The sequence below is a fragment of the Paraburkholderia sediminicola genome (genome assembly GCF_046027355.1).
Taxonomy (GTDB): Bacteria; Pseudomonadota; Gammaproteobacteria; order Burkholderiales; family Burkholderiaceae; genus Paraburkholderia; species Paraburkholderia sediminicola_B.
Genome location: NZ_JAQQEK010000009.1, coordinates 1 through 230686, shown reverse-complemented (window position 1 = coordinate 230686; position 230686 = coordinate 1). Strand labels below are relative to the sequence as shown.

Sequence of the window (230686 nt, the reverse complement as noted above, 5' to 3'; positions counted from 1 at the left end):
GGGCTCTTCACGCCGTCGATGGTGCGGATCTGCACCATGCCGGGTGCATCGATGAAATCGTACGGCGCGTTTTCGGCGCCCTCCACTTCCGCCTTGCCTCGGCCCATGAAGCGCTTGACCGAGACGATCGTGTTGCGCGGATCGCTCGCGGCCTCAGCCTTGGCCGTGCGGCCGATACGGCGGCCGCCCTTTTCCAGGTAGCGCACCACCGACGGCAGCAGCACATGGCCGTCTTCGTCGGGCAGCACGTCGGGCACGCCGCTGCGCACGGCCGCGACGAGGGAATTGGTGGTGCCGAGATCGATACCGACCGCCAGACGCCGCTGGTGGGGCGCCGGCGCCATGCCGGGTTCGGAGATTTGCAGTAGGGCCATCTGGATCTTCTCGGGGCCGCTCGGCCCCGTCCTGAATTTTCGCGTTGCTGGTTGTAATGCTACGGCTCTTCTAGCGGCCATCGCCGCACTCACGGCGCGCTCGGGCTCGCTAGTTCTCGAGCCGCTCGATCTGCGTGCCGATTTCCGACGCCACCCGCTCGATGAACATCAACTGCCGCACCGCCTCGCCCGCAGCCTGATTCGCGCCGCTGTCGAGCAACGCGCCGAGCTTGTCGAAACGCATGCGCTCTTCGTCGCGCAATTCGGTGAGCAAGGCGTCGAGCGCGTCGACGTTCTTCGCCGCGGCCGCGTCTTCGATACCTTCACGCCATTCCATCTGCTGCATGAGGAACGCCGGCTCCATCGCCGTATTGTTCTCCGCGCCGACGTCGATGCCGCGCAGATGCAGCAAATAGGTGGCGCGCTTCAACGGATCGCGCAGCGTCTGATACGCCTCGTTGGTGCGCGTCGCCCATTGCATCGCAATGCGCTTTTGCGCGTCGCCGGCCGCCGCGAAGCGGTCCGGATGCACTTGCGCCTGGACCGTGCGGTAAGCGTGATCGAGCGCTGACGCGTCGAGCGCGAATTGCGCCGGCAGATCGAACAGGTCGAAGTGGCTGTCGTTCAGCGAGGCCATCGGATAGAAGAAGTCCGTTCAGGAAAGCGCACCGGAGTGCAGTCTAAAAACGCAGCTCGACGAAGCGGAGCGTAGCGGCACAGGCGAATGCGCGGATCAAACTAAAAAGGCGGCCCGCGCCGCCTTTGATCCGCTGCACGCGGAATGTCCCGATTTACACGCGGAACGATTCGCCGCAACCGCATTCGTCCTTCACGTTCGGGTTGTTGAACTTGAAGCCTTCGTTCAGTCCTTCACGTGCGAAGTCGAGTTCGGTGCCGTCGATGTAGGCGAGGCTCTTCGGGTCGACAATGAGCTTCACGCCGTTGCATTCGAAGACCTCGTCTTCGGGCGCGAGTTCGTCCACGTACTCGAGCTTGTAGGCCAAGCCGGAGCAACCGGTGGTGCGCACGCCGACGCGCAAGCCGACGCCTTTACCGCGACGGTTCAGATACTTCTGGACGTGCTGTGCTGCCTTTTCGGTCAACGTAATTGCCATAGCGTTTCTCATTGCGCAGTGCGTGCCGGCCGCTCTTCTGCCAGCTCACGCGCTGCTACCCTGCCTGCATCAAATATCGCTCGTGCCGGACGGCCCGTTAATTTCGCGCCGTCCGTTTCGATTCACCTGAAAACCGCGCCGCAATCGCCGCTTGATCAAGCGTGTTGCTTTTCGTCTGCGACGACTGCTTCACCGTGGCGTTGCTTGTAGTCGGCGACCGCTGCCTTGATCGCGTCTTCCGCGAGGATCGAGCAGTGGATCTTCACCGGCGGCAGCGCCAGTTCTTCGGCGATCTGCGTGTTCTTGATCGACATGGCTTGATCGAGCGTCTTGCCCTTCACCCATTCGGTGACGAGCGAACTCGACGCAATCGCCGAACCGCAGCCATACGTCTTGAACTTCGCGTCTTCGATGATGCCGTCCGCGCCCACGCGGATCTGCAGCTTCATCACGTCGCCGCATGCCGGTGCGCCGACCATGCCGGTGCCGACTGCATCGTCGTCCTTCGCGAAGGAACCGACGTTGCGCGGGTTTTCGTAGTGGTCCAGAACCTTGTCGCTATAAGCCATGATGACACTCCTTGATTCGTTTCAACCTGCAATTCGCAATTCGATAGATTCGACGTCGTCCAAACGGCGCGTCAGTGCGCTGCCCACTGGATGGTCGAAATATCGATCCCGTCCTTGTGCATTTCCCACAGCGGCGACAAATCGCGCAGCTTCGAAATCTTGGTCTTCAGCAGGTTGATCACGTAATCGACATCCTGCTCGGTCGTGAAGCGACCCACCGTGAAGCGGATCGAGCTGTGCGCCAGCTCGTCGTTACGGCCCAGCGCACGCAACACATACGACGGTTCCAGCGAAGCCGACGTACAAGCCGAGCCCGACGACACCGCCACGTCCTTCACCGCCATGATCAGCGATTCGCCTTCGACGAAATTGAAGCTGATGTTCAGGTTGTGCGGCACACGCTTTTCCATGTCGCCGTTCACATACACTTCTTCCATATCCGACAGGCCGCGCAGCAGACGGTCGCGCAGCATGCGGATGCGCTCGTTTTCCGTCGCCATTTCTTCACGCGCGAGACGAAACGCTTCTCCCATGCCGACAATCTGATGCGTGGCCAGCGTGCCCGAACGCATGCCGCGCTCGTGACCGCCGCCGTGCATCTGTGCTTCGATACGGATACGCGGCTTGCGGCGCACGTACAGCGCGCCGATGCCCTTCGGACCGTACGTCTTGTGTGCCGAGAACGACATCAGGTCGACCTTCAGCTTTTGCAGGTCGATCGCGATCTTGCCGGTGGCTTGCGCCGCGTCGACGTGGAAAATAATGCCCTTTTCACGGGTGATCTCGCCGATCGCCTCGATGTCCTGGATCACGCCGATCTCGTTGTTGACCGACATGACCGACACCAGAATCGTGTCCGGACGCAGCGCGGCCTTGAGCTTGTCGAGGTCGATCAGGCCGTCGTCCTTGACGTCCAGATACGTGACTTCGAAACCTTCGCGCTCGAGTTCGCGGCAGGTATCGAGCACGGCCTTGTGCTCGGTCTTCACCGTGACGATGTGCTTGCCCTTGCTCTTGTAGAAGTGCGCGGCGCCCTTGATAGCCAGGTTGTCCGACTCCGTGGCACCCGAGGTCCAGATGATTTCGCGCGGGTCGGCGTTCACCAGCGCGGCGACATTCTCACGCGCTTCTTCGACTGCGCGCTCCGCCGCCCAGCCATACGAGTGGCTGCGCGATGCGGGGTTGCCGAACTGCTCGCGCAGATACGGAATCATCTTGTCCACCACGCGCGGATCGATCGGCGTCGTCGCGCTGTAGTCCATGTAGATGGGCAGATGGAGAGTGTCGTTGTTCATCAATTGCTCCGGGGACGTCATGTGCTCTGGCTTCTGGGTCTCTTATCAGGCTGCGGTGACTGCCCGCTACCTATGAACCAGCCATGTTGAAAACGGAATTCGGCCCTTTGGGCGCCACGCGGACGGGTTCGACCGCCGGCGCTTCGTTGCGCCTGTCGCGCAGCACGGCCGGCGCGCCTTCGCGCGAACGCTGCTGATCGACCAGATCCTTCAGCGAGACCGAATCGAGGTACTCGACCATTTTCTGGTTCAGCGTGGACCACAGTTCATGCGTCATGCAGTGGCCGTCGTGCTGTTTGGTGCCCTCGCACGAGCCCTTGCCGCCGCACTGGGTGGCGTCGAGCGGCTCGTCGACCGCGATGATGATGTCGGCCACGGTCACGTCTTCAGCGCGGCGGGCCAGATTGTAGCCGCCGCCCGGTCCGCGCACGGACTCGACGATTTCGTGACGACGCAGCTTGCCAAACAGCTGCTCGAGGTATGACAGGGAGATGTGTTGGCGCTGGCTGATACCCGCAAGCGTCACCGGGCCCTGCTCCTGGCGCAGCGCCAGGTCAATCATCGCCGTGACGGCGAAACGGCCTTTCGTGGTGAGTCTCATATGGTGTGGGAACCGCAATTCTCGACAAGTTTTGTCAAGTATAAATACATGAGCGATTTAGTCAAGTATCCCTACCGCGATTTGGGTCATTTGCTTAATTACTGGATAAGCTCGGCGCGCTCTCTCGCCAAACCCTACGCAAGCAATTGGGGACGCAACGCCGCGATCAGGCCACGGCAGGCCGCTTCACATTGATCCAGCACCTGCTCGAAACCTTCCGCGCCGCCGAAATACGGGTCGACGACTTCGCGGGCGCCGCTCCAGCGGGCGTCCGCTTCGGGGACAAACTCCATCAGCAGACGGATCTTGTCGCGTTGCTGCGGCGGGCAGACCTGGCGCAGCGCAGCGACATTTTTGTCGTCCATCGCGATCAGCAGGTCGAAGCGCTCGAAATCCGGTGCGGCAACCTGGCGGCCGCGCAACGCGGCAAGTTCATATCCGCGCCGACTGGCCGCCCGCTGCGCGCGCTCGTCCGGCGGTTCGCCGATGTGCCAGTCACCCGTTCCGGCGGAGTCGATCAGGATGCGCTCCGCGAGCTTCGCCTCGCCGACCAGATGACGCATCACACCTTCCGCGGTCGGAGAACGGCAGATGTTCCCGAGGCAGACAAAGCAGATGGATACGGTTTTCATCAAGGGCTTTTTCTGGCGCCCGAGGCGCGTAGGCGGACTGTTAACAAACGGTGCCGCGATTATACAAAGCTGGCCGGAATCTCGCCGGACGCCCGTGCCTCGCGGCACGGAGGCACGGCGTCCGATGCGGCGACCGATCCGGCCGCGCTCGACCTTGTGCTTACGACGCTTCCGCGATCGGCATCACCGTGGCGGCGCGCATCGGTTTGGCCGGCTGCGTCGTGGCGTCGTCGATCATGCCGTACGAGACGGCGCGCGCGAGTTCTGCCGTAAACTGGTCGGCCGCGAGCGGAGCCTGAGAGGCGCGCGACGCAGCGTCGCCGCAAATATGCAGATAAGCAGCCGCAGCGAGCGGCACAACAATGGCAAGGGGCCAGTACACCGATATTGTCTTTTTCATGATGTTTCTTCCGATTGGGGGCAGATGAGTTCGTTACCCACTATGCCCAGTCGAAATCTTATAGAAATTCACAATCGGGAAAAACCCACTGGCGCGAGATAGAGCGTTGCTCCGAATGGAACAGTGAATTCACGTTTTGCGGCGCACGACGTCGACGCGCGTCATGGCACAAAAAAGAAATCCTTACAAACACATACAAACCTCTTGCGACGGATGACGATAATAGCGGTCTTACAGAAACAAAATCTCGCATCGGTCGATCACATGAAACGCTTTGGTTTTGCACCACTCGCCTGCCTCGCTGTCGCCGCCCTGCTCGGCGGCTGCGCGGTGTATCCGGACGGCACGCCGATGCACAGCAATGGCTACGGCGGCGGTTACAGCGGCTATGACGGTTACGACGGCTACGCCCCGGGCGCGGCGGTCATGCCGCAAACCAATGTCTACATGGGCTACAGCAACTACTCCGGCCCGGGGTACTACGACGGGCCAGGGCGTTATTACGGACCGGGTCCCGGCTATGGCGGCTATCCGGACCGGGGCCGGCCGAACAACGGCAATTATGGAAACAACGGCAACCACGGCGACAACGGCGGTTGGCACGGTCAGCCGAATGGCGGATCGCACGGCGGCCCGCCGCCTCAAGGCGCCGCGGGCGGACCACGTGGACCGAGCGGATCGAATGCGCCTCGGCCGGGGGCTGGCAGCCCACCGCCGCCCCCACCGCCGCCGCAGCAGCAGGCAGGCAGTGGAGGCGGGCGTGGCAACGGGAATAACGCTGCGCCCGTGCGAGGGGTGCCGGGCCGACAGTCGGGCCAGATGACGGACCACTGAGCGGGGCATGCCGCATAGTCCGCGGTAGGCGTGCATACGCATGAGCGCATGCCTACCGCGCTCCGATTTCCGCGACTACCGCCTGGCAGTCACCAGGGAAGCATCCGCCAAACGGCGCGATTGTTGATTAGACGGCGCGATAACGAAATCACCGCCTCGCACCCAACGCCGTCAAACTTGAAAAAATACGACGTCGCGCTTCGCTCAACAACTCCCGTTCAGTTCAGCGGCGCTCAACTCAGCCGATATGGCTGCGCTGCGCCGCGTACAACTCCCTGAACGTCCGACCCACCGGAGCGGGCATATCCCGCGTATTGGTCCAGCCCGCGCCGCCCAATGGCAACTTGGCGATCGACCGGTTCCTTCCGCCCATGCGTTCCAGCACTCGCACGGCCAGCTTGGTGAAAAGCGCGTAGGCATCCGGATGCAGCGCCAGAAATCCCCACACGGCAAGCGCAGTGCGCTCTTTCCAGGGCCGCAGATGCCGCTCCACCTGCTTCTCGCGCAGCTTGCGCAACAGATCGGATAGCGGGATGCCCACCGGGCACACGCTATTGCACTCGCCACACAAGGTCGCGGCCTGCGGCAAATCCAGCGCCTTGTCGATGCCGACATAGCTCGGCGTCAACACCGAACCCATCGGGCCGGGATAGACCCAGCCGTACGCATGGCCGCCCACCTTCTGATATACCGGGCAATGGTTCATGCACGCACCGCAGCGGATGCACCTCAGCATTTCCTGGAAGTCGCCGCCGATCAGCCCCGTGCGCCCGCCGTCGACGAGCACCACATACATATGCTCAGGACCGTCCTGATCGCCCTCGCCGCGCGGCCCGGTCAACACCGAGAAATAGTTCGAGGTGGCCTGCCCGGTCGCCGAGCGCGGCAAGAGACGCATCGCCGTGGCCAGATCCTCGAGCGTGGGCAGCACTTTCTCGATGCCCGTCACCGCCACATGCACGCGCGGCATCACCGTGCACATGCCTTCGTTACCCTCGTTCGTGACCAGCACGACCGAGCCGGTTTCCGCCACCACGAAATTGCCGCCCGTCACGCCCATGTCCGCGGTCATGAAATGCGGACGCAGCATCTCGCGCGCCTCGCGCGTCATGTCGGTAATTTCCGTCAGGCGTGGGCGGTTGTGAATCTTCGCGAACAGGTCGGCGATCTCGTCCTTATCCTTATGGACGACCGGGGCGATGATGTGGCTCGGCGGCTCGTTGTCGTTGATCTGCAGGATGTATTCGCCCAGATCGGTTTCGATGGATTGCACGCCCATTTGCCCGAGCACTTCGTTCAGGCGCATTTCTTCGGTGACCATCGACTTGGTCTTGATGACCTTCGTCACCTCGTGCCGGCGCGCAATGTCGCCGACGAGCCGCGCGGCCTCCTGGGTCGTCTCGGCGAACAGCACCGTCACGCCGCGTCTGGCCGCTTCGCGCTCGAAGGTTTCCAGCCACACGTCGAGATTTTCCAGCGCGCGATTGCGACGCTCCTTCAGCGCGGCGCGCGTGGCCGGAAAATCGATCGCGGTCATGGCCGTGGCGCGGGCCGACACGAACTTGGTCGACAGCTTGGTGAGGTTCTGCTGCAGACGCTGGTCGGCGAGTTTCTGACCAGCGCGTGCCTTGAATTGCATCGATTGGACTTGCATGGCGGCCTTATGCGTATTCGAACAAAGCGGACGAAGCGGGCGAAGCGCGAGTGAAGTACGAGTCAAGCGCGCGTATCCGAAAACGGCGGGAATGCGGCAAGCAGCGTTACACGTCGCCGGCCAGCACCTGCGCGATGTGCAGCACGCGCGTGGTGGCGTCGCCGGTACGCCGCAAACGGCCTTCAATATTGAGCATGCAGCCGAGGTCGCCGAGCACCACCGTGCCGGTGCCGCTCGCGCGAATATTCGCGCACTTTTCGTCGACGATCGCCGTGGAGATGTCGCCGTACTTAACCGCGAAGGTGCCGCCGAAGCCACAGCAATGCTCGCAGTCCTTCATCTCGTTCACCGTCACGCCGACCTGCCCCAGCAAGGCGCGCGGCTGCGCCTTCACGCCGAGCTCACGCAGCCCGGAACAGGAATCGTGGTACGTAACCTGACCCGCGAACTCGCCCGGCTGCAATTGCACCTTGGCCACATTCACGAGGAAATCGGTCAGTTCGAACACCTTGGGACGCAGCCGGCCGAAGCGGTTCATCAGTTCGGGATCGTCGGCGAAGAGGTCGCCGTAATGCGCGCGGATCATGCCGCCGCACGAACCGGACGGCACCACGATGTAATCGAACTGTTCGAACTCGCGCAGGGTCTTTTCGGCCAGATCGCGCGCGATACGCCGTTCTCCGGAGTTGTACGCGGGTTGCCCGCAACAGGTCTGGGCGGGTGGCACCATCACCTCGAATCCGGCGCCTTCGATCAGCTTGACGACCGAAAAACCGATCTCGGGACGCATCAGGTCGATCAGGCAGGTAACGAACAATCCGACTCGCATGAGCCCTCCTTCGGGAAAACGTCCCTGATTATCCGCTGTTTGCCGCACAATACCAACGGCCGGAAGGCATAGGACGAAAGCCACCTAAATTGGAATTGGCGCTCCAACCGCTTTCCTTCTTTTCACAATACGGGATACAATCAATTTCCGCTGTTTGACGCGTCAACCGATTCCTCCCATGAGCGACACGAACCCGGATCCCAAAACTTCGATCCAGGTGATCGAACGCATGATGCGCTTGCTCGACGCACTCGCTGCGCATAGCGACCCGGTCAGCCTGAAAGAACTCGCCATCCGCACGGAGCTGCATCCGTCCACCGCGCACCGCATCCTGAACGACATGGTGATGTGCCGGCTGGTCGACCGGTCGGATCCCGGCACTTACCGTCTCGGCATGCGCCTGCTCGAACTGGGCAATCTGGTGAAGGCGCGCCTGTCGGTGCGCGACGCGGCGCTCACGCCGATGCGCGAACTGCACCGCCAGACGGGCCAAACGGTGAATCTGTCGGTGCGTCAGGGCGACGAGATCGTCTATATCGAGCGCGCTTATTCCGAGCGTTCCGGCATGCAAGTGGTGCGCGCCATCGGCGGACGTGCGCCGTTGCATCTGACTTCGGTGGGCAAGCTGTTCCTCGCCGCCGACGAATCCACTCGCGTGCGGGCCTATGCCACGCGCACCGGTTTGTCGGGCCACACGCAGAACAGCATCACCGACCTGACCAAACTGGAGCGCGAGCTCTCGCACGTGCGCCAGCAGGCCTGCGCGCGTGATAACGAAGAACTGGAACTCGGCGTGCGCTGCATCGCCGCCGGCATTTACGACGACACCGGCAAGCTGGTCGCCGGCCTATCGCTGTCGGCGCCGGCGGATCGCTTGCAAGACTCCTGGATTGGCCAGCTTAGCCAGACCGCGTTGATGATCTCCGCGTCACTCGGCTATCGGCCGCAACCCGCGCAGGACCATTCGCATAGCCATCACGCGTAAGCTCGACGCTGGGCATCCGCTCAAGAAAAAAAGCCTCGCAACTGCGAGGCTTTTTTGTTTTCATGCGGCCGATCCGGAAACCGACCGCTGAACAAACGCTTCAGGTACCCGGGCCACCGGCGTCCGCGCTGGTAATGCGCGCCTCGCCGCCGCCGTTATCCAGCCACGTGCGCAGACGCGTGGCGTCCGCGAACCGCGAGTACTTACCCGACGAGTCGAGCAGCACAATGATCATCGGACGACCATGAATGGTCGCCTGCATCACGAGGCACTCACCCGCTTCGTTGATGAAGCCGGTCTTTTGCAGACCGATGTCCCACGTCGGGTTGCGCACCAGCGCGTTCGTGCTGTTGTACGCCAGCGAGCGCTTGCCGGTGTACACCTCGTAGCTGTGATCGGTCGAGAACCTGCGGATCACCGGATATTGGTACGCCGCATTGACCATCTTCACAAGGTCGCGCGCGCTCGACACATTCTGGCTCGTCAAACCCGTGGGATTTTCAAAGTGCGTGTCGGTCATGCCGAGTTGCTTGGCCTTCGCGTTCATGGCCGCGAGGAACGCCGGACGGCCGCCCGGGAAATAACGCGACAGCGCCGCGGCCGCGCGATTTTCCGACGCCATCAGCGCGATATGCAGCATGTCTTCACGCGAGAGCACCGAGCCCACTGACAGACGCGAGCCGGTGTTCTTTTCGTAATCGCGGTCTTCGTCCGTGACTTCGATCTGGTCGGTCATCGGCTCTTTCGAATCGAGCACCACCATCGCCGTCATCAGCTTGGTGATCGACGCGATCGGCACCACGGCGCGCGAGTTCTTGTCGAACAGCGACTCGCCCGAGTTCTGATCGATCACGTAGGCGACGCTCGAACGCAGCATGAGCGCGTCCGGCGTTTCGTGCAGACCGAAAGCCTGGCCGACGCTCGGCTGGCGCGGTTCGTACGCGATGCGGCGCACCACCGAGTGGTGACGGCCGTTCGACGTGTACGTCACGCGCTTGCGCTTGACGCCCGCGCGCGGGGCGTCGTCGTCAGCGGCTACGGTCTTTGCAGCCGCGCCTTTGGTCGCTTTCGAGGCCTTGCCCGACACCTTTTCAGGCGCGGCAGCCGGCTTCTTGGCCGCTTTGGCGTGTTTGGAGGTTTTTGCAGGTGCAGCAGGCGTGGCGGCAAAAGCGCTCACAGGCGTGGCGAACGCCGCCGCGATGACCATGGAGGCGGCCACCGACAGAGCGGTGCTGCGGGCCGCGCCGTGGATCACTTTTAGCGACGAAAACATGTCGGTTTTCATGGGTGTTCGGTAGGGAGCGGCGAGAGGTTTCCGCAAGTGTAGTAAAACAACGAAAAATTAGCAATTTGAAGCACTTATACGCGCTCCTTAAACCGGCTTGTAAGCTCCGATCGTAAAAACACAAATAAGTGCCGTGCATCGATCGAAAAAAACGATCGCCAGCACGTTACGCCTCGCCGCTGCCGCCATACGCCGGAATCGAGGTGATTCTTTCAGCATAACGGCAATTTCGAGACAACCTTGATCAGGGGAAATACGGTGAGCGCGGGCGGTCAAACTGCCGGCGAAACCGCACGCGGCCGGAGTCGCACAGCGAGGTGTTAAACGCCTGCTGCAGACCGGCAACGCGCATTCGACCAGCATGAAGCATTAACGTTCCGTGACACTTTCCGGTTTACACCGAATCGGTCGCCGGCGACTTTTTTAACAGTTGCCGGATGTTAGCGTCCCCGCTTAACATGCGCTCGTCGGTCAAATTGACCTTACATTTTAGTAATAAATGCGGCATGATTGGGCACCAGCACGGTGCGGCGGTTAAATCGACCTGCGTCACAAGGATGTCATGCCGATCGCATAACACTATGTTTTATCAGTAGTTTCTTAATATTGTGCGACGCACAAAAACCGCTTGACATTCTTTGTAGTCATCCTAAAATGGGAACCATTGCTGCGATGCACAATACATCGCGGTCCGGCGGGACGCACCAATGTGTCTCACCATTCACCCAATGCGGTCCGCACAGACAGACCGCGATCCAGGAGCGTAAACCATGACTCTGCTGACCCCTGAGCAATTCGCCGCAGCCCAGAAAGCCAACTTTGAAACGTTGTTCGGCCTGACGACCAAAGCATTTGAAGGCGTCGAAAAGCTGGTTGAGCTGAACCTGCAAGTCGTGAAATCGACGCTCGCGGAAAGCCAGGAAAATGCTCAACGCGCCCTGTCGGTCAAGGACGCGCAAGAATTGCTGGCACTGCAAGCAAGCCTTGCACAGCCGGTGGCTGAAAAGGCGCTGTCGTACGGCCGCCACGTGTATGAGATCGTTTCGGCAACGCAAGGTGAATTCACCCGCGTCGCAGAAGCGCAATTCGAAGAGCAAAACCGCAAGGTCCAATCGCTCGTCGAAAACGTTGCAAAGAACGCACCGGCTGGTTCGGAAACCGCTGTCGCCGTGATGAAGTCGGCTATCACCGCCGCCAACACCACGTACGAAACGGTTCACAAGGCAACGAAGCAAGCTGTCGAAATCGCTGAAAGCAACTTCAATGCAGCTGCAACGGCCGCATCGAAGGCAGCTTCGCAAGCCGCCGCACAAGCATCGCGCTCGGCCAAGAAGGCAGTCTAAGCTTCAGTCTCAAGCATCACGCCGCAGGCATCACCCAACGCCGGTACAGCTCAAACGCTGTACCGGCGTTACCGCAAGCAATAGCGTCGTGTCGTTGCCGCTCACACGGTGTTAATTGGCCGAACGCTCCGATACGTTGAATGGCGTATCGTTTGCCCGGCGAAAGGCCGGGATTTTTTTACCCGACGCTTTTTCGCCGCCGCCTGAGTCGTTCGGCATGTATTGATGACGCCGTCGTCGCGACGGCAACCGCCCTACTCTGCTGCTCAGAGAAAAAAACGGCGCGCCCTTTGCGGGGCGCGCCGTTTTTATTTGCATCATCGAATCCGCCTGCACGAGTGCAGACGGACCGAATCGCCTTACTTCTTTTTCTGCGGCGGCAGGTCGGTACAGACGCCTTCGTACAACTCGGCGGCCATGCCGATCGACTCGCCGAGCGTCGGATGCGGGTGAATCGTCTTGCCGATATCGGTTGCGTCCGCACCCATTTCGACCGCGAGACAAACTTCGCTGATCAGGTCGCCCGCATTCAGACCGACAATCCCGCCGCCGATCACGCGATGCGTTTCCTCATCGAACAGCAGCTTCGTGAAGCCTTCGTCGCGGCCGTTGGCGATCGCGCGGCCCGAAGCGGCCCACGGGAATACTGCCTTGCCGTACTTGATGCCCTCGGCCTTCAACTGGTCTTCCGTCTTGCCGGCCCACGCCACTTCCGGATCCGTGTAGGCCACCGACGGAATCTGCAGCGCGTCGAAGTACGCCTTTTCTCCGTGTGCGACTTCGGCGGCAACGTGAGCTTCATGCACGGCTTTGTGCGCGAGCATCGGCTGACCGACGATATCGCCGATCGCGAAGATGTGCGGCACGTTGGTGCGCATCTGCTTGTCCACGTCGATGAAGCCGCGATCCGTCACCGCGACGCCTGCCTTGTCCGCGCCGATCCTCTTGCCGTTCGGCGAACGGCCGACGGCAACCAGCACGAGGTCGTAACGTTGCGCTTCGGCCGGGGCCTTCTCCCCTTCGAACGACACATAGATGCCGTCGTCTTTCGCTTCCGCCGCGGTGGTCTTCGTCTTCAGCATGACGTTAGCGAAACGCTTGCTGTTGTACTTCTCCCAGACCTTGACCAGATCGCGGTCCGCGCCGGCCATCAGACCGTCGAGCATTTCGACCACGTCGATCTGCGCGCCGAGCGTGGCGTACACCGTGGCCATTTCCAGCCCGATGATGCCGCCGCCGATCACCAGCATGCGTTGCGGAATCTGCCGCAATTCGAGCGCGCCGGTCGAATCGACCACACGCGGATCTTCCGGAATGAAGGGCAGCTTCACCGCTTCCGAGCCCGCGGCGATGATCGCCTGCTTGAACTTGACGACCTTCTTGCCGCCTTCCGTCTGCACTTCCATGTGATGCGGATCGACGAACGAGCCCGTGCCCGTGACCACTTCGACCTTGCGCATCTTCGCCATGCCGGCGAGACCGCCGGTGAGCTTCTTGACGACGCCCGACTTGAAGTCGCGCAGCTTGTCGAGATCGATTTGCGGCTTGCCGAACGTGATGCCGTGCGAGCCGAGCGCTTCGGCTTCGTCGATCACGAGCGCCGTATGCAACAGCGCCTTCGACGGAATACAGCCGACGTTCAGACACACGCCGCCGAGCGTCGAATAACGTTCGACCAGCACCGTCTTCATACCCAGGTCAGCCGAACGGAACGCCGCCGAATAGCCACCGGGACCCGAACCGAGCACGAGCATGTCGCACTCGATATCCGCGTTACCGGAGAAGCTACCCGCTTGCGGAGCGGGCGCCGCCGCTTTGGCCGGAGCCGCCGCTTGCGGTTTTGCTTCCGCTGCTTTCTCGGGTTCCTTGGCCGGGGCCTTCGGTGCATCTTTTGCGGGAGCCGCGTCTGCCGAGGTTTCGACGAGCGCGATCACCGTGCCTTGCGAGACTTTGTCGCCGGCTTTGACGCGAACTTCCTTGACCGTGCCGGCGGTATCGCTCGGCACTTCGATGGAGGCCTTATCGGACTCGAGCGTCATCAGCGCCTGTTCGTTCTCGATGACGTCGCCCGCTTTGATATTGACTTCGATGACATCGACATCCTTGAAGTCACCGATATCCGGCACTTTTACTTCGACGAGACTCATTAGTGTCCCCTTCTCTTATTGATCGTGATGAGACGAACGCTCTTCACTTCGGCCTGAAGGCTGGCGGCGTCCTGGACAGAATCAGCCTTTGCTGTCCGCCCAAGGACGCGCCTTTCTTTTGCCTACTTTTCTTTGGAAGACAAAGAAAAGTAGGTGCCGCCCCGCACAGGGGCAACACTAATAGACCGACATGAATGCAAATTCAACGAGAGACGCAGATTCCAGACAAAAAACCCGCGCCGCCGGCAACATCACCACATCAAAGAATCACACGCCGGAAATCGGCAAGAAGCGCCCCAAGATACGCATTGAACCGCGCCGCCGCAGCCCCATCAATCACACGATGGTCATACGACAACGAAAGCGGCAGGATCAGACGCGGCACAAACTGCTTACCATCCCAAACCGGCTTCATCGCACCACGCGACAACCCAAGAATGGCCACTTCAGGCGCATTGATAATCGGCGTGAAGTTCGTCCCGCCAATACCACCCAAAGAAGAAATCGAGAAACACCCACCTTGCATCTGATCCGGCTTCAACTTGCCATCACGCGCAGCCTTCGAGAGCTCGGCCATTTCCTTGGCGATATCGATCAAACCCTTCTTATCCGCATCGCGAATGACAGGAACGACCAGACCATTCGGCGTATCGGCCGCAAAGCCGATATGGAAGTACTGCTTGAACACCAGGTTATCGCCGTCGAGGCTGGCATTGAACGTCGGGAACTGCTTCAGGGCGGAAACTACAGCCTTGATCACGAACGCCAGCATGGTGATCTTCACACCGGACTTCTCGTTTTCCTTATTCAACTGCACGCGCAGCGCTTCGAGCTCAGTGATGTCCGCTTCATCGTTATTCGTGACGTGCGGAATCATGACCCAGTTGCGATGCAGATTCGCGCCCGAAATCTTCTTGATGCGCGACAGCGGCTTCGGATCGACCGGACCGAACTTCGTAAAGTCGACCTTCGGCCACGGCAGCAGATTCAACTCACCGCCACCCGCGGCAGCCGGTGCCGCAGCACCAGCCGGCGCAGCACGCTGACCCGTCATGACGCCCTTGATGAAAGCGGTCACGTCGGCTTGCGTGATACGGCCCTTGGGCCCCGTGCCCTGCACTTGCGTCACGTCGACACCGAGCTCACGCGCGAACTTGCGCACGGACGGCGACGCATGACTCGCGTGCCGCGCACCACCTTCACCAGCCGGAATCACCGGTGCCTGAGCGAGCGCCGACGGAGCGGCCGGAGCCGGCGACGGCACAGCCGGCGCATCGGACGGCTTCTCGACCTCTTGCTTGGGAGCCGGAGCCGGCGCAGCCGCGCCGCCTTCCGCTTCCACGACGACGATCACCGAGCCTTCCGACACGGTATCGCCGACCTTGACCTTCAGTTCCTTGACGATGCCGGCAGCCGAGCTCGGCACGTCCATGGTCGCCTTGTCGGATTCGAGCGTCACGAGCGACTGCTCTTTCTCGACGCGATCGCCGACCTTCACCGCGACTTCGATCACGGGAATGTCTTTGTAGTCGCCGATATCCGGCACTTTGACTTCCTGCAGACCGCCGCCGCTCGCAGCCGGCGCGGGTGCCGGAGCAGCCGCGGGCGCGGTCGAAGGTGCCGGAGCCGGTGCAGCGGCAGGCGCCGGAGCCGGTGCAGCCGCACCGCCTTCAGCCCCCTCCAGCACGACGATCAACGAACCTTCCGACACGTTGTCGCCGACCTTGACCTTCACTTCCTTGACGACGCCGGCGGCCGAGCTCGGCACATCCATGGTCGCCTTATCGGATTCCAACGTAACGAGCGATTGCTCTTTTTCGACGGTGTCACCCGCCTTCACCAGCACCTCGATCACAGGAATGTCCTTGTAATCGCCGATGTCCGGCACCTTGACTTCGATCGCTTGACTCATTGTTAGTGTCTCCTGGGCCGCGCACGCGTCCTACCCCTGTCGATCAGGGGCGGGCGCGCACGCCATGGCACACGGGGAATGATGCCTTAGACGGTCATCGGGTTGGGTTTGGCGGGATCAAGGTTGTACTTCTTGAGCGCCTCGGCGACTACCTTGCGTTCGATCGTGCCTTCATCTGCGAGAGCATTCAACGCGGCAACCGTGACCCAGTAGCGGTCGACTTCGAAGAAGTGGCGCAGCTTTTCGCGCGTGTCCGAACGGCCGTAGCCATCCGTGCCCAGCACGACGAACTTCTGCGGCACGAACGCGCGGATCTGTTCGGTCAGCGCGCGCACGTAGTCGGTCGAGGCGATGACCGGACCTTGTGCGTCCTTCAGCAGCTTCTCGACGTGCGAGAGCTTCTTTTCTTCCGTCGGGTGCAGCAGGTTCCAGCGCTGCACTTCGTGGCCTTCGCGCGCGAGTTCGGTGAAGCTCGGCACGCTCCACAGATCGGCGGCGACGCCCCAGTCGTTCTTCAGCAGGTCGGCGGCGGCGATCACTTCGTTGAAGATCGTGCCCGCGCCCATCAGCTGCACGCGCGGCGCCTTCTTATCCGCTTCGGCCTTGCGGAACGAGTACATGCCCTTGATGATGTCGGCCGCGACAGCTTCGCCCTGCGGAATCGCCGGGTGCTCGTAGTTCTCGTTCATCACCGTGACGTAGTAGTACACGTCTTCCTGATCCGCGACCATGCGGCGCAGGCCGTCTTGCATGATGACCGCGAGTTCGTAACCGAAGGTCGGGTCGTAGCTGATGCAGTTCGGCACCGAAGCCGCCCACAGCAGCGAGTGGCCGTCTTCGTGTTGCAGACCTTCGCCGTTCAGCGTCGTGCGGCCGGCCGTGCCACCCAGCAGGAAGCCGCGCGAACGCATATCACCCGCCGCCCATGCCAGGTCGCCAATGCGCTGGAAGCCGAACATCGAGTAGAAGATGTAGAACGGGATCATGATCTCGCCGTGCGTCGAATACGACGTCGCGGCTGCGATCCAGTCGGCCATACCACCGGCTTCGTTGATGCCTTCCTGCAGGATCTGACCGGTTTCCGACTCACGGTAGAACATCAGCTGGTCGGAATCTTCCGGCACGTACTTCTGGCCTTCCTGATTCCAGATACCGATCTGACGGAACAGGCCTTCCATACCGAAGGTACGCGACTCGTCCGGCACGATCGGCACGATGCGCTTGCCGAGCGCCTTGTCCTTCAGCAGGATGTTCAGGATCCGCACGAACGCCATGGTCGTGGAGATCTCGCGGCCTTCGCCCGTGCCCTTCAATAGCGGCTCGAATGCCGACAGTTCCGGCACCGGCAGCGACTCGGCCTTCTGACGACGCGCCGGCAGATAGCCGCCGAGGTCCTGACGGCGAGCACGCATGTACTCGAGTTCCTTCGAGCCTTCCTCGAACTTGAGGTACGGCACGTTGACGAGGTCTTCGTCGGCGATCGGCAGGCGGAACTGGTCGCGGAATTTCTTCAGCTGATCCACGTGCAGCTTCTTCTGCTGGTGGGTGATGTTCATCGCCTGGCCGGCTTCGCCCATGCCGTAGCCCTTGATCGTCTTCGCGAGAATGACGGTCGGCTGGCCCTGCGAATTCGACGCTTCCTGGAACGCTGCGTAGATCTTGTGCGGATCGTGGCCGCCGCGGTTCAGGTTCCAGATTTCCTCGTCGGACCATTCGGCGACCAGCGCCTTCAGTTCCGGCGTGTTGAAGAAGTGCTCGCGCACAAACGCGCCCGACTCCGACTTGTACGTCTGGTACTCGCCGTCGACCACATCCATCATGCGGCGCATCAGCGCGCCTGACTTGTCGCGTTGGAACAGCGCATCCCAGCGGCTGCCCCAGATGACCTTGATGACGTTCCAGCCGGCGCCGCGGAATTCGCTTTCCAGTTCCTGGATGATCTTGCCGTTACCGCGCACCGGACCGTCGAGGCGCTGCAGGTTGCAGTTGATCACGAACACGAGGTTGTCGAGGCGTTCGCGGCCGGCCATGCCGATCGCGCCGAGCGATTCCGGTTCGTCCGTTTCGCCGTCGCCGAGGAAGGCCCAGACCTTGCGGCCATCGGTCTTCGCAATGCCGCGCGCCTGCATGTACTTCATGAAGCGCGCCTGATAGATCGCCATGATCGGGCCGAGGCCCATTGAGACGGTCGGGAATTGCCAGAAGTCCGGCATCAGCCACGGGTGCGGGTACGACGAGATGCCCTCGCCGCCCACTTCCTGACGGAAGTTGTCGAGCTGGTTCTCGGTCAGGCGGCCTAGCAGGAACGCGCGCGAGTAGACGCCCGGCGACGAGTGGCCCTGCACGAACACGAGATCGCCGCCATGTTCAGCGGACGGCGCATGCCAGAAGTGGTTGTAGCCAACGTCGTACAGCGTGGCGGCGGACGCGAACGAGGCGATGTGGCCGCCGACGTTGGTGTCCTTGCCGGCGCGCAACACCATCGCGATGGCGTTCCAGCGCGTGTACGAGCGGATACGGTGTTCGATGTCCTGATCGCCGGGGATCTTCGCCTGACGCGAAACCGGGATCGTGTTGATGTACGGCGTGTTGGCCGAGAACGGCAAATGTTCGCCGTGCACGCGGGCGAATTCGATCTGTTTCTCGATCAGGTAGTGAGCGCGATCTGGGCCCACAGCAGAAATCACGCCATCCAGCGCTTCAAGCCATTCGCCGGTTTCCTGGGGATCGTCGTCTTTTTCAGCAGCGACATATTTCATGACTTCGTCGGGTACAGCGGACATGCTCGTCTCCTGGATGTAGAGGAACGCTCTTTGAACAGACGACGCGGACGAAGCACGGCCGCGGCAGCTTCGGCCGATTGTAATAAGGGTCCCGACGTCCGCGCAACAAAATTTTCGAATTACGAGATCGAATCTCATAATGCGGAAAATTGTTGCGGCGCAACCTGATTTGACTGCCGATCGACGGATACGTTGGCTAGTTTGCGCCGATTAATGGTCCTTTCCGCGCTTTTTTGCGCCATTTGCTAGCTTCACGCTGCGCTACAATGCCACGCATGTTGACCGAACGGCTTTTCGCACGCTCGGCGCGCACCGCCGGTTCGCCCGCGGATTCGACGCCGTCCTCCCGCTGGCACCACGGACCGTGGTGGTCCAACTCCTATTTGCTCACGCCGCTCCTGTCGATCCTGGTGTTCCTGGTCGTCATGAGTCTGATTCTGTGGAGCCTGAACCGGCGCGAACAGCAACAGCAGGAAGACACGCTTTACCGTAACGTCGCGTGGGCGCAGCAGCAGATCCGCCTGTCCATGACCGGCGCGCAGGAGCAGATCCAGGCGCTCGCGCGCGATCTGGTCGCCGGCCGCGCCGATCCGCATTCGTTCCAGGTGTCCACCACGGACATCATGCAGGGGCATCCCGAGATCCTCTACATGAACTGGTACACCAGCGCGCAGCAACCGCGCTGGCCCAATACCGCACTGCCTGTGTTCGGCCAGCGTCTGGCCAAGCCGAACGACGCGCAGATGGACGAAGCCGTCAAAGCCGCCTTCACCGAGGCGCGCAACACGCGCCGCCAGGTGTATTCGCCGCTCATTTACGACGATCTCGGCAACGGCTATATCACGCTGCAAACGCCGGTGTTCCGCGACCGCGACTTCCTCGGCACGATCGCCGCGGTGTTCTCGGTGGAAGGGATCCTCAAGCACGACATTCCGCCTGAGCTGTCCGCCAAATACAAAATCTCGATCATCGACGTGAACAACCGCGAGTTGACCACCACGTCGACCCGCCCGCGCCTGCCGCGCGACATGTTCTACGATCTGCCGCTCGACCCGCCGGGCCAGGGCGTCTCGGTGCGCGTCTACGCGTTCCCGCAGATGACCAACTTCACCAACAACACGCTGGTGTGGCTGGTGGCGGGTCTGTCCTGTTTCGTGCTGTGGAGCCTGTGGAGCTTGTGGAAACACACGCGGCAACGCTTCGAGGCGCAGCAGGCGCTGTACGCCGAAGCGTTCTTCCGCCGCGCGATGGAAAACTCGGTGCTGATCGGCATGCGCGTGCTCGACATGCATGGGCGCATTACCCACGTCAATCCGGCGTTTTGCCGCATGACCGGCTGGGACGAAAGCGATCTGGTCGGCAAGAACGCACCGTTCGCCTACTGGCCGCGCGACGCTTACCCCGAAATGCAGCGCCAGCTCGACATGACGCTGCGCGGCAAGGCACCCTCTTCCGGCTTCGAACTGCGGGTGCGCCGCAAGGACGGTTCGCTGTTCCACGCGCGTCTCTACGTGTCGCCGCTGATAGATAGCTCGGGCCGCCAGACCGGCTGGATGTCGTCGATGACCGACATTACCGAGCCGAAGCGCGCGCGCGAGGAACTCGCCGCCGCGCACGAGCGCTTCACCACGGTGCTCGAAAGTCTCGACGCCGCCGTCTCCGTGCTGGCCGCCGACGAAGCCGAACTCCTGTTCGCCAACCGCTATTACCGGCACCTCTTCGGCATTCGCCCGGACGGCCATCTGGAATTGGCGGGCGGCGGGTTCGATAGCGCACAGGCGTCGTCGGATTCGATCGATATGGTGGATACCTACGCCGGCCTGCCCGCCGCCGCGTTGACCGAAAGCACCGCCGATGCGCAGGAAATCTACGTGCAGAGTATCCAGAAGTGGTTCGAAGTGCGCCGCCAGTACATTCAGTGGGTGGACGGCCACCTCGCGCAGATGCAGATCGCGACCGACATCACGACCCGCAAGCAGGCGCAGGAACTGTCGCGCCAGCAGGACGAGAAGCTGCAGTTCACCAGCCGCCTGATGACGATGGGCGAAATGGCCTCGTCGCTCGCGCACGAACTGAATCAACCGCTCGCCGCGATCAATAACTATTGCTCCGGAACCGTCGCACTGGTTAAATCCGGTCGGACGACGCCTGACAATTTGCTGCCCGTGCTCGAAAAAACCGCCCAGCAGGCGGTGCGCGCGGGCATGATCATCAAGCGCATTCGCGAGTTCGTGAAGCGCAGCGAGCCGAAGCGCCAGGCCACGCGCGTGGCCGATATCGTCGCCGACGCCGTGGGTCTGGCCGAGATCGAGGCGAGGAAGCGCCGCATTCGCATCGTCACGGATCTGCGCTCGCGGCTGCCGGTGATCTACGTCGACCCGGTTCTGATCGAGCAGGTGCTGGTCAACCTGCTGAAGAACGCCGCCGAAGCGATGGCCGAAGCCCGCCCGAATGCGGTCGATCCGGTGATCCGCGTGGTCGTGCGACTGGAGAGCGGGTTTGTCTGCATCAGCGTCGTCGACCAGGGACCGGGCGTCGACGAAGCAACAGCCGAGCGGCTGTTTGAACCGTTTTACAGCACCAAGTCCGATGGTATGGGCATGGGGCTGAATATTTGCCGTTCGATTATCGAATCGCACCGCGGCCGTCTGTGGGTGGTCAACAACGTCGAATCTGACGGCCACATCACAGGCGCCACGTTCCATTGCAGTCTGCCTATTGGAGAGCCTGATGGCCCGAGCAACGGCGGGACACAGGCGCCGACACCACAAACCGTTACGGGAGAGCTATGAACAGCCCAGTCACCACACAGGAAACTGTCTTTGTCGTCGATGACGACGAGGCCGTGCGAGATTCGCTGCGCTGGCTGCTGGAGGCGAACGGCTACCGCGTGCAATGCTTCTCCAGCGCCGAGCAGTTCATCGACGCATGGCAGCCGCATCAGCATCCGGGCCAGATCGCGTGCCTGATTCTGGATGTGCGGATGTCCGGCATGAGCGGGCTCGAGTTGCAGGAACGCCTGATCGCCGACAACGCATCGCTGCCGATCATCTTCGTGACGGGCCACGGCGACGTGCCGATGGCCGTGTCCACGATGAAAAAAGGCGCGATGGACTTCATCGAAAAGCCGTTCGACGAAGCCGAGTTGCGCAAGCTGGTCGAGCGCATGCTCGACAAGGCGCGCAGCGAAAGCACCAGCGTGCAGCAGCAGCGCGCTGCGGCAGAACGTCTCGGCAAGCTGACCGCGCGTGAGCATCAGGTGCTCGAGCGCATCATCGCCGGCCGCCTGAACAAGCAGATCGCCGACGACCTCGGCATCAGCATCAAGACGGTCGAAGCGCACCGCGCGAACATCATGGAAAAGCTCAACGTCAACACGGTCGCCGATCTGCTGCGACTGGCGCTGTCGAACAAGCCGCAACCGGCGCAATAAGCCTCGCGCGGCGGCGTTTGCCCCGAAGGAGGGCCCTTTGGGGGACTCGCCGCCAGGCCAGAAGTGACTGCGCATCAACGGCCGGACTATTGAAGAGTCCGGCCCGTCTCGCCCTCTTTTCCTCATCTTTCCCCTCGTCTTTCTCCTCGCTTTTCCCTCGACTCCATCGCACTGCAATCAAGGCTAACTGCGTGATTTCGACGCAGCCGGCGCGCGCAAAATAATACGCATTACTCAGCAATTACTTACACTAATCCGCAACAGGTTGTTTCCTCAGACAAGATTGACGGATCCGGACGTGCCCCTTAATTTACGCAGAACTCCTTAGCAGACATCGCCGATGCGGCTATCAACGCGGGAGTGACATGCAGCGAAACGCCGCATACGGCAGCGCCTGGTAATGCGAAACAATTGGAGCGGCTCGACCGTTTTTCCGCCGCATCGTGTCGTGTCGATCTAGCCGTCCGGCCACATACCGGGCACCGGCCCGACTCGCCATTTCCTCGCCGTATTCCATCGCGGCGAAGCGCCGCAGCCCGTGCTGCGCACCGACATCTCGTCGTATAAACCCCATCGGGAGGAATTCATCGTGAAACGATCCGGAGCACACAGCTCGCGTGTGTTGCTTGTTTGCGCCGTTCTTGCGGGAGCGCCGCTATTCGTCGGACTGTCCACGCCGGACGTCGTCCATGCACAAGGCACCGCGAAAATGTCGAACCAGCAACTCGATTCGCTGGCCGCCCCCATTGCCCTTTATCCGGATGCCCTGCTCGCCCAGGTGCTGATGGCCGCGACCTTTCCGCAGGACGTGCAGGCCGCGGCCATATGGTCCAGAGTCAACTCGACGCTGCAAGGCGACAGCGCCGTCAAGGCAGTTGCGTCCGAGCCGTGGGACCCGAGCGTGCAGTCGCTTGTCGCCTTCCCGCAGGTGCTCGCCACCATGGCCTCGAAAGCGGATTGGGTCACGCAACTCGGCAGCGCGTTTCTCGCCCAGCCCAACGACGTGATGGACTCCGTGCAGCGTCTGCGCAGGCAAGCACAAGCGGCCGGCAATCTGAAGACGACGCCGCAGCAGACGGTCGTGGTCGAACAAAGCACGATTCAGATCGTGCCCGCCAATCCGCAAGTGGTGTACGTGCCGACCTACAACCCGACCGTGGTCTACGGCGTGTGGCCGTATCCCGCGTACCCGCCGGTGTATGTACCGCCGCCGCCCGGTTATGTCATTGGCACCAGTTTCGTCGCGGGCCTCGCGTTCGGCACCGGCGTCGCGGTGGCGAACGCGCTGTGGGGCGGCTTCGACTGGCATTCGCATGACGTCAATATCAACGTGAACCGGTACAACAATATCAATGTGAACAACCGCATCAACGTGAACGGCAGCACGACGAACTGGAACCGCAATACCAACGTCAATCGCAACGTCGGCGGCGCAAACGTCAATCGCAGCTTGAACAATAACGTCGGCGGCGCACAGCGCGATGCGTATCGCGGCCGCGACGACGCCCGCGCCCGGGCGCAGCAGACGCTGCAAAACCGCACTGGCCAGAATCTGGGCGGCAACGCGAGCCAGCGTGTGCAAGGGATTCATCACGGCGGCACGGCGAACCCGAATTTGCAGAACCGCGCGCAGAACGTGAATCGCGACAACGCGCTGCGCGGCGCCGGCGACGGCAAAGCCGCGCGGCAGGACACGCAGCGCGGCCAGGCAAGCCGCGACGCGCTCGCCAGCCGCGGTGGCCAGCAGCACGCAGGCGGCGCGAATGCCAACGGCCTGCAGCGCACAAGCGAAGGTTTCGGCGCAAATGGCGGCGGCCTGCAACACACGGGCGGAGGTCTCAGCGCGAACAGTGGCGGTGTCCAGCGTAGCGGCGCCACCGTCGGCACGGGCGGCGGCCTGGGCGGTGGCAGTGGCGGCTTAGGTGGCGGCGGCTTGGGCGGTGGTGGCGGTGAACATCACTTCGGCCGCAACCGTTGAACAAAAAAAGAGGAGTCTGATGATGCGTCTATTCTCACGGGGCAAGCTGCGCGCCCATGTCCTGACACTTACCATCGCGCTCGGCACCATCGGCACACTGCTGCTGGCGCCGATCCTGCTGATCAGCGCGATCCCCGCCCATGCCCAGGCGGTCTATCCCAGCGCGGACGATGCCGCCAATGCCTTTGTCGAAGCCGTCGCCCGCAACGACGACGATGCCCTCAAGCGCGTGCTCGGCGGCGATTTTCATCGCTTCATTCCAACCGAAGGCATCGGCGAGGACGACATCTATCAGTTCCTCGGCGAATGGTCGAAAAACCATCAGATCGTCGCGGATCCGGTCGTCGACAAGGGGCGCGCCACCGCGCATCTGACGGTCGGCTACAGCGGCTGGACCCTGCCGATTCCGCTCGTGCAGTCGGGCAACGGCTGGCGTTTCGATCCACCGGCGGGACGCGACGAGATGCTGACACGGCGCATCGGCCGCAACGAACACGCCGCGATTTTGACCTCGCTCGCCTACCTGGATGCGCAATACGACTATCGCAACCTGACCCAGCACTACGCACAGCGCTTCGTCAGCACGCCGGGACAGCACGACGGCCTGTACTGGACGACGCCGCCCGGCGAAGCGGAAAGCCCCCTTGGACCGCTCGCCGCCACCATGCCCGACGGCACGCAGCCTGAAGAGGCGTATCACGGCTATCACTTCCGCATTCTCACGGCACAAGGGACGCACGCGAAGGGCGGAGCCAGGAACTACGTCGATAACGGCGTGTTGAGCAAAGGGTTTGGACTGATCGCATCGCCGGCTGAATATGGCAGGACCGGCGTGATGAGTTTCATCGTCAACCAGGACGGGCAGGTCTATCAGAAGAACCTCGGGCCGCGAACCGCGCGCGCGGCGGCGGCGATCACATCGTTCGATCCGGGTTCGGGTTGGCAGGCGGTCCAGCCATAGCAGTTGCGTTTGACAGCCTTGCCTCCGCCCGCCGCACCAGGCGGTAGGCGGCAGGTGCGGCCCCGAACACGCGTCTGGTGGCGCACCCGCTGCCGCCGCCGTCCGAACCGGGCATCCGTGCCCGCCATATGTGGCACTCACGGCACGCGTTCGCACCGCCGCCACACAGCCTGGAATCCGTATGCGGCCCATCAGGCCGGGCCGGTATAATGTCGCACTTTGCAGCGCCGCTTAACCCCGATTCGCGCCGCGCGCTTTTCACGTGCCGACCCAATACCGTTGAAAAGCGCCATCGCGCGGCACGCACGAGCGTCTGCGCCCTGCCCCGCTTTCCAAACTGCCCATCTCGACCCGACCATGACTGCCAAACTGATCGACGGCCTAGCCCTTTCCAAGACCCTGCGCGCCGACGTCGCCGCGCGCGCCGCCGCCCTCACCGCTCGCGGCCATCAGCCGGGCCTCGCGGTGGTGCTGGTCGGCGACAATCCGGCCAGTGAAGTCTACGTGCGCAACAAAGTGAAGGCGTGCAACGACAACGGCCTCGGCTCGTCGTTCGACCGTTATCCGGCCGACCTGCCGGAAGCGGAGCTGCTCGCGCGCATCGACGAACTGAACCGCGACCCGCGCATTCACGGCATTCTGGTGCAACTGCCGCTGCCGCCGCATATCGACAGCCACAAGGTGATCGAGGCGATCGCGCCGGAAAAGGACGTGGACGGCTTTCACGTCGCCAACGCCGGCGCGCTGATGACCGGCCGGCCGCTGTTCCGTCCGTGCACGCCGTACGGCGTCATGAAAATGCTCGCCGCTTACGAGATTCCGCTGCAAGGCGCGAACGCGGTGGTGATCGGCCGCTCGAACATCGTCGGCAAGCCGATGGCGCTGCTGCTGCTCGAAGCGGGCGCGACCGTCACGATCTGCCACAGCAAGACGCGCGATCTGGCCGCGCACACGCGCAACGCCGACGTGGTGGTCGCCGCCACCGGCTTGCGCAACATTCTCACGGCAGAGATGGTGAAGCCGGGCGCGGCGGTGATCGACGTCGGCATGAACCGCGACGAAGCCGGCAAGCTGTGCGGCGACGTGGATTTCGCGGGCGTCAAGGAAGTGGCCGGCTACATCACGCCGGTGCCGGGCGGCGTCGGCCCGATGACCATCACCATGTTGCTAGTCAACACGATCGAAGCCGCCGAGCGCGAAGCGGCAGCGAACACGTAAGCGGCAGGAGAAAAGCCGGCGAAGCATCTTCGCCGGCTTCGGGACTTTACGGCCTTGGCGTCGTGCCAGGGTATCGACATCCATCGACGCTAACGCGCGCCACACTTCTCAGCGCTCGCATCGGTCGCCCGAATGCCGGCGAAGCACTTTCACCGGCTTCGGGATCTTGCGGCCTTGGCGTCTTGCCAAGGTATCCATATCCATCGGCGCCGAACGCGCGTCTCATACATCAGCGCATCTCAGCGCACGGCTTGATCGCCAGCCGGCATACCCGCGGCTAGCGGCGTCGACGGACGCGCCAAGCGCCCGCGGCACCACTTCAGCACCGGCCGCTCCACGAAGTGCCACGACAGCGCCGCGCACAACAGAATAAACGGCGCGGCGATCAACACCGCCGCCACATGGCTCAACTGCGGCGCGATGTTCGCGACGCATTGCTGCACCATGAAACCGTACAGGTAGATGCCATACGAGTAATCATGACGCGGCACGAAGCGCCGCAAGAGCGGCGTCGTCCCGACCCACAGCACGCCGTACACGAAGGCCAGATAGAACAGCGGCTGCGCGCCGGCCGTGTCGCGGAACACCAGAAACACCATCGTGAACGCCAGCGCCGTCAAACCGTTGATGTCGATCCTTTCACGCCAGCCATACAACAGCATGCCCAGCATGAAAAACGGCTCCGGCCAGAACGAATAGCCGTCGGGTGTTTCGCTGAAATCGCGCAAGCCGATCTGCCAATGCGCGTGATCCACGTGCAGCATGAACGTGGCGCAGCCGAGCGCGGCCGCAAGCATCACGCCGCGCGAGCTGGACAGCAAACCCACCATGCCGGTCACGAGCACGAGCAGATAGCAGCGCACTTCGACCGGCAGCGTCCAGAGCGGTCCACAGATGTCGACGGGATAGCGGTTGTGCTCGAACACGCCGGGCAGCGCCCAGCCGGCCGACCGCACGATAGTCGAGAAGTTGTCGAGGTTGGCCCACGTCATGCCGGAGGCGAAATACTCGCGCAGCGTCAGCGTCGTGAAGAGCGGACCGACGATGAAGACCGTCACCAGCGACCCGGCCGCCACCGCCGGCCACAGGCGCGCGATGCGCAACACGGCGAAGCGCGGCACGGAGCGCTGCCGGCCGAAGCTGGCGGTCACCAGCATGCCGCTCAGCAGGAAGAAGGCGTAGACGCCCAGCGCGCCGAAACCGTCGAAACCCAGCGCGTTCTGGACCCAATCCGTGCTGCCGTCCGGAGCCTGAAGCACATACGAATGGCCATACACGACGGCAATGGCGGCCAGCAGTCGCACGAGATCAAAATTGTTGCCCTTGTGCGAGAGAGCGTCCGAAAGCGGATTCATTGATACCTCTTTTGCAAAAAACGCCGCTGACCGATAGCGACGCTCCACCTTGCCGCATGGCAGCAACCGGGACCGTGCGCTTTCGCACAAAGCGCAGCGGCGCAATATTGCCGCGCGCGTGCCGCCCGGCCCGTCCGGCACGCGCACAGGGCCGCGACATCTGATAATTTGTCTGCCGACGGATTGGAATCGGCGCGCCCTGCCCCAATAATGTCTGTATCGGCCGTTATGGGGCGTCGTCTTTACGCGCGCTCCGAAGAAAGTCCCCTTTGGGGGACGCCCGTCGATGCACCGATTACCCGTTCACCCGCGTCAGACAGGAAGCCTCATGTCCACTACCGCCTCGAATCACGACAATCCGCTCCTCGATTTCTCCGACCTGCCGCGCTTTGGCGAAATCCGCCCCGAACACGTCACGCCTGCCCTCGATGTGCTGCTCGCCGATGCGGCCGCCGCCGTCGAACGCGCCGCCCAGCCGATCACGCCCGCTTCATGGGCCGACGTGGTCGAGCCGGTCGAGCGCGCCACCGAACCGTTGTCGCGCGCCTGGAGCGTGGTCGGCCATCTGAACGCCGTCGCCGACACCCCCGAGCTGCGCGCGGTGTATGGCGAAAATCTGCCGCGCGTCACCGAATTCTGGTCGAGCGTCGGGCAAAATCTTGCGCTGTACGAGAAATACAAGGCGTTGAACGCGAGCAGCGATTTCGCCTCGCTCACCGGCGAGCGCAAGAAGATCCTCGGCAATGCGCTGCGCGATTTCCGCCTGTCCGGCGCGGAATTGCCGGAAGACCAGAAGCCGCATTTCGCCGAATTGCAGGAACGCCAGGCGGCGCTCTCGAAAGCGTTTTCCGACCACGTGCTCGATGCGACCAACGCCTACGCGTATATCGTCGAAGCTGGCGATGAAGCGCAACTGGCCGGCCTGCCCGAAGATGTCGTCGAAGCCGCGAAGGAAGCGGCCGAACGCGAAGGCAAAACCGGCTACAAGTTCACGCTGCACTTCCCGTCGTATTTCCCGGTGATGCAGTACTCGGAAAATCGTCCGATGCGCGAAGCGATGTATCGCGCGTATGTCACGCGCGCGTCGGAGCTCGGCGCGCAATACGGCAACGGCAAGCCCGAGTGGGACAACACCGCCGTGCTCGCCGACCAGTTGAAACTGCGCGCCGAAGAAGCACACATGCTCGGCTTCAACAATTTCGCCGAAGTCTCGCTCGCGCCGAAAATGGCCGAGTCGCCCGCCCAGGTCATGAGCTTTCTCGAAGACCTCGCCACGCGTGCGCGTCCGCATGCCGAGCAGGACTGGAAGGAGTTGCGCGAGTTCGCCGCGAACGAACTCGGCATGACTGAGCTGCAACCGTGGGACATGACGTTCGCCGCGGAGCGTCTGCGTCAGAAGCGCTATTCGTTCTCCGAGAACGAGGTCAAACAGTACTTCCCGGAAGACGCCGTGTTCAAGGGGCTGTTCAAGGTCACTGAAACACTGTTCGGCGTGCGTATCCGTCGCGACGACGCGGCCGTGTGGCATCCGGACGTGCGCTTTTTCCGCGTCGAGAATCAGGACGGCGGCCTCGTCGCGCAGTTCTACCTCGATCTGTATGCGCGCGAAGGCAAACGCGGCGGTGCCTGGATGGACGACGCGCGCGGCCGTCACAAGCACACGCACGGCAGCGTGCAAACGCCGGTCGCGTATCTGACCTGCAACTTCTCGGCGCCGGTCGGCGGCAAGCCCGCCTGCTTCACGCACGACGAAGTCATCACACTGTTCCACGAGTTCGGCCACGGTCTGCATCACATGCTCACGCGCGTCGATGAGCTGGGCGTGTCGGGCATCAACGGCGTCGAGTGGGACGCGGTCGAGCTGCCGTCGCAATTCATGGAGAACTTCTGCTGGGAGTGGGACGTGTTGAGCGACATGACCTCGCACGTCGAAACGGCCAAACCGTTGCCGCGCGATCTGTTCGACAAGATGCTCGCCGCGAAGAACTTCCAGAGCGGTCTCGGCACGCTGCGCCAGATCGTGTTCTCGATGTTCGACATGCAACTGCATACCGGCTTCGACGCTTCGGGCACGAAGAACGCCACCGAACTCGCGAGCGAAATCAACGAGCGCTTCCATGTCGTGCCGCAGGCGCCGTTCTCGCGTTGGCCGAATACGTTCAGCCATATTTTCGCGGGTGGTTATGCGGCGGGCTACTACAGCTACAAGTGGGCTGAAGTGCTTTCCGCCGATGCCTACGCGGCATTCGAAGAAGCGGCGCAAGCGGCGAGCGGCAGCGTGCTCGATCAGGCGACCGGCATGCGCTATCGCAAGGAGATTCTGGAAGTGGGCGGCAGCCGTCCGGCGATGGAATCGTTCAAGGCGTTCCGCGGCCGCGAGCCGAATATCGACGCCTTGCTGCGCCACAACGGCATGTCGCCGGGCGCGGCGCATTGAGCGGTTGATGCAAGCGTCGGCGCTTTGCTTGGCGCCGATAAAAACCGGTGACCTGCGTGAGCAGGCACCGGTTTTTTTTGTTTGGCGCAAGCCGCGCTATAGTCAGCCCCGATGCAGCTTGAAGTCCACCTCCGACGGCCGACCTTCGAGCGACAGCACCGCGCGCGCAGCCGGCGCGCGGCTCACCACCTTGCCGCGGCTCACCACGGCGAGGCGCGCGGCGCGCAAGCGGATCGCATCCACCGGGTCGCGCGCGTCGAGCAGCACCAGATTGGCCGCGCAGCCCGGCGCGATGCCGTAGCCCTCCAGACCGAGAATGCGCGCGGCGTTCACCGTCACCGCGTCGAAACAGGCGCGCATGCCCTCGACGCCCGTCATCTGCGCCACATGCAAGCCCATGTGCGCGACTTCGAGCATGTCACCCGAGCCGAGGCTGTACCACGGATCCATCACGCAATCGTGGCCGAACGCGACGTTGATGCCCGCTGCCATCATTTCCGGTACGCGCGTCATGCCGCGGCGTTTCGGATACGTGTCGCTACGGCCTTGCAGCGTGATGTTGATCAACGGATTCGCGATCGCCGCGACGCCCGACTCGCGCATCAGCGGCAGGAGCTTGCTGACGTAATAGTTGTCCATGGAGTGCATGGACGTCAGATGCGAGCCGGTGACACGCCCGTGCAAACCGAGCCGGTGCGTTTCGGCCGCGAGCGTCTCGATGTGCCGCGACATCGGATCGTCCGATTCATCGCAATGCATGTCGACGCGCAAGCCCTGCTCCGCCGCGTACTCGCACAAGAGGCGCACGGACTGCGCGCCGTCGGCCATGGTGCGCTCGAAATGCGGAATGCCGCCGACCACGTCCACGCCCATCGCGATCGAGCGTTTGAGGTTCTCGAACGCGCCCGGGCTGCGCAATACGCCGTCTTGCGGAAAGGCCACCAGTTGCAGATCGAGATACGGCGCGACCCGGCGTTTCACTTCGACCAGCGCCTCGACCGCGAGCAGGCGCGGATCGCATACATCCACGTGGCTGCGGATGGCCAGCAGCCCGCGCGCGACGGCCCAATCGCAATACTGCAACGCGCGCTCGATCAGTGCCTCCTGCGTCAGGTCCGGCTTCAGTTCGCCCCATAACGCAATGCCCTCGAGCAGCGTGCCCGACGCGTTCACGCGCGGTAACCCGTACGAGAGCGTCGCGTCCATATGGAAATGCGGATCGACGAACGGCGGCGTGACGAGTGAACCCGCGGCATCGATTTCTTCGCGCGCGTTGGCGGCCAGATTCGGCTCCACGGCGACGATGCGGCCCGCTTCGATGCCGATGTCGACCAGCTCTTTGTGTTGCGGCGCGGCGCCCGGCGGCAGCATCGCGCGGCGGATGATCAGATCCATCTATCGCTCCCTTTGACCCCGTCCTGATTGATTACGATTCTATCGGCGTCAGAAAGCGCGTGGCGGCGTTTTTATCTCGTGCCTGTAGCCGGCCGTACCGGCGGGCGGCGGGCGATCCGTATCGGCTGTGCGTCGCCGGCCGCCTATACTCGCCAGACAGACGGTTGATGGCGCGCCGTCACCCACTCACGGAGCAAGCAAATGAAAACGATCGGCGTGATCGGCGGGATGAGCTGGGAATCGTCCACCGAGTATTACAAGCTGCTCAACCGCCACGCCAAGGCGCGTCTGGGCGGCCACCACAATGCCCGCAGCCTGATGCTCACCGTCGACTTCGCGCCGATCGAAGCGAACCAGCGCGCGGGCGACTGGAACGCACTCGGCCAACAGATGGCCGACGCCGCGCGCCAACTCGAACGAGGTGGCGCCGATCTGGTGATGCTGGCGACCAATACGATGCATCGCGTGTATGAATCGATCGAGGCGGCGATCGACGTGCCCTTCCTGCATATCGCCGACCCGACCGGCAACGCGCTGCGCGCGGCTGGCATCGAACGGGTGGGCTTGCTCGGCACGCGCTATACGATGGAGCAAACTTTCTACACGGGCCGTCTGCGCGAGCGGTACGGCCTCGAAACACTCATTCCCGACGAAGCTGAACGCGCGGACGTGCACCGCATCATTTACGACGAGCTGTGCCACGGCAAAGTGAACGACGTTTCGCGCGCGGTGTATCAGCGTGTCATCGAAGCGCTGGCCGCGCGTGGCGCGCAGGCGGTGATTCTCGGCTGCACCGAAATCACCTTGCTGATCAAGCCGGAAGATTCCATGTTGCCCGTGTTCGACACGACCGCCTTGCATGCGCAAGCGGCGGTGGAATGGGCTATCGATTCGGAGTGAAGGTGGCTGCACGCGTGTGCTTCAATGCATGTGCGCGCGGACGCCGGCAGATCGGCATACGGGACGCACCGCCGTCCCGCGCCTAGCCAATACCTTGATTTCCATTGCTTGCTCCTGAGTCAGCATCGGCGGCAAAAGCCGCCATCGCCTCCCAAGTGGTTCAGCTTTACTTCGGCGTCCGCACCCCCACGAGGTCATTTTTGCATCGGCGCCGACATTTTGCGCGAGAAACTCTGACTCGCGCGACGCACCGACGAGGATGACGTCGCTCTCGCGGACCGTTGTTCCGTCTATCGCATGGAAGAGGCGTTGACCGGCTGCTCCGTGAAACAGCCGGCTTGAACCCGTATCCGCGTCTGACGACAGGCAGAAACGGCCTAACAGTCGATGCTCCCCATGGCCACGCGTAACGACTTCGACACGCCATGCCCCGCTACCACCTGGGTGTCGACCGTCATGCCTACGATCACCCGCAGGGATCCCCGGATTCCACCAGACATTCCTTCATCTCATTTCCTGGAGCATCGAACATGCGCGTCTCCGGCGTAGACCAAAGCTACAGCACCAGCGGCAGCAACGACCCCTCGACCGATGAGCCGAACGCCGGCAGCTCCGCGTCCAGTTCAGGCACCGCTCAGGACTGCGCCAGGCAATGGAGCATGCGGGCCGCCAGTCCAAATGCTGCCGGCGGCAACGCGTCAGCGCGCTCCCCGGGCAACGCAGGCGACCACCTGCAGCAATCCGCCAGAGATGCGGGCGGAACTCACGCGGCGCTACCGAACAGTCGAACCGACATCGCTCCTCGAACCCACAACTCGACGAAACACCGCGCGAGTCTCCACGCTGGCCAGCATACGTCTACCGCTCGCTACGTAAGCACGTTGTTCACCGGGGACACTCCGACAGCAGGGGGAGCCAGCGCGACAAACGATTACCACGTCGGCCCGGACACGCCCGTCGCCCTTGAACACACTGAAGAGTCCGACAACGGCGGCCCGCGGGTGAAACGCGGCCCAGTTCTCAGTAAATGCACTACGGATCGTGGTGGCAATGCATTGAGGCAAGACGCCATCGATTCAGAATACTTCAGTCAGGTCGACTATCGTGAGAGCCGCGGGCAAGCGAGTGGCGGCCTATGTGGAGGAATGGTTCGGGAAGCCATGCGGCGGATCGATCGTGCCCTTAGCGATCAGCCGACGACAACCGGATCTCCGGGTCGGCCCGCATTGCCGCTAATGGCAGCCGTGCACAATATGCGCGTGGACACCGGTTCCTCTACCACGCGCCGAGAAATGTTCAGTCGCATCCAGACCTTCCAGACCGGTAGGACTACCCTTGGCTTCAGCCGCTATGCGCTGCGCGTTTCGCACGGATACGGTGGAAACGCGCCGCGCAGTATGCGCATCCTTTTGTTCGCCCGCGAATTGCACCAACGGCTGGAGAACCCCGGCGACTTCGCGCATGTCGAATTGAGCCTGGAGTCGCCAGCGGGTCGAAGGGACTACGGGCACGCCATTCTCGTACAAAGGGGAGGCAACGGTCACTATGCGATCTTCGATCCCAACAATGGCGCCTTCGAGTATGAAGACTGGGCCAATACAGAACGTGCGCTAAGAGCGTACATGGACTCTGCGTTCACAAGCCGCTCCTCTTCCGGAACCGCGAACGGGTATCAAGTCAACCCGTTCAAAATTCAGGTGTACTCGGCGACATCGCAGGTGAATAGAACGCAGCCTACAGTTCCCGTACCGCCGCAAGGACCGGGCGGTTATGGGCCGCCAGCGCCAAACTGTGACGATAAAATCTATCAGGAGCGTTCGGCGTCCTCAAACGGAATATCGCTCGACAGGCTCTTTCCCGGTGGCGCGGAGCAATCCGGCCTCCGCAGTCCGGGCGAGAGCCTGGCAACCTATGTGCTACGGGAAGTCGTCTCTCCGAGAGCGTCAACGCTCACAGGTGCCACGGACAACTTACGCAGCTTGCCGAGAAATCCAGCGCTACGCCAGCGGGTCGTCTCCGATTCGAACAACCTTCACGAGCTTTATCAGTCGGCCTCTACCTTCGATCTGGCGAATCACGTCCGACACCGCGGCAGGCTCGGTATCAGGACTGCGGACGATCTTGTCGGCGATCTGAGCACACAATTTAGCAGACCGTACATCGGCGACAGCGCAACGGTCGGTTTGCACAACGACTTCGCGGTCGTCGATCTGGCGTTGGCCCCCCAGGCCCCGGGATCGTCCGGACGAGAACCTGGTCGTCCGATCATCGTGCAGCGGCTCAATGTCAATACTGACTTCGAGCACGATCAATACGAGCTTTATGATCCCAATTCCGGTGCCTATACGTACGATAGTTTCCACGATCTATCGGCCGCTATACGCGGCATCTACAACACCGGCTATAGTGCCGACGGCGGAATCGACCATGCCACGACCACGTGGTTCGCCAGTGAAAGCGCAAACGAGGGAGCCGCAGGGACACAAGCGTTGTCACCCGTACGAAACTCCACCCTTGACGACGCGGACCGCGCTGGGGGGCTGCCGCCGACTGGTCCGCTCGTTCCACCACGCGCGGACCTGCCAGCCGCACCGGCCGACAACCATTCTCCGCTTCAAAATTATCTGCTGCACTTCGAGCTCAAACGTTCAACGGATTCGCAATCGACCACCGATCCATGGGTACTGTTTCGACCATCGACGGAAACGCCTGACGAAGTAAAAAAAAGAGGTGGGTTCAGTGCCGGACAGACACCGCTGCGGGACGTCAATCTGCAAACTCACAATTCGGACGTCGCGTCCCACGAAGGGGAGACAGACAGTGCCGGCTATCTCGGAACATTCGAAACGCCATCGGCCGCCGTCGACCGCCAGCAGCATCAGTCCCGTGACGGCTATATTTACGTTGTCGCGCCGTCCCCCAACATGGTGGATGTAAATGGCAGCCTTGGCCCACGCACCGTCGCGGCAGACAACCACGAATTTGCCGCCATGGGGCACATCGATAACACCCAGATAATCGGCTGGTGGCGAACGCAGGACCTGCAGAAAGACCAGCAAGACAGGAAGATATCGCGGTTCACGCGCAACCCGGACTTTCGCTGGGACGTGTACAACTACACGCGGACCGCGGGAGCGCAGCCTCAGCTGGCCCGCTTCCCGATGGACAGCCCCGCCTGGGGGTGGGACGCCTACAAGCCGTTCACGTCACAGGTTATGGAAAACGGACAGCAGATCGGTATCGGTCCCAAGCAAGACCCCAACCTGACGCAGGCCAACTTCTATGTCAATGCACGATTGAAAGTGCATCAGGCAGCGGCGCGGCAAGCAGCCCATAAAGACTATCACGGGCCGATGACTCTGACGGCTTACGGCGGAGAAGGACGGCCGTACATACTTTATGCCGACGCAAAGAACAACCTCTATGTCTACTCGGCGTCCTATGCGTCCAGCACGCCCAGAAACACGAGGCAATTCACAATGGGTGACGACGGTCGTTTCCACTTTGCGAACGACTACAGCAAGGTCTTGCGTGTCGGTCACGACGGTTATCTCTACGTAGGTGCGATCCCCACAGATCCAAACAGCCTGAACGGCGTTTTTCGCTCCGACGGCATCAATCCCTTCCATCTCGTTCATGTTGAGGACCTCAAATACCTGACTGTAGGCAAATCTGTGGCTACGCCGTTTGTCACTAACTACGACGCAGGAAACAGGTCAAGCTGGCAACTGACAGACTCGAGCGGCAGTGCGGTCACACCGCCCGTCTCAAACAAAAACTCCCACTGGAGTAGCACGGCCGGCACCCGCGAACAGTTGTACAAGTTCGATCGGGATCCGGATTCCATGTTGCCACGGGGCACGACGCAATTTGTCACGGACCCGCCGGGTGAATTTTTCCACGGTAACTTCATGGACTATATGAAGCAGGTGGAACGAACCGGCGGAGTCAAGACGGTGATTGATTGGCTGACCTCGCATAATGCCGCCTGGATCTTCCGGGACGGCTTCTACGCAGTCCCAACCGGCCCGGGCTGGCTCCAAGTGCGAACGCTTGGTGGTAAGCCTGTCTGGCAGGCGACGGTCGATTTGAGCAACGGTAGGGGTCTTTATCAAAACATGAGTCAGATTTCGGGCGACTTCCCGATCAGCGACGATGTCTGGAAAGATCTTCAGTTCCGGGAGAGCGAACGCCGTGATCTCGAACGCAAGTTGTCAAGGCCGTAACAAAACCCCAGCCACACCTGCGGCATTGCATGGCGCGCATTGCGAAGCGCGGTTGATCAAATATGGCGCGGGGCAGGCCGCAGGGCGGCAATAACGCGGAGATCTATAGACAATGCGAGCGGCACTCTACGCGCGCTTCTCGACTGACAAGCAGAAGAAAGCTGAATGTGCCCTCGCCACGCAACTCGACCAGGGCGATTGCATGAAGCTCACAAGTCGAGCAGGGCAAAAACGCAGGAACTGAAAGAGGCACTAACCGGCGACGCGACCAACGAGGCAAGACAAATCACTGCGACGCTAATGGGACCGATCGGAATAGAACAAAGGGACGACGCCTACTTCGCGTCTTTTGACGACATCTCCGCGCAGCTGCTCGTCTGTGCTGCCGGAAATGTGTCTCTAGGTATGGTTGCGGGGGTAGGATTTGAACCTACGACCTTCGGGTTATGAGCCCGACGAGCTGCCAGACTGCTCCACCCCGCGTCAGAGAAAACGGATTGTATAGAGATGTTCGCAAGACGTCAAACAATCGCGCGAATTTATTTCACACGCGTAAAACGACTCACAAATCCTGGACCGTCGCGCCTTCCACCTTGCCGTCGATGATATCCGCGCCGTACTGGCTCGCGCTGCGTTTGGCCACGCCGAAATCGGAGAACGTGAGCGGCAGCACGAGACGAAATACGCGGCTCGCCTTCGAGCCACTGATCGCTCCTGGCCGGCAGACGCGCACCGCGACGTCGTAGCCTTCGGAGTGACGCTTGTGACCGTCGAACTTGTCGAACGCCCGCGAAAACACCAGCGGATGCACTTCGAAGTCCTTATAAAGAGCTGGGTAAAGTTCGGCCATGGTGCCTCCCCGATGCGCAAAAATGCGAGTGTGAGTGGTCCCACTATACGCCGCGGCATGAGCGGCTCGCGCTTTTATTTTCGATGCCGCGACGGGGCCAATTTCACTGCCTCCTCGTCCGCGCGATAAGATGCGGAACTATCGGAATCACGCAAGAAAAAGAGAATGTCATGAAAATCGCCACCTGGAACGTCAACTCCCTCAAAGTCCGCCAGCAGCATGTGATCGACTGGCTCGAAACCAGCGGCACCGATGTGCTGTGCCTTCAGGAACTGAAGCTGCCGGACGAGAAATTCCCGCGCGCCGAACTCGAAGAGAAAGGCTACCGCAGCTGGTTCGCCGGGCAGAAGACTTATAACGGCGTCGGCATTCTGGTGCGCGGCGGTCTGACGGTCGACGAAGGCAGCATCGTGCGGAATATTCCGGGTTTTGAAGATCCGCAGCAACGCGTGATTGCCGCGACCATCGAAGGCGTGCGCATCATCTCCGCGTATTTCCCCAACGGCCAGGCGCCGGGCACCGACAAGTTCGCGTACAAACTGCGCTGGCTTGCTGCACTGCACGACTGGATCGCGAGCGAGATGGCGTCGCATCCGAAGCTCGCACTGCTCGGCGACTACAACATCGCGCCGGAAGATCGCGATGTGCACGACCCGAAAGCGTGGGAAGGCCAGAACCTGGTGTCGCCCGAAGAACGCGCGGAGTTCGTGCGGCTGATCGAGCTCGGTCTCCTCGACGCATTCCGCCAGTTCGAGCAGCCGGAGAAGATCTATTCGTGGTGGGACTACCGGATGATGGCGTTCCGCCGCAACGCGGGGCTGCGCATCGATCACATTCTGCTGTCGAAGGCGCTGGCTGACCTGTGCTCGTCGTGCGACGTCGACAAGGTGCCGCGCAAATGGGATCAGCCGTCGGACCACGCGCCGGTCGTCGCGCAACTCGGCTGATCTTTCCTCACAACGTCAGACCTGCGTCGACCGGTTCAACGTACGCCACAGGAACTCGAATACCATCGCATCATGCTCGGCCTGCTCCAGTTCATCGGAGCCGCCGTGCCCGCCTTCCCTGTTCTCCCGATACCAGACGTGGTCAGCGCCCAGCGCCTGCATGCGCGCGGCCATCTTGCGCGCGTGGCCGGGATGCACACGGTCGTCGGCCGTCGATGTGGTGAACAGCACAGGTGGATACGCAACGTCTGCCGACACGCGGTGATACGGCGAGTAAGCGGCCAGCATGTCCGCGTCATCGGGTTCGTCGGGATCGCCGTATTCGTCGATCCATGACGCGCCCGCGTGCAGCAGGTGATAGCGGCTCATGTCGAGCAAGGGCACCTCGCACACCACGGCGCCGAACAGCTCGGGGCGCTGCACCATGCACGCCGCCACCAGCAAGCCGCCGTTGCTGCCACCCTGAATGCCGAGTTGCGCGGCGTTCGTCACGCCCGTGTCGATGAGCGCCTCGGCCACCGCGATGAAATCGTCGAACGCGCGCTGGCGATGCTCGCCTTGCGCCGCCGTATGCCAGCGCGTGCCGAACTCGCCGCCGCCGCGAATATGCGCGACCACGTACACGCCGCCGCGCGCCAGCCAGCCGATGCCCTGCCCGGTGAGATAGCTCGGCAGCAACGGAATCGCAAAGCCGCCGTAGCCGTTGAGCAGGCATGGACGCGCGTGTTGTTGCACGGCGCGCGGGCCGATCACCGTGTACGGCACGCGCGTGCCGTCCGCGGAAACTGCGTGACCGCGCGTGACGGCGAACTGCGTCGCGTCGAATTGGGTCGGCCAGCGGTCGAGCAATTCCCATTCGCTCAGATCGTCGCGCGCGAGATCGGCGAGCCAGTACGCAGGCGGTTGCAGATAATCGTCGGTATCGACGAACACTTCGTCGTCGAGCGTCGGCTCGACGGGCGAGACGTCGGCTTGGGCGTCGTCGCGCGTTGGAAAGACACGTTGCTGCCAATGCCACGCCTGGTCGTCGCCTTGCGACGGCGTCAACAGCAAGGTCTTGTTCTGCACATCTTCCAGGTACGACACGATCAGGTGGTTGCGCGTGTGCGTCCACTCGCAGGCCGAGGTTTGCGGCGTCGGCGTGAATAGCGGCAGCACGTCGCGCTCGCCGCGCAGGAACGCATCTTCGCGGATCGCCAGCAACGCGCCGCCCGGATAGTGCACGCCATGGCAGTCCCAATCGAGCCGCGGTTCGAGCAGCAGCCAGTCTTGCCAGCCGCTCACCGCGACGTGCGATGGCACCTCGTAGCGGCGCCATGCGTCGACGGCACCATCGGCACCATCGAGGTAATACGTCTGCGAATCGAAAAAATCGACGCTGCTCACCACCGTGTGCCGCTGCTCGACCGGATCGTAGTGCCCTTCCACGCCGATGTCGCCGAACGCTCCCTTGAACACCACCGGCGCGTCGGCGAGCGCGGTGCCGCGCGCCCAGCGCCGCACTTCGCGCGGATAACCGGAGCGCGTCAACGTCTTGCGGCCGTTATCCCAGCCGACGTAAAGCGTGTCCCGATCGATCCATGTTGCCGTGTGCTTGCCGGCCTTCGCGATCACGAAACCGTCGTCGACAAAACGTTGCGCGTCGATATCGAACTCGCGCACCACGAGCGCGTCCGAGCCACCTGGCGACAGCGTGATCAGCGCGCGGTCGCCATCAGGATAGAGAATGTCTAGCTTCAGGCACACCCAGGGCGTACCTTCGGCGGCACCGAGCGCGTCGAAGTCGAGCAGGTTCTGCCACTCCGGTTTGCCGCCACGCCACGCCGCCCACGTGGTACGCCGCCAGATGCCCTTGGGATTGCGCTCGTCCTGCCACAGGTCATAAGCCCACTCCTTCCAGCGATCGGGAATCACCGGACGCTCGCGCGGCAGATAGGCGTCGGCGAGACGTTGCCTGAGCGACTCGAATTCCTCGCTGTTGCACCACGCGGCGCGCGTGCGCGCGTTCTGCTGTTCGACCCACGCGAGCGCGTCAGGGTCGTCGAGCGCTTCGAGCGACAGGAAGGGATCGGGGGAAAGCGGCCAGGAGAAAGGAGCGGGAGAAGCAGGCATCGTCAGCTGTCGAATGAAAACAGCGTTGATTATGCCCTGTGCGAGCCCGTGACTCGTTTTACAAGCGAATGACCGGAGCGGCGCGCGCGCCGCTCCTCTCTACAACGCGACACTCAGGGCTCGAGATTGAGTTCCTGAATCTTGCGCGTAATCGTATTGCGGCCGATGCCGAGACGCTCCGCCGCTTCGACCTTGCGTCCGCGCGTGAAATCGAGCGCTTCGCGAATCACGGCTGCTTCGAAACGGCGCGCGAGTTCGTCCATGACGTCCGCCGCATTCTCGCGCAGCATGCGTGCGACTTCGGTGCGCAAGCCGCCTTCCCAGGCGCTGACCGTGGTCGCGACCGGCATGCCGCCCGCCGCCGCCGGATGCGTTGCAGCACTCGTGCCGTTGACCGGCACGCCGCCTGCGAGGCCCGCGTCGCCGGTTCCGATCGCACCGCCGCCACCGCCGGCGAGATCGGTCACGCCGGCTTGCGCGGGTCCGAGATCAGGCGGCAGGTCCTTGATCTCGATGGTCTGCGCCGGCGCCATCACCGTGAGCCAGTTGGCGAGGTTCTCCAATTGACGCACATTGCCCGGAAACGGCAGTGACGCGAGATAAGCCAGCGCTTCTTCGGACACGCGCTTCGGCTCGACGCCGAGATCGCGAGCGCTCTTTTGCAGGAAGTGACGCGTGAGCAGCGGAATATCCTCACTGCGCTCGCGCAAAGCCGGCAAGCGCAAGCGGATCACGTTAAGGCGGTGATACAAGTCCTCACGGAACAGCCCTTGCCGCACGCGCGATTCGAGATTCTGATGCGTCGCCGCGATCACACGCACATTGGCGCGCAACGGATTGTGCCCGCCGACGCGATAGAACTGCCCATCCGACAGCACCCGCAACAGACGCGTCTGCAAATCGAACGGCATATCGCCGATTTCGTCGAGAAACAGCGTGCCGTTCTCGGCCTGTTCGAAGCGGCCCTGGCGCATGGCCTGCGCGCCGGTGAAAGCGCCGCGCTCGTGGCCGAACAATTCGGATTCCAACAGATCCTTCGGAATCGCCGCGGTGTTCAGCGCGATGAAGGGACCGTTCGCGCGTGGGCTATGTCGGTGCAACGCACGCGCGACCAGTTCCTTCCCGGTGCCTGATTCGCCGGTAATGAGCACGGTTGCCGCGGAATGGGACAAGCGGCCGATCGCGCGGAACATGTCCTGCATCGCCGGCGCCTGGCCGAGCATTTCCGGTGCTTCGGTGACGCGTTCGTCCCACGTCTGTTCGCCGCGCATGCTTTCGTCCACGGCACGGCGAATCAGTTCGACGGCCTTGTCGACGTCGAACGGCTTGGCGAGGTATTCGAACGCGCCACCCTGGAATGCGGCGACCGCGCTATCCAGATCCGAGAACGCCGTCATGATGATGACGGGCAAGCCCGGCACCTTGTCACGTACGGTTTGCAGCAATTCGAGGCCGGAGCCGCCGGGCATCCTGATGTCGGACACCAGCACCTGTGGGCTGTCGTGGTCGAGCGCGGCCGACGCCTCGCGCACGTTCGCGAAGCTGCGGGTCGCGAAGTTTTCTCGGGCCAGTGCTTTTTCGAGCACCCAGCGAATCGATTGATCGTCGTCTACTATCCAGATCGGCTTCATATGGGTCGGTCAGAAGTCTCAAGAGTGCCCCCAAACCTGTCGCTTCGCGCCAGGCCCCCCGAGGGGGAGTGAGAAAACTTGGGGCGACCCTGCGTTTTCTCACGAGGCATGTGTTAGCAGTCGAGCGGCAGCAGAATCTGAAACTCGGTGTGGCCCGGGCGGCTATCCACTTCGATCAAACCGTCGTGCTGTTGCACGAAGGTCTGCGCGAGCGTCAGTCCGAGACCGCTGCCGTCCTCGCGCCCCGACACGAGCGGATAGAAAATGCGGTCACGGATTTCTTCGGGAATGCCTGGGCCGTTGTCAGTGATATGCAAGTCCAGTGCCAGCTTACATAAGCGTTTCGACACCGTAATCTTGCGCGCAATGCGAGTGCGCAATTCGATCCGCGCGTCGCCTTGCGAAATACGTTCGCGCAACGCTTCAGCCGCGTTGCGCACAATGTTCAGGAGCGCCTGAATCAACTGCTCCTTGTCGCCGCGCAAGTCCGGCACGCTCACGTCGTAATCGCGCTCGATGGTGAGGCCGCGCGGAAACTCCGCGAGAATCACCTGGCGCACGCGCTCGCACACCTCGTGGATATTCACGTCACCGACGATATGCGGATGACGGTGCGGCTCCAGCAGACGGTCGACCAGCGTTTGCAGCCGGTCCGATTCCTTGATGATGACTTGCGTGTACTCGCGCAACTCATCGCGCTGACGCTCGCCGAGTTCGAACTCGAGCAGTTGCGCCGCGCCGCGAATCCCGCCGAGCGGATTCTTGATCTCGTGCGCGAGATTGCGGATCAGTTGCTTGTTGACCGCCGTGAGGTCGTTGATGCGCTCCTCGCGATCGGTACGTAAATGCCGCTCGTTCTCGAACAGTTCGAGCAGCACGTAGTCTTGCGCGCCTTCCAGGAAACCGACGATCGCATGCACATGCAGCGGCTCGTGGCCCGGACGTTCGAGCACGGCGTCCAGATGGGTCGCGTGAAAACGGTGGGCGGCGATCGCGGAAATGGTCGCGACCAGTTCGTCGGCATTCGAAAAGATGTCCGGCCACGCCATCTGCGTCAGTTGCCGGCGCGAGAGGTCCAGCATCGACTCCGCCGACGGGTTCGCAAACGCGACGCGCAGCGTGCGCTTTTCGAGCACCAGCACGACCGTCGGCAACGCCTCGAAGCCCGGCAGCAAACCGGAGCTGACGAGTTGAGCGTCGTCCGAGAGCGCCTGCTCGTGCCCTTTCCTTGCCTTGATCAGATTCTTAAGAACCATCTTGCAGTCTGGCCGATAGGAGATGGTGATAAATCAGGTAGTCCGCTTGCTGTCTTGCTTAATACCCACACGCCGCAAACGTTATGCACGGCCAACGAAAAAGGGACGGCGCCGCCGTCCCTTCGTGACCGATCGCGAGCGTCGGGCATAGCACTTCGCCGTGTGAAGGGCGAAGCGCCATTGCCGCTTACAGCGAGTAGTACATTTCGAATTCGATCGGGTGCACCGACTGACGATAGCGTTGCAGCTCGCCCGTCTTCAGTTCGATGTACGCGTCGAGCATCGAATCCGTGAACACGCCACCGCGCGTCAGGAATTCGCGGTCCGCGTCCAGCGCGTCCAGAGCCTGGTCGAGGCCGGCGCACACGGTCGGGATCTTTGCATCCTCTTCCGGCGGCAGGTCGTACAGGTTCTTGTCAGCAGCTTCGCCCGGGTGAATCTTGTTCTGCACGCCGTCCAGACCCGCCATCATCAGCGCGGAGAAGCACAGGTACGGATTCGCCATCGGATCCGGGAAGCGCGTTTCGATACGGCGGCCCTTCGGGTTCGACACGTGCGGAATGCGGATCGACGCCGAACGGTTGCGTGCCGAGTAGGCCAGCTTGACCGGTGCTTCGAAGTGCGGCACGAGACGCTTGTACGAGTTCGTCGACGGGTTCGTGATCGCGTTCAGCGCGCGAGCATGCTTGATGATGCCGCCGATGTAGAACAGCGCGAATTCCGACAGACCTGCGTAACCGTTGCCTGCGAACAGGTTCGTGCCGTCTTTCCAGATCGACTGGTGAACGTGCATGCCCGAACCGTTATCGCCGACCACCGGCTTCGGCATGAACGTTGCCGTCTTGCCGTAAGTGTGCGCGACGTTGTGGATGATGTACTTCATTTGCTGCAGCCAGTCGGCGCGTTGCACCAGCGTCGAGAACTTGGTGCCGATTTCGTTCTGGCCTTGGCCCGCGACTTCGTGGTGGTGCACTTCGACCGGAATGCCGATCTGTTCGAGCAACAGACACATTTCCGAACGGATGTCCTGGAACGTGTCGACCGGCGCGACCGGGAAATAGCCGCCCTTCGTGCCCGGACGGTGGCCGGTGTTGCCGCCTTCGAATTCCTTCGCCGACGACCACGGTGCTTCTTCCGAACCGATCTTGATGAAGCAGCCCGATTGATCCGTGTTCCACTGGACCGAATCAAAAATGAAGAATTCCGGTTCCGGACCGAAGAATGCCGTGTCGCCGAGGCCCGTGCTCTTCAGGTAGGCTTCAGCGCGCTTTGCCAGCGAACGCGGGTCGCGCTCGTAGCCCTTGCCGTCCGCCGGTTCGACGACGTCGCAGGTCAGCACGAGGGTGGATTCTTCGTAGAACGGGTCGATGAAAGCCGTGTTCGCATCCGGGACCAGCAACATGTCCGAGGCTTCGATGCCCTTCCAGCCGGCAATCGAAGAACCGTCAAACGCATGGCCGCTTTCGAACTTGTCTTCATCGAATGCCGACACCGGCACCGAAACGTGTTGCTCTTTGCCGCGCGTGTCGGTGAAACGGAAGTCGACAAACTTGACGTCTTCGTCTTTGACGAGTTGAATGACGTCGGCCACGGATTTACTCATAACCTATCTCCTGATTAACGAATTCGGCGGATTCAGCCGCCGCCCAATCTAGCTGACCCGTCCCGGCGCGTCCACCCTCAATCGTTGAGGAGGAACATAAAAGTCTGCCTGGACAAATCGATCGGCACCAATAAAGCAGCTTCTGTGCCATGTATGCGCCAACCCGGCGCAAAACCACACTGCGCGCGCGTTTGCGGGGAATGGGCGCACCGAACGGCATGCAGCCCCGAAATCTTCTGCTCCAACATCGCACCAAATTCGTGCATTCGCCAGATTGGCAACGGCCGACATCTTTATTGTGGTGCATTCCACGAAATTTGCACCATGTTTGCGCATTCATGCGAGCGTCGCGCACGCCCGTTTGCCGTCGCTCGCGCCACGCATGCACGCGTCACGCCGCGCGCTAGAATGGTCATTTGGTCCGAAGGAGATTTGCGCTCATGAGCACGCTCGAACAGTTGTACGCCAGCGCGGACAAGCGCCGCACCGAGAATCAGTTGCCGTACGCGGGCGCGATATCGCCCGCCGAAGCGTTCGAACTGCTGCAACTCGATCCGCGCACGCGTCTCGTTGATGTGCGCACCCGCGCCGAACTCGATTGGGTCGGCCGGCCGGTGATCGGCGATGGACAATACGCGCACGTGGAATGGACGCGCTATCCGGGCGCGGTGCCGAATCAGGAATTTCTCGCGCAATTGAAGCAGGTCGCCACGCCCGACACGCCCGTGCTGTTCCTGTGCCGCAGCGCCGCGCGCTCGAAGCTCGCCGCGATCGCCGCTACTCAGGCCGGCTTCACCAAGGCGTACGACCTGCTGGAAGGCTTCGAAGGCGACAAGGACGGCCAGGGGCATCGGAAGACGGTTTCGGGCTGGTGCTTTCGCGGGTTGCCGTGGATCGGCGCGTGAGTCAGGCGGTTGCGTGACTGCTGCGTAGCGGCCGTGTGGCGCTTTCAGGCGTTTGCTTGAGCGCTACCCGTTCGCGGCGCCTGTTTGCTGACTGCTCGCTAGCAGTCATGGAGACTTCTCGAGACCGGTTCAACGCCACCTTTTTGTGGCCCGCACGTGAGGACAGGCACATCGTCGGCGCTGAATGTGACAGGCCGATGATCCGCCGATGCCGCGCTCAGAATCGACGACGAGCGCGGTGAAAAAACGGGCGCCGCAGCGCCCGAACCAGCATAAACGTATGCCGCGCGAGTCAGGCGCGCGGCTTCGCCGCCGCAGCCGCCGCCTCGGGTTCGACGATATCGCCGCCCAGCAAGTGCACGCCTTCCCGCAGCTTGACGAATGCCGCCGCCACCGCTTCCGGCTCGCCCTTCACACCCAGGTCGATGTGATGACGCGCGTACACGCCGCCGCGTTCCGCATCGCCCACGCTCGGCAGACTGAAGACCCGCACGCCCGGAAAATCGCGTTCGATTTTTTCCATCAGCGGCGTGAGGCGCGACTCCGGCAACTCGAACACCAGCAGCGACTTCTCCGCGTGCGGCATGGCGTGATGCAGATGCGCATACTGCGTATCCAGCACCCACTCGATCATCGGCCACGCCATCACCGGGAAACCCGGCACGAAGTGATGCTGCCTGATCGAAAAGCCCGGAATCTTGTTGTAGCCGTTCGGAATGATCGACGCGCCCTGCGGATACGTGCCCATATTCAGGCGATGCCGATTCTCCGGCGACTCCAGATCGAGCGGCGTGGCCGCGTTCGCCGGATGCATGTCGCGGATGCGCTCCTGAATCAGCTTCGCGGCCTCCGGATGCAGTTCGAGCGGCACGCCGAGCGCGGCCGCCGCGCATTGGCGCGTGTGGTCGTCCGGCGTGGCGCCGATGCCGCCCGTGGAAAACACGATGTCGCCCGAGGCGAAGGTGCGCCGCAGCGTCGCGGTGATGCGCTCCGGGTCGTCGCCGATGTACTCCGCCCAGCCGAGCGACAGTCCGCGCGCGCCCAGCAATTCGATAACCTTCGGCAGATGCTTGTCGATACGCCTGCCCGACAAAATTTCATCGCCGATGATGATGACGCCAAATGCCATTGCCGCCTCTTTGGTTTAATCAGTAAGGAACCGGCGCCGCGTGCCGCACGCCGCCGTGCTCATCCGCGCGCATGCGCTGCAGCGCGCGCAAACAGTAGTAGCCGAACCACAGCGCCGAGAACACAAGGATGAACGCATAGATCCAGATCGTCACGGCCGTGACCACCGGGAACAGCACGATCAGCCAGACCGACGACGCCCACAACAACGTCGGCAGCGAACCCAGCAAGCCGCTCGCGATGCCGATCAACAGCAGCGGCAAGCGGAAACGCCGCACCAGCGCACGCCGCTCGTCACGCGTGGCATGCAGCGCGAGCGCGTCGTAGCTCATCACACGATACGTCAGCCAGCCCCACAGGAGCGGCGGAATCAGCGCGAAGAACGGCGGCACGAGCCAGAGCGGCAGCGTGACGATCAGCAGCACGAGACATACCAGCGTGGTCCACAACGCCTGGCCGAGACTACCGTACCACGTTCCGCCGCGGCGCATTTCCAGGCTAGGGAATTGACGCGCCGACAGGAAGCGGATGACCGCGGGCATCGACAGCGTGGCGATCAGCAGCAACACCGTGACGACGATCAGCGGAATCGTCATCGCGATCACGATAAACGGCGCGATCGCCGCATGCAGCGCCGAAAAACCGAGCCAGTCGAACAGATGATAAAGCGTGATCGTAAACGACCAGCCTTCGAGCCAGGTGCGGGTCGCACCGATCAGCGTCTGCCAGGAAAACCACAGGATCACGCCCCACCCGACCGTTGCCGCGAGAAACGGCAGGAAGGTCAGCCAGAGCATGCGCGGGTGGAGCGCGCTGGTGAGCGCGCGCCCGAACGAGCGCAACAGATCATTCATGCGAGCCAGTGCCGGTGAAGGAAACGATGGAATGGAGCGAACCGTGCGACGAACCCGCCGGGTAGCCCGGCGCCTGGTCGCAAACGTGAACAGGATAAACCACGTGACGCGCCGCCGGGGAAACCGGCGGCGTGGGAGGAAGCGCGCTCAAACGGCGGCGGCGTCGTTGCTTTCGGTGCGGCGTTTCGGTGAAAGACGTCCGGCGATGCGCACGAAGGCGAGCCAGTGCTGCGCCCAGAAACCGTCGCCGTAACGGCGGCCCTCGAGTTGATCGCGGATGCCGGTCGGCTCCATCTCGCGGCTCCAGGAGACGCTGCGGAACAGCATGTCCCACCATGGAAACAGCACGCCGAAGTTGCAACCGTATTTCAGCCCTTCGTGACCGTAACCAATGGCGTGGTGACGGCGATGGAAGGTCGGGCTGACCAGCAGGCGCTCGCCCAGCCAGCCGAAGTACATGCGAATGTTCGCGTGCTGGACGCTCTGCGCGAGATTCGTGATGGCGACCAGCACGACGAACTGCGACGGCGGCACGCCGATCACCAGCGCGATCACGGCGAAGAACGACGCTTGCAGCACATCGTCGAGCAGATGGTTGCGGTCGTCGGACCACAGCGACATCTGCTGCTGGCTGTGATGCACCGCGTGCAGTTCCCACCACACGCCGATCCGATGTTCCCAGCGGTGATACCAGTAACCGGCGAAATCGAGCACCAGCAGATACATCACGAACGTGACGAGTGGCTGCGTGGTCACGCCCGGCCACAGATTGTCGAACTCGATATTCGAAATATTGTGCAGCCGCAGCCACGCCTGCACGGTGTCGAAGAACGGCTGCAGCGCGAAGAAAAAGAACAGATTGAGAATGCCGAGCTTGGCGATCCACGTATAGATCACGTCGACGCGCACCGCCTTGCGACTCTGCCACTTCTCCACCGGACGCAGCGCTTCGAGCGGGCGCAGAACCGCGTACATGGCCAGCACTTCGACGACGCCCACGATCACCCAATACAGGCTGTCGTAGGTGTCTTCGTCGTAATCCATCAGATCGAAGCGGAACAGCAGGGGCTGCACCACGTCGACGTACAACAACGTCTGCACGGCGGAGACGAAGTTGTCGAGGGAAGAAAAAATCAGATGGAACATGGCGCTGGTCTGGTTACTTCATCCGTGACGGTTCGCGTGGTGCGGCATGGGCCCCTGCATCAAGCGCCGTTCGGCGCCGTGACCGGCGCGCGATTGAAGAAATAGATGCCGTGCGGCGAACGGCCGACAGCAATCGTCTGGATCAGCTTACGCGTTGTCAGGTCGATGATGCCGACGTGCTTCGCGAAGCGGAACGTAACCCACAGATAGCGTTTGTCGGCGGAAAGTTCCATGTCATCCGGTCCCGGCATCAAACCGGTGATGTCGCCGACGTTGGTGAGCGTGTCCTCGTCGATGATGCTGATCGTGCTCGCCACGCGGTTGGACACCGCGACGTGCTTGCCGTCGGCCAGCGAGCGGAAGTTGTGGGCGCCGTTGCCGGTGTGGATCGTCTTGACGATCTTCTGGTTGCGCCAGTCGACCACCGCGACATAATCCGCGCCGGTCATGCCGACCAGCAGGTATTTCTCGCCCGGCGTCATCCACAGCCCGGCCGGCACCTTGCCGACCTTCATCTTCCACTTGACGGTTTGCGTGGCCAGGTCGATCGCGGCGAGTTCGCCCGACACCTGCAGCGTGACGAATACCGTCTTGCTGTCGTTCGTGAACGCCATGTGACTCGGCATGACCGCGAGCGGCAGGCGCGAGGCCAGCGTCATCTGATTCTTCTGGCCGTCGTAGTGATAGATGTCCAGACGGTCCAGACGCAGGCCGGTGGTGACCAGCCATTTGCGGTCAGGCGAAAAACCGATCTGGTACGGATCCTCGATGTTCTCGACCCAGCGCTGCACCTGCCCCGATTTCGGATCCACGAACATCAGATTGTTCGACACCGAATTCGCGACGATCAACGACGAATTGTCCGGCGTGGCCATCAGGTGGTGCGGTTCCTTGCCCGTGGGCACCGTGCCGACGACCTGGCGGGTCGCCTCGTCGATCAGGCTCAGCGTGGCTTCGCCGGAATTGAGCACGATCACGTTGTTGGCGTGGGCCGCCGGAGAAAAAAAGCCTGTGGCGGCGACCAGCGCCGCGCCCGCCGCGACCGTGGCAGTCAAGCCGGGAAGAAAAAATTTACGCATGAAAACTCACTTCGGAGAACAACCATCATTGTAGAACGTTTGCCGGGGCCAGCGGTTGACGCAGGTCGCTGTGCGGAGCGAGAGAAATCAGGGGCAGGATGGATTGTGGCGCTCGGGTGACGACCGGCTCGGCGCGACGGTTGGGCACGTATTTCTGCAGCGCCAGCAATGAAGTTCACGCTCGGCATATTGCGTCTCATTGAGAACATACAGAAACAAGAACCCACTCAAATTAAATAAATCACTGCCAGAACAAATTCCGAATAATCTTTATTTAGTTTAATTTGCATATCAGCCAATCGAGATACGCCCACAAAAAAGGATTTTTCCGCAGTTACTTCAGATTTAACTGATACCCCCTCCCCGCCGTGAAATTGGACAATTCTGCCGCCTCATCGCCCACCCATTAATCCTGTGGATGGACGGGCGTGACGCGGGTTTTTTGCACACGCGAAAAAATAACGCAAAAGCGCTAAATCAACAAGGCAAAGTCTGCCGCCGATTTATTTTTTCGAGATTATCAGGGCGATGAATTGTTATCGACTCACCCGCGCTCACGCTGTCCGTTCACGCACTACCGCGGAGTTTCTAAAACAATGAAAAGCTATAACCCATTGGTTTTGTGTGAAACGACGAAAACCTGGCTGGCGGCGCCGGCGACGGCAAGATCAACGGCAAAGCGCACGACGGCTCGCAAGAAAGCCATCGCCCAGGCGGTACTGGTTCTCGCGGCATTGGCGGGCGGTGCGTCGGCGGCGCATGCCACGATCTTTTTTGCGGCAAACCCGGTCAATCCAGGCCTGGATGCGGATGCCCTCGCTACAGGCGTCGGCTCGATTGCCGAGGGCATTGGGGCACACGCGGGCGGCCTCTATTCAATTGCGCTCGGCATGGAAACAAACGCGGCGGACCTGTACGCCATGGCGCTGGGTAAGCAAGCGAGCGCGCTGAGCGAGGGCGCGATTGCGACGGGCTTTCAGGCGACGGCGTCAGGCAGGTTTTCGATCGCGACAGGCTTGCAATCGATCGCGCAAAACTACAGCTCGATTGCGACCGGTGTGCAAGCGAGGGCACTCGGCAATAGCTCGACTGCGATTGGCGCTAATTCCTATGCGAAGGAGGACAACGCAATGGCCGTTGGCGCACAAGCAAAAGCGTTCGGCACGGATGCCGCCGCGCTCGGCTATCGGGCTGCGGCGGCAGGCTCGGGTTCCTTCGCGGGCGGCAATTCAGCGCTGGCGGCGGCCGACAACGCCACCGCGCTCGGTGGCTCCGCCCAAGCCGCCGCCCTCAACTCCGTCGCCCTCGGTTACGCCGCAGCCGCCACAGCCGATAACAGCGTCGCGCTCGGCGCCCATTCCACGACCCACGCCGATCTGGCCGCCCGAGGCTATGCACCCACCGGGACCAGCGCGACGTCCATCGCCGCCCCGATCGCGAACGGCGAAGCCTCGGTCGGCTCCGCCGGCAACGAGCGTCGCGTGACGAACGTCGCGGCCGGCGCGGCGGCGACCGATGCCGTCAACGTCAGCCAGTTGAGCGCGCTCGACGGCAAGGTCGACGCCATTGCGCAAAGCGGGACCCAGCACTACTTCAAGGCCGACGGCGCCGCCGACGGCACGGACGACGCCATCGCCAGCGGTACGCACGCTGTTGCAACAGGGGCGCTCGCGAGCGCATCGGGCGACAACGCCACGGCCCTCGGCGCCAATTCCGCCGCCGCGGGAACTGGCGCCGCCGCGTTCGGCGCGTATGCCTTTGCAGCGTCGGCCGGCAGCATCGCGATTGGGTACGCCGCCGTAGCCAAAGCTACCGGCTCGATCGCGATTGGCGGTGACGCGGAGGCCTCGGCTGACGGTTCGGTCGCGTTGGGCCAAGGTTCAGTGGCCAAACGCGCCGGCACCGTCTCGGTCGGCTCGACGGGCAAGGAACGCCAGATCACCAACGTCGCGGCCGGCACCGCCGACACCGACGCGGTGAACGTCGCCCAGCTCAAAGCCGTAAGCGACCAGGGCGCCGCCAATGCCGCGAAGCTCGATGCAGCGCTGACGTACGACCAGAACGCCGACGGCAGCGTCGACAGAAACAGCGTCACACTCGGCGGCGACACGGCGAATGGCGGCGCGGTCATCCACAACGTCGCGGCAGGCGTGAACGTGACCGACGCGGTCAACGTCGCTCAACTGAACGCCGCCATCGACGGCGCAGTCAGCAACGCCGTGGTGAATACGGCCAATCCGTTCTTCAGCGCCGAAGGCAACCGCGATACCGAAGGCGCCGTGTCCTCGGGCATCCACTCCGTCGCCGCGGGCGCCAACGCGCAGGCCACCGGCACCAACGCGGTCGCGATCGGCGCGAATTCGCTTGCCAGCGGCGAGAACGCCATGTCACTCGGCGCCAACTCGGTCGCCAGCGGCACCCATGCCACGTCACTCGGCGCCGACTCCGTCGCCAGCGGCGCCAACGCCACCGCGCTCGGCGCAGCAGCAAACGCCGGCGCTGACAACTCCGTCGCGTTGGGCCAAGGCTCGGTCGCGGACAGGGCGAACAGCGTATCGCTCGGTGCAGCAGGCCAGGAACGCCAGATCACCAACGTCGCAGCCGGCGTGCAAGGCACCGATGCCGTCAACGTCAATCAGTTGCAGCAAAGCGTCAGCGGAGCAGTGAGCCAGGCGAACAGCTACACCGACGACCAGATCCGCTCCGCCCGCCGCGACAGCTACGGCGGCACGGCGTCCGCGATGGCAATGGCCGGTTTGCCGCAGGCAATCCTGCCGGGTCACGGCATGGTCGCAATGGCTGGTGGCACGTACGCCGGCCAGTCGGCGTTGGCCATCGGCGTATCGCAGATCTCGGAAACGGGTAAGTGGGTCTACAAGCTGCAAGGCACCACGGATTCGCGCGGCCAGTTCGGCGCGTCGGTCGGCGCCGGCATGCACTTTTAGGCGGATTTAGGCGGAACTGGACAGGCCGGGCCAAGGCGAGCCACGAGCAATGGCCCGGCCTTCGACGTTGTAGGTGCGACGAGTGCGGGACCGACAAAAGCCCCGCGCCGTTTTGCGCGCGCCATCGTTCCCACAAGGCATGGCGTTGCGCGCGTTTTTATCCGCACCGCGAAAGGCAGCCGGTCTATAACCGAGGCCACCCGCATGAGGCGGCAACACACGGCGCGCCCTCGCCCCTCAAGTCGATCACCGCTGCATCGACTCCCACACCTTGTAAAGCCGCTTCACCGAAACCGGCATCGGCGTGCGCAACTCCTGCGCAAACAGCGAGATCCGCAACTCCTCCAGCAGCCAGCGAAACTCCGACAAGCGTGGATCCAGCACGCCGCCGCGTTGCGCGACCGCGCGCTGATAGTTCTGCAACAGCGGCTGGAATTCGGCGAACTGCCGGGCGTCGCGCGCGGAGTCCGCCTTCAGCTTGTCGATCCGCAGCGCGATCCCTTTCAGATAACGCGGGAAATGCGCCAGTTGCGCGTACGGCGTGTCGACCACGAAGCGCTTGCCAATCAGTCCGTCGAGCTGGTTCTGCAGATCGGCGTGCGCGGCCGTGAACGACTTCGCCTGCACCAGCTTCTTCGCCACCGTCGCGTATTCGCTCAGAATCTGCCCGACCAGCCGCGCAATTTCCTGAGCCAGCAAGGTCAGGCGGCTGCGACCTTCGTCGCGGCGCGTGTGGAAGCTGACGTCGTCGTCGGGCAACGGGTCTTGCAGGCAGGCGCGATCGAGCGCGGTGTCGATCAGTTGATCCCGCAACTCTTCCTGCGTGCCGCGCGGCATGAACTGCATCGCCATTTCGCGCAAACCGGGCAGATTCTTTTCCAGATACTTGATCGGCTCCTTCAACTGCAACGCGAACAGCCGGCGCAGTCCCGCGCGATGAATCCGCGCGGCCTCGTCCGGTGAATCGAACACTTCGACGTCGCAATGCGTGCCGCGATCCACCAGCGCCGGATAGCCGAACAGCGTCTGCCCGCCACGACGGATTTCGAGCAACTCGGGCAGCTTGCCGAAATTCCACGTCATCAGCTTTTCATACAGCGCCGTGCCCTGCGCGCCGGCTTGCGGCGCGGTCTGCGGACCTGGCGCGGCAGCGCCCTTGCCTCGCTGCGCCGCTCCGCCTGCCGCACCTGACGCTTGCGACGGCGTCGCGACACCGCCGCCGCCCGCGTCCGCCAACGCCGCCCCGGCCGCACTCGACGCGATCTTCTGGAAATGCTGCTGCGCCTGGCCGCCGAGTTCGGCGCGCAGTTGCGACAGGTTGCGGCCCATCGCGAGCTGACGCCCATGCTCGTCGACGACCTTGAAGTTCATGAACAGATGCGGCGGCAAGGTCTCGAGCTTGAAGTCCGACTGCTTCATCGCGACCTGGGTCTGCTCGCGAATATCGGCGATCAGCGACTCGAGCAAACCACCCGCGCCGAAGCGCGGACCGCTGTGCCGGTCGACGAAACCCGCCGCGTACTCGGGCAGCGGCACGCAATGACGGCGCAGCTTCTGCGGCAACGACTTCAGCAGCAGTTGCGTCTTCTCTTTCAGCATGCCGGGCACGAGCCATTCGCAGCGCCGCGCATCGACCTGATTCAACGCATACAGCGGCACGGCGAGCGTCACGCCGTCGCGCGGCGAACCCGGCTCGAAGTGATAGGTGAGCGCCATCTCGACGCCCGCCATCGTCATCCGCTTCGGGAATAGGTCGGTGGTCACGCCGGCGGCTTCGTGCCGCATCAGATCGTCGCGCGACAAATACAGCAGGCGTAGCTTGTCTTCCGGCTGGCCGCTCTCTTTCACCTCGTCGCGATACCAGCGCTCGAACGACGCGCCGGTGTAAATGCCCTTCGGCAGCGCCTGATCGTAGTAGGCAAAAATCAGTTCGTCGTCGACCAGCACGTCCTGGCGGCGCGACTTGTGTTCGAGCTGCTCGATATCGGCGAGCAGCTTGCGGTTGTGCGCGAAGAACGCGAGCTTCGTATCGAACTCGCCTTCCACCAGCGCGCCGCGAATGAACAGCTCGCGGGCGCGCGCCGGCTCCTGTTTGCCGAAGCTCACGCGCCGCCGGTGATAGATCGGCAAGCCGTACAGCACCGCACGCTCGAACGCCGAAACCTGCGCCGCGCGCTTCTCCCAATGCGGTTCGGAGAGCGACTTCTTCAACAGATGCGCGCCGATCTTCTCGATCCACTCCGGCTCGATCTTCGCGATGCAACGCGCATACAGGCGGCTCGTCTCGACCAGTTCGGCGGCCATCACCCACTTGCCGGCTTTCTTCACTAGCGCCGAGCCCGGCCACAAATAGAACTTGATGCCGCGCGCGCCGAGGTAGTACGGCTCGTCGTCGGCCTTGAGGCCGATGTTGCCGAGCAAGCCCGTCAGCAGCGCGAGATGGATCTGCTCGAAGGTCGCTTCCGCTTCATTCAGACGCCAGCCGTGCTCGCGCACCACCGTCAGCAGTTGCGAGTGCACGTCGCGCCATTCGCGCAGGCGTAGTTGCGAGAGGAAGTTCTTACGGCACTCCTCGTGCAATTGCTTGTTCGACTTCTTGTGCGCGATCGCTTCCTCGAACCAGTTCCAGATTTTGAGCCACTGCAGGAATTCGGAGCGCTCGTCGGCGAAACGACGATGCGCCTGATCGGCTTGCTCCTGCGCTTCGATCGGCCGGTCGCGCGGATCCTGCACGGACAACGCGCTCGCGATGATCAGTACTTCCTTTAACGCCTGCTGGTCGCGCGCGGCCAGAATCATCCGGCCGACGCGCGGGTCGAGCGGCAGGCGCGCGAGTTCGCGGCCGAGCGGCGTGAGCTGGTTGTCGTCGTCGACGGCGCCGAGTTCGTTGAGCAGCTGATAGCCGTCGGCGATCGCACGGCCCGGCGGCGGCTCGATGAACGGGAACGTTTCGATCGCCGTCAGATGCAGCGACTTCATGCGCAGAATCACCGACGCCAGCGACGAGCGCAGAATCTCCGGATCGGTGAAGCGCACGCGGCCCTGAAAGTCGCTTTCCTCGTAAAGGCGAATGCAGATGCCGTCGGCGACGCGGCCGCAACGACCCGCCCGCTGATTCGCGGCGGCCTGCGAAATCGATTCCACCTGCAACTGCTCGACCTTGTTGCGGTACGAGTAGCGCTTCACGCGCGCGAGGCCGGTGTCGACCACATAGCGGATGCCCGGCACCGTCAGCGAGGTTTCGGCGACGTTGGTGGCCAGCACGATGCGGCGCGCGTTCGAAGTGCGGAACACGCGCTCCTGTTCGGCCGCGGAAAGACGCGCGAACAGCGGCAGGATCTCCGTATGCGGCGGATGATGCTTGCGCAGCGCCTCGGCGGCGTCGCGGATTTCGCGCTCGCCGGGCAGGAACACGAGCACGTCGCCGGGACCTTCGCGGCAGAGTTCGTCGACGGCGTCGACGATGGCGTCCATCAGATCGCGATCGGTTTCGCGCTGAGTTTTCGGCCGGTCGCCACGCTGCGTGGACGGCGCGTTGCCTTCCGCGGACTTCACGGCGGGACTGTCTTCCGCGACCGGACGGTAGCGCACCTCGACCGGATAAAGCCGCCCGCTCACCTCGATCACCGGCGCGGGCTTTTCTTCGCTGCCGAAGTGGCGCGCGAAGCGGTCCGCGTCGATCGTCGCCGAGGTCACGATCAGTTTCAGATCGGGACGCTTGACGAGGATTTCCTTCAGATAGCCGAGCAGAAAGTCGATGTTCAGGCTGCGCTCGTGCGCCTCGTCGATGATCAGCGTGTCGTACGCTTTCAGCAGCGGATCGGTCTGCGTTTCGGCGAGCAGAATACCGTCGGTCATCAGCTTGACGGAGGCGCCCGGCGACAGATTGTCGGTGAAGCGCACCTTGTAGCCGACCACTTCGCCGAACGGCGTGCCGAGTTCCTCGGCGATGCGGCGGCCCGTCGCCGACGCGGCGATCCGGCGCGGCTGCGTGTGGCCGATCAGGCCGGAGCCGCCCGCGCCGAGACCGCGCCCGAGTTCTAGGCAGATTTTCGGCAACTGGGTGGTTTTACCGGAGCCGGTCTCGCCGCAGACGATCACGACCTGATTCTGGGCGATGGCTTTGGCGATTTCCTCGCGCCGGCCCGACACGGGCAGCGCTTCGGGGTAGGTAATCGGTGGAATCGGATTGGGTTCGACCACACGCGGCGCGCGCGGTGCACGGGGCTCACGTGGCTGCTGCGGTTCGCGGCGGTTCGCGCTGCGCTCGGTGTCGCTGGCTGCCTGCGATTTTTGCGCGGGCGCACCGCCGGATTCGCGGCGCGACGCCCCGCCTTGCTCGAGCGTGCGACGCGATTGTGCTCCGGCCTGCGCAGTCACGCGACTCGGCTGCTCTCCGCCTCGAGGGGGCGCGAGACTTGGCTGATCACCACGGCCGCCACCTTTCTGCTGATTACCGCCCGGTAGATTCGTAGGCCGAGCGCGCCGCTCGCCACTTTGCCGCGGTTGCTGGTGGCCCTGTGAGGCGTTCTGCTTCTGCGAACGGCCCGTGTTTTGGCCTGCGCCCCGACCTTCCTCACTACGCGGCGATTGCGACTCGCCACCTCCGGCGTGTTTCGCGGCCACAGCGCCCCCCTGGCGATGGGCCTTGTGGGAGGAATCATTTTCCTGCGCCGACGCCTGAGCATTTTCGGTCGCGCGCCGCGGCCCACGCGCCGTGTGTGGCGTGTTGCGTTCGGCGTCCTGCGCATTGCGGCGCTCTGCGTCGCCGGCCTTCGGTTGATCGGCGGCCGGCGCCGGATTCTCGTTCGCCGCAGCGGGACTTTTGGGTACATTCGACATGGGGGCGCATTATAATCCCCGGCATGAATTCCCAAACCGACCTCGTCCCCGCGCCCGCGAGCGCTCCGGCCCCCGCCGGAGCAACGGAAGATCTCGCCCAGCACGCGCAATTCGTCGACTGGATGCGCTCAGTCGCCCCTTACATCCATGCGTTCCGCAACAAGACGTTCGTCGTCGGCTTTGGCGGCGAGGTGGTGCATCAGGGGCTCCTGAACGCGCTCGTGTCCGACATCGCGCTCTTGCAGGCCATGGGCATCCAGATCGTGCTGGTGCACGGCTCACGCCCGCAGGTCGAGGAGCAGATGAGCCTGCACGGCGTGGAGTCCGAGTTTTCGCACGGCATGCGCATCACCGACGCGCGCGCGCTCGAGTCCGCGAAAGAAGCGGCCGGCGAAGTGCGTCTGGATATCGAGGCCGCCATCAGCCAGGGCTTGCCGAATACGCCGATGGCGCACGCGCACATCAGCGTGGTGTCGGGCAACTTCGTGACGGCGCGGCCGGTGGGCATTCTCGACGGTGTCGATTTCGCCCACACCGGCGTGGTGCGCAAGATCGACGCCGATTCGATCCGTCATTCGCTCGCGAGCCGCAAGCTGGTGCTGCTCTCGCCGCTCGGCTTCTCGCCCACCGGCGAGGCCTTCAATCTGGCCATGGAAGACGTGGCGTCCGCCGCGGCGATCGCGCTGCGCGCCGACAAGATCGTGTTCCTGACCGAAACGCCGGGCCTGATGGAAGCCGGCGAAAACGGCCCCGAACTGGTGCGCGAACTGTCGCTCGACGACGCCTACAAGCTGCACGAAAGCGGCGAGGTCACCGGCGACGCGGGCTTCTATCTGAAGCACTCGATCCGCGCCTGCCGCGGCGGCGTGGCGCGGGCGCACATCATCCCTTACGCGCTCGACGGCAGCCTGCTGCTCGAACTGTTTCTGCACGACGGCGTGGGCACGATGATCTCGTACGAGAACCTCGAAAGCCTGCGCGAAGCCACGCCGGACGACGTCGGCGGCATTCTCGCGCTGATCGAGCCGCTCGAATCGGACGGCACGCTGGTGCGGCGCGGGCGTCACCAGATTGAACGCGACATCGACCATTTCTCGGTGATCGAGCACGATGGCGTGCTGTTCGGCTGCGCGGCGCTGTATCCGTATACGCAGGAGCGCATCGGCGAAATGGCGTGCCTGACGGTCGCCCCCGAAGCGCAAGGCACCGGCGACGGCGAGCGGCTGTTGAAGCGCATCGAGCAACGCGCGCGGGCGCGCGGCCTGACGCGCATTTTCGTGCTCACCACGCGTACCGAACACTGGTTCCTCAAGCGCGGCTTCGTCAAAGTCACGGTCGACGACCTGCCGGAAGACCGCCGCAGACTCTATAACTGGCAGCGCAAGTCGCTCGTGCTGATGAAACAGCTTTGAGCGGCCTCATATAAAGCGACTGCCGCCCCCACATCGATTAGGAGAAGCACAGCATGACTCGTATGGTTCAATGCGCGAAGCTCGGCAAGGAAGCCGAAGGCCTCGATTTCCCGCCGCTGCCGGGCGAACTCGGCAAGCGGATCTACGAAAGCATTTCGAAGGAAGCATGGCAGGCCTGGTTGAAGCAGCAAACCATGCTGATCAACGAAAACCGCCTGAACATGGCGGATCCGCGCGCACGCCAATACCTGATGAAGCAGACCGAAAAGTTCTTCTTCGGCGAAGGCGCGGATACGGCACAGGGTTATGTGCCGCCGTCAGCTGAGTGAACGCTTTCGCGCTTTTAACTGCGTGACCGAAATCCGCGCCGTGTGCGCGGATTTTTTTCGCCTGCACGCGCCGCCGGATTCACCGAATCGAGGCTGCCAAATCGCTGTTCCAACAGCGCCGGGGAAATTCTCCAAACGGTACATTTCCGCGCCGTTTTAAGCCCCTTTTCCAGACCGCGAGGATCCGCCCAATCCCCCGCCCCACAAGGGATTGAGCGCCTCCGCCAAGGCCCCCGCCGGACGCCGGGTTTGCACGATCCTCTGTTATCGTGCTATCATGTGCCTCGTTCCAACAGCATTTCACCTTCATTCACGTTCTCTTCAGATTGGCGCGCAGTGCGTGTGCCATGCCGAATTGAACAGTTTTTATACAAGAAGGCTCGTCGGTCGCTTCCCCGTTTCATGCGCCCCTTCATGGCCCCCATGAGCGGCGAATAAAGCACCGGCCTTTTTCGTTTCAAGCCTTCCAGCGGCGCATGGGCCAGCTTTCAGCCACCCCAGCGTCCTCATGCATCTGCCCCCCTTCCACGGCCACGCAGATGCAACAGTCAGCACAATCTAGACGAGTGTTTTTTCGCGACATGTCTCGCGAGGCACGGGCGTTCTGTTTTCCATCGCGCCCAGTTCCATCGCCCTCAGCGGCGACGGAGACGCTTTTCGCATGGCTCGCGAAACTGCACTTCCCAGCAACCGTGGCGGAACGTTCATGCGCATCATGAGTTTCGTCGCAGTCATTGGAGTTTTCACCTTGACCGCTTCCAGCAACGGCTTCTGGCGACACCACAAAGAAGAACAACGCCTCTCTCTCGACGACATCACCGTGGTCGACAAATCTCTCCTCAAGCGGGCCGTCGGCGCCATGGCGCTCGGCAACGCGATGGAATGGTTCGATTTCGGCGTGTACAGCTACATCGCTGTCACGCTCGGCAAAGTGTTCTTCCCGTCGGCCAGCCCCGCCGCGCAGTTGATCGCCACGTTCGGCACGTTCGCCGCGGCGTTCCTCGTGCGGCCGGTCGGCGGCATGGTGTTCGGGCCGCTGGGCGACCGCATCGGCCGACAGCGCGTGCTCGCCATGACCATGATCATGATGGCGCTCGGCACTTTCGCGATCGGGCTGATTCCGAGCTACACGACGATCGGCATTTTCGCGCCGGTGCTGCTGCTGGTCGCGCGTCTGGTGCAAGGCTTCTCGACTGGCGGCGAGTACGGCGGCGCGGCCACCTTCATCGCCGAATTCTCGACCGACAAGCGCCGCGGCTTCATGGGCAGCTTTCTCGAGTTCGGCACGCTGATCGGCTACGTGCTCGGCGCGGGTACGGTGGCCGTGCTGACCGCGACGCTCTCGAACGACGCGCTGCTCTCGTGGGGCTGGCGTGTGCCGTTCCTGATCGCCGGCCCGCTAGGTCTGGTGGGTCTGTACATCCGGATGAAGCTCGAAGAAACGCCCGCGTTCAAGAAGCAGGCCGAACAACGCGAAGCCGAAGACAAGGCCGTGCCGAAGCAGTCGTTCCGCGAGTTGCTCATGCAGCAATGGAAGCCGCTCTTGCTGTGCGTCGGCCTCGTGCTGATCTTCAACGTCACCGACTACATGGCGCTCTCGTATCTGCCGAGCTATCTGTCGGCCACGCTGCACTTCAACGAAACGCACGGTCTCTTTCTCGTGCTGCTCGTGATGGTGCTGATGATGCCGATGACGCTCGCCGCCGGCCGCCTGTCCGACACGATTGGCCGCAAACCGGTGATGCTGTTCGGTTGCGTGGGCCTGTTCGTGCTGTCGATTCCCGCCCTGCTGCTGATCCGCATGGGCACGGTGCTGCCGGTGTTCGGCGGCCTGATGATCCTCGGCGTGCTGCTGTCGTGCTTTACCGGCGTGATGCCGTCGGCGCTGCCGGCGCTGTTCCCGACCCGGATTCGCTACGGCGCGCTCGCGATCGGCTTCAATATTTCGGTGTCGCTGTTCGGCGGTACGACGCCGCTCGTGACGGCGTGGCTGGTCGACCGTACCGGCAATCTGATGATGCCCGCGTACTACCTGATGGGCGCGTCGCTGATCGGTATCGTCTCGGTGATGGCGCTGCGCGAAACCGCCCGCAAGCCGCTGCTCGGCTCGGGCCCGTGCGTGGCGACGCGCGCGGAAGCGCATGCCGTGCTGCGCGGCGAGCGTGAAGCCGAGGAGATGGACGAAGGCTATGCGGCGACGGCTACGGCGCGTGCCTGAGCGCTGGGTGTTTCAATGTTAGCGCGGCTTGTCCGCGAGTAGTCTGAGAGCGGGTCGGCAAATTTGCCGGCCCGTTTTTTTATGGCACCAGCGAATCGAAGCTCGCGCTTGCGTGCGCACCTTCGACGATCAGCATTCCGGCTGAAATCGGCAGTTTGAAACGCCGTGGCCCCGCGCTGCCCGGATTGACGAATAGCACGCCGTCGCGCTCGCTGATCGATGGCTTGTGCGAATGACCCGTCACCACCACGTTGACGCCCTGGCTGCGTGGATCGGCGCCCACGTCGGCGATGTCGTGCACGACGAGAATCGTCACTTGCTGCGCGGTCAGCGTGGTGTGCGTCGGCAGCGACGCGGCCCAATCGCCGGTGTCGTTGTTGCCGCGCACTGCCGTGACCGGCGCAATCCGCCTGAGTGCTTCGAGCACCGCCTCGTTGCAGATATCGCCCGCGTGAATGATCGCGTCGCAACCGGCGAGGTACTGCAGAGCCTCGGGGCGCACGAGATTGTGCGTGTCGGAGATCAGGCCGATTCGTATGCGTCGGGATTGTCGAGTGCGCAAAGTCATGTTGGAAGTATCGGGCAAATGCGCGGAACGTGTGCGCGGCCGTTTCGCATGAGCGGGCGTTGCGCGTGCTTTTGAGCCGCTTTTAACCGCAATGAACCACTACGTACCGATTTGAGGCGCTTGCGAGAGGCTTCTTGCCGCTACCGACCACTCGACGCGCTTTGAGCCGCTTCGTGCCACTACCAACCGCTTCGACCTGCGATGAACCGCAAAAGCCGCGATAAGCCGCAGCGAACCCTCACGCTCAATCCGCCGACTGCTGCTCCACAAGCTCACGCGACACAGCCTGCGCCGGCCGCTTCGCGCCGAGCATCCGCCGCGTCGCACCGTGCACGACGATCGAGACCAGCGCCGCGCACGCAAAGCTCAGCCACACGCCGTACCGCGGCAGCAGCGTCGCGGTCACGGCGAAGAACGCCGCGAACGAGGCGCGGCCGATCACCATGCCGCGCATCAGCAAAGCGACGAAGTCCGCGCCGTGCGCGCGCTGCGCCGACACCGCGAGCACGATGCCGAGCAAGGGAAAAACCGAGAGCAGTCCACTCCAGGTCGCGCCCATCGACGCGGATAGCGTGGTCACCGCGACCGTCAGTAACGCGCCGGCGAGCATGCGCACAGCGAGGTCACCGAGTCCGAGGCGCGCCGCCGGCACGTGACCGGCTACGCGCGGCAAACCGTTTTGCGAAATCGCCACAGCGACGCAGGCTGCTGCCGCCGCCCATGCGAGTCCAGCGGGAAGTTGCGTGAGCAGAATGGCCACGCCGACCCAGCCCACCATGCCGACGACCAGCGCGAGCGGCCACGCGACACGCCGGCAAGTCCACGCATACGCGAAATTAAACGCTTCCGACGCGGCGATCGCCGCGATCGAGGCCGCCGACGCCTGCGCCGCGAACGACGGACCGCGCTCCAACGCGAGCAGCAACACAATCGGCCCGGCGACTACCGGCAGCCCCGCGAGCCACCCCGCCACCGACGGCCCCCACACACGACCGGCGACGGTCAGCGCGGCGAGAAACGCCGGCACCAGCACGAGCTTGAGCGCGAGCAGCACGCTTACGATTCCAGCACGTGTTCGATGCGCCGGTCCGGCACCAACCACCACGCGGCAGCGAGCGTATAAAGCGCGGCCGAAACCCACGGCACGACAAACGCCAGCGCGATGCCCGCCAGATAGATCACGACCGAGACCTTGCCCTTGAAATCGCTGCCGACCGCTTTGGCGAGGGTCGAGTCCTTGCCGTGCTCGCGGATCAGCACGCCCATCAGAATGAAATACGCGATCGACGACATGAACAGCACCACGCCGTACATCGCGGTCGGCCAGGAGGCCAGATGGTTTTCGCCGACCCAATGCGTGACGGCCGGCAGCAGCGACAGCCAGAACAGCAGATGGAGGTTCGCCCACAGCACCGCGCCGTTGACCTTCTGCACGGCATGGAACATGTGATGATGATTGTTCCAGTAGATGCCGACGTAGATGAAGCTCAGCACGTACGCGCAAAACACGGGAAGCACCGGACGCAGCGCGGCGAGATCGAAGCCTTCCGGCACCTTCAACTCGAGCACCATGATCGTGATGATGATGGCGATCACGCCATCGCTGAAGGCTTCGACACGTCCCTTGCCCATCGGTTGGATTCCTGATGATGAATGCGGTTGCGCGCACCGTTCGCCCGCATTCCGCAGACGACCCGCGCCGTTGCCGATTATCCGCGATGGCCCAACGCTTTGTCGACGTGCCTGATCGATCGGCAGCGTGCCGCGTTCAAGCTGAGGCGCCGTCCGGGTAGTAGACGGCGAGCCACACGCTGGGCTCCTGAGCGCTCGTCCATGCCACCCGGTGCCGGCAATGCGCGTCGATCAGCACATGATCGCCGGCCTTCATCGGATGCGGCTCGGCCTCGCCTTCGAATTCGAGCGCCGCCGCGCCGCTCAGCAGCACGACCCACTCGGCGCGCGGACTGTCGTACCAGAAGCCCGGCGAGCTGGCGTGCCCCATCGAGACGATCCGCTCGATGCTCACGCCGTCCTGCTCCACGAACGTGTCGACCTGCTCGTCCGCGCCCGCTGGTGCGCGGTCGTCGAACAGATTGCCGCTTCTGATTGCGCGCTTCATCGTCGATGCTCCGCTTGTGCGCGCCGCTCACTTCATGGGCTTGAGTCCATCGAGCAAGGTCGGCACCAGTTCGCTGATGGTCGGGTGAATATGCATCGCATATTCCAGAGTCGGATACGGCGCGCCCGCCGTCATGATGTCGATGAACGTGTGAAGCGCCTCATCGCCTTCGATGCCGTGAATCGCCGCCCCGAGAATCCGCTTGCTCTCCTTGTCGACCATCACCTTCATGAAGCCGTCGGTTTCGCCGCGTTCGCGCGCACGGCCCACTCGCGTCATCGGCATGGAGGCGATCAGCGCGTCGCGGCCGGACTTGCGCACCTCGGCCTCCGAGGCGCCGACACGCGCGAGCGGCGGGTCGACGAACACCGCATACGCCATGATCCGCGTATCGACGCTGCGTGAACCGCCGTCGAGCAGATTGGCCGCGACGATCTGATAGTCGTCGTAGGAGGTATGGGTGAAGGCGCCGCGCCCGTTGACATCGCCGATCGCCCAGACGCCCGGCACGTTGGTGCGCAACTGGCCGTCGACCGGAATCGTGCCGTGTTTGTCCGTCGTGATGCCGGCGGCCGCGAGGCCGAGGTCGTCGGTATTCGGCTCGCGGCCGGTCGCGAACAGCAGGTGCGACGCTTCGAGCGCGGGAATGTTCTGCTCGAAGCCGATGCACACTTCGTTCTCGCGATGCGGATGCGGCTCGACCCGCGAAGGCTGCACGCCGAAGCGGAACTCCACGCCCTCGCGGGCCAGCACCTTGTGAACGGAATCGGCGAAATCGGCGTCCTCGCGCGTGAGCAAGCGTTCGCCGCGCACCAGCACGGTCACCTGACTGCCGAAGCGGCGAAAGATCTGCGCGAATTCGAGCGCGATATAACTCGCGCCGACGATCACCAGATGACTCGGCAATTCCGTCAGGTCGAGCAGGTTGGAGTTGGTGTAGTAGCGAATCCGCTCGAGCCCGTCGAGCGGCGGCACGATGGCGCGCGTGCCTGTATTGATGAAGATTTCGTCGGCGCTGATCTCGTCGAGCAGATTGCCGTCCGGCCCGCTAATAGCAAGCGTATGTGGTCCGGTGAAGCGCGCGTGGCCGTTGAACACGCTCACGTTCTTCGTGCCGCGCAGCCACTTTTCGACGCCGTCGCGCGACTGCCCGATGATCTCGTCCTTGCGCGCCTTCACCGCGGCCAGATCGACGCTGATCGCGCCGCCCACCTGCACGCCGAGTTCCGCGCAATGACGCGCGACATGCGCCGCGCGGGCGCTGGCCACATAGGATTTGGTCGGCGTGCAGCCGACGTTCACACAGGTGCCGCCAAAGGCAGCCCGCTCAATGACCGCCGTTTTGCGGCCGCTTTGACCGAGACGCACGGCGAGCGGTGAGCCGCCTTGTCCCGTACCGATCACAACTGCGTCGAAGTGCTGTGGCATGGCAACTCTCCCGAGGCTGGGGTGCTGGTCGTAGCATCTTACCCTTCGCCCCTCGAATCACCATGTTGTGCCGCTCACTACTGCCGCGGATTGTTGCGGCTGACTGCTGTTTTCCGTCCGTTTTGCTCAGGCGTGGCAATGCACCGCGCAGATCAATTCGCGCGAACGTTGCAGCGCGGCCTGCGCGCCGCGGGACGCCATCACCCAGCCGACCTGGCCGAGATTGAAATCCTGCGACACCATCACCTGCATGAGGGCGACCATCGGTAAGACCACCGACGGCCGGTAAAGCTGGTCTCTGATTAAAGCTGGCATGACGACTCCCATCGCACGGCGCCGCTTCGGCATCGCGCTCAATTTACCTTTCGATGGGAGGATTTTAGGGAGACCGGCCCCGCGGATAAATACCGGGAACGCGAAGTCACTTGTTTGTCAAACCGAACAATCGAATCCGGGTGCCGGCGGCCGCAACCGGCGAAAGCCCGCATTCGCAGGCCCGGCAAGGCGTCCGGGCCTGCGTGCGGGCCGCCGTGTGCTCAGGAGGCGTCGGCCACGTTAAGCTGCGCGTCCCACAAACTGCGGGCATACGCGCTTGCCCCGACCGGGCGGCTGTACAGATAGCCCTGCTGCTTGTCGCAATCGATCGCGCGCAGGAACGCCGCCTGTTCGGCGGTTTCCACCCCTTCGGCGGTGACGTTCATGCCGAGCGAGTGCGCCATCGCCACCACCGCCTGGGTAATCGCAATCGAATCGCGATGATCCGGCAAACCCGCGACGAACGAGCGATCGATTTTCAGGTTATGCAGCGGGAAGCGCTTCAGATACGACAACGATGAATAACCGGTGCCGAAATCGTCGACGGAAATGCGCACGCCCATGGCGTTCAGCGCGCTCAGCATCGGCAGGACGGTTTCGCTGTCGCTCATCAGCAGCCGTTCGGTGATCTCCAGCTCCAGCGCCGTCGGCTCGAGCCCGGACTGCGCGAGACAGCGTTCGATCCGCTCCACCAGGCCGTCGTTGAACTGCCGCGGCGACAGGTTCACCGCGACGATCAGTTCCGGCGCCAGCGTGCGCCGCCATTGCGCCACCTGCTCGCAGGCCCGCGCCAGCACGAAGTCGCCGATCTCGACGATTAGCCCCGCATCTTCGGCGACGGGGATGAATTCCCCCGGCGACACGTTGCCCAGTTCGCTGTTGTACCAGCGCAGGAGCGCCTCCGCGCCGATCGTGCGGCCATCGTGGCTATCGACGATCGGCTGGTACACGAGGCTCAGTTCGTTGGCGGCGAGCGCGCGCCGCAGCGATTGCTCGATCGTGAAGCGGCGTTGCAGATGCTGATTCAGTTCGGCGGTAAAGAACTGGAAGTTGTTGCGGCCGCGCTGCTTGGCGTGATACATCGCCGAATCGGCGTTGCGCATGAGCGTGGCGACGTCCTGGCCGTCTTCGGGAAAGCGGCTGATGCCGATCGACGCGCCCAGGTAATACTCGTTGTCCGCCACCGCGAACGGTACCGCGATCATGTCGAGGATGCGGCGCGCGAGGCCGATCAGATGACCGGTGTTTTCATACGCGCTGACCACGATCACGAACTCGTCGCCGCCCACGCGCGCGAGCGTGTCCTCGGGCGAGATGCATGCCGAGAGACGCTCCGCCACGCTGCAGAGCAGGGAATCGCCGGCCTCGTGGCCCGCCGTGTCGTTGACCTTCTTGAAGCCGTCCAGGTCGACGAACAGCACGGCGACGCTCGCCAGCTCGCCCATGCCGGACGACATGTCCGGCGTGAACAGATCACGCATCCGCTCCGTGAGATAGGCGCGGTTATAGAGGCCGGTGAGCGAATCGCGGGTGGCGAGGAACTTGAGCTGCCGCTGCGCCTCGCGCACGGGTCCGATGTCGGTGAACGAAATCAGCACCGAACTCGGTTCGCTCTCGCCCGGCTTGATGATCGGCACGACGTTCTCGGTGATCCAGACGATGTCGCCGCCGATCAGTTCCACGCCGATCGTGACGCCGAGCACGGGTTTGCCGGTTGTCAGCACCTGGGCGGTCGGGCGGGCCGTGTCGGCGACGAGCGAGCCGTCCTCGTGATACGCGCGCACCATCACCGTATGAATACTGCGGCCGACGATCTGCGGGGTCGCGCGCAAAATGCGCTGCGCGCTCGGATTGCAGGCGAGCACGATGCCGTCACGCGACTGCACGACGATCCCTTCGATCAGATGATCGACCACCAGCCGGTGATGCTCCTCGCTGTGCGCGAGGCGCTGAACCATGGTGTCCTGATGCACGGCGAGACCGACGCTGCGGCCGATGTCGCGCAGCATCGCTTCTTCCTCGGCGCTCGGACGGCGCGGCACGCGGTAGTACACCGCGAAGGCGCCGAGCACCACGCCGGAATCGTTTTCAAAGGGCACCGACCAGCAGGCCCGCAGGCCGAGCGGCAGCGCGAGGTGCCGGAAGTCGGCCCACAGCGGATCGGTTTCGATATCCTCGACGACGACGAGGCGCCGCTCGTACATCGCGGTGCCACACGAGCCGACCCGTGGACCGATCGCGGCGCCGTCGATCGCCTCGCTGTAGTGCGCCGGCAGCGACGGCGCGCCGCCCACTCTGGTGTGAACGCCGTCGGGATCGAGCAACAGGATTGAACAGGACGCGCCTGCCCCCAGCAGCGCTTCCGCGCGGCGGCATACTTCGTCAAGCAATTCCGGCAGCGGCGTGTTGCGGGTGATCAACCGCAACACCGTGCGCTCCGACGCCAGCACCCCTTCGGCGAGATTCGATCCATAGCGGCCTTCAGGCGCTGCTCCCAGCGTGTTTTCTGATGTCGCTTCGCAAGTCATATGTGCGCCCCCTAACCCGACATCGGCAAGTTAGTGTACGCGGCACACGGGGGTTTACGCGAGGCCGGCGAATTTAATTCGTCGCGCGTGGGAGGCGGGTTGGCTAATTGGGCCGGTTGATTGCTGAGGCTAACGGCGCAATCACTGTGCTGGAGCGGGTGATGGCGCCGTGAGCGGGCGCCGCGCGGGCAGGATTTCGGGCTCCGCTACCGCCTGTTGCGGAGGCGGAACCCGAATCACGCCGGGACACGCTGCGGCGACCTGGGAATGAGCGCGATCAGCCGTGCTGATCCGGTGGACGGCCGCCGCCACCGCCTCCGCCTCCGCCACCGCCGCCTCCGCCGTGTCCTCCGCCGCCGTTGCCACCGTTGCCTCCGCCCGGCGGCCTGCCTCCGCCGCCTTGCGGAGGACCACCTTGAGGCCGGCCACCGGCATTGCCCTGCGGTTGACCGCCCGGAGGACGGCCGCCTGCATTACCCGGCGGCTGACCACCCGGTGGCCTTCCTCCGACATTCCCCGGCGGCGGCCCGCTCGGTGGCCTTCCATTCCCGTGCCCCGGCGGCGGACCACCCGGCGGCCTTCCATTCCCGTGCCCCGGCGGCGGACCGCCCGGCGGCCTTCCATTGCCGTGCCCCGGGGGAGGCCCACCCGGCGGCCTTCCGCCCGGTGGCCTTCCCGCGCCGGGACGCGGCGGGGGCGGCGGCGGATGATGCGCCCAGCGCGATTGCTGGCCGTACCAAGGCCGACCGCGATAATAGTTGCCCCAATATGTGCCGATCGAGAACGTCACGATCGGCAGCCCGATCACCGTGCCGTAGTTCATCACCGGCACGTTGGCGCCCTGATAGGGATAACTGAGCGAGCCTGCGTAAACCCAGCCGCGCAGGTTTGGCGCGGCGACATCGCACCATTGATAGTTGCTGATGCACCCCATGACGCTCAGCGGAACACCGCCCGGCAATTGCGTCACGATCGGGTAATCCGGCGCCGGCCCCGCGCGCACGTTGGCGGTGGTGTTGGTGTAAGCCTGCGACTGCGCGCAAGCCACGGCGGGCAAGGCCAGCACGCCGGCCGCCGCATAAAGACATCGAACGAGGTGTTGTTTCATTCTTTCTCCCGTTTCAAGGGCCGCGTTTCTCTTGCCGGCCTGTCCTGCTGATGTAGTGAGTACTTGTGGTCCCTGCACGGCACGCCGCATTGCCATGCATTGCCCTGCATTTCCGCGCGATGTGTCCGCTCACCGACAGGTTGCACGGCACATGCCTGAAAGCGTTCAGTCAACCTCTCGCATCGATTCCTGCCGTCCTCGTGAGGCAAGATTTGGTAACCACCCACGTGAAGTCAGGCGTTTTTCGGACGTCCGTGTTTTGGCGACTCGGCCGATCATCCCTTGCATGAAAAAGCCATGCACTGCCGGGACCGCAATGACAATAATCCGCCCCCTTCTGATCGCCGCGCTGATGCTCGCGCATCCAGTTGCCCATGCCACCAGCTTCGATTGCAACAGGGGGCGCTCGCTAACCGAGAAGATGATTTGCAACGACCCCGCGCTCTCGAAGCTCGACGACACGCTGGGGCAACTGTACTGGAAAGCGCGTCGGCGGGTCACCAACCGGCGGGCTTTTCTCACCGACAGCGACAGCAAGTGGGCATGGCGTGAAGCGAACTGCCGCGATGCGGCGTGTCTGGGGACGTGGTACGCGACGCGTATCGAGGAACTGCAGAAGCTGATCGAAAGCATGCAAGCGGGAACGCAACAGCCGTCGGCAACGCCGGTTGAACCGGACACGCGACGAAGGCCACTCATGGCGCCCGCGCAACCCACCGAGGTGGCGATACGTCAGTGCACGGCGGCGAATCCGGGGATCGTGGTGAACGAACAGTGTTCCACCGTGATCAAGGAGACCAGCGGTCAGTGGAAACATCAACCGCGTGGCGGCGACTGGTTCTGCGGCATTGCAATGCTGGCGCCGGCGGAGATGCAGGCCGACGCCGCGCAATGAGAGGTGTTGCGCATGTTGGCGCGGCGCGGCCGCGCCAACATGCATGCAAGGTCACGGCTCACTCGCGAAGGCGAGTAAAGCACGGCTACCGGCTGCTCCAGAATCTGCGCTGAACCTCCATCACCTCGGCTTCCACCTCGGGCACGGGCCCGATCACCTCGACCGGTTTCTGGCAATGATCGAAGACATACCGGCAGTCCACGCTCATGGTCGGATTCTCGGCGTGATCGCCGGTTGCTTCCAGCAAGCGCTTCTCGGTCATGCCGAACACGACCCGGCCGATGTTGGCCCAATACATCGTGCCGGCACACATGCAGCAAGGTTCGACCGATGTGTACAACGTGCAACTCCACAAATACTCCGGCGTGAAGTTCAACGCCGCCACGCGCGCCAGCACCGACTCGGCGTGATTCACCGTGTCGACGTTGCCCTGCTCCATCAGCACGGTCTCCTGGTCCGGCCCGACCAGCACCGCGCCGAACGGATGATGTCCTAGCAGCGTCGCCCGTTCGGCCACCCGGCTCGAATGCCGCAGATGCCGCGCGATCTGTTCGTGCGTGGGCGTCAAACCCTGCGGCGGATAGTTGGCGGCCGCTGCGGCGGCCCCCGTCGAAACGGTCAGACTCACGGACGGTCTCCTTGAATAATAGTTAGATTAGCGAACCAAATTTTCACTTGGGCAGCGAGCCATCCACGCCTTGCACGAACCAGTTCAAACGCAGCAGTTCCGGATCGCTCAGCGACTTGCCGGCGGCGACCTTCACCGCGCCGGACTGATCCATGATCGGACCGGCGAACGGATTGAACTTGCCGGAAATGATGTCGTCGCGCTTCTGGCTCAAGGCCTTTTGCGCGAGCGGCGAAACGGCGTCGGTGTTGATGTCGGCAAGATCGATCGCTTTCTCTTTCAAGCCCCACCACACCGGCGAGTTGTTCCATGTGCCCGCCATCACCTGATCCACCAGATGCGTGTAATACACGCCCCAGTTGCTCACGCATGCGCCGAGTTGCGCATTCGGTCCGAACTTCTTCATATCCGAGTCCCAGCCGAACGCATGCACCTTCTTCTGCTCGGCAGTCTGCATCGTCGCAGTCGAATCGGTGTTCTGGATCAGCACGTCGGCGCCCTGGCCGATCAGCGTTTCGGCAGCCTGCTTTTCGCGGCCCGGATCGAACCAGCTATTGATCCACACCACCTTCACGCGCGCATTCGGATTGACCGAGCGGGCACCCATCGTGAACGCGTTGATGTTGCGCACGACTTCGGGCACCGGCACGGAGCCGACGAAGCCGAGCGTGTTCGACTTGGTCGTATAGCCCGCGACGAGACCCGCCAGGTAGGCGCTCTGGTAGGTGCGCACGTCATAGGTGGCGAAGTTGGCGGCCTTCTTGTAGCCGGTGGCATGTTCGAACACGGCGTCCGGGAAATCCTTCGCGACCTTCAACTCGAAATCCTGAAAGCCGAAGCTCGAACCCACCACGATCTTGTTGCCCTTGGACGCCAGATCGCGGAACACGCGCTCCGAATCCGCCGACTCCGGCACGTTCTCGACACGCGTCACCTTGACCTTGTCGCCGAACTTCGCCTCGAGCGCCTTCACGCCCTGTTCGTGCGCGTAGGTCCAGCCGGCGTCGCCCGGATTGCCAAGATAGACGAAGGCAATGCCGATCGGCTGCGTGGTGACGGCTGACGCCCCCGCGGCACTGAATGCCAAGGTCGCGCCAAGCGTCGCTGAAATGAGCGTGCGGACGGTTCGGACGGTTTTGATGCGCAGTGAGTGATGCAGCGCTCGCGCCAGCGTTGTTTTCATGGATTCTCCGAAAATGGTTGAAGGTGCCTGCCCCAGCGCTCGGGATAACCCGGGCAAGGCTCCAGCATAGGGGGCCATATTCGAAGATCAATTTCAGCGGAAAAATTATTGTTCGTTATCTCATCTATAACGAATCCAGTATTGTGGGTGGCCAGGAAACATGTTCGATGTCTTCGAACGAGTGCATCGGAGAAGTGGTACGGCAAGCGCCTCACATAGGCGCAATATCACTCTCACCAACCCACAACACTCTTTCGGAGATTCAAAATGACTCGCTTCCAAGGTAAGTCGGTTCTCGTCACCGGCGGCAGCAGCGGCATCGGCTTCGCAGCCGCCAAGGCATTCGCCGACGAAGGCGCCCGTGTCGTCATCACCGGCCGCGACGCCGACGCGCTCGAAACGGCAAGAAAGGCGCTCGGCGGCGACGCCGTCGCGGTGCGCAACGACGCCGGCTCGGTGGCGTCGGCGCGTGAACTGGCCGCCGCGATCAGCGCCGCCGGCATCCGGCTCGACGCGGTGTTCGTCAACGCCGGCACCGCGAAATTCGCGCCGTTCCCGGACGTCGACGAAGCCTTCTGGGACGCGATGTTCAACACCAACGTCAAGGGCGCCTACTTCCAGATTCAGGCACTGTTGCCGTTGCTCAATCGCGGCGCGTCGATCGTGATCAACGGGTCGATCAACGCGCATATCGGCATGCCGGCGTCGTCCGTCTATGCGGCGAGCAAGGCCGCGGTGATTTCGCTGGCGAAGACGCTGTCGTCGGAATTGCTGCCGCAAGGCGTGCGCGTCAATGTCGTGAGCCCCGGCCCGGTGCAAACGCCGCTGTACGGCAAGCTTGGCCTCGACGCCGCCGCGCTCGAAGCCACCGCCGCGCAGATTCTCAGCCAGGTGCCGGTCGGCCGCTTCGGGACGCCGGAAGAAATCGCCTCGACCGTGCTGCATCTTTCGGCGCCGGAATCGGCGTTTATCGTCGGCACGGAAATCATCGCCGATGGCGGTATGAGCCAGCTTTGAGGTCGCGCTCAGGCGAGTCGCACACACGGCTCGCCGACCTGCGTCACCGGCGGCGCCCGCTAACGCGATTCAGTGAAGCTTCGGCGACGGGTCCGCCTGATCCTCATCAGGCAACTCGCCGTCGCCGAACAACTCACCGCACAGACTTTCGCCGAGCTCACTCAGCCGCGCCGTGCCCGTGCCTTCCTCGTTGAAGGTGGTGTCCACCAGACCGCCGTCGACAAGCGCCGTCAAGTGCCGCCGCAAGCCGCTCATCGGCACGCCCGCCTGCTTCGACAGTTTGGCGAGCGACCACGCGCCGCCCGGCGTTTCCCGATGCGCGCGCCACAATTGCGTTAGCACGGCGACCAGCACCGGATCGAGTTCGTCGTCTTCCATGGTCAGTCTCTCCTCTTTTTTTACGCCATCTGCGCGACCAGTTCACCGAGCGTCTTCAAAGCCGCTTCGGTCTGCGCCGTCCACGGATAGCTGTAGTTGAGCCGGATGAAGTGGCGAAAATCATTGCGGGTCGAAAACATCATGCCTGGCCCGACGGTGATGCTGCGCGCGAGCGCCGCCTGATAGAGCCGCATCGAATCGACACGCTCGGGCAGTTCCACCCAGAGCACGTAGCCACCTTGCGGCGTCGACATACGCGTGCCTAACGGAAAAAACCGCTGCACCATCGCCATCATGATGCTCGCCTGCTGCCGGTAGACTTTGCGCACGTGCCGCAGATGCCGGTCGTAGCCGTCCTGCCGCAAATAATCGGCGACCGCGACTTGCGGCACCGACGGCGTGGTCAGCGTATTGAGAAACTTCAGCTTCTCGACCTGTGCGCGATAGCGTCCCGGCAGCGCCCAGCCGATCCGGTACGACGCGGTCAGGCTCTTCGAAAACGACGCGCAATGCAGCACCAGCCCTTTTTTGTCGAAGTTCTTCAAGGTCGACGGCCGCGTCTCGCCGAAGTACAGCTCCTGATAGACGTCGTTCTCGATCACGGGAATCTCGTGCGCGGCGAGCAGTTCGACCAGTTGCCGCTTGCGCGCGTCGGGCATCTGGAAACCGAGCGGATTCTGGAAGTTCGGCATCACCATGCAGGCCGCGATCTTCTGTTCGCCAATCACCTGTGCAAGCGCCTCGATATCGATGCCGTGGACCGGATGCGTCGCCACCTCGATCGCGCGCATGCCCAAACGTTCGATGGCATGCAGCATCGCGTAATAGGTCGGCGATTCGACGGCCACCGTGTCGCCGGGTTTGGCGACCGCCTGCAAGCTCAGGTTGATCGCTTCGGTCGCGCCGAGCGTAATGACGATTTCGTCGGGATCGACCGGCACGCCGTTCTCGGCGTAGCGCCGGGCGATCTGCCGGATCAGTTCGGGGTTGCCGGGCGGCAGGTCGTCGATCAGGTTCCAGCTCGCGTGGCGTCGCGCGATCGCGTTCGCGTACTGGTTGATGCGCCGCCACGGGAACAGCGACGGATCCGGATACGGCGAGCCGAACGGCACGGCGTCGTGCGCGCGGATGCTCCGCAACGTCGACAGCACGAGGCGACTCACGTCCACTGCTGCGGCCACGGGCGGCGTCTGCGGCGCGGACGGGCGGCCGGGCCGCGGCTCGTCGAGCGCCACTGCGCGCGCCGCCGCGTCGCGCACGAAATAGCCCGACTGCGGACGGGTCTCGACAATCCCACGGCTTTCCAGCAACGCGTACGCGTGCAACACCGTCTTGATACTGACGCCGTGCTGCTGGCTCGCCTGCCGCACCGACGGAATCCGCTCGCCCGCCGCGAACACCCCGCGGCGCACGGCTTCGGTCATTTCATCGGCGAGTTTTTCGTACAGTTTCAAGGACTTGAGTCGAACAGAAGCGTGGTCTGAAGCGCCAGTCTAAGACAAAAACCGGCCAACTGTATCCCTTCCCTTTCCAATTTTCTGTATGCTGCGCCCTTTTTGGAACACAGTAGGCTTGCACCTATCGGCTCAACAGCCTCGTTCAAGCCCGATCCGGCGGCAACATCATGAAGAAACCCGAAGCTCGCATCGAACCCTATACGCACCCCGCCGCAGGCTGGGGCGCGCTCAAGTACGTCGCCATCAACCTGATCAAGGAAAAGGTGACGGGCGGCGACTACCGCATGCTGTTCAAGCAGAATCAGCCGGATGGCTTCGACTGCCCCGGCTGCGCGTGGCCGGATCGCGAGCATGCGTCCACCTTCGAGTTCTGCGAAAACGGCGTGAAGGCCGTGGCCGCCGAAGCGACCAGCAAGCGCGTGACGCCGGCGTTCTTCGAGCAACACACCATCGCCGAACTGATGACGCAATCGGACTTCGAGCTCGAACAGCACGGGCGCCTGACCGACCCGCTCGTCTACGACGCCGTGCGCGACCGCTACGTACCGATCGGCTGGGACGAGGCGTTCGACCTGATCGCCGATCACCTGAAGCGCCTCGACGATCCGGACCGCGCCGCCTTCTACACCTCGGGCCGCGCGAGCAACGAAGCCGCGTTCCTGTACCAGTTGTTCGTGCGCATGTACGGCACCAACAACTTCCCCGACTGCTCGAACATGTGCCACGAGGCGACCAGCCGCGGCTTGCCGCATACGGTCGGCATCGGCAAAGGCACGGTGACGCTCGACGACTTCGAACACGCCGACACGCTGCTGATCTTCGGCCAGAATCCGGCCACCAACCATCCGCGCATGCTCGGCGAACTGCGCGAGTGCGCCAAGCGCGGCGCGACCATCGTGTCGATCAATCCGCTGAAGGAGCGCGGCCTCGAGCGCTTTGCGAGCCCGCAGCATCCGGTGGAAATGCTGACGATGGGCAGCACGAAGATCAGCTCCGTGTTCATTCGCCCGAAAGTCGGCGGCGATTTCGCGCTGATCAAGGGCGTCGCCAAGCGCGTGATCGAGCTCGACGATGAGGCTGTGGCTTCGGCTCTTGAGCGCGTGCTCGACGTCGAGTTCCTCGCCGAACATACCGTGGGCTTCGAGGCGTTCGCCGATGATCTGCGCGCCGAGAACTGGGACACGATCGTCGCCGAAGCGGGCGTGCCGTTCGAAGACGTGCTGAAGCTCGCCGACATCTACGTGAAGGGGCGCGCCGTGATTTCGACGTGGGGCATGGGCCTCACGCAGCACAAGAATTCAGTGCCGACGGTGCAGATCCTGTCGAACCTGATGATGATGCGCGGCAATATCGGCCGACGCGGTGCGGGCCTGTGCCCGGTGCGCGGACACTCGAACGTGCAAGGCGACCGCACGGTCGGCATCGAAGAGCGGCCGACTGAGGCGTTTCTCGACCGGCTCGGCGAAGTCTACGATTTCGAGCCGCCGCGCGAGCACGGACTCGACGTCGTCAATACGATTCAGGCGATGCTCGACGGCAAGGTGAAGGTGTTCATCGGGCTCGGCGGCAATTTCTCGATCGCGACGCCCGACACGCCGCGCACGTGGGAAGCGATGCGTTCATGCGATCTCACCGTGCACATCACGACCAAGCTGAACCGCAGCCACCTCGTGCATGGACGCGATGCGCTGATTCTGCCGACGCTCGGGCGCACCGAGATCGACTTGCAGAACGGCGTGGCGCAAGGCGTGAGCGTCGAGGATTCGATGAGCATGGTGCACATCTCGTACGGTATGAACAAACCGGCGTCGGAGAATCTGCTCTCGGAAATCGCGATCGTCGCGCGCATGGCGCATGCGACACTCGGCGGCGAGAAAGTGGATTGGCTCGCGCAGGCCGCGGACTACTCGCTGATCCGCGACGGCATCGCGCAAGTGATCGAGGGATTCACGGACTACAACGAGCGCTTGAAGAATCCTGGCGGCTTCCACCTCGGCGTGGCGTCGCGCGACCGGATCTGGAAAACGCCGAGCGGCAAGGCGCAGTTCCTGGTGCATGCGATCGATATGGCGACGCCGATTCATCAAGCGCGCAAGGAACACGGCGAACGGCTGATGACGTTGATGACGACGCGCTCGCACGATCAGTACAACACGACGATTTATGGTCTCGACGACCGCTATCGTGGCGTGTACGGGCAGCGTCGCGTGTTGTTCGCCAACAAGGACGACCTCGCGATGCTCGGTTTCGTGGCGGGACAGCGCGTGGATATCACGAGCGTGTGGGCCGACGGCATCGAGCGTCACGCGGACGGTTTTCTGCTCGTGGAGTACGACATTCCGCGCGGCTGCCTCGGCGCTTATTATCCGGAGACCAATCCGCTGGTGCCGCTGTCGTCGGTTGCCGATGGCGCGGGCACGCCGACGTCGAAATCGATTCCGGTTTTGTTGACGGCTTCTTCGGCGATCGAGGCGGTGGCTGCTTGATGCCTGGTCGTCAGGTCTGGTTCTTTGCCAGCTCGCGCTGCGTCAGGTAAAGACGCAAGTCGAACTCGATCTGGTGGTAACCCGGTTGCATGAACTCGCAGAGGCGGTAAAAGGCCTTGTTGTGGTCGCTTTCTTTCAGATGAGCGAGTTCGTGCACCACGATCATTTTCAGAAATTCCGGCGCCGCCGATTTGAACAGCGAGGCGATGCGAATTTCTTTCTTCGCCTTGAGCTTGCCGCCTTGCACGCGCGAAATGCTCGTATGCAGACCTAGGGCGTGGCGTACGACGTCGAGTTTGCTGTCGTAGGTAACCTTGTCGATCTGATCCGCGCTGCGCAGGTGCTCGCGTTTCAGGTCGGCACAGTAGGCGTACAGCGCTCTGTCCGTTTGCACGTCGTGCGTGTTTGGATAGCGCGCGCAGAGGTATGAGCCGAGTTGGTCTTCGACGATCAGCTTCTTGACCTTCTCTTGAAGCGCGGGCGGGTAGCCGGTCAGGTATTTCAGGTGGGACATGGGTCTGGTCGGCACTTACTCAAACGCCGCGGCGATTGTCTTCACAGTCTTCCCAATACCGCAGCGGATCGCGATGATCGGGATATTCCTTGTCTAGCCAGTCCGACAGGATCTTCCACTGAGGATGATTCGGGCCACTCCGCGTGTCCCAGAACGAATCCTTCAGGACGCTGTTGTTACGGCCGCGATCCCGCACGACGATCCGGCAGTGGTCGTTCGCGTCGTGGAATTCCGCCTTCAGGTAGTAGCGCGGAAGAATCTGCAATGCAGCGCCCTCCACGATACGGCCCTGCGCACGAACGACGCCCGCAGATTCGATTCGCAGAACACCGTCCACCGACTTGTCGGCGCGCCAACCCACTGGCAGCCTGACCACGCATTCGTCTTTTCCGACCTTGATCCAGTCCATGCGCCAGATGCGCGCGAGCGCATCGCGCATGGCCGCCGCGTCTTCATAGCCGGGTGGAAGTTCGAATTGGGCCGGCAGCACGACGAGTTCGTCCCCTGTCGGCGAAACGCTGGCGGGACTGTCGAATGGATCGTTGCCGAAGGGATTCGAAGGCCGGCTGGCCGTGGTGTTCCTGGTGGTCGGCATATCCCCGAAGAGGCTTTCGGCGGCACGGCGTGCACGCTTCGATTTTTCACTGCCCATCATTTTTCTCCGATGGAATTGGGTTGGTCTGGGGGGAAACGTAGGTTGGTTTGCGTCGTAGCATCGCACGTTGTCGGATGCGTACGCGAATGGCTGCATATTTTGAATACTGTAACGGGCGCGACGGTTCCCCACTCGATGCGGATGCCCGAGTCCAATGCGGTATTCATGCGTTCAACCAGCCACGACACCTGCACGACACCTGCACGACATAGGTGACCGCTTCAACGTCACCGAAATCGGACAGTGGGACTCGCATCAGCGCCTCGCCGAAACGACGGGCGATTGCGGAAAAGCGCTCCTGCGATGCGCGCGATGATCGTCGACGGCCTTAAGCTATGCGGTCAAACGTGCGGCAAATCGTCGATGCATTTTTCGACATGATCGCCAGGAACGTCTGTGTCAATCCCGTCGCGGCCGTCGGTGTGAGAGACAGACACAATTTTCGGCCCCAGAAACCGGGTGCCGCCGAGCGTAAAAAGGGACCAAACAGCGTCTCCCCGACGGATCGCGGCGACGACTTCGGGCACCTCGACTATCGACGTGGGGGACAACCAGTCACGCGTCGACGGGTCGACGGGAGCCCAGCGCACGTGGGTGATCCTGTCGCTCGCCGGGTTGATGCGAATGGCATCTATAGCAAAAGTAGTCACATCTGCCTCCATCATCCTGACAAAGGGATTTCGACATTATGCGCCGCATCTTTTGCGGCGGATCAGGAGGTGGAATCGTGAACGCCGTTATCAGCTCGTGCGGCGCCTATCGTTATCGGCTGACGCGTGCTGCCGAATCGTTGTCGCCCGGGAAATCGACAGCGCTGTTCGTGATGCTCAATCCGAGCACCGCCGATGCGCAGCTCGACGATCCGACCATTCGCCGATGCCGCGGCTTCGCGAAACTCTGGGATTGCAATGGCTTGGCAGTCGCCAACCTGTACGCGCTGCGTTCGACGGACCCGGCCGCTCTCTGGTCCCATCCGGACCCGGTCGGCCCCGACAACGACGACTACCTGTGGAACTTCGCCCACGAGTGCGGCGACGTCGTTTGCGCATGGGGCTCGAATGCCAGGCCCGAACGGGCCGCTCGCGTCGTCAGCATCATGCGTGGCGCCGGCGCGCGCCTGTGGTGTCTTGGCATGACGAGGGACGGCTCGCCGCGCCACCCGCTTTACGTGCGTGCCGATCAGCCGCTGACCGAATGGAGTCAGAAGCCATGACCGCGCCCACTAACAAGCTCGACGCAGAAGCGAATATGACAGATGAACAGATCATTGAACTCGCACGCGAATTCAGCATATCGGGGCGCAGCAGCGGCACGAGGAGTGAAGTGCTGCACGGGTTTAGTCGGGGTTTCCAGCAGCTACTTGGGCGCCGACATTTTGCACATTCTCGAAAATCATCGACGGACGACTAAGCCATATTGTTTGCTGATGATTCCACCAGTCAAGCTGCGGCTGTCCCTGAGGCTTTCCAAAATAGTCCTTGATGTCTTCCAGGTGGGCTCGCATCGAATAAAGGACCGTGCGTCTCCTTTCGCTGAATTCACTCTTTTCTGCTTCCCAGACACGATTGAGCGTTTCGTCAAGGTGGCTGACATCAAGTTGCGCAGGGTTTCTCGGATCAAATCTACCGATCAAACGTGGCGTGTCGCGCAATATTTTGTACGCGATGCCTTCAAGTTCATACATCTGCTGTTTTGCGCGTTCAAGACGCTGATCGGCCGTCTCTCGATCGTGTCTTTGCCTTTCTCTCATCGGAAAATAGATAGCGACGGCTAATCCAACGGTCGCCCCGACGGCTTGGGCCCAAGATGCCCACTCTCCGCTGTTCGAGGGTATATGAAGCAGAAACGCGGTTCCGAAAACACCAAGGATAAAGCCCGTCCCGAAGACCAATGCTGCGTTGAGGTACCGCATGCGTGAACTCCCGATTCCCTTTCTGGCGAGCCTATGGTTGGGATGCAAACCCATGATTTTGGGTCGTCGGATTTAGGAGCTGCCTTGAAAAATTGCCGGCTACTTGAGATTGAAAACGGCAACCAGCGTTCCGGCGGCGAAACAAGCGACGCTCACCACATTCAACGCCATTGCGAAAAGTGCGGGCTTCAGATGCGCGCCCTTCTTCTCGCGCTCCATCGCTTCATTGAAAAGAATGTATTGTGTCAGGTAGGAGCAAATCGGCACGCATCCAGCGCTAATGATTCCCGCCACGAAAAGGAAAATCGACAGCTTGAGGGATCCATGTTCGACCGCGTCTTGTACCGCTTTGTACGAGGCAATGATGCCGGCCGCCGCGCCGCCGTTCAGCAGCACGAGCAGTTTGAATCCTTCGATCGAAATCGAGATCATCGACTTGTACGTCTCTATCTTGTGGTCGTCAGAAAACTTTGCCGTCATGGCTTCCTCGTTTTTGGCGAATCCTAGCATGACCGCGGCAGCACAACGAATGATTGAAACCATGCGCAAACACCAAGGTGCGGCATGGACATCATCTCCGAAGCTGCGCCGCACCGCAGCATTGACCTGTTCGCGGTAGGTGGCGTCCTGGGGCACAAGTCAGTGGCGTCGACGAAACGCTATTCACACTTGTTGACAGGCAGGTTGGCTGCCGCGGTAGGCCGGATCGATCAGGAGAGGTAGGGCCACGGAATCCGGTCTAGGGCACAAAAACTCACACCCTAAGGATTCGTAGCCAAGTCACGAACCGAGCAAACCCTTGCTGGGACTGCTGGTGCCGGGGACCGGACTTGAACCGGCAAGCCGTGAGGCGGCGGATTTTAAGTCCGCTATGTTTACCAATTTCATCACCCCGGCAGGGGTCGAACCGCGTGTGGACGCGAATTCTACCATTGCCCGACGGGCGTACCAAACCGGCGCAAAACCGTCCCACCGACGCCCCGCCCGCCTCCAGTTCCACAAGCCGCATCGGCAAATATCGACGTCATCCGCAAGTCACAAACCTTCCCGATAATCCGCTCACGAAAACGTTTACAAACCGAGCGCAAACCCATGATCCCGACGATCAAAGATGTCGCCGCCCACGCCGGCTTCTCCATCGCCACGGTGTCGCGCGCGATCAACGCGCCGCACACCGTCAACCCGGTCACGCTCGACAAGGTGCGTCAGTCCATCGACGCCCTGAACTTCCGCCCCAGCCCGCTCGGGCGGCAATTGCGCGGCGAACGCACGCGCCTGATCGGCGTGATCCTGCCGACGCTCGCCAACCCCGTGTTCGCCGAGTGCCTGCAAGGCATCGACGAACTCGCCTCGGCGCAAGGCTACCGGCTCATGCTGATGACCACGCAGTACGACGCGGACCGCGAACGCCACGCTATTGAAACGCTGCGCGAACATCGCGTCGAAGGCCTGATCCTGACGGTCGCCGATGCCGACACGCACCCGCTGCTCGACGAACTCGACCGCGCGGGCCTGCTCTATGTGCTGATGCATAACGACACCGTGCGTCGTCCGTCGGTCTCGGTCGACAACCGGCTCGCCGCGTACGACGGCGTGCGCATGCTGATCGCCCACGGCCATCGCCGCATCCTCATGCTCGCCGGCACGCTGGCCGCGTCCGATCGCGCCCGTCAGCGGCATCTCGGCTATCGCCAAGCGATGCAGCAGGCCGGCCTCACGTCGGCGCCGGCGCTCGAGGTCGATTTCAATGCCGACGAATTGTCGCCCTCGGTGCTCGCTCATCTGACGAGCGGCCCGAACCGCCCCAGCGCCCTCTTCTGCAGTAACGATCTGCTGGCGATGGTGGTCATGCGCGGCCTGCGCCGCGCGCGTCTGCAGATTCCCCACGACATGTCGATTCTCGGCTTCGACGGCCTCGCAATGGGCGAGCTGCTGTCGCCCGCGCTCGCCAGCATCTGCGCGCCGAATCGCGAAATCGGCTGCGCGGCCTGGCAGCGTTTGCTGGCGCGCGTCACCGGCACTTACGAAGACTTGAATGAAACGTCGCTCACGCTGACCTTGCCGCACAGCTTGCGCCAGGGCGCCACGATCGCGGCGATTTCGAACCGCGACGACGCAACGTCTGCGCGTGCATCAACGTCCGCCGAGCGGCCGTTCGCCTGAAGCGTCACGCAAGCGCCATTGGCTAACGCGCGTGATATGCACGAACACGTGCCGACATGAAAACGTTTAACACGCTGCGCTGCAACACGACTTTGAGTCACCCACCCCAAAACCCGAACCACCCGCTCGCTTCCCCTCCTGGAGACCCGCAGTGATCCGCTCTTCCAAACATTTCGCTTCGCCAATCAAACCGCTCCGACCGCTCTGGCGCCGCCTCGCGCGCTCCACGGCTGCCGCACTGTCGGCCGGCATGGTGGTCGCCGCCGCGCTCGCCGCAATCGCACCGCAAGCCGCCCGTGCCGACGAATCCGCTATCTGCTACAACTGCCCGCCCGAATGGGCCGACTGGGCGAGCCAGATCAAGGCGATCCAGCAAAAGACCGGCATTCGCGTGCCGTTCGACAACAAGAACTCCGGCCAGTCGATCGCGCAACTCATGGCCGAGCAGAAGAGCCCGGTTGCCGACGTCGTGTATCTCGGCGTCTCGTCGGCCTTCCAGGCGAAGGACAAAGGCGTGATCCAGCCGTACAAGCCCGCGCATTGGGACGATATTCCCGCCAACCTGAAAGACCCGCAAGGCTACTGGTTCTCGATTCACTCGGGCACGCTGGGCTTTTTCGTCAACAAGGACGCGCTCGAAGGCAAGCCCGTGCCGCGCTCGTGGGCCGACCTGCTCAAGCCTGAGTACAAAGGCATGATCGGCTACCTCGATCCGTCGAGCGCGTTCGTCGGCTACGCGGGCGCGGTCGCGGTGAATCAGGCGCTCGGCGGCACGCTCGATAACTTCGAGCCGGGCCTCGACTGGTTTCGCAAGCTGAAGGCCAATGCGCCGATCGTGCCGAAGCAGACCGCCTATGCGCGCGTGATGTCCGGCGAAATTCCGATCCTGCTCGACTACGATTTCGACGCCTATCGCGCGAAGTACAAGGATCACGCGAACGTCGAATTCGTGATTCCGAAGGAAGGCACGATTTCGGTGCCGTACGTGATGAGCCTCGTAAAGGGCGCGCCGCACGAAGCGAACGGCAAGAAGGTGCTCGACTTCGTTCTCTCCGACGAAGGCCAGAAACTGTGGGCCGAAGCCTATCTGCGTCCGGTACGCGCGAATGCGATGAGCCCGGAAACCGCCGCGAAATTCCTGCCGGCCAGCGACTATGCACGCGCCAAGCCGGTGGACTTCGGCAAGATGGCGGAGAAGCAGTCGAGCTTCGGCGAGCGTTATCTACAGGTGATGCATTGAACGACATCACGTTCCCGCTGCGCTGGCGCATCGCGTTGATCGCGCCGGCGCTGGCGGTGTTCATCGCCTTCTGGCTGCTGCCGATGGGCGCGCTCGCGCAGCTGAGCGGCGACGGCCACGCGTTCGCCACCTATCGCGCGATGCTGACGAATCCGCGCTACATGTCGAGCCTCGGCGCGACCGTGCTGTTGTCCGCGGCGGTCACGGCGGCGACGCTGGTGCTGTCGGTGATCGCGGGTCTGTTGCTGACGCGGCGAGAGTTTCCTTTGAAACGCACGCTGCTTGCCTTGCTCACGTTTCCGCTGGCATTTCCCGGCGTGGTGGTCGGCTTCATGGTCATCATGCTGGCCGGACGCCAGGGGCTGATCGGCGCGCTCTCGCTAAAACTCACGGGCGACCGCTGGGTGTTCGCGTATTCGATGAGCGGGCTCTTTCTCGGCTACCTGTACTTCTCGATTCCACGCGTGATCGTCACCGTGATGGCGTCGGCGACCAAGCTCGATGCGTCGCTCGAAGAAGCCGCGCGTTCGCTCGGCGCGTCGCCATGGCGCATCACGCGCGACATCGTGTTGCCGGCGCTGTCGCCTGGGCTGATCGCGGCGGGCGCGGTGTGCTTCGCGACCGCGATGGGCGCGTTCGGCACCGCCTTCACGCTCGCCACCGACATCGACGTGCTGCCGATGACCATCTACACCGAGTTCACCCTCAACGCGAACATGGTGACGGCCGCGGGGCTTTCGATCGTGCTCGGCATCGTGACATGGGCCGTGCTGGCGTTGGCGCGCAGCGTGAGCGGTTCGGCCGTGGCGGCAAGTGCATGAGCGCCGTTTCAAAACCCGCCGCTTCCAAAGCGGAGGACAGGACTTCAATGAGTTCCATCACAACCTCTCTACAACCGCCCGCAAAGCCGCGCTCGCGGCTCCGCTTGCCGGACGCCAGGACGTGGCTCGCAGCCGGCCAATGGCTCGTCACGCTGCTGCTGTGCGCGTTCCTGATCGTGCCGGTCGTCATGTCGATCATGGCGGGCCTGACGGTCAACTACTTCAAGGGCGTGTCGAGCGGACTCACGCTGCGCTGGCTCGGCGAAGTGTGGACGCAGTATCACAGTTCCGTGTTTCTCTCGCTCGAAGTGGCTGCGGCAACCTTGCTCATCACGCTGCTGACCGGCGTGCCGGCGGGTTATGTGCTCGCGCGCAGCAAGACCCGGCTCTCGCGCATCATCGAAGAGTTTCTGGTGCTGCCGATCGCGCTGCCCGGTCTCGCGTCCGCCCTCGCGCTGCTGGTGGTCTACGGCGGCTTCACGATGTTCCGCATGAGCGTGGCATTCATCGTCGTCGGGCATGTGGTGTTCACGCTGCCGTTCATGGTGCGCGCGGTCGCCGCGGTGTGCGCGAGCAGCGATCTGCGCACACTCGAGGAAGGCGCGGCGAGTCTCGGCGCAAGTTTCTTGCAGCGCTTCATGACGATCGTGCTGCCAAACGCGCGGCCCGGCATCGTGGCCGGTGCGCTGGCGGTGCTGACGCTCTCGATCGGCGAATTCAACCTCACGTGGATGCTGCACACGCCCGATACCAAGACGCTGCCGGTGGGTCTCGCCGACACCTACGCGTCGTTGCGCATCGAGATCGGCAGCGCCTACACGATTCTGTTTTTCATCATGACGATGCCTCTGCTCGTCGCCATGCAATGGCTCGGCGTCGATGCGACCGGCCAGCGCAGCGCGGCGAAAAAACGCGTCGCTGCATCTCCTTCGAAGTCCATCCAGCCATGAAACTCGCTTCCGTTCCCATTACGCTGACGCAATGCGCGAAAACGTTTCGCGGCACGCGCGTGCTCGAACCGCTCGACTTGCATATCGACGCCGGCGAAACGCTCGTGCTGCTCGGGCCGTCCGGCTGCGGCAAGACCACGACGCTGCGCATGATCGCGGGGCTCGAGACACCGGATGCCGGCGGCCGCATCGCGTTCGGCGACGACGACGTTACCGCCCTGCCGATCGAAAAGCGCCAGGTCGGCATGGTGTTTCAGAGCTACGCGCTGTTTCCGAACCTGACGGTGCGCGGCAACATTGGCTACGGTTTGAAAATCAAACGCGTTCCCGCTGAGACGGCGCGGCAACGCGTCGACGAATTGCTCGGCATGATGCGTCTCACCGCGCACGCCGACAAACCGATCGATCAGCTCTCCGGCGGCCAGCGTCAGCGTGTGGCGCTCGCTCGCGCGCTCGCGGTGCAGCCGCGCGTGCTGCTGCTCGACGAACCTTTGACCGCGCTCGACGCCCGATTGCGCGACGCCTTGCGCAGCGAGATGAATACGCTGCTGCGCGAGCTGGGCATCACGACCGTCTACGTCACGCACGATCAGGCCGAAGCGATGGAACTGGGCGACCGCATCGTCGTGATGAGCGCGGGGTGCATCGAGCAGATCGGCTCGCCGCGTGAGATCTACTACCGCCCCGCCAACCGAACGGTCGCGCAGTTCGTCGGCACGATCAACCGGCTCGCGGGCGAGCGGCGCGACGGCATGCTGACGACCACCGGCGGTGCCGTGCCGCTGCCCGCGGGCCCGGCGCACGCGAACTCGGCGCACGAGATTTTCTTCCGCCCGGAAGACGCTTATCTTGCCGATCCGGCTCATGCGCAATTGCGCGGCCACATCGAAAGCACCGCCTTTCTCGGCGAACGCACGCGTCTGACGATCGGCGGCGCCGCGCCGGATGCGTTGCTGATCGACGTGGCCGGTCGCGTGGAATTGGCGCGCGGCACGCCAGTCGGCATTTCCATCGCGCAGGACGCACTGATTGCGCTATCGTAATGAAGCCGCGCTGTTTTAATAGCGCGCTATAACAAGGACATCCCCATGCTGCTGGCTCAAATTAGCGACCTGCATATCAAACGGCCCGGCGCGCTCGCTTACCGCCGCGTCGATACCGGCGTCTATCTCGCACGCTGCGTCGCCGCCCTCAATGCGCTCGAACCGCGTCCCGACGCGGTGATCATGACCGGCGACCTCGTGGATCAAGGTGATCCCGAACAGTACGAGCACCTCAAAACACTGCTCGCGCCGCTCGAAATTCCCTACTTCATGCTGGTCGGCAATCACGATGAACGCGCTGCGTTGCGCGCCGCGTTTCCCGATCGCAAGGAATTGGCGAGCGGCGGCGAGTTCGTGCAATACGCGGTCGATGTCGGCGCGCTGCGGATCATCGCGCTCGATTCGATGGTGCCGGGCCAAAGCGCCGGCACTCTGTGCGACGCACGGCTCGCGTGGCTCGCCACGCAACTCGATGCGGCCCAAGGCAAACCGACGGTGGTCGCGTTGCATCATCCGCCGTTCGTGTGCGGCATTGGGCATATGGACGAACTGCGGCTCGATCCCGCCGCCGCCGACAAACTCGCGGCGTTGATCGCGCGTTATCCGAACGTGGAGCGGGTGATCTGCGGGCATGTGCACCGGCCGATGTTCGTGCGCTTCGGCGGCACGATCGCCTCAGCGGTGCCGGCGCCCGCGCATCAAGTCGCGCTCGATCTGCGCGACGATGCGCCGTCCGCGTTCATGATGGAACCGCCCGCGTATGCGCTGCATCGCTACGATCCGGCGACCGGCATCGTCACGCACCACGCGTATGTGGAAAAAGCCGATGGCCCGTATCCGTTCTACGAGCCCGAAGGCGATCTGATCGATTGACGCGCGCGGGGTTATGCGTCGATGAAAGTCTCATGCACGCGCCGGGACGACCTGAAATACGGAATCCCGAGCGCGGCCGCCACGACAGCCTGCATGAAGCCGTCAAATGGAATGGCGATGTCGATACCGACGGCGCGTGTCATGTAATCGCCGAGCAGATATGCGCCGGTGCGCATCACGACAATCGCCAGCAGCCACGCCTGGATATGCACGGTGAAACGCGCCGACTTGCGCCAGACAAGCAACGCCAGCCAGCCCGTGCCCGCGACGATGAACACGCTCGTGAGCACGTCGCAGCCCACCATCACGATCACGGTGCGATACCAGCCGTGCGTGTCGGGCCGCGCGAACACGGCCAGCACTTCCCATTCGAGCATGAGTTTGAGCGGATCGCGCATCGCGATCGCGGTATGGAGCGCCCACGCCGTGAGGCACAACAAGGCGATGAGCAGCCAGCCGCCGATGCGTCGAGGCTCGTGTTTCGTGATCGAGTTCATGGAGTCGTTCTTGTAGTCGTCGGTCGGATAAGGCGCGCCGATTCTACGAACGAAAGCCAAACGACCATCTCATTTTGTCGGCAAGGCATTGCCAGGCGATCGGTGGCCAGCCCTGCCACGCGCTCGCCGCCGTCAGCACGATCCGCCGTGCTCCGGTATGATCGGCACGCTTGAGGACCGCGCATGGGCCGGTCCGTCGACTGTCCCCTCTCATGTCCACTTCCAACGCGTCCACTCCCGCTTCCGCCGACCGGTCGTTGCGCGGTCTGCTGTTTCTGCTCGCCACCATTGCCGGTGTCTCGGTTGCGAACATCTATTACAACCAGCCGCTGCTCGACGACTTCCGGCAGTCGTTTCCGCGCAGTGCGTCGTGGGTCGGCGCGGTGCCGGCCGTCACGCAACTCGGCTACGCGGCCGGCATGCTGCTGCTTGCGCCGCTCGGCGACCGTTTCGACCGGCGTCGTCTGATCCTGTTGCAGATCGCCGCCATTTGCGTCGCACTGGTCGTGGCGGCCGCGGCGCCGACGCTGACCGTGCTGATCGTCGCGAGTCTGGCGATCGGCGTGCTCGCCACCATCGCGCAACAAGCGGTGCCGTTCGCGGCGGAACTCGCACCGCCGTCCGAACGCGGCCACGCGGTCGGCACAGTGATGAGCGGATTGCTGCTGGGGATTTTGCTGGCGCGAACGGCGTCGGGCTTGATCGCTGAATATTTCGGCTGGCGCGCGGTCTTCGGCGCGTCGGTGGTCGCGTTGCTGGTGCTGGCGGCGGTCATCATTCTGCGTCTGCCCAAGAGCCAGCCGACGTCGACGCTGCCATACGGCAAGCTGCTGGTCTCGATGTGGCATCTGATCGTCGAGCATCGCGACCTGCGCGAAGCGTCGCTCACCGGCGCGGCCATGTTCGCGGCGTTCAGCATTTTCTGGTCGGTGCTGGCCTTGCTGCTGGCCGGCGCGCCGTTTCATCTCGGGCCACAGGCGGCCGGGCTATTCGGTATCGTCGGCGCGGCAGGCGCGATGGCCGCGCCGCTCGCCGGCAAGTTTTCCGATCGACGCGGACCGCGTGCGATCATCACCTTGTCGATCGTGCTGGTGGCGATTTCGTTCGTCGTATTCGGCGTATCGGGGACGAGCATCGCCGGCCTCGTGGTCGGCGTGATCATTCTCGATATCGGCGTGCAGGCCGCGCAGATTTCCAATCAGTCGCGCATCTACGCACTCAAGCCGGATGCGCGCAGCCGCGTGAATACGGTGTACATGGTGGCGTATTTCATTGGCGGAGCACTCGGCTCCGGTGTCGGCGCAGTGGTCTGGCCGGCGTTTGGGTGGATTGGTGTGAGTGTGGCCGGGATCGTATTCGCGGGGCTGGCGGCGTGGAATCATCTGGCGCTCCCGACACGCGCTAAAGGCTAGCGCGTTATCCGCGCTGCGCGGAGCGCCTATTTGCTGCTTCGCGCATACGCATATTCGTGCAGCGCGTCGATCACCCGGTCGAATTCAAACGACTTGTCGTAGAAGTGACGCACGCCATATTGCTCGCAGCGCTCCCGATACGCGGGCAAGGCATGATTGGTCAGCACCGCGGCGAACACCCTGTCGATCAATCCTTCACGCTGCAAGTAAGCGAGGACCGGAACGCCCGAGCCCTGCTTCAATTGCAGGTCGACGATCACCGCATCGAAGGACTCGTCGCTTAAGAGCGCAATAGCCTGATCCGCGGAATCCGCGTATGCGGCGACCTTCAGCAGACCGGAGGCGTCGATCGTTTCCACGAGGCTTCTGCGGATCAGCGGCGAATCCTCGATCAGCAACACACGCAACGGCGTGTGTTGGGCTGACTCGGCAACAGGGTTCGATTCGCTGTTCATCGGAATATCTCGATCGTCCACTATTCGATCAAGCCGTTCTTGATCGCGTAATAAGTCAGATCGGCATTGTTCGCCAACCGCATCTTCTCCAGCACGCGAGCCCGGTAAGTGCTCACCGTCTTCACGGACAAATGCAATTCCTCCGCGATCTCGGTGGGAATCTGCCCCGCCGCGAGCTTGCAGAAAATCTGGAACTCGCGCTCGGAGAGCGCTTCGTGCGGACGCCCCGCCGGCTTGTCGAGATTGTCGGCGAGCGTGTCCGCGACCGCCTCGGAGAGGTAACGATGCCCGCGCGCCACCGCGCGAATCGCCCGCACGATCTCCTCGGGCTCGCAGTCCTTGTTCAGATAACCGTTCGCGCCCGCGCGCAGCAGATTGATCGCGTACTGACTCTCCGGATAGCCCGACAGAATCAGCACGCCCTGTTCAGGACGCACCTGCTTGATCACGCGCAAGGTGTCGATGCCGTTCTTGTCCGGCATCGCGATGTCGAGCAGCACCACGTCGAAAGCCTGCTCGCGCACGAGGCGGATGGTTTCGTCGCCGGTGGCCGCTTCGGCAGCGACGCACATATCCGGCTCGTCAGCGACGAACTGTTTGAAGCCACCTCGGACGATCGCATGATCGTCAGCTATCAACACTCGAATCATCGGTTTGGGTGTCCGTGCAATGGAATCGCTCCAAAGCAGACATTGTAATGATCTCCGGCATGATTTCTGCCGGATTCGGAAAACCGGGCGGCGCATGCCGGCGCGGGAACCGTTCCAGACCCACCCGCGCCCGCTGCGTCGTCCGCCACGCTGCCTTGAACCGGCTGCAGCAGCGGTGAGGCACCGCTGCCGTTTGCCGTCGTGCTACGTTCCTTCCATGCGTCCTTCGCTTCTACGTTCTACGTTTTTTTGCGCCGCCGCTTACTCACGGCCTGCGAGCAAATCCGCCATATCGTCGGCATGCTCTTCTTCGACGGCAAGAATCTCTTCGAACATACGGCGCGTCGTCACGTCCTTATCACCGAGGTAGCGAATGATCTCGCGGTACGTGTCGATCGCAATCCGCTCGGCGATCAGGTTCTCCTTGATCATGTCCGTGAGGTTCTCGCCTTCCTTGTATTCCGAATGCGAGCGCGTCTTCAAACCGTCCGGCGCGAAATCCGGCTCGCCGCCGAGTTGCACGATCCGCTCGGCGATGCTGTCGGCGTGTTGCTGCTCCTCCGCGGCATGTTGAGCGAACTCCGCCGCCACGGCCTCGGAGTTGATGCCCTTCGCCATGAAGTGATGCCGCTTGTAGCGCAGCACGCAGACGATTTCGGTGGCCAGAGCGTCGTTGCACAGCTTCAGCACCGTCTCGCGATCCGCGCCATAGGTCTGCGTGACCGGACCGTCGGACATGTGCTTGCGTGCGTCTTCGCGGATCTTTTTAAGGTCCATCACGAACGGATCGCGAGATTGAGATGCCGCGCTCTGGGCGCCAGGTGATTTCGACATTGAATTTCTCCTTTATCCGGTATTGGGGGGAACTGCGCATCTCGCACGAATCGCGCCTGATGCGCCGGCACAAGGAATGATTGCTGCGAATGACCACCCGTCTACGTTCGGAATACGCCGAGCAGCAGCGTGACCACGAATACGACGAGGAAAATGTAGAACAGGATCTTTGCAATTTCGGCCGCACCCGCCGCAATGCCGGTAAAGCCGAACACGGCGGCGATGATCGCAATCACGAAAAAGACGATGGCATAGTGAAGCATGGCGACTCTCCTTCTTGTTGTATCCGCGTGGCACTGGCGCACGACATTGACTGGCGAACCGTTCTTCCACCTTCGAAGACGCGGCTCGCGACTTCCTCATTGAGCAGCGCTAATCGACGATCTTTTTCGTCACCACGAAGCCCAGCACGAGGAACACCACGCACAGAATCACAAACACGATGAACAGGAACTTCGCGATCGCCGCCGCGCCCGCCGCGACACCGGTAAAGCCGAGAAGACCGGCGATCACCGCGATGACGGCGAAGAACAACGCCCATTTCAGCATGATGGCTTCCTCCCGAAACATGATTGAACGATCAGGTCCATCCTATCGATCAGCGACGCGAGGCGCATTCCGACGCACGCCGGTTTTCGTGTGAGAATCCGCTTACATTGGATTACGGCAGCGTTACGGTGAGCGTGTTCGCCACACCCCGCCTGCGTGCCGCACCGCGACGGCCGCGCGACAAGCGGCACCGTCGCCGAACGCGGCGGACGTTACACTGATGCCCCATCAGAGGAGCCGAATGTGCCAAATGTGCAGAACGAGCCGGACGCGGGCAATCCTGGGGCCGCCGCCCGGCTGAGCGACTGGATGCGCAATCGCAGTTGGGCGATCGCCATGACGGTGGCGATCGTCATTACCGTGGGCGGCCTCGTGATTCTCGAGACCGCCCGTCAGCGCATTGCCGCCGAATACGAGACCGCGCTCGAGGCGCGCGACGTCACCGTGCAACTGAGCACGCTCGCGAGCCAGTTATCGCGCCTGAGCGCCCACCAAAGCGATTTTCTTCTGACGAAGCGGGACGCCACCGCGCACGAGTTCTGCGCGACCGCGGTGAGCATCCGCCAGAGCGAACAGCAGTTGAACGGCTTCTACCGCAGCGGCAAAGCGGACAGCGCCGAGCTGGCCAGTTTCACGCAGATTCTCGCGCTGATCGAGGCGCGGATCGGCGCGGGCGCGTCCGCGCTGCAGCGTGCGGCGCCGCATCCGCTCGATCTGTCCGCCTGCGGCAGCGCGAGCGAGGCGAATCCGGCCGACGCGTCGCTGGTGGATAGCACGCTTTCGCTGCTGCGCGACAACGAGGAGCGCCGGGCGCAACACGCGCTGGCCGCGAGCCGTGGCGATCAGCGCATCTCCACGCTGTGCGCGGCGGGTCTGTCGGCGCTGAACATCGTGCTGTTCATTCTGCTGTTTCGCAATCTCGGCATTCAGATCGATCGTCAGGCGCGGGTGCAGCGTCAATTGATCACACAACAGGAAGGCCTCGACCAGCTCGTCAACGAACGCACCCGGCAGCTCGAGGCGCTCGGCTGGCACTTGCAGGCGGTCAGCGAAAACGAGAAGACCCAGCTCGCGCGCGAGCTGCACGACGAACTCGGCGCGATTCTGACCGCCAGCAAAATGGATGTGGCGTGGGCCAACCGCAAGCTGAAGGACAGCGAGCCGGACATCTCCGAGAAACTCAAACGGGCGCTCGCCAATCTCGACCAGGGCATCGCGCTCAAGCGGCGCATCATCGAAGACATGCGGCCCACGGTGCTGGCGAACTTCGGGCTCGTCACCGCATTGCGCACGCTCGCCGACGAAGCCGCGCAGCGCAACAACTGGACGCTCGAACTGCACCTGCCCGCCGACGACATCAAGCTCGACGAGCAGACGGAAATCGCGCTGTTCCGCGTCGCGCAGGAGTCGCTCACCAATGCCGCCAAGTACGCGCGAGCTTCGAAGGTATCGATCGCCTTGCAGGTCGGCGACGGCCAGGTGGCGCTGCATATCGCTGACAACGGCGTCGGCATCATGCCGGCCGATCTGAAGCGCACGCACACCCACGGGCTGCTCGGCATGCGCCAGCGCGTCGCCGCGCACGGCGGGCGCTTCGACATCCGGCGCGGCGTGCCGAACGGCACCGACATCCATGTGGAGATGCCGAGCGTCAGCACCGCGACGCCGTCGGTCGATCTGCCGCCGGCGACGCCTTCGCGAACGTCCGTCTAGCAAGGCCTCGCAGAAGCTTGTAGGAGTGCGCCGACGCAAACACCGGAGCGCGCCTACAATAAAATCGCAACCCAGCCGACAGCGCCGCCCCCGCCCTTTTTTTACCATGCAATCAGACCGGATCGACTGGCGTAAGCCCCGGTCGGACGACAGCTAGCTCAGCTGGCGCGTGCCGTACAACATGGGCACGTCAACCAATGCATTCTCGACAAGGAGAACTTTCATGAATCGACTGATCGCTTTGCTTCTCATTGCAGGGACAGCTGCGCTCGCCGGTTGCAACACGATGGCGGGGGCTGGGCAGGATATTTCGAAGGGTGGCGGCGCCATCACGAACTCGGCTGAAAAGGCCAAGTAAGCAGCTTAAAACAAGGCAGACGCCCGGCGCTTTGCAGCGCCTGGATTGCAGGATAGTGAGAGCCCGTCGCGGGAAACCGTGGCGGGTTTTTTTGTGCGCTCGCTTTCGGGCTTCCTCGCGGGCGGGCGCTGAATCCGTGGGTCTTTGTCCGAGCCGCAGTTGTTTGCCGACCCCGCAAACAAAACGGCGACCCACTCGCGTGGATCGCCGCCCCGTCCTCCCCAGGACTTGCCGCCTATCGCATGCGCTTAGCGAGCCGCCTTTGTTGGCGCTTATTGCCCGTTCAGCGTATTCGTCAACTCGACGCTCGGCGTTTGCGTGTTGCCGTTCTGCGCGACCAGCAGATGGATCTGGCCCGGCACGAGCTGGCTCAGCGCACCGGCGATCGGCACCGACGTCACCAGCCAGTCGGCATTGTTCGACAGCGTGAAGGCCGTCGACTGGAAGATCGGCGTCTTGCTGCCGGCCGCGGTCGCGATCAGCACGTAGGTGCCGCCGGACACATAGATCGAATCCTGGCCGCTCGCCGGCACCGCGTTCTTGAAGGCCACACCGGCCATCGTCGGCGAGACGTTGGTGATGTCGGTGGAAGTGGACTGGACCAGATACAGGTCGAGGTTGGTCGCGTTCGCCGACGCGTTGAAGCCGCGCAGACGCGCGCTATTCGAGAGCAGGCCCTTGTCGAACGGATCGTCGATCAGGCCGATGTCCGGCGCGGCCAGACCCGGCAAAGCGAGCACAGTGTATTCGTGGCCCTTCGCGACATCCGGAAAGCTGCCGCTCGCGAGCGCCGTCTTCGTGCCGGTTGCCGAGTAAGCGACCGTGGTCGCGCCCGTGTTGATATTGGTGAGGTTCGTCACACCCTTATAGCTGATGTTCGTCTGTCCCGAGGGCGCGGTGCCGTTCACGAGAAAGTCGACTGCCGGGCCGCTGGGAATCGCATGGATGAAATGGATCTCCGGATTGGTCAGCCCGAGCTCCTTACCCACGTCATCGGAACCACCACCGCAAGCGCTCAGAACGGATGCAACGGCAGTCATCGCCACCATGGTTCGGATCAGTTTCATTATGTTCGCCTATATCGATTTGTCGGGCTCGCGGCCCATTGATTTTGTGGACGTCCCGCTTCGCACAACACGCTGTCTGGCGCCTTGTTCGTTGGTCATACGAACGGTTCAAGCCAGCTCTGCGAAACGGAGCACCCCCTCCCATCCCTGCTGCACATCGCGCCTCCTGTCCCAACGGCGCGGTCCGTGTCGATGGACGCTCGGTTCGAGCAATGCGTGTGCCGCAGGCTTCGATATGGCTTGTGGCGGCTGAAGAATGTCTTACGGAGCAATGCGTTGCGAGGATTAGAATTTTTCCTCGGAGGGATGGCACGGCGGCCGGTGTATTGTTCGTGCGCGTCCAATACTTACACGGCCCTCCGCATGTCTTACCAACACTTACTCGCCGAACTCGACCTCGGCTTCACTCGCTTGCGCAACCGCGTGGTGATGGGTTCGATGCACACCGGCATGGAGGACCGCTTCTGGAACTACCCGAAGCTGGCCGCGTATTTCCGCGAGCGCGCGAAGGGTGGCGTCGGCCTGATCGTCACGGGCGGGATCTCGCCAAATCGCGAGGGTTGGCTGTTGCCATTCGGCGGCACGCTGAATTCCGTGTTCGATTTGCGCAATCATCGGAAGTTGACCGAGGCCGTGCATGCCGAAGGCGGCAAGATCGCGCTGCAGATCCTCCATGCGGGCCGCTATGGCTATCAACCGTTCGTCGTCTCCGCGTCGGCGATCAAATCGCCGATCTCGAAGTTCAAGCCGCGCGCGCTGAGCATCGCCGGCATTGCGAAGACCGTGCGCGACTACGCGCGCTGCGCGCGCCTCGCTCAGCGCGCGGGCTATGACGGCATCGAGATCATGGGCAGCGAAGGCTATCTGCTCAACCAGTTCCTCTGCCCACGCACCAATCGACGCACCGACGCGTACGGCGGCAGCATCGAAAACCGGCTGCGGCTCGCGCGCGAGATCGTCGAGCGGGTGCGCGCGGTGTGCGGCGAACGCTTTATCGTCGTGTACCGGATCTCGTTGATCGATCTGGTGGAAGGCGGCAATACGTGGGACGAAACCGTGCAGGTCGCCCGGGCGCTTGAAGCCGCCGGCGTGACAATGTTCAACACCGGCATCGGCTGGCACGAAGCGCGAGTACCGACCATCGTGACCTCGGTGCCGCGCGCCGCTTTCTCCGCGCTGAGCGCGCGATTGAAGGCCGCCGTCAACGTGCCGGTGATCGTGTCGAACCGCATCAATACGCCCGACGTCGCCGAGGCACTGCTCGCACAAGGCGCCGGCGATCTGGTGTCGATGGCGCGGCCGCTGCTGGCTGATCCCGAGTTCGTCGTGAAGACCGCCGAGGGACGCACGCAGGAGATCAACACCTGTATCGCCTGCAATCAGGCCTGTCTCGATCACACGTTCAAGAACCAGCGCGCCACGTGCCTCGTCAATCCACGCGCGGGACGCGAAACCGAACTGGTCTACCGCCCGGTCGCCGGAGCGCAGGCCGCGCGTTCAGTCGCGGTCGTCGGCGCGGGTCCGGCGGGATTGTCGGCGGCGACCGTGGCGGCCGCGCGTGGGCATCGCGTGACACTGTTCGATGCGAGTGCAACGATCGGCGGTCAGTTCAAGCTGGCGATGTGCGTGCCGGGCAAGGAAGAGTTCAGCGAGACGATCCGCTATTTTCAGAGCCAGTTGCAGCGCCACCGCGTCGACGTGCGCCTCGACACGCGCGTCGATCCCGCGCTGCTCGCCGCCGGCGCTTACGACGACGTGATCATCGCCACCGGCATCGTGCCACGGCGGCCAGCGATTGCCGGCATCGACGGGCCGAACGTGCTGTCCTATGTCGACGTGCTGCGCGGCGCGCCGGTCGGGCAGCGCGTCGCCGTGATCGGCGCGGGCGGCATCGGCTTCGACGTCAGCGAGTTTCTGCTGCATCGCGCGGGCGAGCCGCTGCCGATGCCCCGCGATGCGTGGCTCGACGAATGGGGTGTCGATCTTGCCGTGCGGGAACGCGGCGGCCTGAAACCGCCCGCGCCGGCGCAGCCGCCACGGCAGATCTGGTTGTTGCAGCGCAAGGCCGGCAAACTCGGTATGGGACTCGGCAAGACTTCCGGCTGGGTGCATCGCGCGACGTTGGCGAGAAACGGTGTGAAGATGCTCGACGGTGTGTCGTATCGGGAGATCAGCGCAGGCGGCTTGAAGATCGAGCGCGGCGGCGTCGACGAGTGGCTGGAAGTGGACACGATCGTCGTGTGCGCGGGGCAGGAATCGCTGCGCGATCTGCATCCGCAGACGGCGGCAGACGCGAAGACGAGCAAGTCGGATCAGAGTAACGGTCCGCGTTATCACGTGATCGGCGGTGCGAAGGTCGCGACCGAACTGGACGCAAAGCGCGCGATTCGCGAAGGCGCTGAAGTGGCGGCGGCGCTGTAACCGGCCGTCGCCCGCTTCAGGCACAACTCAGGCGCGCCCCTTCTTCCGGTAATCGAACCAGAAAGACAGCCCGACGCTCGCCAGAATCACGATCGTCGCGATCACCGTGGCGTGAGTCACCGGCTCGCCGAGCAGCAGCGCGCCAAGCGCCACGGCCACCACCGGATTCACATACATGCAACTGCTGGCGATGATCGGGCTGGTGTGCCGGATCAGAAAACCGTACGCGACATAGGCGGCCATCGTCCCGATCAGCATCAGGTAGATGAACGCCAGCATCGGCAGAAAATGCACCTCGAGCATCCGCTCGCCCGAGACCCACGCGACCAGCGTCGACATCGCGCCGCCCAGGCCGATTTGCAGCGACGTCGACAGAAACAGGTCCGAAGGCAGCTTCAGACGACCGGCCAGATGCGCGCCGCCCGCCCAGAAAAGCGCGCCGCACAGAATCGCCAGGCTGCCGCCCGCCGAGCCGGGCGCGCTGTCGCCGTGGCTGAGAATCGCAATGCCGACCAGACCGAGGCCGACCGCGAACCACTCGCCCCGGCCGATCTTGCGCCCCGCCACCGCCGCGATCACTGTCGCGAACAGCGGCACGGTCGCGACCATCACCGCCGCGGTGCCGGTGCCGACGGTGCGCATCCCATAGGCGAGCATGCCGCTCGACAAACCGACCAGCATGGTGCCGACGAGGCCCGCATTGCGGATCTCGGCGGCGCTCGGCCAGACCGGATTGCGGCGCGCCGCGAACACGAACAGCCCTATGCCGGCGAACAGATTACGCAGCCCCGAGAGCAGCAGCGGCGGGAACGAACCCAGCGCGACGTGCACGGCGAGATACGTCGAACCCCACACGAGATAGACGACGGCGAGCGCGAGCGCGATCTGCCCGTTGCGCGACTGCGGCAGACGGATCGGGAAACCACGCGGAAAACGGCTTGGGAGTTGCAGCGACATGCGTTCAACCCGCCCATGCCGCTCGAGGTGCTGCGCCCCCGCTAAAGACCCTGTGGCGGGATGGCGGACACCGCATCGGCGATGCGGTCTGACGGGCGAGGCTGGCGGACATGTCGGTGGAACGGAAGGACGATAGATGGCCAATGGGGCCACAACGCCGCGGCGATCGAGAGCAATCGAGCCACGGCGAACACGCGCCGAATGTTTGGCGCGCATCGCATTATGCAGTAAGCGCCCACCGCGTCGCTTGAAAGAATCGTAACTTTTTGGCGTACTTGCAACAGAAAGCCGGGGACGTGCCCCGGCTTTTCTGTTGCGCCGACCAACGGCGCGTTCGAGCTATGCAGCTTGCATCGTCAGGGCGGCTCAGTTGGCCATGGCGCCCGACGCTTCGTGCTTCATGCCCATCGCGTCGCCCTTTTTCATCTTGTCGTGCTTCATCGTGTCCTTCTTCATGCCGTCCTTCGACATGCTGTCTTTGGACATGGAATCCTTCGACATGGTGTCCTTCGACATCGCATCGTTGGACATGGCGCCGCTTGCCTGGGCGAACGCAGCGCCGCCGCTGGTGAGGAGAGCGACGGCGAGTGCTGCGATTGCGAACTTTTTCATGAGATGACTCCGTGAGTTGTGGATGAATCAGAACCGGCCATTCCGATAGCCGGCGTGTTTCCGAAGCCTCTGCCGCCCGGGGTCGCGCAGCCGTTTCAGCGGCGCCGACCCGCGCGCGTCAGGAGCCTCCGAACCAGTTGTAGCCCTGGTCGACCCAATAGCCGCCGGGGTACGTGTTGGTGACGAACATCTCGACGATGTGCTTCGGATTCTTGTAGCCGAGCTTGGTCGGCATGCGCAGCTTCATCGGGAAGCCGTATTTCGCGGGCAGACGCTCGCCGTCGTACGAAAAGGTGAGCAGCGTTTGCGGATGCAGCGCGGTCGGCATGTCGATGCTTTCGTAGTAGTCGTCGGCGCATTTGAAGCCGACGTATTTGGCACTCGTGTCCGCGCCGATGCGCCGCAGAAAGTCGCTGAACGGCGTGCCGCCCCAGCGGCCGATCGCGCTCCACCCTTCCACGCAGATATGCCGCGTGATCTGCTCGGCGTGCGGCAGCGCGTATAGCTCGGGCAAGGACCAGACGCGCTGGCCGGTCACGAGTCCGCTGATCTTCAGCCGGTAGTCGGCGCCGTTCACCTCGGGCACGTCGTCGATACCGTAGAACGCGTTGAACGGAAACGGCCGCGTGATCTGCGCTTCGGTGTAGGTCGGCGCAAGTTGCTTCGGATCGAACAGCGCGGCTTGCGCGCGGTCGTTCAGGCGCGAGACGGCGGTGAGAAACGTGTTGACCGAGTCGTCATCGGTGAGCGAGCAGCTGGTCAGCATCGACAGGCCGCCGAGTGTCAAAAGCCGTTTGCCGAACAGGCGCCGCGACGGCATCGCGAGTTCGCGGCGGGCGTCGATCAGGATTGATTCGCGGTCGAGCTTCTGGCCAACAGAGTGAGTTGAGTTTCGAGCGGGTTTGTTCATGATTCGATATCCGTAACGTTCGCTTCAGCGGATAAATGGCTCAGCGTCCGCGCAACATGGCGAGCAGCGAGCGCGGCACGAGCGCTACCATCACCAGATGCACGGCGATGAACGCAGCCATCAGCGACATCGCGCAGAAGTGGACGATGCGCGCGTTGTCGTAGCCGCCCATCAGTTCGCGCAGCAGCGGAAACTGCACCGACTTCCAGATCGCGAGACCCGAGAGCACCAGCACGATCAGATCGCAAACCACGAACAGGTAGGCGAATTTCTGCACCGCGTTGTAGACGCGCAAGTCGGCGTGCGAGAGCTTGCCGCTCAACGCGGCGATGAAATCGTGCAGCACGGCACGCGGCGACACCGGCAGGAACTTGCGCACGAAACGCCCGCTCGCGAGGTTCAACGCGAGATACAGCAAGCCGTTGAAGACCAGCAGCCACATCGCCGCGAAATGCCACTGCAGCGCGCCGCCGAGCCAGCCGCCGAGCGTGATGCCGGTCGGAAAACGGAACGCGGGGAAGATCGGCGAGGCGTCGTAGATGCGCCAGCCCGAGAGCATCATCAGGATGGCCGCGAGCGCGTTGAGCCAATGCGTGAGACGCACCCACAGCGGATGGATCGCACCGCTTTTTTTCGGCTTGGCCGACGGCACAGTGTCGCGAAGTGCATGATGGGTTGCCATGAAACTCTCCTGTGAAGCAAGACGCCACGATCAATGGCACGCGGCCAGTTCGGCCACCTGCAGGACATCGCCGGTCGCCGCGTTTTCGACGAAGGCGACCACGCCGAAGCGGTCGGCGGGCGCGTTGACGTTGGCATCCGCGGCGCCGTCCTGGATGCGGATATCGCGGCGGATCTGCGCGTTGCCCGCGACCAGCGGCACCGGACCGATCCATTGCCGCACGACTCGTTCGTGATGTAAGGTGACGCCGCTGTTTTCGCCGGCGCCGACTTGCGAGCTCAGCGAGTTTTCATAAACGGCGAGGTAGGCGTCCAGTTGGCCTGCCGTGTCCGCTGCCTTGCTGGTGAATTGCGCCGCGACATTGAATGCGCCCGGCGTCTGCTGCGCTTTGAGCTCCAGCGCGACATTCGCTTGCGCAGGCTCGGCGACGACCTTGCCGATGCGGCTCTGGAAACTGTCGGGTTGCGACCAGCTACGCAGTTCGCGTCCGGAGACAAAGATTTCCGGCGTGTAGATGGTGTGCCCACCGGCAAGATCGGTGAGCGCTTGCTGACGTTCGGTGAAGCGACGTTGCGAGAAGCGGTCAGTCCAGCCGAGGCTGTTCCAATAGTCCACGTGGAGCGCCAACGGCACGATGCTTTCGGTCGCGCCGCTGTTTTTCCATTGGCTCAGCCAGTTATCGGCGGGCGGGCAGCTGTTGCAGCCTTCGCTGCTGTACAACTCGACCAGCGCCACGCGATGCGCCGGGCTGTGCGCGCTGCAGACGGCGCTGGCCGCGGTCGCGAGGCCGCTGGCCGCGAGCGTGGTCAGCGCAAGAGCGAGCGCGACGATTCGGGTGAAGAGCCGATAGTCTCGGCGGGGTCCGGCGGTTTGCATGACGTGCTCCGATCAGGATCTGCACGTTTGTCGAACCGCACGGCCGGTTATGACAGTCCGTTTGCAACTTTTTTCTTCAAACTGGAACGCGTCGAGAGACGCACGACCCCGTGCTAACATTGAGCTTTCGATCGCGCCCATTCAGATTGATGGCGGCGCCCTCTCCACTCTCTTTCGCTACCTGCCGGCTACCTCGATGCGCTTTCCGAATTCCCGTGCCTTCTCCCGCTTGCGCCCCCGTCGCGCAACCGGTTGCGCGCGCGCGGAACTCACGCCGTGTCGCGCCGGCGAGCCGTCCCGAACGCTCCCGCTCCACGCCGCCCGGCGCCCGATTTAACGCTGCTCGCTCCATTGCCTGAGCCGCGTTGTCGGGCTCCGGGCCGATCTCATCCGCACGCTGTTCCCTCAAAATGCAGATCGAATTGGAGTACCCCTCGTGAAAAAGACGAAAACCTGTTACCTCACCGAACTCGACGTCGCCCGTCTCGAGAAACATGCGGCCGCGCCCGGCGCCGACACGCGTTTGCAGGACATGCTCGACGACGTGCTGGAACGCGCCGTGATCGTCGAGTCACGCGAGATTCCGGCCAACGTCGTCACGATGAACTCGCAAGCCACGCTGGTCGACGAAACCAGCGGCGAGCACATGACCTGGACGGTGGTCTATCCGCCCAATGCGGACTTCGCGCACGGCCGCCTGAATGTGTTCTCGCCCGCAGGCCTCGCCCTGCTCGGCGCCAAACGCGGTGAGCGCATCCGCTTCACGCCGCCGAGCGGCACGGAGAAAGTGCTGAAGCTGGAAAAGATCCTGTTTCAACCCGAAGCCGCCGACGATTTCACGCTGTAAGCAACGCTCGCGCGCAACGCAAAACTTTTGCCGCGTCATCTCCGGCTGCCCCGTCCGTACAAGAAAAGTACGTGGCGGCCCGCTATTATTTCCGTCATCCGACTTTTCAAGATGGGTTGCCAAGCAGCGGGCGACCGGTGTATCGTGTGCGCTGCTAACGCGGGGGTCCTGCGTCGCACGGAGGTTGGAGGTCCGTGCTGCGTGGGTGAGAAATACCCTTTGAACCTGATCTGGATAATGCCAGCGCAGGGAAGCGTACGGATCTCGCACCCCAGCTTTAACGCCTCACCTCTCGCGATTTCCGACAACTTCCGTCTCGTCTCCTGCTTAGCCGCCCCCATAACGCCGTGCTGTGCATGGGACCGGAGTAAGCGCTAAAGCGCCAACTCCGGTCGACACAGGAGATATAGATGAACGCCAATCCGAAGTTCCTTTCCGCCGACGCTCACGTCGACGAAGCCGCTGTCGCGCCGCTGCCGAATTCCCGCAAGGTCTACGTGACCGGCTCGCGTCCCGATATCCGCGTGCCGATGCGCGAAATCTCGCAGGCCGACACGCCCGACAGCTTCGGCGGAGAGAAGAACCCGCCGGTCTATGTCTACGATACGTCGGGCCCCTACTCGGATCCGGAAGCGAAAATCGACATCCGCGCCGGTCTGCCCGCACTGCGCCAGGCCTGGATCGAAGAACGCGGCGACACGGAAGCGCTGACCGGCCTGTCGAGCGACTTCAGCCGCGAACGCGCCGCCGACACGGCCACCGCGGATCTGCGCTTCAAGGGCCTGCATCGCACGCCGCGCCGCGCGATCGCCGGCAAGAACGTCTCGCAGATGCATTACGCGCGTCAAGGCATCATCACGCCGGAAATGGAATACATCGCGATCCGCGAGAACCAGCGCCGCGCCGAGTATCTGGAGAGCCTGAAGACGAGCGGCCCGAACGGCGAAAAGCTCGCAGCGATGATGGGCCGCCAGCATCCGGGCCAGGCGTTCGGTGCGAGCGCGTTCGGTCCGAACGGCCTCACGGCGATCACGCCGGAGTTCGTGCGCGAGGAAGTGGCGCGCGGCCGCGCGATCATCCCGAACAACATCAACCACCCGGAAAGCGAGCCGATGATCATCGGCCGCAACTTCCTCGTGAAGGTGAATGCGAACATCGGCAACTCGGCGGTGACGTCCTCCATCGGCGAGGAAGTCGACAAGATGACGTGGGCGATCCGCTGGGGCGGCGATACGGTGATGGATCTCTCCACCGGCAAGCACATCCACGAAACGCGCGAGTGGATCATCCGCAATTCGCCGGTGCCGATCGGCACGGTGCCGATCTATCAGGCGCTCGAAAAGGTCAACGGCAAGGCCGAAGACCTGACGTGGGAAATCTTCCGCGACACGCTGATCGAACAGGCCGAGCAAGGCGTCGACTACTTCACGATTCACGCGGGCGTGCGTCTGCAATACGTGCCGCTGACGGCCAAGCGCATGACCGGCATCGTCTCGCGCGGCGGCTCGATCATGGCGAAGTGGTGCCTGGCTCACCACAAGGAAAGCTTCCTGTACGAGCACTTCGAAGACATCTGCGAAATCATGAAGGCGTATGACGTGGCCTTCTCGCTCGGCGACGGCCTGCGTCCCGGCTCGATCTACGACGCCAACGACGAAGCGCAGCTCGGCGAACTGAAGACGCTCGGCGAACTCACGCAGATCGCGTGGAAGCACGACGTGCAGACCATGATCGAAGGCCCCGGCCACGTGCCGATGCAGCTCATCAAGGAGAACATGGACCTGCAACTGGAATGGTGTGACGAAGCGCCGTTCTACACGCTCGGACCGTTGACCACCGACATCGCGCCGGGCTACGACCACATCACGTCGGGCATTGGCGCCGCGATGATCGGCTGGTTCGGCACGGCCATGCTCTGCTATGTCACCCCGAAGGAACACCTTGGGCTGCCGAACAAGGATGACGTCAAGACCGGCATCATCACCTACAAGCTCGCCGCGCACGCCGCCGATCTGGCGAAGGGCCATCCGGGTGCGCAGGTGCGTGATAACGCGCTCTCCAAGGCGCGTTTCGAATTCCGTTGGGAAGACCAGTTCAACCTCGGTCTCGATCCGGACAAGGCGCGCGAATTCCACGACGAAACGCTGCCGAAGGACTCGGCCAAGGTCGCGCACTTCTGCTCGATGTGTGGCCCGCACTTCTGCTCGATGAAGATCACTCAGGACGTGCGCGAGTTCGCCGCGCAACAAGGCGTCACCGACGACGAAGCGCTGAAGAAAGGCATGGAAGTGAAGTCGATCGAGTTCATGAAGAAAGGCGCTGAGATTTATCAGCGGCAGTAAGGTTCGGGTCGCGGATCGAGCGTCATTGTTACGCCACTCGATCCGCCAGACCACTGCATTGCAGCATCGAAGCCCGCCACTGGCGGGCTTTTGCGTTTATCGAGTCCGGGCACGCAGCATGCTGGGTGAAGGGAAACATTTGATTACGAAACCGTCGGTTCGCTGACAGGCGCAACCATCCGGATACGGGATGCGGCGATAACATCAAATGCAAGGGGTGGGAGTACTTCCAACCATAACTACTGGAGTCGACATCATGAAATCGATACGTCAAATCGGTACGTTCGCGGCCATCGTGGCCGTCGTGGTGAGTCTTTCCGCATGTGAAGGCATGAGCCGTCAGGGACGCGATACGGCAATCGGCGCGGGCTTGGGTGGCGCGGCGGGCGCGGCCGTTGGAGGCAACGCGCTGTCGACGCTCGGCGGCGCGGCGGCGGGCGGCGTCATCGGGCATGAGGTCGGCAAGTAAAGCGCACGACATGCGTCAGATGTGATGCGAGCGTGGGTTGAGCGATGCTCCGCCCACGCCACATTTAACCGGCCGCGCGTCTCATGCAGGCGCGCACTACGCAGTTCCGCAGTTCGATCGCGCAATTCAATCGTTTCGTTCGATGCGCTGCAATGAGGTGAAATAAGCCGTTACGGTTTTGCAATCCTGTTGGCGCCACGCCGGCGTAAGCTGGTGCCGTGACGCCCCAATGGCGGCGTTCGATTCAACCAGGAGCGCGTCATGAAGTCCCGCCTCATCAACACGGTGTGTGCGATCGGCCAGCGGTTGCCGCTGCGCTTTTCCCAGTCTCTTCCTCGTCTTTCGCAAACAGGCATGGCGCTCGGTGGCGCGGTCTGTGTTCTGACATTGTCCGGGTGCTATTACCCGTATGGTTACTATCCGGCGGGCTACTCGCCGTATTACGCGACGGTCCCCGCTGCGGGAACCCAGCAGGCAGTACCGGTCGGGCAAGACGATTACTCCGCGGCGCAACAGCAGCAGCAAGCGCAGCAGCTGCAACAGGCGCAGACGGGTCAGCAAGGCCCGCCGCCGACTTACGCGGTCGCCGCCCCGCCCGTTTATGTGGCACCGGCTCCCGTCTACTATCCGCCGCCGGTCTACCCAGCTTACTACGGCTATCCGGGTTGGTACGGACCGTCGGTCTCGATCGGCGTCGGTTTTGGTGGTTACTGGGGCGGTCACGGTGGTGGTGGATGGGGTGGCCACGGCCATTGGCACTAACGCCCGCCTGCACGATTCAACCTGACTGGACTTTCACGACGCGCTCGCGCGGCAAATTCCCGCCGTGCGGTGCCTCCACGACATCGCGCGCGGCCCAGCCCGCGCAAGACGCGCTCCCAGCGCCCGTCTGCTTCGCCCGTAGTTTCCCTTCTTGACGCAGCCCGACTGGGTTCTATGCTTGGTAAGCCACACTCAGTACCCGTTTAAATAAGCGATCCCGGCCGCTCCCATGTGCCGCGGACGCCCATCCGTCCTGCCATAGCGACGCGCTCCGTAGTGCGTGGTGCCGCGTCGAGTCCTAACAACAACGAAGGAGACGTGATGTTTCACCAACTACTCACTCCGGTCGGCAATTCGCTATTGCCCTCGTTCCTCGTCGCGGCATTGCCGATCATCGTCGTGTTGCTTCTGCTTGGCTGGGCGCGCCGGCCGGCATGGCAGGCCTCGCTCGCGGGGTTGATCGTCGGCTTGATCGTGGCGGTCCTTGTCTGGCAGTTTCCGGTAGGACTCGCGGTCGATTCGGTGGTCGCCGGCGCGGTGTTCGCCTGCTGGCCGGTCATGTGGATCGTGTTCACGGCGATCCTGCTTTACAACATCTCGCAGCGCTCAGGCCGCTTCGCGGCCTTTCGCATGTGGATGATCGACAACCTGCCGAACGACCGGCGCGTGGTGCTGGTGGTCATCGGGTTTTCGTTCGGCGCGCTGCTCGAAGGGATTTCCGGCTTCGGCACGCCGGTTGCCATCACCAGTTCGCTGCTGATTCTGCTCGGCTTTCCCACGCTCGAAGCACTCACCTTCACGCTGATCTTCAATACCGCGCCGGTCGCCTTCGGCGCGCTCGGCGTTCCGATCACCGTGCTCGGCGCGGTCACGCACCTGCCGGCCGATTCGCTCGCCAAGATGGTCGGCCGCCAGTTGCCGTTCTTCGCTTTCCTGTTGCCCTTCTACGTGATCGGCGTCTATGCGGGCTTTCGCAACATGCTGCGGGTGTGGCCGGTGCTGCTGGTGTCGGGCGCGAGCTTCGCTCTGACGCAGTTCGTCGCCTCGAACTACGTGAACTACAGCCTGACCGACGTGTTGTCGTCGATGGTCTCGCTCATTCTGACGATCGCCTTCCTGCGCGTCTGGAAGCCCGCGGCGGATCCGAAGTTCGCGGTCAACATCGACCGTGTGGGCGAAGTGCGCGGCAAGATCGGCGGCGGCCAGGGCTGGTATCCGTGGATCATCGTGTCGGTGGTCGTGATCGTCTGGACCGTGGCGAAAATCTTCCTGATCGGCGACGTCAAGGTGCCGTGGCCCGGGCTCGACAAGGCCGTGTTCATCACGCTGTACAACACGCCGTACGGCGCGGTGTGGGACTTCCAGCCGCTCGCCACCGGCACGGCGATACTCGTCGCCGCGCTGATCACCGCGTTCGTGGTCAAACTGAGCCCGCGCGAGTTCGGCGCGGCCATCGCCGACACGTGGGTGCAGACGCGCATAGCCATCCTGACGGTGGCGACCATCGTCGGGCTCGCGTATCTGATGAACTACTCGGGGCTCACGTACACGCTCGGGCTGGGCGTCGCGTCGGTCGGGCCGTTCTTTCCGCTGGTGTCGGCGTTCCTCGGCTGGGTCGCGGTGTTCCTGTCCGGCAGCGACACGTCGGGCAACGCGCTGTTCGGCAACCTGCAGGTGGTGGCGGCCAATCAGCTGAACCTCAACCCGATTCTGATGGCGGCGACGAATTCGTCGGGCGGCGTGATGGGCAAGATGATCTCGCCGCAGAACATCTCGACCGGGGTGGCGACCACCGAACTCAAAGGCAAGGAAGGCGTGGTGTTCGCCAAAACCTTCAAGCATTCGATTCTGTTGACGGTGCTGCTTGGTGTGCTGGTGTGGCTGCAGCAGAATTACCTGCAGTGGATGATTCCGCATTGAGGCGCGTTGGGCGGGTTGCCCGGCTTCCACAACCCGCCTGATTGACCCACTGTCGCTAACCGGCGGCCGCGCGCTCTCCAGCGCGTGCCGCTTCGGCGATGCGAGGATGAACGCACCTGCCATTCGCGACTGATGCGCTGCCGCAAAATAATTCACGATTTTCGCTCAGGCTCCTCGCCTGCCCAAGCGTTTCAGCCCCGTCCCACCGCCTTGATCGTACTATTTCTCACATCAGCGTGAGAATTGCTCGTTTTGCGCAAGCCGTCGCTGCGCTTACGATGGACAATTACAGACGCCTTTCCTCTCCCAGATCTTGCCGTTTCATTCCAGCGTGAAACGTTTCGCACGATTGCGCTGCTACGATGCGCAGGCGTCTCGACTCAACCGCGCGCGGCGCCACCACGATGAATGCTAAAAACCTGCTGCAGTTGCTGATCCTCGCCGCCCTGTGGGGCGCCTCGTTCCTGTTTATCCGCGTCGGCGTCACCGACTTCGGCGTGGCGCCGTTGATGGCGCTGCGCGTCGGCATCGGCGCGGCCTTTCTCGCGATCGTGCTGCTCGCGCGACGCCCGCTGCGCCAATCCGCGACGATCCTGCGCACCCGGGCCTTCCCGCTGCTGGTCGTCGGCATTCTGAATTCGGCGGCGCCCTTCTGCCTGTTCGCCTATGCGGAGTTGACGCTGTCGGCGGGCGTCACGTCCGTGATCAATGCGAGCACGCCGCTGTGGGGCGCGCTGGTCGGCTTTCTGTGGCTGCGCGACAGACTGAGCGCGCTGCGCACGCTCGGTCTGGTGATCGGCTTTCTCGGCGTGTTGATGCTGGTGTGGGATCAGATCGCCGCGCCGAACGGCACGCCGGCCACCCCGCTCACCACCGCGCTCGCGGCCGGCGCCGCGCTCGGCGCCACGCTGCTGTATGGCATCGCCGCCAACTACACCAAGCGCCACCTGACTGGCGTCGACGCGCTCACCGTCGCCACCGGCACGATGACCGGCGCCACCATCGTGTTGCTGCCGCTCGCCGTGATCTACTGGCCGGCGGCGCCGATCTCGCTGCACGCATGGGGCGCGGTGATCGCGCTCGGCGTCGCCTGTACCGGCGTCGCGTATATGCTGTTCTTCCATCTGATCGCGGTGGTCGGACCGGCGCGCGCGATTACGGTGACCTTCGTCATTCCGATCTTCGGCATTCTGTGGGGCGCGCTGTTTCTCGGCGAAAGCGTCTCGCCCGGCATGCTGGAAGGTTGCGGCGTGATTCTGGTCGGCACTGCGCTCGCCACCGGCGTGATCAAGCGTCTGCCGTGGATCGGCACGCGCCGCGCCGATACCTGAAACCCGCTTCAGCTTCATTTCGCGCGACGCTTGCCCGGCGTCGCCGACTCTTATCCCTTTGGCTATCCCGCCGGCGCCGCAACGAATCCCACGGACAAAAAAATAGCCCGCACTCCATCGGGCGTGCGGGCGAAACCGTCGCCCCACGAGGATAGGCGACCGGGCCACCGAGGCCGCGCGCCACGCGCGCAGGCCGTCATCGGGCGAAGCATCGGTTCGTCGGCCGATGCTGGAATGGCTTGGGATCGTCGATCGAGATTCGCTGCGAACTCACGTCGGATCACTCAATCCGGCCCCATGAGGCTATAAGAGCAGCTTGAGTGCCAGTTTTGTTAAACCGCTACCAACCAACGTCAACCGCTTGATTTTTATAGACTTTTCAGCGGAGGGAGGCTTGGAAAGTTACGTCACCGGGGTAACGTCACGTTACATGCGGCCGCACGAGGCGGCCGCATCGGTGAGACGGTTTCAAGGCATCGGCCATTTCGTGCGCTGCGTCGCGCCATGCCGAACCCGCAAGCCGGCCGGCGGCCGCGATTCACGCGGGCTCAAAGCCGCGCCGCATACAAGCGCCAGGACGAGCAAGCTCGCCGCCCACATCCAGTAAGGAATCACGTCGAACATGGCCATCTCCCGTCGAATTCCGGTTCGGACCGGTATTCAGGAATTCAAGCAAAAGACGTGCGCGCGCATTGGACGATGTCTTGCCGGCCACGCACCGCCTGAAAACTAGAGCGTAAAAAAACCCGCCCGGCGTGATCCCCGGGCGGGTTTTCAGACAGCGTCCAGCCTGCTGCAGCCTTAGTGCAACTGGTCGGCCATCAGACTCATGATCTGCTTGGCCTGCGGGCTCTGGTCGATCGTGCCCTTGTCGTCGACCACGGCCACGCGCGTCTGGTTAGGCGTCACCGCGCGCACGTTCACCAGATACTGCTTGGCAACTTTTTCCTTCTTGCCGTGGAAAACCTGGCTCCAGAAGCCTTGTTCGGCCGATGTCATATCCTTCGGATCGACGTAGCGCACGAAGTACAGGCCGCGGGTCAGGTCGCGATCGTCGACAGTGAAGTTGCTGCGGTCGAGCGCGAGGCCCACGCGCAACCATGCGCGGTCGTACGGCTCGCCGAGCGTGAGCTCCGTCGACGAGAGCTGCGCGTCGGTGTTGTTCGCCGAGTCCGCATCCGGCATGGGTTGCTGGGCGGACAACGCGACGTTTTGCGCCGCCGTGGCCGCAGCGGCCGACTTGGCGCCCGCCGTGGCCGCGTTCGGCGCCGTTTGCGCGCCGGCCGACAGGTCGGCGTTTTGCGCGTCAGCCGGTTTCGTGCGCGAATCGGCCAGCGCCAACGCTGCCATCAACCGCTTCAGATATTCCTGTTCGAGGCCCGGATCGTTCGGCTTCGCCACCCACGTGCTCGAATCGTTGTTCGTGCCGGTCAGCGCCTCACGCATGCCCTTCTGGCTGATGAACACGTACGTGCCGCCGTTCGGCGCCGTTTCCAGACGCGTGCGGTACTTGTTGCGCTCCGAGGTCACGTAGCTGTTGCCCATGGCCTTGGACAGCGTGTTGCGGATCAGGCCTTCGTTGATCTGCGCGTGGGTTTCGTTCCAGTCGGTTTCCATCACGCCCTTGTCGCGCTGGTCGACCACCAGCAGGAAGCCCTGTTCCTGCCAGAAGCGGCGGATCTGCGCCCATGCCTGGTCGGGCGCCTTGTTGTCGATGACGAGCCAGCTTTCCGTGCCGTCGCGCTGGATATGCATGCCGTTGACCGCCGGCGCCACCACCACGGAATTGGCCGACGGGGCTTGCGCCTGAACCTGCTTGAGCGTGGACAACGAGGTTTCGCCGCCCTGCGGGGGCAACGAACGCTGATCGGCCGTCTCATCGATCATGTTCGGCGGTACGGCAAGTGACACTTGCTTCGATTTCGAGTCGCTCTTGTAGTCGACTTTGGTCGGCGACGAGGTGCCGCAGCCGGCGACCAGACCGCCTGCCATCAGCATTACTGCAAACCGCTTGGTAAGACGAAGATCAGTCATGTTCGGGGAATCCTTCCGCTACGCCACGGCAAGTTTCCGTGGATCAACCCAACATTTTACCGATCCCGGCGAGTCATGTGCAAAAACCCGGGTTTGCCCGTGAATTGAGCACCGTGAGACGTGCGCAAACGACGCGGGATTGACGCGTGCGAAGGATACCGAAGCGCCTCTTCCGTCAACGTTTCCGTGAGTCGCAACAGCCTAGTTTTCGCGCCTGAAAATGGCCCAGCGCGCGGCAAATTTAACAATTGCCCACACTTCCCAATGGGCTGTCAGATGCGCCCTACGTGATCGTCAGATCATTGATTCGACAGCACTTTCCGCGGCCTTCGCCGAGTCAATTTTGATATATCGAAATTGACTGAATGCCGCTTCAGATAACGGTCTGAAAACCCGAGTGATATCTTGAAATGGACAACTCAAGAAGCCTTTGAGCCCTCCATCCACGGGACCGACCGACATGCCCTTGCCTACCCTTACCCCGAATCTCGCTGCCTCGGCGATCGCGGTTGCCGCGTTATGCGCGAGCCTCGACGCGCGCGCCGAATTGGGCGGCGCCATGCCGGCTCAGGCGGATGCGAGCGCGAGCGCGCCGCGCGCCATGTTGAACGGGGCGCTGCGCATGCGCACGCTGACCGACGCGGGCAACACGACCATCAACGAGTACGCGACGAACACCGGCCAGATCATCGCCTACGCGTGGCAAGGCCCAACCATGCCAGACCTGCGCGCGCTGCTCGGAAAGTACGCCGCCTCGTATCGCATCGGCGCCGCCACGGCGACGGCGGACGGCAATCTGCATGTGTCGCGCGTGGCGCGGCCGGACGTGATCGTGGAATCCGGCGGCCCGATGCGCGGCTACGTGGGCCGCGCATGGCTGCCCGCGGCGCTGCCGCCCGGCGTCACGACTGACGATTTTCAGTGATGCGCAAGCACAAGCACTCAGCACCAGCATCGCCACCACGCCTCGACGAGCACTGACCACGCCATGAAATCCGCCCTTCCCCTTTATGCCCTTCTGCTGGCTTGCGCCGCCTTCGCGGGATGCGGCGGTGGCGGAGGTTCGCCGGCCGCAACATCCCAGACTGGCGCGGCCGCCCCGGCCAGCAGCCCGGGCGCTGGCAGCGCGCCGGTAGCCGCCGCGCCGCCTGCCGCCTCGAGCGCGAGCCCGACCGCCTCCGTGCCGCAGTCGAATACACCGAACGTCCAGCCGATCGCCGTCACCGCCGCACCGGGTCTGACGCGCAACATGCTGACGACGAGCATCACCGTCTGCCAGCCCGCCACCAGCAATTGCGCGACGATCGACAACATCCAGGTCGACACCGGTTCGCACGGCCTGCGGATTCTCGCGTCCGCACTGCCGGCAGCCCTGCCGCTCGAGGCAGTCGCGTCGGGCAGCGGAGTCGCTGGCGAATGCGCGGTGTTCGGCGGCGGCTACACCTGGGGCGCGGTGCGCAGCGCGGACGTGCGCATGGCCGGCCAGTTGGCCGCGTCGATCCCGATCCAGACGATCGCCGACCCGGCGGTGCCCACCGTGCCCGCCGACTGCGCGGGCTCCGGCCGCGCCATGCAGACGGTGGCCGGCTTGCGCTCGAACGGCATTCTCGGCGTGGGCCTGTTCGCGGCCGACTGCGGCGGCGGCTGCGTCAACGCCGCGCTGCCGCGCTGGTACTACAGTTGCGACGCCGGTGGCGCCTGCCTCGCCAGCACGCAAGCGCTGGCGCAGCAGGTGACCAACCCGGTCAGCCGCTTTGCGCTCGACAACAACGGCGTGGTGATCGACCTGCCGGCCATCGCCGATGCCGGCGCGGCCAGCGTATCGGGTTCGATGATCTTCGGCATCGGCACCCAGGCCAACAACACGCTGAACGGCGCCAGCGTCCTCAAGGCGAATTCGGTGACGGGCTACATCGTCACCACGAGCGGTGGACAGACTTATTCGCAGAGCTATGTCGACAGCGGCTCGAACGGGCTGTTCTTCCAGACTAGCCAGTTTCCGCGGTGCGGCTTCTGGTACTGCCCGGCTTCGATTCAAGCCGCGAACGCCGCGATCACCGGTACGGACGGCGCGTCGAACACGGTGTCGTTCGCGATCGGCAATTCGAGCGCGCTGTTCGCGTCGTCGAATAACGCTTTCAACAATCTGGCCGGCGTGGCCAGCAGCGGTTTCGGCTGGGGCTTGCCATTCTTCTTCGGACGACGCGTCTATACGGCGATCGCCTCGCGCGAGACGTCGGCGGGCCCGGGGCCTTACTACGCGTTCTGAACGGACGGCTTCTTTCGACGCCGAAATTTCTCAAAACCACCTGGCGGACAGATTTGGTACGCATCGGCTGAGATAATTTCACCTTCCGGCTAACTCCATCCCAATTAGTTAGTCATGCAAATCCTGGAATTGTCGGCAGATGGAAGAACCCACTTTTTCGCTCGATCATTTCGAGCAGCTCGTCTACACGCGGCAGCATGTCAAAGCCGTGATCCAGTTCATTGCCGCGCTGGCGCTCCTTCAGCAGAAGCGCGGCGAACTGGACGGCAGCTTTCTTGCCTCGGGCATCGCCGAGCTGCCGCCTGACGAGCAACGCAAGCGCTTCTGCACACGGCTCGCGAGCGCGGCGTCGACGCTGTTCGCCGACCCGACGTTCCAGTTGCCGCCCGAGTGTTTCAGATTGCTTCTGACACTGCACGAATGGGTCGGACTCGTGTTCGCCTGCACGCCGTTCGGCAATGCGGACCATGTGGCCCGTTACCTGAATCCGCGTGGCGCGGACAACGCCGAGTTTCTGTCCGGCGACAGCTTCATCGAAAAGCTCTGCACGCTCTACTCGACCGAGTCCGAACTGGAACTCGACTTCGCCGCGCTGTGGGCGTACGACAAATCGCTCGCCGCCTGTCTTGCCCTCGTTTTGCTGGCGCCGGTCTTCAAGGGTTCGGCGAACGCGCATATCAAGCGCGAAGCGCTGATGGAATGGCTACCCGGCAAACTGCGGCAGATCGACGACCTCGACGATCTGCCGACCGCCCTGCTGCACAACGCCTATATGTTCTGCAGCTACGCGGACACGCCGCGTCGGCACGAGATCAAGCGGGACATCAACGCGCTGGTGCGGCGCAAGCTGGATCAATTAGGGCTGACCGACATTTCCGCGGCGAACCCAGCCCGCGCGAAAAGCCGCAAGCAGCATGGCAAAAAACCGCTGATGGTGGTTGTGCTCGAGTGGTTCGGCGGCGCCCATTCGATCTACCGCACGCACTCGCGCACGCTCGAAGCCGCGCGCGAGCATTTCGAAGTGGTGGCCTTCGGCTTCGGTTACGCCATCGACGATATTGGACGCGCGGTGTTCGACCGTTTCATCGAACTGGAGGAGCCGGAATATATCGGCGAATGTCTGAAAACGATTCGCGACTTTGCCGAGGCGGAACAGCCTGACGTGCTCTATATGCCGAGCGTCGGCATGTTCGCGCTCACGGTGTTCATGTCGAATCTGCGTATTGCGCCGCTGCAGATCGCCGGCCTCGGCCACCCGGCCACGACTCACTCCGACAAGATCGACTACGTCAGCGTCGAGGAAGACTATGTCGGCGATCCCGCCTGCTTCAGCGAACGTTTGATGAAGCTGCCGAAAGACGGCCAACCGTACCGGCCGTCGGTGGCGCTGCCGAACATCGTCGCCGAGATTCCGCCGTCACGCGAAACGTTGGAGATCGTCATCACGGCCAGCGCGATGAAGCTCAACCCCGGCTTTCTCGGAGCATGCCGTGAGATCGGCGCGCGCACGGCGACGCCGGTCCAGTTTCACTTCATGAGCGGCGTGCCCTTCGGTTTGCCGCTCGAGCGCATGCGCGAGGTGATCCGCCAGACACTGCCGCGCGCCGTCGTGCACGGCTTTCGCGAATACGCGGGCTATCTGGCGCGCGTCAATCGCTCCGATCTGTTTCTCAGCCCGTTTCCGTTCGGCAATACCAACGGCATCGTCGACGCGCTCACGCTGGGCTTGCCCGGCATCTGCAAGCGCGGGCCGGAAGTGTTCGAGCGGATCGACGGCGCGCTGTTCGAACGTGTGGGCATGCCGTCGTGGGCCACGGCGGAGAGCGTCGAGGATTACATCGCCGCCGCCGTGCGGATGATCGACGCGCATGGCGAGCGCACAGCCTTGCGGCAGCGTTTAATCGATACGCGGGCAGTGGAACGTTGCTTTGAAGGGCGGCCGCAGGCGTTCGGTGAATGTGTGCTGGAACGGGTGCGGGGAAAGCAACGCCGGCGCAAGGAAGAAGAGAGGGTTTGAGGTTCGGCGCCGCTCAGTGCGCTACCCCGTCGCACGATGGCCGGCGTCACGAGATTATCCGGTGCCGGGCCGCCGTACGCGTCCGCCGATACGCTACTCGGTCGCGTTGGGGCTCGCCGTTACAAGATCAGCCGGCGCCAGCCAGTTGAACACGTCCAGCGTCGGCCCGTGGAAAGTGCACTCCGCGGCCGCTGGCGTGACGGTCTTCTGAGGTTTGGCAGACTTAAGCGAAAGCGCTGTTGCCGATGCATCTGATGCACCTGCTCCCCCAGCAGTCACAGCAGTCACAACGGAAGCCGCCGGCGCACCCGAAGCCGCAAGCGGCGCACTGGCTGCACCCGCCGCGGACGCGGGGACTCCCACATGCTCGATCGATCCTTCAACCACCACTCGCGAGCCATAGATACCCGCGCCCGCATGAGTGATCTTCAGCGGATCCGACGACGTTTCGGCCAGCTTGCTTCGCATCAACTGCTCGCACGCGTCCGTGTTCTTATAGACGGTCGTGCAGGCCGCCAGCAGCGCAGAAGCGGTCATGACGCAGGCGATAGAGAGAATCCGAATCTTCATTGGTGTTCCGTTTTTCAAGCCGTCGGCAATTGTAGCTTACGGCCTGCTTGAGCGGCACCGACCTCGAGCGCCGGCAGCGCGCGGGCCGCGTATGGCGATCGACACTTTCACCGCGCATCCGGCGCGCCCGAAACCCAGTGACCGCTTGACCGCGGCGGCCCACATCGGCATCGTGTTGACCGGCCGCCATCCGATCGGCGCGCTGCCGACTTTGCGACGGGGCTTCGCGACGCACATCGCTTCGCCTTGTCACGCTTTCTCACTGTGTGCCGACCGGCTTTCCCGCATGTTCAGCCTTGCCCTGCTCGCCATCGCGGGTTACACCGCCACCAACATCGACAACCTGTTCGTGCTGCTCGCCTTCCTGGCGGAAGCCGGCGACGAGCGGCGTCGAGTGATCGCCGGGCAGTATGCCGGCTCGCTGGCCTTGATCGTGGGATCGATGCTGCTCGCCGCATTGCTCAAGCACTTGCCGGCTGGTTATGTCGGTTTGCTCGGCATTTTGCCGATCGGCGTGGGGCTCGGCAAAGCGTGGGAGCGCTTTGGTCCCGTCAACGCACAGCAGGAAGAAACGGCGCGAACCGGAACGGGGCCACGCGCATCGTCCGGGCCGGCCAGCTCGGGGCATTCGGCTAGTGCACCTGACGCGGCCAAGGCAGCGAATCAGGCGAGCCAGCCCGCTCCCACCACCCCACCGCCCGCACGCCGCACCTCATCCTGGTGGACTATCGCCTGCGTGGCCGTCGCCAACGGTTCCGACAATCTCGCCGTCTATGTGCCCTTGTACGCCAGCCATTCGCACAGCGAGGGCGCGTTCATCTCGCTCGTCTTCATCGTGATGATCGGGCTCTGGTGCGCCGGCGCGGTGTGGCTCGTGGAGCATCCGTTGCTGGGCGCGCCGATCCGGCGCCATGGCACCGCGCTGCTACCGCTGATCCTGGTGATCATCGGCGTCGCGGTGATCGCGCAGAACGATACGCTGCGGATCGTGTTCGGACTCTGACGCGTGCCCGTATGTGGGCCACACGCGGCCATCATCCGAAAAAATCTCAATTGAAGAACACGGTCTGTGCAGGGATGCGCTGCAGTCCAACGCGCGATGCGGCACGACCGTCGTCCGCGCGAGCGATCAATTCGACGGCATTTGCGGTTGCACGTAGGTGCGCACGCCGGCGAGCGGTGAACCATAACCGCCGGAATTGGTGTGATTCGGCAAACCGTTGACCAGTTGCGCGCGCGGGTCGGTCGGATTCAGGTTCATTTCGCCTGCCTGCTGGTTGCCGTGCGTCGGATATTCGCTGCCGCGCGCCGCATTCGGCATCAAACGCGTGCTGTTTTGCGGCGCGTTCATATCGTCCTGCGGACTCAGACCCTGCGCCCCCGCCTGCGCCGCAATCGCGCACGCGGCCGCGCACAGTAAAACCCGCCCTACCCGCGACATCGTCGATGTTCGTTTCATACCTGCCTCCAGCAAAATGAAATGAAGGGGATCAAGTCGCGCCCGACACACAACAAGCCCGCGCGACAGCCAACGCTGATCACACCATTTATACGCGCCACGCCGCGCTTCGGATTCGGCGACCTAAGCGCAAGTCGCGGTAAACAGCGAAACTGGCGGGCACGGTCTTTTATTCCGGGCCGCGGCGGCAGCCACGCAAATCCAGCGAGCACCTATCCTTATGCCGATTACCGATTTCCTTCCCGCGCGATCGCGCCCGATAATGGACGTCATGAACCTTCGACCCAATCTTCAAGCTCGCGCGCCGCGCACCACGCTCGCGGCACTGACCGCAACGCTGCTGCTGGCGGCCTGCGCCGGCCCATCGGCCTCGACTTCCGCGTCAGCGTCTGCCTCTGCTTCGGCCAGTCCGGCACAGCTCGATGCCGCAATCTCCGGACCACAGCGCGGCGACAAGGCCCGCGCCCGCGACGTCTACCGCCATCCGAAGGAAACGCTGCAATTCTTCGAACTCGCGCCGTCGCAAAGCGTGCTGGAGATTGCGCCGGGCGGCGGCTGGTACACGGAGATCCTGGCGCCGTATCTGCACGACCACGGCAAGCTCTACGAGGCGCAGTACGACGGCCCGCAGGGTGCGCCGTCGGCGGAGGCACAGGCCAATCGGGCCGCGTTCGCGCGCAAACTGGCGGCCACGCCCGCCGTCTACGGCAACGTCGTGGTCGGCACGCTGCACGCCGGCCAGTTCAGCGGTTTTCCGGCCAATGCCAGCGTCGACGAGGTGCTGACCTTCCGCAATATCCATAACTGGATCAAGGACGGTCAGATCGACGCGAACCTGCGCGCCTTCTATGCGGCGCTCAAACCGGGCGGCGTGCTCGGCGTCGAGGAACACCGTGCAGCGCCGGGTACCTCGCTGCAACAGACCATCGACACCGGCTACGTGACGGAAGACTACGTGATCGAGCACGCGCGGGCGGCCGGCTTCGAACTGGCCGGCAGGAGCGAAGTCAACGCCAACCCGCGCGACACCAAAAACTACCCCAACGGCGTCTGGTCATTGCCGCCGACCTTCGAGGGCGGCGACGTCGATCGGGCCAAATATGCGGCCATCGGTGAATCGGACCGCATGACCTTGCGCTTCGTGAAACCGGCGCACTGATCTCGCTCCGCATGGGGACGGCGCTTGACGCCGTCCCAATAATATGTTCCTATTGCGCACCATGTACCGCGCCCAGACCATCCTATCGCTACTACTAGCCCCCTCTACCGGGCTAGGTCTGCTGCTGCGCGCTTCCATCTGAACCACCCGAAGCACCGCTCAATTCCCCAGTAACTGACCCAGCCCCGGTTTCCGACCGGCGGCCCAGTTATGTCTTTTCGTCGTCCGGTCGACTCCCAGCTATCTGGTCTCACCCACGGATGATGAAAATGTTGAAGAACCCTGCAACCAAATACCGCTCGTTCAAGCCCATCAACTTGACGGATCGCCAGTGGCCGTCGCGCACCATCACGCACCCGCCGATCTGGATGAGCACCGACCTGCGCGACGGCAATCAGTCGCTCTTCGAGCCGATGGACGCGCAGCGCAAGACGCGCATGTTCAAGACGCTGGTGCAGATCGGCTTCAAGGAAATCGAAGTCGCGTTTCCGTCCGCTTCGCAGACCGACTTCAATTTCGTGCGTGAGTTGATCGAAGGCGGCCATATCCCCGACGACGTCACGATCGAAGTCTTGACGCAAGCGCGCGACGACCTGATCGAGCGCACCTTCGAATCCTTGCGTGGCGTGCCGCGCGCCATCGTCCATCTGTACAACGCGACCGCGCCGGAATTCCGCAAGATCGTCTTCAATCTGGAAAAGAGCGGCGTGAAGGAACTGGCGCAAAACGCTGCCCGCACGATGAAGCGCATCGCCGATGCCACGCCGGAAACGCGCTTCACGTTCCAGTACAGCCCGGAAGTGTTCAGCGGCACCGAAATCGAATTCGCCAAGGAAGTCTGCGACGCCGTGTTCGACATCTGGCAACCGACGCCGGAACACAAGGCCATCGTCAACCTGCCGGCCACCGTCGAAATGTCCACGCCGAATATCTACGCGGACCAGATCGAGTGGATGCACCGCAATCTCAAGCGCCGCGATTCGCTGTTCATCTCCGTGCATCCGCATAACGATCGTGGCACCGCAGTGGCGGCTGCTGAACTCGCTGTCATGGCCGGCGCGGATCGCATCGAGGGCTGCCTGTTCGGCAACGGCGAGCGCACGGGCAACGTGGACCTCGTCACGCTCGCGTTGAACCTGTACACGCAGGGCGTCGATCCGGGCCTCGACTTCTCGAACATCAACGAAGTCGCCCGTACCGCGGAAGAATGCACGCAGTTGCCGATCCATCCGCGTCATCCGTATGTCGGCGATCTGGTGTTCACGGCCTTCTCGGGCTCGCATCAGGACGCAATCAAGAAGGGCTTCGCGGTGCAGAAACCGGACGCGGTCTGGGAAGTGCCCTATATGCCGATCGATCCGGCCGATCTCGGCCGCACGTACGATTCGGTGATTCGCGTGAACAGTCAGTCGGGCAAAGGCGGCATTGCCTATTTGCTCGAGCAGGGTTATGGCGTCGTGCTGCCGCGCCGCCTGCAGGTGGACTTCAGCTCGGCCGTGCAGCGCTTCACCGACGACAGCGGCCAGGAAGTCACGTCCGCGCAGATCTGGGAATTGTTCCAGCAGGAATATGTGCAGAACACGGCGCCGATCCACTACGTCGGCCACAGCCTGTCCGAACGCGAAGGGCGTGAGCACATCAAACTCACGGTCGACATCAACGGCACGCGGCGCGTGTTGACCGGCGAAGGCAATGGCCCGCTCGACGCGTTGATGCACGCGATCGGCGTGCCGGTGCGGATTCAGCATTATGAAGAGCGCGCGTTGACGCAGGGTGCGGATGCCCGCGCGGTGGCGGTCGCCGAAATGGCCGGTGCCGATGTGACCGGCAGCGCGTTCGGCGTCGGCATCGATGCCAATCTGGTGACGGCGTCGATTCGCGCGGTGATCAGCGGCGTGAATCGCGCTTATGCGCGTGTCAATACGCAGGCGAAGGAAAGCTTCTTTGACGCCGCGATGAACGATGCCACGGAGAGCGTGGGCGTCTAAGGTTCTCTGCGGCCGGTGACAGATTTGTAGCGGTTATGTGCGAAGGGGGCGTTTTGACGACGCCCCCTTTTTTATCCCGCCGCATTGCGGCAATCCCGCGTTATTGCATTTCAGATCCGCCTCATTGAGTCCATTCATCCGGCAGACTGTGCGTCAACGTCGACACGAACCGCTCGGTTTCCGGCGCACGCGGCTGCATGAAGATCTCGCGCGACGGCCCGGCCTCCACCACCACGCCGTTATTCAGAAACACCACGTCACGCGCGATCGTCGCGGCGAGCCGCAAATCGTGCGTGGCCATCAGCATGGTCATGCCTTCGGTGGCGAGCTGCTTGAGCACCTCCACCACTTCCGCGGCGAGGCCAGGGTCGAGCGCCGAGGTCGGCTCATCGCACAACAGCACTTCCGGCGATGGCGCCAACGCCCGCGCAATCGCCACACGCTGTTGTTGACCACCGGACAGCGTCGAAGGCCATGCGTCTGCCTTCTGCGCGATGCCGACCTTCTCCAGCAACTCATCCGCGCGAGCCCGCGCCTTGTCCTTGTCCCACTTCAACACGGTCACCAGGCCTTCCATCACGTTCTGCCGCACCGTCAGATGCGGGAAGAGCTGGAAATTCTGAAACACCATGCCCGTGCGGCGACGAATCGTCAGCACCGTTTCGCGCGAGGGCCGGTGGTCGCGGCTGAATTCCAGCCGCTGATCGCCGAGTTCGAGCGAACCGGACTCGGGAATCTCGAGCAGATTCACGCAACGCAAGAGTGTGCTCTTGCCGCTGCCCGACGGACCGATCAACGCGGTGACATTGCCCGAGGCGAGTTGAAGATCGACCGAGTTGAGTACCTGCTGGCCGCCGAAGTACTTGTCGATTTTTTCCAGTCGGATCATCAGTTGCCTGCCTGGAAAAGTGCGTGGCGGCCGAACTTGCGCTCGAGCCTCACTTGCGCCGACGACAACACCGAACTGAACACCAGATAAACCAGTGCAGCTTCCGTGTACAGAATCAGCGGCTCGTAAGTCACCGACGCGATCCGCTGCGCCGCCTGAAACACCTCAGGCACGGTCAGCACCGCGGCCAACGAGGTGTCCTTCACCAGCGCGATAAACGAATTGGACAACGGCGGTAACGCGACGCGCGCCGCTTGCGGCAGGATCGCGCGACGCAACGCCTGCTCGCGCGTCATCCCCATTGAATACGCCGCCTCCCACTGCCCTTTCGGAATCGACTCGATCACGCCGCGTATCACTTCGGAGTTATACGCGCCGACATTCAGCGAGAAGCCGATGATCGCCGCCGTCAACGGATCGAGCACGATGCCCACGTTCGGCAAGCCGTAGAAGATCACGAACAGTTGCACGAGCAATGGCGAGCCGCGAAACAGCCACACGTAGAAGCGCACGATCGCCACGGCCCACTTCGGCCCGAACAGGCGCACCAGCGCGACGAGGAACGCCAACGCGAGTCCGATCGCGAACGATATCAGCGTGAGCGGCACGGTAAACACGAGCCCCGCATACAGCAGGGGCCACAGCGACTGCGCCATCAGATGCAACCATGCCGGCATGATTCAGACTCGCGGAAGGCGTTTACTGGGAGACGTCTTTGCCGAAATACTTCTGCGAGATCTTCGCGTAGGTGCCGTCTTTCTTGATGTCGGCGAGCGCCTTGTTGATCGCGGCCTGCAATTCCGGGCTGCCCTTGCGAATCAGCACGGCGGACTTGTCGCTGCTGTCGCTCGACGTATCGAGCGCGGCGATCTTCACCTTCGCGTCCGGCTTGTGCTTTTTGAAGTCGAGGAACGACAGCGAGTCGTTGACCGTGGCATCGACGCGGCCCGAGGTCAGCAGATCGATCGACTCATTGAAGCCCTGCACGGGGATGACTTCCGCGCCGTGCGCGGCCGCGATCTTGCCGAAGTTGCTGGTCAGCGTGTTGGCCGACTTCTTGCCCTTCAGGTCGTCGAAGTTCTTGATCGTGGTGTTGTTCGACTGCACGATCAGCGCCGCGTGCGAAGTGATGTACGGGTCGGAGAAATCGTATTTGGCCTTGCGCGCGTCGGTCACGGCCACTTCGTTGATCACCGCGTCGTAACGGTTCACGTCGAGACCGGCGATCAGACCGTCCCACTTGCCTTCGACGAATTGCGGCTTGACGCCAAGACGTTGCGCGATCGCCGTGCCGATTTCGACGTCGAAGCCGGTCAGCTTGCCCGATTCATCGTGGTACGTGAACGGCGCATAGGTGCCTTCGGTGCCGATCCGGAATACGCCGGCGGATTTGATCTGCGCAAGTTCATCGGCGGCGAATGCGGAGCTCACGGCCACGGCCTGGAACAACGCGATCAGCAGAATGGAACGAATCGATTTCATCAGGCGGCTCCGTCAAATGTGCCACGTCCGTGGCTGAGTCTTGTGTTGGACAGTCCCCGCCGGCGCTTGCGCCCGCAGAGTGGGCGGACTGTAGCAAACGGCCTGCGTTTTTACAAAGGATCAGGTTTCCGATCGATATGCGCTTGCGTGCTAAGCGAACAGCCAAGGCCTCTGGTGTGACGTGGATTTCAACTCTACAGCAGATAGGACAGACGCGGGATGCATCGCAACACGGAACCTATGCCGCGCGCCATCGGGGAAAACGCGAGAGGGGTGCTGCCGCGGCGAACGCGCGGCATTGAAAAACGGCCGGCGCCGCGTTGGAAAACGGCGCCGCCCGTTGGATTGCGAATCGCTTACCGCTCCACCGGATGCGGCTCCTTGCGCTTGTTGGCTACGCGAATCGCGTCGAAGTAGGCGCCGTTCGGCGGGCGCTTCAGGTAACGGCCGGCGCCGCGCACGGCCCGCAGTTCGCCGTCGGTCCAGGCGAGCGCGCCGCGCGTGAGCGTGTGCATCGCCACGCCTTGCACCGTCATGCCTTCGAACACGTTGAAGTCGACCTTCTGATGATGCGTCTTCACCGAAATCGTTTTGCTCGCGTTCGGGTCCCACACCACGAGGTCGGCATCCGCGCCGACCCGCACCGCGCCCTTGCGTGGATACAGGTTGAAGATCTGCGCGGCATTCGTCGACGTAATGCGCACGAACTCGTTCGGCGTGAGACGCCCCGAGTTCACGCCGTGATGCCAGAGCACCGCCATGCGGTCTTCCACGCCGCCGCAGCCGTTCGGGATCTTCGTGAAGTCCTCGCGGCCCATGGCCTTCTGCGACGCGCAGAACACGCAGTGGTCAGTCGCCGTGGTGTGCAACTGCCCGGCTTGCAAACCGCGCCACAGCGCCTCACGATGCTCGGCCGAGCGGAACGGCGGGCTCATCACGTGGGCCGCCGCGCGGGTCCAGTCGGGATCGCGATACACCGCTTCGTCGATCACCAGATGGCCCGGCAACACTTCGCCGAACACGCGCAGACCTTCGCTGCGCGCGCGGGCAATCGCGTCGACTGCGTCCTTTGAGGACACGTGCACGATATACACCGGCACGCCCAGCACCTGCGCGATCCGGATCGCGCGATTGGCCGCTTCGCCCTCCACTTCCGGCGGCCGCGACAACGGATGCGCCTCCGGGCCCGTAAAGCCTTTCGCCAGCAACTGACGCTGCAACTGGAACACCAGCTCTCCGTTTTCCGCATGCACCGTAGGCAGCGCGCCGAGTTCGAGCGAGCGCGAGAAGCTGTTCACCAGCACTTCGTCGTCGGCCATGATCGCGTTCTTGTAGGCCATGAAGTGCTTGAAGCTCGACACGCCGTGTTCGTGCACCAGCGTGCCCATGTCGCGATAGACCGAATCGTCCCACCACGTCACCGCGACGTGAAAGCCGTAGTCCGCCGATGCTTTCTCGGCCCAGCCGCGCCATTCCTTGAAGGCGTCCATCAGCGGTTGCTTCGGGCTCGGAATCACGAAGTCGATGATGCTCGTGGTGCCACCCGATAAACCCGCCGCCGTGCCCGTGTAGAAATCGTCGCTCGCCGTGGTGCCCATGAACGGCAATTCCATATGCGTGTGCGGATCGATGCCGCCGGGCATCACATACTGCCCGCCCGCATCGACGATCGTGGCGCCGGCCGGCGCCTCCAGGTCCGCTCCGATCTGCAGGATCGTGCCGCCGTCCTGCGGGTCCGCACACAACACGTCCGCACGATACGTGTTCTCCGCGTCGATAATCGTGCCGCCGCGAATCAGGGTCGTCATGTTGCCGCCTCCTTATGAACTGCTGGTTTCGGTGCTACGTACTTCGTTTCGTTGATGCTCATGCGCCCATCTCATGCACTCGCCACGCGCGCACTCGGTCCCTTGCTGAGCTTCATCCACGCGCTGTATACGATCGACGCCAAAGCGAGTCCAACAAACCAGGCATACGTATAGAGCGTGTTGAAGATCGCCGGCACATTCGGGAACGACGCCGGAAATGCGGTGTGCAAAAAGCCCGGCAGATTCGGCAGCACGCCGATCACCAGCGCGACCACCGCGCCGATATTCCAGCCGCCGGTGTAGCTGTATTCGCCGTGTTCGTCGAACAGTTCACGCGTGTCGAGCCGGGTGCCGCGAATCAGGAAATAGTCGACCATCAGAATGCCCGCGACCGGACCCAGCAAGGCCGAGTAGCCGACCAGCCACGTGAAGATATAGCCCTGCGTGGTGGCGAGAATCTTCCACGGCATCATCACGATCGCGATGGTCGCGGTAATCATGCCGCCCACGCGATACGAAATGCCCTTGGGCCACAGGCTCGAAAAATCGTAAGCCGGGCCGACGAGATTTGCCGCGAGATTGCAGCACATGGTGTCGAGCGTCAGGATGATCAGCGCGACGCCCACGCCGATGCCGGTCATGCGGCTCGTCAGGTCGATCGGATCCCAGATCGCCTTGCCGTAGATCACCACCGTCGCCGACGTGACGACCACCGAGATCACTGAAAGCAACGCCATCGGCACCGGCAAGCCGACCGACTGGCCGATGATCTGATCGCGCTGCGTTCTGGCAAAGCGTGTGAAGTCGGGGATATTCAGCGCGAGCGTGGCCCAGAAGCCGACCATGGCCGTGAGGCCGGGCCAGAACGTGACCCAGAACAGGCCTTCTTTCTTGCCGCCCGGCACGAATTGCGACGGCGCCGACAGCATCGAGCCCAGACCGCCCGCTTTCGACGTCGCCCACCACACCAGCGCAATGCACATCACGATCTTGATCGGCGCGGACCAGCTTTCGAGCCAGCGAATCGAATCGGTGCCGTGCACGATGAAGTAGATCTGCAGCGCCCAGAACACTAGAAAGCACGCGAGCTGCGCGAGCGAAATGTCGAGAAACGGCAAGGCCGCGCCGTGCAGCGCGTTGCCGGTGAGAATGTTGAGCAGCGTGTAGATCGCGCTGCCGCCGAGCCACGTCTGGATTCCATACCAGCCGCAGGCGACGATGGCGCGCAGCATCGCCGGCAGTTTGGCGCCCTGCGTGCCGAAAGACGAGCGCACCAGCACCGCGTACGGAATGCCGTGCTTCGCGCCCGCGTGGCCGATCAGCAGCATCGGCACCAGCACGATCAGATTGCCGAGCAGCACGGTGATCACGGCCTGCCACGGCGACATGCCCTCTTCCGTCAAACCGGCGGCGAGCATGTACGACGCGATGTTCATCACCATGCCGACCCACAGCGCGGCGAAGTGATACCACTTCCAGGTGCGCTGCGCGACGCCGGTGGGTGCCAGGTCGTCGTTGTAAAGACTGCTGCTCTGCGCGCCGGCCGCGAACTGCGGGTCGGCGGGTTGCGCTGTCTGCTTCATCTAAAGATCTCCACTCGATCGTTGAGGCCCGCGCGGTTTCTGGTGGCGCGTCGGGCCTTTGGGGGAATGACAGGTTCAGTACTAGCGCTGCGTTTGTTTCAGTTTGCTTCAACCACGTCCTGTTTCAGGCGGCTTTTGCCGCATGCGCATGAGCGTGCTCCGCGGTTTCGGCCGTGTCCGCCGTTGCGCTCTGCTCCGCGCCCACGCGTGCCGGGTTGTTCGGATGCGTGGTCCAGTTCGCGTATTCGCCGTTGTCCACACGCTCCATCGTGATGCACTGTTCGACCGGACACACGTGCATGCACAGATTGCAGCCGACACATTCGGAGTCCATCACTTCAAAATGCCGGACGCCATCTTTTTCTTTCATGATCGCCTGGTGAGCCGTGTCCTCGCAGGCGATATGGCACAGGCCGCACTGGATGCACTTGTCCTGATCGATGCGCGCCTTGATGTCATATTTGAGGTTCAGGTACTTCCAGTCGGTGACGTTGGGCACGGCGCGGCCGCGAATATCGTCGAGCGTCGCGTAGCCTTTTTCGTCCATCCAGTTGGAGAGGCCGTCGGCGAGGTCGGAAACGATACGGAATCCGTAGTGCATCGCCGCCGTGCAAACCTGCACGCTGCCCGCGCCCAGCACCATGAATTCGGCGGCGTCGCGCCATGAAGAGATCCCGCCGATGCCGGAGATCGGCAGATTCGGCGTTTCCACGTCGCGTGCGATTTCCGCGACCATGTTCAGCGCGATCGGCTTCACGGCCGGGCCGCAGTAGCCGCCGTGCGTGCCTTTGCCATCGACCATCGGCAACGGCGACATCGCATCCAGATCGACGGCGACGATCGAGTTGATCGTGTTGATCAGCGACACGCCATCCGCGCCGCCCTTGTACGCCGCACGCGAGCCGAGGCGAATGTCGCTGATATTCGGCGTCAGTTTGACGAGGCATGGCAGCCTGGTGCCTTCCTTCACCCAGCGCGTGACCATCTCGACATACTCGGGCACCTGGCCAACGGCCGCGCCCATGCCACGCTCGCTCATGCCGTGCGGACAGCCGAAATTCAGTTCGACCGCATCCGCGCCGGTGTCTTCGACGAGCGGCAGAATCCACTTCCAGTCGCGTTCGTTGCACGGCACCATCAGCGAGACGATCATCGCGCGGTCCGGCCAATCGCGTTTGACTTGCGCGATTTCCTTCAGATTCACGTCGAGCGGACGGTCGGTGATCAGTTCGATGTTGTTCAGGCCCGCGATACGCTGACCGTTCCATTGCACCGCGCCGTAGCGCGAACTGACGTTCACCACATGCGGGTCGAGACCGAGCGTCTTCCACACCACGCCGCCCCAGCCCGCTTCAAACGCACGGTTCACGTTATAGGCTTTGTCGGTCGGCGGCGCGGAGGCGAGCCAGAAGGGATTCGGCGAAGTGATGCCGGCAATCGTACAGCGCAGATCGGCCATGTTCGGCTCCTTGGGGACTGCTGTTTTTTGTCTGTTTCGATACGTGACTTGGCTTGATTCGCTTCAAGCGGCTTTCGCCGCTGTGCGAGCGAATTGCGCGTCGATAGCGGCAGCGGCAACCTTGCCGTCCTGCACCGCTTGCACCGTGAGGTCGATGCCGCCAGTGGCCGCGCAATCGCCACCAGCCCATACGCCTGCCAGCGAAGTCTGGCCATTCGCGTCGACCGCGATACGGCTGTCGTCCAGCGTCAGCAATTCACGCTCGATGCCGACCGGCACCAGCGTTTGACCGATCGCCTTGAGCACCATGTCGGCTTCGACCATGAAGCGCTCCTCTCCACCTTCACGCGATGTGCGCGCGAATTCGACGCCCGTGACCACGCCGCCGTCGCCGATCAAACGCATCGGCGTGGCGTGCGTGACGAGCGTGACGCCGCTGGTCTGCGCGAAGTCGCGCTCGGCCCACGTGGCGCTCATTGCTTCGACGCCGCGCCGGTACACCATCGTCACCGACGTCGCGCCGAGCTTGTGGCTTTGCACGGCCGCGTCCACTGCCGTATTGCCGCCGCCGATCACGACCACGCGGCGGCCGACCGGAACGGTGCCGAGGTCGCTCGCGCTGCGTACCTGTTCGATGAATTCCACCGCGTTCATCACGCCGCCGAGGTCTTCGCCTTCCATCGCAAGCGCCCGCACGCCTGTGAGGCCGATCGCGAGGAACACCGCGTCGTGTTGCTTGCGCAGCGTGTCCAGGTCGACATCGCGTCCAAGCGCGACGCCGTGTTTGATGTCGATACCGCCGACCGAGCACAACCATTCCACTTCACGCTGCGCAAAATCGTCGACCGTTTTATAGGCGGCAATGCCGTATTCATTCAAACCGCCGGCCTTTTCATGTGCGTCGTAGATCGTCACGTTGTGCCCGTCCAGCGCAAGCCGGTGCGCGCACGCAAGTCCCGCCGGACCCGCGCCGACCACCGCGACGTGTCGTCCGGTTTCAGCCGCGCGCTTGAAAAGCACTTCGCCGCGTGCCATCGCCCAATCGGTGGCGTGACGTTGCAGCGCGCCGATCGCTACCGGCTTCGCATCCTGATGGTTACGCACGCACGCGCCTTCGCAAAGAATCTCCGTCGGGCAGACGCGCGAGCACATGCCGCCCAGCGGGTTGGCTGACAGAATGTCCACGGCCGCGCCCTTCAGATTGCCGTTACTGATCTTGCGGATGAAGCTGGGAATGTCGATCTGCGTCGGGCAGGCGTTCACGCACGGCGCGTCGTAACAGTAGTGGCAGCGGCTCGCCGCCGCGGCCGCGGCGCTTGCGTCGAGCAAGGGCGCGATGTCGGAGAACTCGCACGAAAGCTGCTCGGGCGATAGCCGCTGAGCGGCAATGTCGCCGGTTTGCTTGATGGCCATACTCGTTCCTTCTTCGATGTGAGGACGTAGCCGCTCCTGCCGGCCGCGCCAAAGCGGAGCCGGGACGGCATGTTTTATGGGCACTACGGTGAAGCGGGTGAAACGACCGCAACCGCTAAAGCGTTATGAAACCGGCTCGCACGCACGTTCCAGCATGGCGTGCAGCAACACGTTGGCGCCGGCTTCGATCCATTCGAAGGTGGCGTCCTCGATCTCGTTGTGACTAATGCCGTCCACGCACGGCACGAACACCATCGAGGTCGGCGCGACTTGCGACAGATAACAGGCATCGTGTCCCGCACCGGACACCATGTTGCGATGCGGATAACCGAAGCGTTCGGCCGCCGCGCGCACCGACTTCACGCAGGCTTCGTCGAATGCGACTGGCGCGTAATAAAAGATCTGCTCGAGTTCGGTTTCCAGACCGATGCCGTTCGCGATATCGGCCACGCCTTTGCGCAACGCGGCATCCATCTTTGCGAGCACCGCATCGTCCGGATGACGGAAATCGACGGTGAAGAACACGCGGCCCGGAATCACGTTGCGCGAGTTCGGATAGACCTGCATCATGCCGACCGTCGCGCAACCGAACGGCGCGTTGTCGAGACCAATGCGATTGACCAGATCGACCACGCGCGCGGCGCCGAGCAACGCGTCGCGACGGCGCGGCATGGGCGTCGGACCCGCGTGAGCCTCCTGCCCTGTCAGCGTGATTTCGTACCAGCGCTGACCTTGCGCGTCGGTCACCACGCCAATGGTTTTCTGTTCGGCTTCGAGAATCGGGCCCTGTTCGATATGCAACTCGAACGCCGCGTGCAGCGGCCGTCCGCCGCACGGAACATCGCCCGCATAGCCGATGCGTTTGAGTTCCTCGCCGATGGTCTTGCCGTCCACGTCCTTGCGCGACAGGCCGTAGTCGAGCGTGAACACGCCGGCGAACACGCCCGACGCCACCATCGCGGGCGCGAAGCGCGAGCCTTCCTCGTTGGTCCAGATCACCACTTCGACCGGATGCTCCGTCTCGATGCCATGGTCGTTCAGACTCCGAATCACTTCGAGCCCGCCCAGCACGCCGTAGATGCCGTCGAAGCGGCCGCCGGTCGGCTGCGAGTCGGCGTGCGAACCGGTCATGACCGGCAGCGCATCGGGATTGCGCCCGGCGCGGCGCATGAACACATTGCCCATCTGGTCGACACTGACCGTGCAGCCGGCGTCCTTCGCCCAACTGACGATCAAGTCGCGTCCTTCCTTGTCGAGGTCGGTGAGCGCCAGGCGGCAGACGCCGCCTTTGGGCGTTGCGCCGATCTTCGCCATCGTCATCAGGCTGTCCCACAAACGCTTGCCGTCGACCTTGATCGACGTGGTGGGTTCTGCGTTCTTCAGCGCTTCGGATACCGCATTCATTCGTCTCGCTCCTTTCGGTGAACCGACATGAAACTGGTGCATCGGCGGCGTGTTTTGGGGCGTGTCCGCACGGGGGCGGTGCACGCTCGACACCTTCGATCGCCTCTTATACAGAGGGCAAACCCTGGGGCATCGGCCGCTCTTCCAATCCTGTCCAGTTGGACAGGTTGTAGACGATTAAGCTCACCAAATCAATACCTTTCGTGCGGTGGGAAACATAGCGAGAAGCGTGCCATTGCATTGCAGCATGCGGTTGCCACGTGTAGCGAATGCCCGTGTGGGCAGCGCGCCAAACGACTAGAATGAAGCGCGACGCGGCACCCATGCCGCCGAAGGCGAACATGAGAGACGACGACGTGGCGGCCGACATCACGGAAAACGAGGAAACACGCGCACCTTTGCGGCGGCGCAAGGCGCACATTCGCGAGTCGAATGAAGCCCATCTTCTGGCGTGCGCCGAGGCGGTTTTTGCCGAGCGCGGACTCGACGGCACCAGCACCGCGATGATCGCGGAGCGTGCGGGCTTACCGAAAGCTAACGTGCATTACTACTTCCCAACAAAGCTCGCGCTATACCGGCGCGTGCTGGAAGACCTGTTCGAAGACTGGCATCGCGCGGCGGATACGTTCGAATGCAGCGACGATCCGGTCGAAGCGATCGGCGGGTACGTGCGCGCGAAAATGGAATTGTCGCGTCGCCGTCCGCTCGGTTCGAAGGTGTGGGCGAGCGAGATCATTCACGGCGCTGAGCACATGGAGGACATTCTCACGGAGCGCGTGAAGCCGTGGCTCGATAGCCGCGTGAAGGTGATCGATGACTGGATCGCGCGTGGGCTGCTCGCGCCGGTGAATGCGCAAACGCTGATGTATATGATCTGGGCGACGACTCAGCACTATGCCGACTTTGATGCTCAGATTCGCGCGCTTAAAGGTAAGCGTGCGTTGACGCAGAAGGCGTTTGATGCGACGACGGAGGAAGTGGTGCAGTTGGTGATTCGGGCGTGTGGGGCGGTGTCGCCGGGGAAAGTGGATTCGGCAGAGTCCCGCGCATAAATAGATGCGTCTATATCGACCGCTATAGATATTTCTATTTCCATCTTATAATTATGACTATAGACATCTGACTATAGGCACAATCATGCCGGGAAATCTGGTATCGAAATCGGAATTCAAAGCCAAAGCGCTCGAATATTTCAGGCAAGTGGAATCTACGGGGGAAAGCATGATTGTTACGGACCATGGCAAACCAGCGATAGAAGTACGCCCTTACCGCGGCGTCGAACGCAGCCCGCTTGACGTCTTGCACGGCACAGTTTTGCATTACGACGACCCCACCAAGCCGGTGGGAGAAGACGACTGGGAGGCCGCGGAGTGATCGTTCTGGACACCCACACTCTGGTTTGGTGGGCCACAGGCGATCCGACTTTGAGCAAGAAAGCAAAAACGGCTATCGCGCAAGAATTGACCGACGGCGAGATCGCCGTTTCGGCCATCTCCGCGTGGGAGATCGCCATGCTCGTAGAACGAGAAAGGCTCGCGCTGTCAATGGATGTCAGCAGTTGGCTTGCCAAAGTTTCCGAGATCGAATCGGTACGCTTTGTGCCGGTCGATGTTGAAATCGCGACGAAGTCGGTCGAACTTCCAGGCGAGTTCCATAAAGATCCCGCCGACCGAATGATCGTCGCGACGGCTCGCAAGTTTGCAGTCCCGCTCATCACGAAGGACGAAAAGATCCGCGCCTATCCGCACGTCAAGACCATCTGGTGAAACATCGCACGGGCAATCAATGGCCATGCCGATTCGCGACCGGACCCCGTCCGGTCAATACGTCTCCAGATGCAGCCTCCCCTCCTTCTTCAACTTCACCCACAGCACCTCCCAATCCAGCTGATGCTGCTCACCAATCTCCTTGAGCGCCTGCAGCACGCCATCTTCCATGCCCTTCAATCCGCACACGTAGATATGCGTGTTGTCGTCCTTGAGCATATGCGCCACATCGACTGCACGCTCGCGCATGGCGTCCTGAACGTATCGCTTCGGCTGACCCGGCGTACGCGAAAACGCCAGATTGGTATCAATGAAATCCTTCGGCAAATTCGTGAGCGGCCCGAAGTACGGCAACTCCTCTTTGGTCCGCGCGCCGAAGAACAGCATCAGCTTACCGGTCGCGCCCTTCAGGCGACGCCGGCGGCGGTACTCGGTCATCGCGCGCATCGGCGCTGAACCCGTGCCCGTGCAGATCATCAGCAGATGCGAGTTCGGATGATTCGGCATCAGGAACGTACCGCCGAACGGGCCGATCACGCTGACCACGTCGCCCTTCTTCAGATCGCACAGGTAGTTCGAACACACGCCGTCGGTCGCGTCGCCATGCTGCTGTGCTACGCGTTTGACCGTCAGCGAGACGTTGTTATAACCGGGCCGTTCACCATCGCGCGGGCTCGCAATCGAATACTGACGCGCGTGATGCGTACGGCCGTCGACGGTCGCGCCGGGCGGCAGAATGCCGATCGACTGGCCCTCCAACACCGGAAACGGCATCGAACCGAAATCGAGCACGATATGATGAATGTCGCTTTCGGTCGAGCCATCGGTGAGCCGGTAGTTGCCGACCACCGTCGCGCTAGTCGGCTCCTTGTGCGTGTAGAGATTCACGTACGGCTTCGCGGCCGACCACGGCGGCACGACCGAGCCGCGCACGGTATCCACTTCGATGCCGCTCGCCTCTGCCGGCGTATCGCCGGCCGCGCCCGCGCCCGACGATTCGTCCGCGGCGGGCACCGCCATCGTGTTCTGTTCAGGCAGGACGTCCCACGTGAACTGCTCTTCGATCGGATACGCGTCGGCCTTCAGCACCGTGCGCCAGTTGTCGATCGCGCCGGTCGGACACGGCGGCACGCACGCCATGCAGCCGTTGCAGATATCCGCCTTGACCACATAGTTGTTATCGTCGTGCGTGATCGCATCGACCGGGCAAGTCTCTTCGCACGTATTGCAGCGAATGCAGATTTCCGGATCGATCAGATGCTGCCTGAGGACTTCGATCGATACTGGGCCGTTCATGACTTCCTCCACCTTGAGATACGGCGCAAATGTGCCGCTCGCCGCTCGCGCACTCAGTTAAAGCGCACGTATTCGAAATCGACCGGCTGACGGTTCACGCCCATCGCGGGCGGCGCAATCCAGTTGGCGAATTTGCCCGCTTCCGTGACGCGGCCCATCAACGACGCGACGTAAGCGCGATCTTCCGGCGTGGCGAGCCATTTCGCTTCGTTGGCGGCCCATTCGGTTTCGCTGACCACGCGGCCGTCGGGCGACACACGCGTACCCGCGAACGTGCCGATCTGCCGATTGAACGCTTTATGCGGCACCGTCATGCGGAAATCGATGCCGGCCTTTTCGAGCACCTTGTTCCAGCGCCCCACGCCCGCCACCGAATCCTTGATGTAGTCGTCGCGCAGCACTTCATTCATGGCGTTGAGCATCGGCACTTCGCGCTCGACCAGCTTGCCGTCCTGCACGTCGAGCAGCTTGTAGCTCTGGCCGTTCAGTTGATGATCGTCGTCGCGCTTGTTTTCTTCGTATCGCCCCTTCAGGCCCGAGCTATAGAACGTGGCCGCGTTGGACGAATGATCCGCGCCGAACAGATCGATCGTGACCGAGTAATGGAAGTTCAGATAGCGCTGAATGGTCGGCAGATCGATCACGCCGGCCGCGCGAATCTTGGCGACGTCATCCGTGCCGAGTTCATTCATCACCTGGGCGGTGCGTTGGATCACCCGTGAAACACCCGATTCGCCGACGAACATATGATGCGCTTCTTCGGTCAGCATGAACTTGGTGGTGCGCGCGAGCGGATCGAAGCCCGACTCGGCAAGCGCCGACAACTGGAATTTGCCGTCGCGATCGGTGAAGTACGTGAACATGAAAAACGCGAGCCAGTCCGGCGTTTTCTCGTTGAACGCGCCGAGAATACGAGGGTTGTCTTCATCGCCCGAACGGCGGCCGAGCAATGCTTCAGCTTCCTCACGGCCGTCGCGGCCGAAGTAGCGATGCAGCAGATACACCATCGCCCACAGATGGCGGCCTTCTTCCACGTTGACCTGGAACAGGTTGCGCAAGTCGTACATGGAAGGCGCCGTCAAACCGAGGTGACGCTGCTGTTCGACCGACGCCGGTTCGGTGTCGCCCTGCGTCACGATGATACGGCGCAGATTCGCGCGATGCTCGCCAGGCACGTCCTGCCAGGCCGCTTCGCCCTTGTGTTCGCCGAAGTGAATCTTGCGGTCCTGCTCGCCGGGCGTCAGGAAAATGCCCCAGCGGTAGTCCGGCATCTTCACGTGATCGAAATGCGCCCAGCCGCCCGCATCGACGCTCACCGCGGTGCGCAGATACACGTCGTAGCCATGCGAGCCTTCCGGGCCCATATCGCCCCACCACGCCAGGAAATTCGGCTGCCATTGTTCGAGCGCGCGCTGCAGCGCCCGGTCGTCGGCGAGGTTGACGTTGTTCGGAATCTTTTCGCTGTAGTTGATCGTTGACATGGTCGGTTCCTGGTTCAGAAACTGCAGTGACGGTGAGAGGCGCGGTTCGGGCGGGTTGGCGGCCTGTTTCGCTCTCGTTGCGTTGATGGCGTTCAGACGCCCATCAAGCGCGCATCAAATGCGCATCAAACACGCGAGACGTCGAATTGCGCCTTGCTGCCCTTGCCGTACACCTTGAGCGCGCCCTTCTCGCCCACTGCGTTCGGCCGGTTGAAGATCCAGTTCTGCCACGCGGTGAGACGGCCGAAGATGCGCGTCTCCATCGTTTCCGGACCGTTGAAGCGCAAATTCGCTTCGAGTCCGGTCAGCGCATCGGGCGACATCGCGGCACGCTCTTCGAGTGCGATACGGATTTCGTCGGCCCAATCGATGTCATCGGGCGACGCGGTCACGAGGCCGAGGCGTTCGGCTTCGACCGGCTTGATCGGCTGACCGATCAGAGAACGCACGGCGTCGAGCGGCTCGGTTTCTTCATAGAAACGCCGGCCGAGACGCGACTGATGCGTGACCATCGGATAGAGACCGAAGTTGACTTCCGAAAGCGTGATGGCCGGCTCTTCGTCTTCATTGCTCGGGAGCGCCGCCATGTAAGTACGATCGGCGGCGAACGCGAGTTCCGCGAAGGTGCCGGCAAAGCACGAGCCCGGCTCGATCAGCGCGAACAGCGAACGCGACGAGACGTCGATGCGCGCCAGCGTGCGGCGCAGCAGGCCGATGGTCTCGCGCACGAACCAGTGGTCCTTGTGTTGCATGAGAGAGGCGTCCGCGGCGAGCAGATTACGGGCGTCGCCTTCGGTCTTGAAGACCCACGTGCCGACCGCGAGCTCGTTGGTGCGCATGCACAGGATCGCGTCGTCGAGTTCGCGGGCGAATTGCAGCGGCCACCAGTTCACGCCGGCAGCGACGATCTCCGCGATACCTGCGGGCTGTTCGCTTTGCGGCGCCTTGGCGGTGAATGTGGCGATACGCTTCGCACGATCGATCGTGACGTCGAGCGTTTTATACGTGAGGCCGTCTTCGCGATCCGTGCGTTCGATACGCGTGAGCACGACGCCTTGCGCATCCGAGGGACGGTCGCTCTGCTCGGCGAGTTCGAGCGCGCGCGCCTGGATCGCCTGATCGAACTGGTTCGGCTTCACGACTTCATCCACCAGACGCCACGCTTTCGCGCGTTCGCCGCGCACGCCTTCGACCACTGTGCAGAAGATGTCGGCGCGATCGTGACGCACCTTGCGTTTGTCCGTGACGCGCGTCAGGCCGCCGGTGCCGGGCAGCACGCCGAGCAGCGGCACTTCCGGCAGCGATACCGACGACGAACGGTCATCCACGAGATAGATCTCGTCGCAAGCGAGAGCGAGTTCGTAGCCGCCGCCGGCGCACGCACCGTTCACGGCAGCAAGAAACTTCAGACCCGAATTGCGCGAAGAATCTTCCAGGCCGTTGCGTGTTTCGTTGGTGAACTTGCAGAAGTTGACCTTCCACGCATGCGTGGAAAGACCCAGCATGAAAATGTTGGCGCCCGAGCAGAACACGCGGTCCTTCAGGCTCGTCAGCACCACGGTTTTCACTTCAGGATGCTCGAAGCGGATGCGCTGTATTGCGTCATGCAATTCGATGTCGACGCCAAGGTCGTACGAATTCAGCTTCAGCTTGTAGCCGTCACGGATGCCGCCGTCCTCGGCGATATCGATGCCGAGCGTCGCAACCGGACCGTTGAAGCTCAGCTTCCAATGCTTGTACTGCGAGGGATCGGTGCGGTAGTCGACCGGCGCGACGGCGGTTTCTGCTGTGGACATGGGGCGTCTCCTAACTGGACGATGCAAACTCTGTTTTTTGAACAATAGTGCATCGTCAAACCCATGTAAAGCACTTTAGTGCATGTTTGCTAGTAAACCCTGATGCCGAAATACATGTCAGTTCGCGCGCGCCTCATCCGGCGATTCCGCGGCGAGCCTTGCAGCGAGGCGGTCGCGCAGTTGCAGGTAGGCGTCGGCCAAAGTTTTTTCGCTGGTGTCGAAGGTCATGTCAGCGCGGCCGTATAGCTCGCCGCGCCCCGCCAGGATGCGCTTCAGGTCGTCCATCGCCTCCTTGTTGCCCGACATCGGCCGCAGATCGCCTTGCGCGACGACGCGGCGCATATGCTCTTCCGGCGCGGCCTGCAGCCACACCGTATAGCAGTGCGACAGCAACGTATTGAAGGTGCCCGACTCCGACACCAGCCCGCCCGGCGACGCGATCACCGCGCGCTCGTGCTCCTGAATCACTGCTTCGAGCGCTCGGTGTTCATAACGCCGGTAAGCGGCCGCGCCATAAAGCGAATGAATCTCCGACGGCGGGCAGCCAGCCAGTTGCTCGATCACACGCGTGAGCTCGACGAACGGCACCTTGCGCTCCTGCGCCAGCATCCGCCCGAGCGTCGATTTACCGGCGCCGCGCAGGCCGATCAACGCAATCCGGTCCTTGCGATGCGGGTCGCGCGGCGCCTGCGCGAACATCTCGGCGAGCGCCACACGGGCGCGCTGCAAGGCCGCCTGATCGCGTCCCTGCAGCAGTTCGCGGATCAGCAGCCATTCGGCGGAAGCGGTGGTTTCGTCGCCGATCACCTCGGCCAGCGAACAGTTCAAAGTGCCCGCGATCTGCCGCAGCACCAGTACCGACGCATTGCCCACGCCCGATTCCAGATTCGCCAGGTGGCGCTCCGACAAGCCGGTTTCCGTTGCCAGTGTCTTGCGCGTCATGCCGCGGCGCGCGCGCAGGAGGCGCACGCGTTCGCCCATCGCCGTCAGAAAGGGATCGCGCTCCTCGCGCTCGCCGCCGCGCTCCGCCGCCCGTTCAGTGCGGCCCGCGTCCTCGTCGGCGGAATCGTCCAGCGGCGCAGGAGAGTAATTCTGGTTCATGTTTTGCTGCCTCCTAACGGCGATACATGTACTATAGTGCTTGACAGGCACTGAGTGAACGGTTAATTTTCGCCAAATATTGATCCAATAACAAACGCTGTCGAGATTTTTCGGCGGCGTCACGGAGATGGCGCAACGACTCGCATGCATTAACGTGCGTGTGACGGTCGAAGCGCTGATCTGGAGGCTCGCATGTCCCCACATGAATTCCAGCGCCTGATCGCGGGCGTCACGCAGCAACTCGCCGGCCGGCCGCTCGACGGCAAGCTGGCCGACTGGCTGAACGACGCCTATCCCGCGGACGGCGACACGTTCCGCGAGCTTGCCGAAGCTTGCCGAACCGGCGTCGCCGAAGGCTGGCTGTGCAATCGCGAAGGCGCCGGCATTCGCTACGGCCGTATCTTCAAGGCGTTGCCCAAGACCCACGGCTTTTCCGTCGACGTCGTCGATATGAAGGATATTGCCGGTCCGCATCATGTTCATCCGAACGGCGAGATCGATCTGATCATGCCGCTCACCGAAGGCGCCACCTTCGACGGCCACCCGGCCGGCTGGTGCGTGTACGGGCCCGGCTCCGCGCATCGTCCGACGGTGGCGAACGGCCAGGCGCTGGTGCTGTATCTCCTGCCGCAAGGCGCCATCGAATTCACTCCCGCCTGAGCACCGCCATGACCGAACTCCTGAAGAACCATGTAGCCGGCCAGTGGATCGCCGGCGGCGGCGCGGGTGTCACGCTCACCGATCCGGTGACGGGCGAAGCGCTCGTGCGCGTATCGAGCGAGGGCCTCGATCTCGCACGCGCGTTCGGCTTCGCGCGCGAAGACGGCGGCGCCGCGTTGCGCTCACTGACCTACGCGCAACGCGGCGGCCGCCTCGCCGATATCGTCAAGCTGCTGCAAGCGAAGCGCGACGACTACTACGCGATCGCCACCGCGAACTCGGGCACCACGCGCAACGATTCGGCGGTCGATATCGACGGCGGCATTTTCACGCTGTCGTATTACGCGAAACTCGGCGGGTCGCTCGGCGAGGTGCATGCGCTGCGCGACGGCAACGGCGTCTCGCTGAGCAAGGATCAATCGTTCAGCGTGCAGCACGTGCTCACGCCGACACGCGGCGTCGCGCTCTTTATCAACGCATTCAATTTTCCGTCGTGGGGCTTGTGGGAAAAAGCCGCGCCGGCCTTGCTTTCCGGCGTGCCCGTCATCGTCAAGCCGGCCACGGCGACGGCGTGGCTCACGCAACGCATGGTCGCCGATGTGGTCGACGCAGGCATTCTGCCGCCCGGCGCGCTCTCGGTGATTTGCGGCAGCTCGGCGGGCCTGCTCGATCAGATTCAATCCTTCGACGTGGTGTCGTTCACGGGTTCCGCGGAAACCGCCGCCACGTTGCGCGCGCATCCGGCATTCGTGCAGCGCGGCGCGCGCCTGAACGTCGAAGCCGACAGTCTGAACAGCGCGATTCTGTGCGCCGACGCCACGCCCGACACGCCCGCCTTCGACCTGTTCATCAAGGAAGTGGTGCGGGAAATGACCGTGAAATCCGGACAGAAATGCACGGCGATCCGTCGCGCGTTCGTCCCCGAGGCCACACTTGAAGCCGTGCTCGAAGCGCTCAAGGCGAAGCTCGCGAAAATCACCGTCGGCAATCCGCGCAACGACGCTGTGCGCATGGGCTCGCTCGTGAGCCGCGAGCAATACGAGAACGTACTGGCCGGCATCGCGGCGCTGCGCGAAGAAGCAGTGCTCGCCTACGACGGCTCGGCGGTGCCGCTCATCGATGCGGACGCAAATATCGCCGCGTGCGTCGCGCCGCATCTGTTCGTCGTCAACGATCCGGATAGCGCGACGCTGCTGCACGACGTCGAAGTGTTCGGACCGGTGGCGAGCGTGGCGCCCTATCGCGTCGCCATCGACGCAAACGCTCTGCCCGAAGCGCACGCGGTCGCTCTCGCGCGACGCGGCCAGGGATCGCTCGTCGCCTCGATTTATTCGAACGACGAAGCACATCTCGGCCGCCTCGCGCTGGAACTCGCGGATTCGCACGGCCGCGTGCATGCCATTTCGCCCTCGGTCCAGCAGAGTCAAACCGGTCATGGCAACGTGATGCCAATGTCCCTGCATGGCGGCCCGGGCCGCGCGGGCGGCGGCGAGGAACTCGGCGGTTTGCGCGCGCTGGGTTTCTATCACCGGTGCTCGGCCATCCAGGCGGCGAGCGCGGCAATCGACGCGCTGACGCAAGCGACTCATTTGCCCGCGGTCTGACAGCGCACGAGTGTAGCGATAAGGACCGAGCACGCGTATTAGCCTGAAAGCATCGAGCGGATCATGAGCACAGAACAGCCGGACCGCGCCCACCCGATGGAGGAGATACATGGAAGCCCTGTTGGACAAGGCGGCGAACCAGCCCGCCGCGACGGTCGAGCCGCCGCCCGCGCTATTCAATTTCGCGGCCTACCTGTTTCGACTGAACGAAACGCGCGCCGCCAAGACCGCCTATATCGACGACACCGGCAGCACTACCTACGGTGAACTCGAAGAACGCGCGCGGCGCTTTGCGAGCGCGCTGCGCACGCTCGGCGTGCATCCCGAAGAGCGCGTGTTGCTCGTGATGCTCGATACCATCGCTCTGCCGGTCGCCTTTCTCGGCGCGCTCTACGCGGGTGTCGTGCCGGTGGTCGCGAACACGCTGCTCACGCCCGCCGACTATGTGTACATGCTCACGCATAGCCACGCGCGCGCCGTGATCGCCTCAGGTGCGCTGTTGCAGAACGTGACGCAAGCGTTGGAGTCCGCCGAACATGACGGTTGTCAGTTGATCGTCTCGCAGCCGTGTCAAGGCGAACCGCTTCTTGCGCCTCTGCTCGAAGAACTGATCGAGGCCGCCGCGCCCGCCGCCAAAGCCGCAGCGACCGGTTGCGACGACATCGCCTTCTGGCTGTATTCGTCGGGTTCGACCGGCAAACCGAAGGGCACCGTCCACACGCACGCAAATCTGTACTGGACCGCCGAGCTGTATGCGAAGCCGATCCTCGGCATCGCCGAGAGCGACGTGGTGTTCTCCGCGGCCAAGCTGTTCTTCGCGTACGGTCTCGGCAATGGATTGACGTTCCCGCTGTCGGTCGGCGCCACGGCGATCCTGATGGCGGAGCGCCCGACCGCCGACGCGATTTTCACGCGCCTCGTCAAACATCGACCAACGGTGTTCTACGGCGTGCCAACGCTCTACGCGAACATGCTGGTGTCGCCCAACCTGCCCGCACGCGCCGACGTCGCGATACGTATCTGCACCTCGGCGGGCGAAGCGTTGCCGCGTGAAATCGGCGAGCGCTTTACCGCGCACTTCGGCTGCGAGATTCTCGACGGCATCGGCTCGACCGAAATGCTGCATATCTTCCTGTCCAATCGCGCGGGCGCGGTCGAATACGGCACGACGGGCCGTCCGGTGCCGGGATACGAAGTCGAGTTGCGCGACGATGCAGGTCATGCCGTGGCCGATGGCGAAGTCGGCGATCTGTATATCAAGGGGCCGAGCGCCGCGGTGATGTACTGGAACAACCGCGAGAAGACGCGCGCGACCTTCCTCGGTGAATGGATCCGCAGCGGCGACAAGTACTGCCGGCTGGCGAACGGCTGCTATGTCTACGCGGGCCGCAGCGACGACATGCTCAAAGTGAGCGGCCAGTACGTGTCGCCGGTCGAAGTGGAAATGGTGCTGGTGCAGCACGACGCGGTGCTCGAAGCGGCGGTGGTCGGCGTCGATCATGGCGGCCTCGTCAAGACTCGCGCGTTCGTGGTGTTGAAGCGTGAATTCGCGGCGTCTGAGATACTTGCGGATGAGTTGAAGGCCTTCGTGAAGGACCGTCTCGCGCCGCATAAATATCCGCGCGATATCGTGTTCGTCGACGATCTGCCGAAGACGGCCACCGGAAAAATTCAACGCTTCAAACTGCGCGAGCAGTCATAAGGTGATTTATGCAGAACCCCGCCATTGGCAACGTTGCAGCAACGACCGCTAGCGATTTCGCCGACTTGCCTGCTACCGGGTCGCATGGGGCGTTGCGCATCGAGTATCGCTGGGTGAATGAAGCGGCGGGCGACGCGCCGATCGCCGTCTTCCTGCATGAAGGCCTCGGTTCGATCGCGATGTGGCGCGACTGGCCGCAAGCGCTGTGCGAGCGGCTCGGCATGCGCGGGCTCGTTTATTCGCGGCCCGGTTACGGACTCTCCACGCCGCGTCCGCATGAGGTGAAGTGGCCCGTCGATTTCATGACGGCGCAGGCGCGCGACATCCTGCCCGCGTTGCTCGACGCACTCGATATCGATATGCGCGAACGCCGGCGCATGTGGGTGATCGGCCATAGCGACGGCGGCTCGATCACGCTGCTGTACGCGGCGCTCCATCCCGACGAATTGGCCGGCGCGGTGGCGATTGCGCCGCATGTCTTCGTCGAAGATATTTCGGTGGAGAGCATCGCGCAGACCAAACAACTTTACGAAACCACCGACCTGCGCAGCAAGCTCAGCCGCTATCACGCGGACGTCGATTCCGCGTTTTATGGCTGGAACGACATCTGGTTGAATCCGGCTTTCAGGCAATGGTCGATTGCCGGGGAACTGGCGTTTATCCGCAGGCCGTTGCTCGCCGTGCAAGGCCATGACGACAACTACGGCACGATGGCCCAGATCGATACGATCGCCGTACACGTACCGCATGCGCAACTGGTCAAGCTCGACGCTTGCGGGCACTCGCCGCATCGCGACGCGCCGCAGGCGTTGAATGAGGCCATTGCGGCATTCGTTTCTGGAACGGCGGTTCTTTAACGTTAGAACGGCGCAGCGCAACGCGTCTTCACGACGCGCCGCGCTTCGGCCCTGCAACCGCTCAGATCACCGTCGACAAACCCAGCGTCAGCAACAACGCCGTCACCGAAATGATCGTTTCGCAAACGGTCCATGTCTTGAAGGTTTGCGGCACCGTCATGCCGAAGTACTCCTTCACCAGCCAGAAGCCACCGTCGTTCACGTGCGAGAGGATCAGCGAACCCGCGCCGGTCGCCAGCACCAGCAACTCGGGGCGCACACCGCCCACCGTGCCGACGGCCGCGGCGGCGATCGGCGCGATGATGCCAGCCGCAGTCGCCATGGCCACCGTCGCCGAACCCGTCGCCACGCGAATCAGCGCCGCCACCAGCCACGCGAGAATCAGCAGCGGCACGTGCGCGCCGGTCGCGACATCGACGATCGCTTTCGACGCGCCACTGTCGATCAGAATACGCCCGAAGCCCGCACCCGCCCCCACCACCAGCGTGATGCTCGCAGTCGGCGCGAGACACTCGTTGGTGAACTTGAGGATCTGTTCGCGATTGAACCCGCGCGCCTTGCCGAAGGTGATGAAGCTCAACAGCACCGCCAGCAGCAACGCCATATCCGGGTGGCCGATCAAGCGCAGCACATTATTCGCCGTCGACTTGGCGGGCACGATCGCATCGGCCCAACTGCCGACCAGCATCAGCAGGACCGGCAGCAACACCGTCAACAGCGTGATGCCGAAGCCCGGCAATTCCTGGTGCAAGCGCTTCGCGTCCTGTTCGATGAACTGCTGCGCCATCGGATTGATGCCGTCGAGCACGACGAAGCGCGCGATCAGCTTCGAGAACAACGGACCGGCAATCGCCGCGGTCGGAATGCCGACGATCAGCGCGTAGAAAATCGTGTGGCCGATATCCGCGTTGTACGCGGTCACCGCGAGCAACGCGGCCGGATGCGGCGGAATCAGCCCGTGCACGACCGAGAGACCCGCCACCATCGGAATGCCGACGCGAATCATCGACGTGCCGGTACGCTGGGCCACGTTGAACGCGATCGGAATCAGCAGCACGAAGCCGACTTCGAAAAACACCGGCAAGCCGACGAGGAACGCGATGCACATCATCGCCCAATGCACATTGTTCGGTCCGAACAGGCCGATCAACGTGCGCGCGATGCGCTCCGCGCCGCCCGACTCGGCCATCATCTTGCCGAGCATGGTGCCCAGACCCACGACAATTGCAATGTGGCCGAGCGTGCCGCCCACGCCGGTTTCGAACGACTTGAGAATCGACGTCGCCGGCATGCCGACGGCCAGCGCCAACGCCACCGACACCACCATCAACGTGATGAACGGGTTCATCTTGAAGCGCGCGATCAGCACGACGAGCGCGATGATGGCGATCAATGCATAGACGAGTAACAGACTTCCTTGAACGGTCGCCATAGGTGCTCCTGAAGGGAAAGAGCCGCGCCGCCGTCTTCTGTCGCTTCACGCCGCTGATGTCACGCGACATGCTGCGGATGCGGCGGCGCGGGCGGCGTGCTTAGAACTTGTGGCGAATGCCGGCGACGGTCACGAACTGGCCGTTGTTGCTCGACGGATTCGAAATGCCTTCGACCCACGCTTTCGAACCGGATGAGCGCTGGTAGATGCCGTTCAGATACAGGTCGGTCGTCTTCGACAGGAAGTACTCGCCGCCCACGCTCAACTGGTTGTAGTGCGCGTTGGTCGCCGTGGTGCCGCTGGTGTTCTGCGTCGTGTAGATGTAGCCGAGCGCGAGCAGCGTGGCCGGCGTGAGTTGATACTTCAACATCGCTTCGTAGTTGGCAAAGCGCAAGCTGCCGCCCGTGAGCAACTGGAATTGCGAGTTCGTGTAGAGCAACGCGACGGTGGCCGGGCCGAACACGTACGCACCGCCCGCGCCCCACACCTGGTTGCGCTTCACGCCGCTGATGATCGACGAGCCGGTGTTGTAGTAGTTATCCGACGGCGCCGCGCCCGCAGTGCTGGTGGCCGGCTGATTGACCAGCGAGTACGCCGCGTCCAGACGCAGCGGGCCGTTCACGTAGTCGGCGCCGACGCTCCATGCTCGGTTGTTGGCGAAGTCGCCGGCGGCGTTCGAGAACGCGTACATGGCGTTGGCGGTGAAGCCGGCATATGTCGGCGTGGTGTACTTGACCGCGTTGTTCGTGCGGTACGTGTTGTTGATATCGTCGTTGTCGTAGATCGCGTTGCCGTACTGGCTCATGGCGCCGACGCCGTTGATCTGCAGATTCGACAGATAGTCCTGCACGCTGTTGTACTGACGGCCCAGCGTGATCGTGCCGGCCGTGTTGTTGGACAGCGCGACCCATGCGCTACGGCCGAAGATGCGGCCGCCCTGGCCCGACGCGCCGGTTTCCAGGCTGAAGCCGTTTTCGAGCTTGAACATCACCTTGTTGCCGCCGCCCAGATCTTCCGTGCCGAGCAGGCCCCAGCGCGAGCCCTGCACGTTGCCCTGCGTCGCCTGATAGGCCTTCTCGCCCTTCTGATTGTTCGTGAAGGTGAAGCCCGCGTCGACGATACCGTAGAGCGTCACGCTGCTTTGCGCGTGAGCCGCTTGCGCGGCAAGTCCGGCCACTGCGAAGGCGATGGCCGTACGGAGAATCTGCTTGTGCGTCATGGTTTCCTCAAGTCGAAAGAAAAACGAACGCCGGTCGCACCGAGTGTGTTCCGGCGATATAAGTAGTACTAAGCGGGCAAGTCAAAGCCGCACCGGAACGGCGTCCGGTGCTGCGGTCAAACAGGGGGCATCGGTAAAGCGATATCAGTCAGGCCAGTTGCGGCGCGCGGCAATGCGGCGGGCGTCGCGCTGGTAAAACGGTGTGACAATGGGTTCGGGCGACAGACGCGCCCGCTCGAGTTCGGCCGCGAGCCTAGCCAGCACGATCTGCTCTTCGCCCGGATGCAGATTGCACGGGTCGAGAAAGAAGAAATGCAATTCGGCTTCGTGATCGCGCACGATCACAGGCGCTTCGCCCGCAGGCGGACGCGCGAGTGCGTCGGCGAGATCCCATGCGGTGATGCGGGCCTGCTTCGGGTCGATATGCAGTTTCAGACGGTCGAGCGGATTGCCGGTCGGATCGGCGTCGATCTCGGCCCACACACCGTCGCAACGGTTCAGGGTTTCGCGCCACAGCGTCAGGTAGCCTCGCTCGCGGGCGCGGATCGCGACATGGTCGCGTTGCTGCCACTGCTCGAGCGCGGCAATCGCACCGACGATCCCTTCCTTGCCGACTTTCATACCGCGGCCGATGCCGCCATTCTGGAAATAAGCGGCACGTACCAGCGCTTTCTTGCCCGCGACGATGCCGGCCGTCAAGCCGCCGAGAAACTTATGCGCCGAATACAACGCGAGATCCGCGCCGGCGGCAATGAAACGCTTGAGGTCGTACTCGGAAGCCGCGTCGACGATCACCGGCACGCCCTTCGCACGCGCAACGGCGATGAATTCTTCGAGCGGGATCATGCCGAATTGCACGGTGTGATGCGAAACCACGTAAAGTGCCGCAGCCGTGCGTTCGGTGATGGCGGTGTTCAGTTGATAGCCGTGCGCTTCGGTGGCCGCGCCGACCGGCACGACACGCGCGCCCGACAAACGGATCGCCTGATCCACCGGTGCGCCATAATTGACGAGATGGCCGGTCTGGATCACGACTTCATTGCGCAGGCCAGGCACGCCGCCGGTATCCGGCAGGCGTTCGATCAAGCCGTGGTCGTCGCCTGTCATGGTGGCGGCGATCGCGAGCGTGATGGCCGCCGAACACGATGCGGTGACATACCCGGCTTCGCTGCCGCACGCTTCGCTGATCACCGCCGAAGCCCTGCGCTGCAGATCGTCGATCTCGACGAATTGCGGCAGCATCTGCGCCACCGCGTCGATCACCGGTGCGCTGACGCTGGACGCGCCCAGGCTTGTCATCGTGCCGGAAGCATTGATGACAGGGCGTAAGCCAAAACGAGAGCGAATGTCCATGAAGCGCCTCCGACCGGGTATTTCTTAATTATGGAATATATGTTGTAATTGCGGATCAGTCTAGCATACAATCACCCTGCGTCAACTGGCCAAAAACATAGCGACAGAGGAGCACGATGGCTCGTACGTCCCGACCTTCCGCGTCCGCCGGCGAATCCGCAGCGGCTGCGGCACAACCGTCCGCCGGGCAAACGCAAGCTGAGACCGCGGTCCCGCGCACGCGCACCAGCGCGCTCGACCGGGCCGTGCAGATTCTCGACGCCCTCCAGCAGGCGAACCGCCCCGCCACCGCGTATGAAGTCGCGCGCATGGTGGGCGCGCCGTTGTCCACCGTGTATTCGATCATCAACGACATGGTCGAGAAGAACCTGCTGGCGCGGCGTGTCGACGGCACGATCTGGCTCGGCTCGCGCCTGTACGGTTACGGCCTGACCTACGCGAGTTCGCTCGACTATCTCGCGGTCGCGCATGAGGAAATGCAGCGGCTCTCGGCCGAGGTCGAAGAGACCGTGCAGGTCTGCGGGCTCGAAGACGGCATGATGGTGGTTCAGCAAATGGCCGAAGGTCCCGGGCATTTTCGCGTGACGTCGCGAGTCGGCAGCCGTGTGCCGCTCAACTGGACGGCTTCGGGCCGACTGCTCGTCGGCCACTTGCCGGACGCCGAACGGGTCGCGTTTTTTGCCCAGCACGCGCAAAGCTCGCCCACCGGACGCGCGGAAACGCGGCCGGAAGTGCTCGCGCAGATCGCGCGCGAAGCGCTGGAGGCGCGGCTGTCGATTCAGATCGGCGAGTCGGACGCGTCGGTGGCGTGCCTCGCGGCGCCCGTGCTCGATAACAGCGGCGCGTGCGTCTTCACCATTTCGATCGTGATGCCCGAGGCGAAGGCCGCGCTCGGCACCGAACGTTTCGCGCAAGCCGTGCAGTCGGTGGCGGCCCGTATCGAAGCGCGCCTCGGCTGGCGGCACCGCGAGCAGGAGCCGGCCGCGTAAGCGCCGCCGCCCCGCTCAATCCTCAACGACCGCTCACCCTCACGTCCCTCTCGATGAACTGCTACGACCGGCTGCACACGCGCGGCCTCAAGCTCCCGCAAGTGCCGACGCCGATCGGCAATTTCACGCACTGCACTCGCGAGGGCAATCTGCTGTTTTTGTCCGGCCAGGGTCCGCTCGACGAAACCGGCTCGCTGATGACCGGCAAGGTCGGCGCCACCGTCAGTGCGGACGAGGCCTACCGGCATGCGCAGATGGTCGGCCTCAATCTGCTGGCGGTGCTGCATAACGAACTGGGCGATTTGCGGCGCGTGAAGCGCGTCGTCAAGCTGCTCGGCATGGTCAACGCGGCGCCGGACTTCACCGAGCATCCGCGCGTGATCAACGGCTGCTCGGATCTCTTCGTCGATGTATTCGGCGATGCCGGTCGTCACTCGCGCTCCGCGGTCGGCGTGGGTTCGCTGCCGGGCAATATTACTGTCGAGATCGAAGCCATCGTCGCGATCCAGGATTGACGACTTCCTCAATTCTCAACAACTCCACAAATTTCCACGTCTTCACAAAAGTTACACAGGTAAGCGACTATTCTTTCGCATCGCTGACCTGGGCACACCGATGCCCTGGCGCATCTTCCCCGTGCCGGAGACATTGCCATGTCTGTTGCGTCGAACCCGTCAATTGCCTTGCATCGCAAACGTTTGGCGGGCGCATTGGCCGCCGTGTCGCTGTGCATGCTGCTCGGCGCATGCGGCAACGACGATGACAAAGGTCCGGACACGCGCGCGGTTAGTTCTACCGAAAGTCCCGCCGGAAACAGCGACGCCGCTGCAGTACTGTCGGCCAATCCGTCCTCCGCTTCACCCGCGCCCGCCGCATTGACGATTCAAACCCCTGCCTTACCTGCATCAAGCGCCGACCCGGCATTGTCCGCCGCCGCGTCGACGCCGCTCGCCGCACCTGTTATCCACACCGTCGACTGAGTTTCGCGTGTCACGCAACGCGCGGGCGAGGCTCGCGCGTCACGTGCCTCGTTCCTCCACTGAAGATCGAAAGCCAATACCATGACCTCAAAAAATCGCCGTGATTTTCTGCGCTCCGCCGCGCATGCAGCCGGTTCCGCCACCGCGTTGAGCATGCTGCCGCTGGGCATTCGCAACGCGCTCGCCATTCCCGCCAACAACAAGACCGGCACGATCCGCGACGTCGAGCACATCGTCGTGCTGATGCAGGAAAACCGCTCGTTCGACCACTACTTCGGCACGCTCAAGGGCGTGCGCGGTTTTGGCGACACGCGCGCGATCAATCTGCCGAACGGCAAGCCCGTGTGGTATCAACCGCTCGCGGCGGATGCCGGCTACGTGCTGCCGTTCCGCCCCACCGCGCCCAATCTGGGTCTGCAATTCCTGCAGGATCTCGCGCACGACTGGACGACCACGCACGCGGCGTGGAACGGCGGCCGCTACGATCAATGGGTGCCCGCCAAGAGCGCCACGACGATGGCCTATTTCACGCGCGAGGACATTCCGTTTCACTATCAGCTCGCCGACGCCTTCACGATCTGCGACGCGTACCACTGCTCGCTGATGGGACCGACGGACCCGAACCGCTACTACATGTGGAGCGGCTGGGTCGGCAACGACGGCAGCGGCGGCGGTCCGGTGATCGACAACTCCGAGCTCGGCTACGGCTGGTCGACGTATCCCGAAGTGCTGCAAAACGCGGGCATCTCGTGGAAGATCTATCAGGACATCGGTACCGGCCTCGACGCGAACGGCTCGTGGGGCTGGACGCAGAACCCGTACATCGGCAACTTCGGCGACAACTCGCTGCTCTACTTCAATCAGTACCGCAACGCGCAGCCCGGCAATCCGCTCTACGACAACGCACGCACCGGCACGAACGCCGCGAAGGGCGACGGCTACTTCGATATTCTCAAGCGCGACGTGCAGAACAACGCATTGCCGCAAGTGTCGTGGATCGTCGCGCCCGAAGCCTATTCCGAGCATCCGAACTGGCCGACGAATTACGGCGCGTGGTACATCGATCAGGTCTTGCAGATTCTCACGTCCAATCCCGAGGTGTGGAGCAAGACGGTTCTGCTGATCAACTACGACGAGAACGACGGCTTCTTCGATCACATGTCGCCGCCGTTCGCACCGTCGTCGAGCGCGAACGGGTTGTCCACCGTCGACACCAGCAACGAAATCTATCCGGGCGATGCGAAGATTCCCGCCGCCCCGTACGGCCTCGGACCGCGCGTGCCGATGCTGGTGGTGTCGCCGTGGTCGAAAGGCGGCTACGTGTGCTCGGAGCTGTTCGACCACACGTCGGTGATCCGTTTCATCGAAAAGCGTTTCGGCCACGAGCGCAATCTCGGCGAATCGAACATCACGCCGTGGCGCCGCGCGGTGTGCGGCGATCTGATGTCCGCATTCAACTTCAGCAATCCGAACGACGCCTTCCCGACGCTGCCGGGCACGAGCGGCTACGTGCCGCCGGATCAGAATCGCCATCCGGATTACGTGCCGCTGCCGCCGGCAATCCAGGCGGTGCCGAAACAGGAACCCGGCGTGCGCCCCGCTCGCGCGCTGCCGTACGAGTTGTTCGTGCGCGTGCATGGCGAAGGCGCAACGAACCAGCTCACGATGCGTTTCGTCAACACGGGCCGCGCCGGCGCGGTGTTTCTCGTCTACGCCGCTCACAGTCTCGACGCGCCGCGCACCTATACGGTCGAAGCCGGCAAGCGGCTGCAGGATCAGTTGCCGTTGAACGCCGACGGCAGCTATGACTTCACCGTGTACGGCCCGAATGGCTTCCTGCGCCGCTTCGCGGGCAAGCCGGTCTCGCGCAGCTGGTGGAACGGCTCCGACATTGCGCGGCCCGAAGTCGAGGAAGGTTATGACGTCTCGAACGGCAATCTGCAATTGCGCCTGGAAAACGTGGGCAGCGCGCCTTCCCAGTTCAAGATCATCAACGCGTACGACCCGAACAACGTGATCAGGCATACGGTGCGCGGCGGGGATACTGACCAGCTCTACCTCGATCTGCGCAACGCGCACGGCTGGTACGACCTGGCCATTACGGTCAACACGGATCCGCTGTTCGCGCGGCGTTTTGCCGGACACGTCGAGACCGGCAAGAGCAGCATGAGCGATCCGGCGCTGGGCAATTAAGCCTTAGCCGAACGTTTCGGTGAAATACGACGGCCGCTGCGATGAAGAACGCAGCGGCCGTTTTTTCTTGCTCCATCCTCAGCACTTGCGCCGAGCAACGTCACGCGGCGACGGCGGCCGATAAGGACGCGCGCCCGCGCGCCTTCTCGCGAATCGCGTGCACGATGAACTCCGCGTCACGCGCGACGCCGGAGAAACGCCCCGATCCCCACGTATGCAGCCAGGGCAAGCCGACGAAATACAAACCGTCGATCGGCGTAATGCCCCGCGTGTGCGCCGGATAACCACGACCGTTGAACACGGGTGCATCGAGCCAACTGAAGTCCGGCGTAAAGCCGATACACCAGATGATCGCGGCAATGCCGCTCGCTTCCACATCGAGCGTGGTGCGCTCTTGCGCCGGACGCCACACCGGTTCGTACGCGCCACCCGCCGGCGCATCGATACCGTGCTTCTCGATGAAGCCGTCGATGCTCACGTTGATCCGGTTATACGTATCGTCCGCCGCATCGAGATTGGCCGCGAGCGTGGGCGAGAACTGGAATTGGCCGTCGCGCAGATCGTCGAGGCGGCCGTACAACTCCATGCCCTCGGCGGCGAACTTGCGCAGGTCGATATCGCGGCCACCGTCGCGGCCCGTCACGTAGTGATTGGTGTTGTCGCGCACGCCTTCGCGCAACGGATGCTTTTCGACCGGCATGTCGTAGTACTGCATGTCGGCGAGCCAGTCGACCACGTCGCGCCCCCGATAGAAGCGCGCGCAACGCGGCGCATCACCGACGGCCAGCACCACCTTGCGGCCGGCTAGATGCAAGTCTTCAGCGATCTGCGCGCCGGACTGCCCGGTGCCGACCACCATCACCGCGCCATCAGGCAGAGCTTGCGGATTGCGATACGCCGACGACTGCAGTTGCACGATCCGCGCGGGCAAGCGCTCGGCAAGGCGCGGCACGATCGGCGTGTGATAGCCGCCCGACGCTACTACCACCTGATCCGCGGTGAAATCGCCCTGCGTCGTCGTGATGGCGTAGACGCCGTCGTCGCGCTGCTTGACGCGTTTGACTTCAGTGCGCTCCGTCAGCGGCGCAGCGACGTGTTCAATGAAGCCGTCGAGGTACGCAACGATCTCGTCCTTCTTCATGAAGCCGTGCGGATCGTCGCCACGATACGGATAACCGGGCAGCGCGCATTGCCAGTTCGGCGTGACGAGACAGAACGCGTCCCAGCGCTGCTCGCGCCACGTGTGCGTCACGGTGTTCTTCTCCACGACCAGATGGTCGATGCCGGCCTGCTTGAGGTAATAGCTGACCGACAGACCCGCCTGCCCGCCGCCGATGACGAGCACGCTGTAATGGCCGGCGGCGCGCGCGTGATGTGCTGGATTCGACATGATGCGTCCTCTGAAAAAATAAGCGCCTAGCTGAATTCGATGACCTTGACGGTCGCCTCCGGCCGATCGCGAAAACGCGCCGCGTCGCGCTCGATCTGCGCAAGCTGGTCCATCGCCGCCGAGCAGGCAAAGCCGTATTTCTCGCGCACCCGCTCGGACGCGATGCCCAGCGCCTGCCGCGATCGTGCGACGAAATCTTCCAGCGCATAGGCCTCGCCCGGTGTGAAAAAGTCGCCGATCACGAGCGAAGGCGAATAACAGTTCGCTTCGTCGCCATCGGGCCATTGAATGCGAAAGTGCATGACAGGCATCGCTAGTCCTCGAATCAATGAGTAAGCAAGGCGCGTTTCGCAAGGAAACGGCGGTAGGCGTCTAAGTGATGCTGCGCGCTCGCGGCCCAGCTAAAGCGCGCCAGCAATGCAGGCACGGCACGGTCGAAGTCGATTCCACGGCCGCTCAATGCACGCTTCAGTGCCGCGACGATCGAATCGACGTCGAGTGGATCGGCCCAGTAGCAGGTGGTTTCGTCGAGATACTCGGTGAATGGCGCAATCGACGAGGCCACCACCGGCGTGCCGCTCGCGAGCGCCTCCAGGACGACCAGACCGAAACCTTCCCGCAACGACACCATTGAGAGGACATCGGCGCATCGAAACAACGCGGGCATGACTGCGTCTTCGAGCGGGCCGGTCACCACGACGCTTTCATGCTGACCGATGGACAGGCCCAGCTCGTGCCCGCGTTGCAGCAGGCGGCGGGTATAGGCGTCATGGTCGAGCAGGCTCGCACCGCCCGCGATGACGAGTTGCGCTTGCGGCACAATCCGGCGCATGGATGCGAACGCTTCGAGCAGCGCCAGCGTGTTCTTGCGCGCCTCGATGCCGCCCACTGCAAGCACGACAGGTCCACCGTCGATGCCGAAACGCTGCCTGAGTTGTGCGTCGTGTTGATCCTGCTGGCAAGAAAAACGCTGCAAGTCCACGCCGTTCGGCACGGTGATGGCGCTGATGCCATGGACAGATTGCATTTCACGCGTCCATGTATCACTCACGCACAACACCTGATCCGCATCCTGATACGCGCGCCGTTGCCAGGCCGCCAACTTGAGATCGTCGAAATGATCCAGGTGGTGCACGGTACGCATGAAGCCGTGAATGAAGCCCTCCGCTTTCAACTCGGCGAGTGCATTGCCGCTGATGCTGTCCTGCGCGTGCAGCACGTCGAACGCGGTTGCGTCGTGTTCGACGAGCGCTCGCCGGAACGCATCGATCCGTGCTTCGACCGTCGCAACGGTATCGGCTTGAGCCAAAAAGATAGGCGCATACACCACGCGGCACGTCGGCAGACGAAACAGCATCTCGCCAGGCGCGGCCGGCACGAACACCGTCACGTCGTGCCCAAGCATCGTCAACGCCGTCGCCAGTTCCAGCGTATGCACGACGCCACCGCGCGGATTGACCGAGTGCGTCAGCAAGGCGATACGCAACGCGCTCATTTCACGTCACCCTTTCCGACGATGAACGGCTCGCGCTGAAAATCCCATAACGTTGCAACATCGTCACGCTGATGCAGAACAACCTGGCTCGTTGCATCGACTGAACCGATCACTGCGCACGCGAAAGCGCGCGCGTCGAACTGCGCCTGCACGGAATCGACGTGCTCCGGCCGCACGGATAGCAGATAGCCAAAACTTGGGAACGCAGTTACCCAGCGCTCCAGCGCCACACCCTCAGGTTTGGGAATTCGAGCGAGATCGATCCGCGCTCCCACCTGCGAACATTCGAGCAACATCAGCGCCGTGCCGAGCGTCCCCGCCATGCTGATATCTTTCGCAGCGTCGCACAGACCGCTTTCTGCCAAACCAGGCAGCAGTTCGAGATCGGCACGCAAACGCTCGGCCGGCGCATCCACCGAAGCATTCCAGAACGGATACGGTTCTTCGAAACGGCCGCGTAGATCGACTGCCATCATCAGACTGTCGCCCGGTTTCGCGTTGAAACTCGACAGCAACGCCTTGGCGCGGCCGATAATCGACACCGCCAGTTGCGCCGCGTCGCTGCGCGTATTCGTGTGGCCGCCGACAATCGGCACGCCATACGCGACGGAGGCCGCCGCCATGCCCGCCAACACGTCCTCGGCCGCGCCGATGCCCGGACTCCACAGCGCATCCACTACCGCCAGCGGCCGGCCGCCCATTGCATAGATATCGCTGACGTTGACCATCACGCTGCTGTAGCCGGCGAACCAGGGCATGGCGCTCACGAAATCGCTGACCATTCCTTCGATGGCGAAGAGCAGATAGCCGTCGCCATCGGCGAGCGCGGCGCAGTCGTCGCCGAGCGCCACGGCTTGCGCGATATCGTGCGTGCCGCGAGGCAAACGCCTCGCCAGTGCGCCGACCACGTCGACGATATCGGTCTTGTGCCGGAACCCGCGGCTTTCGCGCAAGCTGGCAACGAGATCGGCGACCTTCATGCAACGCTCCGCGCGGGCTCGAGACGACGCGAATGCGCTTGCGCTTGTGTCCGCGTGACAAAGCCGCCATAAGGCGTCACGCACGGCGGATAGCGGTCCAATTGCGCCTGCATCAAATGATGCGGCCTGCCCAGCAAGGTTTCCTCCGCCAGCACGTCCCAATGCATCGCGCGAAAGAGCGGCACATTCTGGCTCTGCACGTGTGCGAGGAACGTCTCGCAGCCCAGCGCATGCGCGCTGCTCACCGCGAGACGAATCAGCGTCGCGCCGATCTTTCCATGCCGGCGAAACGCCGCATGCACGGCGAGGCGCGAACCGAACCACACGTTATCGTGATCGCGATGAATGCGTACGGTGCCGACCACCTGCTCCGGCATGCCGCCGAGACAACTGACGGCTACCAGTTGCTGCGCGTGCTGATCGATATCGTCGTGATCATCCCCAACGAAAATGCCCTGCTCGACGCAGAACACCGCCCGCCGCAATTTGAACGCCTCTTCGGCTTCCCAATTCAACGTGGTCCACTTGATGCGGAATTCGCCCGGCGCATACGGCGCGAAAACGACGTCACCGTCCAGCGCCTCGCCTGCAATCGCTTCACCGAACATGATCACTCCTCGTACGATGACAGCGACGAACACGCGCCGCATTTGCCGCAGCCCGCCTTGATATCGCTCGAACGCATGGCCGCGGCATTGAGCATGCCGCCGAGCGGCTGCAACACCGACTTCATGAATTCGGGCGTAGGCGCCGGATGATCTTCGAGCGGCGTGCCGCTGATCGGGACGAACGGCACGACGAACGGATAGACGCCGAGATCGATCAGTTCGCGCGACATCGCCAGAATGGCTTCCGCGCTATCGCCAAGTCCCGCGAGAATATATGTGCTGACCTGTCCGCGTCCGAATACGGCCACTGCGGACTTGAACGCTTCCATATAGCGCGAGAGCGGCACGCTCGCCTTGCCCGGCATGATGCGTTCGCGCAAGGCGGGCGTCACGACTTCGAGATGCATGCCGAGCGTGTCGATGCCGCTCGCTTTCATCCGCGCGAACCAGCGGTCGTCGTCGGGTGGCTCGCATTGCGCCTGAATCGGCAGATCGACCGCGGCCTTGATCGCGAACGCGCTCTCACACAGAATCTGCGCGCCGCGATCCGGCGTGGGCGGTGTGCCGGTGGTCAGCACCATATGCTTCACGCCGTCGAGCAACACGGCTGCGCGCGCCACTTCCGCGAGTTGTTCTGGCGTCTTGCGCGCAATCGTGCGGCCCGCCGCGAGCGACTGCCCGATCGCGCAGAACTTGCAGCTCTTGCGTCGGCTCTCGTAGCGAATGCAGGTTTGCAACACGGTGGTGGCGAGCACGTCGGCACTATGCAATGCGGCGATATGCGAGTACGGCACGCCGTCGAGCGTCTGCATGGCGTAAAAACGCGGTGCCTTCGGAAAGCTGATATTGGCAATCGGAATCGTACCGCGCAGCAGCGCGCTCGATCCGCTCGCATCCGGCGTCTGTGCGACGAACGGCGAGTGCCACGCGGTACTCGTATGCACGGGCACCATGATCGTCACGCCGTCCACCGTCACCGCCTTGTGGTCGGATGGTCCCGCGCCGCCGCGCCGGCTCGCCGCGCCCGCATCCGGCGACACGAGCCGCAAACCGGCCGACTGCAATTCAGTCATCAATTGCCGGCTCTGCGCCGACAGCGACTCGCTGGCGTTCATCGCATCCTCCTTCGGTTGAATTGAAATCGGCGCTCGAGGCAGCCGGCCACGCCGGCATCGCCGCGACCATTTCCGCGGGCCGCCGGTTGATCGCGAGACTCAGCAACTCGGGGCGCGCGTAGTGGCCGACCGAATCCATCATGCGTTTGCGCTTGGTGATTAGCGCCATGTCGAGATCGGCGATCACCATGCCTTCGCCCTCGCGCAGCGGCTCGGCCAGATGCTGGCCTTCCGGCGACACGATCGCGGTATTGCAGCCGCCGCGCAGCGCCTTCTGCAAGTTCGTGTCCGGCGTCACGGACACAATCTGCGCTTCGGTAAGCCACCCCGTTGCATTCACGACAAAGCAACCCGACTCCAACGCGTGATGGCGGATCGTCACCTCGATCTGCTCGGCGAAGATCGGCCCCACCAGCGAACCGGGAAACTGACTGCAATGAATCTCTTCGTGCTGCGTCATCAACGCATAGCGCGCGAGCGGGTTGTAATGCTCCCAGCAGGCCAGCGCGCCGACACGCCCCACCGCCGTATTCGCTACCGTCAAACCTGCCGCATCGCCCTGCCCCCAGATCATCCGTTCATGAAACGTCGGTGTGATCTTGCGGCGCTTGAGGACGATCCGGCCATCCACGTCGAAGATCAACTGCGTGTTGTAAAGGCTGCCGTGATCGCGCTCGTTGACGCCGAGCACCACCACCATCCGATGCAAACGCGCGAGCTCGGCGACCGCCCGCGTCACCGGGCCCGGCACGATCACGGCCTCTTCATAGAGCTTCATGTGATCGGCGCCGGAGGCGACGGGCGGCCGCACGAAAGAGAAGTACGGGTAGTACGGCACGAAGGTTTCGGGAAACACGATCAGTTGCACGCCTTCGCGCGCCGCTTTTTCGATTGCCTCGCAGACCTTCTCGAGCGTGCCGCCGCTGCGCTCGAAGTCGGGTGCGATCTGAACCGCTGCGGCGCGCACGATGCGCTTGCCCGTCGATTTTTCGGACATGGTGGTCACTCGCCTCTCGTCAAACCGTCCACGTATGGATGATCAACGCGTTGTCCTTGCGGTGAAGCAACTGGATGTCGAGCACGTCGAGCGGACTGATCGGCCGAATGCCTTCGATCAGCGAGGCCTCGCCGTGTCCATACAGCGCCTGCAGGGCGAAACGGCACGCATACACCTTGCCGCCCTCCTCCATGAACTTCATCAACTGCTTGTTGAAGTTCAGATGACCGGGGAACGCTTCGTCGCCGAGCGTCGGAAAACCGCGTTGCAAGCCGAGCGTGACGCCCGGTCCATACAGCAGCACCGAGGTTTCGAAGCCCTTGCGTTGCAGGCGCGTGGCCTGCAGCAGATTGACGAAACCGATCGAGCCTTCGAACGCGACCGTATGAAACGTGACGAGCGCCTTCTCGCCCGGCTCGGCTTTCACGTCTTCGAAGACCTTCTCTTCGTAGTCGACAAGGTAATCGCCTTTCTGATGCAGCGGTTTGTTGACGGCTGGCATGACACTCTCCGATCAGGTTTGCTAAGTAAAAGAGGGCGCGCGTTCAAGCTGTGCGCGCTTCTTCCAATGCAACGGCCGTGCCATTGATCGGCCACGCGAATGCGATCAATCAGCAATCAATTCCGTCTCGATTCGAAGTGCGACTCGAAAAAATTTTTGGCGCGAAGGTTGCATACGGCTCTGACATCCCGCGCTAACGCCTTTGGCGCGGCTTTACCGCACCAGCCATGTGCGATTCGCGCATAACGACGTGTCGGCGTGGTGCAGTCATTCACCACGGTCGATCAATCCGATCATTGATCGCATGCGAATGCGATCAACTTCTTTCAACGTGAATAGAGACCCGCAGGCAATGAGCAGCCCGACACATCACTGGATCAAACGTCTCGCCGACATTCGCAAGCCGGCCTATCTCGCGATTCCCGATCTGATCGAAGAAGATCTCGCCACCGGACGGCTGCGTCCGCGCGACCGCTTGCCGGGATTGCGCGATCTCGCCGAGGAACTCGCGCTGAACTACACGACGGTGGCGCGCGCCTACGCCGAAGCGCGCAAACGTGGCCTGCTCGATTCGCGCGCCGGCAGCGGCACGTTCGTGCGCGGCCGCACGGCCACCTTGCCGCTCGCGGGCGGCAGCAGCATCGAGATGTCGATGAACACGCCGCCCGAGCCGCCCGATTACGCGCTGCGGTTGCGCGAATCCGCCGCGCGGCAGATGGCCGATAGCGATCCTTATCAGTTGCTCCGTTATCAGGACTTCGGCGGCTCGGCGGCCGACAAGGACGCGGGCGCCGAATGGCTGCGGCGCCGCGTGCCGCATTGCGACGCGCAGAACGTGCTGGTGTGCCCCGGCATCCATAGCGCGCTGGTGGCGCTCGTCTCGCAGCTCGCGCGGCCGGGCGGCACGATCTGCCTCGATTCACTCGCGTACCCCGGCATCAAGGCGATCGCCGCGCAACTCGGCGTGCGTCTGCAAGCGCTGCCGCGCGACGACGAAGGGCCGCTGGCTCACGCCTTCGAAGCGCTTTGCAAGACCGACAAGCCGAGCGCGTTCTATTGCAATCCGACGCTGCAGAATCCGAGCACGCTAACGCTCACGCACAAACGACGCGAGGCGCTCGCCGACGTGGCGCTGCGCTACAGCGTGCCGATCATCGAAGACGATGCGTACGCGATGCTGCCGCAGAGCGCGCCCGATGCGCTCGCGAGTTTCGCGCCCGAACTGACCTATTACGTGACCGGTTTGTCGAAGAGCTTCGGCGCCGGCTTACGCGTCGCGCATCTGCATGCGCCGACGCCGCGGCAAACGCAACGGCTAGCCGGCGCATTGCGCGCCACCACCGTGATGGCGAGTCCGTTCACGGTCACGCTCGCGACGCAGTGGATCGCGGACGGCACCGCCGCGGACATGCTCAACGCGATCCGCAGCGAGTCGCGCGCGCGCCAGGCGATTGCCTCGCGCATGCTCGAAGCGTGGCCTTACGAAGCGCATCAGGATGGTTTTCATTTGTGGTTGCCGGTGCCGGTGGAAAGCGGCTGGAGCGCGTCCGAACTCGCGTTGCAGTTGCGCAATCAGGGCATCGCCGCCGTGGCGGGCGCCGCGTTTTCCACCGACGGCAATCCGCCCAACGCCATGCGCGTCTGTCTCGGCGGATCGAAAACGCGCGACGAATGCGAGGAAGCGCTGCGCATCGTGGCGGAGACACTCGACCATCCGCATCATTTGCATTCTCCGGTGATGTGAAGCGATCGGCGTTATTGTCATATGAATACAGCGCGTCGCGTACCGCTTATCAGCGTGCAACGAAGCGCTGTTTCCGCACGCATTGAAAAAGCCGACTCGCAAGAAATATTTCGCGGGCAGTCGACACGCCGCCCCGCCCGGTTCTCCCGCCGTTGGTGAGCAATTGAAAGCATTCGCCGCTCAAGTCCCACTTGTTGAAGCCGTATACAGCGTGTGAGGCCCCCGCCTCACCGACTCCGGTTCACCGTTCACTCCGAAAGACTCCCGACATGTTCACCTCCATTCGTGCGCGCATCGTCGCCCTGTGCGTCGCTATCGTTGTGGTCGCGCTCGCTGCCAACGCGGTTCTCAACTATGTCGTCGCGAACTCGTATAACGCCGACGCCATCGACAGCAGCCTGACCGCGGTCGAAAGCGGTCACGCGGACGGCATCAGCGACTGGGTCGCCGCCAACAGCCAGATGATCAACTCGCTGCAGGACGCAGTGCTGGAACCCGATCCGTCCGCCGCGCTGAAGCAGATCGCCGCGGCCGGCAAGTTCACGAACGTGTACGTCGGTTATGCGGACAAGACGGCGAAGTTCTCCGACCCGACCGGCATCCCGCCCGACTACGATCCGACCGGCCGTCCCTGGTACAAGCAGGCCGCCGCGTCGGGCAAGCCGGTGGTCACGCCACCGTACGTGGACGTAGGCACGGGTAAGCTGGTGGTCGCGTTCGCCGCGCCGGTGGTGCGCGACGGCGCGGTGAAAGGCGTGGTCTCCGGCGACGTCGCGATGGACAGCGTGATCGCCAACGTCAAGTCGATTCATCCGACGCCGGCGAGCTTCGGCATGTTGATCGATGCGAGCGGCCATATCGTCGCGCATCCCGATCCGAAACTGACCTTGAAGCCGGTCTCCGACGTGGCGCCGGGCCTGACCAGCGACAAGCTCGCCGCCCTCTTCAGCGCCGACCGTCCGCTCGAAATGAACGTGAACGGCAGCACGAAGCTGCTGCGCGCGCAAGCGATTCCCGGTACCGACTGGTACGCGGTCGTCGCGCTCGATAAAGCCGAGGCGACGGCCGGTATGCGTTCGCTGCTGACCGCTTCCGTCATCGCGCTGATCGTGATCGCCGGCATCGCCGCCGCGGTCGTGGCGGCGGTCACGGCTGTTTCGTTCCAGCGTCTGTCGAAAGTGCGCGACGCCATGGACGCCATCGGCTCCGGTGAAGGCGACCTCACGCAACGCCTGCCGGCCATCGGCAACGACGAAGTCGCGCAGATCGCGCGTTCGTTCAACACCTTCATCGACAAACTCAGCCACGTGATGCGCCAGATTCGCGACGCCAGCGAATCCGTGCGCGTGGCCGCGAACGAAATCGCCGCGGGCAACGTCGATCTGTCGGGCCGCACGGAATCCGCCGCTGCGAGTTTGCAGCAAACCGCCGCGTCGATGGAGGAAATCACCTCGACCGTCACGCAATCGGCCAGCGCCGCGAAGCAAGCCGACGATACCGCCGTATCCGCCTCGCAGGTCGCCTCGCGCGGCGGCGTGGTGATCTCCGAAGTGATTGCGACGATGGGCGAGATCCAGCATGCGTCGGTGAAGATCTCCGACATCATCGGCGTGATCGACGGGATTGCGTTCCAGACCAACATCCTCGCGTTGAACGCCGCGGTGGAAGCCGCGCGCGCGGGCGAACAGGGCCGCGGTTTCGCGGTCGTGGCCGGCGAAGTGCGCAGCCTCGCGCAACGCAGCGCGCAGGCGGCGAAGGAAATCAAGGCGCTGATCGAATCGACCGTGGCCAGCGTCACGTCGGGTTCGGGTCAGGTGCGCCAGGCCGGCGAGACGATGACGGAGATCGTCAGCAACGTCGCCAACGTGACGACCATCATTTCCGAAATCACCCAGGCCGCCAACGAGCAGACGCGCGGCATTCAGGAAGTGAACCGCGCGGTCAGCCAGCTCGACGAGATGGTTCAGCAGAACGCCGCGCTGGTCGAGGAATCCACGGCGGCGGCCGCAGCGCTGCAAAGCCAGGCGGTGAGCCTCGCCAGCGCGGTGACGCAATTCAAACTCGATTAAACGCTACGCCTGGGACATCGCAGTGACGTTCTATAGAAATCTGAAGATCGCCATCAAATTGGCGTTGCTCGGCGCGGTGTTGCTAGCCGCGACGATGATCGTGGGTCTGGAAGGCTGGCACGCGTTGTCGAAAACGCATGCGCTGCAAATCCAGTCGGCGCAATCGCTCAGTCAATATGCGCAAGCCGCCGACACGGCGCGCGTCGCGCAGGTCGAGTTCAAGAAGCAGGTGCAGGAATGGAAGGACCTGTTGCTGCGCGGCGCCGATCCGGCCGCGTTCACCAAGTACCGTGATGCCTTCGGCAAGGAAAGCGGCACCACGCACGCCGCCCTGCTGCGCCTGAAGGATCAGTTGAGCGCGTTGGGTGCGAACGTGGACGGTGTCGACAAGGCGCTCGCCACGCACGCTTCGTTGCAGGACAGCTACCTCGATGCGCTCAAGCACTACGACGCCGCCGATCCGAACACCGCGCACGTGGTCGACGGTCTCGTGAAGGGCATCGACCGCGCGCCGACCGCCGCGATCGACGACATCGTCGCTAGTGTGATGCAACAGGCGCAAGATTCCAGCGTGCGCACCAGCGAAGCGGCGGAACGCTCTTATACGATCGCCACGGTGCTGTTGCTGTCGGTCGTGATCGGTTCGCTCGGCGTCGGCGCGTTCGCGGTCTGGTTTCTCAGCCGCAGCATCACGCTGCCCGTCAAGCAGGCCGTGGGCGTCGCGCAAGCGGTCGCGGCAGGCGATCTGCGCGCGGATGTGGCGGTGGTGAGCCGCGACGAAACCGGCCAGTTGCTCATCGCGCTCAACGACATGAACCAGCGCCTGCGGCATATCGTCAGCGAGATTCGTGAAGGCGCGACTACGATTTCTTCAGCCACGCAGGAGATCGCCGCGGGCAACCTCGACCTGTCCGCCCGCACCGAACAGCAGGCGGCTTCGCTCGAGGAAACCGCTGCGTCGATGCAGCACTTCACGCACTCGGTTCAGCGCAACGCCGCCAACGCACGCGAGGCCACGACGCTCGCGCAAACCGCCGCGCAAGCCGCGCGCGAAGGCGGCGCCGTCATGAGCGACGCGGTGCGCACGATGGGCCAGATCGACGCGGCGTCCAAGCGCATCGTCGACATCATCGCGGTGGTGGAAGCGATCGCGGCGCAGACCAATATCCTCGCGCTCAACGCCGCGGTCGAAGCGGCGCGTGCCGGCACGCAAGGGCGCGGCTTCGCGGTGGTGGCGAGCGAAGTGCGCAGTCTCGCGCAACGTTCCGCCGATGCCGCGCACGAGATCAAGGCATTGATTCGCGAGTCGGTCGCCACGATCGACGCCGGCACGCAACTGATCAATCACGCGAGCAATACGATGGACGGCGTGGTGGAAAGCGCCGGCAGCGTGACGCGTATCGTCGAATCGATCGCGACGGCGAGCGTCGATCAGGCAGCGGGTATCGCGGAAGTGAACGATGCCGTCACGCAGATGGATCAGGTGACGCAAAGTAACGCGGCGCTTGTCGAGCAGGCGGCCGCCGCGGCCGATGCGGTGCAAAGCAAGGCATCGGGGCTCGTGCAAAGCGTGAGTTTCTTCAGGCTGGGCGCCGCGGCTTGAGGGATCGGTACCGCGCGGCGCCTGTTGTTGTGTATGGGTGAAGCGGCGCGCAATGCGCCGCTTACGACTCGAAGTCGAGTCCGCCGATCAACACCAGAGGATCGGCCTGCGTATGCGAGAGAAAATCCAGTTCGCGCGCATGATTCCAGGCTGCGAGCTTGCGCGGCAACGCGGCCAGATAGCCGGCGAAACGCAACGGCCCTTCCGCACCCATCAGTCGCTCGATTTCGTCACTGTCCCAGGTCAGATACAGATTCAGCGGGTACGGGTACTGCCCCATGTCTTCGATGGGCGCTGCGTGAATCCGCACGCGAGTGGGATGCCCATGGCCGCCGTACGGCAGCACTTTGGTCTGCACGGTAGTCGCGAAACAGGCGGCAATAGCCTCGGCGATGCGAGGCGCGAACTCTTCATCGAAACGGGCGGCACTCTCCGGACGCATCCAAGTCTCCAGCTTTATGCGTGATGAACTGGATATCCTAGCACGCGCGCAGGCACACGCCTGTTGCGTCGCGGCATGTCTGCCTGGTGGTAATGCGGAACCGCAGCAGCGGCTTCGCGTTGCCCTCCCGCATCAAACCGTCTTCAGGATCCGCGGCCTCGTTTCATTCACCACAGTTGCCGGCTCGGGCACCGCATCGGGTGCACTGGCGCCCTTCTCGGTGCGCATCGACAGATAGCGCAAACAGCACACCCGCAAAAACGACGCGAAGTTGGTCGGCATCTCGCCGCGCAGCGCGATCAATTCGTCGTAGAGCTTCACGGCGAACTGGCTGGTCGTCATGCTCTCGCGCGCGGCGATTTCGTGCAGCACGTCCCAGAACAGATTCTCCAGACGGACCGTGGTGATCACGCCGTGAATGCGCAACGAGCGCGTGCGCGATTCATACAGGATCGGATCGGCGTTGATGTATATCCCACACATAACGTTAACTCCCTGTTTCCCGGCGCACGTGCCGTGGCGCTTTTCATGCAGCCACGGCGCGCCGCCCGCCTTCGTCAACATATGCCGGCCTCCGCCGCCCGACAATCGCATCGAACCCGAACGCCGCTCCTGCCCCGTCGAACTGCTTTACACCGCGCGTTTGTTCATCTGCCCCGCGATGTGATCGGCCTGGCGGATCGCCAGCGTGACGATCGTCAAGGTCGGATTTTCCGCCGCGCCGGTGGTGAACTGGCTGCCATCCGAAATGAACAGGTTCGACACCTCATGCGTCTGGCCGAAGCTGTTGCATACGCCGTCTTCGGCGCGCGCACTCATGCGGGCGGTGCCGAGGTTGTGCGTGGACGGATACGGCGGCACGCGATACACCGTCTTCGCGCCCGCCGCTTCGTACACCGCCGTACCCTGTTTGTACGCGTGTTCGCGCATCGCCTCGTCGTTCGGATGATCGTCGAAATGCACGTTGGCGACCGGTTGGCCGTATTGATCCTTCACGTCGGTATTCAAGGTCACACGATTGCTCTCGCGCGGCATATCCTCACCGACGATCCACATGCCCGCCGTGTACGCGTACTGGTCCATCGCCTGGGCAAATGTCGGACCCCACGCGCCCGGATCGAGAAAGGCCGCGTAAAACGGCAGGCCGAGAGAAACGGTCTCCATGTGATAGCCGCCCGCGAAGCCGCGCTGCGGATTGAACACCGCTTCGTCCTCGATGATGCCGGCCATCGTGGTGCCCTTGAACATATCCACCTTGTCGTTGAACACCGCATACACCGAGCCCGTGGTGTGGCGCATGTAGTTGCGGCCCACCTGCCCCGAGCCGTTCGCGAGCCCCTGCGGGAATTTGCTCGAATGCGAGTTCAACAGAAGCCGCGGGGTCTCGATCGAATTGCCCGCCACCGCGACGATGCGCGCTTTTTGCCGCTGCAATTTGCCTTTGCCGTCGTAGTAGAGCACTTCCTTCGCCTTGCCGCGCGCATCGGTTTCAATGCGCACCACGTGGGCCTGCGTGCGCAACTCCATATGGCCGGTCGCCTGGGCGCGCGGCAATTCCGTGTAGAGCGTCGACCACTTGGCGCCCGTGCGGCAGCCCTGAAAACAGAAGCCGCGCTGGAAGCAATGCGCGCGGTCGTCGCGTACCACGCTATTGATCGCCATGTGGCCGGTATTGCATTCCTTGTAGCCGACCTTCATCGCGCCGGCCGACATCACCTTGAAGTTGTTGTTGCCCGGCAAGCCCGGCAAACCGTTCGTGCGCGTCACGCCCATTTTCTGCGACGCGCGGTCGTAGTACGGTTCGAGATCGTCACGCGTGAGCGGCCAGTCGAGCAGATTGGCGTCCTTGATATCGCCGTAGGTCGTCTTCGCCTTGAACTCGTACGGCTGGATGCGCAGACTCGCGCCGGCCCAGTGCGTGGTCGTGCCGCCCACCGTCTTGCAGATCCACGCGGGCAGATTCGGAAAATCCTTGGCGATGCGCCAGGTGCCCGACGTGGTGCGTTTGTCGAGCCATGACAGCATCTGGAACGAGCCCCATTCGTCAGTCGTGAAATCGGCCTGCGTATGCAGCTTGCCCGCTTCCAGCACGACGACGTTGATGCCCTTCTGCGCCAGTTCGTTGGCGAGCGTGCCGCCGCCCGCGCCCGAACCGATGATCACGACGACCTTGTCGTCGTTGTGCGAAAAACGCACCTTGTTGTTGTCCTGAGTCATGTCTTGTCTCCGCTGGCTGTCGTGGCGATTAGCTATCCGTCGGGATCGGGCCGCTGGCGGCGGCCGGTGGATTGGGCAGCCACGAGAGACTGTTGAAGCCCTTGGTCAGATAGCCGCCGTCGCCTTCCGAAGCGCCGTAGCCGAAGTGCGCATACGCCATGGTGTTGGCGTACAGCGAGACCACCGCGGTGCTGCGTATCGTGTTGAAGAAGGGCGTGCCCGCGAGCGACGCGACGTCTTTCGCCTGGTCGGAAGGTGTGCGCTTGAGCCAGTCGGAGCCGGCTTGCGCGTCGAGTTGCTTGACGCCGTCCGCGAGTTGCCGACGCACCGCCGGGTCGGCTTTCGCTTTCGCGTCGAGGTCCTTGACCACCAGCGCATAGACCGCGTTGTCGAGCGTGGCGTGCGGATAGAGCTGCCGCGTGAAGGCCAGAATCACCTCGCCCTGATGCGTGTCCAGCCCTTGCAGTTCGAGCGCCCAGGCGCGGCTCGGCGCGAGCGTCGACAACACCGACGAGAACGCCAGCGTGCCCATCAGCACACCCGTGCCTCGCAATAGTTCACGCCGCGTGAGCGGAATCCGCATGGCGGCCGCGGCCGCCTTCGCCGCGCGATGTTCGCCGCCGTGTTCGTGCGCGTGTTCGTGGGGATGCGCATGCTCATGATCATGACGTGCGTGATCGGACGCGACGATCGGGATGACCGTTGTCTTCATGTCTGTCTCCTTGGTCGGCCGGAGTTGGCGCTCGAGCGCTTACTCCGGTCGCATGCATCGTTGCTGTGGGGTAATGCAACTACGCGCGGCGGCCGCCTGGATTGTTTTTACTATTGATAGTGGCCGTAGCGTTCCAACACTTCGATCTTGTAGCCGTCAGGGTCCTGAATAAAAAAGTAGCGCGCCAGCAACTCGCCGTCGTCGTTGTGAAACTCGCGCAGATCGTTGGGCGCCATACCGAGATCGAGCAGACGCTGCCGTTCGCTCTTCGCATCGTCGACAACAAACGCGACGTGACCGTAGCCGTCGCCATGCGAATACGGATCCGCCCGGTCCTTGTTCCACGTGAGTTCTATTTCGGCGTCGGCTTTCGCATTGCGCAAATAGACGAGCGAGAAATCCGGAAAGTCGAGCCGGTGCGATACGTCGAAATTGAAAGCCTTTTGATAGAACTGCAGCGAGCGCGGCAGATCGTGCACACGGATCATCGTGTGAATGAGTTTGGCCATCGTGTCTCCTCCTGTTTGAATCAAGTTTAGGAGGCCGCCCACGCGAGTGGTAATGCACGGCTAAATCGCGCCAGGGACTTGCCCTATGCTGCGGGAGCGTCGATTGCGGGGTTTTCGTTCGCGCGTCGACGGCGCAAACAGCGATGGACATGGCGCCGCGTCAGGTTGCATTGCAGCACGCGCAGCGGTTCAAGCGAGGATGCGCCGAATGGCATTAGGCAAAACCCAACGTCGACGTTGTGCTAACGCGTATCCGGTGAAGCCCATTCGTTTTTGCCTCGTGCCCATGCACACGCGCCTCGAGTTTCCATAAGATTAGGGTTGTGGTGCCATCCTGAATGTTGTGGAGCGCAGTGCGTTATGGAATTCGATACGAAAGTCGCGATCATCGTGCTGGACGATCTCGCTGTCTGGCAAAAACTCAATGTGACCGCATTTCTCGCGACGGGGATCGCCGGCGCCGCACCGGAGGCGATGGGCGAGCCGTACGAGGACGCGGCGGGCCGCCGGCACGCGCCTCTGCTCGGCCAGCCGATGATGGTGTATCAGTCGGACAACGCGGGTTTGCTGCGCGCGTTTCGCCAGGGCATCGAACGCGAATTGACGCGCGCCGTGTATGTGCGCGCGATGTTTGCGACCGGCCACGATCAGGCGAACCGCGAGGTATTCCGCGCCGAACCCGCCGATGCGCCCGACCTCGTCGGCATTGCCGTGCGCGGGCCGAAGAAGGCGGTCGATAAAGCCGTAAAAGGTCTCTCACTGCATGCGTGACACGCAGCGCCTCGCTCAGGCTCAAAGCTCAGAGTTCAGGACTCGGGCCGCGCTCCAGATAAGTATTCAGCGCGATATAACTGCGGGTGCCGGTAAAGCCCTCGATCGCATGAATGCGCGCGAGCAGTTGTTCGAGCGATTGCGTGTCGCGCGTGCGGACTTTGAGCAGCATTGCGCTCTCGCCTGTCACGGTGTGAATCTCCTCGACGTCCGATAGCTCCTGCAGCGCCAGCAGTTGCCGCGTCACTGCCCAACTCGTCGTATCGACATGCACGAACGCGAGCAATGGGCGGTTGAGCCTCGCGGCGTCGAGCGCGGCGACGGTGGCCTTGATCACGCCTTCCTTCTTCAAACGCCGGGCGCGTTCGTGGACCGCGGGCGCCGACAGAAACAGCAGTTTGCCAAGTTCGGCGTAAGTCCGCGTGGCGTCTTCGGCGAGCAGCGCCAGCAGCTTGCGGTCGGTGTCGTCGAGCGAGGCCGCGCCCGCTTGGGCGCCCGGCGTCCGGAGCGCCCTGCCGCTGCGAGTCGAGGGTGGACGTGGGCGGGTGCTCATCGCTTTGCTGTGGGATTATCCCCGTCTTCTCCGAGCCCCTCGCGCAAGGCTTTGCGGATCACCTTGCCGGTCGCCGTCAACGGCAGGCTGTCGACAAAGCGGATCTCGCGTGGATATTCGTGCGCGGCGAGGCGCGTCTTGACGTGTTGCTGGATCTCGCGCACGAGCGCCTCGTCGCCGACAAAGCCGGCGTTCAGCACCACGAACGCCATCACGATCTCCGTGCGCTCGCGATCCGGCGCGCCGATCACGGCCGCCATCGAAACAGCCGGATGACGCAGCAATGAATCTTCGATCGAAGCCGGCCCGATTCGATAACCGGCGCTCGTGATCACGTCGTCGCCACGGCCGACGAAGCGGATGAAGCCGTCCACGTCGCGCGTGCCGAGGTCGCCGGTCAGCAGAAACTTGCCGCGGAATTTTTCGCGGGTCGCCGCCTCGTTGCCCCAGTAGCCGAGGAACATGACCGGATCGGGCGCGGCCACCGCGATGTCGCCGATCGCGCCCGGCGGCAGTTCGTTGCCGTGCATATCGACGATGGCGACATGATGCCCCGGCACCGCGCGGCCGATCGCGCCGACGCATGGCTCGAACAGCGCCGCGCACGACGACACCACGACATTGCATTCCGTCTGCCCATAGAACTCGTTGATCGTCACGCCCAGCGCCGTGCGGCCCCAGCCGATCAATTCCTCGCCGAGCGATTCGCCGCCGCTTGCCACCGAGCGCAACGCGAGGCTCCAGCGTTCGGGATGGTCGACGCCGCGCATCATCTTCAGCGCGGTCGGCGGCAAGAACGTGTGCGAGACCGCGTGACGCGCCATCAGATCGAACGCGGCCTGGCCGTCGAATTTCGCAAAGCGGCGCGCCAACACCGCGACGCCGTGATGCCATGAAGGCAGCAGCACGTCGAACAGGCCGCCGATCCACGCCCAGTCCGCGGGCGTCCACATCAGCGTGGCATGCGCGGGAAAGCCCTGCTGCGACATCTCGACACCCGGCAGATGACCGAGCAACACGCGATGCCCGTGCAACGCGCCCTTCGGTTTGCCGGTCGTGCCCGATGTATAGATGATGACCGCGGGATCGTCGGCGCCGGTGTCGGCGGGCGTGAAGCTGGCCGATGCGCTGTTCAGCGCCTGCCAGAAGGAACGCACGGGTACTTGCGGATCGCCGTTGTCCTGATCGATATCCACGCTGAAGACGCTGCGCAATGCCGGCAACGCCGCGCGGATTTCGTCGACCTTCTGCACGCCGCCGCGATCGGTAATCAACGCCACGGCGCCGCTATCGCCGAGCCGATGCTCGATCGCGTCGACGCCGAATAGCGCGAAAAGCGGCACGGCCACCATGCCGGCCTTGTAGGCGGCGAGATGCGCGATCGCCGTTTCGATCGATTGCGAGAGGAAGATGCCGATGCGGTCGCCGCGTTGCGCGCCCGCTGCGAGCAACGCATTGGCGAAGCGGTCGGACAGCGCCTTCAACTGGTCGAACGTATAGCGTGTGGCGTTGCCCCCGGCGTCTTCGTAGATCAGCGCGAGGCGGCCCGAACCGTCGGCCCATTTGTCGCATACGTCGACGCCGATGTTGTAGCGTGCCGGGATGTGCCACGCGAAGTTTGCCGCGAGTGATTCATAGGTCTGGCCGTCGAGATTCATCGTGTCTGCTCCTGCAAGCCCGTCGGAGGTTGATAGCGCGGGAAACCGTTATATTCGATCGTACGCTGCGCTTCCGCGAGCGGCCATGAATGGCGCGCGTTCGGCACGCCGCCGTCGACGCGGATCACCGTGCCATTGATGAACGCCGACGCCTCCGACAATAGAAAGACCGCCGCGCTGGCGAGTTCGGATTCGGTGCCAAAGCGCTGCAATGGAACCTTGTGCTTCAGCGTGCGCAGCAGCGCCTGGTACTCTTCGTTGTAGCTGTCCATGCCCGCGGACGCAATCCAGCCGGGCGCGACCGCGTTGACTCTGACGCCCGCGTGGCCCCATTCGCAGGCGGCCGTTTCGGTGAAGTTCCATACGCCGGCGCGCGCCGCGCCCGAGTGACCCATACCGGGCATGCCGCCCCAGATATCGGCCAGCATGTTGACGATCGCGCCGCCGTGGGTTTGCATCCATTGGGTATAGCACTCGCGGGACATCAAGAACGTGCCGTGCAGATTGTTGCGCACGACCGCGTCCCAGCCGTTCAACGATATGTTTTCGAGTCTGGCGGGGAATTGGCCGCCTGCGCAATTGAAGAGACCGTCCACGCGGCCCAGATCCGTGATGATCGAGGCGATCGTTTCGCGGACCTGTTGCTCGTTGCGGATGTCGCAGGAGTAAAGCTTGTGGCCGTCGGCTGAGTGCGGATGATCCTCGGCCAGTTCGGCTTGCACCGCTTTCAGCTTGTCCTCGCTTCGGCCGACCAGCGCCAGGGTCGCCCCTAAGGATGCGAGTTCGTGAGCCGTGCATCGGCCAAGCCCGCTTCCCGCGCCGGTGACGATGACCACCTTGCCGGCGAAAAGACCTGCGCGGAAAACTGAACGATAGCCGTTGGACGGCGGTGACGTACTCGACGAAGCTGCGGGCATTCGGGTGTCTCCTTCATGTGCTGCGCTTTCGATGTTTTCTGAGTTTAGCTCAAGTTTTGCCCGCGTGTTGTGTACGGTCACATTTTTTTCTTCTGCCACTAAGTCATTGGCATGGAGCCAATCTTTTGAGCCAGACTCAATTCTCACTCACTCGACTTCCCGCGCGGCCCCCACCAGCGCGCCTTCATCACCCGCACCCGCCGGCACGCCCGCAACCGGCCGCGCCAGCGCCGCTCTCAGCTTGTCCCGATCCAGCTCCTTCTCCCACGCCGCAATCACAATCGACGCCACGCCATTACCCATCGTATTGGTCAGCGCCCGGCACTCCGACATGAAACGGTCGATGCCGAGAATCAGCACCATCGCCGTCACCGGCACGGTCGGCACCACGGAAAGACTCGCGGCCAGCGTGATGAAGCCCGCCCCCGTGACGCCCGTCGAACCCTTGGACGTCAGCATCGTCACCGCCAGCAGCGTGATTTCCTGAGCGATCGTCAGATGCGTGTTGGTAGCCTGCGCCAGAAACAGCACGGCCAGCGTCATGTAGATATTGGTGCCGTCGAGATTGAACGAGTAGCCGGTCGGCACCACGAGTCCGACAATGCCGCGCGAGCAGCCCAGCCGTTCGAGTTTCTCCATCAGTTGCGGCAACGCGGCTTCGGACGTCGAGGTTCCGAGCACGATCAGCAACTCATCCTTGATGTACACGACGAAGCGCCACAAGCTGAAGCCGCATGCCCTCGCTATCAAGCCAAGACCGCAGGTGACGAACAGAAACGCGGTCAGATAGAACGTGCCGATCAGTTTCATCATCGGCAGCAAGGAGACGATGCCGTATTTGCCGATCGTGAACGCAATCGCGCCGAATGCGCCGATCGGGGCGAGGCTGGTGATCATCCGCACGATGCGGAAGAACGTTTTCGACAGCAGTTCAATCAGGCCGATCAACGGTTTGGCGGGTTCGCCCATCACCGCGAGCGCGGTGCCGAACAACATCGCGATCAACAACACCGGCAGGATATCGCCCTGCGTGAAAGCGCCGGCGAACGTGTCGGGAATGATGTGCATGAAAAAGCCCGCGAGCCCTTCGCCGTGCGCGGCTTGTGCGGCATAACCCGCGATCGCGCCGGCATCGAGCGAGGCGGGATCGACGTTAAAGCCGATGCCCGGTTTCAGCACATGCGCGGCGAGCAGGCCGATCGCCAGCGCAAGCGTCGACACCACTTCGAAATACAGCAAGGCCTTGCCGCCGACGCGCCCGACCTTGCGCATGTCGTGCATGCTGGCAATGCCGGTGACGACCGTGCAGAAAATCACCGGGCTGATGATCATGCGCACGAGTTTGATGAAGGCGTCGCCGAGCGGTTTCATGGCCACGGCGTCCGCGGGCAGAAAATGCCCCAACGCCACGCCGATGACGATCGCCACGATCACCTGCACGTACAGCACCTTGTAGAGCGGCTTGAGTTTCATGTCTCCTCCGTTTTCTGGGGCAAAGCGCGTCCCTTCCCTTCTTGCGGGGAATCTGTCACGCGCAGTTCGGTTGAATGACGGCGCGACGGCCGCCGGGTGTTACAACACGGCGGCCCAGTTATGCCGCGCGAAATGGTCCCGCTCGAATGCCTCGATGTCGTGCAATGAAGCGAGCGTGAGATCGATAGTGTCCATGCCTTCGATCACCATCTGTTTATGGCGGGCGCCTAAAGGAAAAGTGAACACGCGTCCCGCGCCGGACGTCACGGTTTGCTGTTCGATATCGATATGTAGCGATGCTGCGGGTTGCGTTGCCGCGTCGTGCAACAGGACGTCGATCGCGTCACGTTCCAGTTGAACCAACAGCAGGCGGTTGTTCATCGCGTTCGAATAGAAGATCTCCGCGAAGCTCGGCGCGATGACCGCCTCGAAGCCGGATTGCTGAAGTCCCCACACCGCGTGCTCGCGGCTCGACCCACAGCCGAAGTTCGAGCCGCCGATCAGAATGCGCGCGTCGCGATACTCAGGCTGATTCAACACGCAATCGTCGCGCGGTTCGCCTTGCGCGTCGAAACGCAAATCGTAGAGCAAGCCTTCCTTGAGCCCGGCCTTGTCGATGATGCGCAGAAATTGCTTCGGCATGATCTGATCGGTATCGAGGTTCTCGATCGGCAAAGGCGCGGCAGTGCCACGGAGTTCAGTGAGTCTCATGGCTGTGTCTCCAGCGTGCGGACGTCGGTGATGCGTCCGGTCAGTGCGGCCGCCGCGGCCATCGCGGGGCTCATCAAATGTGTGCGGCCGCCTCGGCCCTGGCGTCCCTCGAAATTGCGGTTGGTGGTGGACGCGCAGCGTTCGCCGAGCGCCAGAAAATCGTCGTTCATCGCGAGACACATCGAGCAGCCCGGCTCGCGCCATTCGAAGCCGGCCTCGCGCAATGTCGTCGCGATGCCTTCGGCTTCCGCCTGGCGGCGCACGCTGCCCGAACCCGGCACGACCATCGCGCGCACGCCCTGCGCGACGTGGCGTCCCGCGACGATCGACGCGACGATGCGCAGATCTTCGATGCGTCCATTGGTGCAGGAGCCGATGAACACGCGATCGATCGGCGTGCCGGCAATCGGCTGATCCGCGTCGAGACCGATATAGTCGAGCGCGCGGCGCAACGCGGCGGCGGCTTCCGGGGTCTTTTGCGCGGCCGCGGCGGGAATCCGTTCGTCGACGGCAATCGCCTGGTCGGGACTCGTGCCCCACGTGACGAACGGCGCGATATCGCGCGCATCGAAACGATGCTCGCTGTCGAAGCGCGCGCCGGGGTCCGATTTCAGTTCGCGCCAGTCGTTCATCGCGGCGTGCCACGCGGCTTCATCGAGCGACGTTGCGTGCGCGCGGACGTAGTCGAACGTGGTGGCATCGGGCGCGATCAGCGCGGCACGCGCACCCGCTTCGACGGTCATATTGCACAACGTCATGCGCGCTTCCGCCGACAGCGACGCGATGGTCGATCCGGCAAATTCCACCGCAAAGCCGCGCGCGCCCTGCGCGCCGATGCGGCTGATGATCCACAGAATCAGATCCTTCGACGACGTGCCGTACGGCAACGCGCCCTCGATCGTGATGCGCATGGTCTGCGCGATGCGATACACCAGCGTCTGCGTGGCGAGCACATGTTCGACCTCGGACGTGCCGATGCCGAAACCCAGCGCGCCGAGCGCGCCGTACGTGGTGGTGTGGCTGTCGCCGCACAGCACGACCATGCCCGGCCGCACCAGCCCGCGTTCGGGTGCGACGATATGTTCGATACCTTGCAGCGGATCGTTCGCCGCATGCAGCGCGATGCCGGCCTCGGCACAATTGAGCGCGAGGTTGTTCGCCAGCAGCAACGACGAGGCATCGCGAATCACGCGCGGCGATTCGGCGTGCGTCGGAATGATGTGGCTGACCACCGCAAGCTGCTGCTTCGGCCGGCGCACGCGCCGCGCTTTCGCCGCCAGCGCACTGAAGGCCTGCGGGCTGGTGTATTCGTTCATCAGATGCAGATCGACGTAGAGCAGCACGTTCTGTTCATCGACACGCGTCACAAGGTGTGAATCGACCAGCTTCTGGTAAAGGGTTCGGGTTGACATGATGAAGGCTCGAGCGGCTAGGACTGCAGAAACGGAAGGACGCGTTCGAGCAGCAACTCGGGCGCTTCCTCGGGAATGTAGTGACCGCACGGCAGCGCCGCGCCGCTCACGTGCTGCGCCCATTGCCGCCATTCGGCGAGCGGCTCGAAGCATTGCTCGATCACGCCTTGCGCGCCCCACAACGCCAGGAAATCGCATTCGATCTTCTGCCCTTCGGCGAGCGACGCGCGATCATGATCGAGGTCGATGGTGATGCTCGCGCGGTAGTCCTCGCAGATGCCATGCGCGGTGCCGGGGTCGCTCAGGCAGCGCAGATACTCGGCGTAGGCCGCGTCGGTGAACGGTGCGAGGCCGGCGCTGCGCGCGCCGATGGTCTGCTTCAGATAGAGATCGGGGTCCGCGCGAATCAGCGTCTCGGGAAACGGCGCGGGGCGCACGAGAAAGAACCAGTGCCAGTAAGCGCGCGCGAAGTCGAACGAGGTTTGTTCGTACATCGCGAGTGTCGGCGCGACGTCGAGCGTCACGAGCCGCGTCACGGTTTGCGGATGATCGAGCGCCATGCGGGCCGCCACGCGCCCGCCGCGGTCGTGGCCGATCACGGCGAAGCGGTCGAATCCTTGCGCGCGCATCAGGGCGACCTGATCGGCGGCCATGCGGCGCTTCGAATAATTGCCGTGGTCGTAGGTGCCCTGCGGTTTGCCGCTGTCGCCATAGCCGCGCAAATCCGCGGCGATCAACGTGAAGTGTTGGGCCAGGGTCGGCGCGACCTTGTGCCAGATCGCGTGCGTCTGCGGATGGCCGTGCAACAGCAGCAAAGCCGGTCCGGTGCCGCCACGAATCGCGTTGATGCGGATGCCGTCGACCTCGGCCGACGCGTCTGTGAAACCTGCAAACATCATTGCCTCCCATGTTTGAATGAAGTCTAATTGATGCCTGCAACGATATGGTTTCTCCTAAGGCAATCCGGAATTAACTTTTTGGAACGAATCGATGGACGGCTTTTCCGACCTGAATCTGTTCGCGCTGGTGGCGCGCCACCGCAATCTCGCCGCGGCCGCGCGCGAACTGGGCGTCACGCCGCCGTCCATCAGCAAGCGGCTCGCGCAACTCGAACAGCGCCTCGGCGTGCGCCTCGTGAACCGCACCACGCGGCGCGTCAGCCTGACCGCGGAGGGCGAGATCTATCTGGCGAACGGCTCGCGCATCCTCGACGACCTTGCCGAACTCGAACAACTGGTCACGCAGAGCCGCGCCGAACCGGCCGGTCTGTTACGAGTGAACGCGTCGTTCGGCTTCGGACGCGCGCACATCGCCCCGGCGATTTCGCGTTTCAGCGAGCGTTTCCCGTCGATGAAGATTCAATTGCATCTGACGGACCGGCCGGTCAGCTTGCAGGAAGAAGGCTTCGATCTCGGGATTCGTTTCGGCGAAGTGCCGGATGCGCGCATCAACGCACGTTTGCTGCTGAAGAATCAGCGTGTCGTGTGCGCGTCGCCAGCATATGTGAAGCGGCACGGCGCTCCGCCGATGCCGCACGACCTCACGCGCCATGCCTGCCTCGTCTTACGCGAAAACGAATCGGCGTACGGGACGTGGCATTTCTCGCGCGGCAAGAAATCGGAGACGGTGAAGGTGGACGGTCCGTTGAGCAGCAACGACGGCAGCGCCGTGCTGAAGTGGGCGCTCGACGGCCGCGGCGTCGCCGTGCGTTCGGCGTGGGAAATCGCCGGACATCTACGGCGCGGCGAACTGGTGCCCCTCTTGACCGAGTGGACACTGCCGAACGCGGATATTCACGCCATCTATCTGGAGCGGCATCGTCTGTCGGCCAAACTGAGAACGTTTATCGACTTTCTCGGTGACGAGTTGCGCGAGACTGTTCCGCGGAGCTAGCGAGATGTGGACCGAAGCGGGCGCGATGCGCTTACCCTGCCCGCTTGTTTCGCTGTTCTGTCCGGCTCGCGCGCCAGCGCAACAGAAACCCGATGAGCGCGGCAAAAGCGGCAGTCGCCGCATAACCGGCAAGGCGAATCGCGTCTTCGCCCGGCAAGCGCGAGATCAACAGAACGACTATGGCGAGGGCCAGCACGGCTAGAAGTCCGATGATCCATTTCATCTCATGTCTCCGCGACCACGGTTGTGAAGTGAAGCGCCGCTGTTTTGTCTAGCATACCTGCGCGAGACGCGAGATGAACGTCGTCGTTTACGTGGGCAAACCTCTGCCCGTGCCATGCGCCTGCTGCAAAATGAAATCGATGAACGTCGACGCCGCACGCGTGTGATGCCGGTTCGGCATATACAGCATGTACATGTGCGTCCCGAAGATGCTCAAACGCCACTCATCGAGCGCGGTCACCACGTCGCCACGGCGCAGATCGTCCTGCACCACATAATCCGGCACGAGCCCCACTCCCAGCCCGGCAAGCACCGCCTGGCGCAAGAACAGAAAGTTCTCGGAGATGATGCTCGGCTCCAGCAGCACTTCGTGCCGTTCGTCGCGCAAGTAAGCGGCCACGCGCAGTTGCCTGCCGACCACCGCCGCCGTAATCAGCGGCGCCGTGCGGAGGTCGCCGAGTTGCTGCGGCATGCCGTGCCGTTCCGCAAAGTCCGGCGACGCGCACGCCACATACCGCACCGGCCCCATGTCGCGCGCGACAAGGTTTTGCGGCGGCTCGGACATCACGCGCACGGCGATATCGACTTCATCGCGCATCAGGTCCTCGACACGGTTCTCGAACATCACATCCAGCACGATGCCCGGATAAAGACGCTTGAACGCGATCAGCCAGTCCGACATGACGAGTTGCCCATAACCGCTCGGCACGCTCAGCCGCACCCGCCCTTGCAGGCTTTGCCCGAGCGTGGTGACGGACTCGCGCGCGGCGAGCAGCGCGTTCTGGATCGTGCGGCCATGTTCGTAAAGCTGCAGGCCGATCTCGGTCGGCTCGACGCGGCGCGTGGTGCGCCTCACCAGTTGCAGCCCGATGGAGCGCTCCAACTGGTTCAGGTGGTAGCTCACGTTCGCGCGGCTCATTTTCAACCGGCGCGCGGCTTCGCTGAGATTGCCCGCGTCGAGAATGTCCACCAGCAAGGTCAGGGAATTGACGTCCACGGCGGCACCTTTGTCAAAGAAACTTTGACAGTCTGTCAACCGTCCATGTAATTGTCAATAAACCTTGACCGACCCACAATCGGAGAACTCGCCAGACCCGGCATGCTTCCGAATGCAACCGATCACAATCAGGAGACGACACATGACCCCCAACCCTTCGGCCGATGTTGTGACACGCGAATTGCGCGGCAAGGTGCTGCTCGTGACGATTGACCACGCGCCGGTGAACGCGCTTTCCGCCGACGTGCGGCGCGGCCTGCTCGCCGCCGTCGAAGCCGCGGATGCCGACCAGGCCGTGGAAGCCGTATTGATCGTCGGCGCGGGGCGCAATTTCATCGCCGGCGCGGACATTCGCGAGTTCGGCAAGCCGCCGGTGCCGCCGTCGCTCCCGGACGTGTGCAACCGCATCGAAGCGTGCACGAAGCCGGTAGTCGCCGCGATTCACGGCGCGGCGCTCGGCGGCGGTCTGGAAGTGGCGCTCGCGGCGCATTACCGGATTGCCGTCGACGGCGCGAAGCTCGGCTTGCCCGAAGTGCAACTCGGCCTGTTGCCGGGCGCGGGCGGCACGCAGCGCACGCCGCGCCTGATCGGCGCGCAGGCCGCGCTCGATCTGATCCTGAGCGGCCGCCACGCTAGCGCCAAGGAAGCGCTGGCGCTCGGTCTGATCGACCGCCTCGGCAGCAGCGACGACATCCTCGCCGAAGGGCTCGCCTACGTGCACGAGTTGCTGGCCGCCCACGCGCCGGTGCGTCGCACACGCGATGCCGCTGCACTCGGCGACCGCGCCACGAGCCTCGCCGCCGTCGCCACGGCGCGCGCGGAAACCGCGAAGAAATCGCGCGGCCTGTTCTCGCCGCTGAAAATCGTCGACGCCGTCGAGGCCGCCATCGAACAGCCTTTCGACGACGGTCTGCGGCTCGAACGCAAGCTGTTCCTCGAATGCATCGACAGCCCGCAGCGCGCCGGCCTGATTCACGCGTTCTTTGCCGAGCGCGAAGTACTCAAGGCGCCGGAAACGCGCGACGCCAAACCGCGCGTGCTGAACACGATCGGCGTGGTGGGCGGCGGCACGATGGGCGCGGGCATCGCCGTGGCGGTGCTCGACGCGGGCTTGCCGGTGACGATGATCGAACGTGACGACGCATCGCTCGCACGCGGCCGCGCGCACATCGAGAAGGTCTACGACGGCCTGATCGCCAAAGGCCGCATGAGCGCGGAGAAGAAGGCCGCGCTCATGGCGCGCTGGAGCGGCAGCACGTCGTATGATGCGCTCGCCGACGCCGATCTCGTGATCGAAGCCGTATTCGAAGACCTCGCGGTCAAACAGGCCGTGTTCGCCGAACTCGATCGCGTCTGCAAAGCGGGCGCCGTGCTCGCGACGAACACGTCGTATCTCGACATCGACGCGATCGCGGCGAGCATTTCGCGCCCCGCCGACGTGATCGGCCTGCACTTCTTCTCGCCCGCCAACATCATGAAGCTGCTGGAAGTGGTGGTGCCGAAACAGGTCAGCGCCGACGTGGTCGCCACCGCGTTCGAGCTCGCGAAAAAATTGCGCAAGACGCCGGTGCGCGCCGGCGTGTGCGACGGTTTCATCGGCAACCGTGTGCTGGCCGTGTATCGCAGCGCCGCGGATGCCATGATGGAAGACGGCGCCTCGCCCTATCAGATCGACGCGGCCGTGCGCGCGTTCGGCTTTCCGATGGGACCGTTCCAGGTGGTGGATCTGGCGGGCGGCGACATCGGCTGGGCGACACGCAAGCGGCGCGCGGCCACGCGCAATCCCGCGGCACGTTATGTGCAGATCTCCGATCGTTTGTGCGAGCGAAGCTGGTTCGGCCAGAAGACCGGACGCGGCTTCTATCTGTATCCCGAAGGATCGCGCAACGGCACGCCCGATCCGGAAGTCGAGGCGATCATCGACGCCGAGCGCGCACGCGCCGGCATCACGCCGCGCAGCTTCACTGACGAAGAGATCATCCGCCGCTACATGGCCGCGATGATCAACGAAGGCGCTAATGTCGTGCATGAACGTATCGCGCTGCGGCCGTTGGACGTCGACGTGACCTTCCTGTACGGCTACGGCTTTCCGCGTTATCGCGGCGGTCCGATGAAATACGCCGACATGGTCGGCCTGCCGAAGATCCTTGCCGACATCCGCGAGTTCGCCAAGGAAGATCCGCTCTTCTGGAAGCCCTCGCCGCTGCTGGTCGAACTGGTGGAACGCGGCGCCGATTTCGCGAGCCTGAACCAGAGCGTCTGAAACGGCGCATCATCGACGTGCATCATGATGACCGGCCGCGCCCTGCGCGCGCCGGTCGCTCAATCCTATCCGGAAGAACCCGCCATGGATCTGAATTTCACTCCCGAGGAAGAAGCCTTCCGCGCCGACGTGCAGGCCTTTCTGCGCGACAAGCTCCCGCAGCGTCTCGCCGACAAGGTGCACGGCGGCCGACGTCTCACGCGCGACGACATGGCCGAATGGCACGCGATTCTCAACGCGCAAGGCTGGCTCGCCAATCACTGGCCGAAAGAGTACGGCGGCCCCGGTTGGAACGCGGTGCAGAAATTCATCTTCGAAAACGAATGCTCGCTGGCCGGCGCGCCGCGCGTGGTGCCGTTCGGCGTCAACATGCTCGGCCCGGTGCTGATCAAATACGCCAGCGAAGCGCAAAAGCGTCATTGGCTGCCGCGTATTCTCGACGGCTCGGACTGGTGGTGCCAGGGCTATTCGGAACCGGGCGCCGGCTCCGATCTCGCCTCGGTCAAAACCACCGCCGTGCGTGGCATCGATGCGCAGGGCGAGCACTACATCGTCAACGGCCAGAAGACGTGGACCACGCTCGGCCACTTCGCGAACATGATCTTCTGCCTCGTGCGCAGCGCCACTGACGTCCGCAAGCAGGAAGGCATCAGCTTCCTGCTGATCGACATGAAGACGCCGGGCGTCGAAGTGCGCCCGATCATCACGCTCGACGGCGAGCACGAAGTCAACGAAGTGTTCTTCACCGACGTGCGCGTGCCGGTCGAGAACCTGGTCGGCGAAGAGAACAAGGGCTGGACCTACGCCAAGTATCTGCTCACGTATGAGCGCACCAATATCGCGGGCGTCGGCTTCTCGGTGGCCGCGTTCAACCGTCTGCGCAAGATCGCCGCGAAGCAGCGGCGCAACGGCCGGCCACTCGCGCAAGACCCCGCGTTCGCGGCACGCATGGCGCGCGTCGAGATCGATCTGGAGAACATGAAGACCACCAATCTGCGCGTGATCGCGGCGGTGGCGGGCGGCGGCGTGCCCGGCGCCGAAAGTTCGATGCTGAAGATTCGGGGCACCGAGATCCGTCAGGAAATCTCGTCGCTCACGCGCCGCGCGATGGGTCCGTACGCGCAGCCGTTCGTCGAGGAAGCCTTGCACGACGGCTTCGAAGGCACGCCGGTCGGCCCCGACGAAGCCGCGAGCGCCGCGTCGCTTTACTTCAACAATCGCAAGCTGTCGATCTTCGGCGGTTCGAACGAAATCCAGAAGAACATCATTTCCAAAATGATCCTGGGACTGTAAGGGACGCACGTCATGAATTTCCAGCACACCGAAGACCGCCGCATGCTGGCGGATACGCTCAACCGTTTTGTCAGCGAGCAATACGGCTTCGAGACGCGCGACCGGATCGCGCAGTCGGCGCAGGGCTACAGCAGCGAGCTGTGGAACCGCTTTGCCGAGCTCGGCATTATCGGCGCACTGTTCGATGAAGCCGACGGCGGATTCGGCGGCGGTGGCTTCGATATCGCCGTGGTGTTCGAGAGCCTCGGCCGCGGCCTTGTCGTCGAGCCGTTTCTCGATACGCTGATCGTCGGCCGCGCCGTTGCGCGGAGCGGCGACGAGGCGCAAAAGGCCGCGCTTGGTGAATTGATCGACGGCTCGCGGATCGTCGCGCTCGCGCACGGCGAGCCGGACAGTCACTATGAACTGTCCCGCGTGACGACGCGCGCGCAGCGCAGCGGTGCCAAGTGGCAACTGAACGGCGCGAAAGCGGTGGTTCAGCACGGCGAACACGCTTCGCTCTTTCTGGTCTCGGCGCGCACGAGCGGTGACGACGATAGCGAAGCAGGCGTGACGCTTTTTCTCGTGCCGCGCGACGCGGCCGGCGTCAGCGTGCGTGGCTATCGCAAGATCGACGGCGGCCGTGCGGCTGAAGTGACGTTCGAGAGCGTCACGCTCGGCGACAACGCCGTGCTCGGTACGGTGGATGCGGGCTTCGCGACGCTCGAATACGCGGTTGGCTGCGGCGTACTGGCTCTGTGTTCCGAAGCCGTCGGCGCGATGGATGTCGCCAAGGATTACACGCTCGAGTATCTGCGCACGCGCAAGCAGTTCGGCGTGCCGATCGGCAGCTTCCAGGCGTTGCAGCATCGCATGGCCGACATGCTGCTGGAAATCGAGCAGGCCCGCTCGGCGGTGATCAATGCGGCGGCGGCGCTCGGCGCCGAACGCAAGGTGCGCGAGCGCGCGGTGTCGGCGGCCAAGTACAGCATCGGGCGGATCGGCGCGCTAGTGGCGGAGGAATGCATTCAATTGCATGGCGGGATCGGCATGACGTGGGAACTGCCGCTCGCACACTACGCGAAGCGCCTCGTGATGATCGATCATCAACTCGGCGACGAGGACCATCATCTCGAACGATTCGTCGCGCTGGGCCGCGAATGAGCGCGCTGCGCGGGGTAGTGAACGTCAATCGATGAATCTGGTAGATGTTTGCTGGAGTATGGCAATCGCGTCGGCCTGTTTCTGTGCAACCAGGCCTGCAACCATCCGTGATGATCACGGTACAGGGCGCGCACGCTCTGTTGCGCGTCGAGTAGGACGGCAGACACTGAACAACCCCTTTTGTATCGAACGTCTTACATACCAATCATTCGCATCTAAAAGCCAATGCCGCCTGGCGCCCAATGATGGGCGCCCCACGCTCGGGCCAGCGCGCAGGCGTTCAGGTCATCCGCAAGCCGCACGCTAAAGCGAACTCACTCCGGCGAATCCATTCCCGATTGCAGATAGTTCTGGATGCCGACCTTGTCGATCAACTCCAGATTGGTCTCGAGCCAATCGATATGTTCTTCGGTGTCGTCGAGAATATGGGTCAATATCTCGCGCGAGATGAAGTCGCGAACCGATTCGCAATAAACGATGGCCTCCTTGCAGGTGGCCTGCGACATCTGTTCCAGCTTCAGATCGCACTCCATGATCTCTTTGGTTTCTTCGCCGATCAGCAGCTTGTGGAGGTCTTGCAGATTAGGCAGGCCGTTCAGCATGAAGATGCGCTCGATCAGCAGATCGGCGTGCTTCATCTCGCCGATGGATTCGTCATATTCATGCTTGCCGAGCTTGTCGAGCCCCCAGTGGCCGTACATGCGCGCGTGCAGGAAATACTGATTGATCGCGGTGAGTTCGTTCTTCAGTTGCGAGTTCAGGTATTCCAGGACCTTTGGGTCGCCTTGCATATTACCTCCCTGTTTCGTGTGCGAAGACCCCGGTGCCGGCGAAAGGATGATGGGTCGAGCAGGCTCTTCGGTGGCGTCGCACCAACACGGAACCGGCCTCATGTCTTATGTTTTTTGCCGTTATCCCAGCATAGCGCATCGAATCGGCAAGGCAAAAAATGAGAATTGTTACCAACGGCTTACGGTAAGGGTTACGCCAGCGTAGACAACGCGCCGCAAGCGGCATGCCACCTGGGGCGCTGGCTTTAACAACGGCGAAAGCGGACGAGATTCGCGCATTGCGGAACCGACGCGCCGCCATCTATCTACGCCGTGCCGACGAGCCCAGCCTGGTGGACTTCAGCGCCGCACCAATCATCTTTGCCGCGCGAATCGTCGATCGTGCCGGGCCGCGCAATGCGTTCGCAGACTTCGTAGTACGCAAGAAAACTACTCGCCCTCGTCCCACGCGACGGTCCTGCATCAGGTAGAGTGCCATCCAAATGAAAAGGCGGCACGACACTAGAAAGAGTGCTTGGCTCACCTCGATAAACGACTAGTATGGTTTGGTGAGCGCCCTCCTCGGACCTCGGGGAACACAGCTTGGATCGCGACTCATCTGTCGCACAAACCTGGCACAGGATTTCCGCCCTGATGCCCGCTCACGACGCCAATTAAATGCGGTGCGTAGTTACATGAATGCGCCCGTTTCCTCACGCTGCGCAAGAACCTGCTTGCACGTTGCAACGTAAGAGCGTTCGCCGTCGACAAGACGCCGAACCGTCTCCCATGGCTTCGTGCGGTCGATGAAACGATGCCTGTCCGGCGCGAAGGAGCGACAAGATGAACGTGAGTCTTCAGGCAATGAGATCGGGCTCCCCAGACAAGGTGGTGGTTGCGCGCACGACCGAACTCGAAGACAACAGCATCAAGGCGGTGAGCATCGACGGAATCGATTTGATCGTTCTGCGGGACGGCAACGCCGTTTCGATTTTTCAGGGCCGCTGCCCGCATCAAGGCACTCTGCTATCCGAAGGAACCGTAAAAGATGGCCTGCTAACTTGCCGGGCGCACGGTTGGCAGTTCAGTTGCTCGTCAGGCTGCAAACAAGGACCGAGTAGCTCGAATCTGAAGCACTTCGAAGCATTCGTCGACGACGGCGAAGTGAAAGTCGATCGCAATGAGGTGCGCGCATGGAATGCGCAGCGCTCTGCCCCAGCGGAGACAACGCCAAGCCGCAGATCTTCCGTGAGGTCGCTTTCGCAGCTTCCTGGCCCAAAGCGAGCTCCGTTTCTCGGCAATGCGTTGCAGCTGCGACCCGAGAAGCTGCACCTCGTGCTCGAGCAGTGGTCCCGGGAGTTCGGCCCTGTGTACACGTTCAGGATGATCGGCCGCCCTTTCGTTGCGATCGCTGATCCGATTCTCATCAGTCAAGTCTTGCGCGATCGACCCGGAGCTTATCGACGGTGGAACGTGATCGAAACGGTCGCGCGCGAGTTAGGCATCAACGGCGTCTTCTCGGCGGAAGGCGAGGCCTGGCGAAGGCAACGGCAACTCGTCGCGAAGGCATTGGATCCCCTGCATCTGCGTGCCTTCTTCCCGTTGCTCTGCGAGATGACACGTCGATTGCTGCAACGCTGGGAGAGAGCGGCTCGCGACCAGCAATCCATCGACATTCAGAAGGACCTGATGCGATACACGGTGGACGTCACCACCAATCTTGCGTTCGGATATGACATGGACACCATCGAAAGCGAGGGCGACGTCATCCAGCGGCATCTCGAAGTCGTGTTCCCGATGATCAACCGGCGGATCAATGCCCCCTTCCCCTATTGGCATTACGTCAAGCTACCCGCCGACAAGACGCTGGATCGCGCGTTGATTGCCGTTCAGTCGCTCACGAAGGAACTCATTGCCGCCAACCGCGCGCGGCTCGCGCAGCGCTCGGAAGCGGAGACGATGCCCACGAACCTGCTCGAGGCGCTGCTCATGGCGCAACAGGAAGGCGAGGCGCCGCTGACAGACGACGAAGTGCTGGCCAATGTGTTCACCATCCTGTTGGCTGGACAGGACACGACGGCGAACACCATCGCCTGGGTTGTGTACTTCATGGCGTCTCAACCGGACGTCCAGCGCAAAATGCAGGAAGAAGTCGATGCCGTTATCGGATCCGCGTCCATGCTCGAAGATTTCGACGCGGGCGACGCGCTCCTCTATCTGAACGCGGTAATCAGCGAGTCCATGCGGCTCAAATCCGTTACGCCCGTTCTTGCAGTCGAGCCGAATTACGACGTGCAAGTGGGCGACATTGCGATCCCGAAGGGCGCGGTGCTGTCACTATTGACGCGCGAGGCAGGACTGCAGCAGGGAGGCGACTCGGCGGCGGACGGATTCGATCCGGACCGCTGGCTCACCGGCGCGAGTGCTGCCAGTCATCATCAAGCGGGCTTCATGCCGTTCGGCTCGGGACCACGCCTATGTCCGGGACGCAGCCTCGCCTTGATGGAAGTGAGATCGGCAGTGGCCATGCTGTGCCGCAACTTCGACCTGTTGCAGGTCAAGGATGCGCCCGAGGTGGAGGAAGTGTTCGCGTTTTCGATGGTGCCGCGAAACCTGCGCGTCGAACTGCGGCGGCGGAGCTAGTCGATTCATCGACGCAAGTCGGGCTCCCTTCGACGCGCGCTCACGAAAGCGCGTCGAGCAGCGCATACCAGGCCACCCCCGCGCTGATATAAAACCGCTGCAATGCATGCAACGGTACCGGCTCGATCGAAGTCGGCGGAAGCGGCAAGTCCCGCGCCGTGCCAGCGATAAACGCGGCCAGATGCTTGCCCAACGTCGTCGCCATCGCGATGCCACGTCCGTTGTAACCGAGCGCGATCGTCACGCCTTCCGCCGGCACATGGATGTGCGGCAAGAAGTTACGCGTAATGGCGATGCGGCCCGCCCAGCGGAATTCGTACCCGGTGCCCTTCAACTGTGGAAACATCAACTGGGCCGCACGCTCGAGATGCGCCCAATCCGCTGCGTTGCGAGGTTCGCGAAATGGCCCGCGACCGCCCATCAGCAAACGTCCGTTCGCGTCCTTGCGAAAGTACAGCAGCAGGCGCCGCGAATCGGACGCCACTTCGCCGCCCGGCAGAATCGTTGCGCCGATGTCGCTCGGCAGCGGCTTCGTCGCGACAATGAAGCTGTTTGCCGCGATCACCGATTGCGCAAGGCGTGGCCACCCACGCGCGCATCGCGACCTCAGTAACCTTGCGCTTGCCAACAAGCGCCCTCGCGTCGACCGGGGATTCCGCCGCGTGTTCCGCTAATGTGATCGCCCAGATCTACGAGAATATGGCGAACTTTATTCGCGGCCGGCGGAATAACACGCCGTCTGCAGCGGAGTTGAGAGACCGACGTCGGTTTGCATAAAACCGTTCCCGCTTCTTGCAGAAAGTTGTTTCTAGCCTTTAGACGTGAAACAAGCGTCGCGCGATACCGCGACTGCACGGGGCACCCCAAAACGATAGCGCTTTCGTCGGAATTCAGATCGGCCACATGCGAGCGGTGTGGACAAACTTGCAAAATTGCCTAAAGCGTCGGCCGGAGGAACAATTTTCTGCAAAGCTTGTTGAGGCAAACTTGTTCCCGATGCCTCTGTAAGCCCCGATTCGACTGGACGCGAGCAGGACCAAAATTGCGCAAGCCAACGGCAGTATCGCCTTCGGGGCAACATTCATAGTCGTACACCTATGACGCGACCGGAATGGCCACAGGCCAACGCACCGTAGCCAATTTCCCGCCGCCCCGTAAACATCGCAGCGGGGCCTCACGCATTCGCTGCGTCCGTGATGCAACGAATGAAATACTCAGACGGGCGCGTGAGGATCGCGCTTTCGCGTTGCATAAGTCGCAGTTTCGAGTCGCGCGATGTTTGTATGAATTCGAGCTTGCGGAACTGTCCGCGCACATTGACAGAGCCAAGCGCGTGAGACGACCACGCAACGACCGCATCAACCGTGGCCGCGAGGCTGTAAAGAAGCGCTTGAGATGTACAGAGGGTCATGCGGCGCGGCGCTGGCAAGCCGTGCTGTCCGAACAATTCAGCGAGGTACGCTGGATACGCACTGGTGGTGTCCGAATATAGCCACTCGGCGTCGCACAGATCTTTCAATGATGTTGCATCCGCCAGCAGACCGTTTTGCCGCACTGCAAATGCCGTCGGGAACGTCGCTATTTCGACGCATTGGATAGACGGATCAGAGACGACTTCTGAAGACGTGGCTAGCGCAAAGTCGAGCGTACCTTGGCGCAGGCTATCGAGCAACGTCGAAGGTGGTTGTTCCAGGAAACGCACCCTGATGTGTGGCATGTCCTGCCGAAACCGCTCATAAGCACCCGGCAGCAGGGTTAGCGCGCTTATCGGCGTCACGCCAAGCGTGACAGTCCCTTCAAGCGCACCGCGCTCCATCGCCATCTGCTCCTCGGCCCGTGCGAACTCGCCAACGATCAGGCGTGCACGTCGTAACAGAGAAGCTCCAGTGGACGTCAGCGTCACGCCGCTCACGCTGCGGGCAAGAAGCGTAATGCCGATATCAGACTCGAGTTCGCGAATGGCTTTGGTAATAGCCGGTTGACTGACAAATAGCGCCCGCGATGCTCCGATGATGCTGCCCTGATCTGCGACCGCCACCAGTGCACGGAGTTGATGGAGTTTCATGTCCGCAAGTCTCTCACACAATTCTATAACCCTTGGTTATAGACATAATACCTTATCATTTTTTTGTTCATATCCACAGCCTTAGACTGCCCTTCGATCCGCGCTGTGTCTGATTCAGCGCGACATTGCAAACCTGTCTGAGGAGCTGGCGTTGTCCCGAAGTGTAGATATTCATCCTGATATCCGCGAGCACATGGCGGAATTTGTCGAATTGCGTCAGCGTATTCATTCCCGTCCTGAACTGGGTTTCGAAGAGACCGAAACGAGTCAGCTAGTTGCGCAGAAGCTGCAGGAGTGGGGATATGACGTAACCGAAGGCGTGGGCGGTACCGGCGTGATCGGGCAACTGAAGGTCGGCGATGGCTCACGCAGGATCGGCATCCGCGCTGACATGGACGCGTTGCCGATCATCGAGAATACCCGGCTACCTTATGCCAGTCAGGTGCACGGCAAGATGCACGCATGCGGTCATGATGGTCATACCGCGATTCTGTTGGCGACTGCCCACTACCTGGCGCGTACACGTCGGTTCAGCGGCACCTTGAACCTTATTTTTCAACCAGCTGAAGAGGGTCTAGGCGGGGCGCTGCGGATGATCGCGGACGGCCTGTTCGAGCGGTTTCCTTGCGACGGGGTATACGCCCTCCATAACGCGCCCGGATTGCCCGTTGGGCAATTTGTCGTGCAAAGCGGGGCCGTGGCGGCTTCGTCAGACTCGGTAACGATCACGCTGACGGGCAAGGGCAGTCACGGCGCCATGCCGCACTTTGCGCGGGACCCGGTCGTAGCAGCCGCAAGCATTGTCATGGCGCTTCAGACCATTGTCTCGCGCAACATCTCGACGGCAGACGCGGCAGTCGTAACCGTGGGTGCAATCCAGGCTGGCACCGCTCATAACGTCGTGCCGTCGACGGCAAAAATCCTCGTCACGGTACGAACCCTCAACAGAGCCGTTCAGACGCTGATCGAATCACGCCTGCGTGAGATCGTCGAGTTCCAGGCTCGCAGTCTGGGTGTCGATGCGGAAATCAACTACAAGGCGATCTCCGGCGTCCTGGTGAATACGCCGAAAGAAACCGCGTTGGCCCGGGAGGCAATTACAGCGGTGGTGGGTGCTGAAAACATCTTGCCGGTACCCCCTGGAAGAATGGGCAGCGAAGACTTCTCATGGATGCTCGATAAAGTACCCGGCTGCTATGTGGCACTCGGCAATGGCGCGGAGGGCCATGGCAGCTGCATGATTCATAACCCGGGTTATGACTTTAACGATGAAGCGTTGCCGGTCGGCGTCAGCTATTGGGCCCGCCTGGTCGAACAGTATCTGACCGCCTGACGTCAGCTGCCGACTCCCTACTAGAATAAAGACCTGAGATGAAATATATAAAGACCGTCTGTGTTGCGGGGATCGTATGGTTCTCTCACGCGGCTTACGCAGACTCGTTTATCCAATCCAACTTGTCCACGTTACCGCAGTACAACACCGCTCTCCTGAGCAATGGAATTTCGCTCTATGGTGTCGTCGACGTGGGCCTCAATTACCAGAGCGTTGGGGGAAAATCGCTCTGGCAGATGCAGAGTGGTGGCGTGCATACATCGCAGTTCGGTTTTTTTGGTCGGGAAGATCTGGGCGGCGGTCTGAAGGCTGTATTCAACCTGGAAAGCGGCTTCGAGCTTAACAACGGAAGCCTGGAGACGAGCCAGACATTGTTTGATCGTGAGGCGTGGGTCGGCCTTAGTTCGACGACATGGGGCGATCTGCGCGTTGGACGTCAGCCGAGCGCAAACCTCCCGGAGTTGGCCGACCCGTATGGAGAGGTCGTCACCAACTCCGTCGTGACCTGGCTCGCTGGTGGCGCGGTTCAGACGAGAAAGGGTATCGGCTACAACGCCGACCTTGGGCCGGGGTCGAGCCAGGTGCTGGTCCGCGAGAGCAATGCAGTAAGCTGGACGACTCCTCGCGTCGCAGGCCTGGGGGCCACATTCCTGTATGCATTCAACGGTACACAGGGCGTCGCCCCGTATGCTTTGAATGAAGGTGTTGTAGCCTCATGGACGAACGCCTCTCTGTATCTTGCGGCGGCTTATAACCAGGTGTGGAGCACGCCTGTTGCAACGGCGTCCGGAACGCAAACCGTGCGTAACGACATATATGGCGTTTCGGCCATCTACGATGTAGGCACATTTGTGTTGTCGGCCGCGTTCGATCAGGTGGCGCCGCATCTCGCGGGCAACGGTATTGCGCGTTCGTATATGTTGGGAGGGATTCTGCCATTTGGGCCTCATGCCCTGCGAGCGTCGTTCGTCTATCGCGACGCCTCCGGTGTTCGTGACGACGCAGGGCTACCAGCAAAAGATTCGGCGCTGGGTGTGATGCTTGGTTACGACTACAACCTGTCAAAGCGCACCGGACTGTATGCCCGTGCGGGCTTGATCCGGAACTACGGTATTTCATCCGTCATCCTGAACGGAACGCCGTTACCCACACAACCGGGCTCCGCAGCGCCTGAGCAGGGTACGACACCGTTGACCGTATCTCTCGGCATGTATCACAAGTTCTGAACTCGAACACAACAATCCCACGCTGAGTCAGCGCCCTCTACATGGGCGCCGCTCCAGCGCGATCTCCAGGTTTCATATGAAGACTCCCTGTTCTACCGATGCACTACCGTACGTAGCGCTACCCGTAGGCGCGGCCGGTGCAGCCATGCAACGGCGGGTCATCGTGGCAACGGCGCTAGGCAATGCCCTCGAAATATTCGATTTCACGGTATACAGTTTTTTTGCCGCCCTCATTGGCAAACTTTTTTTCCCGGTTGACGGCCGGTATGGCTCGCTTCTCCTGTCATTCGCAACCTTTGGGGTCGGGTTTGTGATACGGCCGATTGGCGGAATCGTGCTCGGTGCCTACGCCGATCGTCGGGGCCGCAAGGCTGCGATGACGCCAACCATACTATTGATGGCGCTTGGCACCGCTATCATTGGCCTGACGCCGACCTACGCGCAGATCGGACTTGCCGCGCCGTTTCTGATTCTGGGCGCCCGCCTGCTTCAGGGCTTCTCGGCGGGCGGTGAGGTCGGGGTCTCAACTACGTTCCTGATGGAGTCAGCCGCTCCAGGTACGCGTGGTTATCTGGTCAGCTGGCAGATGGCAAGTCAGGGCGCCTCAGCACTTGCGGGGGCATTGTGTGGTTTCGTGCTAACCCATACTCTATCCGCAGACTCGCTCGAAAGCTGGGGATGGCGTGTGCCGTTTCTGCTTGGACTGATTATCGGCCCAGTCGGCCTGTATATTCGCCGTAACCTTAGCGAGACGCACCACGCCCCGTCCACCACTCATAGTCTCGTTTCAGAGAAAGTGCGATACGACGTGCGCCGTCTCGTCCTCGGTACGCTGCTGATGCTCGGCGGTACGTCTTCGATGTACATTGTGGTTCTCTACCTGCCGTCGTATCTGATGACTGTTGTGCATCTGTCCGCAGCAACGGCATTCCTGCCCAGCGGGGTTGCCGGCCTGATCCTGATGACGGCATCACCGCTATGCGGCAAGCTCACCGACAGGCTTGAACGACGCAAGCCGATTCTCTATGTCGCGGGCGTGGCGGGGTTGCTGGTACTGTATCCAGCCTTCGCACTTATGCTTCGGGCACCAACGATGATCACGATCCTGCCGGGCGTGGCGATCATCATCGTCCTTAAGGTACTTTCCAGCCCGGGCGGTTTTCTTCTCTTGATGGAGGGCTTTCCGCGCGAAATCCGCGGCCGCTCTCTGGGCATCATCTATAGCCTGGGCGTAACGCTGTTCGGCGGGTTTGCTCCATTCACCGTGACGTGGTTGATAAGCGTGACAAAGAACCCTTATGCGCCGGTCTGGTATATGGGCGCATGTGGACTGGTTAGTCTGATCGCCCTCGCGATGTTCGAGGAACGTGTCACTGATTGACCGCACTGCCGCAGGATAGTAGTGCGGGTCAATCCCATCGGGCAAAAGAGGCAATGGCCAACGTGCCTCAAAGGTTCATGCCAATGCCGACCACGCTTATTCGCACGAACCGGGTATGTTTACTTCAAATTCAGCAAGCGGAGAAAATGGATGAAACTCGTTCAATTAGTCAAACTGACAGGTGGTGCGCTCGTCGTACTCGTTTGCCTCAGTGCAAACGCGCAGTCGACAAGCGCAAGTGGTCCGGCAGCAGTTGCATCGAGCACTGCGCGAAGCGCAAAAGAGGTCCGGGCGGCGAACCGGCAACTTGCCAAAGATGTTCGCCATGCGTTGAGGAAGGCAAAAAGTCAGGGACTTAGTTTTAGCAACGTCAAGGTCCGTGCTAGTAGCGGTGCCGTTTTGCTTAGCGGCAGCGTGCCCGATGCGCCGCAGATTGACCTCGCGATCGCCGTCGCAAAGAGCGTGGCCGGTGTGGAGTCGGTGAGTAGCAGACTCGTGGTCCGTAAGGAAATCAGCGGATACGGCGGCCAGTAGTTTCGCGGAGCCGTCCAGGGCGCGCAATCTCCGGACGTGATGCGTTTCCGGGGCGACACCGATCTGGGCCTCGTGCATCTGCAGCAAATATCGGAGACTCGACCGGCTGGTGAGGCGAACTCGACAAGGACCCGGCATGGCACCCGCGCACGCAAAGAATGATCGCATTGTGCTCAAAGTGACGTCCTGCGAAAAAATCCTCCATGTGCTCGAGCTTGCTCGCCTTCAGCTCTCAACTCGGTCAGTCTGACACTTTAATCGAGTCACCTTCGCTATTTGCACCAGCGCCGCGGACCGTTCCCACTGATTCCATCCTCGAACAGCTACACAGACTTTGTGCGTGAATCAGCAGATTCGGAACACTAGCCGTTAGCCGTTTGGGTATTCCTGTGCAATCAAATTCGCACGCAAAGTCGCGAACTGATTGGTCATATCGCTAAGCAGGTAGATATCTCGACGACGGTTCGTGGGCTGCGAAGCCTGGGAATCGTAGTCAACGGGCAGCGTGATCTCCTGCGCGGCGTACGCATTCATGCCGAGTGCACTGGAGGCTTGAATAGCGCTCTTCGCCTGATCCCGATGGGTGACGATAGCCACTTTACCCAAGGCTGCAGCAGTGCCTTTAAGCGCGATAATGGCAGCCGCCACATTGGAAACGACGGGATAACTGACCGTACCATTGCTTGCAACCACTGGAGGAAGAACCGATTGAAGGTTCGAACTGTTCATCTGATATTTGGATGTCAGTACGCTCGCTACTTCCCATTGCGCGAATACCATCACAGGCTTCAGTTGGTAGAGCTTGTACACCGCGTCCGCGATTTCTTCATTGATAGGGCCGGGCGCAGGCAGCGTGGACTGGGCTGTCCCGCTACCGGAGGTACTGTCATTTGCCGCGTTGGGACGGTCGCCAAAACTATACGCGACGATGGTGCTAACCTGGGCTGCCGGAATTAATGGCAGGTCCCAAGTAAGAAAGATATCCAGCAGGCGAGGAACCTCGACACTGGCGGTCGTCGGGTCGTTCAGTTCCACGTCGAGTTTGCCGGTCATCTGACGAGCGAGTTCGGCGTTGGAAACAGAGGGATCAGAGGCAATGGCGTTCCGGCTGACGCTCAGAGCTGCGGCCACGGCGGGCAGCGTTGCGGCTGCTGATGTGGACAGGAGAAACTTGCGGCGTGTGGACATGATTTGATTGGACACTTTGAGGAGGGTCGATGCGAATTAGCCGTGAGGATAAGCCTGAGCGGTGAGCGTTGCGGCTTTTGTGGCGATCTGGGCGAGCATGTCGTGAACGAGGTAAAGCTCACGGTTACGCGTCCATGGTTGTCCTGACTGTAGGTCGTAGTTGACAGGCAGTGTGACCTCCTGGACCGCGAATGCATTCATGCCGACGGCCACAGAGGTCTCTATGCAGCGTTTCGCATGGTCACGATGCCCAACGACGGCCACCGTTCCCATCGCTGCAGCAGTGCCCTCAATGGCGACCATCGCGGATGCTGCGCCCGCTGTGCTCAGGTAGCTAATCGTGCCATCGCTCGCGATGATCGGCTCAATTGAGTGCAGGTTGGTATTGTTCATCTGGTATTTGGACACGAGAAAACGCGCAATTTCCCATTGTGCAAATACCTTGACCGGCTTCAACTGGTATATCTGGTGTACCGCATCTGCGAGTTCTTCATTGATAGGTCCAGGATCCGGAAGTGCGGCCTGGTTTGCGCCAGTGCTTGAAGTATTCCCGCTTGCCGCGTTAGGACGATTGCCAAAGCTGTAGGCGACAATGGAATTGATCTCTGCCACAGGAACTTGAGGAAGGTCCCAGGTGAAGCCAACGTCCATCAGGTAGGGTTGAATAACGTTGGCAGTCGACGCATCGTTCAGCTCTGAAGTCAATTTTCCGATCATCTGGGTGTTGAGTTCTGCATCAGAGATTGGCGTTGCTGGTGAAATACCGCCTCCACCACACGCGCTCAGCGTCGCCGTCAGGAGCGATGATGTTGCCGCTCCCGAGGCGGAGATAAGAAAGTTCCGACGAGTTGTCATAAGTTTTACTTTCTGTTTAGTTGAGTTTTCAATATGCGCCACATTACGCGCCAACAGTGACGCCGCAACGACGTCGACGGACATTTAAATGGCATTAAAGCCGCGTAGCGCGGAGACTTTATCGCACCGGCATTTGCGAATATTCAAATTATTAATTTAATATATAGGATTACATAATATAAAACAAAACAAATGGTTGAGCGGACGCATCGGCATTCTCAATCGGCTCTAAACTGACGTGTTCCGCGCCCCCTTCCGACGTCCGCGTGATGGATAGCCTAAGGCGGTGAGAGGTTGTTGGCGCACCCCAGGATCCCATGAAACCGCAGCATTCCTCACGGGGCTTTTCTCCCGGTCGACACGTAATCGTCGTTCAGCGTCGCGAGGAAAGCAGCGACGTCGTCGATATCCTGTTCGGACCACACGGGGCGCTCGCCCGTTTTGCGCGTGAGCGGCTCATCGGTTGTGTCGACGTTCACGCGTAGCGCGACCGGCAGGTCGTTGAATTTATCGACCTTGCCGTGCGCGTCTTTCGGATACCACTTCGCAGGATTCGTATCGCGTTGAACGTAAAAACGCAGCGCGTCCTTCAGCGTGTGGAAGCGGCCGTTGTGGAAGAACACGTGCCGCGTCGCCGTGTTACGCAGCGACACCGACCTGAAGAGTCCGCAGTTGCTCCTGTCGCTCGACTGATCCGTGCGTAACGGACCACATAAACCCATATCGAAGTACTTCGGGTCCGCGTTCGCACGCAACTCCGGATTACGCGGCACGCCGAGCGCCTGAAAGTTGAAGTCGGTGAAAAGCGGATGAGAACCGTCGACGCCCGATTGATCGATATGGCAGGAGGCGCAATTGCCCCCCGTCGGATTGTCGAACAGTTTTTTGCCTCTCAACTCCTGATCAGTTAGTTGCAATTTGCCGTCGAGGTAGTAGTCGAACTTGCTGGTGTACGGATGAAAGCTCGGGTCTTCGAGTTCGAAGCGCTCGATGGCATACATCGCCTGCGCGAACGCCTTGGTGGGGTCGGCGAAAATGTTCTGACCGAACACTTCCTTGAAGCGCGCGGCATACGGCGCATGCTCCAGTTTCGCCAACACCGCCGCCGGGTCCTTGTTGGCCATCTCGTCCGCATTGAACAGCGGGAAACTCGCCTGATCGTGCAGACGGTTGAAGCGCCCGTCCCAACCGAAGCCGCCCACCGGCGCGTTGTCCGTCTCGCTCAGGCGCTCGGACAGGCTGGCCGCCTGCGCATGACTCCACATGGGCGTGCGGTTCAGCACGTAGCGCAGGCTCGGCACGGCGCGCGCGCCTTGCGAGCGCATGTCGGGCCCACCCAGTTGCGCGGCCAGCCCGTTGGGCGGCCCATACGCGTGCGACGGGCTATGACAGCTCGCGCAGGACATCTTCCCCGACGCCGACAGCGACGCATCGAAGAACATCAGCTTGCCGAGCGCCGCGGCGTCGCTGTAGACGGACTTCGCGTCAGTCGGCACCGGCGCAGATGCTGCCGTTGCCACCAACGGCAGCAATCCGGCACCGGCCAGAGCAGCCAGCGCCGCCAATCGCGCGGCAGTGCGCACGGTGAATCGCGTTGCAAAAGACAGCATCGAGTCGCTTACAGGTTCGTGAAGATATCGTTGCCGAACCCGACCAGACCGGCCTGCCCCGCGTAGCCCAGATGATCCAGTTGAAAGATGTCTTCAATGCTCTTGAGCATCGAGTAGTGGTTGTACTGCACCGTCGACACCGTGCCCGGTTTGATGAACTTCGAGATCATCACCGCGCCGGTCTGATCGCCGCCGAAGCTCTGCTTGGTCAGGTTGATCGTCAAGCCCTTATACGTCAGCGACGACGTCTGCGGGAACGCCGGCAGATTCGGACCCGGCTGCTGGCTGCAGCAGGTCGCGCCGGAGAAGATCAGATCCTCGCTGGATGCCGACTGCGTCACCGTCGCATAACTGCTTTCATCGAAGTTGATGATCAACAGACCGTCCTTCTGGAACGCCGGCGAGGCGGTGATAAGCGGCACCCACTTCTGGAGGAACGTGTTCGCGCTCGTCAGTCCGCCCGGCTGACCGTTCACGCACGGCGCATCGTGACCGTCGTCGCACAGGTTCGGCGTAATCAGGTTGAAGTTGGCGGTGGTCGAGATCGATTGCAGATCGGTCGTCAACCTGTTCAGGTTCACGACGTTCTGGCCGCAGTCCGGCGAATCGACGATCGAGTGGAAGTACATGAACGGGTTGTGACGCGTCGCGTACTGATCACCCAGCGGCACGGCCGCGCTCGGTGCTTCGGCCGACTGGGTCAGGTCGGTCGTGTTGAGCGTCGGGTGGCCGCAGGTGGCGGCTTCGCGCGTCGGGTCGTTGCCCATGTCGCCTTCATAGCCCTTCCAGGTGTAGCCAGCGGCCTTCAGCTGGTCCGGCAGCGTCTTGATGCTGGCCGGATACACGCAACCCGAGCCGATCGCCTGACCGTCTGACGTCGTACCGGTGAGCTTGTAGTCCTGGTAGGTGATGCAGTCGTTGTCCGTTTCCGGCGTCGGCGCCTGCCCGCTGATCATCGAGATGTAGTTGTCGAGGCTCACGTGCCCCGTGCCGTAGTACTGCTGCACCATCGCGCCTTGCGATGCCAGCGTCTGCGACAGATACGGCGCCTTGCTGTTCGCGCCGAAGGTGGTCGCGTAGTTTTCGTTTTCGAGCGTGATGACAAAGACGTGCCGGATCTGCTGCTGCCCGCTCACATTGAGCGACGACGACGAGCCGCACGCGGTGACGATTATCCCGACCAAAACGGTAAGAATCGCGCCAAGAATTGCGCGCACCAAAGTTGAATTTCGCATCTTTTTTCCCCGTTATGGCACTGGCCTTCGGGCACAACGCATAGCAGATTGTGATTATCGAAAGCGCAGGACAACGCTCCCGTGAAGGCAAGTCTTGCGCGTTTGGTTGTTGTTGCGCGACATGTCGCGGACACCATTAGTTCCATCTACGGAACATCGTTCCTTATATGGTTATATTATCTTTGATCCGTGACACGGGAATGACGCTGCTCCCGAAAAGAGGCGAAGCGAAATCCGATCGCCTTTTAGAAGGCCCAAGCCGAGTCGTGCATTTGCAAGCAAGGTTCAACTCGCCGTCGCGATGAATAACCGCTACTTTGTCGGCGCAAAAACGCTCGGCACGGCGCCGAAAACAAAGAACACGCGCTCCGTGTCTCCTTTTTCAGGGCTGGCGTTAGTCTGTAAGATGCACGTTGCCCCCACAATGCCGCATTCGTTATAAAGCCATAGCCGACAGGAATGCCCATGGAGACGCGCAATCTTGATTGCGTGCTTGCGGTGGAGGAACACGGCGAGGTTGGTAAGGCCACCCTGGCGGCAGGCCTATTGCTGTGATGCAAGGTCAGCTTCGAAGGTCGGCTCGAGCATCAGCATCGCTGCTATCATGCGCGTCGAAAAACACAGCGCTTCCTCTAACGGCGGATTGTCGAAGCCGCCGAAAGTGTGCTGAAGTCCATACATGTTCCCTTTTGTGAACCGCGTTGCAGGTTCATCGTTGCCGTTGTCTCCTTCGCGACAGCAACGATGCTCACGCAGCGCGACACGCGGTTTCTCAAAGCCACTAAAGCGACGGCCCGGCCACGCGGACGAAATTCTCCACCGTCTTGACGCCATCGACTTGCCTTGCGGCATCAGTAGCCAACGAGACTTGCTCGTTATCAGTTACCGAACCGTTTAGCGTGACATGCCCGTCGCGAACCTTGACGAGAATGCGGGCCGGGTTCAGTCCGCGGGTTCTTCCGAGCGCGGTCGCAACGCGATGGGCAAGCTTTCTGTTCGCAGCTTTCGACGCCTTCGTGGTGGCTACGGTAGAGGCGCTGGAGAACGACGTCCCTTCTGCCGGGGCAGGCGTGGACTGCGCCACTGCATGGCTGGCGAATGCGAGAAGCGCCGCGGCAAACACGGTATGCAGGCTTAGGTGCGGATTGATCATGCCGTTCCTTCGGTCAATGTGAACAAATAGGGAATACGAGCGGAATACAACCGCTCATCACGTCGCCGTGAATGCCTAAAAACGGGTCATCAGGCCGACTGAAACGCCGGTCAATCCATGGCCGCCAGGGTTAAGACCAAGGGCGGTGATGTTGGCAGGGTCGTAGCGATAGGCGCCCGAGAAGCCATTGCGATCCACCTCCGCATACAGCTCGGTCTGCTTGGAAAGGAAATATTCGGCGATCGCAAAAGTCGTGATCTTGTGGCCGCTGGCAGACTGAACGTTGCCGAGATCGCTGGCGATGTCGTCGATGAAAGCCGCCGTGACCTGGAATGACGGCGTGACCACCCAAACCACGCCGCCGCCTGGAATCTTGTCCCGACGCCGGGGCGCGCTCGAAGCCGTGCCAGTGACCGTGAGGTCGGCATAGTTCAGGTAAAGGCGCGCCTGCCCGATCTGCAGCGTACCGCCTGTCTGGAACGTTTGCGCCCACTGCGTCGCGGCGGCGTTGTAGGTCTTCTGATAGGACACGCCGCCAAGTGCCGGTCCCCATTGATACATCGCGGCACCGGAAAAGTTCGTACCGGCGTGCGAATTGCCAGCCACGCCGCCAGGCGAATAGCTGGCGCCGAAGCGGAATCCGCCGACCTGCCCCAGGTACTTGATGGTGTTATTGAAGCGCGAATCGAGTGTGAAATAACTCGCGCTGTACACCACACCGGGTTCGATTGCGATGGACTGACCTCGGCCGCCGGCAGGATCGATGAGAATGCCAAAGTCTTCGTTGGCGTTCAGTTGCCTGCCGAATGTCAAACGCCCAAAATCGCCGGTCAACCCAACAAATGCTGCCTGTGAGAACAGCGTACCTGAGGTCTTCAGCGCGCCGGTGCCACTATTGAATGCGCCCTCGAGTTTGAAGATTGCCTTAAGACCGTCGCCCAGGTCCTCTTTGCCGGTGATGCCGAACTGGTTGCCGGCAATGATATTGTTATTGAAGCCGACTACGCTACCGCCCTTGGCGCCGTTCGTCCATCGGAAGCCTCCACCAATGTCGCCATACAGCGTGACGCTCGATTGCGCGCACGCCGCACCGGAAAGCACGCCCATCAACGCCGCATACAAGACCTTCTTCATATGTCTCCTTGATTATTTTATACATTCTTATGGATAACTAACAAAACAAAGAACCGCCGCACATGCCAGGGCACGCGATGAAAAACAGTCTTTCTGGTGCAGTCAGCCCCGTTCAACCAGATTGATTTCCCCCGGCGCTCGTGTAGTACCGAATGCGAGGCGGCGTTGCGAGCGCTGCGGGTCGAGGCAGAAAGCGCAAAGCAGGCCGCACCCAAGCAGCACCACGCCGCTCGCGACGCTCGCCTCTTCGAACCCAACCGCAGTCGATCGGCCCGCGCCCTCGATCAGCAAGCCGGTCACGATCGGCGCGGCGAGTCCGGCGAGTGACGAAAAGCCGTTGCTTAGCGCGAGAATGCCGCCCCGCTGTGAATCGGGCGTCACTTCGCCGAGCATGGCCGGTCCAATCGAGTACGTCACGAGCGTCATGCCGCTGCCGAGCGTCAGCAAGACAAACCTGAGCATCGGCGGGAGGCCCGGCCACGCCAGTGAGGCAAGCAGTGCTCCCGCCACGATGAGCGTCACCGTCAGGAAGCCGCCGCGCCCAACCCGCGACGGTACGCCACGCGTCAGCAGGCGCTGGGACAGCCAGGCCAGGCACAGACTCAGCGGCGCGGTGATCGCGACGAACAACGCGAACATCCTGCCCGCCACCTGCGGCGAGTAGCCCATCCCAAGCTGTAGCCAGGTCGGCGTCCAGGTGAGCGTCATCGCGAGAATCCAGTTGGCAGCGAAATGCCCTGCGAAAACGCCCAGGACCGTTCGGTCCGTCAGCAGCAGCGCGTACGGAACACGCGCGGTGCGGTCCGATCGCACCGGACTCGACAGTTTCCCTTCGGCGCCGAACACAAGCCACGCGACGCACCAGAGGCCGCCAAGTGCGGACAGCACCAGAAAATTGGCTCGCCAACCCCAATGGGCGGTAATAGCCGGAATGCTCAGGCCAGCCACCAGCAGGCCGAGCGCGCTCCCCTGGTGAAGTACCGCGACGGGCAGGTTGCGCTTTGCGTCGGGAAACCACTTGTAGAGCGCATGCACGGCAACCGGCGATGCGGGTCCTTCGCCCGCGCCGAGCAGGACGCGGCACGCGATTACGCTCCAGATCGAGCCGGCAACGAGCATCGGCAGTTGCAGCGCGGTCCAGGTGCCGGCCATCAGCAGCAACAGCCATTTTGTCGACGCACGATTTGCCGCGAGCCCGCCGAGCACTGCCGAGATCGAGAACAACCAGTTGAGGCTGCCACCGATCAGCCCGAACTGCGTGGGCGACAGATGAAGCTCGCGCATCATCGGGACGGATACGAGGCCGAGCACGACCTTGTCCAGAAAGTTCACGAGCATCATCAAGGCCAGCATGATCGCGATGGACCACGCTCGCCAGGGCCGATACTCGCTTTGTTCGGTTGCCATTCGGTTTGTCTCCATGATGGTCGGAACGTCTTTGCGTCCCTGGTATTCCGTCGCCTCAGCCGTCGTGCTGACCGAGCAGCGGGATGGTGTCGCCTGCGTCGGGCAGACCTGCGGAGAACTTCACGGGAAAGCGCACCGCCATGGATCCGTCGTGAGCGAGTTCGCGGACCATACCGCGTGCGCGCACGTGCGGGTCGAGAAACAGCTCGTGTGCGTCAAGCAGCGGTGAAACCGGCAGATCGAAAGCCCTCAGCGTTTCGAGCCACTCGACAAGCGTGCGCGCCGAGAACATGTCCGCGAGCAGCGCGTTGACCTCGCGCTTGAACTGCTGTCTGCCAAGACGCGACGCGAACCGATCATCCATCAGCGCGGGGTAGTCGGCTCCGAGTGCTTCGCGCAGGGTCAGCCAGAACTTGTTTTCCAGAATGCCCAGTGCGAGATGCCGCCCATCCTGGGTTTTAAAAATGTCGTTCTCGGGCATGACCGTCGGCGATGCCAGAGGCTCCTTCGCATAGTCACGCGACGTCCACGCGGCGGGTGCCGTCCACGCCATCACGCAGTCATGAATCGACACGTCGAGATGCTGACCACGGCCGGTTTGACGTGCACTGAGAACCGCCACGGCCATCGCGAGCGCGGCATGACTTGCCGCGGCGTAGTCCGCGAGGCGAACCCGTGGACGTGCGACACGGTCGTTGACCTGAACCGGTATCGACCAGAAGCCGCCGAGCGCCAGATAGTTGAGATCGTGACCGGGCAGCGCCGAATACGGTCCGGTCTGCCCGAACCCCGATATCGAGCACATGACGATGCGCGTGTTCACCTCGGCGAGCGTGGCGTAGTCGAGTCCGAGCCGCTGCATGACGCCAGGCCGGAAGCCTTCGACGACCGCATCCGCGCCCCGGATCAGATCGAGAAACGTCGCCTTGCCCGCGGCACTCTTCAGATCAAGCGCGACCGAGCGCTTGCCGCGGTTGAGCTGCGCGAAAACCGCACTTCCAAGTTGCCGCGCCGGATCGCCCGTGCCCGGCGGTTCGACCTTGACGACGTCCGCGCCCAATTGCATCAGCATTGAAGTGGCGTGCGGCCCGGGCAACAACTGACTCAGATCGACAATCTTGACGCCGTTCAGGCATGACCAGTCCGGTTTCATCTGCATCGTTTCCTTGCAATAGGTGCGGCGTAGGTGCGGCGTGTATCACGCGTACTGTGCCGGCCGGTCATGCCGCTGTGCCGGCAGGGTCGAGAATCACGCGGGCGATCGTATTGCGCTGAATCTCGCTCGTGCCGGTGAAGACCCGAAACATGCGCAGTTTGCGGAACGTCTGCTCGATCGGATGGTGGCGCGTGACCCCGACGTTGCCGTGAATCTGCACGGCCTTGTCCGCGATTTCGAAGCAGCGTTCCGACACGAACAGCTTGCAGGCTGCCGCCTTCATGCGCAGATCGGCGCCGGCATCGGCGAGCACAGCCGTTTGCGCGATCATGCTTTCGCATGCCCATAACGCCGCGGCCATATCGGCGAGCATGTGCTGGATCGCCTGAAATCGTGCGATCGGGCCGCCGAACTGCCGGCGCGTGCGGGCGTAATCGAGCGACGCTTCATAGGCTGTCGTAGCGAGGCCGAGCATCGTCGGACAATGCAACAGCCGGTTGACGTTGATGCGCGACATGCCGAGCTTGAACCCGTTGCCCTCGCCGCCGAATACGTTCGCACGCGGCACGCGCACGTCGGCAAAGCGGATGTCCGCATCGATGTGCTGTCCCGACATCGGCACGTATTGCTGCTCCACCGTCACGCCAGGCAGATCGAGATCAATGAGCACCGCGGTGATGGCAGGCGGCGTGGTCGTTGCGTCGGTCACGCACATGACGATTGCGAAGTCGGCGAACGGTGCGCCACTGATGTAATGCTTGACGCCATTGATCACCAGCTCGTCACCGTCCACGACCGCCGTGGTGGAAATGCTCTGCGCATCCGAACCGGAGTGCGGTTCGGTCAACGCGAAGCAGGTCGACTTCTCGCCGCGAATCACCGGGTCGAAATATCGCGCGAGTTGATCCGCGCTCGCGTACTTAAGCATGTTGCCGACCCGCGGCGGACCACCCAGGTCGCCGAGCACATGCGGCGCGAGCGCGGAACCCGATGCGGCAAGGTCCGCCTTGAGCGCGCACTGCTCGAGAATCGAGAGCCCCTTGCCGCCCATCTGGACGGGCAGGCATGCCGCGTAGAAACCGAGTGCGGCGGAGCGGCGCCATACGCGGCGCAGCGTCTCGCGCGGCCAGACGTCCTCGCTGCCGAGACCGAGCTCCTGCTCCATCGGCTGCAGTTCTTCCGTGACGAAGCGGCGAATGCCCTCGCGGGTTTCGACGAACGCCGGACTATTCAGGTAATCGAACATAGCCTTCCTCTTCAATTGACTCGACGCGAGACGCCCTGCCAGTACTGCTCGCGAACCAGCTTGCGGGCGATCTTTCCGCTCGCGTTCTTGGGCAGATCGGCAACGAAGTTCACGGTACGGGGGAGCTTGTAGTCAGCGAGCCGCGCGCGGCAATGGGCGATGATCTCGTCCGCGACCGTGTTGCGTCCGCTCTTCAGCACGACGACGGCCTTCACGCTTTCTCCCCACTTCTCATCGGGAACGCCAATCACGCACGCTTCCATGATGTCCGGATGCTGATAGAGCGAGGCCTCGACTTCGGTCGGATAGACGTTGAAGCCGCCAGAAATGATCATGTCTTTCTGACGATCGACGAGGTAGATGTAGCCTTCTTCGTCGACGCGTGCGAGATCGCCGGTCCGCAGCCAGCCGTCGACGAGCACTTCGCGCGTGAGTTCCGGCGCCCCCCAGTAGCCTTGAAACACGTCTGCGCCGCGAATGACGATTTCGCCCATCGCGTCCCCGGTGACTTCGCGGCCGCGTTCGTCAACGACGAGCACTTCTGTCTCGCCCGTGGGCCGGCCACACGATGCAAGCCGCTCCGGGCGATGTGCAATCGCGTCGGCATGATCGGCGATGGAAAGACGTGTGACGCCCGAGGTCGACTCGCTCGCGCCGTAACCTTGCGACAGCACCGGACCGATCCGCGTCCACGCTTCCTGAATACGCGCCGGCGTCATTGGCGCCGCACCGTAGCCGAGCATCTTCAGGCTCGTCAGATCGGCCGTGTCCAGCGCGGGATCGTTGAGCAGCATATTGATCATCGCGGGCACCATGAACACGTGTGTGATCCGCAGCCGCTCGATTTCCCGCAGAAAGTGCGCGGGCTCGAAGGTGTCGAACAGGACGAGCGTGGCGCCCGAATACAGGTAAGGCTGCATCAGCATGCCGGACGCGTGGGTGACCGGACCGATCAGCGCGAGCCGGTCGCCTGGTTTCGCAGGGCAATCCATGCCCAGCAGAATCTTGCGCAGCGACGCGAGGCGGTTGCCGTAGGTCTGCATGGCTGCCTTGATCTTGCCGGTCGAGCCGGAGGAAAAGTGCAGCACGGCAAGATCGTCGGACGACAACGCGACCTCGGGTAAATGCGGGCTGGCACGCGAGATCAGTGTTTCGTAACTGGTGTACCCGTTTGCGGGAACGCCGAGCGAAATGAACGACTCCACCGAACCGAACCCGGGCGACGCACGATCGTAAGCCGTGAATCCCTCGCCTGCGATCATGACGCGCGGCGCGCAATTCTCGACGACGTCAGCCGCTTCGTGCGCCGTGAAGCGCGGATTCAGCGCCGCCTTGACGAGCCCTGCCTTGTACAGCGCGCATTCGATTTCCACCAGCTCCGTGCAGTTGCGGGCCTGAACCGCAACCCGGTCGCTTTTCGCGAGCCCCAGACCGAGCAGTGCATTCGCCAGCAAGGTCGAGCGCTCGTCGAGCTGGCGGTACGTCAACTCGCGGTTACGATGAATAACCGCAGCATCGTCGCCCCAATAACGCGCGGCGCGGCGCAGAAAGTAAGCAAAGCCCAATCGGTGTCTCCTTTATCAATGCTGGCGCTAGTCTGTAAGATGCATGTCATCACCACAATGCGGCGTTGGCTATAAAGCCATAGCCAACAGGAATGATCATGGAGACGCGGGATCTGGATTACCTGCTTGCGGTAGAAGAGCACGGCGGCATCGGCAAGGCCGCGGAGGCGCTGGGCATGAGCCAGCCGGCGCTCACGAAAGCCATTCAGCGTGTCGAGGCGCAGACCGGCCTCGCGTTGTTCCAGCGCACGGCGAATGGTGTCGCGCCTACTCAGGCGGGTTCGCTATTCCTCGCGCGTGCGCGCCGGATCGCACTGGAATACGAGGACGCGCTGAAGGAAATGCACGCGATCCGCAGCGGCGAACAGGGCGTGCTGAGTCTTGGCTATTCTCCGACGGTGCCGGCGGCGCTCGTTCTGGGCGCATGTCGCCAGTTGCTGAAGGAACGACCGGCTGCACGCCTGCGACTGAGGCGCCGGCTTGCGCGCGACCTTGTCGATTTACTCATTGCGGGTGAGCTCGACCTGATCGTCGCGCCAGAGCCGAAACCGGATGCAAACGAACTGTCGTTCGTCGAACTCTTTCGCGATAGCCTGTCCGTGCTCGCCGATGAGTCGCATCCGCTGCACCGCAAGCGCAATCTGCGTCTGGCCGACCTGGCGGATCAGGAATGGCTGCTACCGGGGCCGACCATCCCCCTTCGTCAGCAGGTGGACGCGGCCTTCGCCAGGCTTGGTCTCGACGCGCCAAAGCTGCGCGTAGAAACCGACTTCGGCAGCACCTCGCTGTTGCATCTGCTGCGCGGCACGGCGATGCTCTGCGTCGCGGGCACGGAATCGTTCGATGCGCTAGAAGGATTGCGCGCGCTCAACCTCGACACAAGCGAACTCGACTTGCGCCGGCACATTGGTGTCGTGTTTCGAAAGGAGACTTATCATTCTCCGCTCGCGCAGCGCGCGATGGCATTGCTACAGGAATGGACCGATTGAACAATGTCTGGTCTGCAGAGGATTTTTAGCTAAGCAGAAGCGACTCGCTTACCGTGTACGTGGTCATGTCCCTATACGGTTCCCGCTTTGCTACGAAATTATCTGACCTACCCCTCTCGGCTGGCAGCGGCCGTGAGCATTGCTTCATCGCGGTAACGACGGTGGCTATGAAGTGCGGCACTCAAAGCTGAAGCTCGAGAAAGTGTTGTGGTCCAACTCGGGGCGGAGCATACGGGCGCAGCGATCGGCGGGTCGGTCGTGCTGGGCACAAAAATCGACTCGATACAGCCATGGCCGCGAGCATGCAACGGAGCCAGCGGGACATGGGGGGCGGCGCGTAGCGGCCCCGGAAGTCGAGCTCGCGCGCAATCCGGGCTTTGCAAGGTGCCGCCTTGCCACGAAGGCGCCGGCATTCGGCAAGCCGGGGTTCGCGCAGGCGGTTGCTCAGCAACCCGTAGCAGTGGCGCAGTTAAAGTCCGCACTGGAGCGCATGCACCACTACGCGGCGAATGAACGCGTGCTCCTTCCGATAGACCGCGCGCGCCTTTTCGGCGGGACTTCCGCCCAACGGAAAGCGCAGCCATTTCACGGCGCACATCAAGCCGGACATTCGTCCGCAAGGTCTGACAGTCGGCTTCCTGGAAAGGAAGGTCGGCCGAATCTACCTTGCGACAAGCGTCGCGGACACGTGTGCGACGCCGGCTTGACGGTCAAACGAGCAGAATCAAGGTGTCAAATAACGCGACGTCTTCTTTCTTCGCCGATCGTGCATGCTTGCGGATCACTTGCACGAGACACTCGATAAAGCAACGGGCCGCGCCGCCGAGCGTGCTGTTTCGACGCGTGACAATGCTCAGTTGTCGCGAATCGAACTTCTCTTTCAGCGCTGGCGCCACCATCTGGCCTTGAAACAGGGGAGTCGTCTGGAGAACGGTTGGACACCACGTGCACATATCGGCACGCTCAACCAGCATCTGCAGTGTCCCTAGCGAATGAGCCCGCACAACACGGTTCGCGTCGATCTGCGCACCGTGCCGTGTGAACAGATAGTCGATTAGCGCGTCCTGGCCGTCTGGCGCGAAATTCAGTGCCCAGTCCTGATCCAGTAAATCGTGGATCGACCGGCAGTTCCGACGCGGATGTCCTCGACGAACCATCACGGCCGTCTCGTAGTTCAAAATCGGTTCGCAGGAAAACTCCTGGCTGGCAGTAGACGGATGCAACTGCCCGATCACGAAGTCCATGTCACCGGCACGCAACAGCGGCTGCGCGACAGCCATCAGACTCTCGAAAATTTCCAGCTGAATATCAGGCATTCGCTTGCGAAACAGCAATACCGTCTCGGCCAGAAACGTCAACGTGATCCACGGCGTCACGCCAACACTCAGCCTTCCCTCCACCCGACCGCGCAATCGTGCCAGGTCGTTCTGCGCGTGTTCCAACTGGTTTAGGACCAGTCGCGCGTGCGTCAACAATGCCTTGCCATATTCGGTAAAGCTGATTCCTTCAGGTGCGCGTATCAGCAGCGGCAATTGCTCAGTGGCTTCGAGCTCGCGCAGCGAGCGCGTGACAGCGGCCTGAGAAATCCCCAACGACCGCGCCGCCGCCCTGATGCTGCCCGCTTCCGCACTCGCGACTAACGCCTGCAATTGATGAATCTTCACGAAACTACCCCGACAACAAATGGTTGTCAGCATAACAAAACTGCGGCTTCACTCCCGAAATTTAGCTGAATAGCATTCCGATCAGTGCAGACAGTTGCGGCGCCCGAAGCCCAAACGGCCGGGCGCGACGCCCGGATCTGTCCGCTCTTCAAAGGACTTCATCGATGATTCAAGACTTCGTTTTGCCCGGTATCACCGCCATTCAAGAGGAAATGATCGGCTTGCGTCGCCGCATTCACGCGTATCCCGAACTCGGCCTTCAGGAACTCGCCACCAGCGAACTGGTCGCCGAATGCCTGCACAAATGGGGCTATCAGGTTACGCGCGCCGTGGGTAAAACCGGTGTGGTGGGCACGTTAAAGAATGGACATGGGCCGTCCCTCGGATTGCGCGCCGATATGGACGCGCTTCCCATTCACGAGACGACGGGCTTGCCCTATGCCAGCCGGAACGACGGCGTCATGCACGCATGCGGCCATGATGGGCATACAGCCACTTTGTTGGCTGCAGCAAAGTATCTGGCCGAAACACGCGCTTTCTCCGGCACGCTGAACCTGATTTTTCAACCCGCGGAAGAAGGCCTTGGCGGCGCGCAAAAGATGATGGATGACGGCCTCTTCGAACGCTTTCCATGCGACGGCGTATTCGCGCTCCACAACGTCCCCGGCTATCCGGCGGGCCATCTGGGCTTCTTTAGCGGCGCATTCATGGCGTCTGCCGATACCGTCACCGTGCGCGTGGTGGGTCGTGGTGGACACGGTGCCGTGCCGGACAAGGCGGTCGATCCGATCGTCGTGTGCGCGTCGATCGTAACGGCGCTGCAAAGTATCGTGTCACGTAACGTAAGCCCGCGCGATCTGGCCATCATCAGCGTCGGTTCGATTCATGCGGGCGTCGCGTCGAATGTGATTCCGTCGTCGGCGCAGATGCTGCTGACCGTGCGGGCGCTTGCGCCGGACGTGCGCGATCTGCTCGAACGCCGAATTCACGAACTCGTGCACGGGCAGGCGGCAAGTTTTGGAGCGCATGCGGAGATCGACTACTTCCGTTGTCATCCGGTGCTGATCAATCACGCTACGGAAACGGATTTCGCGCGCCAGGTGGCCGCGGACTGGCTCGGCACCCAATCCATCATCCACGACCTCGAACCCTTCACGGCCAGCGAGGACTTCGCATGCATGCTCGAAAAATGTCCAGGCAGCTACCTCGTGATCGGCAATGGCGACGGTGAGCGCAGTTGCGCGCTGCATCACTCCGGCTACGACTTCAACGACGACTGCCTGGCTGTGGGCGCCACCTATTGGGTCAAGCTGACCGAGCGCTTTCTGGCACAACCTGTTCGCATGAAACACAACTAGTTCAACAATGACGGTGAGGAGAAACACATGAAGAGAATACTCGCAGCGATCTCGTTTGCTTTGATAGCCGTGTCCGGCGGCACTCGTGCCGCCGACTGGTCCGGCAAGGAGATCCGGCTGGCGGTGGATCCAACGTACCCGCCGCTGGAGTTCAAGACACCCGACGGCAAGCTGACCGGCTTTGGCGTGGATATGGCCAATGCGCTCTGTGCCGAACTTCACGCGCGCTGCGTATGGGTCGAAACCAGCTTTGACGGAATGATCCCCGGACTGCTGGCGAGAAAGTTCGATGCCATTTCGTCGTCGATGACCATCACGCCCAAGCGCATGCAGCAGATCGCGTTCACAAACAAGATCTCCAACGCGCCAGCCCGTCTGGTCGTTCAGCGCGACTCCGATCTGCTGCCGACCGCCGCCTCGCTAAAGGGCAAACGAGTCGGCGTCGAACAGGGGTCGAGTCAGGAGGATTACGCCCGAGCGCAGTGGCAACCGGCTGGCGTGCAGATCGTCTCTTACCAGAACCAGGATCAGGTTTATACGGACCTGATCTCGGGACGGCTCGATGCGGCATTTCAGGCATCGATCGAAGCGAGTGACGGCTTTCTGAAGAAGCCCGAGGGCAAGGACTACAAGTTTGCCGGCCCGGCGTTGGACGATCCGAAGTATTTCGGTCTTGGCGACGGTCTTGGCCTTCGCAAGGAGGACGTCGCGTTGCGCGACGCGTTCAATCAGGCACTGGCTGCCGTGCTGGCAAACGGGACCTATGCACGGATCAACCGGAAGTATTTCGACTTCGATATCTATGGTGCGAAATAAGCCGGCCTGAGCCATCCACGACAGGAGACAAAATGATACTCGAAGGCTTCGGGCCGGCTCTCGTCGCCGGCACCTGCGAAACGATCAAGCTTGCGCTGCTGTCGCTACTTGTTTCGTTCGTCCTCGGACTCTGCGGCGCAGCGGCCAGACTGTCCAGTCGACGTTACATTGTCCGGCTCGGCGTCGCATACACGACCTTGATCAGGGCGGTACCGGATCTCGTACTGATGCTGCTGCTCTTCTATAGCATCCAGATCGCGCTAAACCACATCACCGACGCGTTTGGTTTCAAGCAGATGGATATCGATCCATTCACCGCAGGTGTCGTCACGATTGGCTTCATCTACGGTGCGTACTTCACCGAGACATTCCGCGGCGCATTCATGGGCGTGCCGAGGGGACAGCTGGAAGCGGGCATGGCATTCGGCATGTCCAGCTGGCAGGTGTTCACCCGCATCATGTTTCCACAGATGATGCGACTGGCGTTGCCGGGCATCGGCAACAACTGGCAGGTTATCGTCAAGGCGACTGCACTGGTGTCGATCATCGGATTGTCGGATGTGGTCAAGGCCTCGCAGGATGCCGGCAAGTCGACGCAGAACTTTTTTCTGTTCACGATCGCGGCCGGTGCGATCTATCTGGCAATCACAACGCTATCCAATGTGGTGTTGTGGCGGCTTGAAGTACGGTATTCCGCGGGTGTGAGGCGCGTGGCGACATGATCGATATCGTTCGCCAATACTGGCAAAACTACCTGTACACCGACGGCTTTCAGTTCACTGGGCTCGCGGTCACGTTGTGGCTTCTCGTGGCGTCGCTCGGCCTCGGATTCATGTTGGCGTTGCCGCTCTCCGTGGCCCGTGCATCGCGCCACCGATTCCTGTCGATACCGGTCTGGCTGTTCACCTACGTGTTTCGGGGAACGCCGCTCTACGTCCAGTTGCTGATCTGCTATACGGGACTGTACAGCTTGCATGTCGTGCATTCGCATGCGTTGCTCGACGCATTCTTTCGCCATGCGATGAACTGCACATTGCTGGCATTCGCGTTGAACGAGTGCGCTTACGCCACCGAAATCTTTGCGGGATCGATCAGGGCGACCGCCTACGGAGAAATCGAAGCCGCGCTCGCGGTCGGTATGTCCACATTGACCGTCTACCGGCGGATCATTCTGCCTTCGGCGCTGCGGCGTGCGTTACCCATGTACGGCAACGAAGCGATTCTGATGCTGCATTCCACCACGCTCGCGTTCACCGCCACGATTCCAGACATTCTGAAAGTGACCCGTGATGTCAATTCGGCAACGTATGCGTCATTTGAGGCCTTTGGGATTGCCGCGCTGCTGTACGCAATGATCGCTTTCGCCCTGGTCTGGATGTTTCGGCAACTTGAGCGACGCCTTCTGGCGTATCTGAAACCACGAGGTGGATGACGGTGCACTGCCACTCCAGAAAATCGTCGAGTTGATCAATGGCAATCGAGTATTAAAAAACTTTAAACATTCAGGATAGCGAAATGAATAATAAATTTGTTTTTATCGCAATAGCGTCAACATTTGCAACGTCGGCATTGGCGCAGAGCAGCGTAGCCCTGTACGGTGTGATTGACGAGGGGCTCGACTTCACAAATAACGTTGGCGGAAGCCACGTTTACGAAATGGCGAGCGGCTATGCACAAGGTAGTCGCTGGGGACTGAAAGGCGCCGAAGATCTGGGCGGCGGCCTCAAGACGATCTTTCAGATCGAAAGCGGCTTCAACGTCAACACCGGCAAGCTCGCGCAAGGCGGCCTCGGGTTTGGGCGCCAGGCATATGTCGGTATCGAGAACGATCGGTACGGGACGGTGACGCTCGGCCGCCAATATGACTCGGTGGTCGACTATCTTGCGCTGACCACAGCCAATGGCAACTGGGGCGGCTATCTGCTATCGCATCCGTTCGACAACGACAACACGGATAACACGTTCCGCGTCAACAACACGATCAAATATGCGAGCCCGGATATTGCCGGTTTCCAGTTCGGTGGCGCGTATAGCTTCAGCAACAGCACCGGTTTCGCCAACAACCGGCAGTTGAGCGTTGGCGCACAGTACACGTACGGCGGCCTATTGATCGCTGCGGCCTATCTGAACGCGGACAATCCAGGATCGACCTCCGGCGGCGCGATTGCCGGTTCAGGTTCGGCCGTCGCAGCAGACGCAAACTTTCAATCGGAGCGCTTGCGCATCTTTGGCGCGGGGATCAACTACACAATGGGCCCGGCGACGCTTGGTTTCGTCTATACCAACACGAACATCAGCAATCCAGTCGCGAATGTCGCTTACCTCAGCGCGCAGGAAAGCATCGAACCGACTAGGGGCGCACTGGCAGGCGGTACGTTGACCAGCTTGAAGTATCAGAATTTCGAACTGAACGGAAAATATCAGTTCACGCCGGCGTTCTTTGTAGGTGCGCAATACGTCTATACGCTGGAGAACTACCATGCAACGACAGGCAGCGTACGGCCGAAGATTCACACCGTCGGCCTGATGGCGGATTACAACCTGTCAAAGCGCACCGATGTCTACGTCCAGGGCGCGTTTCAAAAGATCGCTGGCGACGCAACCGGATCGGCGCTGGATCAGGCATATGTGCCCGGTGCACAGGACCTGTCGTCGTCCTCGAGTCAGATTGTCGTTCGCGCGGCGATCCGGCACACGTTCTAACCTCACTTCGGTATTTTTGCGATCAGGCAAAGTCAACATGCCTCGTCGGCGCACAGCGTGCCGTGAGGCAGCTATTTTGCGGCTTAAGCCATTCGACCAAGCTGTTGTTTTTAGAGCGGAGAAATGGGAGCCGATAGAATCGGCAAGTAACTCAGGCACAAGATAAGCGGTCTCGGTAGCGTGTAAGCAGGCCCTTTCAAGTTGACATCGCCGAATCAAGCTTGCGAGGCGCCAAGTACGGTCTCGTGCAATGTTTGAATCGACAGTGAGACACCATGCTGCATTGCGCCAACTTTAACAATGGCGCGAAGCGTTGCCCCGCCTTTTATTGTTGTATCCAGTACCGCCTCATCGGACATGCCAGTGGCGCGTCCTAGCGACACTCAAGAAAACAGCCACAAGGATTCGGCGACGGTTTTGCGGCGATGTCACAGCGACGCAGACCGACCGGCCCGTGCAGCAGTTTTCCCGGTATCCTAAGCGAATTGGCTGGTGCTCCGCCGGCCTACATTTGGACGGCTGGTAGCCCTCGCACCGCCAGAATGAGACCGCGTTTTCGCTATAACCGATTGCCGCGTGCGTAGCTCGCGCATTTGATACACGAGCACGCAAAGTAGCCTCAAGCTCGCGTGCAACGAGAGCGGTCGTCCCCTCGCCCCGGCCGAAAATTCCTGTTTGTTCCCGCGAGAGCCGTCCGTGCTGTGGGGGCAAACGTGGGGGCAAAATCCACCGCAAACGAAAAAGGCCTCACAAGCATTGCTTGTAAGGCCTTGATTTCTTTGGTCGGGGCGAGAGGATTTGAACCTCCGACCACCTGCACCCCATGCAGGTACGCTACCAGGCTGCGCTACGCCCCGAACAGCACAAAATTATAACAGACACTTCATTCGATTAGAACCGCCTTCTGCTAACAAAAGCGACTAGTGCCCCAACAAATCGATCACGTGCAGCAATTCCTTGCGCAACTGTTCGACGTCCACCGTGGCGGAGGCTGTGGTTGCCGCCGGCAGCGCTGCGCCTTCGCCCTCCTCGACCACATCGCCCGGAGCGCCGTGCGCCCCGCCGCCATGTGAATCGAGACGGTTGCGCGCGCCGTTGATCGTGAAGCCCTGCTCATACAACAACTCACGAATCCGCCGGATCAGCAGCACCTCATGATGCTGGTAATACCGGCGATTGCCCCGCCGCTTGACCGGCCTCAACTGCGTGAACTCCTGTTCCCAGTAGCGCAAGACATGCGGTTTCACGCCGCATAGTTCGCTGACCTCACCAATCGTGAAGTAGCGCTTCGCCGGAATCGGAGGCAAGACGACTTTTTCGATCGTCGCTGTCATCGTCAGTTAGCCGTCGTGGTGGGTTGCGCAGGAACGCGCCAGTCGATTAGCGCGTGAAGCTCGCCTCAGCGCCGTTCTCCACCAGCGCTTTCAGCTTTTGACTTGCATGGAACGTCACAACGCGACGCGCGGCGATCGGAATCGCCTCGCCGGTCTTCGGGTTTCTGCCGGGACGCTGAGGTTTGTCGCGCAACTGGAAGTTGCCGAACCCCGACAGCTTCACGCTGTCGCCACTCTCCAGCGCGTCGCGGATCACCTCGAAAAACGCTTCGACCATGTCTTTCGCTTCCCGCTTGTTGAGCCCGACATTGTCGAACAGCAACTCAGCAAGTTCCGCCTTGGTAAGCGTCGGCGTTTCAGTGGAAACGACGGCGGGTGATGTCGGAATTTCGCGAATCATGGCGCTGCGTTGCGCCGTAAGAAGGGCTTCGAAATCACTCGAGTTCATTTCATTCATATCTATCAAATGGCGCGCCAAGCAGAAAACAATGGATGCGGAAACAGCCGTGCAATTGTTAAATGCGGGTTATCCGCGCAACCGTGCGCCATATACTCGAGCCAGACGTTCCACCAGAGTTTGAATGGCCAGATCGACCGTTTCATCCTGAAGGGTTCCGCCAGTATCTTGCAAGGTCACACGGAACGCAAGGCTTTTCTCGTGAGCGGCCAGACCACCGGAAGTGTTTGATTTTGGACGGAATTCGTCGAAAAGCGCAACCTTCTGAACAGTCTTGCAGGCGGGTTCGGACTGGGCCTTCTGAAGCTCGTCCAGCAGTGCCTGAACCTCGATTTTCTGATCGACGACCACGGCAATATCACGACGCACCGGCTGGAATTTAGACACTTCCGACGGAGTGGGCAATACGCGCTGCATTAATGCTTCCGCTTCGATTTCAAACAGAATCGGCGCATGCGGTAAATCATATTTTTGCATCCAGCGCGGATGCAATTCGCCAATCCAGCCGACTGCGCGGCCATTCAGTTCGATACGCGAGCTGCGTCCCGGATGCAGCGCCGGATGTTCCGCTTTGACGAACCGCGCGACTGCCGGTGCGAGCACGGCTTCCAGATCGCCCTTCACGTCGAAGTAGTCGACCGTGCGCGTCGCCGCGCCCCACTGCTCTTCGAGCGCGGGACCGTACGCGAGGCCGCCGATCATCTTCGGCTGCGCGAAGCCTTCGACCGTTAGCTCACCCGCCTTGATCGACGGATCGTGCAGGAACACGCGGCCGGCTTCGAACACGCGTACGCGATCCGCCGCACGACGGTTCAGGTTCGTACGCAACACGTGGATCAGGCTGCCGAACAGCGTGGTGCGCATCACCGACAACTGGCTTGCAATCGGATTCAGCAGACGTACCGGCTTGTCGTTGCCGGCGAAGTCCTGCTCCCACTCGGCATCGACGAAACTGAAGTTCACCGTTTCCGCGTAGTCGCGCGCGGCGAGCGCGTGACGGATCACGTGGATCGAACGCTGCGTTTCGTTGGTCGCGCGCATCTCGCTGGTCGCGACCGGCGGACGCGCCGGAATTTTCTCGAAGCCGTAAATACGCGCGACTTCTTCGATCAGATCTTCTTCGATTTCGATATCGAAACGATACGACGGCGGCATCACCGAGAACGTATCTTCACTGCGCTCGAACGACAGGCCGAGGCGCGTGAAAATCTGCGCGATTTCGTCGGCGTCGATCTTGATGCCGATGATGCGATTCGCGCGCGAGACACGCATCTTCACGGGCTCGCGCTTCGGCACGTTGACGATCTGATCGTCGACCGGGCCGGCTTTGCCGCCGCAGATGTCGAGGATCAGTTGCGTGATACGTTCGATATGGTCGACGGTGGTCGCATAGTCGACGCCGCGCTCGAAGCGATGGCCGGCATCGGTCGAGAAGTTGTATTTGCGCGAGCGGCCGCGAATACTGTCGGGCCACCAGAAAGCGGCTTCGAGATAGATGTTGGTGGTGTCGAGCGTGACCGCTGTGCTGTCGCCGCCCATGATGCCCGCGAGACTTTCGATGTGCTGCTCGTCGGCGATCACGCCGACGGTTTCATCGAGTTCGACCGTGTTGCCATTCAGCAGCTTGAGCGTCTCGCCTTTACGGCCCCAGCGCACGTCCATGCCGCCGTGGATCTTGTCCAGATCGAACACGTGCGACGGACGGCCCAATTCGAGCATCACATAGTTCGAGATATCGACGAGCGCGGAGATGCTGCGCTGCCCCGAACGCTCCAGACGCTCCACCATCCATTGCGGCGATTTGGCGCGCGCATTCACGCCACGAATCACGCGGCCCGAGAAACGGCCGCACAGATCGGGCGCCGAGATTTTGACGGGCAGCGTCTCGTTGAGCGTCACCTCTACCGGCTTGATCTCGAGCGGGCGCAGCGGCGCGCCGGTGATGGCCGAGGTCTCGCGCGCCACGCCGAACACCGACAGGCAGTCCGCCTTATTCGGCGTCAGCTTGATCTCGAAAACGGTGTCGTCGAGATTGAGCGTTTCGCGGATGTCCTGGCCGATCGGCGTATCTTCCGGCAGGATCATCAGGCCGCTATGATCTTCGGAGAGCTTGAGTTCGCGTGCCGAGCACAGCATGCCCTGGCTTTCCACGCCGCGCAGCTTCGAGAGCTTGATCGCGAACGGCGTGCCGCCCTCTTCGGCCGGCGGCAGTTGCGCGCCGACCAGCGCGACCGGCACCTTGATGCCGGGCGCCACGTTCGGCGCACCGCACACGATGTTCAGCGTCGCGCCCGTGCCGGCGTCGACCTGACACACGTTGAGCTTGTCCGCGTCCGGGTGCTTGACGACTTCCAGCACCTGGCCGACGACGATCTTCGAGGTCGGCGGCGCGGCCGGCCGCAGGTCTTCGACTTCGAGACCCGCCATCGTCAACGCGTGCGACAGTTCATCGGTCGTCAGTTGCGGATCGACAAAAGTTCTCAGCCAGGATTCCGGGAATTGCATGGTTCTGTGTACGTTCTGATCAGGTTAGGTCCACGTCCGGCAGTGCTTTGCATGACTCGGTGTTCGTGAGAATCATCCGGCCCTGCCGGGGACGCTGTGGCGGCATGCACTACGTGCCATGCCGCACTCTATGCTTGTCGCGTTCGTACGCGCCGGTTCAGGCGAATTGACGCAGGAAACGCAGGTCGTTTTCGAAGAACAGACGCAGGTCTTGCACGCCGTAACGCAACATGGTGAGCCGCTCGAGGCCGCTGCCGAAAGCAAAGCCGATGTAACGCTCCGGGTCGAGGCCCATGTTGCGGATCACCGTGGGGTGAACCTGGCCCGAGCCCGAAATTTCGAGCCATTTGCCGGCGTTCTTGCCCGTTTCGAACAGCATGTCGATCTCGGCCGACGGTTCGGTGAACGGAAAGTACGACGGACGGAAGCGCACGAGAATGTCGTCGCGCTCGAAGAATTTCTTGAGGAAATCGGTGTAGACGCCCTTCAGATCCGCGAAGCTGATGTTCTCGTCGATCCACAGGCCTTCGACCTGGTTGAACATGGGCGAATGCGTAGCGTCGCTGTCCACACGGTACGTGCGGCCCGGCACGATCACCTTGATAGGCGGCGTGTTGGTGCGCGCGTAGCGAACCTGCATCGGGCTGGTATGCGTGCGCAGCAGCAGTTGGCGGCCGTCGGCATCTTTGCCGTCGACGTAGAAGGTGTCCTGCATGGAACGCGCCGGATGATTTTCCGGGCTGTTCAGCGAGGTGAAGTTGTACCAGTCGGTTTCGATTTCGGGGCCGTCGGCCACGTCGAATCCGATCGTGCGGAAAATCTGTTCGACGCGCTCCCACGTGCGCATCACCGGGTGCAGACTGCCTGCGCCGGTGCCGCGGCCCGGCAGCGTGACGTCGATGGCTTCAGCGGCGAGGCGCTGATTCAGCAGCGCGTCGGCGAGCGCCTGACGGCGGGCCGTCAACGCGGCTTCCACTTGTTGCTTGACGAGGTTGATCCGTGCGCCTTCGGTCTTGCGCGTTTCGGGATCGAGTTTGCCAAGACCCTTCAAGAGCTCGGTCAGCGCACCCGATTTGCCGAGAAAGCGTGCTTTCTCGTTCTCGAGGGTGGTGACGTCGGAGGCTTCTGCGAAGGCTTTTTGCGCGTCGGCGACAATCTGGTCCAGATCCATTGATCCCATCATTTCAACGTCAGTGTTCAATCGAAGCAAAACTGGTTCTACCAACAAAAACGGGGCTCGGTGAGGAGCCCCGTTTTTGCTGCAACGTCACCGAGACTACCGGATGTTCGCTGCAACGAACCACGCAGTGTTAATTGCCAAAAGCGCAATCAGGCTGCAACGGCGGCTTTCACCTGCTGAACGATCGCAGCAAAAGCAGCCTTGTCGAACACAGCCATGTCGGCCAGCACCTTGCGGTCGAGTTCGATCGAAGCCTTCTTCAGGCCGTTGATGAACACGCTGTACGTCATGTCGTGCTGACGCACCGCCGCGTTGATACGCGTGATCCACAATGCACGGAACACACGCTTCTTGTTGCGGCGATCGCGGTAGGCGTATTGGCCTGCGCGCATGACCGCCTGCTTGGCGATGCGATAGACGTTATTGCGACGGCCGCGGTAACCCTTGGCCAGCTTGATGATCTTCTTGTGACGGGCCCGTGCGGTAACCCCACGTTTTACTCGAGGCATGTTTCGCTCCTATGAGTTTCGGTTAAGGGTTAAGCGAACGGCAGCATTGCGCGTACGGAGTTCAGATCGGAATCATGAACTGCCGTCGAACCGCGCAGATGGCGTTTGTTCTTGGTGGTTTTCTTGGTAAGAATGTGGCGCTTGAAGGCTTGACCGCGCTTGACGGTACCGCCCGGACGCACCACGAAGCGCTTTGCAGCACTCTTCTTGGTCTTCATCTTCGGCATGACAACTCCATTATTTGATGGATATGGGTGTGCGGTCGGCCAAATGGCCATTACCCGCCCTTCGAAACCCACTCCACTTGGTATGCAGACCGCCTGAACTGCCGGCGGCCGCTTTTCGGGAAGCGACGCGCATTGTACACGCGTCGTTCCGAAACCTGCTGACACCGCACCGGACACCCGGCGCCGCATCGTCTTCATCTTTCACAGCTCGTCTATCACAACCAGAGCGCGCACCACGTGGCGCGCCGCCACTCCAGCCGGTTACTTCTTTTTCTTCGGAGCGAGCACCATGATCATCTGGCGCCCTTCCATTTTCGGCATCTGCTCGACCTGACCGACTTCGTCGAGGTCCGTGCGCAGGCGCTCGAGCATGCGCATACCGATTTCCTGGTGAGCCATTTCGCGGCCACGGAAACGCAACGTGATTTTCGTCTTGTCGCCGTCGTCGAGGAAGCGGATGAGGTTGCGCAGCTTGACGTTGTAGTCCCCGTCGTCCGTGCCCGGGCGGAATTTAACTTCCTTGACCTGGACGATCTTCTGCTTCAGCTTGGCCTCGTGTTGCTTCTTCGCTTCCGAGTACTTGAACTTGCCGTAGTCCATCAAGCGGCAAACCGGCGGAACCGCTTGCGGTGCGATTTCAACCAGATCCACGTCTTGCTGTTCCGACATGCGGAACGCATCAGCGAGTTTCACGATGCCGAGTGGTTCGTTCTCGACGCCGACCAGACGCACCTCGGGTGCCGTAATTTCACCGTTGATGCGGTGCGCAGACTTATCAGTAGCGATGTTACGTTTCCTCTAAAAATTAAAAAACGAGCCGGGCTGCCAAGTGGCTCAATTGAACGACTGCACGTCCTGGCGCAGACGCTCAATGAAAGTGTCGGGAGGCATCACGCCCAGATCGACACCACCACGGGCACGCACGGCTACCGTTTGGGCTTCACGCTCTTTGTCGCCGACCACAAGCAGGTACGGCACCTTTTCCAGCGTGTGCTCGCGTATTTTATAGCTAATCTTCTCGTTGCGCAAATCGGCCTCTACTCTAACCCCTTGTTTTTGCAACGATTGGGCTAAAGATTGCGCATATTCGACCTGACTTTCCGCGATATTCATCACCACAACCTGCATGGGCGCGAGCCATGCGGGCATTGCACCGGCATGGTGCTCGATCAGAATGCCGAGGAACCGCTCCATTGATCCGACGATTGCCCGGTGCAGCATGATCGGGCGGCGGCGGCTGTTGTCTTCGGCGACGTATTCGGCGCCGAGGCGTTCCGGCAGCACCATATCGAGCTGCAATGTGCCGCATTGCCACGAGCGGCCGAGCGCGTCCTTGATGTGGTATTCGACCTTCGGGCCGTAGAACGCGCCCTCGCCCGGCAACTCTTCCCACGTCACGCCGCAGGCCGTCAGCGCCTCGCGCAGCCCCTGCTCCGCGCGATCCCACGTCTCGTCCGTACCGGCGCGCGCGTCCGGGCGCAGCGACAGCTTGATCTCGACATTGTCGAAGCCGAAATCCTTGTAGACGCTCATCGCCAGCGTATTGAATGCAATCGATTCGCTGATGAACTGGTCTTCGGTACAGAAAATGTGCGCGTCGTCCTGCACGAAACCGCGCACGCGCATCAGGCCATGCAACGCGCCCGACGATTCATTACGGTGGCACGAGCCGAATTCGGCGTAACGCAACGGCAGATCGCGATACGAGCGCAAACCGTGGTTGAACACCTGCACGTGACCCGGGCAGTTCATCGGCTTGATCGCGTAGTCACGCTTTTCCGATTCCGTCGTGAACATGTTTTCACGATAGTTTTGCCAGTGGCCCGACGCTTCCCAGAGCGAACGGTCCATGATCATCGGCGTCTTGATTTCGAGGTAGCCCGCGTCGTTCACGCGACGGCGCATGTATTGCTCGACCTGCTGCCACAGCGTCCAGCCGCGCGGATGCCAGAACACCATGCCCGGCGACTCGTCCTGCATGTGAAACAGATCGAGCTGCTTGCCGAGCTTGCGGTGGTCGCGCTTCTCCGCCTCTTCGAGCATGTGCAGATACGCTTCCTGGTCTTCCTTCTTCGTCCAGGCCGTACCGTAGATGCGCTGCAATTGTTCGTTCTTCGAATCGCCGCGCCAGTAGGCGCCCGCGACCTTCATCAGCTTGAAGACCTTCAGCTTGCCGGTGGACGGCACGTGCGGGCCGCGGCACAGATCGGTGAAGCCGCCATGCGAGTACAGCTTGATGTCGTCGGTGGCGGGAATCGATTCGATGATCTCGGCCTTGTACTTTTCGCCGATGCTCCTGAAGTAGTCCACCGCCTCGTCGCGCGATACCACGCGGCGCGAAACCGGCTCGTCTTTCTTCGCGAGTTCCTGCATGCGCTTTTCGATCTTCTCGAGATCTTCCGGCGTGAAGGGACGGTTGTACGCGAAGTCGTAGTAAAAGCCGTTGTCGATGACCGGGCCGATCGTGACCTGCGCTTCCGGATACAGATCCTTCACCGCGTACGCGAGCAAGTGCGCCGTGGAGTGACGGATGATATCGAGACCGTCTGCATCTTTCTCGGTGACGATGGCGAGCGCCACGTCGTGATCGATCAGCGCGGACGTATCGACCAACTCACCGTCGATCTTGCCGCCGAGCGCGGCTTTCGCGAGGCCGGGGCCGATCGAGGCGGCCACTTCGGCGACGGTCACCGGATGCTCGTACTGTCGAACAGAACCGTCAGGCAGACGTATCGAAACCATTGCGTTCTCCGTGGTGCCGACCGGCGGCGGCACATACAACCATCAAATAAGCCAAAAAAAATGCGGCCCCGCTTTCGAGGGGCCGCATTCACATTTCCTGCAAACTACATTGGCGAAAGTGGTCCTCGACTAGCGTCGCTCCGAAGTAGTTTCGGTCAACGTTCGCGGTGTCATAACCGTATTCGCCTTTTGCGCCAAAGGCGCTTACTGCAGCTTGCGAAACCCCGGTCAAACCGGAATTTCTCTTTCGTTGGTAGGCTCGATTGGACTCGAACCAACGACCCCCACCATGTCAAGGTGGTGCTCTAACCAGCTGAGCTACGAGCCTGAAGAAACGAGATTATATGGAGCCCCACACCGCTTGGCAAGTACTTTTATGCACCGACTTTAAATTTCTACTCACGTGCTTGGGCACGTCCAGTAGATGCGCCCACCGACTCACACGCATCGCACACACATCAACTCTTGCGTGAAGCGCGCACCACCCCCGTGACCTCACCGAGCAGCGTGCACGCGCGCTGAATCTGCGCCGCGCTCGACACCTCGACGGTAAATTGCATGAACGCGGCGTTACGTCGCGTCTGCGTCTTCACGCCGATCACATTCATTTTTTCGCGCGCGAACACTTCGGAAATATCGCGCAGCAAACCTTGCCGATCCGTTGCGTCAATGGAGAGATCGACGGGATAGACCGACTGGCCACGGCCGCTCATCACCTCCGCCGACCACGCCGTTTGCAACACGCGCTCGGGCGCCCGGTCGGCCATGCGCAGGAACGTCGGGCAATCGCTGCGATGAATCGACATGCCCTTGCCGCGCGTGACAAAGCCACAAATATCGTCAGGCGGCGCGGGACGGCAACAGCGCGCGAGTTGCGTGAGCAGCGCATCGACACCGACCACCAGCACACCGGTGGACGCGCCGCGGGCGACGCTCGCGCCGCTGCTGCGCTTCTCGAATTGCTCCGGCGCTTCGACCACGGGTTCCGGCGGCGGCGCATCGTGGAGCGCCTGCTCGACGAGCCGCAAACTGAATTCTTCCTTGCCCACCACCGAGAACAGATCGTCGGTGGTCTTGAAGCCGAGTTTGGCCGCCAGCTGATCGAGATTGACCGATGTCTTGCCTTCACGCTGCAAAGTCTTTTCGACCATCGCGCGGCCGCTCGCGATATGTTCCTGCACTTCGACCGCGTTGAACCACGCACGCACTTTCTGCCGCGCGCGCGGACTTTGCAGATAGCCGAGTTGCGGGTTGAGCCAGTCGCGCGACGGGCCGCCCTCCTTCACCGCGACGATCTCGATCGTCTGACCGTTTTGCAACGGCGTGTTCAACGGCACCATCGCGCCGTCCACGCGCGCGCCGCGGCAACGATGTCCCAGCTCGCTATGCAAGTGATACGCGAAATCGACGGGCGTGGCGCCGTGCGGCAACGGAATCACCCGCGCCTGCGGCGTCAGCACATAGATGTGGTCGTCGTCGAGCGTGGCCTGCCGCAGTTGCTCCCACGGCTGCGCCGCGCGCTTCTCGCCGTGCTCTCCCTCCGAGACTTCGTCTTTCCATGCAAGCAATTGACGCAGCCACGCGATCTTCTCGTCGTACTTCTCGTTAGCGGCGAACTGGCCGCCGTAACCACGCGTGCCGGCTTCCTTGTAGCGCCAATGCGCGGCCACGCCGTATTCGGCGAACTGATGCATTTCATGCGTACGGATCTGCACCTCGAACGCACGGCCGTCGTCGCCGATCACCACTGTGTGCAGCGACTTGTAGCCGTTCGGCTTCGGCCGCGAGATATAGTCGTCGAACTCTTTCGGCACCGGTTGCCACAGGTTGTGCACGATGCCGAGCACCGTGTAGCAATCCTTGATGTCCGGCACGATCACGCGAAATGCGCGCACGTCGTACAGCTCGGCGAAGTCCAGCTCCTTGCCGCGCATCTTGCGCCAGATGCTGTAGATGTGTTTTGGCCGGCCGCTCACTTCCGCGCGAATATGCGCCGCGGCCAATTCCTTTTGCAGGCGTTCGATAGCCTGCGCGACATAGCTCTCGCGCTCGACGCGTTTCTCGTCGAGCAACTTGGCGATGCGCTTGTACGTGACCGGCTCTTCGAAGCGAAGCGCGAGATCCTCGAGCTCCCATTTCAATTGCCAGATGCCCAGACGATTGGCGAGCGGCGCATAGATATCGAGCGTCTCGCGCGCCACGTCCGGTGAAGGCGTGATTTTCGCCGCCGCGTAGTAACGCAGCGATTGCAGGCGCGACGCGAGCCGGATCAGCACCACCCGAATATCCTGCGCGAAGGCGAGCAGCATCTTGCGCAGCGCTTCGACCTGCGCGCGGCGCGCGGCCTGCGCATCGCGGCCGGCTTCGGGCATGGCGTTCTGCGCGGCACGCAAGCTGACGGTGCCGAGACGCAGCAACTTGCGCACGTCACCGACCAGTTGCGCGACTTCTTCGCCGAAGTTGTCGGCGATCACGCGCTCCGGGTCTTGCAGATGCGGCGTCAACGCGAACAACGCCGCCGCCAGCACCGCCGGCGGATCGACATTGAGCGTGCGCATGATCGACGCCGTACCCGCCGCGTGATCCGCCAGCATTTCGCCCGACGACAGCCGCACCTCGCCCGCATGTTCGCGCACGAACGCCATCGCTTCGTCGAAAGAAGGAAGGGGGTTCGGTGCGTTCGTAACAGTTTCGGTATTCATGGTGCGACGGCCCACCGGGCCAGACGATTCAACGGAATTTCAACTACACATGCCCGGTTTAGCTGCGCTGCGCGGCGACCACGCAGATTTCGACCAGGCACTTCGGATTGGCGAGCTTCGCTTCGACGGTAGCGCGCGGCGGCGTGGCGCCTTGTGCAACCCACTCGTCCCACACCGCGTTCATGCCGGCGAAATGCACCATGTCCGAGATGTAGATCTGCACCGACAGCAAATGCGACTTGTCGCTGTTCACTTCGCCCAGCAGACGGTCGATGTGGCCGAGCACTTCGCGCGTCTGACCCGTGATGTCCTGATCCGCGTCTTCGGCGATCTGGCCCGCGAGATACACGGTGCCGTTGTGCACGGCGATTTCCGAGAGGCGCTTGCCGACGTGGTGACGAATGACTGCCATGACGAATCCTGAGTTGGTTTGAAAATTGATCGGAGATGCGTTCCGCATCGGGCCCCGTGAAGGACGCGGCGCGGAACTGCATATTATGACGCGTCGGCGGCCGGTCCGATAAAGAACTGTCTCGCGATGTCGATCTGATCGGCCGACAAAAACGCCGGCGCATGCCCGACGCCCGCGATTTCCGCACTCGACACCGCGCGCCCGGTCTCGACCATCTTCGCGACGGTTTCACGCGAGAGAAGATCGGATAGCTCGCCACGCACCACCAGCACCGGTCCCTGGAACGAGGCCAGCGAATGCCACAGCGCGGCCTCGCCGAGTTTGGACGCTTCCTCGGTAGTCGCGGTAAAGGGCTGCGCAATACGCGGGTCGTAACGGAACAGCCACTTGCCGTTCTGTTCGTGCAGAAGCGGCGTGTTGATCTCACGCCATTCGTCCGGCGTGAGCGGGCCAAAGGTCTGCGCCAGCAAGGCCGCGTAGTCGATGCCTTGCTGCAGCGTTTCAAACTGCACGGGCTTGCCGAGATAATCGCCGATGCGCTGCACCGCAGCCGGCTCCAGATGCGGACCGACATCGTTCAGCAACATCTTGCGAATCGGCGTTTCCGGCAAGCCGGCGAGTCCAAGCCCGATCAGGCCGCCCATCGACGTGCCGAACCAGTCGACCGTCTGGACATTCAGGCGCGCGATCAGCGTGACCATGTCGGCGACGTATTGCGGGATCGTATAGAAGTTGGGGTTGGCCAGCCACGATGACAAGCCCCGCCCCGCGACATCCGGACATACCACACGATAAGTCCCGGCAAATTCCTCCGCGAGGCGGTCGAAATCGCGCCCTGAGCGAGTCAAGCCGTGCACGCACAGCAACACGCGCGGATTGGCCGGGTCGCCCCACTCGGTGTAAGCGATACGGTGCAAGCCTCCAACGCTTGCGCACTGCACGTAGCGTTGGCGCGGCGCGAGCCGCCCGGCGGTGGAAGCGGACGTGATTTCGGTCATCTGGGTTCCTTGCAAAAGCGCTGCGGATTTGGCTTGGGCACAGCAGGGATCGATATGCGTCCAATCTTCAAACGATTGTAAACCGCTTTGCCGCGCGGCAAGAGTCGGCCGGATGGCATAGGACGGCTCCAAACGAATGCCCTGCGCAAAGACAAAACGGGCGAGACTCTCGCCTCGCCCGCCTGGGAACCGCCTCGCGGCCGCCTGCCGCTCATACTGGCCGCATCGGCCGCTCAGCGGCCTCATACAGCATCAAACCGCTTCAGGCAGCCTCACTGCGCGCCAGTCAACTCACCGCGCTCACATCGAGCGGCGCGCCCGTCTTCGCCTTGATTTCCTCAACGCTCACGCCCGGCGCCAACTCGGTGACCTTCAGCCCATCGTCCGTGATGTCGATCACGCCGAGATCGGTGATGATCTGATCGACCACGCCCACACCCGTGAGCGGCAGCGTGCATTCTTCGAGGATCTTGTGCTGGTCGCCCTTCGCGACGTGCTCCATCAGCACGACCACGCGCTTGACGCCCGCGACCAGATCCATCGCGCCGCCCATGCCCTTGATCATCTTGCCCGGGATCATCCAGTTGGCCAGATCGCCCTTCTTGCTGATCTGCATCGCGCCGAGAATCGCCAGGTTGATGTGGCCGCCGCGAATCATCGCGAACGAATCCGCTGACGAGAAAATCGACGAGCCCGGCAGCGTGGTCACCGTCTGCTTGCCAGCGTTGATGAGGTCGGCGTCCACTTCCTCTTCGGTCGGCGACGGGCCGATGCCGAGCAGGCCGTTCTCCGACTGCAGCCACACTTCGACGCCCGGCGGCACGTGATTGGCCACCAGCGTCGGCAAACCGATGCCGAGGTTCACATAAAAGCCGTCCTGCAATTCCTTCGCCGCGCGCGCGGCCATTTCGTCACGAGTCCATGCCATGATCAGTCTCCTTTCGCGCGGACGACGCGTTGTTCGATGCGTTTTTCCGGATGCGCATTGAGCACGATGCGCTGCACGAAGATGCCAGGCGTATGGATCGCGTCCGGATCGAGTTCGCCCACTTCGACGATCTCCTCGACCTCAGCCACAGTAATCTTGCCGGCCATCGCGCACATCGGGTTGAAGTTGCGCGCGGTGCGGCGGTAGATCAGGTTGCCCGATTTGTCGGCCTTCCACGCCTTCACCAAAGCGACGTCGGCCGTCAGCGAGTGTTCGAGCACGTAGTGGTTTTCGCCGAACTGGCGGGTTTCCTTGCCTTCGGCGATCAGCGTGCCGTAGCCGGTATTGGTGAAAAACGCCGGAATCCCCGAACCGCCCGCGCGCAGCTTCTCGGCGAGCGTGCCCTGCGGCGTGAATTCGAGCTCGAGTTCGCCGGCCAAGTACTGGCGCTCGAACTCCTTGTTCTCGCCGACATACGAGGAGATCATCTTCTTGACCTGGCGCGTTTCGAGCAGCAGACCGAGGCCGAACCCGTCGACGCCCGCATTGTTGCTGATGCAGGTAATGCCCTGCACCTTCGAATCGCGCAGTGCGCCGATCAGCGCCTCCGGAATGCCGCACAGCCCGAAGCCGCCGACGGCAAACGTCTGCCCGTCCTTGACGATGTCTTTCAGCGCCTCGGCGGCGCCTGGATAGACTTTGTTCATCAGTATGTCCCTTCCTTTATGGAAACCCGAATCCGGATCTTGCGGCAGATATAGACGTTGCGCGGGCCTGAGCCCGACACGTCATTCTAGTCATCCCCGGCAGGCTGTGCGCCCAGGTTTCCCTGCGCGTCTTGCAAACGCCCGCCGCGGACAGCTCCGCCGCGTTGTCATGTGCTGCAAAGAGTACGCTGGGCGCGCCATGCGGCACAATACGCAAAAATACATAAGTACTTGCCGCCAGCCCATGCCCGCACTGGATTACCAAACCGCGTTCCACCTCGCTCCGATCGGACTCGTGCTGTCGCGCGATCGGATTATCGAAGACTGCAATGACGAGCTCGCGTCGATTTTCGGCTGCACGCGCGAATCGCTGCTCGGCCAATCGTTCCAGGTCCTGTATCCGTCGACGGACGAATTCGAGCGGATCGGCGCGCGGATTCCGCCGATCATGACGGCGCACGGCAGCTACGCGGACGACCGCATCATGAAGCGGGCCAACGGAGAATTGTTCTGGTGCCACGTGACGGGACGCGCGCAGGAACGCGCCGACCCGCACGCCGCGGGCGTCTGGACTTTCGAGGATTTGAGCGCCACGCGGCGCGTGGCGGTCGAATTGACGCCGCGCGAACGCGAAATCGCCGCGCAACTGGTCACGGGGAAAACCAGCAAGCAGATCGGCCGGGTGCTGGATATCAGCCCGCGCACGGTCGATGTCTACCGGGCGCGGCTAATGCGCAAATACGATACGGGTAACGCGACGGAGCTACTGCAGCGCCTGCTCGGGCATTGAAAAGACGCCGGGATCTGGTCGATCTGTCGCCGTTCAGGCCGCCTTGACCAGCGCGGCACGCTCGATGGTTTCGCGCAGCATGTCAGGCACCGGTACCGACTTGCCGGCCGCGTAATCGATCCATACGCAGCGCGCGGCGCCGCGCGCATACACGGTGTTGGGGTCGTCGGCGCGCACGAGTTCGAAACCCGTGTCGAAGCTGCTGCGGCCGGGCGTGGCCACCGTCATCCGGCCGATCACGTCGCCGGGATAATGCAGTTGCTTGAGAAACTCCATCGACGCATTGACGATCACCGGTCCTTGCCCGTCGGCGTTGCTGCCAGCCAGGCCCAGTTGTTCGAACCAGGAAATCCGCACCTGCTCCATGTAGCGGAAATAGACCGTGTTGTTCACATGACCGAAGGCGTCCATGTCGCCCCAGCGGATCGGCATCGACATCTCGAAAACTGCGTGAAAATCGCTCATCGTACTTCTTTATCGGGTTGAAACCAGGTTGAAGCCGGCGCGTGGACCGGCGTAGAGACAAACAACAACATAGCGCGCGCTCTCAGGCGGCGGAAAGGCCGAAGCGCGTAAAACAGTTTCTTCGAACGGACGCTAATCGGCGTGCGCAGCCTGAAGCGCGAGGGCCGGCTGCGCCGTCTTGCACTCAGGAGAGGCCGAATCCGTCGTCGGCGGCAATTACCGAGCCGTTGATGAACTGCGATTCGTCGGCTGCCAGCAGCAGCAGGAGCCCGTCCAGATCCTCCGGTTTGCCGACGCGGTGACGCGGCAGCATCGACACGAGCTTCTGCCCTTGTTCCGTCGACCAGTGATGGTGGTTGATCTCCGTGTCGATATATCCCGGGCAGATCGCATTCACGTTGATGCCGTGCTTGCCCCACTCCAGCGCCATGGCTTTCGTCATATGCACGACAGCTGCCTTGCTGATCGAATACAGGCCGATCTGCGGCAGCACGCGCAAGCCCGCCATCGACGCGATATTGATGATCCGGTACGACGGCTTCTGGGCGCTGTTGCCGCGCATGATCATGCGCTTGGCGACTTCCTGGGCGACGAAGAACGCGCCGCGCGTGTTGGTATCGAACACGTATTCGAAGTCGGCGGGCGTGACCTCCGAAAGCTTCTGCGTGGTCGACACGCCCGAATTGTTCACGAGGATGTCGATCGTGCCGGCCTCGGTTTCCGCATGGGCGACGGCCGACTTGATGCTCTGGTAGTCGGTCACGTCGAGCGAAACGACGTGCGCCGCGCCGCCCGACGCCTCGATCTCGGCGCGCAATTCCTTCAGACGCTCGGTCCGCCGGCTCGCCAGCACGACCTTGGCGCCCGCCTGCGACAACACTTGAGCAAAGCGCTTTCCCAACCCGCTCGAGGCGCCGGTGATCAGCGCAACCTTGCCTTCCAGATTGATCGAACGGCCCATTGTCGTTCCTTGTTCGGTTGTTGTTACAGATGCGGTGGACGGGTGCGGTAAGACCGTCACTACGGGTCATACCGCATCATAAAAATAGAACGATCGTGCTAATCTGTGCTCATCTGGTTGCAGTGCGGGTGTGCATCGCCCACAATACGAACCCGAAAAAAGCATTCTAACGGTAAGAGGAGCATCAATGACCCCCGCAAGTCTCATTGAGCAGTACGGCCCG

Annotated in this window: 198 protein-coding genes, 4 tRNA genes, 1 pseudogene and 1 riboswitch (1 of these 204 cut by a window edge); of the genes and pseudogenes, 74 read left to right on the top strand and 129 right to left on the bottom strand. The window is 62.5% G+C overall.

The window, feature by feature from the left end; all coding sequences use genetic code 11:
* From hscA to PQR42_RS17880, 8 genes are all read right to left on the bottom strand, one after another.
* Nucleotides 1-374, bottom strand: the 5' portion of a protein-coding gene (hscA, locus tag PQR42_RS17915) for a Fe-S protein assembly chaperone HscA (RefSeq protein ID WP_408493685.1). The gene continues 1498 nt to the left of window position 1, outside the view; the window shows 374 of its 1872 coding nt (coding positions 1-374); the start codon lies at nucleotides 372-374; its stop codon lies off the left edge, out of view.
* A gap of 109 nt (nucleotides 375-483) precedes the next feature.
* Entirely contained in the window at nucleotides 484-1011 is a 528-nt protein-coding gene (gene hscB, locus PQR42_RS17910; RefSeq protein WP_408203710.1) for a Fe-S protein assembly co-chaperone HscB, read from the bottom strand.
* A gap of 154 nt (nucleotides 1012-1165) precedes the next feature.
* On the bottom strand, nucleotides 1166-1489 hold the full coding sequence (gene iscA / locus PQR42_RS17905; RefSeq protein WP_012433565.1) for an iron-sulfur cluster assembly protein IscA: 324 nt from the start codon (nucleotides 1487-1489) through the stop codon (nucleotides 1166-1168).
* Nucleotides 1490-1644: 155 nt separating this feature from the next.
* Nucleotides 1645-2058 (bottom strand): Fe-S cluster assembly scaffold IscU, encoded by a 414-nt coding sequence (gene iscU, locus PQR42_RS17900; RefSeq protein ID WP_007181285.1) that lies wholly within the window; start codon nucleotides 2056-2058, stop codon nucleotides 1645-1647.
* Nucleotides 2059-2129: 71 nt separating this feature from the next.
* Nucleotides 2130-3353, bottom strand: coding sequence for an IscS subfamily cysteine desulfurase (locus PQR42_RS17895; protein WP_408387208.1), 1224 nt, complete (start codon nucleotides 3351-3353; stop codon nucleotides 2130-2132).
* 70 nt (nucleotides 3354-3423) lie between these two features.
* Nucleotides 3424-3954: a Fe-S cluster assembly transcriptional regulator IscR gene (gene iscR / locus PQR42_RS17890; RefSeq protein WP_094783140.1), complete on the bottom strand. Its 531-nt coding sequence runs from the start codon at nucleotides 3952-3954 to the stop codon at nucleotides 3424-3426.
* A gap of 134 nt (nucleotides 3955-4088) precedes the next feature.
* Nucleotides 4089-4586, bottom strand: a complete 498-nt coding sequence (locus tag PQR42_RS17885; RefSeq protein WP_408387266.1) for a low molecular weight protein-tyrosine-phosphatase — start codon at nucleotides 4584-4586, stop codon at nucleotides 4089-4091.
* 160 nt (nucleotides 4587-4746) lie between these two features.
* Nucleotides 4747-4986, bottom strand: a complete 240-nt coding sequence (locus PQR42_RS17880) for a hypothetical protein (protein WP_408203705.1) — start codon at nucleotides 4984-4986, stop codon at nucleotides 4747-4749.
* A 264-nt stretch (nucleotides 4987-5250) separates the two neighbouring features.
* Between PQR42_RS17880 and PQR42_RS17875 the strand changes: the two genes are divergently transcribed.
* Nucleotides 5251-5820, top strand: coding sequence for a hypothetical protein (locus PQR42_RS17875; RefSeq protein ID WP_408387267.1), 570 nt, complete (start codon nucleotides 5251-5253; stop codon nucleotides 5818-5820).
* Nucleotides 5821-6058: 238 nt separating this feature from the next.
* Here PQR42_RS17875 and PQR42_RS17870 read toward each other — a convergent pair whose 3' ends face one another.
* A complete protein-coding gene (locus PQR42_RS17870; protein WP_408387209.1) occupies nucleotides 6059-7474 on the bottom strand; it encodes a lactate utilization protein B in 1416 nt (471 codons plus the stop codon).
* Nucleotides 7475-7580: 106 nt separating this feature from the next.
* On the bottom strand, nucleotides 7581-8303 hold the full coding sequence (locus PQR42_RS17865; protein ID WP_408203699.1) for a (Fe-S)-binding protein: 723 nt from the start codon (nucleotides 8301-8303) through the stop codon (nucleotides 7581-7583).
* Nucleotides 8304-8481: 178 nt separating this feature from the next.
* Here PQR42_RS17865 and PQR42_RS17860 point away from each other — a divergent pair, with 178 nt between their 5' ends.
* Nucleotides 8482-9288 carry an IclR family transcriptional regulator gene (locus tag PQR42_RS17860; RefSeq protein WP_012433574.1) on the top strand — a complete coding sequence of 269 codons (807 nt, stop codon included), beginning with the start codon at nucleotides 8482-8484 and terminating at the stop codon, nucleotides 9286-9288.
* 100 nt (nucleotides 9289-9388) lie between these two features.
* Here the strand turns inward: PQR42_RS17860 and pbpG are convergent, their stop codons facing one another.
* The gene (gene pbpG, locus PQR42_RS17855) at nucleotides 9389-10573 is read right to left on the bottom strand and encodes a D-alanyl-D-alanine endopeptidase (protein WP_408387210.1); all 1185 of its coding nucleotides are present in this window, start codon (nucleotides 10571-10573) and stop codon (nucleotides 9389-9391) included.
* Between the two features lie 770 nt (nucleotides 10574-11343).
* Between pbpG and PQR42_RS17850 the strand changes: the two genes are divergently transcribed.
* The gene (locus PQR42_RS17850; protein ID WP_095418901.1) at nucleotides 11344-11916 is read left to right on the top strand and encodes a phasin family protein; all 573 of its coding nucleotides are present in this window, start codon (nucleotides 11344-11346) and stop codon (nucleotides 11914-11916) included.
* Between the two features lie 359 nt (nucleotides 11917-12275).
* Here the strand turns inward: PQR42_RS17850 and lpdA are convergent, their stop codons facing one another.
* The 3 genes from lpdA to aceE all read right to left on the bottom strand — a co-directional run bounded on the left by lpdA (nucleotide 12276) and on the right by aceE (nucleotide 18758).
* Nucleotides 12276-14063, bottom strand: a complete 1788-nt coding sequence (gene lpdA, locus PQR42_RS17845; protein ID WP_408387211.1) for a dihydrolipoyl dehydrogenase — start codon at nucleotides 14061-14063, stop codon at nucleotides 12276-12278.
* A 259-nt stretch (nucleotides 14064-14322) separates the two neighbouring features.
* Nucleotides 14323-15975, bottom strand: a complete 1653-nt coding sequence (gene aceF / locus PQR42_RS17840) for a dihydrolipoyllysine-residue acetyltransferase (protein WP_408387212.1) — start codon at nucleotides 15973-15975, stop codon at nucleotides 14323-14325.
* Between the two features lie 86 nt (nucleotides 15976-16061).
* On the bottom strand, nucleotides 16062-18758 hold the full coding sequence (aceE, locus tag PQR42_RS17835; protein ID WP_408203692.1) for a pyruvate dehydrogenase (acetyl-transferring), homodimeric type: 2697 nt from the start codon (nucleotides 18756-18758) through the stop codon (nucleotides 16062-16064).
* 275 nt (nucleotides 18759-19033) lie between these two features.
* On the opposite strand from aceE, the gene fixL reads away from it, so the two are divergent.
* The 5 genes from fixL to folD all read left to right on the top strand — a co-directional run bounded on the left by fixL (nucleotide 19034) and on the right by folD (nucleotide 26348).
* On the top strand, nucleotides 19034-21550 hold the full coding sequence (fixL, locus tag PQR42_RS17830; protein ID WP_408203690.1) for an oxygen sensor histidine kinase FixL: 2517 nt from the start codon (nucleotides 19034-19036) through the stop codon (nucleotides 21548-21550).
* On the top strand, nucleotides 21547-22191 hold the full coding sequence (fixJ, locus tag PQR42_RS17825; protein ID WP_006051254.1) for an oxygen response regulator transcription factor FixJ: 645 nt from the start codon (nucleotides 21547-21549) through the stop codon (nucleotides 22189-22191). Before fixL ends, fixJ begins: the two co-directional genes overlap by 4 nt.
* A gap of 589 nt (nucleotides 22192-22780) precedes the next feature.
* Nucleotides 22781-24169: a DUF3300 domain-containing protein gene (locus PQR42_RS17820; RefSeq protein WP_408387213.1), complete on the top strand. Its 1389-nt coding sequence runs from the start codon at nucleotides 22781-22783 to the stop codon at nucleotides 24167-24169.
* Between the two features lie 19 nt (nucleotides 24170-24188).
* A complete protein-coding gene (locus PQR42_RS17815) occupies nucleotides 24189-25130 on the top strand; it encodes a DUF2950 domain-containing protein (protein WP_408203686.1) in 942 nt (313 codons plus the stop codon).
* Between the two features lie 357 nt (nucleotides 25131-25487).
* Complete coding sequence (folD, locus tag PQR42_RS17810; protein WP_408203684.1) at nucleotides 25488-26348, top strand: bifunctional methylenetetrahydrofolate dehydrogenase/methenyltetrahydrofolate cyclohydrolase FolD; 861 nt, start codon at nucleotides 25488-25490, stop codon at nucleotides 26346-26348.
* A gap of 239 nt (nucleotides 26349-26587) precedes the next feature.
* On the opposite strand, the gene PQR42_RS17805 is transcribed toward folD, so the two are convergent.
* On the bottom strand, nucleotides 26588-27703 hold the full coding sequence (locus PQR42_RS17805) for an acyltransferase family protein (RefSeq protein WP_408203682.1): 1116 nt from the start codon (nucleotides 27701-27703) through the stop codon (nucleotides 26588-26590).
* Between the two features lie 328 nt (nucleotides 27704-28031).
* On the opposite strand from PQR42_RS17805, the gene PQR42_RS17800 reads away from it, so the two are divergent.
* Entirely contained in the window at nucleotides 28032-30140 is a 2109-nt protein-coding gene (locus tag PQR42_RS17800; RefSeq protein WP_408387214.1) for a M3 family metallopeptidase, read from the top strand.
* A gap of 102 nt (nucleotides 30141-30242) precedes the next feature.
* Here PQR42_RS17800 and PQR42_RS17795 read toward each other — a convergent pair whose 3' ends face one another.
* On the bottom strand, nucleotides 30243-31535 hold the full coding sequence (locus PQR42_RS17795) for an amidohydrolase family protein (protein WP_408387215.1): 1293 nt from the start codon (nucleotides 31533-31535) through the stop codon (nucleotides 30243-30245).
* Nucleotides 31536-31736: 201 nt separating this feature from the next.
* On the opposite strand from PQR42_RS17795, the gene PQR42_RS17790 reads away from it, so the two are divergent.
* On the top strand, nucleotides 31737-32435 hold the full coding sequence (locus PQR42_RS17790; RefSeq protein ID WP_408387216.1) for an aspartate/glutamate racemase family protein: 699 nt from the start codon (nucleotides 31737-31739) through the stop codon (nucleotides 32433-32435).
* Nucleotides 32436-33727: 1292 nt separating this feature from the next.
* Nucleotides 33728-36661 (top strand): enterotoxin A family protein, encoded by a 2934-nt coding sequence (locus PQR42_RS17785; RefSeq protein ID WP_408387218.1) that lies wholly within the window; start codon nucleotides 33728-33730, stop codon nucleotides 36659-36661.
* Nucleotides 36662-37067: 406 nt separating this feature from the next.
* Here PQR42_RS17785 and PQR42_RS17780 read toward each other — a convergent pair.
* Together PQR42_RS17780 and PQR42_RS17775 are read right to left on the bottom strand one after the other, a co-directional pair.
* A tRNA-Met gene (locus PQR42_RS17780) sits at nucleotides 37068-37144 on the bottom strand.
* Nucleotides 37145-37223: 79 nt separating this feature from the next.
* A complete protein-coding gene (locus PQR42_RS17775; RefSeq protein ID WP_106279408.1) occupies nucleotides 37224-37511 on the bottom strand; it encodes a hypothetical protein in 288 nt (95 codons plus the stop codon).
* A gap of 170 nt (nucleotides 37512-37681) precedes the next feature.
* Between PQR42_RS17775 and xth the strand changes: the two genes are divergently transcribed.
* Nucleotides 37682-38458, top strand: coding sequence for an exodeoxyribonuclease III (xth, locus tag PQR42_RS17770; RefSeq protein ID WP_408387219.1), 777 nt, complete (start codon nucleotides 37682-37684; stop codon nucleotides 38456-38458).
* Between the two features lie 15 nt (nucleotides 38459-38473).
* Here the strand turns inward: xth and PQR42_RS17765 are convergent, their stop codons facing one another.
* The 4 genes from PQR42_RS17765 to glnA form a co-directional block, all read right to left on the bottom strand.
* Entirely contained in the window at nucleotides 38474-40570 is a 2097-nt protein-coding gene (locus PQR42_RS17765) for a prolyl oligopeptidase family serine peptidase (protein ID WP_408387220.1), read from the bottom strand.
* A 113-nt stretch (nucleotides 40571-40683) separates the two neighbouring features.
* A complete protein-coding gene (gene ntrC, locus PQR42_RS17760) occupies nucleotides 40684-42201 on the bottom strand; it encodes a nitrogen regulation protein NR(I) (RefSeq protein WP_408203668.1) in 1518 nt (505 codons plus the stop codon).
* Nucleotides 42202-42314: 113 nt separating this feature from the next.
* Entirely contained in the window at nucleotides 42315-43457 is a 1143-nt protein-coding gene (gene glnL / locus PQR42_RS17755; protein ID WP_342960366.1) for a nitrogen regulation protein NR(II), read from the bottom strand.
* Between the two features lie 187 nt (nucleotides 43458-43644).
* Nucleotides 43645-45060, bottom strand: a complete 1416-nt coding sequence (glnA, locus tag PQR42_RS17750) for a type I glutamate--ammonia ligase (protein WP_408203665.1) — start codon at nucleotides 45058-45060, stop codon at nucleotides 43645-43647.
* A 440-nt stretch (nucleotides 45061-45500) separates the two neighbouring features.
* On the opposite strand from glnA, the gene PQR42_RS17745 reads away from it, so the two are divergent.
* The gene (locus PQR42_RS17745) at nucleotides 45501-45965 is read left to right on the top strand and encodes a rhodanese-like domain-containing protein (RefSeq protein WP_012433603.1); all 465 of its coding nucleotides are present in this window, start codon (nucleotides 45501-45503) and stop codon (nucleotides 45963-45965) included.
* A gap of 292 nt (nucleotides 45966-46257) precedes the next feature.
* Here the strand turns inward: PQR42_RS17745 and PQR42_RS17740 are convergent, their stop codons facing one another.
* The 4 genes from PQR42_RS17740 to PQR42_RS17725 all read right to left on the bottom strand — a co-directional run bounded on the left by PQR42_RS17740 (nucleotide 46258) and on the right by PQR42_RS17725 (nucleotide 50172).
* Entirely contained in the window at nucleotides 46258-47094 is an 837-nt protein-coding gene (locus PQR42_RS17740; RefSeq protein WP_408387221.1) for a competence/damage-inducible protein A, read from the bottom strand.
* 19 nt (nucleotides 47095-47113) lie between these two features.
* Nucleotides 47114-47947, bottom strand: a complete 834-nt coding sequence (locus PQR42_RS17735; RefSeq protein WP_408203661.1) for an EI24 domain-containing protein — start codon at nucleotides 47945-47947, stop codon at nucleotides 47114-47116.
* A gap of 147 nt (nucleotides 47948-48094) precedes the next feature.
* Entirely contained in the window at nucleotides 48095-49093 is a 999-nt protein-coding gene (locus PQR42_RS17730) for a sterol desaturase family protein (RefSeq protein WP_408203659.1), read from the bottom strand.
* A gap of 59 nt (nucleotides 49094-49152) precedes the next feature.
* Nucleotides 49153-50172, bottom strand: coding sequence for a YVTN family beta-propeller repeat protein (locus PQR42_RS17725; RefSeq protein WP_408203657.1), 1020 nt, complete (start codon nucleotides 50170-50172; stop codon nucleotides 49153-49155).
* 596 nt (nucleotides 50173-50768) lie between these two features.
* On the opposite strand from PQR42_RS17725, the gene PQR42_RS17720 reads away from it, so the two are divergent.
* Nucleotides 50769-53117, top strand: a complete 2349-nt coding sequence (locus PQR42_RS17720; RefSeq protein ID WP_408387222.1) for a YadA family autotransporter adhesin — start codon at nucleotides 50769-50771, stop codon at nucleotides 53115-53117.
* Nucleotides 53118-53363: 246 nt separating this feature from the next.
* Here PQR42_RS17720 and hrpA read toward each other — a convergent pair whose 3' ends face one another.
* Entirely contained in the window at nucleotides 53364-57497 is a 4134-nt protein-coding gene (hrpA, locus tag PQR42_RS17715; protein WP_408493684.1) for an ATP-dependent RNA helicase HrpA, read from the bottom strand.
* Nucleotides 57498-57982: 485 nt separating this feature from the next.
* On the opposite strand from hrpA, the gene argA reads away from it, so the two are divergent.
* The 3 genes from argA to proP all read left to right on the top strand — a co-directional run bounded on the left by argA (nucleotide 57983) and on the right by proP (nucleotide 61918).
* Nucleotides 57983-59371, top strand: coding sequence for an amino-acid N-acetyltransferase (gene argA / locus PQR42_RS17710; RefSeq protein WP_132373802.1), 1389 nt, complete (start codon nucleotides 57983-57985; stop codon nucleotides 59369-59371).
* Between the two features lie 53 nt (nucleotides 59372-59424).
* Complete coding sequence (locus tag PQR42_RS17705; protein WP_073427523.1) at nucleotides 59425-59700, top strand: oxidative damage protection protein; 276 nt, start codon at nucleotides 59425-59427, stop codon at nucleotides 59698-59700.
* A 715-nt stretch (nucleotides 59701-60415) separates the two neighbouring features.
* Nucleotides 60416-61918 (top strand): glycine betaine/L-proline transporter ProP, encoded by a 1503-nt coding sequence (gene proP / locus PQR42_RS17700; RefSeq protein WP_408387268.1) that lies wholly within the window; start codon nucleotides 60416-60418, stop codon nucleotides 61916-61918.
* Nucleotides 61919-61997: 79 nt separating this feature from the next.
* Here proP and PQR42_RS17695 read toward each other — a convergent pair whose 3' ends face one another.
* The 8 genes from PQR42_RS17695 to PQR42_RS17660 form a co-directional block, all read right to left on the bottom strand.
* On the bottom strand, nucleotides 61998-62486 hold the full coding sequence (locus PQR42_RS17695) for a metallophosphoesterase family protein (protein WP_408387224.1): 489 nt from the start codon (nucleotides 62484-62486) through the stop codon (nucleotides 61998-62000).
* A gap of 244 nt (nucleotides 62487-62730) precedes the next feature.
* Nucleotides 62731-63537: a hypothetical protein gene (locus PQR42_RS17690; protein WP_408387269.1), complete on the bottom strand. Its 807-nt coding sequence runs from the start codon at nucleotides 63535-63537 to the stop codon at nucleotides 62731-62733.
* Nucleotides 63538-63542: 5 nt separating this feature from the next.
* A complete protein-coding gene (locus PQR42_RS17685; protein ID WP_408387225.1) occupies nucleotides 63543-64118 on the bottom strand; it encodes a TMEM175 family protein in 576 nt (191 codons plus the stop codon).
* Between the two features lie 136 nt (nucleotides 64119-64254).
* Nucleotides 64255-64605, bottom strand: a complete 351-nt coding sequence (locus PQR42_RS17680) for a cupin domain-containing protein (RefSeq protein WP_408387226.1) — start codon at nucleotides 64603-64605, stop codon at nucleotides 64255-64257.
* 27 nt (nucleotides 64606-64632) lie between these two features.
* Nucleotides 64633-66033 carry an FAD-containing oxidoreductase gene (locus tag PQR42_RS17675; protein WP_408203645.1) on the bottom strand — a complete coding sequence of 467 codons (1401 nt, stop codon included), beginning with the start codon at nucleotides 66031-66033 and terminating at the stop codon, nucleotides 64633-64635.
* Between the two features lie 126 nt (nucleotides 66034-66159).
* The gene (locus PQR42_RS17670; RefSeq protein ID WP_012433618.1) at nucleotides 66160-66348 is read right to left on the bottom strand and encodes a hypothetical protein; all 189 of its coding nucleotides are present in this window, start codon (nucleotides 66346-66348) and stop codon (nucleotides 66160-66162) included.
* Nucleotides 66349-66569: 221 nt separating this feature from the next.
* Complete coding sequence (locus tag PQR42_RS17665; protein ID WP_408387227.1) at nucleotides 66570-68876, bottom strand: putative bifunctional diguanylate cyclase/phosphodiesterase; 2307 nt, start codon at nucleotides 68874-68876, stop codon at nucleotides 66570-66572.
* Between the two features lie 277 nt (nucleotides 68877-69153).
* Complete coding sequence (locus PQR42_RS17660; protein WP_408387228.1) at nucleotides 69154-69984, bottom strand: SH3 domain-containing protein; 831 nt, start codon at nucleotides 69982-69984, stop codon at nucleotides 69154-69156.
* A gap of 316 nt (nucleotides 69985-70300) precedes the next feature.
* Here PQR42_RS17660 and PQR42_RS17655 point away from each other — a divergent pair, with 316 nt between their 5' ends.
* The gene (locus PQR42_RS17655) at nucleotides 70301-70879 is read left to right on the top strand and encodes a lysozyme inhibitor LprI family protein (RefSeq protein ID WP_408387229.1); all 579 of its coding nucleotides are present in this window, start codon (nucleotides 70301-70303) and stop codon (nucleotides 70877-70879) included.
* Nucleotides 70880-70964: 85 nt separating this feature from the next.
* Here PQR42_RS17655 and PQR42_RS17650 read toward each other — a convergent pair whose 3' ends face one another.
* Together PQR42_RS17650 and PQR42_RS17645 are read right to left on the bottom strand one after the other, a co-directional pair.
* Nucleotides 70965-71507: a nucleoside deaminase gene (locus PQR42_RS17650; protein WP_408387230.1), complete on the bottom strand. Its 543-nt coding sequence runs from the start codon at nucleotides 71505-71507 to the stop codon at nucleotides 70965-70967.
* A gap of 43 nt (nucleotides 71508-71550) precedes the next feature.
* Nucleotides 71551-72690 carry a BMP family ABC transporter substrate-binding protein gene (locus PQR42_RS17645; protein ID WP_408387231.1) on the bottom strand — a complete coding sequence of 380 codons (1140 nt, stop codon included), beginning with the start codon at nucleotides 72688-72690 and terminating at the stop codon, nucleotides 71551-71553.
* A 267-nt stretch (nucleotides 72691-72957) separates the two neighbouring features.
* On the opposite strand from PQR42_RS17645, the gene PQR42_RS17640 reads away from it, so the two are divergent.
* The gene (locus tag PQR42_RS17640) at nucleotides 72958-73707 is read left to right on the top strand and encodes an SDR family oxidoreductase (protein ID WP_408203632.1); all 750 of its coding nucleotides are present in this window, start codon (nucleotides 72958-72960) and stop codon (nucleotides 73705-73707) included.
* Nucleotides 73708-73776: 69 nt separating this feature from the next.
* Here PQR42_RS17640 and PQR42_RS17635 read toward each other — a convergent pair whose 3' ends face one another.
* Together PQR42_RS17635 and PQR42_RS17630 are read right to left on the bottom strand one after the other, a co-directional pair.
* On the bottom strand, nucleotides 73777-74085 hold the full coding sequence (locus PQR42_RS17635; RefSeq protein WP_408387232.1) for a winged helix-turn-helix domain-containing protein: 309 nt from the start codon (nucleotides 74083-74085) through the stop codon (nucleotides 73777-73779).
* 20 nt (nucleotides 74086-74105) lie between these two features.
* A complete protein-coding gene (locus PQR42_RS17630) occupies nucleotides 74106-75539 on the bottom strand; it encodes an aminotransferase-like domain-containing protein (protein WP_408387233.1) in 1434 nt (477 codons plus the stop codon).
* Between the two features lie 170 nt (nucleotides 75540-75709).
* Between PQR42_RS17630 and PQR42_RS17625 the strand changes: the two genes are divergently transcribed.
* The gene (locus PQR42_RS17625; protein WP_408387234.1) at nucleotides 75710-78028 is read left to right on the top strand and encodes an FdhF/YdeP family oxidoreductase; all 2319 of its coding nucleotides are present in this window, start codon (nucleotides 75710-75712) and stop codon (nucleotides 78026-78028) included.
* A gap of 10 nt (nucleotides 78029-78038) precedes the next feature.
* On the opposite strand, the gene PQR42_RS17620 is transcribed toward PQR42_RS17625, so the two are convergent.
* From PQR42_RS17620 to PQR42_RS17610, 3 genes are all read right to left on the bottom strand, one after another.
* On the bottom strand, nucleotides 78039-78542 hold the full coding sequence (locus PQR42_RS17620; protein ID WP_408203624.1) for a M48 metallopeptidase family protein: 504 nt from the start codon (nucleotides 78540-78542) through the stop codon (nucleotides 78039-78041).
* A 19-nt stretch (nucleotides 78543-78561) separates the two neighbouring features.
* Nucleotides 78562-79197 carry a hypothetical protein gene (locus tag PQR42_RS17615; protein WP_408203622.1) on the bottom strand — a complete coding sequence of 212 codons (636 nt, stop codon included), beginning with the start codon at nucleotides 79195-79197 and terminating at the stop codon, nucleotides 78562-78564.
* A gap of 341 nt (nucleotides 79198-79538) precedes the next feature.
* Entirely contained in the window at nucleotides 79539-79847 is a 309-nt protein-coding gene (locus PQR42_RS17610) for a hypothetical protein (protein WP_408203620.1), read from the bottom strand.
* A gap of 77 nt (nucleotides 79848-79924) precedes the next feature.
* Here PQR42_RS17610 and PQR42_RS17605 point away from each other — a divergent pair, with 77 nt between their 5' ends.
* A complete protein-coding gene (locus tag PQR42_RS17605; protein ID WP_408387235.1) occupies nucleotides 79925-80410 on the top strand; it encodes a DUF1643 domain-containing protein in 486 nt (161 codons plus the stop codon).
* Between the two features lie 123 nt (nucleotides 80411-80533).
* Here PQR42_RS17605 and PQR42_RS17600 read toward each other — a convergent pair whose 3' ends face one another.
* The 3 genes from PQR42_RS17600 to PQR42_RS17590 form a co-directional block, all read right to left on the bottom strand.
* Nucleotides 80534-81109 (bottom strand): hypothetical protein, encoded by a 576-nt coding sequence (locus PQR42_RS17600; protein ID WP_408387236.1) that lies wholly within the window; start codon nucleotides 81107-81109, stop codon nucleotides 80534-80536.
* Between the two features lie 99 nt (nucleotides 81110-81208).
* The gene (locus PQR42_RS17595; RefSeq protein WP_408387237.1) at nucleotides 81209-81745 is read right to left on the bottom strand and encodes a hypothetical protein; all 537 of its coding nucleotides are present in this window, start codon (nucleotides 81743-81745) and stop codon (nucleotides 81209-81211) included.
* Nucleotides 81746-81921: 176 nt separating this feature from the next.
* Nucleotides 81922-82006, bottom strand: a tRNA-Leu gene (locus tag PQR42_RS17590).
* Between the two features lie 195 nt (nucleotides 82007-82201).
* Here PQR42_RS17590 and PQR42_RS17585 point away from each other — a divergent pair.
* The 6 genes from PQR42_RS17585 (at nucleotide 82202) to PQR42_RS17560 (ending at nucleotide 88199) form a co-directional block, all read left to right on the top strand.
* Nucleotides 82202-83272 carry a LacI family DNA-binding transcriptional regulator gene (locus PQR42_RS17585; RefSeq protein ID WP_408387238.1) on the top strand — a complete coding sequence of 357 codons (1071 nt, stop codon included), beginning with the start codon at nucleotides 82202-82204 and terminating at the stop codon, nucleotides 83270-83272.
* A gap of 250 nt (nucleotides 83273-83522) precedes the next feature.
* On the top strand, nucleotides 83523-84512 hold the full coding sequence (locus PQR42_RS17580; protein ID WP_408204314.1) for an ABC transporter substrate-binding protein: 990 nt from the start codon (nucleotides 83523-83525) through the stop codon (nucleotides 84510-84512).
* Nucleotides 84509-85333, top strand: a complete 825-nt coding sequence (locus PQR42_RS17575; RefSeq protein WP_408387239.1) for an ABC transporter permease — start codon at nucleotides 84509-84511, stop codon at nucleotides 85331-85333. The genes PQR42_RS17580 and PQR42_RS17575 overlap by 4 nt, the downstream gene beginning before the upstream one ends.
* Nucleotides 85334-85380: 47 nt before the next feature.
* Nucleotides 85381-86283: an ABC transporter permease gene (locus PQR42_RS17570; protein WP_408203612.1), complete on the top strand. Its 903-nt coding sequence runs from the start codon at nucleotides 85381-85383 to the stop codon at nucleotides 86281-86283.
* A complete protein-coding gene (locus tag PQR42_RS17565; RefSeq protein WP_408387240.1) occupies nucleotides 86280-87326 on the top strand; it encodes an ABC transporter ATP-binding protein in 1047 nt (348 codons plus the stop codon). The genes PQR42_RS17570 and PQR42_RS17565 overlap by 4 nt, the downstream gene beginning before the upstream one ends.
* Before the next feature lie 45 nt (nucleotides 87327-87371).
* Nucleotides 87372-88199, top strand: a complete 828-nt coding sequence (locus PQR42_RS17560; RefSeq protein WP_408387241.1) for a phosphodiesterase — start codon at nucleotides 87372-87374, stop codon at nucleotides 88197-88199.
* A gap of 11 nt (nucleotides 88200-88210) precedes the next feature.
* Here PQR42_RS17560 and PQR42_RS17555 read toward each other — a convergent pair whose 3' ends face one another.
* Nucleotides 88211-88696: a DUF2569 domain-containing protein gene (locus PQR42_RS17555; RefSeq protein ID WP_408203606.1), complete on the bottom strand. Its 486-nt coding sequence runs from the start codon at nucleotides 88694-88696 to the stop codon at nucleotides 88211-88213.
* Between the two features lie 212 nt (nucleotides 88697-88908).
* Here PQR42_RS17555 and PQR42_RS17550 point away from each other — a divergent pair, with 212 nt between their 5' ends.
* Nucleotides 88909-90108: an MFS transporter gene (locus PQR42_RS17550; protein WP_408203604.1), complete on the top strand. Its 1200-nt coding sequence runs from the start codon at nucleotides 88909-88911 to the stop codon at nucleotides 90106-90108.
* 26 nt (nucleotides 90109-90134) lie between these two features.
* Here the strand turns inward: PQR42_RS17550 and PQR42_RS17545 are convergent, their stop codons facing one another.
* The 5 genes from PQR42_RS17545 to PQR42_RS17525 all read right to left on the bottom strand — a co-directional run bounded on the left by PQR42_RS17545 (nucleotide 90135) and on the right by PQR42_RS17525 (nucleotide 92596).
* The gene (locus PQR42_RS17545; RefSeq protein ID WP_408203602.1) at nucleotides 90135-90563 is read right to left on the bottom strand and encodes a response regulator; all 429 of its coding nucleotides are present in this window, start codon (nucleotides 90561-90563) and stop codon (nucleotides 90135-90137) included.
* Nucleotides 90564-90583: 20 nt separating this feature from the next.
* A complete protein-coding gene (locus tag PQR42_RS17540) occupies nucleotides 90584-91213 on the bottom strand; it encodes a response regulator (protein ID WP_408387242.1) in 630 nt (209 codons plus the stop codon).
* A 261-nt stretch (nucleotides 91214-91474) separates the two neighbouring features.
* Nucleotides 91475-92047, bottom strand: coding sequence for a ferritin-like domain-containing protein (locus PQR42_RS17535; RefSeq protein ID WP_408387243.1), 573 nt, complete (start codon nucleotides 92045-92047; stop codon nucleotides 91475-91477).
* 101 nt (nucleotides 92048-92148) lie between these two features.
* Nucleotides 92149-92310: a DUF1328 domain-containing protein gene (locus PQR42_RS17530; protein ID WP_006052455.1), complete on the bottom strand. Its 162-nt coding sequence runs from the start codon at nucleotides 92308-92310 to the stop codon at nucleotides 92149-92151.
* Nucleotides 92311-92419: 109 nt separating this feature from the next.
* Complete coding sequence (locus PQR42_RS17525) at nucleotides 92420-92596, bottom strand: DUF1328 domain-containing protein (RefSeq protein WP_132373772.1); 177 nt, start codon at nucleotides 92594-92596, stop codon at nucleotides 92420-92422.
* A 243-nt stretch (nucleotides 92597-92839) separates the two neighbouring features.
* Here PQR42_RS17525 and PQR42_RS17520 point away from each other — a divergent pair, with 243 nt between their 5' ends.
* On the top strand, nucleotides 92840-94309 hold the full coding sequence (locus PQR42_RS17520) for a sensor histidine kinase (protein ID WP_408203593.1): 1470 nt from the start codon (nucleotides 92840-92842) through the stop codon (nucleotides 94307-94309).
* 223 nt (nucleotides 94310-94532) lie between these two features.
* Nucleotides 94533-94667 carry an entericidin A/B family lipoprotein gene (locus PQR42_RS17515; RefSeq protein WP_408203591.1) on the top strand — a complete coding sequence of 45 codons (135 nt, stop codon included), beginning with the start codon at nucleotides 94533-94535 and terminating at the stop codon, nucleotides 94665-94667.
* Nucleotides 94668-94939: 272 nt separating this feature from the next.
* Here PQR42_RS17515 and PQR42_RS17510 read toward each other — a convergent pair whose 3' ends face one another.
* Nucleotides 94940-95734, bottom strand: coding sequence for a DUF4397 domain-containing protein (locus PQR42_RS17510; protein WP_408387244.1), 795 nt, complete (start codon nucleotides 95732-95734; stop codon nucleotides 94940-94942).
* Nucleotides 95735-96097: 363 nt separating this feature from the next.
* Here PQR42_RS17510 and PQR42_RS17505 point away from each other — a divergent pair, with 363 nt between their 5' ends.
* Nucleotides 96098-98155 carry an oxidoreductase gene (locus tag PQR42_RS17505; RefSeq protein ID WP_408387245.1) on the top strand — a complete coding sequence of 686 codons (2058 nt, stop codon included), beginning with the start codon at nucleotides 96098-96100 and terminating at the stop codon, nucleotides 98153-98155.
* A gap of 27 nt (nucleotides 98156-98182) precedes the next feature.
* On the opposite strand, the gene PQR42_RS17500 is transcribed toward PQR42_RS17505, so the two are convergent.
* The 5 genes from PQR42_RS17500 to PQR42_RS17480 all read right to left on the bottom strand — a co-directional run bounded on the left by PQR42_RS17500 (nucleotide 98183) and on the right by PQR42_RS17480 (nucleotide 102192).
* Nucleotides 98183-99112 (bottom strand): EamA family transporter, encoded by a 930-nt coding sequence (locus PQR42_RS17500; RefSeq protein ID WP_408387246.1) that lies wholly within the window; start codon nucleotides 99110-99112, stop codon nucleotides 98183-98185.
* A gap of 366 nt (nucleotides 99113-99478) precedes the next feature.
* Nucleotides 99479-99724 carry a pentapeptide MXKDX repeat protein gene (locus PQR42_RS17495; RefSeq protein WP_408203583.1) on the bottom strand — a complete coding sequence of 82 codons (246 nt, stop codon included), beginning with the start codon at nucleotides 99722-99724 and terminating at the stop codon, nucleotides 99479-99481.
* A 118-nt stretch (nucleotides 99725-99842) separates the two neighbouring features.
* On the bottom strand, nucleotides 99843-100634 hold the full coding sequence (locus PQR42_RS17490; protein WP_408387247.1) for a molybdopterin-dependent oxidoreductase: 792 nt from the start codon (nucleotides 100632-100634) through the stop codon (nucleotides 99843-99845).
* A gap of 40 nt (nucleotides 100635-100674) precedes the next feature.
* A complete protein-coding gene (locus PQR42_RS17485) occupies nucleotides 100675-101316 on the bottom strand; it encodes a cytochrome b/b6 domain-containing protein (protein ID WP_408387248.1) in 642 nt (213 codons plus the stop codon).
* 30 nt (nucleotides 101317-101346) lie between these two features.
* Nucleotides 101347-102192: a DUF1223 domain-containing protein gene (locus PQR42_RS17480; protein ID WP_408387249.1), complete on the bottom strand. Its 846-nt coding sequence runs from the start codon at nucleotides 102190-102192 to the stop codon at nucleotides 101347-101349.
* A gap of 436 nt (nucleotides 102193-102628) precedes the next feature.
* Here PQR42_RS17480 and PQR42_RS17475 point away from each other — a divergent pair, with 436 nt between their 5' ends.
* The 6 genes from PQR42_RS17475 to PQR42_RS17450 all read left to right on the top strand — a co-directional run bounded on the left by PQR42_RS17475 (nucleotide 102629) and on the right by PQR42_RS17450 (nucleotide 109863).
* Nucleotides 102629-103039 (top strand): GreA/GreB family elongation factor, encoded by a 411-nt coding sequence (locus PQR42_RS17475; RefSeq protein WP_408203575.1) that lies wholly within the window; start codon nucleotides 102629-102631, stop codon nucleotides 103037-103039.
* Nucleotides 103040-103190: 151 nt separating this feature from the next.
* A riboswitch (TPP riboswitch) is annotated at nucleotides 103191-103309 on the top strand.
* 140 nt (nucleotides 103310-103449) lie between these two features.
* Complete coding sequence (gene thiC, locus PQR42_RS17470) at nucleotides 103450-105381, top strand: phosphomethylpyrimidine synthase ThiC (RefSeq protein WP_408203573.1); 1932 nt, start codon at nucleotides 103450-103452, stop codon at nucleotides 105379-105381.
* A gap of 256 nt (nucleotides 105382-105637) precedes the next feature.
* On the top strand, nucleotides 105638-105850 hold the full coding sequence (locus tag PQR42_RS17465; protein ID WP_408203571.1) for a YMGG-like glycine zipper-containing protein: 213 nt from the start codon (nucleotides 105638-105640) through the stop codon (nucleotides 105848-105850).
* Nucleotides 105851-106111: 261 nt separating this feature from the next.
* The gene (locus tag PQR42_RS17460) at nucleotides 106112-106612 is read left to right on the top strand and encodes a hypothetical protein (protein WP_408203569.1); all 501 of its coding nucleotides are present in this window, start codon (nucleotides 106112-106114) and stop codon (nucleotides 106610-106612) included.
* A gap of 321 nt (nucleotides 106613-106933) precedes the next feature.
* On the top strand, nucleotides 106934-108532 hold the full coding sequence (locus PQR42_RS17455) for an L-lactate permease (protein WP_408203567.1): 1599 nt from the start codon (nucleotides 106934-106936) through the stop codon (nucleotides 108530-108532).
* A 404-nt stretch (nucleotides 108533-108936) separates the two neighbouring features.
* Entirely contained in the window at nucleotides 108937-109863 is a 927-nt protein-coding gene (locus tag PQR42_RS17450) for a DMT family transporter (RefSeq protein WP_408203565.1), read from the top strand.
* A 468-nt stretch (nucleotides 109864-110331) separates the two neighbouring features.
* Here the strand turns inward: PQR42_RS17450 and PQR42_RS17445 are convergent, their stop codons facing one another.
* Nucleotides 110332-110487, bottom strand: a complete 156-nt coding sequence (locus PQR42_RS17445; protein WP_408203563.1) for a hypothetical protein — start codon at nucleotides 110485-110487, stop codon at nucleotides 110332-110334.
* A gap of 177 nt (nucleotides 110488-110664) precedes the next feature.
* Nucleotides 110665-111897: an NlpB/DapX family lipoprotein gene (bamC, locus tag PQR42_RS17440; protein ID WP_408387251.1), complete on the bottom strand. Its 1233-nt coding sequence runs from the start codon at nucleotides 111895-111897 to the stop codon at nucleotides 110665-110667.
* Between the two features lie 460 nt (nucleotides 111898-112357).
* On the opposite strand from bamC, the gene PQR42_RS17435 reads away from it, so the two are divergent.
* From PQR42_RS17435 to PQR42_RS17425, 3 genes are all read left to right on the top strand, one after another.
* A complete protein-coding gene (locus PQR42_RS17435) occupies nucleotides 112358-112822 on the top strand; it encodes a DUF2844 domain-containing protein (protein WP_408387252.1) in 465 nt (154 codons plus the stop codon).
* A gap of 63 nt (nucleotides 112823-112885) precedes the next feature.
* Nucleotides 112886-114166 carry a DUF3443 domain-containing protein gene (locus tag PQR42_RS17430; protein ID WP_408387253.1) on the top strand — a complete coding sequence of 427 codons (1281 nt, stop codon included), beginning with the start codon at nucleotides 112886-112888 and terminating at the stop codon, nucleotides 114164-114166.
* 139 nt (nucleotides 114167-114305) lie between these two features.
* Complete coding sequence (locus PQR42_RS17425; RefSeq protein WP_408387254.1) at nucleotides 114306-116183, top strand: glycosyl transferase family 1; 1878 nt, start codon at nucleotides 114306-114308, stop codon at nucleotides 116181-116183.
* 93 nt (nucleotides 116184-116276) lie between these two features.
* Here the strand turns inward: PQR42_RS17425 and PQR42_RS17420 are convergent, their stop codons facing one another.
* Nucleotides 116277-116753: a hypothetical protein gene (locus PQR42_RS17420; RefSeq protein ID WP_408387255.1), complete on the bottom strand. Its 477-nt coding sequence runs from the start codon at nucleotides 116751-116753 to the stop codon at nucleotides 116277-116279.
* Nucleotides 116754-117039: 286 nt separating this feature from the next.
* Here PQR42_RS17420 and PQR42_RS17415 point away from each other — a divergent pair, with 286 nt between their 5' ends.
* Nucleotides 117040-117756 carry a cadmium resistance transporter gene (locus tag PQR42_RS17415; RefSeq protein ID WP_408204313.1) on the top strand — a complete coding sequence of 239 codons (717 nt, stop codon included), beginning with the start codon at nucleotides 117040-117042 and terminating at the stop codon, nucleotides 117754-117756.
* A 126-nt stretch (nucleotides 117757-117882) separates the two neighbouring features.
* On the opposite strand, the gene PQR42_RS17410 is transcribed toward PQR42_RS17415, so the two are convergent.
* Nucleotides 117883-118212 carry a hypothetical protein gene (locus PQR42_RS17410; RefSeq protein WP_408203551.1) on the bottom strand — a complete coding sequence of 110 codons (330 nt, stop codon included), beginning with the start codon at nucleotides 118210-118212 and terminating at the stop codon, nucleotides 117883-117885.
* A gap of 262 nt (nucleotides 118213-118474) precedes the next feature.
* Here PQR42_RS17410 and PQR42_RS17405 point away from each other — a divergent pair, with 262 nt between their 5' ends.
* Together PQR42_RS17405 and leuA are read left to right on the top strand one after the other, a co-directional pair.
* Complete coding sequence (locus tag PQR42_RS17405) at nucleotides 118475-119371, top strand: class I SAM-dependent methyltransferase (protein ID WP_408387256.1); 897 nt, start codon at nucleotides 118475-118477, stop codon at nucleotides 119369-119371.
* A 269-nt stretch (nucleotides 119372-119640) separates the two neighbouring features.
* Nucleotides 119641-121359, top strand: coding sequence for a 2-isopropylmalate synthase (gene leuA / locus PQR42_RS17400; RefSeq protein WP_408493683.1), 1719 nt, complete (start codon nucleotides 119641-119643; stop codon nucleotides 121357-121359).
* A gap of 121 nt (nucleotides 121360-121480) precedes the next feature.
* Here leuA and PQR42_RS17395 read toward each other — a convergent pair whose 3' ends face one another.
* From PQR42_RS17395 to PQR42_RS17360, 8 genes are all read right to left on the bottom strand, one after another.
* A complete protein-coding gene (locus tag PQR42_RS17395; RefSeq protein WP_408203544.1) occupies nucleotides 121481-122248 on the bottom strand; it encodes an amino acid ABC transporter ATP-binding protein in 768 nt (255 codons plus the stop codon).
* On the bottom strand, nucleotides 122248-122925 hold the full coding sequence (locus PQR42_RS17390; RefSeq protein WP_012433671.1) for an amino acid ABC transporter permease: 678 nt from the start codon (nucleotides 122923-122925) through the stop codon (nucleotides 122248-122250). The genes PQR42_RS17395 and PQR42_RS17390 overlap by 1 nt, the downstream gene beginning before the upstream one ends.
* Nucleotides 122926-122947: 22 nt before the next feature.
* Entirely contained in the window at nucleotides 122948-123730 is a 783-nt protein-coding gene (locus PQR42_RS17385) for an amino acid ABC transporter substrate-binding protein (protein WP_408203540.1), read from the bottom strand.
* A 356-nt stretch (nucleotides 123731-124086) separates the two neighbouring features.
* Nucleotides 124087-125538 carry a dihydropyrimidinase gene (gene hydA, locus PQR42_RS17380; protein WP_132373747.1) on the bottom strand — a complete coding sequence of 484 codons (1452 nt, stop codon included), beginning with the start codon at nucleotides 125536-125538 and terminating at the stop codon, nucleotides 124087-124089.
* Between the two features lie 71 nt (nucleotides 125539-125609).
* Nucleotides 125610-127121, bottom strand: coding sequence for an NCS1 family nucleobase:cation symporter-1 (locus PQR42_RS17375; protein WP_408203537.1), 1512 nt, complete (start codon nucleotides 127119-127121; stop codon nucleotides 125610-125612).
* 124 nt (nucleotides 127122-127245) lie between these two features.
* Nucleotides 127246-128580, bottom strand: a complete 1335-nt coding sequence (gene preA, locus PQR42_RS17370; RefSeq protein WP_408203535.1) for an NAD-dependent dihydropyrimidine dehydrogenase subunit PreA — start codon at nucleotides 128578-128580, stop codon at nucleotides 127246-127248.
* 63 nt (nucleotides 128581-128643) lie between these two features.
* Nucleotides 128644-129993 carry an NAD(P)-dependent oxidoreductase gene (locus PQR42_RS17365; RefSeq protein ID WP_408387258.1) on the bottom strand — a complete coding sequence of 450 codons (1350 nt, stop codon included), beginning with the start codon at nucleotides 129991-129993 and terminating at the stop codon, nucleotides 128644-128646.
* A 123-nt stretch (nucleotides 129994-130116) separates the two neighbouring features.
* Entirely contained in the window at nucleotides 130117-131397 is a 1281-nt protein-coding gene (locus PQR42_RS17360) for a Zn-dependent hydrolase (protein WP_408203531.1), read from the bottom strand.
* 302 nt (nucleotides 131398-131699) lie between these two features.
* Between PQR42_RS17360 and PQR42_RS17355 the strand changes: the two genes are divergently transcribed.
* The 3 genes from PQR42_RS17355 (at nucleotide 131700) to PQR42_RS17345 (ending at nucleotide 133163) form a co-directional block, all read left to right on the top strand.
* Nucleotides 131700-132449: a TetR/AcrR family transcriptional regulator gene (locus PQR42_RS17355; RefSeq protein WP_408228484.1), complete on the top strand. Its 750-nt coding sequence runs from the start codon at nucleotides 131700-131702 to the stop codon at nucleotides 132447-132449.
* 85 nt (nucleotides 132450-132534) lie between these two features.
* A complete protein-coding gene (locus PQR42_RS17350) occupies nucleotides 132535-132771 on the top strand; it encodes a type II toxin-antitoxin system Phd/YefM family antitoxin (protein ID WP_408387259.1) in 237 nt (78 codons plus the stop codon).
* The gene (locus PQR42_RS17345) at nucleotides 132768-133163 is read left to right on the top strand and encodes a type II toxin-antitoxin system VapC family toxin (protein ID WP_408387260.1); all 396 of its coding nucleotides are present in this window, start codon (nucleotides 132768-132770) and stop codon (nucleotides 133161-133163) included. Before PQR42_RS17350 ends, PQR42_RS17345 begins: the two co-directional genes overlap by 4 nt.
* A 54-nt stretch (nucleotides 133164-133217) precedes the next feature.
* Here PQR42_RS17345 and boxA read toward each other — a convergent pair whose 3' ends face one another.
* From boxA to PQR42_RS17325, 4 genes are all read right to left on the bottom strand, one after another.
* The gene (boxA, locus tag PQR42_RS17340; protein ID WP_408387261.1) at nucleotides 133218-134459 is read right to left on the bottom strand and encodes a benzoyl-CoA 2,3-epoxidase subunit BoxA; all 1242 of its coding nucleotides are present in this window, start codon (nucleotides 134457-134459) and stop codon (nucleotides 133218-133220) included.
* 53 nt (nucleotides 134460-134512) lie between these two features.
* A complete protein-coding gene (gene boxB / locus PQR42_RS17335; RefSeq protein WP_408387262.1) occupies nucleotides 134513-135940 on the bottom strand; it encodes a benzoyl-CoA 2,3-epoxidase subunit BoxB in 1428 nt (475 codons plus the stop codon).
* 125 nt (nucleotides 135941-136065) lie between these two features.
* Nucleotides 136066-137736: a 2,3-epoxybenzoyl-CoA dihydrolase gene (boxC, locus tag PQR42_RS17330; RefSeq protein ID WP_408203521.1), complete on the bottom strand. Its 1671-nt coding sequence runs from the start codon at nucleotides 137734-137736 to the stop codon at nucleotides 136066-136068.
* Nucleotides 137737-137853: 117 nt separating this feature from the next.
* The gene (locus PQR42_RS17325) at nucleotides 137854-138837 is read right to left on the bottom strand and encodes a helix-turn-helix transcriptional regulator (RefSeq protein ID WP_408203519.1); all 984 of its coding nucleotides are present in this window, start codon (nucleotides 138835-138837) and stop codon (nucleotides 137854-137856) included.
* Between the two features lie 192 nt (nucleotides 138838-139029).
* On the opposite strand from PQR42_RS17325, the gene PQR42_RS17320 reads away from it, so the two are divergent.
* The 4 genes from PQR42_RS17320 (at nucleotide 139030) to PQR42_RS17305 (ending at nucleotide 143660) form a co-directional block, all read left to right on the top strand.
* Nucleotides 139030-139497 carry a DUF4863 family protein gene (locus PQR42_RS17320; RefSeq protein ID WP_408387263.1) on the top strand — a complete coding sequence of 156 codons (468 nt, stop codon included), beginning with the start codon at nucleotides 139030-139032 and terminating at the stop codon, nucleotides 139495-139497.
* Nucleotides 139498-139505: 8 nt separating this feature from the next.
* The gene (locus tag PQR42_RS17315; RefSeq protein ID WP_408493682.1) at nucleotides 139506-141101 is read left to right on the top strand and encodes a 3,4-dehydroadipyl-CoA semialdehyde dehydrogenase; all 1596 of its coding nucleotides are present in this window, start codon (nucleotides 139506-139508) and stop codon (nucleotides 141099-141101) included.
* A gap of 109 nt (nucleotides 141102-141210) precedes the next feature.
* A complete protein-coding gene (locus PQR42_RS17310) occupies nucleotides 141211-142803 on the top strand; it encodes a benzoate-CoA ligase family protein (RefSeq protein ID WP_408389899.1) in 1593 nt (530 codons plus the stop codon).
* An 8-nt stretch (nucleotides 142804-142811) separates the two neighbouring features.
* Nucleotides 142812-143660 (top strand): alpha/beta fold hydrolase, encoded by an 849-nt coding sequence (locus PQR42_RS17305; RefSeq protein WP_408389897.1) that lies wholly within the window; start codon nucleotides 142812-142814, stop codon nucleotides 143658-143660.
* Between the two features lie 61 nt (nucleotides 143661-143721).
* Here PQR42_RS17305 and PQR42_RS17300 read toward each other — a convergent pair whose 3' ends face one another.
* From PQR42_RS17300 to PQR42_RS17290, 3 genes are all read right to left on the bottom strand, one after another.
* Nucleotides 143722-145092, bottom strand: coding sequence for a GntT/GntP/DsdX family permease (locus tag PQR42_RS17300; RefSeq protein ID WP_408218311.1), 1371 nt, complete (start codon nucleotides 145090-145092; stop codon nucleotides 143722-143724).
* Between the two features lie 100 nt (nucleotides 145093-145192).
* Nucleotides 145193-146311, bottom strand: coding sequence for a porin (locus PQR42_RS17295; RefSeq protein ID WP_408389895.1), 1119 nt, complete (start codon nucleotides 146309-146311; stop codon nucleotides 145193-145195).
* A 144-nt stretch (nucleotides 146312-146455) separates the two neighbouring features.
* Nucleotides 146456-147664: an aminotransferase class V-fold PLP-dependent enzyme gene (locus tag PQR42_RS17290; protein ID WP_408389893.1), complete on the bottom strand. Its 1209-nt coding sequence runs from the start codon at nucleotides 147662-147664 to the stop codon at nucleotides 146456-146458.
* A 116-nt stretch (nucleotides 147665-147780) separates the two neighbouring features.
* On the opposite strand from PQR42_RS17290, the gene PQR42_RS17285 reads away from it, so the two are divergent.
* The 4 genes from PQR42_RS17285 to PQR42_RS17270 all read left to right on the top strand — a co-directional run bounded on the left by PQR42_RS17285 (nucleotide 147781) and on the right by PQR42_RS17270 (nucleotide 151826).
* Nucleotides 147781-148653, top strand: coding sequence for an IclR family transcriptional regulator (locus PQR42_RS17285; protein WP_408218302.1), 873 nt, complete (start codon nucleotides 147781-147783; stop codon nucleotides 148651-148653).
* Nucleotides 148654-148706: 53 nt separating this feature from the next.
* On the top strand, nucleotides 148707-149168 hold the full coding sequence (locus PQR42_RS17280) for a RidA family protein (protein ID WP_172309843.1): 462 nt from the start codon (nucleotides 148707-148709) through the stop codon (nucleotides 149166-149168).
* A gap of 138 nt (nucleotides 149169-149306) precedes the next feature.
* Nucleotides 149307-149633, top strand: a complete 327-nt coding sequence (locus PQR42_RS17275; RefSeq protein ID WP_408389891.1) for a hypothetical protein — start codon at nucleotides 149307-149309, stop codon at nucleotides 149631-149633.
* An 81-nt stretch (nucleotides 149634-149714) separates the two neighbouring features.
* A complete protein-coding gene (locus PQR42_RS17270) occupies nucleotides 149715-151826 on the top strand; it encodes a phosphocholine-specific phospholipase C (protein WP_408218295.1) in 2112 nt (703 codons plus the stop codon).
* Nucleotides 151827-151926: 100 nt separating this feature from the next.
* Here the strand turns inward: PQR42_RS17270 and PQR42_RS17265 are convergent, their stop codons facing one another.
* Genes PQR42_RS17265 through PQR42_RS17230 form a run of 8 tightly spaced genes read right to left on the bottom strand, consistent with a single transcriptional unit; the run spans nucleotide 151927 to nucleotide 158913 of the window.
* On the bottom strand, nucleotides 151927-153216 hold the full coding sequence (locus PQR42_RS17265; protein ID WP_408389889.1) for an MSMEG_0569 family flavin-dependent oxidoreductase: 1290 nt from the start codon (nucleotides 153214-153216) through the stop codon (nucleotides 151927-151929).
* A gap of 26 nt (nucleotides 153217-153242) precedes the next feature.
* The gene (locus tag PQR42_RS17260; RefSeq protein WP_408218291.1) at nucleotides 153243-153527 is read right to left on the bottom strand and encodes an MSMEG_0570 family nitrogen starvation response protein; all 285 of its coding nucleotides are present in this window, start codon (nucleotides 153525-153527) and stop codon (nucleotides 153243-153245) included.
* Nucleotides 153528-153541: 14 nt separating this feature from the next.
* Nucleotides 153542-154711 carry an MSMEG_0565 family glycosyltransferase gene (locus tag PQR42_RS17255; RefSeq protein ID WP_408389887.1) on the bottom strand — a complete coding sequence of 390 codons (1170 nt, stop codon included), beginning with the start codon at nucleotides 154709-154711 and terminating at the stop codon, nucleotides 153542-153544.
* On the bottom strand, nucleotides 154708-155691 hold the full coding sequence (locus PQR42_RS17250) for a sll0787 family AIR synthase-like protein (RefSeq protein WP_408389885.1): 984 nt from the start codon (nucleotides 155689-155691) through the stop codon (nucleotides 154708-154710). Before PQR42_RS17250 ends, PQR42_RS17255 begins: the two co-directional genes overlap by 4 nt.
* Nucleotides 155688-156299, bottom strand: coding sequence for an MSMEG_0567/Sll0786 family nitrogen starvation N-acetyltransferase (locus tag PQR42_RS17245; RefSeq protein ID WP_408389883.1), 612 nt, complete (start codon nucleotides 156297-156299; stop codon nucleotides 155688-155690). The genes PQR42_RS17250 and PQR42_RS17245 overlap by 4 nt, the downstream gene beginning before the upstream one ends.
* 2 nt (nucleotides 156300-156301) lie before the next feature.
* Nucleotides 156302-157414 (bottom strand): MSMEG_0568 family radical SAM protein, encoded by a 1113-nt coding sequence (locus PQR42_RS17240; RefSeq protein WP_408389881.1) that lies wholly within the window; start codon nucleotides 157412-157414, stop codon nucleotides 156302-156304.
* A complete protein-coding gene (locus PQR42_RS17235) occupies nucleotides 157365-158411 on the bottom strand; it encodes a Nit6803 family nitrilase (RefSeq protein ID WP_408389911.1) in 1047 nt (348 codons plus the stop codon). The genes PQR42_RS17240 and PQR42_RS17235 overlap by 50 nt, the downstream gene beginning before the upstream one ends.
* A gap of 19 nt (nucleotides 158412-158430) precedes the next feature.
* Complete coding sequence (locus PQR42_RS17230) at nucleotides 158431-158913, bottom strand: MSMEG_0572/Sll0783 family nitrogen starvation response protein (protein WP_054040483.1); 483 nt, start codon at nucleotides 158911-158913, stop codon at nucleotides 158431-158433.
* Nucleotides 158914-159265: 352 nt separating this feature from the next.
* Between PQR42_RS17230 and PQR42_RS17225 the strand changes: the two genes are divergently transcribed.
* The 3 genes from PQR42_RS17225 (at nucleotide 159266) to PQR42_RS17215 (ending at nucleotide 164329) form a co-directional block, all read left to right on the top strand.
* A complete protein-coding gene (locus PQR42_RS17225) occupies nucleotides 159266-160657 on the top strand; it encodes an aminotransferase-like domain-containing protein (protein WP_408218276.1) in 1392 nt (463 codons plus the stop codon).
* A gap of 269 nt (nucleotides 160658-160926) precedes the next feature.
* Nucleotides 160927-162726, top strand: a complete 1800-nt coding sequence (locus PQR42_RS17220; RefSeq protein WP_408389878.1) for a methyl-accepting chemotaxis protein — start codon at nucleotides 160927-160929, stop codon at nucleotides 162724-162726.
* Nucleotides 162727-162748: 22 nt separating this feature from the next.
* Nucleotides 162749-164329, top strand: coding sequence for a methyl-accepting chemotaxis protein (locus tag PQR42_RS17215; protein ID WP_408389876.1), 1581 nt, complete (start codon nucleotides 162749-162751; stop codon nucleotides 164327-164329).
* 61 nt (nucleotides 164330-164390) lie between these two features.
* Here the strand turns inward: PQR42_RS17215 and PQR42_RS17210 are convergent, their stop codons facing one another.
* The 5 genes from PQR42_RS17210 to PQR42_RS17190 form a co-directional block, all read right to left on the bottom strand.
* Nucleotides 164391-164771, bottom strand: coding sequence for a DUF5594 family protein (locus PQR42_RS17210; RefSeq protein WP_168794645.1), 381 nt, complete (start codon nucleotides 164769-164771; stop codon nucleotides 164391-164393).
* 132 nt (nucleotides 164772-164903) lie between these two features.
* Nucleotides 164904-165254 (bottom strand): ribbon-helix-helix domain-containing protein, encoded by a 351-nt coding sequence (locus PQR42_RS17205; RefSeq protein ID WP_408218327.1) that lies wholly within the window; start codon nucleotides 165252-165254, stop codon nucleotides 164904-164906.
* Nucleotides 165255-165401: 147 nt separating this feature from the next.
* A complete protein-coding gene (locus PQR42_RS17200) occupies nucleotides 165402-166988 on the bottom strand; it encodes a GMC family oxidoreductase (protein WP_408493681.1) in 1587 nt (528 codons plus the stop codon).
* 28 nt (nucleotides 166989-167016) lie between these two features.
* Complete coding sequence (locus tag PQR42_RS17195) at nucleotides 167017-167700, bottom strand: tat (twin-arginine translocation) pathway signal sequence (protein WP_408389872.1); 684 nt, start codon at nucleotides 167698-167700, stop codon at nucleotides 167017-167019.
* 110 nt (nucleotides 167701-167810) lie between these two features.
* A complete protein-coding gene (locus PQR42_RS17190) occupies nucleotides 167811-168209 on the bottom strand; it encodes a VOC family protein (protein WP_408389870.1) in 399 nt (132 codons plus the stop codon).
* A 360-nt stretch (nucleotides 168210-168569) separates the two neighbouring features.
* On the opposite strand from PQR42_RS17190, the gene PQR42_RS17185 reads away from it, so the two are divergent.
* Nucleotides 168570-168980, top strand: a complete 411-nt coding sequence (locus tag PQR42_RS17185; protein WP_408389868.1) for a DUF2000 family protein — start codon at nucleotides 168570-168572, stop codon at nucleotides 168978-168980.
* Nucleotides 168981-169008: 28 nt separating this feature from the next.
* On the opposite strand, the gene PQR42_RS17180 is transcribed toward PQR42_RS17185, so the two are convergent.
* The 7 genes from PQR42_RS17180 to PQR42_RS17150 form a co-directional block, all read right to left on the bottom strand.
* A complete protein-coding gene (locus PQR42_RS17180; RefSeq protein WP_408389866.1) occupies nucleotides 169009-169533 on the bottom strand; it encodes an Lrp/AsnC family transcriptional regulator in 525 nt (174 codons plus the stop codon).
* Nucleotides 169530-171191, bottom strand: a complete 1662-nt coding sequence (locus PQR42_RS17175) for an acyl-CoA synthetase (RefSeq protein ID WP_408389864.1) — start codon at nucleotides 171189-171191, stop codon at nucleotides 169530-169532. Before PQR42_RS17175 ends, PQR42_RS17180 begins: the two co-directional genes overlap by 4 nt.
* Nucleotides 171188-172108, bottom strand: a complete 921-nt coding sequence (locus PQR42_RS17170; protein WP_408218250.1) for an SDR family oxidoreductase — start codon at nucleotides 172106-172108, stop codon at nucleotides 171188-171190. Before PQR42_RS17170 ends, PQR42_RS17175 begins: the two co-directional genes overlap by 4 nt.
* Nucleotides 172109-172255: 147 nt before the next feature.
* Nucleotides 172256-173581, bottom strand: a complete 1326-nt coding sequence (locus PQR42_RS17165; RefSeq protein ID WP_408389862.1) for a dicarboxylate/amino acid:cation symporter — start codon at nucleotides 173579-173581, stop codon at nucleotides 172256-172258.
* Nucleotides 173582-173680: 99 nt separating this feature from the next.
* Nucleotides 173681-174292, bottom strand: coding sequence for a 3-isopropylmalate dehydratase small subunit (leuD, locus tag PQR42_RS17160; protein WP_408389860.1), 612 nt, complete (start codon nucleotides 174290-174292; stop codon nucleotides 173681-173683).
* Nucleotides 174289-175704, bottom strand: coding sequence for a 3-isopropylmalate dehydratase large subunit (leuC, locus tag PQR42_RS17155; protein ID WP_408389858.1), 1416 nt, complete (start codon nucleotides 175702-175704; stop codon nucleotides 174289-174291). Before leuC ends, leuD begins: the two co-directional genes overlap by 4 nt.
* Nucleotides 175705-175721: 17 nt before the next feature.
* A complete protein-coding gene (locus PQR42_RS17150; protein WP_408389909.1) occupies nucleotides 175722-176600 on the bottom strand; it encodes an alpha/beta fold hydrolase in 879 nt (292 codons plus the stop codon).
* A gap of 94 nt (nucleotides 176601-176694) precedes the next feature.
* On the opposite strand from PQR42_RS17150, the gene PQR42_RS17145 reads away from it, so the two are divergent.
* Nucleotides 176695-177597 carry a LysR family transcriptional regulator gene (locus PQR42_RS17145; protein WP_408389856.1) on the top strand — a complete coding sequence of 301 codons (903 nt, stop codon included), beginning with the start codon at nucleotides 176695-176697 and terminating at the stop codon, nucleotides 177595-177597.
* 31 nt (nucleotides 177598-177628) lie between these two features.
* Here PQR42_RS17145 and PQR42_RS17140 read toward each other — a convergent pair whose 3' ends face one another.
* Nucleotides 177629-177820, bottom strand: a complete 192-nt coding sequence (locus tag PQR42_RS17140; protein ID WP_408218236.1) for a hypothetical protein — start codon at nucleotides 177818-177820, stop codon at nucleotides 177629-177631.
* Between the two features lie 87 nt (nucleotides 177821-177907).
* Nucleotides 177908-178816 carry a LysR family transcriptional regulator gene (locus PQR42_RS17135; protein WP_408389854.1) on the bottom strand — a complete coding sequence of 303 codons (909 nt, stop codon included), beginning with the start codon at nucleotides 178814-178816 and terminating at the stop codon, nucleotides 177908-177910.
* Nucleotides 178817-178958: 142 nt separating this feature from the next.
* Here PQR42_RS17135 and PQR42_RS17130 point away from each other — a divergent pair, with 142 nt between their 5' ends.
* From PQR42_RS17130 to PQR42_RS17120, 3 genes are all read left to right on the top strand, one after another.
* Nucleotides 178959-181079 carry a 3-hydroxyacyl-CoA dehydrogenase NAD-binding domain-containing protein gene (locus PQR42_RS17130; RefSeq protein ID WP_408389852.1) on the top strand — a complete coding sequence of 707 codons (2121 nt, stop codon included), beginning with the start codon at nucleotides 178959-178961 and terminating at the stop codon, nucleotides 181077-181079.
* A gap of 84 nt (nucleotides 181080-181163) precedes the next feature.
* Nucleotides 181164-182372 carry an acyl-CoA dehydrogenase family protein gene (locus tag PQR42_RS17125; protein ID WP_408389907.1) on the top strand — a complete coding sequence of 403 codons (1209 nt, stop codon included), beginning with the start codon at nucleotides 181164-181166 and terminating at the stop codon, nucleotides 182370-182372.
* A gap of 12 nt (nucleotides 182373-182384) precedes the next feature.
* On the top strand, nucleotides 182385-183515 hold the full coding sequence (locus tag PQR42_RS17120) for an acyl-CoA dehydrogenase family protein (RefSeq protein ID WP_408389850.1): 1131 nt from the start codon (nucleotides 182385-182387) through the stop codon (nucleotides 183513-183515).
* Nucleotides 183516-183829: 314 nt separating this feature from the next.
* Here PQR42_RS17120 and bfr read toward each other — a convergent pair whose 3' ends face one another.
* Nucleotides 183830-184306 (bottom strand): bacterioferritin, encoded by a 477-nt coding sequence (bfr, locus tag PQR42_RS17115; protein WP_132373708.1) that lies wholly within the window; start codon nucleotides 184304-184306, stop codon nucleotides 183830-183832.
* 822 nt (nucleotides 184307-185128) lie between these two features.
* Here bfr and PQR42_RS17110 point away from each other — a divergent pair.
* Nucleotides 185129-186928 (top strand): cytochrome P450, encoded by a 1800-nt coding sequence (locus tag PQR42_RS17110; RefSeq protein ID WP_408389848.1) that lies wholly within the window; start codon nucleotides 185129-185131, stop codon nucleotides 186926-186928.
* A 40-nt stretch (nucleotides 186929-186968) separates the two neighbouring features.
* Here PQR42_RS17110 and PQR42_RS17105 read toward each other — a convergent pair.
* A pseudogene (locus tag PQR42_RS17105) lies at nucleotides 186969-187514 on the bottom strand (NAD(P)/FAD-dependent oxidoreductase); the annotation flags it as partial.
* Between the two features lie 588 nt (nucleotides 187515-188102).
* Nucleotides 188103-188993, bottom strand: a complete 891-nt coding sequence (locus tag PQR42_RS17100; protein ID WP_408389846.1) for a LysR substrate-binding domain-containing protein — start codon at nucleotides 188991-188993, stop codon at nucleotides 188103-188105.
* Nucleotides 188994-189186: 193 nt separating this feature from the next.
* On the opposite strand from PQR42_RS17100, the gene PQR42_RS17095 reads away from it, so the two are divergent.
* The 4 genes from PQR42_RS17095 to PQR42_RS17080 all read left to right on the top strand — a co-directional run bounded on the left by PQR42_RS17095 (nucleotide 189187) and on the right by PQR42_RS17080 (nucleotide 193467).
* Nucleotides 189187-190326 (top strand): M20 aminoacylase family protein, encoded by a 1140-nt coding sequence (locus PQR42_RS17095; RefSeq protein ID WP_408389905.1) that lies wholly within the window; start codon nucleotides 189187-189189, stop codon nucleotides 190324-190326.
* 38 nt (nucleotides 190327-190364) lie between these two features.
* Nucleotides 190365-191552, top strand: coding sequence for a porin (locus PQR42_RS17090; RefSeq protein WP_408389844.1), 1188 nt, complete (start codon nucleotides 190365-190367; stop codon nucleotides 191550-191552).
* A gap of 145 nt (nucleotides 191553-191697) precedes the next feature.
* On the top strand, nucleotides 191698-192933 hold the full coding sequence (locus PQR42_RS17085; RefSeq protein ID WP_408389842.1) for an MFS transporter: 1236 nt from the start codon (nucleotides 191698-191700) through the stop codon (nucleotides 192931-192933).
* 150 nt (nucleotides 192934-193083) lie between these two features.
* A complete protein-coding gene (locus PQR42_RS17080; RefSeq protein WP_408389840.1) occupies nucleotides 193084-193467 on the top strand; it encodes a BON domain-containing protein in 384 nt (127 codons plus the stop codon).
* A gap of 369 nt (nucleotides 193468-193836) precedes the next feature.
* Here PQR42_RS17080 and PQR42_RS17075 read toward each other — a convergent pair whose 3' ends face one another.
* From PQR42_RS17075 to PQR42_RS17030, 10 genes are all read right to left on the bottom strand, one after another.
* Entirely contained in the window at nucleotides 193837-194655 is an 819-nt protein-coding gene (locus PQR42_RS17075) for a hypothetical protein (RefSeq protein WP_408389838.1), read from the bottom strand.
* A gap of 36 nt (nucleotides 194656-194691) precedes the next feature.
* Complete coding sequence (locus PQR42_RS17070; RefSeq protein ID WP_408389903.1) at nucleotides 194692-195510, bottom strand: hypothetical protein; 819 nt, start codon at nucleotides 195508-195510, stop codon at nucleotides 194692-194694.
* A 335-nt stretch (nucleotides 195511-195845) separates the two neighbouring features.
* On the bottom strand, nucleotides 195846-197120 hold the full coding sequence (locus PQR42_RS17065) for a cytochrome-c peroxidase (RefSeq protein ID WP_408389836.1): 1275 nt from the start codon (nucleotides 197118-197120) through the stop codon (nucleotides 195846-195848).
* Between the two features lie 8 nt (nucleotides 197121-197128).
* Nucleotides 197129-198355 carry an alkaline phosphatase family protein gene (locus PQR42_RS17060; RefSeq protein ID WP_408389834.1) on the bottom strand — a complete coding sequence of 409 codons (1227 nt, stop codon included), beginning with the start codon at nucleotides 198353-198355 and terminating at the stop codon, nucleotides 197129-197131.
* Nucleotides 198356-199136: 781 nt separating this feature from the next.
* Nucleotides 199137-199508 (bottom strand): BON domain-containing protein, encoded by a 372-nt coding sequence (locus PQR42_RS17055; RefSeq protein WP_408389832.1) that lies wholly within the window; start codon nucleotides 199506-199508, stop codon nucleotides 199137-199139.
* A 75-nt stretch (nucleotides 199509-199583) separates the two neighbouring features.
* A complete protein-coding gene (locus tag PQR42_RS17050; protein ID WP_408493680.1) occupies nucleotides 199584-200642 on the bottom strand; it encodes a porin in 1059 nt (352 codons plus the stop codon).
* A 102-nt stretch (nucleotides 200643-200744) separates the two neighbouring features.
* Nucleotides 200745-202049 (bottom strand): MFS transporter, encoded by a 1305-nt coding sequence (locus PQR42_RS17045; RefSeq protein WP_408389828.1) that lies wholly within the window; start codon nucleotides 202047-202049, stop codon nucleotides 200745-200747.
* Between the two features lie 55 nt (nucleotides 202050-202104).
* Nucleotides 202105-203202: a CaiB/BaiF CoA transferase family protein gene (locus PQR42_RS17040; protein ID WP_408389826.1), complete on the bottom strand. Its 1098-nt coding sequence runs from the start codon at nucleotides 203200-203202 to the stop codon at nucleotides 202105-202107.
* A 67-nt stretch (nucleotides 203203-203269) separates the two neighbouring features.
* Nucleotides 203270-204451 carry an acyl-CoA dehydrogenase family protein gene (locus PQR42_RS17035; RefSeq protein WP_408389824.1) on the bottom strand — a complete coding sequence of 394 codons (1182 nt, stop codon included), beginning with the start codon at nucleotides 204449-204451 and terminating at the stop codon, nucleotides 203270-203272.
* Nucleotides 204452-204462: 11 nt separating this feature from the next.
* Nucleotides 204463-206016, bottom strand: a complete 1554-nt coding sequence (locus PQR42_RS17030) for an AMP-binding protein (RefSeq protein ID WP_408389822.1) — start codon at nucleotides 206014-206016, stop codon at nucleotides 204463-204465.
* A gap of 98 nt (nucleotides 206017-206114) precedes the next feature.
* On the opposite strand from PQR42_RS17030, the gene PQR42_RS17025 reads away from it, so the two are divergent.
* On the top strand, nucleotides 206115-207005 hold the full coding sequence (locus PQR42_RS17025) for a LysR family transcriptional regulator (RefSeq protein ID WP_408389820.1): 891 nt from the start codon (nucleotides 206115-206117) through the stop codon (nucleotides 207003-207005).
* A 710-nt stretch (nucleotides 207006-207715) separates the two neighbouring features.
* On the opposite strand, the gene PQR42_RS17020 is transcribed toward PQR42_RS17025, so the two are convergent.
* Nucleotides 207716-208702 carry a LysR substrate-binding domain-containing protein gene (locus tag PQR42_RS17020; RefSeq protein WP_408389818.1) on the bottom strand — a complete coding sequence of 329 codons (987 nt, stop codon included), beginning with the start codon at nucleotides 208700-208702 and terminating at the stop codon, nucleotides 207716-207718.
* Between the two features lie 131 nt (nucleotides 208703-208833).
* Between PQR42_RS17020 and PQR42_RS17015 the strand changes: the two genes are divergently transcribed.
* From PQR42_RS17015 to PQR42_RS16995, 5 genes are all read left to right on the top strand, one after another.
* Nucleotides 208834-210027, top strand: a complete 1194-nt coding sequence (locus tag PQR42_RS17015; protein WP_408389816.1) for a M20 aminoacylase family protein — start codon at nucleotides 208834-208836, stop codon at nucleotides 210025-210027.
* A 27-nt stretch (nucleotides 210028-210054) separates the two neighbouring features.
* Complete coding sequence (locus PQR42_RS17010) at nucleotides 210055-210843, top strand: ABC transporter substrate-binding protein (protein ID WP_408389814.1); 789 nt, start codon at nucleotides 210055-210057, stop codon at nucleotides 210841-210843.
* Nucleotides 210844-210875: 32 nt separating this feature from the next.
* A complete protein-coding gene (locus PQR42_RS17005; RefSeq protein WP_408389812.1) occupies nucleotides 210876-211565 on the top strand; it encodes an ABC transporter permease in 690 nt (229 codons plus the stop codon).
* Nucleotides 211562-212275, top strand: a complete 714-nt coding sequence (locus PQR42_RS17000) for an ABC transporter permease (RefSeq protein WP_408389810.1) — start codon at nucleotides 211562-211564, stop codon at nucleotides 212273-212275. Before PQR42_RS17005 ends, PQR42_RS17000 begins: the two co-directional genes overlap by 4 nt.
* Before the next feature lie 83 nt (nucleotides 212276-212358).
* The gene (locus PQR42_RS16995; protein WP_408389808.1) at nucleotides 212359-213546 is read left to right on the top strand and encodes a porin; all 1188 of its coding nucleotides are present in this window, start codon (nucleotides 212359-212361) and stop codon (nucleotides 213544-213546) included.
* A gap of 780 nt (nucleotides 213547-214326) precedes the next feature.
* On the opposite strand, the gene PQR42_RS16990 is transcribed toward PQR42_RS16995, so the two are convergent.
* The 15 genes from PQR42_RS16990 to PQR42_RS16920 all read right to left on the bottom strand — a co-directional run bounded on the left by PQR42_RS16990 (nucleotide 214327) and on the right by PQR42_RS16920 (nucleotide 228247).
* Nucleotides 214327-214403: transfer RNA gene (locus tag PQR42_RS16990), tRNA-Pro, on the bottom strand.
* A gap of 63 nt (nucleotides 214404-214466) precedes the next feature.
* Nucleotides 214467-214880 carry a MerR family transcriptional regulator gene (locus PQR42_RS16985; RefSeq protein WP_408218175.1) on the bottom strand — a complete coding sequence of 138 codons (414 nt, stop codon included), beginning with the start codon at nucleotides 214878-214880 and terminating at the stop codon, nucleotides 214467-214469.
* Between the two features lie 46 nt (nucleotides 214881-214926).
* Complete coding sequence (locus PQR42_RS16980) at nucleotides 214927-215337, bottom strand: integration host factor subunit alpha (protein WP_012433735.1); 411 nt, start codon at nucleotides 215335-215337, stop codon at nucleotides 214927-214929.
* A 69-nt stretch (nucleotides 215338-215406) separates the two neighbouring features.
* The gene (gene pheT, locus PQR42_RS16975) at nucleotides 215407-217842 is read right to left on the bottom strand and encodes a phenylalanine--tRNA ligase subunit beta (RefSeq protein WP_408389806.1); all 2436 of its coding nucleotides are present in this window, start codon (nucleotides 217840-217842) and stop codon (nucleotides 215407-215409) included.
* 157 nt (nucleotides 217843-217999) lie between these two features.
* Nucleotides 218000-219013, bottom strand: a complete 1014-nt coding sequence (gene pheS, locus PQR42_RS16970) for a phenylalanine--tRNA ligase subunit alpha (protein WP_007181117.1) — start codon at nucleotides 219011-219013, stop codon at nucleotides 218000-218002.
* A gap of 158 nt (nucleotides 219014-219171) precedes the next feature.
* Nucleotides 219172-219531, bottom strand: coding sequence for a 50S ribosomal protein L20 (gene rplT, locus PQR42_RS16965; protein ID WP_006052502.1), 360 nt, complete (start codon nucleotides 219529-219531; stop codon nucleotides 219172-219174).
* A gap of 29 nt (nucleotides 219532-219560) precedes the next feature.
* The gene (rpmI, locus tag PQR42_RS16960; RefSeq protein WP_006052501.1) at nucleotides 219561-219758 is read right to left on the bottom strand and encodes a 50S ribosomal protein L35; all 198 of its coding nucleotides are present in this window, start codon (nucleotides 219756-219758) and stop codon (nucleotides 219561-219563) included.
* A gap of 261 nt (nucleotides 219759-220019) precedes the next feature.
* Nucleotides 220020-220544: a translation initiation factor IF-3 gene (gene infC / locus PQR42_RS16955; RefSeq protein WP_074263967.1), complete on the bottom strand. Its 525-nt coding sequence runs from the start codon at nucleotides 220542-220544 to the stop codon at nucleotides 220020-220022.
* Between the two features lie 48 nt (nucleotides 220545-220592).
* The gene (gene thrS / locus PQR42_RS16950; RefSeq protein ID WP_408389804.1) at nucleotides 220593-222500 is read right to left on the bottom strand and encodes a threonine--tRNA ligase; all 1908 of its coding nucleotides are present in this window, start codon (nucleotides 222498-222500) and stop codon (nucleotides 220593-220595) included.
* Between the two features lie 251 nt (nucleotides 222501-222751).
* Nucleotides 222752-222828: transfer RNA gene (locus tag PQR42_RS16945), tRNA-Val, on the bottom strand.
* 130 nt (nucleotides 222829-222958) lie between these two features.
* On the bottom strand, nucleotides 222959-225202 hold the full coding sequence (locus PQR42_RS16940) for a RelA/SpoT family protein (protein WP_408218166.1): 2244 nt from the start codon (nucleotides 225200-225202) through the stop codon (nucleotides 222959-222961).
* A gap of 58 nt (nucleotides 225203-225260) precedes the next feature.
* Complete coding sequence (locus PQR42_RS16935) at nucleotides 225261-225614, bottom strand: RidA family protein (protein WP_408218164.1); 354 nt, start codon at nucleotides 225612-225614, stop codon at nucleotides 225261-225263.
* An 83-nt stretch (nucleotides 225615-225697) separates the two neighbouring features.
* On the bottom strand, nucleotides 225698-226612 hold the full coding sequence (locus PQR42_RS16930; RefSeq protein ID WP_408389802.1) for an alpha/beta fold hydrolase: 915 nt from the start codon (nucleotides 226610-226612) through the stop codon (nucleotides 225698-225700).
* 286 nt (nucleotides 226613-226898) lie between these two features.
* Nucleotides 226899-227540, bottom strand: a complete 642-nt coding sequence (locus PQR42_RS16925) for a CoA transferase subunit B (RefSeq protein WP_408218159.1) — start codon at nucleotides 227538-227540, stop codon at nucleotides 226899-226901.
* 2 nt (nucleotides 227541-227542) lie between these two features.
* A complete protein-coding gene (locus PQR42_RS16920; protein ID WP_028200192.1) occupies nucleotides 227543-228247 on the bottom strand; it encodes a CoA transferase subunit A in 705 nt (234 codons plus the stop codon).
* A 244-nt stretch (nucleotides 228248-228491) separates the two neighbouring features.
* Between PQR42_RS16920 and PQR42_RS16915 the strand changes: the two genes are divergently transcribed.
* Nucleotides 228492-229037, top strand: a complete 546-nt coding sequence (locus PQR42_RS16915) for a LuxR C-terminal-related transcriptional regulator (RefSeq protein WP_408389800.1) — start codon at nucleotides 228492-228494, stop codon at nucleotides 229035-229037.
* 33 nt (nucleotides 229038-229070) lie between these two features.
* Here PQR42_RS16915 and PQR42_RS16910 read toward each other — a convergent pair whose 3' ends face one another.
* Together PQR42_RS16910 and PQR42_RS16905 are read right to left on the bottom strand one after the other, a co-directional pair.
* Nucleotides 229071-229502: an acyl-CoA thioesterase gene (locus PQR42_RS16910; RefSeq protein ID WP_132373692.1), complete on the bottom strand. Its 432-nt coding sequence runs from the start codon at nucleotides 229500-229502 to the stop codon at nucleotides 229071-229073.
* A gap of 184 nt (nucleotides 229503-229686) precedes the next feature.
* On the bottom strand, nucleotides 229687-230463 hold the full coding sequence (locus PQR42_RS16905) for an SDR family oxidoreductase (protein WP_408218153.1): 777 nt from the start codon (nucleotides 230461-230463) through the stop codon (nucleotides 229687-229689).
* Between the last annotated feature and the right edge of the window lie 223 nt (nucleotides 230464-230686).

Excerpts from the sequence above, each read along its gene's own strand:
- PQR42_RS17445 (WP_408203563.1), bottom strand. The coding sequence starts at position 110,487 with ATGTTCGACGTGATTCCTTACTGGATGTGGGCGGCGAGCTTGCTCGTC.
- PQR42_RS16980 (WP_012433735.1), bottom strand. The coding sequence starts at position 215,337 with ATGAATGAAATGAACTCGAGTGATTTCGAAGCCCTTCTTACGGCGCAA.
- PQR42_RS17130 (WP_408389852.1), top strand. The coding sequence starts at position 178,959 with ATGACCCCCAACCCTTCGGCCGATGTTGTGACACGCGAATTGCGCGGC.
- PQR42_RS17250 (WP_408389885.1), bottom strand. The coding sequence starts at position 155,691 with ATGAAGGTCGCCGATCTCGTTGCCAGCTTGCGCGAAAGCCGCGGGTTC.
- PQR42_RS17300 (WP_408218311.1), bottom strand. The coding sequence starts at position 145,092 with ATGGCGACCGTTCAAGGAAGTCTGTTACTCGTCTATGCATTGATCGCC.
- PQR42_RS17515 (WP_408203591.1), top strand. The coding sequence starts at position 94,533 with ATGAATCGACTGATCGCTTTGCTTCTCATTGCAGGGACAGCTGCGCTC.
- PQR42_RS17480 (WP_408387249.1), bottom strand. The coding sequence starts at position 102,192 with ATGCAAACCGCCGGACCCCGCCGAGACTATCGGCTCTTCACCCGAATC.
- PQR42_RS17490 (WP_408387247.1), bottom strand. The coding sequence starts at position 100,634 with ATGAACAAACCCGCTCGAAACTCAACTCACTCTGTTGGCCAGAAGCTC.
- iscR (WP_094783140.1), bottom strand. The coding sequence starts at position 3,954 with ATGAGACTCACCACGAAAGGCCGTTTCGCCGTCACGGCGATGATTGAC.
- iscA (WP_012433565.1), bottom strand. The coding sequence starts at position 1,489 with ATGGCAATTACGTTGACCGAAAAGGCAGCACAGCACGTCCAGAAGTAT.
- PQR42_RS17540 (WP_408387242.1), bottom strand. The coding sequence starts at position 91,213 with ATGATTCGAGTGTTGATAGCTGACGATCATGCGATCGTCCGAGGTGGC.
- PQR42_RS17165 (WP_408389862.1), bottom strand. The coding sequence starts at position 173,581 with ATGAAACTCAAGCCGCTCTACAAGGTGCTGTACGTGCAGGTGATCGTG.
- PQR42_RS17065 (WP_408389836.1), bottom strand. The coding sequence starts at position 197,120 with ATGCTGTCTTTTGCAACGCGATTCACCGTGCGCACTGCCGCGCGATTG.
- PQR42_RS17355 (WP_408228484.1), top strand. The coding sequence starts at position 131,700 with ATGAAGCGCGACGCGGCACCCATGCCGCCGAAGGCGAACATGAGAGAC.
- PQR42_RS17170 (WP_408218250.1), bottom strand. The coding sequence starts at position 172,108 with ATGCCCGCAGCTTCGTCGAGTACGTCACCGCCGTCCAACGGCTATCGT.
- PQR42_RS17545 (WP_408203602.1), bottom strand. The coding sequence starts at position 90,563 with ATGAACAGCGAATCGAACCCTGTTGCCGAGTCAGCCCAACACACGCCG.
- PQR42_RS17015 (WP_408389816.1), top strand. The coding sequence starts at position 208,834 with ATGATTCAAGACTTCGTTTTGCCCGGTATCACCGCCATTCAAGAGGAA.
- thrS (WP_408389804.1), bottom strand. The coding sequence starts at position 222,500 with ATGGTTTCGATACGTCTGCCTGACGGTTCTGTTCGACAGTACGAGCAT.
- hscB (WP_408203710.1), bottom strand. The coding sequence starts at position 1,011 with ATGGCCTCGCTGAACGACAGCCACTTCGACCTGTTCGATCTGCCGGCG.
- PQR42_RS17880 (WP_408203705.1), bottom strand. The coding sequence starts at position 4,986 with ATGAAAAAGACAATATCGGTGTACTGGCCCCTTGCCATTGTTGTGCCG.
- PQR42_RS17035 (WP_408389824.1), bottom strand. The coding sequence starts at position 204,451 with ATGTTCGATTACCTGAATAGTCCGGCGTTCGTCGAAACCCGCGAGGGC.
- PQR42_RS16940 (WP_408218166.1), bottom strand. The coding sequence starts at position 225,202 with ATGAATACCGAAACTGTTACGAACGCACCGAACCCCCTTCCTTCTTTC.
- PQR42_RS17310 (WP_408389899.1), top strand. The coding sequence starts at position 141,211 with ATGGAAGCCCTGTTGGACAAGGCGGCGAACCAGCCCGCCGCGACGGTC.
- PQR42_RS17395 (WP_408203544.1), bottom strand. The coding sequence starts at position 122,248 with ATGATCCGACTGGAAAAAATCGACAAGTACTTCGGCGGCCAGCAGGTA.
- PQR42_RS17550 (WP_408203604.1), top strand. The coding sequence starts at position 88,909 with ATGTCCACTTCCAACGCGTCCACTCCCGCTTCCGCCGACCGGTCGTTG.
- PQR42_RS17465 (WP_408203571.1), top strand. The coding sequence starts at position 105,638 with ATGAAATCGATACGTCAAATCGGTACGTTCGCGGCCATCGTGGCCGTC.
- leuD (WP_408389860.1), bottom strand. The coding sequence starts at position 174,292 with ATGAGACTCACTGAACTCCGTGGCACTGCCGCGCCTTTGCCGATCGAG.
- PQR42_RS17245 (WP_408389883.1), bottom strand. The coding sequence starts at position 156,299 with ATGTTCGGTGAAGCGATTGCAGGCGAGGCGCTGGACGGTGACGTCGTT.
- PQR42_RS17010 (WP_408389814.1), top strand. The coding sequence starts at position 210,055 with ATGAAGAGAATACTCGCAGCGATCTCGTTTGCTTTGATAGCCGTGTCC.
- boxA (WP_408387261.1), bottom strand. The coding sequence starts at position 134,459 with ATGAACGGCCCAGTATCGATCGAAGTCCTCAGGCAGCATCTGATCGAT.
- PQR42_RS17190 (WP_408389870.1), bottom strand. The coding sequence starts at position 168,209 with ATGGCCAAACTCATTCACACGATGATCCGTGTGCACGATCTGCCGCGC.
- PQR42_RS17655 (WP_408387229.1), top strand. The coding sequence starts at position 70,301 with ATGACAATAATCCGCCCCCTTCTGATCGCCGCGCTGATGCTCGCGCAT.
- PQR42_RS17235 (WP_408389911.1), bottom strand. The coding sequence starts at position 158,411 with ATGTCCGAAAAATCGACGGGCAAGCGCATCGTGCGCGCCGCAGCGGTT.
- PQR42_RS17675 (WP_408203645.1), bottom strand. The coding sequence starts at position 66,033 with ATGCCACAGCACTTCGACGCAGTTGTGATCGGTACGGGACAAGGCGGC.
- hydA (WP_132373747.1), bottom strand. The coding sequence starts at position 125,538 with ATGACGACCCTGATTCGCGGCGGCACGATTATCGACGCGGAGAACACG.
- leuC (WP_408389858.1), bottom strand. The coding sequence starts at position 175,704 with ATGTCAACCCGAACCCTTTACCAGAAGCTGGTCGATTCACACCTTGTG.
- PQR42_RS17360 (WP_408203531.1), bottom strand. The coding sequence starts at position 131,397 with ATGAATGCGGTATCCGAAGCGCTGAAGAACGCAGAACCCACCACGTCG.
- PQR42_RS17805 (WP_408203682.1), bottom strand. The coding sequence starts at position 27,703 with ATGAATCCGCTTTCGGACGCTCTCTCGCACAAGGGCAACAATTTTGAT.
- PQR42_RS17415 (WP_408204313.1), top strand. The coding sequence starts at position 117,040 with ATGTTCAGCCTTGCCCTGCTCGCCATCGCGGGTTACACCGCCACCAAC.
- PQR42_RS17425 (WP_408387254.1), top strand. The coding sequence starts at position 114,306 with ATGGAAGAACCCACTTTTTCGCTCGATCATTTCGAGCAGCTCGTCTAC.
- PQR42_RS17775 (WP_106279408.1), bottom strand. The coding sequence starts at position 37,511 with ATGGCCGAACTTTACCCAGCTCTTTATAAGGACTTCGAAGTGCATCCG.
- glnA (WP_408203665.1), bottom strand. The coding sequence starts at position 45,060 with ATGAGTAAATCCGTGGCCGACGTCATTCAACTCGTCAAAGACGAAGAC.
- PQR42_RS17635 (WP_408387232.1), bottom strand. The coding sequence starts at position 74,085 with ATGGAAGACGACGAACTCGATCCGGTGCTGGTCGCCGTGCTAACGCAA.
- PQR42_RS17270 (WP_408218295.1), top strand. The coding sequence starts at position 149,715 with ATGACCTCAAAAAATCGCCGTGATTTTCTGCGCTCCGCCGCGCATGCA.
- PQR42_RS16925 (WP_408218159.1), bottom strand. The coding sequence starts at position 227,540 with ATGGCATGGACTCGTGACGAAATGGCCGCGCGCGCGGCGAAGGAATTG.
- PQR42_RS17720 (WP_408387222.1), top strand. The coding sequence starts at position 50,769 with ATGAAAAGCTATAACCCATTGGTTTTGTGTGAAACGACGAAAACCTGG.
- PQR42_RS17505 (WP_408387245.1), top strand. The coding sequence starts at position 96,098 with ATGTCTTACCAACACTTACTCGCCGAACTCGACCTCGGCTTCACTCGC.
- PQR42_RS17320 (WP_408387263.1), top strand. The coding sequence starts at position 139,030 with ATGTCCCCACATGAATTCCAGCGCCTGATCGCGGGCGTCACGCAGCAA.
- PQR42_RS17150 (WP_408389909.1), bottom strand. The coding sequence starts at position 176,600 with ATGTTTGCAGGTTTCACAGACGCGTCGGCCGAGGTCGACGGCATCCGC.
- PQR42_RS17680 (WP_408387226.1), bottom strand. The coding sequence starts at position 64,605 with ATGAAGCGCGCAATCAGAAGCGGCAATCTGTTCGACGACCGCGCACCA.
- PQR42_RS17785 (WP_408387218.1), top strand. The coding sequence starts at position 33,728 with ATGTTCAGTCGCATCCAGACCTTCCAGACCGGTAGGACTACCCTTGGC.
- fixJ (WP_006051254.1), top strand. The coding sequence starts at position 21,547 with ATGAACAGCCCAGTCACCACACAGGAAACTGTCTTTGTCGTCGATGAC.
- PQR42_RS17275 (WP_408389891.1), top strand. The coding sequence starts at position 149,307 with ATGTCTGTTGCGTCGAACCCGTCAATTGCCTTGCATCGCAAACGTTTG.
- xth (WP_408387219.1), top strand. The coding sequence starts at position 37,682 with ATGAAAATCGCCACCTGGAACGTCAACTCCCTCAAAGTCCGCCAGCAG.
- aceE (WP_408203692.1), bottom strand. The coding sequence starts at position 18,758 with ATGTCCGCTGTACCCGACGAAGTCATGAAATATGTCGCTGCTGAAAAA.
- PQR42_RS17080 (WP_408389840.1), top strand. The coding sequence starts at position 193,084 with ATGAAACTCGTTCAATTAGTCAAACTGACAGGTGGTGCGCTCGTCGTA.
- PQR42_RS17420 (WP_408387255.1), bottom strand. The coding sequence starts at position 116,753 with ATGAAGATTCGGATTCTCTCTATCGCCTGCGTCATGACCGCTTCTGCG.
- proP (WP_408387268.1), top strand. The coding sequence starts at position 60,416 with ATGAGTTTCGTCGCAGTCATTGGAGTTTTCACCTTGACCGCTTCCAGC.
- rplT (WP_006052502.1), bottom strand. The coding sequence starts at position 219,531 with ATGCCTCGAGTAAAACGTGGGGTTACCGCACGGGCCCGTCACAAGAAG.
- PQR42_RS17145 (WP_408389856.1), top strand. The coding sequence starts at position 176,695 with ATGGACGGCTTTTCCGACCTGAATCTGTTCGCGCTGGTGGCGCGCCAC.
- PQR42_RS17535 (WP_408387243.1), bottom strand. The coding sequence starts at position 92,047 with ATGTCGAAATCACCTGGCGCCCAGAGCGCGGCATCTCAATCTCGCGAT.
- iscU (WP_007181285.1), bottom strand. The coding sequence starts at position 2,058 with ATGGCTTATAGCGACAAGGTTCTGGACCACTACGAAAACCCGCGCAAC.
- PQR42_RS16915 (WP_408389800.1), top strand. The coding sequence starts at position 228,492 with ATGCCCGCACTGGATTACCAAACCGCGTTCCACCTCGCTCCGATCGGA.
- PQR42_RS17435 (WP_408387252.1), top strand. The coding sequence starts at position 112,358 with ATGCCCTTGCCTACCCTTACCCCGAATCTCGCTGCCTCGGCGATCGCG.
- PQR42_RS17495 (WP_408203583.1), bottom strand. The coding sequence starts at position 99,724 with ATGAAAAAGTTCGCAATCGCAGCACTCGCCGTCGCTCTCCTCACCAGC.
- PQR42_RS17800 (WP_408387214.1), top strand. The coding sequence starts at position 28,032 with ATGTCCACTACCGCCTCGAATCACGACAATCCGCTCCTCGATTTCTCC.
- glnL (WP_342960366.1), bottom strand. The coding sequence starts at position 43,457 with ATGGTTCTTAAGAATCTGATCAAGGCAAGGAAAGGGCACGAGCAGGCG.
- PQR42_RS17555 (WP_408203606.1), bottom strand. The coding sequence starts at position 88,696 with ATGAACTCGATCACGAAACACGAGCCTCGACGCATCGGCGGCTGGCTG.
- PQR42_RS17180 (WP_408389866.1), bottom strand. The coding sequence starts at position 169,533 with ATGAGCACCCGCCCACGTCCACCCTCGACTCGCAGCGGCAGGGCGCTC.
- PQR42_RS17405 (WP_408387256.1), top strand. The coding sequence starts at position 118,475 with ATGGACGTCATGAACCTTCGACCCAATCTTCAAGCTCGCGCGCCGCGC.
- PQR42_RS17645 (WP_408387231.1), bottom strand. The coding sequence starts at position 72,690 with ATGAAAACAACGCTGGCGCGAGCGCTGCATCACTCACTGCGCATCAAA.
- PQR42_RS16910 (WP_132373692.1), bottom strand. The coding sequence starts at position 229,502 with ATGAGCGATTTTCACGCAGTTTTCGAGATGTCGATGCCGATCCGCTGG.
- PQR42_RS17290 (WP_408389893.1), bottom strand. The coding sequence starts at position 147,664 with ATGGACATTCGCTCTCGTTTTGGCTTACGCCCTGTCATCAATGCTTCC.
- preA (WP_408203535.1), bottom strand. The coding sequence starts at position 128,580 with ATGGCCGATCTGCGCTGTACGATTGCCGGCATCACTTCGCCGAATCCC.
- aceF (WP_408387212.1), bottom strand. The coding sequence starts at position 15,975 with ATGAGTCAAGCGATCGAAGTCAAGGTGCCGGACATCGGCGATTACAAG.
- PQR42_RS17500 (WP_408387246.1), bottom strand. The coding sequence starts at position 99,112 with ATGTCGCTGCAACTCCCAAGCCGTTTTCCGCGTGGTTTCCCGATCCGT.
- PQR42_RS17050 (WP_408493680.1), bottom strand. The coding sequence starts at position 200,642 with ATGAAGAAGGTCTTGTATGCGGCGTTGATGGGCGTGCTTTCCGGTGCG.
- rpmI (WP_006052501.1), bottom strand. The coding sequence starts at position 219,758 with ATGCCGAAGATGAAGACCAAGAAGAGTGCTGCAAAGCGCTTCGTGGTG.
- PQR42_RS17225 (WP_408218276.1), top strand. The coding sequence starts at position 159,266 with ATGAGCAGCCCGACACATCACTGGATCAAACGTCTCGCCGACATTCGC.
- PQR42_RS17090 (WP_408389844.1), top strand. The coding sequence starts at position 190,365 with ATGAAATATATAAAGACCGTCTGTGTTGCGGGGATCGTATGGTTCTCT.
- PQR42_RS17095 (WP_408389905.1), top strand. The coding sequence starts at position 189,187 with ATGGCGGAATTTGTCGAATTGCGTCAGCGTATTCATTCCCGTCCTGAA.
- lpdA (WP_408387211.1), bottom strand. The coding sequence starts at position 14,063 with ATGAGTCTCGTCGAAGTAAAAGTGCCGGATATCGGTGACTTCAAGGAT.
- PQR42_RS17670 (WP_012433618.1), bottom strand. The coding sequence starts at position 66,348 with ATGCCAGCTTTAATCAGAGACCAGCTTTACCGGCCGTCGGTGGTCTTA.
- PQR42_RS17000 (WP_408389810.1), top strand. The coding sequence starts at position 211,562 with ATGATCGATATCGTTCGCCAATACTGGCAAAACTACCTGTACACCGAC.
- PQR42_RS17230 (WP_054040483.1), bottom strand. The coding sequence starts at position 158,913 with ATGCCAGCCGTCAACAAACCGCTGCATCAGAAAGGCGATTACCTTGTC.
- PQR42_RS16935 (WP_408218164.1), bottom strand. The coding sequence starts at position 225,614 with ATGGCAGTCATTCGTCACCACGTCGGCAAGCGCCTCTCGGAAATCGCC.
- PQR42_RS17615 (WP_408203622.1), bottom strand. The coding sequence starts at position 79,197 with ATGATGGGCAGTGAAAAATCGAAGCGTGCACGCCGTGCCGCCGAAAGC.
- thiC (WP_408203573.1), top strand. The coding sequence starts at position 103,450 with ATGAACGCCAATCCGAAGTTCCTTTCCGCCGACGCTCACGTCGACGAA.
- PQR42_RS17735 (WP_408203661.1), bottom strand. The coding sequence starts at position 47,947 with ATGAATGATCTGTTGCGCTCGTTCGGGCGCGCGCTCACCAGCGCGCTC.
- PQR42_RS17295 (WP_408389895.1), bottom strand. The coding sequence starts at position 146,311 with ATGACGCACAAGCAGATTCTCCGTACGGCCATCGCCTTCGCAGTGGCC.
- PQR42_RS17525 (WP_132373772.1), bottom strand. The coding sequence starts at position 92,596 with ATGCTGAAATGGGCGTTGTTCTTCGCCGTCATCGCGGTGATCGCCGGT.
- boxC (WP_408203521.1), bottom strand. The coding sequence starts at position 137,736 with ATGTCCACAGCAGAAACCGCCGTCGCGCCGGTCGACTACCGCACCGAT.
- PQR42_RS17860 (WP_012433574.1), top strand. The coding sequence starts at position 8,482 with ATGAGCGACACGAACCCGGATCCCAAAACTTCGATCCAGGTGATCGAA.
- PQR42_RS17390 (WP_012433671.1), bottom strand. The coding sequence starts at position 122,925 with ATGCCGGCATGGTTGCATCTGATGGCGCAGTCGCTGTGGCCCCTGCTG.
- PQR42_RS17070 (WP_408389903.1), bottom strand. The coding sequence starts at position 195,510 with ATGACAACTCGTCGGAACTTTCTTATCTCCGCCTCGGGAGCGGCAACA.
- PQR42_RS16995 (WP_408389808.1), top strand. The coding sequence starts at position 212,359 with ATGAATAATAAATTTGTTTTTATCGCAATAGCGTCAACATTTGCAACG.
- PQR42_RS17200 (WP_408493681.1), bottom strand. The coding sequence starts at position 166,988 with ATGACTCAGGACAACAACAAGGTGCGTTTTTCGCACAACGACGACAAG.
- PQR42_RS17280 (WP_172309843.1), top strand. The coding sequence starts at position 148,707 with ATGAACTGCTACGACCGGCTGCACACGCGCGGCCTCAAGCTCCCGCAA.
- PQR42_RS17220 (WP_408389878.1), top strand. The coding sequence starts at position 160,927 with ATGTTCACCTCCATTCGTGCGCGCATCGTCGCCCTGTGCGTCGCTATC.
- PQR42_RS17875 (WP_408387267.1), top strand. The coding sequence starts at position 5,251 with ATGAAACGCTTTGGTTTTGCACCACTCGCCTGCCTCGCTGTCGCCGCC.
- PQR42_RS17530 (WP_006052455.1), bottom strand. The coding sequence starts at position 92,310 with ATGCTTCACTATGCCATCGTCTTTTTCGTGATTGCGATCATCGCCGCC.
- PQR42_RS17140 (WP_408218236.1), bottom strand. The coding sequence starts at position 177,820 with ATGAAATGGATCATCGGACTTCTAGCCGTGCTGGCCCTCGCCATAGTC.
- PQR42_RS17685 (WP_408387225.1), bottom strand. The coding sequence starts at position 64,118 with ATGGGCAAGGGACGTGTCGAAGCCTTCAGCGATGGCGTGATCGCCATC.
- PQR42_RS17005 (WP_408389812.1), top strand. The coding sequence starts at position 210,876 with ATGATACTCGAAGGCTTCGGGCCGGCTCTCGTCGCCGGCACCTGCGAA.
- PQR42_RS17060 (WP_408389834.1), bottom strand. The coding sequence starts at position 198,355 with ATGCGAAATTCAACTTTGGTGCGCGCAATTCTTGGCGCGATTCTTACC.
- PQR42_RS17075 (WP_408389838.1), bottom strand. The coding sequence starts at position 194,655 with ATGTCCACACGCCGCAAGTTTCTCCTGTCCACATCAGCAGCCGCAACG.
- PQR42_RS17125 (WP_408389907.1), top strand. The coding sequence starts at position 181,164 with ATGGATCTGAATTTCACTCCCGAGGAAGAAGCCTTCCGCGCCGACGTG.
- PQR42_RS17560 (WP_408387241.1), top strand. The coding sequence starts at position 87,372 with ATGCTGCTGGCTCAAATTAGCGACCTGCATATCAAACGGCCCGGCGCG.
- PQR42_RS17485 (WP_408387248.1), bottom strand. The coding sequence starts at position 101,316 with ATGGCAACCCATCATGCACTTCGCGACACTGTGCCGTCGGCCAAGCCG.
- PQR42_RS17600 (WP_408387236.1), bottom strand. The coding sequence starts at position 81,109 with ATGCGGTACCTCAACGCAGCATTGGTCTTCGGGACGGGCTTTATCCTT.
- PQR42_RS17740 (WP_408387221.1), bottom strand. The coding sequence starts at position 47,094 with ATGGCATTTGGCGTCATCATCATCGGCGATGAAATTTTGTCGGGCAGG.
- PQR42_RS16905 (WP_408218153.1), bottom strand. The coding sequence starts at position 230,463 with ATGGGCCGTTCGATCAATCTGGAAGGCAAGGTTGCGCTGATCACCGGC.
- PQR42_RS17020 (WP_408389818.1), bottom strand. The coding sequence starts at position 208,702 with ATGCTGACAACCATTTGTTGTCGGGGTAGTTTCGTGAAGATTCATCAA.
- PQR42_RS17025 (WP_408389820.1), top strand. The coding sequence starts at position 206,115 with ATGGAGACGCGGGATCTGGATTACCTGCTTGCGGTAGAAGAGCACGGC.
- PQR42_RS17240 (WP_408389881.1), bottom strand. The coding sequence starts at position 157,414 with ATGAACGCCAGCGAGTCGCTGTCGGCGCAGAGCCGGCAATTGATGACT.
- PQR42_RS16985 (WP_408218175.1), bottom strand. The coding sequence starts at position 214,880 with ATGACAGCGACGATCGAAAAAGTCGTCTTGCCTCCGATTCCGGCGAAG.
- PQR42_RS16920 (WP_028200192.1), bottom strand. The coding sequence starts at position 228,247 with ATGAACAAAGTCTATCCAGGCGCCGCCGAGGCGCTGAAAGACATCGTC.
- PQR42_RS17850 (WP_095418901.1), top strand. The coding sequence starts at position 11,344 with ATGACTCTGCTGACCCCTGAGCAATTCGCCGCAGCCCAGAAAGCCAAC.
- pheS (WP_007181117.1), bottom strand. The coding sequence starts at position 219,013 with ATGGATCTGGACCAGATTGTCGCCGACGCGCAAAAAGCCTTCGCAGAA.
- PQR42_RS17765 (WP_408387220.1), bottom strand. The coding sequence starts at position 40,570 with ATGCCTGCTTCTCCCGCTCCTTTCTCCTGGCCGCTTTCCCCCGATCCC.
- PQR42_RS17460 (WP_408203569.1), top strand. The coding sequence starts at position 106,112 with ATGAAGTCCCGCCTCATCAACACGGTGTGTGCGATCGGCCAGCGGTTG.
- PQR42_RS17895 (WP_408387208.1), bottom strand. The coding sequence starts at position 3,353 with ATGAACAACGACACTCTCCATCTGCCCATCTACATGGACTACAGCGCG.
- PQR42_RS17570 (WP_408203612.1), top strand. The coding sequence starts at position 85,381 with ATGAGTTCCATCACAACCTCTCTACAACCGCCCGCAAAGCCGCGCTCG.
- PQR42_RS17790 (WP_408387216.1), top strand. The coding sequence starts at position 31,737 with ATGAAAACGATCGGCGTGATCGGCGGGATGAGCTGGGAATCGTCCACC.
- PQR42_RS17585 (WP_408387238.1), top strand. The coding sequence starts at position 82,202 with ATGATCCCGACGATCAAAGATGTCGCCGCCCACGCCGGCTTCTCCATC.
- bfr (WP_132373708.1), bottom strand. The coding sequence starts at position 184,306 with ATGCAAGGCGACCCAAAGGTCCTGGAATACCTGAACTCGCAACTGAAG.
- PQR42_RS17870 (WP_408387209.1), bottom strand. The coding sequence starts at position 7,474 with ATGCAAGTCCAATCGATGCAATTCAAGGCACGCGCTGGTCAGAAACTC.
- PQR42_RS17265 (WP_408389889.1), bottom strand. The coding sequence starts at position 153,216 with ATGTCGAATCCAGCACATCACGCGCGCGCCGCCGGCCATTACAGCGTG.
- PQR42_RS17375 (WP_408203537.1), bottom strand. The coding sequence starts at position 127,121 with ATGAAGCAGACAGCGCAACCCGCCGACCCGCAGTTCGCGGCCGGCGCG.
- PQR42_RS17315 (WP_408493682.1), top strand. The coding sequence starts at position 139,506 with ATGACCGAACTCCTGAAGAACCATGTAGCCGGCCAGTGGATCGCCGGC.
- PQR42_RS17385 (WP_408203540.1), bottom strand. The coding sequence starts at position 123,730 with ATGAAATCGATTCGTTCCATTCTGCTGATCGCGTTGTTCCAGGCCGTG.
- PQR42_RS17815 (WP_408203686.1), top strand. The coding sequence starts at position 24,189 with ATGATGCGTCTATTCTCACGGGGCAAGCTGCGCGCCCATGTCCTGACA.
- ntrC (WP_408203668.1), bottom strand. The coding sequence starts at position 42,201 with ATGAAGCCGATCTGGATAGTAGACGACGATCAATCGATTCGCTGGGTG.
- PQR42_RS17625 (WP_408387234.1), top strand. The coding sequence starts at position 75,710 with ATGAAGAAACCCGAAGCTCGCATCGAACCCTATACGCACCCCGCCGCA.
- PQR42_RS17195 (WP_408389872.1), bottom strand. The coding sequence starts at position 167,700 with ATGAAGACAACGGTCATCCCGATCGTCGCGTCCGATCACGCACGTCAT.
- PQR42_RS17725 (WP_408203657.1), bottom strand. The coding sequence starts at position 50,172 with ATGCGTAAATTTTTTCTTCCCGGCTTGACTGCCACGGTCGCGGCGGGC.
- PQR42_RS17450 (WP_408203565.1), top strand. The coding sequence starts at position 108,937 with ATGAATGCTAAAAACCTGCTGCAGTTGCTGATCCTCGCCGCCCTGTGG.
- fixL (WP_408203690.1), top strand. The coding sequence starts at position 19,034 with ATGTTGACCGAACGGCTTTTCGCACGCTCGGCGCGCACCGCCGGTTCG.
- leuA (WP_408493683.1), top strand. The coding sequence starts at position 119,641 with ATGTTGAAGAACCCTGCAACCAAATACCGCTCGTTCAAGCCCATCAAC.
- PQR42_RS17745 (WP_012433603.1), top strand. The coding sequence starts at position 45,501 with ATGAGCACGCTCGAACAGTTGTACGCCAGCGCGGACAAGCGCCGCACC.
- PQR42_RS17305 (WP_408389897.1), top strand. The coding sequence starts at position 142,812 with ATGCAGAACCCCGCCATTGGCAACGTTGCAGCAACGACCGCTAGCGAT.
- PQR42_RS17365 (WP_408387258.1), bottom strand. The coding sequence starts at position 129,993 with ATGGCCATCAAGCAAACCGGCGACATTGCCGCTCAGCGGCTATCGCCC.
- PQR42_RS17510 (WP_408387244.1), bottom strand. The coding sequence starts at position 95,734 with ATGAAACTGATCCGAACCATGGTGGCGATGACTGCCGTTGCATCCGTT.
- PQR42_RS17175 (WP_408389864.1), bottom strand. The coding sequence starts at position 171,191 with ATGAATCTCGACGGCCAGACCTATGAATCACTCGCGGCAAACTTCGCG.
- PQR42_RS17255 (WP_408389887.1), bottom strand. The coding sequence starts at position 154,711 with ATGAGCGCGTTGCGTATCGCCTTGCTGACGCACTCGGTCAATCCGCGC.
- PQR42_RS17100 (WP_408389846.1), bottom strand. The coding sequence starts at position 188,993 with ATGAAACTCCATCAACTCCGTGCACTGGTGGCGGTCGCAGATCAGGGC.
- bamC (WP_408387251.1), bottom strand. The coding sequence starts at position 111,897 with ATGACTGATCTTCGTCTTACCAAGCGGTTTGCAGTAATGCTGATGGCA.
- PQR42_RS17795 (WP_408387215.1), bottom strand. The coding sequence starts at position 31,535 with ATGGATCTGATCATCCGCCGCGCGATGCTGCCGCCGGGCGCCGCGCCG.
- PQR42_RS17620 (WP_408203624.1), bottom strand. The coding sequence starts at position 78,542 with ATGTCCCACCTGAAATACCTGACCGGCTACCCGCCCGCGCTTCAAGAG.
- PQR42_RS17885 (WP_408387266.1), bottom strand. The coding sequence starts at position 4,586 with ATGAAAACCGTATCCATCTGCTTTGTCTGCCTCGGGAACATCTGCCGT.
- PQR42_RS17695 (WP_408387224.1), bottom strand. The coding sequence starts at position 62,486 with ATGACTTTGCGCACTCGACAATCCCGACGCATACGAATCGGCCTGATC.
- PQR42_RS17665 (WP_408387227.1), bottom strand. The coding sequence starts at position 68,876 with ATGACTTGCGAAGCGACATCAGAAAACACGCTGGGAGCAGCGCCTGAA.
- PQR42_RS17410 (WP_408203551.1), bottom strand. The coding sequence starts at position 118,212 with ATGAAACGAACATCGACGATGTCGCGGGTAGGGCGGGTTTTACTGTGC.
- argA (WP_132373802.1), top strand. The coding sequence starts at position 57,983 with ATGAATTCCCAAACCGACCTCGTCCCCGCGCCCGCGAGCGCTCCGGCC.
- folD (WP_408203684.1), top strand. The coding sequence starts at position 25,488 with ATGACTGCCAAACTGATCGACGGCCTAGCCCTTTCCAAGACCCTGCGC.
- pbpG (WP_408387210.1), bottom strand. The coding sequence starts at position 10,573 with ATGAAAACCGACATGTTTTCGTCGCTAAAAGTGATCCACGGCGCGGCC.
- PQR42_RS17350 (WP_408387259.1), top strand. The coding sequence starts at position 132,535 with ATGCCGGGAAATCTGGTATCGAAATCGGAATTCAAAGCCAAAGCGCTC.
- PQR42_RS17865 (WP_408203699.1), bottom strand. The coding sequence starts at position 8,303 with ATGCGAGTCGGATTGTTCGTTACCTGCCTGATCGACCTGATGCGTCCC.
- PQR42_RS17705 (WP_073427523.1), top strand. The coding sequence starts at position 59,425 with ATGACTCGTATGGTTCAATGCGCGAAGCTCGGCAAGGAAGCCGAAGGC.
- PQR42_RS17565 (WP_408387240.1), top strand. The coding sequence starts at position 86,280 with ATGAAACTCGCTTCCGTTCCCATTACGCTGACGCAATGCGCGAAAACG.
- PQR42_RS17210 (WP_168794645.1), bottom strand. The coding sequence starts at position 164,771 with ATGCGTCCGGAGAGTGCCGCCCGTTTCGATGAAGAGTTCGCGCCTCGC.
- PQR42_RS17640 (WP_408203632.1), top strand. The coding sequence starts at position 72,958 with ATGACTCGCTTCCAAGGTAAGTCGGTTCTCGTCACCGGCGGCAGCAGC.
- PQR42_RS17455 (WP_408203567.1), top strand. The coding sequence starts at position 106,934 with ATGTTTCACCAACTACTCACTCCGGTCGGCAATTCGCTATTGCCCTCG.
- PQR42_RS17730 (WP_408203659.1), bottom strand. The coding sequence starts at position 49,093 with ATGTTCCATCTGATTTTTTCTTCCCTCGACAACTTCGTCTCCGCCGTG.
- PQR42_RS17045 (WP_408389828.1), bottom strand. The coding sequence starts at position 202,049 with ATGGCAACCGAACAAAGCGAGTATCGGCCCTGGCGAGCGTGGTCCATC.
- pheT (WP_408389806.1), bottom strand. The coding sequence starts at position 217,842 with ATGCAATTCCCGGAATCCTGGCTGAGAACTTTTGTCGATCCGCAACTG.
- PQR42_RS17185 (WP_408389868.1), top strand. The coding sequence starts at position 168,570 with ATGGAATTCGATACGAAAGTCGCGATCATCGTGCTGGACGATCTCGCT.
- PQR42_RS17040 (WP_408389826.1), bottom strand. The coding sequence starts at position 203,202 with ATGAAACCGGACTGGTCATGCCTGAACGGCGTCAAGATTGTCGATCTG.
- PQR42_RS17660 (WP_408387228.1), bottom strand. The coding sequence starts at position 69,984 with ATGAAACAACACCTCGTTCGATGTCTTTATGCGGCGGCCGGCGTGCTG.
- PQR42_RS17205 (WP_408218327.1), bottom strand. The coding sequence starts at position 165,254 with ATGTGTGGGATATACATCAACGCCGATCCGATCCTGTATGAATCGCGC.
- PQR42_RS17430 (WP_408387253.1), top strand. The coding sequence starts at position 112,886 with ATGAAATCCGCCCTTCCCCTTTATGCCCTTCTGCTGGCTTGCGCCGCC.
- PQR42_RS17580 (WP_408204314.1), top strand. The coding sequence starts at position 83,523 with ATGGTGGTCGCCGCCGCGCTCGCCGCAATCGCACCGCAAGCCGCCCGT.
- boxB (WP_408387262.1), bottom strand. The coding sequence starts at position 135,940 with ATGTCAACGATCAACTACAGCGAAAAGATTCCGAACAACGTCAACCTC.
- PQR42_RS17120 (WP_408389850.1), top strand. The coding sequence starts at position 182,385 with ATGAATTTCCAGCACACCGAAGACCGCCGCATGCTGGCGGATACGCTC.
- PQR42_RS17055 (WP_408389832.1), bottom strand. The coding sequence starts at position 199,508 with ATGATCAATCCGCACCTAAGCCTGCATACCGTGTTTGCCGCGGCGCTT.
- PQR42_RS17260 (WP_408218291.1), bottom strand. The coding sequence starts at position 153,527 with ATGCCTGTCATGCACTTTCGCATTCAATGGCCCGATGGCGACGAAGCG.
- PQR42_RS16930 (WP_408389802.1), bottom strand. The coding sequence starts at position 226,612 with ATGACCGAAATCACGTCCGCTTCCACCGCCGGGCGGCTCGCGCCGCGC.
- PQR42_RS17110 (WP_408389848.1), top strand. The coding sequence starts at position 185,129 with ATGAACGTGAGTCTTCAGGCAATGAGATCGGGCTCCCCAGACAAGGTG.
- PQR42_RS17325 (WP_408203519.1), bottom strand. The coding sequence starts at position 138,837 with ATGAACCAGAATTACTCTCCTGCGCCGCTGGACGATTCCGCCGACGAG.
- PQR42_RS17285 (WP_408218302.1), top strand. The coding sequence starts at position 147,781 with ATGGCTCGTACGTCCCGACCTTCCGCGTCCGCCGGCGAATCCGCAGCG.
- PQR42_RS17085 (WP_408389842.1), top strand. The coding sequence starts at position 191,698 with ATGCAACGGCGGGTCATCGTGGCAACGGCGCTAGGCAATGCCCTCGAA.